The organism is Prochlorococcus marinus str. AS9601, assembly GCF_000015645.1.
Taxonomy (GTDB): Bacteria; Cyanobacteriota; Cyanobacteriia; order PCC-6307; family Cyanobiaceae; genus Prochlorococcus_A; species Prochlorococcus_A marinus_O.
Genome location: NC_008816.1, coordinates 511,062 through 741,747, shown reverse-complemented (window position 1 = coordinate 741,747; position 230,686 = coordinate 511,062). Strand labels below are relative to the sequence as shown.

263 protein-coding genes, 2 tRNA genes and 1 other RNA gene (2 of these 266 only partly in view) are annotated in these 230,686 nt (G+C 31.6%); 132 read left to right on the top strand and 134 right to left on the bottom strand.

Annotated elements, in window-relative coordinates; translation table 11 throughout:
* The 13 genes from A9601_RS13210 to fba form a co-directional block, all read left to right on the top strand.
* Positions 1-560: the 3' portion of a hypothetical protein gene (locus A9601_RS13210; RefSeq protein WP_011818298.1), read on the top strand. It extends 496 nt beyond the left edge of the window; only the last 560 of its 1,056 coding nucleotides appear in the window; its start codon lies off the left edge, out of view; it ends in the stop codon at positions 558-560.
* Positions 557-1,018 carry a Holliday junction resolvase RuvX gene (gene ruvX / locus A9601_RS13205; protein WP_011818297.1) on the top strand — a complete coding sequence of 154 codons (462 nt, stop codon included), beginning with the start codon at positions 557-559 and terminating at the stop codon, positions 1,016-1,018. Before A9601_RS13210 ends, ruvX begins: the two co-directional genes overlap by 4 nt.
* Positions 1,019-1,044: 26 nt before the next feature.
* Positions 1,045-1,581: a DUF3727 domain-containing protein gene (locus tag A9601_RS13200; RefSeq protein ID WP_011818296.1), complete on the top strand. Its 537-nt coding sequence runs from the start codon at positions 1,045-1,047 to the stop codon at positions 1,579-1,581.
* Between the two features lie 5 nt (positions 1,582-1,586).
* Positions 1,587-2,081 carry a YqeG family HAD IIIA-type phosphatase gene (locus tag A9601_RS13195; RefSeq protein ID WP_011818295.1) on the top strand — a complete coding sequence of 165 codons (495 nt, stop codon included), beginning with the start codon at positions 1,587-1,589 and terminating at the stop codon, positions 2,079-2,081.
* The gene (gene proB, locus A9601_RS13190) at positions 2,078-3,160 is read left to right on the top strand and encodes a glutamate 5-kinase (RefSeq protein ID WP_011818294.1); all 1,083 of its coding nucleotides are present in this window, start codon (positions 2,078-2,080) and stop codon (positions 3,158-3,160) included. Before A9601_RS13195 ends, proB begins: the two co-directional genes overlap by 4 nt.
* Positions 3,161-3,179: 19 nt before the next feature.
* Positions 3,180-4,214 (top strand): UDP-3-O-(3-hydroxymyristoyl)glucosamine N-acyltransferase, encoded by a 1,035-nt coding sequence (gene lpxD, locus A9601_RS13185; protein ID WP_011818293.1) that lies wholly within the window; start codon positions 3,180-3,182, stop codon positions 4,212-4,214.
* Positions 4,215-4,242: 28 nt separating this feature from the next.
* Positions 4,243-5,316: a 3-isopropylmalate dehydrogenase gene (gene leuB / locus A9601_RS13180; RefSeq protein ID WP_011818292.1), complete on the top strand. Its 1,074-nt coding sequence runs from the start codon at positions 4,243-4,245 to the stop codon at positions 5,314-5,316.
* Positions 5,317-5,405: 89 nt separating this feature from the next.
* Entirely contained in the window at positions 5,406-6,302 is an 897-nt protein-coding gene (locus tag A9601_RS13175; RefSeq protein WP_011818291.1) for a phosphoribulokinase, read from the top strand.
* Positions 6,303-6,441: 139 nt separating this feature from the next.
* A complete protein-coding gene (gene accD, locus A9601_RS13170) occupies positions 6,442-7,323 on the top strand; it encodes an acetyl-CoA carboxylase, carboxyltransferase subunit beta (protein ID WP_011818290.1) in 882 nt (293 codons plus the stop codon).
* Between the two features lies 1 nt (position 7,324).
* Positions 7,325-7,717 (top strand): hypothetical protein, encoded by a 393-nt coding sequence (locus tag A9601_RS13165; RefSeq protein WP_011818289.1) that lies wholly within the window; start codon positions 7,325-7,327, stop codon positions 7,715-7,717.
* A 2-nt stretch (positions 7,718-7,719) separates the two neighbouring features.
* Entirely contained in the window at positions 7,720-8,817 is a 1,098-nt protein-coding gene (locus A9601_RS13160) for a Gfo/Idh/MocA family protein (protein ID WP_011818288.1), read from the top strand.
* A 103-nt stretch (positions 8,818-8,920) separates the two neighbouring features.
* Complete coding sequence (locus A9601_RS13155; RefSeq protein ID WP_011818287.1) at positions 8,921-9,988, top strand: class I fructose-bisphosphate aldolase; 1,068 nt, start codon at positions 8,921-8,923, stop codon at positions 9,986-9,988.
* Between the two features lie 147 nt (positions 9,989-10,135).
* Complete coding sequence (gene fba, locus A9601_RS13150) at positions 10,136-11,209, top strand: class II fructose-bisphosphate aldolase (RefSeq protein ID WP_011818286.1); 1,074 nt, start codon at positions 10,136-10,138, stop codon at positions 11,207-11,209.
* Between the two features lie 50 nt (positions 11,210-11,259).
* On the opposite strand, the gene purQ is transcribed toward fba, so the two are convergent.
* The 5 genes from purQ to A9601_RS13130 all read right to left on the bottom strand — a co-directional run bounded on the left by purQ (position 11,260) and on the right by A9601_RS13130 (position 14,078).
* Positions 11,260-11,925: a phosphoribosylformylglycinamidine synthase subunit PurQ gene (gene purQ / locus A9601_RS13145; RefSeq protein ID WP_011818285.1), complete on the bottom strand. Its 666-nt coding sequence runs from the start codon at positions 11,923-11,925 to the stop codon at positions 11,260-11,262.
* A 1-nt stretch (position 11,926) separates the two neighbouring features.
* Positions 11,927-12,181 carry a phosphoribosylformylglycinamidine synthase subunit PurS gene (purS, locus tag A9601_RS13140; RefSeq protein ID WP_011818284.1) on the bottom strand — a complete coding sequence of 85 codons (255 nt, stop codon included), beginning with the start codon at positions 12,179-12,181 and terminating at the stop codon, positions 11,927-11,929.
* 99 nt (positions 12,182-12,280) lie between these two features.
* Complete coding sequence (locus tag A9601_RS18615) at positions 12,281-12,445, bottom strand: hypothetical protein (RefSeq protein ID WP_011818283.1); 165 nt, start codon at positions 12,443-12,445, stop codon at positions 12,281-12,283.
* 46 nt (positions 12,446-12,491) lie between these two features.
* Positions 12,492-13,556 carry a GTP-binding protein gene (locus A9601_RS13135; RefSeq protein WP_011818282.1) on the bottom strand — a complete coding sequence of 355 codons (1,065 nt, stop codon included), beginning with the start codon at positions 13,554-13,556 and terminating at the stop codon, positions 12,492-12,494.
* A 9-nt stretch (positions 13,557-13,565) separates the two neighbouring features.
* Positions 13,566-14,078 carry a pentapeptide repeat-containing protein gene (locus A9601_RS13130; protein WP_011818281.1) on the bottom strand — a complete coding sequence of 171 codons (513 nt, stop codon included), beginning with the start codon at positions 14,076-14,078 and terminating at the stop codon, positions 13,566-13,568.
* Between the two features lie 63 nt (positions 14,079-14,141).
* Here A9601_RS13130 and A9601_RS13125 point away from each other — a divergent pair, with 63 nt between their 5' ends.
* From A9601_RS13125 to ilvD, 3 genes are read left to right on the top strand one after another with little or no spacing between them, the layout of a single operon-like run.
* The gene (locus A9601_RS13125) at positions 14,142-14,759 is read left to right on the top strand and encodes a uracil phosphoribosyltransferase (protein WP_011818280.1); all 618 of its coding nucleotides are present in this window, start codon (positions 14,142-14,144) and stop codon (positions 14,757-14,759) included.
* Between the two features lie 29 nt (positions 14,760-14,788).
* On the top strand, positions 14,789-15,079 hold the full coding sequence (locus tag A9601_RS13120; RefSeq protein ID WP_011376338.1) for a hypothetical protein: 291 nt from the start codon (positions 14,789-14,791) through the stop codon (positions 15,077-15,079).
* Between the two features lie 23 nt (positions 15,080-15,102).
* Positions 15,103-16,776, top strand: a complete 1,674-nt coding sequence (gene ilvD, locus A9601_RS13115) for a dihydroxy-acid dehydratase (protein WP_011818279.1) — start codon at positions 15,103-15,105, stop codon at positions 16,774-16,776.
* 20 nt (positions 16,777-16,796) lie between these two features.
* Here the strand turns inward: ilvD and A9601_RS13110 are convergent, their stop codons facing one another.
* From A9601_RS13110 to glpX, 7 genes are all read right to left on the bottom strand, one after another.
* Positions 16,797-17,183, bottom strand: coding sequence for a hypothetical protein (locus tag A9601_RS13110; protein ID WP_011818278.1), 387 nt, complete (start codon positions 17,181-17,183; stop codon positions 16,797-16,799).
* Positions 17,173-17,721: a CIA30 family protein gene (locus A9601_RS13105; RefSeq protein ID WP_011818277.1), complete on the bottom strand. Its 549-nt coding sequence runs from the start codon at positions 17,719-17,721 to the stop codon at positions 17,173-17,175. The genes A9601_RS13110 and A9601_RS13105 overlap by 11 nt, the downstream gene beginning before the upstream one ends.
* A gap of 30 nt (positions 17,722-17,751) precedes the next feature.
* Positions 17,752-18,489 carry a 6-phosphogluconolactonase gene (gene pgl, locus A9601_RS13100; RefSeq protein WP_011818276.1) on the bottom strand — a complete coding sequence of 246 codons (738 nt, stop codon included), beginning with the start codon at positions 18,487-18,489 and terminating at the stop codon, positions 17,752-17,754.
* Positions 18,477-19,895: an NADP-dependent phosphogluconate dehydrogenase gene (gene gndA / locus A9601_RS13095; protein ID WP_011818275.1), complete on the bottom strand. Its 1,419-nt coding sequence runs from the start codon at positions 19,893-19,895 to the stop codon at positions 18,477-18,479. Before gndA ends, pgl begins: the two co-directional genes overlap by 13 nt.
* 96 nt (positions 19,896-19,991) lie before the next feature.
* Positions 19,992-21,287 carry a glucose-1-phosphate adenylyltransferase gene (locus tag A9601_RS13090; protein ID WP_011818274.1) on the bottom strand — a complete coding sequence of 432 codons (1,296 nt, stop codon included), beginning with the start codon at positions 21,285-21,287 and terminating at the stop codon, positions 19,992-19,994.
* A gap of 130 nt (positions 21,288-21,417) precedes the next feature.
* A complete protein-coding gene (locus tag A9601_RS13085; RefSeq protein ID WP_011818273.1) occupies positions 21,418-22,728 on the bottom strand; it encodes a glutamyl-tRNA reductase in 1,311 nt (436 codons plus the stop codon).
* An 18-nt stretch (positions 22,729-22,746) separates the two neighbouring features.
* Positions 22,747-23,748 carry a class II fructose-bisphosphatase gene (gene glpX, locus A9601_RS13080; RefSeq protein WP_011818272.1) on the bottom strand — a complete coding sequence of 334 codons (1,002 nt, stop codon included), beginning with the start codon at positions 23,746-23,748 and terminating at the stop codon, positions 22,747-22,749.
* 187 nt (positions 23,749-23,935) lie between these two features.
* On the opposite strand from glpX, the gene rpe reads away from it, so the two are divergent.
* Positions 23,936-24,691, top strand: coding sequence for a ribulose-phosphate 3-epimerase (gene rpe / locus A9601_RS13075; protein ID WP_011818271.1), 756 nt, complete (start codon positions 23,936-23,938; stop codon positions 24,689-24,691).
* A gap of 25 nt (positions 24,692-24,716) precedes the next feature.
* Here rpe and ccsB read toward each other — a convergent pair whose 3' ends face one another.
* The 5 genes from ccsB to A9601_RS13050 all read right to left on the bottom strand — a co-directional run bounded on the left by ccsB (position 24,717) and on the right by A9601_RS13050 (position 29,609).
* Positions 24,717-25,646, bottom strand: coding sequence for a c-type cytochrome biogenesis protein CcsB (gene ccsB / locus A9601_RS13070; RefSeq protein WP_011818270.1), 930 nt, complete (start codon positions 25,644-25,646; stop codon positions 24,717-24,719).
* Between the two features lie 114 nt (positions 25,647-25,760).
* Positions 25,761-26,489: an LPS export ABC transporter ATP-binding protein gene (gene lptB, locus A9601_RS13065; RefSeq protein ID WP_011818269.1), complete on the bottom strand. Its 729-nt coding sequence runs from the start codon at positions 26,487-26,489 to the stop codon at positions 25,761-25,763.
* A 100-nt stretch (positions 26,490-26,589) separates the two neighbouring features.
* Positions 26,590-26,958 carry a DUF309 domain-containing protein gene (locus tag A9601_RS13060; RefSeq protein WP_011818268.1) on the bottom strand — a complete coding sequence of 123 codons (369 nt, stop codon included), beginning with the start codon at positions 26,956-26,958 and terminating at the stop codon, positions 26,590-26,592.
* 11 nt (positions 26,959-26,969) lie between these two features.
* Complete coding sequence (gene typA, locus A9601_RS13055) at positions 26,970-28,766, bottom strand: translational GTPase TypA (protein ID WP_011818267.1); 1,797 nt, start codon at positions 28,764-28,766, stop codon at positions 26,970-26,972.
* Positions 28,767-28,895: 129 nt separating this feature from the next.
* Positions 28,896-29,609 carry a M15 family metallopeptidase gene (locus A9601_RS13050; RefSeq protein WP_011818266.1) on the bottom strand — a complete coding sequence of 238 codons (714 nt, stop codon included), beginning with the start codon at positions 29,607-29,609 and terminating at the stop codon, positions 28,896-28,898.
* Positions 29,610-29,722: 113 nt separating this feature from the next.
* Here A9601_RS13050 and chlP point away from each other — a divergent pair, with 113 nt between their 5' ends.
* Entirely contained in the window at positions 29,723-31,063 is a 1,341-nt protein-coding gene (chlP, locus tag A9601_RS13045) for a geranylgeranyl reductase (RefSeq protein ID WP_011818265.1), read from the top strand.
* Here chlP and glyS read toward each other — a convergent pair.
* A complete protein-coding gene (gene glyS / locus A9601_RS13040) occupies positions 31,044-33,206 on the bottom strand; it encodes a glycine--tRNA ligase subunit beta (RefSeq protein ID WP_011818264.1) in 2,163 nt (720 codons plus the stop codon). The genes chlP and glyS overlap by 20 nt on opposite strands.
* A gap of 87 nt (positions 33,207-33,293) precedes the next feature.
* Between glyS and A9601_RS13035 the strand changes: the two genes are divergently transcribed.
* On the top strand, positions 33,294-35,081 hold the full coding sequence (locus tag A9601_RS13035) for an NADPH-dependent assimilatory sulfite reductase hemoprotein subunit (RefSeq protein ID WP_011818263.1): 1,788 nt from the start codon (positions 33,294-33,296) through the stop codon (positions 35,079-35,081).
* Between the two features lie 3 nt (positions 35,082-35,084).
* Here the strand turns inward: A9601_RS13035 and A9601_RS18880 are convergent, their stop codons facing one another.
* From A9601_RS18880 to A9601_RS12985, 11 genes are all read right to left on the bottom strand, one after another.
* Positions 35,085-35,438, bottom strand: a complete 354-nt coding sequence (locus tag A9601_RS18880; protein ID WP_225866273.1) for a M15 family metallopeptidase — start codon at positions 35,436-35,438, stop codon at positions 35,085-35,087.
* Between the two features lie 386 nt (positions 35,439-35,824).
* Positions 35,825-38,272 carry an ATP-dependent DNA helicase RecG gene (recG, locus tag A9601_RS13025; protein ID WP_011818262.1) on the bottom strand — a complete coding sequence of 816 codons (2,448 nt, stop codon included), beginning with the start codon at positions 38,270-38,272 and terminating at the stop codon, positions 35,825-35,827.
* A gap of 22 nt (positions 38,273-38,294) precedes the next feature.
* Positions 38,295-39,371, bottom strand: coding sequence for an adenylate cyclase (locus tag A9601_RS13020; RefSeq protein WP_225866268.1), 1,077 nt, complete (start codon positions 39,369-39,371; stop codon positions 38,295-38,297).
* A 13-nt stretch (positions 39,372-39,384) separates the two neighbouring features.
* Complete coding sequence (tsf, locus tag A9601_RS13015) at positions 39,385-40,041, bottom strand: translation elongation factor Ts (protein WP_011818260.1); 657 nt, start codon at positions 40,039-40,041, stop codon at positions 39,385-39,387.
* Between the two features lie 44 nt (positions 40,042-40,085).
* Complete coding sequence (rpsB, locus tag A9601_RS13010) at positions 40,086-40,790, bottom strand: 30S ribosomal protein S2 (RefSeq protein WP_011818259.1); 705 nt, start codon at positions 40,788-40,790, stop codon at positions 40,086-40,088.
* A 129-nt stretch (positions 40,791-40,919) separates the two neighbouring features.
* Positions 40,920-41,831, bottom strand: a complete 912-nt coding sequence (locus tag A9601_RS13005; RefSeq protein ID WP_011818258.1) for a glycosyltransferase family 2 protein — start codon at positions 41,829-41,831, stop codon at positions 40,920-40,922.
* A gap of 61 nt (positions 41,832-41,892) precedes the next feature.
* Positions 41,893-42,042, bottom strand: a complete 150-nt coding sequence (locus tag A9601_RS18495; RefSeq protein ID WP_011376314.1) for a hypothetical protein — start codon at positions 42,040-42,042, stop codon at positions 41,893-41,895.
* An 18-nt stretch (positions 42,043-42,060) separates the two neighbouring features.
* A complete protein-coding gene (locus A9601_RS13000) occupies positions 42,061-42,789 on the bottom strand; it encodes a DevA family ABC transporter ATP-binding protein (RefSeq protein ID WP_011818257.1) in 729 nt (242 codons plus the stop codon).
* A gap of 13 nt (positions 42,790-42,802) precedes the next feature.
* Complete coding sequence (gene devC, locus A9601_RS12995; RefSeq protein WP_011818256.1) at positions 42,803-43,975, bottom strand: ABC transporter permease DevC; 1,173 nt, start codon at positions 43,973-43,975, stop codon at positions 42,803-42,805.
* Positions 43,975-44,889, bottom strand: coding sequence for an HlyD family efflux transporter periplasmic adaptor subunit (locus tag A9601_RS12990; RefSeq protein ID WP_011818255.1), 915 nt, complete (start codon positions 44,887-44,889; stop codon positions 43,975-43,977). The genes devC and A9601_RS12990 overlap by 1 nt, the downstream gene beginning before the upstream one ends.
* On the bottom strand, positions 44,889-45,614 hold the full coding sequence (locus A9601_RS12985; RefSeq protein ID WP_011818254.1) for a phycocyanobilin:ferredoxin oxidoreductase: 726 nt from the start codon (positions 45,612-45,614) through the stop codon (positions 44,889-44,891). Before A9601_RS12985 ends, A9601_RS12990 begins: the two co-directional genes overlap by 1 nt.
* A 41-nt stretch (positions 45,615-45,655) precedes the next feature.
* Here A9601_RS12985 and A9601_RS12980 point away from each other — a divergent pair, with 41 nt between their 5' ends.
* On the top strand, positions 45,656-46,906 hold the full coding sequence (locus A9601_RS12980) for a M16 family metallopeptidase (RefSeq protein WP_011818253.1): 1,251 nt from the start codon (positions 45,656-45,658) through the stop codon (positions 46,904-46,906).
* Positions 46,900-48,117: a M16 family metallopeptidase gene (locus A9601_RS12975; RefSeq protein WP_011818252.1), complete on the top strand. Its 1,218-nt coding sequence runs from the start codon at positions 46,900-46,902 to the stop codon at positions 48,115-48,117. Before A9601_RS12980 ends, A9601_RS12975 begins: the two co-directional genes overlap by 7 nt.
* A 1-nt stretch (position 48,118) precedes the next feature.
* Here the strand turns inward: A9601_RS12975 and A9601_RS12970 are convergent, their stop codons facing one another.
* Positions 48,119-48,328 carry an NAD(P)H dehydrogenase assembly family protein gene (locus tag A9601_RS12970; RefSeq protein ID WP_011818251.1) on the bottom strand — a complete coding sequence of 70 codons (210 nt, stop codon included), beginning with the start codon at positions 48,326-48,328 and terminating at the stop codon, positions 48,119-48,121.
* 107 nt (positions 48,329-48,435) lie between these two features.
* Between A9601_RS12970 and ftsH the strand changes: the two genes are divergently transcribed.
* Complete coding sequence (gene ftsH / locus A9601_RS12965) at positions 48,436-50,349, top strand: ATP-dependent zinc metalloprotease FtsH (RefSeq protein ID WP_011818250.1); 1,914 nt, start codon at positions 48,436-48,438, stop codon at positions 50,347-50,349.
* Here the strand turns inward: ftsH and clpP are convergent.
* The gene (gene clpP / locus A9601_RS12960) at positions 50,346-50,936 is read right to left on the bottom strand and encodes an ATP-dependent Clp endopeptidase proteolytic subunit ClpP (RefSeq protein ID WP_263890449.1); all 591 of its coding nucleotides are present in this window, start codon (positions 50,934-50,936) and stop codon (positions 50,346-50,348) included. The two genes, ftsH and clpP, sit on opposite strands and share 4 nt — an antisense overlap.
* 32 nt (positions 50,937-50,968) lie before the next feature.
* Here clpP and psb29 point away from each other — a divergent pair, with 32 nt between their 5' ends.
* Positions 50,969-51,625: a photosystem II biogenesis protein Psp29 gene (psb29, locus tag A9601_RS12955; RefSeq protein WP_011818248.1), complete on the top strand. Its 657-nt coding sequence runs from the start codon at positions 50,969-50,971 to the stop codon at positions 51,623-51,625.
* A gap of 140 nt (positions 51,626-51,765) precedes the next feature.
* Here the strand turns inward: psb29 and petN are convergent, their stop codons facing one another.
* Entirely contained in the window at positions 51,766-51,867 is a 102-nt protein-coding gene (gene petN, locus A9601_RS12950; protein ID WP_011376303.1) for a cytochrome b6-f complex subunit PetN, read from the bottom strand.
* Positions 51,868-51,982: 115 nt separating this feature from the next.
* Here petN and A9601_RS12945 point away from each other — a divergent pair, with 115 nt between their 5' ends.
* On the top strand, positions 51,983-52,261 hold the full coding sequence (locus tag A9601_RS12945) for a DUF2103 domain-containing protein (protein WP_011818247.1): 279 nt from the start codon (positions 51,983-51,985) through the stop codon (positions 52,259-52,261).
* Between the two features lie 40 nt (positions 52,262-52,301).
* Positions 52,302-52,508 (top strand): hypothetical protein, encoded by a 207-nt coding sequence (locus tag A9601_RS12940; protein WP_041484525.1) that lies wholly within the window; start codon positions 52,302-52,304, stop codon positions 52,506-52,508.
* A 13-nt stretch (positions 52,509-52,521) separates the two neighbouring features.
* On the opposite strand, the gene A9601_RS12935 is transcribed toward A9601_RS12940, so the two are convergent.
* Positions 52,522-52,791, bottom strand: coding sequence for a hypothetical protein (locus A9601_RS12935; RefSeq protein ID WP_011818245.1), 270 nt, complete (start codon positions 52,789-52,791; stop codon positions 52,522-52,524).
* Positions 52,792-52,919: 128 nt separating this feature from the next.
* On the opposite strand from A9601_RS12935, the gene A9601_RS12930 reads away from it, so the two are divergent.
* From A9601_RS12930 to A9601_RS12925, 3 genes are all read left to right on the top strand, one after another.
* On the top strand, positions 52,920-53,357 hold the full coding sequence (locus A9601_RS12930; protein ID WP_011818244.1) for a hypothetical protein: 438 nt from the start codon (positions 52,920-52,922) through the stop codon (positions 53,355-53,357).
* Between the two features lie 81 nt (positions 53,358-53,438).
* A complete protein-coding gene (locus tag A9601_RS18610; RefSeq protein ID WP_011818243.1) occupies positions 53,439-53,615 on the top strand; it encodes a hypothetical protein in 177 nt (58 codons plus the stop codon).
* 39 nt (positions 53,616-53,654) lie between these two features.
* The gene (locus A9601_RS12925; protein ID WP_011818242.1) at positions 53,655-54,005 is read left to right on the top strand and encodes a hypothetical protein; all 351 of its coding nucleotides are present in this window, start codon (positions 53,655-53,657) and stop codon (positions 54,003-54,005) included.
* A 313-nt stretch (positions 54,006-54,318) separates the two neighbouring features.
* On the opposite strand, the gene A9601_RS12920 is transcribed toward A9601_RS12925, so the two are convergent.
* A complete protein-coding gene (locus tag A9601_RS12920; protein ID WP_011818240.1) occupies positions 54,319-54,501 on the bottom strand; it encodes a hypothetical protein in 183 nt (60 codons plus the stop codon).
* Between the two features lie 143 nt (positions 54,502-54,644).
* Here A9601_RS12920 and A9601_RS12915 point away from each other — a divergent pair, with 143 nt between their 5' ends.
* Positions 54,645-54,839, top strand: a complete 195-nt coding sequence (locus tag A9601_RS12915) for a hypothetical protein (protein ID WP_011818239.1) — start codon at positions 54,645-54,647, stop codon at positions 54,837-54,839.
* A 23-nt stretch (positions 54,840-54,862) separates the two neighbouring features.
* Here A9601_RS12915 and A9601_RS12910 read toward each other — a convergent pair whose 3' ends face one another.
* Positions 54,863-55,060 (bottom strand): hypothetical protein, encoded by a 198-nt coding sequence (locus A9601_RS12910; RefSeq protein WP_011818238.1) that lies wholly within the window; start codon positions 55,058-55,060, stop codon positions 54,863-54,865.
* A gap of 137 nt (positions 55,061-55,197) precedes the next feature.
* Between A9601_RS12910 and A9601_RS18605 the strand changes: the two genes are divergently transcribed.
* Positions 55,198-55,371 (top strand): hypothetical protein, encoded by a 174-nt coding sequence (locus A9601_RS18605; RefSeq protein ID WP_011818237.1) that lies wholly within the window; start codon positions 55,198-55,200, stop codon positions 55,369-55,371.
* A 42-nt stretch (positions 55,372-55,413) separates the two neighbouring features.
* Here the strand turns inward: A9601_RS18605 and A9601_RS12905 are convergent, their stop codons facing one another.
* Positions 55,414-55,617 (bottom strand): hypothetical protein, encoded by a 204-nt coding sequence (locus tag A9601_RS12905; RefSeq protein ID WP_011818236.1) that lies wholly within the window; start codon positions 55,615-55,617, stop codon positions 55,414-55,416.
* Between the two features lie 230 nt (positions 55,618-55,847).
* On the opposite strand from A9601_RS12905, the gene A9601_RS12900 reads away from it, so the two are divergent.
* The 9 genes from A9601_RS12900 (at position 55,848) to A9601_RS12860 (ending at position 64,853) form a co-directional block, all read left to right on the top strand.
* Positions 55,848-56,216, top strand: coding sequence for a hypothetical protein (locus A9601_RS12900; protein ID WP_011818235.1), 369 nt, complete (start codon positions 55,848-55,850; stop codon positions 56,214-56,216).
* Positions 56,217-56,347: 131 nt separating this feature from the next.
* On the top strand, positions 56,348-57,667 hold the full coding sequence (locus A9601_RS12895) for a DUF2130 domain-containing protein (protein ID WP_011818234.1): 1,320 nt from the start codon (positions 56,348-56,350) through the stop codon (positions 57,665-57,667).
* 98 nt (positions 57,668-57,765) lie between these two features.
* Positions 57,766-58,047 carry a translation initiation factor IF-2 N-terminal domain-containing protein gene (locus A9601_RS12890; RefSeq protein WP_011818233.1) on the top strand — a complete coding sequence of 94 codons (282 nt, stop codon included), beginning with the start codon at positions 57,766-57,768 and terminating at the stop codon, positions 58,045-58,047.
* An 84-nt stretch (positions 58,048-58,131) separates the two neighbouring features.
* The gene (locus A9601_RS12885) at positions 58,132-58,545 is read left to right on the top strand and encodes a hypothetical protein (protein ID WP_011818232.1); all 414 of its coding nucleotides are present in this window, start codon (positions 58,132-58,134) and stop codon (positions 58,543-58,545) included.
* A 35-nt stretch (positions 58,546-58,580) separates the two neighbouring features.
* Positions 58,581-59,567 carry a ligase-associated DNA damage response exonuclease gene (locus A9601_RS12880; RefSeq protein ID WP_011818231.1) on the top strand — a complete coding sequence of 329 codons (987 nt, stop codon included), beginning with the start codon at positions 58,581-58,583 and terminating at the stop codon, positions 59,565-59,567.
* Between the two features lie 2 nt (positions 59,568-59,569).
* Entirely contained in the window at positions 59,570-61,210 is a 1,641-nt protein-coding gene (locus A9601_RS12875) for an ATP-dependent DNA ligase (protein ID WP_011818230.1), read from the top strand.
* Complete coding sequence (locus A9601_RS12870; protein WP_011818229.1) at positions 61,207-63,693, top strand: ligase-associated DNA damage response DEXH box helicase; 2,487 nt, start codon at positions 61,207-61,209, stop codon at positions 63,691-63,693. Before A9601_RS12875 ends, A9601_RS12870 begins: the two co-directional genes overlap by 4 nt.
* Entirely contained in the window at positions 63,694-64,344 is a 651-nt protein-coding gene (gene pdeM, locus A9601_RS12865) for a ligase-associated DNA damage response endonuclease PdeM (protein ID WP_011818228.1), read from the top strand.
* Positions 64,345-64,550: 206 nt separating this feature from the next.
* Positions 64,551-64,853: a hypothetical protein gene (locus A9601_RS12860; protein ID WP_011818227.1), complete on the top strand. Its 303-nt coding sequence runs from the start codon at positions 64,551-64,553 to the stop codon at positions 64,851-64,853.
* Between the two features lie 182 nt (positions 64,854-65,035).
* Here A9601_RS12860 and A9601_RS18600 read toward each other — a convergent pair whose 3' ends face one another.
* The 8 genes from A9601_RS18600 to A9601_RS12825 form a co-directional block, all read right to left on the bottom strand.
* Complete coding sequence (locus A9601_RS18600; protein ID WP_002808068.1) at positions 65,036-65,182, bottom strand: hypothetical protein; 147 nt, start codon at positions 65,180-65,182, stop codon at positions 65,036-65,038.
* A 393-nt stretch (positions 65,183-65,575) separates the two neighbouring features.
* Positions 65,576-66,385 (bottom strand): phosphate ABC transporter ATP-binding protein PstB, encoded by an 810-nt coding sequence (gene pstB / locus A9601_RS12855; RefSeq protein ID WP_011818225.1) that lies wholly within the window; start codon positions 66,383-66,385, stop codon positions 65,576-65,578.
* Entirely contained in the window at positions 66,386-67,279 is an 894-nt protein-coding gene (pstA, locus tag A9601_RS12850; protein ID WP_011818224.1) for a phosphate ABC transporter permease PstA, read from the bottom strand.
* 6 nt (positions 67,280-67,285) lie between these two features.
* A complete protein-coding gene (pstC, locus tag A9601_RS12845) occupies positions 67,286-68,233 on the bottom strand; it encodes a phosphate ABC transporter permease subunit PstC (protein WP_011818223.1) in 948 nt (315 codons plus the stop codon).
* Positions 68,234-68,338: 105 nt separating this feature from the next.
* Positions 68,339-69,310 carry a phosphate ABC transporter substrate-binding protein PstS gene (pstS, locus tag A9601_RS12840; RefSeq protein ID WP_011818222.1) on the bottom strand — a complete coding sequence of 324 codons (972 nt, stop codon included), beginning with the start codon at positions 69,308-69,310 and terminating at the stop codon, positions 68,339-68,341.
* A 100-nt stretch (positions 69,311-69,410) separates the two neighbouring features.
* Positions 69,411-70,466, bottom strand: a complete 1,056-nt coding sequence (locus tag A9601_RS12835) for a potassium channel family protein (protein ID WP_011818221.1) — start codon at positions 70,464-70,466, stop codon at positions 69,411-69,413.
* Between the two features lie 392 nt (positions 70,467-70,858).
* Entirely contained in the window at positions 70,859-71,212 is a 354-nt protein-coding gene (locus A9601_RS12830) for a DUF1499 domain-containing protein (protein WP_025890629.1), read from the bottom strand.
* A gap of 356 nt (positions 71,213-71,568) precedes the next feature.
* On the bottom strand, positions 71,569-71,952 hold the full coding sequence (locus A9601_RS12825) for a hypothetical protein (protein WP_011818216.1): 384 nt from the start codon (positions 71,950-71,952) through the stop codon (positions 71,569-71,571).
* A 282-nt stretch (positions 71,953-72,234) separates the two neighbouring features.
* Between A9601_RS12825 and A9601_RS12820 the strand changes: the two genes are divergently transcribed.
* Positions 72,235-72,546, top strand: a complete 312-nt coding sequence (locus A9601_RS12820; protein ID WP_011818215.1) for a DUF3303 domain-containing protein — start codon at positions 72,235-72,237, stop codon at positions 72,544-72,546.
* A 93-nt stretch (positions 72,547-72,639) separates the two neighbouring features.
* Entirely contained in the window at positions 72,640-72,834 is a 195-nt protein-coding gene (locus tag A9601_RS12815; RefSeq protein WP_011818214.1) for a hypothetical protein, read from the top strand.
* A gap of 20 nt (positions 72,835-72,854) precedes the next feature.
* On the opposite strand, the gene A9601_RS12810 is transcribed toward A9601_RS12815, so the two are convergent.
* Together A9601_RS12810 and A9601_RS12805 are read right to left on the bottom strand one after the other, a co-directional pair.
* Positions 72,855-73,097 carry a hypothetical protein gene (locus A9601_RS12810; protein WP_011818213.1) on the bottom strand — a complete coding sequence of 81 codons (243 nt, stop codon included), beginning with the start codon at positions 73,095-73,097 and terminating at the stop codon, positions 72,855-72,857.
* A 21-nt stretch (positions 73,098-73,118) separates the two neighbouring features.
* Positions 73,119-73,355, bottom strand: a complete 237-nt coding sequence (locus A9601_RS12805) for a hypothetical protein (RefSeq protein WP_011818212.1) — start codon at positions 73,353-73,355, stop codon at positions 73,119-73,121.
* 952 nt (positions 73,356-74,307) lie between these two features.
* Between A9601_RS12805 and A9601_RS12800 the strand changes: the two genes are divergently transcribed.
* The 4 genes from A9601_RS12800 (at position 74,308) to A9601_RS12790 (ending at position 75,303) form a co-directional block, all read left to right on the top strand.
* Complete coding sequence (locus A9601_RS12800) at positions 74,308-74,559, top strand: hypothetical protein (RefSeq protein ID WP_011818210.1); 252 nt, start codon at positions 74,308-74,310, stop codon at positions 74,557-74,559.
* Positions 74,560-74,573: 14 nt separating this feature from the next.
* Positions 74,574-74,729, top strand: a complete 156-nt coding sequence (locus A9601_RS18595) for a hypothetical protein (protein WP_012007524.1) — start codon at positions 74,574-74,576, stop codon at positions 74,727-74,729.
* A gap of 92 nt (positions 74,730-74,821) precedes the next feature.
* Entirely contained in the window at positions 74,822-75,049 is a 228-nt protein-coding gene (locus A9601_RS12795) for a hypothetical protein (protein ID WP_011818208.1), read from the top strand.
* A complete protein-coding gene (locus tag A9601_RS12790; RefSeq protein ID WP_011818207.1) occupies positions 75,049-75,303 on the top strand; it encodes a hypothetical protein in 255 nt (84 codons plus the stop codon). The genes A9601_RS12795 and A9601_RS12790 overlap by 1 nt, the downstream gene beginning before the upstream one ends.
* A gap of 532 nt (positions 75,304-75,835) precedes the next feature.
* On the opposite strand, the gene A9601_RS12785 is transcribed toward A9601_RS12790, so the two are convergent.
* Positions 75,836-76,501: an SDR family oxidoreductase gene (locus A9601_RS12785; protein WP_011818205.1), complete on the bottom strand. Its 666-nt coding sequence runs from the start codon at positions 76,499-76,501 to the stop codon at positions 75,836-75,838.
* Positions 76,502-76,676: 175 nt separating this feature from the next.
* Here A9601_RS12785 and A9601_RS12780 point away from each other — a divergent pair, with 175 nt between their 5' ends.
* The 8 genes from A9601_RS12780 (at position 76,677) to A9601_RS12755 (ending at position 79,255) form a co-directional block, all read left to right on the top strand.
* Entirely contained in the window at positions 76,677-76,883 is a 207-nt protein-coding gene (locus A9601_RS12780) for a hypothetical protein (RefSeq protein ID WP_011818204.1), read from the top strand.
* 61 nt (positions 76,884-76,944) lie between these two features.
* Positions 76,945-77,115: a hypothetical protein gene (locus A9601_RS18590; protein WP_011818203.1), complete on the top strand. Its 171-nt coding sequence runs from the start codon at positions 76,945-76,947 to the stop codon at positions 77,113-77,115.
* Positions 77,116-77,125: 10 nt separating this feature from the next.
* Positions 77,126-77,335: a hypothetical protein gene (locus A9601_RS12775; protein ID WP_041484598.1), complete on the top strand. Its 210-nt coding sequence runs from the start codon at positions 77,126-77,128 to the stop codon at positions 77,333-77,335.
* A 181-nt stretch (positions 77,336-77,516) separates the two neighbouring features.
* On the top strand, positions 77,517-77,729 hold the full coding sequence (locus tag A9601_RS12770) for a TIGR02450 family Trp-rich protein (protein ID WP_011818201.1): 213 nt from the start codon (positions 77,517-77,519) through the stop codon (positions 77,727-77,729).
* A 99-nt stretch (positions 77,730-77,828) separates the two neighbouring features.
* Positions 77,829-78,002, top strand: coding sequence for a hypothetical protein (locus A9601_RS18585; protein WP_011818200.1), 174 nt, complete (start codon positions 77,829-77,831; stop codon positions 78,000-78,002).
* A gap of 520 nt (positions 78,003-78,522) precedes the next feature.
* Positions 78,523-78,777 (top strand): chlorophyll a/b-binding protein, encoded by a 255-nt coding sequence (locus A9601_RS12765; protein WP_011818198.1) that lies wholly within the window; start codon positions 78,523-78,525, stop codon positions 78,775-78,777.
* 91 nt (positions 78,778-78,868) lie between these two features.
* On the top strand, positions 78,869-79,066 hold the full coding sequence (locus A9601_RS12760) for a hypothetical protein (protein ID WP_011818197.1): 198 nt from the start codon (positions 78,869-78,871) through the stop codon (positions 79,064-79,066).
* A 6-nt stretch (positions 79,067-79,072) separates the two neighbouring features.
* Positions 79,073-79,255 (top strand): hypothetical protein, encoded by a 183-nt coding sequence (locus A9601_RS12755; protein ID WP_011818196.1) that lies wholly within the window; start codon positions 79,073-79,075, stop codon positions 79,253-79,255.
* A gap of 731 nt (positions 79,256-79,986) precedes the next feature.
* Here A9601_RS12755 and A9601_RS12750 read toward each other — a convergent pair.
* Entirely contained in the window at positions 79,987-80,277 is a 291-nt protein-coding gene (locus A9601_RS12750; protein ID WP_011818195.1) for a DUF1651 domain-containing protein, read from the bottom strand.
* Positions 80,278-80,405: 128 nt separating this feature from the next.
* On the opposite strand from A9601_RS12750, the gene A9601_RS12745 reads away from it, so the two are divergent.
* The 4 genes from A9601_RS12745 to A9601_RS12730 all read left to right on the top strand — a co-directional run bounded on the left by A9601_RS12745 (position 80,406) and on the right by A9601_RS12730 (position 82,020).
* The gene (locus A9601_RS12745) at positions 80,406-80,705 is read left to right on the top strand and encodes a hypothetical protein (protein WP_225866266.1); all 300 of its coding nucleotides are present in this window, start codon (positions 80,406-80,408) and stop codon (positions 80,703-80,705) included.
* Positions 80,706-80,774: 69 nt separating this feature from the next.
* Complete coding sequence (locus A9601_RS12740; RefSeq protein WP_011818193.1) at positions 80,775-81,032, top strand: hypothetical protein; 258 nt, start codon at positions 80,775-80,777, stop codon at positions 81,030-81,032.
* A gap of 31 nt (positions 81,033-81,063) precedes the next feature.
* On the top strand, positions 81,064-81,270 hold the full coding sequence (locus A9601_RS12735) for a hypothetical protein (RefSeq protein WP_011818192.1): 207 nt from the start codon (positions 81,064-81,066) through the stop codon (positions 81,268-81,270).
* On the top strand, positions 81,271-82,020 hold the full coding sequence (locus A9601_RS12730; protein WP_011818191.1) for an NAD-dependent DNA ligase: 750 nt from the start codon (positions 81,271-81,273) through the stop codon (positions 82,018-82,020). It begins immediately after the preceding gene.
* 124 nt (positions 82,021-82,144) lie between these two features.
* Here the strand turns inward: A9601_RS12730 and A9601_RS18580 are convergent, their stop codons facing one another.
* The 5 genes from A9601_RS18580 to A9601_RS12720 form a co-directional block, all read right to left on the bottom strand.
* The gene (locus A9601_RS18580; RefSeq protein ID WP_011818189.1) at positions 82,145-82,297 is read right to left on the bottom strand and encodes a hypothetical protein; all 153 of its coding nucleotides are present in this window, start codon (positions 82,295-82,297) and stop codon (positions 82,145-82,147) included.
* Positions 82,287-82,427 (bottom strand): hypothetical protein, encoded by a 141-nt coding sequence (locus tag A9601_RS18575; protein WP_011818188.1) that lies wholly within the window; start codon positions 82,425-82,427, stop codon positions 82,287-82,289. The genes A9601_RS18580 and A9601_RS18575 overlap by 11 nt, the downstream gene beginning before the upstream one ends.
* The gene (locus A9601_RS12725; protein WP_011818187.1) at positions 82,424-82,723 is read right to left on the bottom strand and encodes a DUF1651 domain-containing protein; all 300 of its coding nucleotides are present in this window, start codon (positions 82,721-82,723) and stop codon (positions 82,424-82,426) included. The genes A9601_RS18575 and A9601_RS12725 overlap by 4 nt, the downstream gene beginning before the upstream one ends.
* A gap of 161 nt (positions 82,724-82,884) precedes the next feature.
* Positions 82,885-83,069: non-coding RNA, 6S RNA (gene ssrS, locus A9601_RS18315), on the bottom strand.
* A gap of 17 nt (positions 83,070-83,086) precedes the next feature.
* A complete protein-coding gene (locus A9601_RS12720) occupies positions 83,087-84,277 on the bottom strand; it encodes a 5-(carboxyamino)imidazole ribonucleotide synthase (protein ID WP_011818186.1) in 1,191 nt (396 codons plus the stop codon).
* Between the two features lie 124 nt (positions 84,278-84,401).
* Between A9601_RS12720 and aroB the strand changes: the two genes are divergently transcribed.
* On the top strand, positions 84,402-85,493 hold the full coding sequence (aroB, locus tag A9601_RS12715; RefSeq protein WP_011818185.1) for a 3-dehydroquinate synthase: 1,092 nt from the start codon (positions 84,402-84,404) through the stop codon (positions 85,491-85,493).
* Here aroB and A9601_RS12710 read toward each other — a convergent pair.
* A complete protein-coding gene (locus A9601_RS12710) occupies positions 85,490-86,680 on the bottom strand; it encodes an SAM-dependent methyltransferase (RefSeq protein WP_011818184.1) in 1,191 nt (396 codons plus the stop codon). The genes aroB and A9601_RS12710 overlap by 4 nt on opposite strands.
* Before the next feature lie 31 nt (positions 86,681-86,711).
* Here A9601_RS12710 and A9601_RS12705 point away from each other — a divergent pair, with 31 nt between their 5' ends.
* Positions 86,712-87,509 (top strand): hypothetical protein, encoded by a 798-nt coding sequence (locus A9601_RS12705; protein WP_011818183.1) that lies wholly within the window; start codon positions 86,712-86,714, stop codon positions 87,507-87,509.
* A 23-nt stretch (positions 87,510-87,532) separates the two neighbouring features.
* On the opposite strand, the gene A9601_RS12700 is transcribed toward A9601_RS12705, so the two are convergent.
* On the bottom strand, positions 87,533-88,306 hold the full coding sequence (locus tag A9601_RS12700; protein WP_011818182.1) for a TIGR04168 family protein: 774 nt from the start codon (positions 88,304-88,306) through the stop codon (positions 87,533-87,535).
* A gap of 118 nt (positions 88,307-88,424) precedes the next feature.
* On the opposite strand from A9601_RS12700, the gene nadA reads away from it, so the two are divergent.
* Positions 88,425-89,384, top strand: coding sequence for a quinolinate synthase NadA (nadA, locus tag A9601_RS12695; protein WP_071813223.1), 960 nt, complete (start codon positions 88,425-88,427; stop codon positions 89,382-89,384).
* On the opposite strand, the gene A9601_RS12690 is transcribed toward nadA, so the two are convergent.
* The 3 genes from A9601_RS12690 to A9601_RS12680 are packed head-to-tail and all read right to left on the bottom strand — an operon-like array spanning position 89,381 to position 92,532.
* Positions 89,381-90,715, bottom strand: coding sequence for a S41 family peptidase (locus tag A9601_RS12690; protein WP_011818180.1), 1,335 nt, complete (start codon positions 90,713-90,715; stop codon positions 89,381-89,383). The two genes, nadA and A9601_RS12690, sit on opposite strands and share 4 nt — an antisense overlap.
* 60 nt (positions 90,716-90,775) lie before the next feature.
* Complete coding sequence (gene ispG, locus A9601_RS12685; protein ID WP_011818179.1) at positions 90,776-91,993, bottom strand: (E)-4-hydroxy-3-methylbut-2-enyl-diphosphate synthase; 1,218 nt, start codon at positions 91,991-91,993, stop codon at positions 90,776-90,778.
* A gap of 35 nt (positions 91,994-92,028) precedes the next feature.
* On the bottom strand, positions 92,029-92,532 hold the full coding sequence (locus A9601_RS12680) for a uracil-DNA glycosylase (RefSeq protein WP_011818178.1): 504 nt from the start codon (positions 92,530-92,532) through the stop codon (positions 92,029-92,031).
* 161 nt (positions 92,533-92,693) lie between these two features.
* Here A9601_RS12680 and A9601_RS12675 point away from each other — a divergent pair, with 161 nt between their 5' ends.
* From A9601_RS12675 to A9601_RS12655, 5 genes are read left to right on the top strand one after another with little or no spacing between them, the layout of a single operon-like run.
* On the top strand, positions 92,694-93,872 hold the full coding sequence (locus A9601_RS12675; protein WP_011818177.1) for a pyridoxal phosphate-dependent aminotransferase: 1,179 nt from the start codon (positions 92,694-92,696) through the stop codon (positions 93,870-93,872).
* 12 nt (positions 93,873-93,884) lie between these two features.
* Positions 93,885-94,778, top strand: coding sequence for a putative selenate ABC transporter substrate-binding protein (locus A9601_RS12670; protein ID WP_011818176.1), 894 nt, complete (start codon positions 93,885-93,887; stop codon positions 94,776-94,778).
* The gene (locus tag A9601_RS12665; RefSeq protein ID WP_011818175.1) at positions 94,775-95,515 is read left to right on the top strand and encodes an ATP-binding cassette domain-containing protein; all 741 of its coding nucleotides are present in this window, start codon (positions 94,775-94,777) and stop codon (positions 95,513-95,515) included. Before A9601_RS12670 ends, A9601_RS12665 begins: the two co-directional genes overlap by 4 nt.
* Positions 95,516-95,519: 4 nt before the next feature.
* Positions 95,520-97,022 (top strand): PhnE/PtxC family ABC transporter permease, encoded by a 1,503-nt coding sequence (locus A9601_RS12660; protein ID WP_041484524.1) that lies wholly within the window; start codon positions 95,520-95,522, stop codon positions 97,020-97,022.
* A 49-nt stretch (positions 97,023-97,071) separates the two neighbouring features.
* Positions 97,072-97,716 (top strand): GDSL-type esterase/lipase family protein, encoded by a 645-nt coding sequence (locus A9601_RS12655; protein ID WP_011818173.1) that lies wholly within the window; start codon positions 97,072-97,074, stop codon positions 97,714-97,716.
* A 16-nt stretch (positions 97,717-97,732) separates the two neighbouring features.
* On the opposite strand, the gene A9601_RS12650 is transcribed toward A9601_RS12655, so the two are convergent.
* The 3 genes from A9601_RS12650 to A9601_RS12640 are packed head-to-tail and all read right to left on the bottom strand — an operon-like array spanning position 97,733 to position 99,709.
* Positions 97,733-98,476, bottom strand: coding sequence for a TIGR00297 family protein (locus A9601_RS12650; RefSeq protein WP_041484523.1), 744 nt, complete (start codon positions 98,474-98,476; stop codon positions 97,733-97,735).
* 6 nt (positions 98,477-98,482) lie between these two features.
* Positions 98,483-99,256, bottom strand: coding sequence for a 16S rRNA (uracil(1498)-N(3))-methyltransferase (locus tag A9601_RS12645; protein ID WP_011818171.1), 774 nt, complete (start codon positions 99,254-99,256; stop codon positions 98,483-98,485).
* A gap of 9 nt (positions 99,257-99,265) precedes the next feature.
* Entirely contained in the window at positions 99,266-99,709 is a 444-nt protein-coding gene (locus A9601_RS12640) for a DUF3531 family protein (RefSeq protein ID WP_011818170.1), read from the bottom strand.
* A gap of 83 nt (positions 99,710-99,792) precedes the next feature.
* Here A9601_RS12640 and A9601_RS12635 point away from each other — a divergent pair, with 83 nt between their 5' ends.
* Together A9601_RS12635 and hslO are read left to right on the top strand one after the other, a co-directional pair.
* Entirely contained in the window at positions 99,793-100,440 is a 648-nt protein-coding gene (locus tag A9601_RS12635; RefSeq protein ID WP_011818169.1) for an ABC transporter ATP-binding protein, read from the top strand.
* Positions 100,430-101,338 carry an Hsp33 family molecular chaperone HslO gene (gene hslO, locus A9601_RS12630; RefSeq protein ID WP_011818168.1) on the top strand — a complete coding sequence of 303 codons (909 nt, stop codon included), beginning with the start codon at positions 100,430-100,432 and terminating at the stop codon, positions 101,336-101,338. The genes A9601_RS12635 and hslO overlap by 11 nt, the downstream gene beginning before the upstream one ends.
* Here the strand turns inward: hslO and A9601_RS12625 are convergent.
* Genes A9601_RS12625 through A9601_RS12615 form a run of 3 tightly spaced genes read right to left on the bottom strand, consistent with a single transcriptional unit; the run spans position 101,333 to position 104,423 of the window.
* Positions 101,333-102,007, bottom strand: coding sequence for a CPP1-like family protein (locus tag A9601_RS12625; RefSeq protein ID WP_011818167.1), 675 nt, complete (start codon positions 102,005-102,007; stop codon positions 101,333-101,335). The genes hslO and A9601_RS12625 overlap by 6 nt on opposite strands.
* A 51-nt stretch (positions 102,008-102,058) precedes the next feature.
* Complete coding sequence (locus A9601_RS12620) at positions 102,059-103,696, bottom strand: peptide chain release factor 3 (protein WP_011818166.1); 1,638 nt, start codon at positions 103,694-103,696, stop codon at positions 102,059-102,061.
* A 31-nt stretch (positions 103,697-103,727) separates the two neighbouring features.
* A complete protein-coding gene (locus tag A9601_RS12615; RefSeq protein ID WP_011818165.1) occupies positions 103,728-104,423 on the bottom strand; it encodes a class I SAM-dependent methyltransferase in 696 nt (231 codons plus the stop codon).
* A gap of 134 nt (positions 104,424-104,557) precedes the next feature.
* Here A9601_RS12615 and nrdJ point away from each other — a divergent pair, with 134 nt between their 5' ends.
* The gene (gene nrdJ / locus A9601_RS12610) at positions 104,558-106,891 is read left to right on the top strand and encodes a ribonucleoside-triphosphate reductase, adenosylcobalamin-dependent (protein WP_011818164.1); all 2,334 of its coding nucleotides are present in this window, start codon (positions 104,558-104,560) and stop codon (positions 106,889-106,891) included.
* Between the two features lie 88 nt (positions 106,892-106,979).
* Entirely contained in the window at positions 106,980-107,237 is a 258-nt protein-coding gene (locus tag A9601_RS12605) for an RNA recognition motif-containing protein (protein ID WP_011818163.1), read from the top strand.
* A 5-nt stretch (positions 107,238-107,242) separates the two neighbouring features.
* On the opposite strand, the gene A9601_RS12600 is transcribed toward A9601_RS12605, so the two are convergent.
* A complete protein-coding gene (locus A9601_RS12600; RefSeq protein ID WP_011818162.1) occupies positions 107,243-107,437 on the bottom strand; it encodes a hypothetical protein in 195 nt (64 codons plus the stop codon).
* 304 nt (positions 107,438-107,741) lie between these two features.
* Here A9601_RS12600 and A9601_RS18310 point away from each other — a divergent pair, with 304 nt between their 5' ends.
* The 6 genes from A9601_RS18310 (at position 107,742) to A9601_RS12580 (ending at position 109,655) form a co-directional block, all read left to right on the top strand.
* Entirely contained in the window at positions 107,742-107,843 is a 102-nt protein-coding gene (locus A9601_RS18310; RefSeq protein ID WP_011862700.1) for a DUF4278 domain-containing protein, read from the top strand.
* Between the two features lie 134 nt (positions 107,844-107,977).
* Positions 107,978-108,127, top strand: coding sequence for a hypothetical protein (locus A9601_RS18570; protein WP_011818161.1), 150 nt, complete (start codon positions 107,978-107,980; stop codon positions 108,125-108,127).
* A gap of 194 nt (positions 108,128-108,321) precedes the next feature.
* Positions 108,322-108,408, top strand: a tRNA-Ser gene (locus A9601_RS12595).
* 73 nt (positions 108,409-108,481) lie between these two features.
* The gene (locus A9601_RS12590) at positions 108,482-108,682 is read left to right on the top strand and encodes a hypothetical protein (RefSeq protein WP_011818160.1); all 201 of its coding nucleotides are present in this window, start codon (positions 108,482-108,484) and stop codon (positions 108,680-108,682) included.
* A 51-nt stretch (positions 108,683-108,733) separates the two neighbouring features.
* Positions 108,734-109,318: a hypothetical protein gene (locus tag A9601_RS12585; protein WP_011818159.1), complete on the top strand. Its 585-nt coding sequence runs from the start codon at positions 108,734-108,736 to the stop codon at positions 109,316-109,318.
* A gap of 7 nt (positions 109,319-109,325) precedes the next feature.
* Positions 109,326-109,655: a hypothetical protein gene (locus A9601_RS12580; RefSeq protein WP_011818158.1), complete on the top strand. Its 330-nt coding sequence runs from the start codon at positions 109,326-109,328 to the stop codon at positions 109,653-109,655.
* A gap of 27 nt (positions 109,656-109,682) precedes the next feature.
* Here A9601_RS12580 and A9601_RS12575 read toward each other — a convergent pair whose 3' ends face one another.
* Complete coding sequence (locus tag A9601_RS12575) at positions 109,683-110,117, bottom strand: Tic20 family protein (protein WP_011818157.1); 435 nt, start codon at positions 110,115-110,117, stop codon at positions 109,683-109,685.
* Positions 110,118-110,250: 133 nt separating this feature from the next.
* On the opposite strand from A9601_RS12575, the gene gloA reads away from it, so the two are divergent.
* The 3 genes from gloA (at position 110,251) to A9601_RS12560 (ending at position 111,798) form a co-directional block, all read left to right on the top strand.
* A complete protein-coding gene (gene gloA / locus A9601_RS12570; protein WP_011818156.1) occupies positions 110,251-110,640 on the top strand; it encodes a lactoylglutathione lyase in 390 nt (129 codons plus the stop codon).
* Positions 110,641-110,905: 265 nt separating this feature from the next.
* The gene (locus A9601_RS12565; RefSeq protein WP_011818155.1) at positions 110,906-111,403 is read left to right on the top strand and encodes a VHS domain-containing protein; all 498 of its coding nucleotides are present in this window, start codon (positions 110,906-110,908) and stop codon (positions 111,401-111,403) included.
* Between the two features lie 2 nt (positions 111,404-111,405).
* A complete protein-coding gene (locus A9601_RS12560; protein ID WP_011818154.1) occupies positions 111,406-111,798 on the top strand; it encodes a hypothetical protein in 393 nt (130 codons plus the stop codon).
* Positions 111,799-111,800: 2 nt separating this feature from the next.
* Here the strand turns inward: A9601_RS12560 and A9601_RS12555 are convergent, their stop codons facing one another.
* Complete coding sequence (locus A9601_RS12555; protein ID WP_011818153.1) at positions 111,801-112,274, bottom strand: pentapeptide repeat-containing protein; 474 nt, start codon at positions 112,272-112,274, stop codon at positions 111,801-111,803.
* 106 nt (positions 112,275-112,380) lie between these two features.
* Here A9601_RS12555 and A9601_RS12550 point away from each other — a divergent pair, with 106 nt between their 5' ends.
* Positions 112,381-114,021: a GMC oxidoreductase gene (locus tag A9601_RS12550; RefSeq protein ID WP_011818152.1), complete on the top strand. Its 1,641-nt coding sequence runs from the start codon at positions 112,381-112,383 to the stop codon at positions 114,019-114,021.
* Here A9601_RS12550 and A9601_RS12545 read toward each other — a convergent pair.
* Both A9601_RS12545 and A9601_RS12540 read right to left on the bottom strand, forming a co-directional pair.
* A complete protein-coding gene (locus tag A9601_RS12545) occupies positions 114,008-114,265 on the bottom strand; it encodes a DUF2811 domain-containing protein (RefSeq protein ID WP_011818151.1) in 258 nt (85 codons plus the stop codon). The two genes, A9601_RS12550 and A9601_RS12545, sit on opposite strands and share 14 nt — an antisense overlap.
* 382 nt (positions 114,266-114,647) lie before the next feature.
* A complete protein-coding gene (locus A9601_RS12540; protein ID WP_144039678.1) occupies positions 114,648-115,778 on the bottom strand; it encodes a sirohydrochlorin chelatase in 1,131 nt (376 codons plus the stop codon).
* 41 nt (positions 115,779-115,819) lie between these two features.
* Here A9601_RS12540 and A9601_RS12535 point away from each other — a divergent pair, with 41 nt between their 5' ends.
* Positions 115,820-117,094, top strand: a complete 1,275-nt coding sequence (locus tag A9601_RS12535; protein ID WP_011818149.1) for an FAD-binding protein — start codon at positions 115,820-115,822, stop codon at positions 117,092-117,094.
* 30 nt (positions 117,095-117,124) lie between these two features.
* The gene (locus A9601_RS12530; protein ID WP_011818148.1) at positions 117,125-118,690 is read left to right on the top strand and encodes a SulP family inorganic anion transporter; all 1,566 of its coding nucleotides are present in this window, start codon (positions 117,125-117,127) and stop codon (positions 118,688-118,690) included.
* A 6-nt stretch (positions 118,691-118,696) separates the two neighbouring features.
* On the opposite strand, the gene A9601_RS12525 is transcribed toward A9601_RS12530, so the two are convergent.
* From A9601_RS12525 to A9601_RS12510, 4 genes are all read right to left on the bottom strand, one after another.
* Positions 118,697-119,587, bottom strand: a complete 891-nt coding sequence (locus A9601_RS12525) for a homoserine O-succinyltransferase (RefSeq protein ID WP_011818147.1) — start codon at positions 119,585-119,587, stop codon at positions 118,697-118,699.
* A gap of 13 nt (positions 119,588-119,600) precedes the next feature.
* Positions 119,601-120,929, bottom strand: a complete 1,329-nt coding sequence (locus A9601_RS12520) for an O-acetylhomoserine aminocarboxypropyltransferase/cysteine synthase family protein (RefSeq protein WP_011818146.1) — start codon at positions 120,927-120,929, stop codon at positions 119,601-119,603.
* Between the two features lie 71 nt (positions 120,930-121,000).
* Positions 121,001-121,660 (bottom strand): hypothetical protein, encoded by a 660-nt coding sequence (locus tag A9601_RS12515; protein WP_011818145.1) that lies wholly within the window; start codon positions 121,658-121,660, stop codon positions 121,001-121,003.
* A gap of 91 nt (positions 121,661-121,751) precedes the next feature.
* Entirely contained in the window at positions 121,752-123,260 is a 1,509-nt protein-coding gene (locus tag A9601_RS12510; RefSeq protein WP_011818144.1) for a hypothetical protein, read from the bottom strand.
* A 163-nt stretch (positions 123,261-123,423) separates the two neighbouring features.
* Between A9601_RS12510 and stpA the strand changes: the two genes are divergently transcribed.
* Both stpA and arsS read left to right on the top strand, forming a co-directional pair.
* Positions 123,424-124,644 (top strand): glucosylglycerol 3-phosphatase, encoded by a 1,221-nt coding sequence (gene stpA, locus A9601_RS12505; RefSeq protein ID WP_011818143.1) that lies wholly within the window; start codon positions 123,424-123,426, stop codon positions 124,642-124,644.
* Positions 124,645-124,684: 40 nt separating this feature from the next.
* Positions 124,685-125,617: an arsenosugar biosynthesis radical SAM (seleno)protein ArsS gene (gene arsS / locus A9601_RS12500; protein ID WP_011818142.1), complete on the top strand. Its 933-nt coding sequence runs from the start codon at positions 124,685-124,687 to the stop codon at positions 125,615-125,617.
* Positions 125,618-125,623: 6 nt separating this feature from the next.
* On the opposite strand, the gene A9601_RS12495 is transcribed toward arsS, so the two are convergent.
* Positions 125,624-126,076 (bottom strand): Fur family transcriptional regulator, encoded by a 453-nt coding sequence (locus A9601_RS12495; protein WP_011818141.1) that lies wholly within the window; start codon positions 126,074-126,076, stop codon positions 125,624-125,626.
* A 120-nt stretch (positions 126,077-126,196) separates the two neighbouring features.
* Between A9601_RS12495 and A9601_RS12490 the strand changes: the two genes are divergently transcribed.
* Together A9601_RS12490 and A9601_RS12485 are read left to right on the top strand one after the other, a co-directional pair.
* Positions 126,197-126,763, top strand: coding sequence for a hydrolase (locus A9601_RS12490; RefSeq protein ID WP_011818140.1), 567 nt, complete (start codon positions 126,197-126,199; stop codon positions 126,761-126,763).
* A gap of 78 nt (positions 126,764-126,841) precedes the next feature.
* A complete protein-coding gene (locus A9601_RS12485) occupies positions 126,842-127,873 on the top strand; it encodes a mechanosensitive ion channel family protein (protein WP_011818139.1) in 1,032 nt (343 codons plus the stop codon).
* On the opposite strand, the gene A9601_RS12480 is transcribed toward A9601_RS12485, so the two are convergent.
* A complete protein-coding gene (locus A9601_RS12480; protein WP_011818138.1) occupies positions 127,844-128,845 on the bottom strand; it encodes an SDR family NAD(P)-dependent oxidoreductase in 1,002 nt (333 codons plus the stop codon). The genes A9601_RS12485 and A9601_RS12480 overlap by 30 nt on opposite strands.
* Before the next feature lie 224 nt (positions 128,846-129,069).
* Between A9601_RS12480 and crtL the strand changes: the two genes are divergently transcribed.
* Both crtL and A9601_RS12470 read left to right on the top strand, forming a co-directional pair.
* The gene (gene crtL / locus A9601_RS12475; protein WP_025925152.1) at positions 129,070-130,353 is read left to right on the top strand and encodes a lycopene beta cyclase; all 1,284 of its coding nucleotides are present in this window, start codon (positions 129,070-129,072) and stop codon (positions 130,351-130,353) included.
* A 7-nt stretch (positions 130,354-130,360) separates the two neighbouring features.
* The gene (locus A9601_RS12470; protein ID WP_011818136.1) at positions 130,361-131,068 is read left to right on the top strand and encodes an SDR family NAD(P)-dependent oxidoreductase; all 708 of its coding nucleotides are present in this window, start codon (positions 130,361-130,363) and stop codon (positions 131,066-131,068) included.
* Here the strand turns inward: A9601_RS12470 and A9601_RS12465 are convergent.
* A complete protein-coding gene (locus tag A9601_RS12465) occupies positions 131,065-131,607 on the bottom strand; it encodes a GIY-YIG nuclease family protein (protein ID WP_011818135.1) in 543 nt (180 codons plus the stop codon). The genes A9601_RS12470 and A9601_RS12465 overlap by 4 nt on opposite strands.
* A 74-nt stretch (positions 131,608-131,681) precedes the next feature.
* Between A9601_RS12465 and A9601_RS12460 the strand changes: the two genes are divergently transcribed.
* Entirely contained in the window at positions 131,682-132,341 is a 660-nt protein-coding gene (locus tag A9601_RS12460; RefSeq protein ID WP_011818134.1) for a glutathione S-transferase, read from the top strand.
* Here the strand turns inward: A9601_RS12460 and A9601_RS12455 are convergent.
* The 3 genes from A9601_RS12455 to A9601_RS12445 all read right to left on the bottom strand — a co-directional run bounded on the left by A9601_RS12455 (position 132,338) and on the right by A9601_RS12445 (position 135,175).
* Positions 132,338-132,595, bottom strand: a complete 258-nt coding sequence (locus tag A9601_RS12455) for a hypothetical protein (RefSeq protein ID WP_011818133.1) — start codon at positions 132,593-132,595, stop codon at positions 132,338-132,340. The genes A9601_RS12460 and A9601_RS12455 overlap by 4 nt on opposite strands.
* A 39-nt stretch (positions 132,596-132,634) precedes the next feature.
* Entirely contained in the window at positions 132,635-134,023 is a 1,389-nt protein-coding gene (locus A9601_RS12450; RefSeq protein ID WP_011818132.1) for a sodium:solute symporter, read from the bottom strand.
* A 93-nt stretch (positions 134,024-134,116) separates the two neighbouring features.
* Positions 134,117-135,175, bottom strand: coding sequence for a chlorophyll a/b binding light-harvesting protein (locus A9601_RS12445; RefSeq protein WP_011818131.1), 1,059 nt, complete (start codon positions 135,173-135,175; stop codon positions 134,117-134,119).
* A gap of 331 nt (positions 135,176-135,506) precedes the next feature.
* Between A9601_RS12445 and A9601_RS18565 the strand changes: the two genes are divergently transcribed.
* Positions 135,507-135,683 (top strand): hypothetical protein, encoded by a 177-nt coding sequence (locus A9601_RS18565; RefSeq protein WP_167315821.1) that lies wholly within the window; start codon positions 135,507-135,509, stop codon positions 135,681-135,683.
* 44 nt (positions 135,684-135,727) lie between these two features.
* Here A9601_RS18565 and A9601_RS12440 read toward each other — a convergent pair whose 3' ends face one another.
* From A9601_RS12440 to hisS, 4 genes are all read right to left on the bottom strand, one after another.
* Positions 135,728-135,961: a hypothetical protein gene (locus A9601_RS12440; protein WP_011818130.1), complete on the bottom strand. Its 234-nt coding sequence runs from the start codon at positions 135,959-135,961 to the stop codon at positions 135,728-135,730.
* A gap of 136 nt (positions 135,962-136,097) precedes the next feature.
* Positions 136,098-136,397 (bottom strand): TIGR02450 family Trp-rich protein, encoded by a 300-nt coding sequence (locus A9601_RS12435; RefSeq protein WP_011818129.1) that lies wholly within the window; start codon positions 136,395-136,397, stop codon positions 136,098-136,100.
* A 2-nt stretch (positions 136,398-136,399) separates the two neighbouring features.
* The gene (locus A9601_RS18875; protein ID WP_225866262.1) at positions 136,400-136,549 is read right to left on the bottom strand and encodes a hypothetical protein; all 150 of its coding nucleotides are present in this window, start codon (positions 136,547-136,549) and stop codon (positions 136,400-136,402) included.
* A 140-nt stretch (positions 136,550-136,689) separates the two neighbouring features.
* Positions 136,690-137,970, bottom strand: a complete 1,281-nt coding sequence (hisS, locus tag A9601_RS12425; RefSeq protein WP_011818127.1) for a histidine--tRNA ligase — start codon at positions 137,968-137,970, stop codon at positions 136,690-136,692.
* 98 nt (positions 137,971-138,068) lie between these two features.
* Between hisS and A9601_RS12420 the strand changes: the two genes are divergently transcribed.
* Complete coding sequence (locus A9601_RS12420; RefSeq protein WP_011818126.1) at positions 138,069-138,482, top strand: hypothetical protein; 414 nt, start codon at positions 138,069-138,071, stop codon at positions 138,480-138,482.
* 30 nt (positions 138,483-138,512) lie between these two features.
* Here the strand turns inward: A9601_RS12420 and A9601_RS12415 are convergent, their stop codons facing one another.
* Positions 138,513-139,292, bottom strand: a complete 780-nt coding sequence (locus tag A9601_RS12415) for a 3'-5' exonuclease (protein ID WP_011818125.1) — start codon at positions 139,290-139,292, stop codon at positions 138,513-138,515.
* Between the two features lie 116 nt (positions 139,293-139,408).
* On the opposite strand from A9601_RS12415, the gene A9601_RS12410 reads away from it, so the two are divergent.
* Positions 139,409-140,131 carry a DUF1350 family protein gene (locus A9601_RS12410; RefSeq protein WP_011818124.1) on the top strand — a complete coding sequence of 241 codons (723 nt, stop codon included), beginning with the start codon at positions 139,409-139,411 and terminating at the stop codon, positions 140,129-140,131.
* Here A9601_RS12410 and acs read toward each other — a convergent pair.
* The 6 genes from acs to A9601_RS12380 form a co-directional block, all read right to left on the bottom strand.
* Complete coding sequence (gene acs, locus A9601_RS12405) at positions 140,128-142,110, bottom strand: acetate--CoA ligase (RefSeq protein ID WP_011818123.1); 1,983 nt, start codon at positions 142,108-142,110, stop codon at positions 140,128-140,130. The two genes, A9601_RS12410 and acs, sit on opposite strands and share 4 nt — an antisense overlap.
* Before the next feature lie 93 nt (positions 142,111-142,203).
* The gene (sds, locus tag A9601_RS12400) at positions 142,204-143,175 is read right to left on the bottom strand and encodes a solanesyl diphosphate synthase (protein WP_011818122.1); all 972 of its coding nucleotides are present in this window, start codon (positions 143,173-143,175) and stop codon (positions 142,204-142,206) included.
* 27 nt (positions 143,176-143,202) lie between these two features.
* Positions 143,203-143,997: a glutamate racemase gene (gene murI, locus A9601_RS12395; protein WP_011818121.1), complete on the bottom strand. Its 795-nt coding sequence runs from the start codon at positions 143,995-143,997 to the stop codon at positions 143,203-143,205.
* Positions 143,994-145,079, bottom strand: coding sequence for an N-acetylmuramoyl-L-alanine amidase (locus A9601_RS12390; RefSeq protein ID WP_011818120.1), 1,086 nt, complete (start codon positions 145,077-145,079; stop codon positions 143,994-143,996). Before A9601_RS12390 ends, murI begins: the two co-directional genes overlap by 4 nt.
* The gene (locus A9601_RS12385) at positions 145,079-145,906 is read right to left on the bottom strand and encodes a carbon-nitrogen hydrolase family protein (RefSeq protein WP_011818119.1); all 828 of its coding nucleotides are present in this window, start codon (positions 145,904-145,906) and stop codon (positions 145,079-145,081) included. The genes A9601_RS12390 and A9601_RS12385 overlap by 1 nt, the downstream gene beginning before the upstream one ends.
* A 30-nt stretch (positions 145,907-145,936) precedes the next feature.
* Positions 145,937-146,665 (bottom strand): 2-phosphosulfolactate phosphatase family protein, encoded by a 729-nt coding sequence (locus A9601_RS12380; protein WP_041484597.1) that lies wholly within the window; start codon positions 146,663-146,665, stop codon positions 145,937-145,939.
* 128 nt (positions 146,666-146,793) lie between these two features.
* On the opposite strand from A9601_RS12380, the gene aroA reads away from it, so the two are divergent.
* The 3 genes from aroA to glmU are packed head-to-tail and all read left to right on the top strand — an operon-like array spanning position 146,794 to position 150,405.
* Positions 146,794-148,110 carry a 3-phosphoshikimate 1-carboxyvinyltransferase gene (gene aroA / locus A9601_RS12375; protein ID WP_193328904.1) on the top strand — a complete coding sequence of 439 codons (1,317 nt, stop codon included), beginning with the start codon at positions 146,794-146,796 and terminating at the stop codon, positions 148,108-148,110.
* Positions 148,111-148,122: 12 nt separating this feature from the next.
* Entirely contained in the window at positions 148,123-149,007 is an 885-nt protein-coding gene (locus A9601_RS12370; RefSeq protein ID WP_011818116.1) for a tRNA (5-methylaminomethyl-2-thiouridine)(34)-methyltransferase MnmD, read from the top strand.
* Positions 149,008-149,055: 48 nt separating this feature from the next.
* On the top strand, positions 149,056-150,405 hold the full coding sequence (gene glmU, locus A9601_RS12365) for a bifunctional UDP-N-acetylglucosamine diphosphorylase/glucosamine-1-phosphate N-acetyltransferase GlmU (RefSeq protein WP_011818115.1): 1,350 nt from the start codon (positions 149,056-149,058) through the stop codon (positions 150,403-150,405).
* Position 150,406: 1 nt separating this feature from the next.
* On the opposite strand, the gene A9601_RS12360 is transcribed toward glmU, so the two are convergent.
* From A9601_RS12360 to menD, 4 genes are read right to left on the bottom strand one after another with little or no spacing between them, the layout of a single operon-like run.
* Positions 150,407-151,780 (bottom strand): UDP-N-acetylmuramoyl-tripeptide--D-alanyl-D-alanine ligase, encoded by a 1,374-nt coding sequence (locus A9601_RS12360; RefSeq protein WP_011818114.1) that lies wholly within the window; start codon positions 151,778-151,780, stop codon positions 150,407-150,409.
* 12 nt (positions 151,781-151,792) lie between these two features.
* A complete protein-coding gene (gene glgA, locus A9601_RS12355; RefSeq protein WP_011818113.1) occupies positions 151,793-153,244 on the bottom strand; it encodes a glycogen synthase GlgA in 1,452 nt (483 codons plus the stop codon).
* Positions 153,245-153,280: 36 nt separating this feature from the next.
* Positions 153,281-154,138, bottom strand: a complete 858-nt coding sequence (gene menB / locus A9601_RS12350; protein ID WP_011818112.1) for a 1,4-dihydroxy-2-naphthoyl-CoA synthase — start codon at positions 154,136-154,138, stop codon at positions 153,281-153,283.
* Between the two features lie 35 nt (positions 154,139-154,173).
* Positions 154,174-155,937 (bottom strand): 2-succinyl-5-enolpyruvyl-6-hydroxy-3-cyclohexene-1-carboxylic-acid synthase, encoded by a 1,764-nt coding sequence (menD, locus tag A9601_RS12345; RefSeq protein ID WP_011818111.1) that lies wholly within the window; start codon positions 155,935-155,937, stop codon positions 154,174-154,176.
* Positions 155,938-155,987: 50 nt separating this feature from the next.
* On the opposite strand from menD, the gene lepB reads away from it, so the two are divergent.
* A complete protein-coding gene (gene lepB, locus A9601_RS12340) occupies positions 155,988-156,572 on the top strand; it encodes a signal peptidase I (protein ID WP_011818110.1) in 585 nt (194 codons plus the stop codon).
* A gap of 45 nt (positions 156,573-156,617) precedes the next feature.
* Positions 156,618-156,953 (top strand): DUF760 domain-containing protein, encoded by a 336-nt coding sequence (locus A9601_RS12335; RefSeq protein WP_011818109.1) that lies wholly within the window; start codon positions 156,618-156,620, stop codon positions 156,951-156,953.
* A 6-nt stretch (positions 156,954-156,959) separates the two neighbouring features.
* On the opposite strand, the gene A9601_RS12330 is transcribed toward A9601_RS12335, so the two are convergent.
* The 5 genes from A9601_RS12330 to A9601_RS12310 are packed head-to-tail and all read right to left on the bottom strand — an operon-like array spanning position 156,960 to position 162,036.
* The gene (locus tag A9601_RS12330; RefSeq protein ID WP_011818108.1) at positions 156,960-158,132 is read right to left on the bottom strand and encodes a DUF4336 domain-containing protein; all 1,173 of its coding nucleotides are present in this window, start codon (positions 158,130-158,132) and stop codon (positions 156,960-156,962) included.
* Positions 158,129-159,001 (bottom strand): metal ABC transporter permease, encoded by an 873-nt coding sequence (locus A9601_RS12325; RefSeq protein WP_011818107.1) that lies wholly within the window; start codon positions 158,999-159,001, stop codon positions 158,129-158,131. The genes A9601_RS12330 and A9601_RS12325 overlap by 4 nt, the downstream gene beginning before the upstream one ends.
* A 12-nt stretch (positions 159,002-159,013) precedes the next feature.
* The gene (locus tag A9601_RS12320; RefSeq protein WP_011818106.1) at positions 159,014-159,778 is read right to left on the bottom strand and encodes a metal ABC transporter ATP-binding protein; all 765 of its coding nucleotides are present in this window, start codon (positions 159,776-159,778) and stop codon (positions 159,014-159,016) included.
* A gap of 3 nt (positions 159,779-159,781) precedes the next feature.
* Positions 159,782-160,681: a metal ABC transporter substrate-binding protein gene (locus tag A9601_RS12315; protein ID WP_011818105.1), complete on the bottom strand. Its 900-nt coding sequence runs from the start codon at positions 160,679-160,681 to the stop codon at positions 159,782-159,784.
* Between the two features lie 20 nt (positions 160,682-160,701).
* Complete coding sequence (locus A9601_RS12310) at positions 160,702-162,036, bottom strand: YcjF family protein (RefSeq protein WP_011818104.1); 1,335 nt, start codon at positions 162,034-162,036, stop codon at positions 160,702-160,704.
* 165 nt (positions 162,037-162,201) lie between these two features.
* On the opposite strand from A9601_RS12310, the gene A9601_RS12305 reads away from it, so the two are divergent.
* The 7 genes from A9601_RS12305 (at position 162,202) to A9601_RS12275 (ending at position 171,274) form a co-directional block, all read left to right on the top strand.
* Positions 162,202-162,624 carry a hypothetical protein gene (locus A9601_RS12305; RefSeq protein WP_011818103.1) on the top strand — a complete coding sequence of 141 codons (423 nt, stop codon included), beginning with the start codon at positions 162,202-162,204 and terminating at the stop codon, positions 162,622-162,624.
* The gene (trpS, locus tag A9601_RS12300; protein WP_011818102.1) at positions 162,614-163,630 is read left to right on the top strand and encodes a tryptophan--tRNA ligase; all 1,017 of its coding nucleotides are present in this window, start codon (positions 162,614-162,616) and stop codon (positions 163,628-163,630) included. Before A9601_RS12305 ends, trpS begins: the two co-directional genes overlap by 11 nt.
* Positions 163,631-163,633: 3 nt before the next feature.
* Positions 163,634-165,550 (top strand): threonine--tRNA ligase, encoded by a 1,917-nt coding sequence (thrS, locus tag A9601_RS12295; protein WP_011818101.1) that lies wholly within the window; start codon positions 163,634-163,636, stop codon positions 165,548-165,550.
* 10 nt (positions 165,551-165,560) lie between these two features.
* Entirely contained in the window at positions 165,561-166,595 is a 1,035-nt protein-coding gene (locus tag A9601_RS12290) for a glucokinase (RefSeq protein WP_011818100.1), read from the top strand.
* A gap of 9 nt (positions 166,596-166,604) precedes the next feature.
* Positions 166,605-167,552, top strand: coding sequence for a homoserine kinase (gene thrB / locus A9601_RS12285; protein WP_041484522.1), 948 nt, complete (start codon positions 166,605-166,607; stop codon positions 167,550-167,552).
* Positions 167,553-167,631: 79 nt separating this feature from the next.
* Entirely contained in the window at positions 167,632-169,173 is a 1,542-nt protein-coding gene (locus tag A9601_RS12280; RefSeq protein WP_011818098.1) for an NAD(P)H-quinone oxidoreductase subunit 4, read from the top strand.
* A gap of 13 nt (positions 169,174-169,186) precedes the next feature.
* Positions 169,187-171,274 (top strand): M3 family metallopeptidase, encoded by a 2,088-nt coding sequence (locus tag A9601_RS12275; RefSeq protein WP_011818097.1) that lies wholly within the window; start codon positions 169,187-169,189, stop codon positions 171,272-171,274.
* Here the strand turns inward: A9601_RS12275 and A9601_RS12270 are convergent.
* The 4 genes from A9601_RS12270 to A9601_RS12255 all read right to left on the bottom strand — a co-directional run bounded on the left by A9601_RS12270 (position 171,267) and on the right by A9601_RS12255 (position 177,512).
* Complete coding sequence (locus A9601_RS12270; RefSeq protein WP_041484596.1) at positions 171,267-171,860, bottom strand: esterase/lipase family protein; 594 nt, start codon at positions 171,858-171,860, stop codon at positions 171,267-171,269. The two genes, A9601_RS12275 and A9601_RS12270, sit on opposite strands and share 8 nt — an antisense overlap.
* Positions 171,861-171,864: 4 nt before the next feature.
* Entirely contained in the window at positions 171,865-172,227 is a 363-nt protein-coding gene (folB, locus tag A9601_RS12265) for a dihydroneopterin aldolase (protein WP_011818095.1), read from the bottom strand.
* A gap of 11 nt (positions 172,228-172,238) precedes the next feature.
* Positions 172,239-173,549, bottom strand: coding sequence for a glutamate-5-semialdehyde dehydrogenase (locus A9601_RS12260; protein ID WP_011818094.1), 1,311 nt, complete (start codon positions 173,547-173,549; stop codon positions 172,239-172,241).
* Positions 173,550-173,615: 66 nt separating this feature from the next.
* A complete protein-coding gene (locus tag A9601_RS12255) occupies positions 173,616-177,512 on the bottom strand; it encodes a translocation/assembly module TamB domain-containing protein (protein WP_011818093.1) in 3,897 nt (1,298 codons plus the stop codon).
* A gap of 115 nt (positions 177,513-177,627) precedes the next feature.
* Between A9601_RS12255 and A9601_RS12250 the strand changes: the two genes are divergently transcribed.
* The 8 genes from A9601_RS12250 (at position 177,628) to A9601_RS12215 (ending at position 187,923) form a co-directional block, all read left to right on the top strand.
* Entirely contained in the window at positions 177,628-178,071 is a 444-nt protein-coding gene (locus tag A9601_RS12250) for a DUF2518 family protein (protein WP_011818091.1), read from the top strand.
* A gap of 11 nt (positions 178,072-178,082) precedes the next feature.
* Positions 178,083-178,490, top strand: a complete 408-nt coding sequence (locus tag A9601_RS12245) for a DUF4332 domain-containing protein (protein WP_011818090.1) — start codon at positions 178,083-178,085, stop codon at positions 178,488-178,490.
* Between the two features lie 327 nt (positions 178,491-178,817).
* Positions 178,818-180,398 carry a CocE/NonD family hydrolase gene (locus tag A9601_RS12240; protein ID WP_011818089.1) on the top strand — a complete coding sequence of 527 codons (1,581 nt, stop codon included), beginning with the start codon at positions 178,818-178,820 and terminating at the stop codon, positions 180,396-180,398.
* Positions 180,399-180,450: 52 nt separating this feature from the next.
* Positions 180,451-182,715 carry a 1,4-alpha-glucan branching protein GlgB gene (gene glgB / locus A9601_RS12235; protein WP_011818088.1) on the top strand — a complete coding sequence of 755 codons (2,265 nt, stop codon included), beginning with the start codon at positions 180,451-180,453 and terminating at the stop codon, positions 182,713-182,715.
* Positions 182,716-182,831: 116 nt separating this feature from the next.
* Positions 182,832-183,872, top strand: a complete 1,041-nt coding sequence (hemE, locus tag A9601_RS12230; RefSeq protein ID WP_011818087.1) for a uroporphyrinogen decarboxylase — start codon at positions 182,832-182,834, stop codon at positions 183,870-183,872.
* Positions 183,873-183,880: 8 nt separating this feature from the next.
* Positions 183,881-184,864 carry an NAD-dependent epimerase/dehydratase family protein gene (locus A9601_RS12225; protein WP_011818086.1) on the top strand — a complete coding sequence of 328 codons (984 nt, stop codon included), beginning with the start codon at positions 183,881-183,883 and terminating at the stop codon, positions 184,862-184,864.
* A gap of 59 nt (positions 184,865-184,923) precedes the next feature.
* Positions 184,924-185,274 (top strand): plastocyanin, encoded by a 351-nt coding sequence (gene petE, locus A9601_RS12220; protein WP_011818085.1) that lies wholly within the window; start codon positions 184,924-184,926, stop codon positions 185,272-185,274.
* 66 nt (positions 185,275-185,340) lie between these two features.
* On the top strand, positions 185,341-187,923 hold the full coding sequence (locus tag A9601_RS12215; protein ID WP_011818084.1) for an ATP-dependent Clp protease ATP-binding subunit: 2,583 nt from the start codon (positions 185,341-185,343) through the stop codon (positions 187,921-187,923).
* A 48-nt stretch (positions 187,924-187,971) separates the two neighbouring features.
* On the opposite strand, the gene A9601_RS12210 is transcribed toward A9601_RS12215, so the two are convergent.
* The gene (locus tag A9601_RS12210; protein ID WP_011818083.1) at positions 187,972-188,442 is read right to left on the bottom strand and encodes a 6-carboxytetrahydropterin synthase; all 471 of its coding nucleotides are present in this window, start codon (positions 188,440-188,442) and stop codon (positions 187,972-187,974) included.
* Positions 188,443-188,503: 61 nt separating this feature from the next.
* Between A9601_RS12210 and hisIE the strand changes: the two genes are divergently transcribed.
* The 4 genes from hisIE to A9601_RS12190 all read left to right on the top strand — a co-directional run bounded on the left by hisIE (position 188,504) and on the right by A9601_RS12190 (position 190,989).
* The gene (gene hisIE, locus A9601_RS12205) at positions 188,504-189,163 is read left to right on the top strand and encodes a bifunctional phosphoribosyl-AMP cyclohydrolase/phosphoribosyl-ATP diphosphatase HisIE (protein WP_011818082.1); all 660 of its coding nucleotides are present in this window, start codon (positions 188,504-188,506) and stop codon (positions 189,161-189,163) included.
* A 175-nt stretch (positions 189,164-189,338) separates the two neighbouring features.
* Positions 189,339-190,262, top strand: a complete 924-nt coding sequence (locus A9601_RS12200) for a sigma-70 family RNA polymerase sigma factor (RefSeq protein WP_011818081.1) — start codon at positions 189,339-189,341, stop codon at positions 190,260-190,262.
* Between the two features lie 37 nt (positions 190,263-190,299).
* Positions 190,300-190,668 (top strand): YkvA family protein, encoded by a 369-nt coding sequence (locus tag A9601_RS12195; protein ID WP_011818080.1) that lies wholly within the window; start codon positions 190,300-190,302, stop codon positions 190,666-190,668.
* The gene (locus A9601_RS12190; RefSeq protein WP_011818079.1) at positions 190,669-190,989 is read left to right on the top strand and encodes a hypothetical protein; all 321 of its coding nucleotides are present in this window, start codon (positions 190,669-190,671) and stop codon (positions 190,987-190,989) included.
* Positions 190,990-191,183: 194 nt separating this feature from the next.
* On the opposite strand, the gene A9601_RS12185 is transcribed toward A9601_RS12190, so the two are convergent.
* On the bottom strand, positions 191,184-191,453 hold the full coding sequence (locus A9601_RS12185) for a YciI family protein (RefSeq protein WP_011818078.1): 270 nt from the start codon (positions 191,451-191,453) through the stop codon (positions 191,184-191,186).
* A 98-nt stretch (positions 191,454-191,551) separates the two neighbouring features.
* On the opposite strand from A9601_RS12185, the gene A9601_RS12180 reads away from it, so the two are divergent.
* Positions 191,552-191,908, top strand: a complete 357-nt coding sequence (locus A9601_RS12180; RefSeq protein WP_011818077.1) for an AbrB family transcriptional regulator — start codon at positions 191,552-191,554, stop codon at positions 191,906-191,908.
* A gap of 81 nt (positions 191,909-191,989) precedes the next feature.
* On the opposite strand, the gene trpA is transcribed toward A9601_RS12180, so the two are convergent.
* The 5 genes from trpA to pyrC form a co-directional block, all read right to left on the bottom strand.
* Positions 191,990-192,832, bottom strand: coding sequence for a tryptophan synthase subunit alpha (gene trpA, locus A9601_RS12175; protein ID WP_041484521.1), 843 nt, complete (start codon positions 192,830-192,832; stop codon positions 191,990-191,992).
* A gap of 28 nt (positions 192,833-192,860) precedes the next feature.
* Positions 192,861-193,181, bottom strand: coding sequence for a DUF3007 family protein (locus A9601_RS12170; RefSeq protein ID WP_011818075.1), 321 nt, complete (start codon positions 193,179-193,181; stop codon positions 192,861-192,863).
* A gap of 4 nt (positions 193,182-193,185) precedes the next feature.
* Positions 193,186-193,419 (bottom strand): NAD(P)H-quinone oxidoreductase subunit L, encoded by a 234-nt coding sequence (locus A9601_RS12165; protein WP_011818074.1) that lies wholly within the window; start codon positions 193,417-193,419, stop codon positions 193,186-193,188.
* Positions 193,420-193,497: 78 nt separating this feature from the next.
* Positions 193,498-193,583, bottom strand: a tRNA-Leu gene (locus A9601_RS12160).
* Between the two features lie 99 nt (positions 193,584-193,682).
* A complete protein-coding gene (pyrC, locus tag A9601_RS12155) occupies positions 193,683-194,732 on the bottom strand; it encodes a dihydroorotase (RefSeq protein WP_011818073.1) in 1,050 nt (349 codons plus the stop codon).
* Positions 194,733-194,851: 119 nt separating this feature from the next.
* On the opposite strand from pyrC, the gene A9601_RS12150 reads away from it, so the two are divergent.
* A complete protein-coding gene (locus A9601_RS12150) occupies positions 194,852-195,931 on the top strand; it encodes a calcium/sodium antiporter (RefSeq protein ID WP_011818072.1) in 1,080 nt (359 codons plus the stop codon).
* Positions 195,932-195,933: 2 nt separating this feature from the next.
* Here the strand turns inward: A9601_RS12150 and gorA are convergent, their stop codons facing one another.
* Positions 195,934-197,298 carry a glutathione-disulfide reductase gene (gene gorA / locus A9601_RS12145; RefSeq protein ID WP_011818071.1) on the bottom strand — a complete coding sequence of 455 codons (1,365 nt, stop codon included), beginning with the start codon at positions 197,296-197,298 and terminating at the stop codon, positions 195,934-195,936.
* A gap of 52 nt (positions 197,299-197,350) precedes the next feature.
* Between gorA and A9601_RS12140 the strand changes: the two genes are divergently transcribed.
* Positions 197,351-198,586, top strand: coding sequence for a glutathione S-transferase (locus A9601_RS12140; protein WP_011818070.1), 1,236 nt, complete (start codon positions 197,351-197,353; stop codon positions 198,584-198,586).
* A gap of 2 nt (positions 198,587-198,588) precedes the next feature.
* On the opposite strand, the gene dnaA is transcribed toward A9601_RS12140, so the two are convergent.
* Positions 198,589-199,983, bottom strand: a complete 1,395-nt coding sequence (gene dnaA, locus A9601_RS12135; protein WP_011818069.1) for a chromosomal replication initiator protein DnaA — start codon at positions 199,981-199,983, stop codon at positions 198,589-198,591.
* A gap of 193 nt (positions 199,984-200,176) precedes the next feature.
* On the opposite strand from dnaA, the gene A9601_RS12130 reads away from it, so the two are divergent.
* Positions 200,177-200,788, top strand: a complete 612-nt coding sequence (locus A9601_RS12130) for a TIGR04282 family arsenosugar biosynthesis glycosyltransferase (protein WP_011818068.1) — start codon at positions 200,177-200,179, stop codon at positions 200,786-200,788.
* Between the two features lie 5 nt (positions 200,789-200,793).
* The gene (locus A9601_RS12125) at positions 200,794-201,477 is read left to right on the top strand and encodes a TIGR04283 family arsenosugar biosynthesis glycosyltransferase (protein ID WP_011818067.1); all 684 of its coding nucleotides are present in this window, start codon (positions 200,794-200,796) and stop codon (positions 201,475-201,477) included.
* Here A9601_RS12125 and A9601_RS12120 read toward each other — a convergent pair whose 3' ends face one another.
* From A9601_RS12120 to hisG, 3 genes are read right to left on the bottom strand one after another with little or no spacing between them, the layout of a single operon-like run.
* Positions 201,478-202,008, bottom strand: coding sequence for a GNAT family N-acetyltransferase (locus A9601_RS12120; RefSeq protein WP_011818066.1), 531 nt, complete (start codon positions 202,006-202,008; stop codon positions 201,478-201,480).
* Positions 202,008-203,804: an ABC transporter ATP-binding protein gene (locus A9601_RS12115; protein ID WP_011818065.1), complete on the bottom strand. Its 1,797-nt coding sequence runs from the start codon at positions 203,802-203,804 to the stop codon at positions 202,008-202,010. Before A9601_RS12115 ends, A9601_RS12120 begins: the two co-directional genes overlap by 1 nt.
* Before the next feature lie 12 nt (positions 203,805-203,816).
* The gene (gene hisG / locus A9601_RS12110; protein ID WP_011818064.1) at positions 203,817-204,455 is read right to left on the bottom strand and encodes an ATP phosphoribosyltransferase; all 639 of its coding nucleotides are present in this window, start codon (positions 204,453-204,455) and stop codon (positions 203,817-203,819) included.
* Between the two features lie 40 nt (positions 204,456-204,495).
* Here hisG and gloB point away from each other — a divergent pair, with 40 nt between their 5' ends.
* The 3 genes from gloB (at position 204,496) to A9601_RS12095 (ending at position 205,966) form a co-directional block, all read left to right on the top strand.
* Positions 204,496-205,236 (top strand): hydroxyacylglutathione hydrolase, encoded by a 741-nt coding sequence (gloB, locus tag A9601_RS12105; protein ID WP_041484519.1) that lies wholly within the window; start codon positions 204,496-204,498, stop codon positions 205,234-205,236.
* Positions 205,237-205,260: 24 nt separating this feature from the next.
* Positions 205,261-205,653, top strand: coding sequence for a Rid family detoxifying hydrolase (locus tag A9601_RS12100; protein WP_011818062.1), 393 nt, complete (start codon positions 205,261-205,263; stop codon positions 205,651-205,653).
* Between the two features lie 85 nt (positions 205,654-205,738).
* Positions 205,739-205,966, top strand: a complete 228-nt coding sequence (locus A9601_RS12095; protein WP_011818061.1) for a DUF3136 domain-containing protein — start codon at positions 205,739-205,741, stop codon at positions 205,964-205,966.
* Positions 205,967-205,972: 6 nt separating this feature from the next.
* Here the strand turns inward: A9601_RS12095 and A9601_RS12090 are convergent, their stop codons facing one another.
* From A9601_RS12090 to A9601_RS12055, 8 genes are all read right to left on the bottom strand, one after another.
* Positions 205,973-206,212: a 4a-hydroxytetrahydrobiopterin dehydratase gene (locus A9601_RS12090; RefSeq protein WP_011818060.1), complete on the bottom strand. Its 240-nt coding sequence runs from the start codon at positions 206,210-206,212 to the stop codon at positions 205,973-205,975.
* Positions 206,213-206,286: 74 nt separating this feature from the next.
* Entirely contained in the window at positions 206,287-206,535 is a 249-nt protein-coding gene (locus tag A9601_RS12085) for a carboxysome peptide B (RefSeq protein WP_011376112.1), read from the bottom strand.
* Positions 206,536-206,553: 18 nt separating this feature from the next.
* On the bottom strand, positions 206,554-206,805 hold the full coding sequence (locus tag A9601_RS12080) for a carboxysome peptide A (protein WP_011818059.1): 252 nt from the start codon (positions 206,803-206,805) through the stop codon (positions 206,554-206,556).
* A gap of 2 nt (positions 206,806-206,807) precedes the next feature.
* The gene (locus A9601_RS12075) at positions 206,808-208,337 is read right to left on the bottom strand and encodes a carboxysome shell carbonic anhydrase (RefSeq protein WP_011818058.1); all 1,530 of its coding nucleotides are present in this window, start codon (positions 208,335-208,337) and stop codon (positions 206,808-206,810) included.
* A 7-nt stretch (positions 208,338-208,344) separates the two neighbouring features.
* Entirely contained in the window at positions 208,345-210,642 is a 2,298-nt protein-coding gene (csoS2, locus tag A9601_RS12070) for a carboxysome assembly protein CsoS2 (RefSeq protein WP_011818057.1), read from the bottom strand.
* 83 nt (positions 210,643-210,725) lie between these two features.
* Positions 210,726-211,067 (bottom strand): ribulose bisphosphate carboxylase small subunit, encoded by a 342-nt coding sequence (locus A9601_RS12065; RefSeq protein WP_011376108.1) that lies wholly within the window; start codon positions 211,065-211,067, stop codon positions 210,726-210,728.
* A gap of 90 nt (positions 211,068-211,157) precedes the next feature.
* Positions 211,158-212,573 (bottom strand): form I ribulose bisphosphate carboxylase large subunit, encoded by a 1,416-nt coding sequence (locus A9601_RS12060; protein WP_002805854.1) that lies wholly within the window; start codon positions 212,571-212,573, stop codon positions 211,158-211,160.
* 68 nt (positions 212,574-212,641) lie between these two features.
* A complete protein-coding gene (locus A9601_RS12055) occupies positions 212,642-212,953 on the bottom strand; it encodes a BMC domain-containing protein (RefSeq protein WP_002807869.1) in 312 nt (103 codons plus the stop codon).
* Positions 212,954-213,280: 327 nt separating this feature from the next.
* Here A9601_RS12055 and A9601_RS12050 point away from each other — a divergent pair, with 327 nt between their 5' ends.
* On the top strand, positions 213,281-213,865 hold the full coding sequence (locus tag A9601_RS12050; RefSeq protein ID WP_011818056.1) for a non-canonical purine NTP pyrophosphatase: 585 nt from the start codon (positions 213,281-213,283) through the stop codon (positions 213,863-213,865).
* Positions 213,866-213,872: 7 nt separating this feature from the next.
* Here the strand turns inward: A9601_RS12050 and A9601_RS12045 are convergent, their stop codons facing one another.
* A complete protein-coding gene (locus A9601_RS12045; protein ID WP_011818055.1) occupies positions 213,873-214,643 on the bottom strand; it encodes a hypothetical protein in 771 nt (256 codons plus the stop codon).
* A 97-nt stretch (positions 214,644-214,740) separates the two neighbouring features.
* Between A9601_RS12045 and A9601_RS12040 the strand changes: the two genes are divergently transcribed.
* The 4 genes from A9601_RS12040 (at position 214,741) to bchL (ending at position 219,178) form a co-directional block, all read left to right on the top strand.
* A complete protein-coding gene (locus tag A9601_RS12040; protein ID WP_011818054.1) occupies positions 214,741-215,109 on the top strand; it encodes a hypothetical protein in 369 nt (122 codons plus the stop codon).
* A gap of 157 nt (positions 215,110-215,266) precedes the next feature.
* Positions 215,267-216,523 (top strand): ferredoxin:protochlorophyllide reductase (ATP-dependent) subunit N, encoded by a 1,257-nt coding sequence (locus A9601_RS12035; RefSeq protein WP_011818053.1) that lies wholly within the window; start codon positions 215,267-215,269, stop codon positions 216,521-216,523.
* A 6-nt stretch (positions 216,524-216,529) separates the two neighbouring features.
* Positions 216,530-218,101: a ferredoxin:protochlorophyllide reductase (ATP-dependent) subunit B gene (locus tag A9601_RS12030; protein ID WP_011818052.1), complete on the top strand. Its 1,572-nt coding sequence runs from the start codon at positions 216,530-216,532 to the stop codon at positions 218,099-218,101.
* A gap of 189 nt (positions 218,102-218,290) precedes the next feature.
* Positions 218,291-219,178, top strand: a complete 888-nt coding sequence (gene bchL / locus A9601_RS12025) for a ferredoxin:protochlorophyllide reductase (ATP-dependent) iron-sulfur ATP-binding protein (RefSeq protein WP_011818051.1) — start codon at positions 218,291-218,293, stop codon at positions 219,176-219,178.
* A 6-nt stretch (positions 219,179-219,184) separates the two neighbouring features.
* Here the strand turns inward: bchL and A9601_RS12020 are convergent, their stop codons facing one another.
* The 3 genes from A9601_RS12020 to psaM all read right to left on the bottom strand — a co-directional run bounded on the left by A9601_RS12020 (position 219,185) and on the right by psaM (position 220,777).
* Positions 219,185-220,189, bottom strand: a complete 1,005-nt coding sequence (locus A9601_RS12020) for a protochlorophyllide reductase (protein WP_011818050.1) — start codon at positions 220,187-220,189, stop codon at positions 219,185-219,187.
* 53 nt (positions 220,190-220,242) lie between these two features.
* A complete protein-coding gene (locus tag A9601_RS18990; RefSeq protein ID WP_011818049.1) occupies positions 220,243-220,590 on the bottom strand; it encodes a hypothetical protein in 348 nt (115 codons plus the stop codon).
* 82 nt (positions 220,591-220,672) lie between these two features.
* Positions 220,673-220,777 (bottom strand): photosystem I reaction center subunit XII, encoded by a 105-nt coding sequence (psaM, locus tag A9601_RS12010; protein ID WP_072012882.1) that lies wholly within the window; start codon positions 220,775-220,777, stop codon positions 220,673-220,675.
* A 136-nt stretch (positions 220,778-220,913) separates the two neighbouring features.
* On the opposite strand from psaM, the gene A9601_RS12005 reads away from it, so the two are divergent.
* Complete coding sequence (locus A9601_RS12005) at positions 220,914-221,633, top strand: lipoyl protein ligase domain-containing protein (protein WP_044035682.1); 720 nt, start codon at positions 220,914-220,916, stop codon at positions 221,631-221,633.
* Here the strand turns inward: A9601_RS12005 and A9601_RS12000 are convergent.
* Complete coding sequence (locus tag A9601_RS12000) at positions 221,630-222,853, bottom strand: site-2 protease family protein (protein WP_011818046.1); 1,224 nt, start codon at positions 222,851-222,853, stop codon at positions 221,630-221,632. The two genes, A9601_RS12005 and A9601_RS12000, sit on opposite strands and share 4 nt — an antisense overlap.
* A gap of 55 nt (positions 222,854-222,908) precedes the next feature.
* Between A9601_RS12000 and A9601_RS11995 the strand changes: the two genes are divergently transcribed.
* Positions 222,909-223,565 carry a phosphoribosylanthranilate isomerase gene (locus A9601_RS11995; protein WP_011818045.1) on the top strand — a complete coding sequence of 219 codons (657 nt, stop codon included), beginning with the start codon at positions 222,909-222,911 and terminating at the stop codon, positions 223,563-223,565.
* On the opposite strand, the gene folE is transcribed toward A9601_RS11995, so the two are convergent.
* The 6 genes from folE to A9601_RS11965 all read right to left on the bottom strand — a co-directional run bounded on the left by folE (position 223,562) and on the right by A9601_RS11965 (position 228,960).
* Positions 223,562-224,302, bottom strand: a complete 741-nt coding sequence (folE, locus tag A9601_RS11990; RefSeq protein WP_011818044.1) for a GTP cyclohydrolase I — start codon at positions 224,300-224,302, stop codon at positions 223,562-223,564. The genes A9601_RS11995 and folE overlap by 4 nt on opposite strands.
* Before the next feature lie 153 nt (positions 224,303-224,455).
* Positions 224,456-225,190, bottom strand: coding sequence for an SDR family oxidoreductase (locus A9601_RS11985; protein WP_011818043.1), 735 nt, complete (start codon positions 225,188-225,190; stop codon positions 224,456-224,458).
* Positions 225,165-226,172: an acetyl-CoA carboxylase carboxyltransferase subunit alpha gene (locus A9601_RS11980; protein WP_011818042.1), complete on the bottom strand. Its 1,008-nt coding sequence runs from the start codon at positions 226,170-226,172 to the stop codon at positions 225,165-225,167. Before A9601_RS11980 ends, A9601_RS11985 begins: the two co-directional genes overlap by 26 nt.
* Positions 226,173-226,175: 3 nt before the next feature.
* Complete coding sequence (locus tag A9601_RS11975) at positions 226,176-227,216, bottom strand: long-chain acyl-[acyl-carrier-protein] reductase (protein WP_011818041.1); 1,041 nt, start codon at positions 227,214-227,216, stop codon at positions 226,176-226,178.
* Positions 227,217-227,325: 109 nt separating this feature from the next.
* Positions 227,326-228,054, bottom strand: a complete 729-nt coding sequence (locus A9601_RS11970; protein WP_041484595.1) for an aldehyde oxygenase (deformylating) — start codon at positions 228,052-228,054, stop codon at positions 227,326-227,328.
* Between the two features lie 111 nt (positions 228,055-228,165).
* Positions 228,166-228,960: a creatininase family protein gene (locus tag A9601_RS11965; protein ID WP_011818039.1), complete on the bottom strand. Its 795-nt coding sequence runs from the start codon at positions 228,958-228,960 to the stop codon at positions 228,166-228,168.
* Positions 228,961-229,026: 66 nt separating this feature from the next.
* On the opposite strand from A9601_RS11965, the gene A9601_RS11960 reads away from it, so the two are divergent.
* Both A9601_RS11960 and A9601_RS11955 read left to right on the top strand, forming a co-directional pair.
* Positions 229,027-230,232, top strand: a complete 1,206-nt coding sequence (locus A9601_RS11960) for a S1 RNA-binding domain-containing protein (protein WP_011818038.1) — start codon at positions 229,027-229,029, stop codon at positions 230,230-230,232.
* Positions 230,229-230,686 carry the 5' portion of a Tab2 family RNA-binding protein gene (locus tag A9601_RS11955; RefSeq protein WP_011818037.1) on the top strand. Its footprint extends 448 nt past the window's final position, so 458 of the gene's 906 nt are visible here — the first part of the coding sequence; its start codon is at positions 230,229-230,231; its stop codon lies beyond the right edge, outside the window. Before A9601_RS11960 ends, A9601_RS11955 begins: the two co-directional genes overlap by 4 nt.

Here is a 230,686-nt window from a genome sequence, read left to right as displayed (position 1 = left end):
ATAAACCTAAAAATCAAAATACCAATGCCTATACATTAATTAATGAATTCCAAAACATTAATAAACAAAATATATTAAAAATAGTTAATTTCATAAGATCAAATCAATCTCCTTTAATAAGAAATATTTTAGATTTTGATCAAGACGACATTCTTAAAAGAAATAACTCTAAGAGTGGTACCTTAATATATGAAAATTCAGTTTTATGTACAATTTTAAAAGATATTAATTATCAAAATGAAGAAATTTATACTTTAACTATTAGTAGATATTGGGATAACAGATTCAATTCTATTTTAAAAGAATTTATAAAAAGATTTTTTGAAAAATCACCTGTTTCATATTTAAAAACCTATAAAGAAAATTCTCAATTAAATGTTTTTCTTGAAGAGTGTAATATCAAAGAAAAAAATCAAGAAATAATTCTTATTAGGAACACAATAATTAAGAATGAAGCCAAACAAGTAAATATAATAAATCAATCTTTGGAATCAATCTTTGAAAAATTAAGCCCACAAGGTAATCCATATCCATCTCCTTTTCCATTAAAAACAAAGTGAAATTTTGCAAACCCAAGCCCAAGTCAATTTTGAGTTTGGATATAGGCACCAAAAGAATAGGATTAGCTTATTGTGATCCCCTTTGCATAACATCAAATATACTTCCAGCAGTAAAACGATTTGAAAATAATCAAGAGATTAAAATCATTAGAAATTATATAAATGAATTTAATTTGACTGGTTTTATTGTGGGTATTCCGCTAGATGAGAAAGGTAAAATGACCACTCAAGCTATTGACTGTAAAAATTACGGTCAATTACTTTCAAATGAATTAAAGCTTCCATTTTCTTATGTCAACGAACATAGTTCAACTTGGGAATCTTCAGAAAGATTTGGAATAAAAAAAGATAAATCTGGATTGATTGATAGTTTTTCAGCAAAAATAATACTTGAACAATGGATCGAAGAAGGTCCTGAATTAGAAGAAATAGCTGGTAAACGTCAGATAAAATATTAGTATTAAAAAGGATAGATAATTTTTAAATGAAAGAAGCCAATTCAAATGATAATTATGATGCACAGACTCTTTTATTAAATGACTCAAATGGAAACGAGCTATTCTGTTATCTTGAACAATTAGTAAGTGTTGAAGGCCAAGAATATGCTTTATTAACGCCAGTTGATACACCAGTAAGTCTTTTTAAGATAAATGAAAAAGATGAACCTGAACTAATTGAGAAAATAGATAAAAATGAACAAATACTAAAAAATGCTGAAGCAGTCCTTCAAGAACATGATTTAAGACTTATCAGATCAGCGGTTACATTAACAGTTTCAGGAGAACTTGAAGAACCAATTTACGATGAATTAGAAGAAGATTACGTCGATGATGATAGTGAGAGTTATGAATTGCTAGTTAACTTTAATCTTTTTGACCAAGAATATGGCTTATATATACCACTAGATCCTTTTTTTATTGTTGGTAAATTAAAAGACAAAGGTGCCTTATTAGTTGAAGATGATGAGTTCGATAAAATTCAACCTTTGATTGAAACTGAGCTTGAAAAAAGTAGTTCTTAAAATAAATGAGATCTATCCTAAATATCAATTGGGATTCAAACTTACCAATATATAATATTTCTCAATCTGAGTTGCAAAAAAAAGGAATTAATTCTTTATTGCTAGACGTTGATGGGACTCTAGTAAATAGAAAATCAAATATGATCCCAAAAGCTGTAAAAAATTGGATCATAGAATCTAAAAAACTTTTCTCCTTATATCTAATAAGTAATAATCCATCAAAAAAAAGAATCGAAAAAATAGCGAAAGAATTAAATTTAAGTTATAAATACAATGCATCAAAACCCAGAAAAAAAGTAACTTTGTCTGCTATCAAAGAAATTGGCAGAGAGCCAAAAAATATAGCCATTATTGGCGACAGAATTTTTACAGATATTATTGTTGGGAATAGATGTGATATAAAAACAATATTAGTTAAGAGATTAAATAGAGATGGCCTGCCTATAAAATTTAATTTAACTTTGACAATAGAAAAATTAATTTCTCATTTTATAAAATGAAAACTTGGGTTATAAAAATTGGTACTAGTATTTTAAGAGGAACAGAGGAAACATCTACAGAAGAAGTTATTGAAAACCTTTCTAGATCCTTTACAAGTTTTCTTTCAAAAGGAAACAAGTTAATTTTAGTAACTAGTGGAGCCGTTGGATTAGGTTGCCAAAAGTTAAATATTAAAACAAGACCAAATGATTTAAGTACCCTTCAAGCTACTGCTGCAGTAGGTCAAGTTAATTTAATGTCCTTATACGATAAAGTATTTAATAGATTAGGTCTTAATATTGCTCAAATTTTAATAACTAAAGCTGATTTCAATTCACGAGAATCCTTTAATAACGCTTCTAAAACTTTAAAAAGATTAATCGATTTGAATGTTATTCCAATAGTAAATGAAAATGATACCGTAGCAAATGAAGAGCTTAAATATGGAGATAATGATACCCTCTCTGCTTTAGTTGCCTTGGCTATAAATGCTAACAAGCTTATTTTATTAACCGATATTGAAAATCTATACTCAAAAGATCCACGTAATAATAAAGATGCGCAACCTATCAAAGAAGTTCATAATAGTGAATTAAAGGAAATTAAAGATAAAAATATTCAAAACTCAAATAATGAATGGGGAACAGGAGGAATTTCTACAAAATTAATTTCTGCAGAAATAGCAACAAAAGGAGGAGTCGAAGTCCAACTAGTTGATGGAACTAATAAAAAAAACTTAATTGAAATATTTAATGATAATAAAATTGGAACTTTATTTTATCCAGTAGAAAAACCTATTGGAAACAAAAAAAGTTGGCTTTCACACGCAATTCAAACAGTAGGGAAAATTACTTTAGATGATGGCGCTTCTTTTGCAATTAAAAAAAAAGGTGCCTCACTTTTAGCGGTTGGTGTTAAGAATGTAGAAGGAAACTTTACGATTAATCAGGCAGTTAAAATCGTAAATACAAATGATAAAGAAGTTGCAAAAGGTTTAGTATCAATAAGTAGCGACAAATTAAGAAGTATCTTAAATAATAAAGAAAATAACAACTCCTCGATAATTGTCGTTCATAGAGATGTTCTTGCTCTCTCTTAGAAAAAATTAAAACTGAAAAATGCTTTTAAGTGATTTAGTTGATCTAATAAAAAAAGGAAATTCAAATTTTATTAGTGCCAATATTTTCGAAGATTTAAATATAGATGATGCTGCCTCATTAGATGCTGCAGTTAAACATCAAATATCTTTTTTAGAGGAAAATAATATCCTTAAAGAAAAATTAGATCAAACTAAAGCATCAGCAATAATAACTACTAACAACGATGAAATCGTTAGTGCTCTAAAAAAACTCAATATATCTAGCATAATCGTTAAAAATCCAAGAATTGCATTTGCAGAAGTATTGGATTATTTATATAAAACTATCAATTTCAAACCAGGAATTCATGCTTCAGCAGTTATAGATAAAACAGCAATAATTGGAGCAGATTGCCATATTGGACCTAATGTCTATATTGGAGAAAATACCGTAATTGGAGACAATAATCATATTCTTCCTGGATCATCAATTTTAGGCAATGTTCAAATAGGAAATAATAATATAATTCATCCAAATTGTGTTATTTACGAAAATACCACTCTAAAAAATAATTGTGTAATTAATTCAAATTCTGTTATTGGATCAGAGGGATTTGGTTATATTCCTGAAAATGGCAAATGGGTAAAGATGCCGCAAAAAGGTGGTGTAAAAATAATGAGTTTTGTAGAAATTGGAACTAATTGTTGTATTGATAGACCTGCAGTTGGATTTACTTTTATTGATGAGGGAACAAAGTTGGATAATTTAATACAAATAGGTCATGGCGTAAAAATTGGAAAGAATTGTGCATTTGCAGCTCAAGTTGGTATCGCTGGAGGCGCAAATATTGGAGATGGTGTTATTTTGGCAGGGCAAGTAGGAGTCAATAATAGAGTAAAAGTTGGTAATAATGTCATTGCGAGTTCAAAATGCGGAATCCATTGTGACATTGAAGATGGCAAGGTAATAAGTGGTTTCCCCGCTATGGAAAATAAATCATGGCTAAGGAGTTCAAGTATTTTTAAAAAATTACCAGAATTAGCAAAAAAACTTAGACAATTAGACAAGCAATAATTTATTGTTCTATTAAATAAAAATTTAAATGAAAAATTATAAGATTGTTTTATTGTCAGGAGACGGAATTGGACCAGAGATTTCAGAAGTTTCAAAAAAAGTTTTAAAAAAGCTTTCAAAAAATCATAATTTCGATATTGAGATTATTGAAAAATTATTTGGAGGGATAGCATATGAAAAATATGGTACTCCTGCTCCAGATGAGACACTAGATCAATGCAAAAAAAGTGATGCAGTACTTTTAGCATGTGTTGGAGATATAAAATATGATTCTCTTGCAAGAGAATTAAGGCCAGAAAGTGGGTTACTAAAGTTAAGATCTGCTCTAAACCTTTTTGCAAATATCAGGCCTGTCAAAATAAGAAAATCTCTCTTGGAAGCAAGTACATTAAAAAAAGAAATCGTTGAGAATGTAGATCTTATTGTTGTAAGAGAATTAATAGGGGGAATTTATTTTGGAAAACCAAGAGGACATATAACAAATACAAAAATCCCAAAAGCTTTCAATACAATGGTTTATGATTTGACCGAAATAGAAAGAATAACTGAAATAGCAATAAAAATTGCTAACCAAAGAAATAAAAAAATATGTTCTGTTGATAAATCAAACGTTCTTGAGGTTAGTCAATTATGGAGAGATACAGTTTTAAATATCACCTCAAAAGATAAAAATATATCCCTAAGCAATATGTACGTTGATAATGCAGCAATGCAATTAGTTAGAGATCCTGGTCAATTTGATGTGATTTTAACTAGTAATTTATTTGGAGATATTTTAAGCGATTTAGCAGCAATGTTAACTGGTTCTATTGGTATGCTTCCATCTGCTTCTTTAAACAATAATGGCCCAGGCGTTTTTGAACCTGTTCATGGTTCGGCTCCTGATATAGCTGGTAAAAACATAGCTAATCCTATTGCAATGCTTTTATCTGCTTCCATGATGTTAAAAATTGGATTAAATGAAGAAGAAGCTGCAGAAAATTTAGAAACTGCCATTGATAAAGTTTTATCAAAAGGATTTAGAACAGCAGATTTAGCTGATGGGTCTACTGAAGTTTTATCTTGCAGTGAAATCGGAGATAAAATAATGTATGAAATTTAAAAAAAAATTAATAAATAAAAAAATATTTTTAAGTAAAACATAAAGTTGGCATATGACCTGTCAGAATCATTAGATATTGTTTTTAAAAAATGTCAAAACGTCATCCAGTAGTCGCTGTAACAGGATCTTCAGGAGCAGGAACAAGTACAGTAAAAAGAGCCTTTGAGCATATTTTTGCCAGAGAAGATATTGTTCCAGCAGTTGTAGAAGGTGATAGTTACCACAGATTTGAAAGAATGCCTATGAAAAAAGCTATGGCAGAAGCTCTTTCAAAAGGTGAAAATTTCTCTCATTTTGGTCCAGAGGCTAATCTTTTTGACAAGTTAGAAGAACTTTTTAAAATCTATGGTGAAACTGGAGGAGGAAAGAAAAGATATTATCTACATAGTCTTGAAGAAGCAGAAGAACATAATACAAGACTTGGGACATCCCTAGAACCTGGGCAATTTACTCCATGGGAAGATATTCCTGAGGGAACAGATGTACTTTTTTATGAAGGTTTGCATGGCGGGGTAGAAGGTGATGGATACAATGTTGCCTCTTATGCGGATTTACTTGTTGGCGTTGTTCCGATAACAAATTTAGAGTGGATTCAAAAAATCCATAGAGATAACGCAGAAAGAGGTTACTCAGCGGAAACCATTGTGGATACAATATTGAGAAGAATGCCTGATTATATAAATCATATATGCCCACAATTCAGCAAAACCGATATTAATTTCCAAAGAATTCCCACAATTGACACTTCTAATCCTTTCATATGCAGGAATATCCCAACTCCTGATGAGAGCTTTGTGATCATACATTTCAGAAAAGGGGCAAGAGAGAAATGGGGGATTGATTTTCAATACTTGCTTGGAATGATTAATGATTCATTTATGTCAAGTCCAACAAGTATCGTTGTAAATGGAGGAAAAATGGGATTCGCAATGGAACTAATTCTCACTCCAATAATTCATAAAATGATTGAGGAGAAAAATAAATAATAATTAATTTTCGATTAACAACTCAAATCATTATTTTTTAACTTTGAGAAGTTTTTAATCTAGAGGATCTCAAATTTTTATATATCTTTCTTGATAAAAGTACCTTACTTAGATTTAAATAGAAAAAACAGGAAAAGTTGTGTCATTAATCGACTGGTTTGCCGCAAGGCGTAAAGATCAATTTGTTGGGAAAGTTTCCCAAGATACTGACGAAGGAGATGGTTTGTGGGTTAAATGTTCAGAGTGTTCGCAAGTAGCCTACAGAAAAGACCTAATTTCAAATTTCAATGTTTGTAATAATTGTGGACACCACAATAGGATTAATAGCGATGAAAGGATAAATATAATTGCTGATAAAAATTCATTCAAAGAATTTGATAGTTTACTAAGTCCTACAGATCCTTTGGGTTTTAAAGATAGAAGAGCGTATGCTGATCGAATTAAAGAAAGTCAAGCAGGTACAGGTTTAAGAGATGGAGTCGTAACAGGTATCTGTTCTGTGAATTCAATGCCTTTAGCATTAGCTGTTATGGATTTTAGATTTATGGGAGGATCCATGGGTTCAGTAGTTGGTGAAAAAATTACAAGGATAATTGAGAGAGCAACTTTGGAAAATTTTCCAATTCTTATTGTTTGCGCATCAGGAGGAGCAAGGATGCAAGAAGGCATGTTAAGTCTCATGCAAATGGCAAAAATATCTGGAGCACTAAAAAAACATAAAGAGAAAAATCTCTTATATATGCCCTTGTTAACTCATCCAACTACTGGAGGGGTAACAGCCAGCTTTGCGATGTTAGGTGATTTAATTTTGGCGGAACCTAAAGCACTTATTGGATTTGCTGGAAGAAGGGTTATAGAACAAACATTAAGAGAAAAATTACCCGATAATTTTCAAACAGCTGAATATCTGCTTGAGCATGGTTTTGTTGATGTAATAGTGAAAAGGAAAGATCTCAAGGATACTCTGACTAAAATTTTAAAAATTCATGGTGTAAAAGAACTTGCAGAAGCAAATACATAAAATGAGAAAAATTTCTAATTTATTTTATTTTTCTTTAAGCTTTCTACTCTTTATTTTAAACTTTGCCTCCTATTCTTATGCGATAGGAAATGTTGATTGGGTTCTCCTTAAAGAGAATTATGTTGGGAAAGAATGGCTTGATCAAGGGAGTATTAAGTCGCTCCCAAATGGTGAAATAAGTGTATTAACAAAGTTCTTTAAGAATCCAACTAATTCAGATGATGATGGAGAGTTATCACTTTATGTAATGAGAATTAATTGCAATGAAAAAAAATTCAAAGATACATCAATAAATGGAATTCCTCAATTCAATTCAAAATGGCAAACTTCTAATAATGATGAACTTATAGATGTTGTTATTGAAAACAGCTGTTCAGAGTTTATTAATAAATAAGAATGAATACTAAAAATAAAAAATTAAAAATAGCAATCGCTGGACTAGGGTTTGGGAAAAAAGTTCATTTAGAGGCATTAAAAGAGTCTGATCACTTAACTCCTGTAGCAATTTATCATTACGATAAAAAGCAAAAATCGATATTAGAAAAAGAAACGGGCTTAGATTTTTTTCATAATTGGGAAGACTTAGTTAAATCTCCAAAAATTGATGGAATTATTATTGCCACTCCTCCTGAATCAAGATTTAAGTTAGCAAAACAAGCTCTTGAGAATAATAAAAATCTGCTCCTAGAAAAACCCGTTTCAATATCCTCCTCAGAAATTGAAGAGCTTCAGAGAATATCTTTGATTAATAATTTAAGCGTATGTGTTGATTTTGAATATAGAGCAGTACCTCTTTTCCTTCAGACAAAAAAACTTATTGATGAAAATATCTTAGGAGATATATATTTAGTCAAATTAGATTGGTTAATGGGCAGTAGATCCGACCCCAAAAGATTCTGGAATTGGTATTCATTGGAAGAAAAAGGTGGAGGAGTTATTGGTGCTTTAGGTACTCATGCATTCGATATGTTGAATTGGTTTTTTGGAGAAGCAATAAACGTATCTGGCAAGTTAGCAACATCAATAAAAAAAAGACCTTTACCTAATTCATCTGATTTAAATGCTGTTACGAGTGAGGATGTATGTTTAGCCAATATAGAAATAACAAACTACAGCTCGAATCTTATTCCATGTCAGGTATCTTTATCATCAATTTCTAAAAATGGTAGAGGATTTTGTTTAGAAATATATGGAAGCGAAGGTTCACTAATTCTTAAAAGCGAAAACCAAAAAGATTATGTACATGGTTTTAATTTGAAATATTCAAACAACGAAAATAAAATACAAAATCTAACTGCAGATTCAAGTTTTAATTTTGAAAAAACATGGACTGATGGGAGAATAGCTCCAGTTTTGAGAATTCAAAATTTATGGGCTCAGAGTATAATTAACGGAACACCTGTAATCCCAGGCTTATGCGAGGGACTTGCTAGTCATAAAGTTTGCGAAGCCATAAGAGAATCTTCCAAAAGTGGATTAAGTATCAAAATTTAAGGCTATACATTTATAAGTAGCAATTATCACCCCATAAAGTATTGAATTGATTTTATTTTTTTTTCATATTCTGGAAAAATCAATTGAACTGAATTATTAAAGAATGGCTTTAAATTATTACAAAAATGAGCTTAAAGAAAATGCTCAATTACTAGCTTCTAAAGGAAAAGGAATATTAGCGGTAGATGAATCCACTAAAACAGTAGGTAAAAGACTCGCTGGAATTGGCGTTGAGAATACTGAAGACAATAGGAAGGCATATAGAGGAATGCTTTTTACTACACAAGGTCTTGGCAAATATATAAGTGGAGCAATCCTCTTCGAAGAAACTCTTTATCAGAATCACCAAGATGGCGAGTCAATGGTTAAGAAACTAAATGATTTAGGTATTATTCCAGGTATAAAGGTCGATAAAGGCCTAAATCCACTTCCAGGAGGAGGAGATGTAGAAACTTTTTGCTCTGGCCTAGATGGGTTAGTTGAAAGAGCCGCAAAATATTATGAACAAGGTGCCAGATTTGCAAAGTGGAGAGCAGTTCTGCAAATTACAAATGATGGTTGTCCTTCAAAACTATCAATTCAAGAGAATGCTTGGGGATTAGCAAGGTATGCAAGATCAGTTCAAGAATCTGGGTTAGTACCAATTATTGAACCAGAAATCTTAATGGACGGCGACCATACTATTGAAAAAACTGCTGAAGTTCAAGAAGAGGTAATAAAGCAGGTTTATATTGCCTGTCAAGCAAATGGAGTATTTCTAGAAGGTACTCTATTAAAACCTTCTATGACTGTTAATGGAGCAGATTGTCCAACAAAGGCTGATCCTATGAAGGTTGCTGAAATGACAATTAGAACTATGGAAAGATGCGTTCCTGCATCTGTTCCTGGAATAGTTTTCTTATCAGGAGGGTTAAGCGAAGAAGCTGCTTCAGTTTATCTAAATAATATGAACACTCTTTACAGGAAAGCTTTATGGAATGTTTCATTCTCCTATGGAAGAGCATTACAACATTCATGCTTAAAGGCCTGGAAAGGAAGCGATGTTGAAGGAGGTCAAAAAGCATTAATAGCAAGAGCTCAAGCAAACTCTGAAGCTTCAAAAGGTGCCTATGTAGCAGGATCTCAACCTTCATCTGATGAGCAATTGTTTGTGGCCGGCTACACTTATTAACTAAAAACTCCTAAAAATGTACTCTGGGTCATAAAATAAGTTTCTTTAATTTAGTATTTTGTATATCTAATGACGTGACATTTGATACCTCTTTATACTAAACTCTCGGAAACATATGCTTTATATAGCATTTAACTTATTTTAATTATGGCCCTCGTTCCACTAAGACTACTTTTAGATCACGCTGCTGAGAATGGTTACGGTATTCCAGCTTTCAATGTTAATAACCTTGAACAAGTTCAAGCAATCATGGAAGCAGCATATGAAACTGATAGTCCTGTAATCCTCCAAGCTTCAAGAGGGGCAAGAAATTATGCAGGAGAAATTTTCCTACGTCATCTAATCCTTGCTGCTACAGAAACATATCCTAATATTCCAGTAGTAATGCACCAAGACCACGGTAATGAGCCATCAACATGTTATTCAGCAGCAATAAATGGTTTCACATCAGTAATGATGGACGGTTCTCTAGAGGCAGATGCAAAAACACCCGCTAGTTACGAATACAATGTTGCAGTTACTAAAAAAGTAGTAGATTTTGCTCATTCAGTTGGAGTTAGTGTTGAAGGAGAGTTGGGTTGCTTAGGTTCATTAGAGACAGGAAAAGGTGAAGCGGAAGATGGTCATGGATTTGAAGGTGAACTTTCTACAGATATGCTTCTGACTGATCCTGAAGAAGCTGCAGATTTTGTAGCTAAAACAAAAGTCGATGCTTTAGCTATTGCTATAGGAACAAGTCATGGTGCTTATAAATTTACAAGAAAACCTACAGGAGAAGTTCTTGCAATAAGCAGAATTGCTGAAATTCATAAAGCACTTCCAAATACCCATCTTGTAATGCATGGATCTAGTTCAGTTCCTCAAGAATGGTTGGATATCATTAACAAATTTGGCGGTGAAATTCCTCAAACATATGGTGTTCCTGTTGAAGAAATTCAAGAGGGAATAAGAAATGGAGTTAGGAAAGTCAACATTGATACTGATAACAGACTTGCTTTCACTGCCGCGGTTAGAGAGGCAGCATTTGCTGATAAGGCAAACTTCGACCCAAGACATTTCAACAAGCCTGCTAGAAAATACATGAAGCAAGTTTGTCTTGATAGATACAAGCAGTTCTGGTGTGAAGGTCAAGCAAGTAAGATCAAACAAAATAGCACTAATTATTTTGCTGATCTTTACGCAAAAGGTGATTTGGATCCAAAAGTAAAAGCTACTGTTTAATTTCTTCCCAAATTAAATAAAAAAAGACCACCAAAATTGGAGGTCTTTTTTTATTTCAATATTAATGATTTTAATGTAAAGAGACCATCAGTCCCACCAATTGTCTCGTCGCATGCTCGCTCTGGATGAGGCATTAAACCAAGAACATTTCCCTTCTCATTAGTTATGCCCGCGATATCGAATGAGGATCCATTGGGATTATTTCTATATCTCAAAGCGATCAATTCATTATCTACAAGTTTCTTTAAAGTATCAGAATCACAATGATATCTTCCTTCCCCATGCGCTATTGGCAACTTAATTGTTTGTTTTTCATCTACATTATTGAACCAACCTCCTTTTGAAGAAATGATGTCCAGTTCAACGTCATCACAGATAAAATTAAGATTTTTATTTGCAACAAGCGCACCAGGCAAAAACCCTGATTCTGTCAAAATTTGAAACCCATTACAAATTCCTAAAACTCTTTTCCCGCTTTTAACAAACTCATCCAAGGCATTTATTAATGGAGAGAATCTCGCAATTGCTCCGCATCTTAAATAATCACCATAGCTAAATCCTCCGGGTAAAACTATTGCATCTACATCACTTAAATCTGAAGACTCATGCCACAAGTATTTTGTTCTTATGTCTAAACAACCTTCCAATGCCCATGAAACATCACGATCACAATTAGAACCAGGGAAGACAACAACTCCTACAGTAAAATTATCCATCTTATAATTTTTCTAGTGAATACTCATAATCTTCAATAACAATATTTGCGAATAACCTATCACACAATAAATCAATTTTTTTCCTTACTTCGTCTTCACCATTACCTTCTATTTTAACCTCAATCATTTTTCCTATACGTAATGATTTTATTCCCTCGGCTCCAAGTTTTATAGAAGCAGATTTAGTAGCTTCCCCTGCTGGATCTAAAACTGAGGGTCTTAGTCTTACAAAAACTTTTACAGCAAATTGGTCCAATTAAAAATTAATTTCTACTAGAAGATTAGTTTAAATTTTAATAAAAAGTACTATTGATTAATAAACAAATATTTTTTTAAATTAAGGTTTTCTGAGTTATTAAATGTCTATGTAGCCTCTACCAAAACAAACTAGGCAAGTTTTTCTTGAATTTTCAGGTGTTTTAAAATTTCCTGCCCCTCCACATTTTGAACATTTTATTTTATCAATTGATGTTACTTCTTCAGAGATTATTTGTTTTAAAGAAATTTTTGGATTTTCCATCTTGGGCTGTCTACTGTAGTAAGTATCCCGACAGCTAACTATAATGTCAAATTGCTATTTTTGGGTCACTTAAAATCTTAAATTTCTCTTTAATTATTTTATTGAAAGTTTTTATAGAATTTTCATCAAAGGAAATTATTACTAATTCAAGCCCAGCATTATCATTTGGTCTCCAACAATTGTCTGGAGCTTCTTCAAACCAAGTATTAATTTTCTTTCCAACAATTTGTATTTGTAAAGGTAATGATTTGTTTGGTATCCAAATACGTCCTTTTATTCGAAGAATGTTTAATTCATCCAAAATTTTTGACATCTCCTTTTCAAAGTCATTTTTTTCAAGGAAATAATTTAATTTAATTGAATCTGATACAAGTTCAACATGATTATGGTCATGTTCTTCAGTTAAAAACTCTTTATAAGTCTCTTTTTTAAAATTAAAATCAAATAGATAGTTCAAATCAATTTTGCCATTATTGGATTTAAGGACTGGAGTAGATGAGTTTAGACTTCCTTGAATTTTATGTTTTACAACTTCAAACTGATCATCATTTAAGATATCTGATCTAGAGACTAAAACGATATCAGAAACTTCTAGTTGCTCCTCAAAAAGTTCATCTATAGTGGCGTTATGATCAATTTTATCTGTTTCATTATATTGTTTTGTTATTTTATTTAAATCATTAATTGGTGAACCATTAAGCATTGATTCTCCATTAACGATACCAACAACAACATCAAGGTAAATGGAAGACCTAATTTCAGGCCAGTTAAGTGCTTGAATTAAGGGAATTGGTAGTGCCAAGCCACTTGTTTCGATAATTATTGATTCGATAGGAGGATTAAATTCTAGGAGAGCTTTTATTGATGGAACAAAATCATCTTGAACAGTACAACATAAACATCCATTGTTTAATTCGATTACGCAGTCGTCTTCAGATTCATCACATTTATCACAACTTTTAATCAAATCACCGTCAATTCCAACATCACCAAATTCATTAATTATTAAACCAAATTTTTTATTACTCTCTTTTAATAAATATCTTAGAAAAGTTGTTTTACCTGAACCAAGAAATCCTGAAACAACTATAACTGGTATTTTTTTTTTCATTTTTTATGATTAACAACCTAAGCTATATTCTGTACTCTCTCCTGTAGAACTATTTGTGCCATTAGCAATCGCACATAATTGTTTTTGTTGTGTACGACTAAGAACTGCATCAGTAAAATCTGCACCATCTATTTTTGCTCCTTCAAAATTACTCTCCATTAATAAAGCATTTGTAAAATTAACATCCGAAAGATCTGCATCTGTAAAATCTGTTGCATAAGCTAGTGCATCTCTTAAATTGGCTCCATTAAACTTTGAATTTTGCAATTTACTATTATTGAACACCGCGCCTTCTAAATTACTTTCACTAAAATTAAATCCATTCAAATCAAACTTAACGTATTCGTTACCGCTTAAATCTTGACCATGCATATCTGGCTCTAAATTAAGGTCTTGCTGGTTTCTAATCTCAGGAGGTCGTTTAGCCCATGCAGAATTTACAGAATTAAAAAATAAAATTCCAACGAACAACAAAGTAATTAATGCATTCTTTAGTGAGGGGAAAACAATTGATTTAATCATAATAAGACTGTATTTTAGAACTTAAGTATTTAAAGTTTGTAAGAGTATCCTATAGGAAAATATATGGCAATGTCAATAAAGGTTATTGTTCCTCCTCATCCATTAATAAAACATTGGCTTTCAATATTGCGAGAAAAAAATACTCCAGATATTTTGTACTCAACAGGATATGAGCAATTAGGGAAATGGCTTACATATGAAGCATTACGTAATTGGCTGCCATATAAAAAAGAAATAGTAAATACTGATAATGGGGACACAGATGGATTCTTTATTAATACTGATTATCCAATAAAAGTGCTCGCAATGTTGCCCGAAGGGTTATCTCTTTGGTTTGGATCTAAAGAAGTAATTCCTAATTCAACCCTCTCATTAGGAGAACTTCCTAAAACTATTGAATCAAATGAAGGAGTTATATTTTATTCAGAACAAATAACGACAAAATCAACCACATTAGAAACCTTAATTAAATTAAAGGAATTAGGTGTTGATTCAAATAGGATTCTTTTAATAACTGCTATTTGCTCAAATAAAGGGTTAAATGAAATTGCGAAATTATTCCCGAATCAGGTAATTTACACTTCTTGCATAGATGAGGAAGACGAAAAAAAACCATTATTGGTACCCGGTATTGGGAATCCTTTATCGCGTTTAAGTACTATATTTCAAGATAAGAACTAATATAGAATATAGGAGTAAATATTTTACCAATGTCTGAATACAGAGATTCGTCTTCAAATAATCTTTTATCATTAATAAGTGGTGCTTTTATTGGAGCAGCAGGTCTAGCATGGTGGTTAATATCTGAAGCAGACAAAAGAAAAGAGGAAAAAAAACAAAAAGCAATGATGTATTCCTCCAGAATTCAAGACGGCTCAGAAGCGATTGATTCAAATGAAAATATAAATGAAGTTGAAGGAGAGAATCTGGAGAAGAAAGTTGAGCAACTTAATTCTGCAATTGCTGATGTGAGGAAGCAACTTGAAGAGTTGGGGCAATAGAATAAAAAAGGTTCTCAAATAATATGAATAAACTCAGATCATCTGCAATAACCCAAGGTGTGCAAAGATCACCTAACAGATCGATGTTAAGAGCTGTTGGATTTAATGATGAAGATTTTAATAAACCTATTATTGGAGTTGCAAATGGATACAGCACCATAACACCATGCAATATGGGTTTAAATAAGTTAGCTCTAAAAGCTGAAGAGTCTATAAAAAGATCAGGTGGGATGCCTCAGATGTTTGGGACTATAACAGTAAGTGATGGGATTTCTATGGGAACAGAGGGCATGAAATATTCCCTAGTTTCAAGAGAAGTTATTGCTGATTCAATTGAAACAGCATGCAATGCTCAGAGTATGGATGGAGTACTTGCTATAGGTGGATGTGATAAAAATATGCCGGGTGCCATGATTGCGATTGCAAGAATGAATATTCCATCAATTTTCATTTATGGAGGAACAATAAAGCCTGGGAAATTGCATGGAGAAGATCTTACTGTTGTTAGTGCATTTGAAGCTGTTGGACAATTAACATCAGGCAAAATTAATGAAGAAAGGCTAATCCAAGTTGAGAAAAATTGTATTCCTGGTGCTGGTAGCTGTGGAGGAATGTTTACAGCTAATACAATGTCTGCGGTTATTGAAGTATTAGGGTTAAGTCTTCCTCACAGTTCCACTATGGCTGCTGAAGATCTTGAAAAAGAACTAAGTGCAGACAAAAGTGCTGAGATATTAGTCTCCGCAATAGAAAAAGATATAAGACCTCTAGACCTAATGACTAAGAAAGCATTTGAAAATGCAATATCAGTAATTATGGCAATTGGCGGATCAACAAATGCGGTATTGCACATCTTAGCTATCGCGAATACTGCAGGAATAGATATCAACATTAATGATTTTGAGAGAATCAGACAAAAAGTACCCGTTATTTGTGACCTTAAACCGAGTGGTAAATATGTGACGGTGGATCTTCATAAGGCAGGTGGGATTCCACAAGTAATGAAAATACTTTTGAATGCAGGATTAATTCATGGCGATTGCAAAAACATTGAAGGAAAAACCATCTCAGAATACTTACAAAATATTCCAGATAAGCCTCCAACAAATCAAAATGTCATAAGAGACATAGATAACCCTCTTTATAAAAAAGGACATCTAGCGATATTAAAAGGTAACTTAGCGAGCGAAGGTTCTGTAGCCAAAATTAGCGGAGTAAAAAACCCTGTATTAACAGGTCCCGCAAAAATTTTTGAAAGTGAAGAAGATTGTTTAAAATCGATATTAAATAACGATATCAAAGCTGGTGATGTTGTTGTTATTAGAAACGAAGGTCCTGTAGGAGGACCAGGTATGAGAGAGATGTTAGCTCCAACATCTGCAATTGTTGGTCAAGGGCTAGGAGAGAAGGTGGCTTTAATTACCGATGGCAGATTTAGCGGCGGTACCTATGGTCTTGTTGTGGGTCACATAGCTCCAGAGGCTGCTGTAGGAGGAAATATTGCTCTAATAAAACAAGGTGATTTAATTACAGTAGATGCTGTAAAACAACTAATTGAAGTTGATTTATCTGACGAAGAATTAGAAAAAAGAAAAAAAGATTGGGTAAAACCTATTCAAAAATACAAAAGAGGAATTCTTTCAAAATATTCGAGAATCGTAAGCACATCAAGTTTAGGGGCTGTTACTGATTTATAAATCAGCTCAAATTTTTTTTCTTAATCAATAAAACTTTTTATCCTATTTGCTAAATTTTCCAATCTAGCGCTGTATTTCGGTGAATTGCATTTTTTCCCATTATTGCTATCCATCCATAATGTTTTAACTCCACACCATAATATTGGTTCATCAGGGAAGTTAAGCTTAGAGATTACTAAAACCAACTCTTTATTTGATTTAAAAAGTTCTAATTCAAGATCATAAATTTCTAATCTTTTACCTTCTTTATCTCTACATAAGATATTAACTGTTAAATCAATATCTTCATCTTCGAATTCGTATTCACCATTTATTTTTACGACAGAATGCACAAAAGGTTTATTTGTTAAATCTGCTGACTTAGCGATTAAGCTCTCTATATTTTTAGGTGGATTTTCAAATAACACTTATTGATTTAATTAAAACTTTTATTGAACCCTGTTTAAACTCATTATTAAGTAATCCATCATCACCGAACTTAGAGTGTAGTAGTTGCAATCTTTTAATTTTAGATGGCTTGAATTTAAATGGAAAACGTACTTTATTAGCTCTTACTGAAGGTTTTAACTCACTAAAAGGAATTTGAACATTTGTTGTCCCGAATTTTTTTGTTGGAAATGATTTAATCCATCTAAGACCACCAGGAATAAATTCGGTTAGTCCTAGTAGATCATCTTCACAAGCGACAGCAAATTTAAAAGTTCTTCCTTGTCCATCAATATTTAATTCAAAGGATGAATACTCAGATACATTTAAAGAAGGTTTATATATAGAAGATCTACAACTAACAAATCCTCCTGCTTTCTCGACAATATTACCCTTTAATATCAAACCCGAATTTGAGGTTTCACAAAAAGCTGAACTTGATCCGCCCATAACAGTATCATTTAATGTTTTCCAACCATCGAACTCCTTTTTCTGGAATAAAAATTTTTTCTTACTCATTAAATAATTTAAATTATTAATAGACTTTAACTAAATTTCTAATTCTTTTGCTGATTCCTGATCACAAAATATTGAAATTTGATTATTAGATTTTATTAATTTTGATGGTGTTCTATCTGGTGGCTCTTTTTCATCTAATAACCTCTCAAGAGCAATTCTTTTAGAAGCTCCACTAACTAAAAATACTATCTTTGAAGAAGCTGAAAGAACCTTTGGAGTTAATGAAATTCTTTTTAAACCTTTACCTTCATTAAAAATAACAAAATCATCTACATTATTATTTTTTTGATAAGGGAATAGTGAGGCTGTATGGCCATCATCTCCAAGGCCTAATAATGTTAAATCAAAAGTTGGAGGGTTTGATCCGCATTTTTCAAATAATTTAGAAATAAATTGATTTTTAGTAGTTTCATCATCAGCGTTTAAATCATTGAAAATTTCATAAAAATAAGCTTTAGATCCAAAATTAGTTAGCAAAGAATTTCTCAACATTAACGAGTTACTTAATTCTGAATTTGGATCAACACATCTTTCATCTCCTAAAAAGACATCAACCATATCCCATTGAAGATCATTATGAGATAAGAGATGATAAACAGATTTAGGAGTTGAACCTCCACTTACACAAAATTTGAATCTGTCTTTCTTTTTTAAAGTATGAATAATATGGCTTTGAATAAACTTAAAAACCGCTGTTGATAGTTCTAACTTGTCTTTGCATATATTTAAGGTGTATCCATTTTTGACCTTTTCAATCATTTCATCCATTCAGTATGAAAACTACCTTCCCTATCAATTCTTTCATATGTATGGGAGCCAAAACAGTCTCTCATTGCCTGAACAAGATTCTGAGGAAGTCTATTAGTTCTATAACTATTCAAATAATCTAAAGTACTGGATAAACATGGGACTGGTATACCTGCCTTTGTGGATAGAGAAACCACCTTAGCTAAGTTATCTAATCTTGTCGCAATTTCATTGTTAAACCAATCATCAAAAATTAAATTTTTTAGATCAGGGTCTTTGTTATAAGCATCTTGAATTTTACTTAATAATTTTGATCTAATTATGCAACCACCTTTCCATATTTGTGCAATTGACGGCATATTCAAACCATAGTTATATACTGCAGATGCTTCTCTTAAAATATCCATACCTTGGGCATAGCTAGCAATTGTGGCAAGGACTACAGCATCAAATAAAGGTTTCATTCCATCTGATATATTTCCTAAATCAAAATCCTCTATATCTTTAGATGGAATAGTTTTTTCAATCTCAGTACGTTGCTCTTTTAAAGAACTCATTACTCTTGCATTTAAAGATGCATAAATAGTTGGGACTGATACCCCCAGTTCTAGAGCACTTACAACAGTCCATAGACCTGTACCTTTCTGGCCAGCTTTATCTAATATTTTTTCCACGACATCATCTCCAGTCATCTCATCTTTTGTATTTAGACAAATCTCTGTTATCTCAACAAGATAAGAAGCTAATTCATCAGTATTATTCCAAATACCAAATACCTCTGACATCTGCTGTCCATTCATACCTTTGACTCTCTTCATAAGGTCATAAGCTTCTGCAAGTATTTGTTCAATTCCATATTCAATTCCGTTATGAACAGTTTTTACAAAATGACCTGAGCCTCCTGGGCCAACATATGCAACACATGGTCCGTCTTCAACTTTGGCAGCCATTTTCGTTAGTAAGCTTTCTATTGCATCATATGAAGCCTTAGTACCACCGGGCATCATACTTGGACCCTCTAGAGCTCCTTTGGCACCTCCAGAGACTCCCATCCCAATGTATCCAAAACTTTTACTTTCAAGGGTATTCACCCTTCTTTCTGTATCTTTAAATTGAGAATTACCGCCATCTATTAATAAATCTCCTTCCTCGAGATATCCAGAAATATTATCAATGACAGCATCTGTTGCTGGCCCAGCTTTTACCATCATGAGAATTCTTCTAGGTCTCTCAAGCTTATTAACAAATTCTTGAAGAGTTTCAGCTCCCTCTATACTCTTACCAAGGCCACGACCTTGCAAAAATTCCTCAGTTTTTGAGTAAGTCCTATTAAAAACTACACTAGAAAATCCATTTCTCTCTGCGTTAAGAACTAAGTTTTCGCCCATAACACCAAGACCTATTAAACCAAAATGTGCCTTGGACATAAAAAATTAAAAAACTCAATAAATATAGTGTGCATCCAACTCAACAAAATTGCTCAAAAAAAAATACTTATGTCAGCGAAAAATGATCGAAAAGAATTAAATAACAGTTCCGTTTGCAATGGTTGCATTTTTAACTACTACGACAATTCCATTTCTGATATAAAAGCCTAATTCTGGCTTATCTGCTTCCTCTACTCGATCTTTATTAATGATCACGACATTATCACCAATTCTTGTATTCTTATCAAGGATTGCTCTTTTTACAGTAGTTCCTTCACCTACTCCAAGAGGGGTTCCGCCTCCTTTTCTTAATTCAATCCTCTCTTCAGGAGATTCAAAGAAATCGGCACCCATAACAAGAGTGTCCTCAAGAACCGAATCACTCTCAATCCTGCTTCTTACACCTAAAACACAATGTAAAATACTGCATGACTTCAAGATTGTACCTTCACAAACTATTGAATCAGTAATTTGAGCATCAACAAGTTTAGAAGGGGGGAGAAATCTAGGTCTTGTATAAATTGGAAATTTCTCATCATAAAAACTAAATGGAGGTTTTGGTTGCTCAGTCAATGCAAGGTTTGACTCAAAGAATGCCCCAATGGTGCCGATATCTTCCCAATAATCATCGAATACATAACTTTTAAGAGTATCGCCTCTATTGAGGGCTTCTGGAATTATATCCTTACCAAAGTCAGTATAATTAGGAAATTTATTTAGAAGATCGAAAAGAGTATTTCTGCTGAAAACGTAAATACCCATAGAGGCTAGGTACGGTTTTTCGGCCGCTGACTCCTTACTTAATCCAAATTTTGAAGTATCTACTGCCATTGCCTTCAACTTCTCTCCAGAAGGCTTTTCACTGAATTCTTTAATATTTCCTACATCATCGGTTCTCATTAGACCAAAACCTTCTGCCTGAGCTTCATCAACAGGCAAAGCTGCAACAGTTAAATCAGACCCATTATCTCTATGATGTTGAACAAATAAACTGTAGTCCATTCTGTACAGTTGATCACCTGACAATATTAAATATTCATCAACATCCCATTCTTGAAATAACCATTGATATTTTCTTACAGCATCAGCAGTACCTTCAAACCACTTCGGACTATCAGGAGTCTGTTGTGCCGCTAAAACCTCCACAAATCCTTGACCGAAAGGGCCATTTAAATTATAGGTTCTTCCTATATGTCTATTTAGAGATGCACTATTGAACTGAGTCAATACGTACATTTTTTCAATGCCTGAATTTATACAATTACTAATCGGAATATCTATCAAACGATACTTACCTGCCAATGGCACAGCAGGTTTAGCCCTCATTTTAGTTAGAGGGTAAAGTCTAGAACCTTTTCCTCCTCCGAGGATTATGGCCAACACACGCTTCATTCAATCTAATGGAGGTAGATATACAACTACTTAAAGTAACTGATTATGTGCATATTTAGAAATACAAATGGTCAGTTTACAAAGGTATTTCGATAAATCACTGGAAAAACTTAATATAAATCGAAAAAAGTTAGTTATTTTGTTCCTCTTCTACCAAAGAAAACAATTTTTCAACGATTTTCAAAGAAACTTGTCTTTCTTCTCTTGATTGAGGACTTCTCAACTTGGTGACCGGCGTATGAAGTATTTTATTAATTATTCCTTTAGTCAGAGCTTCCACAACTTTTCTTTCTCGAGCCGAAAAATCTGGTCCCATTCTGCTAAGTGCTTTTTGCAATTCCTCTTTTCTAATCAACTCCAAATCTGATCTAAGTTTATTAATTACTGGAACGGCCTCTAAACTTGCCCACCATTCTAGAAAAATGATCCTTTCTTCTTCTACTAAAGATTCCGCTTCCTTTGCTATTTTCTGTCTAAATTCTTGATTTCTTGAAACTACCTCTTGTAAGTCATCAACATCAAATGATTTTACAAATTGATGTTGTTTGACATCATTAGATATATTTCTCGGTACACCAATATCAATAAATTTAAGTCTATTACTCAAATTTAATTTTTCAATTTTTGCGAGATCAATAATTGGCTCTTCAGAAGCAGTACTGGTGAAAACAATGGAAGATAGTGATATGTTTTCTTCTAATTCATTTAACCCTCTACAAACAATCTCTAAATCAGGAAAGTCTTGAGCAAGATTTAATGCTCTATCAATATTTCTATTTAAAAGGATAAGTTTATGACATCCTTTTGATTTTAAATGAGTTATTAATAGCCTACTCATTCGTCCAGCGCCAACAACAAGAACGTTCTCTGATTCCAAACTTACGAGAGTATCAAAACCCTTTTCTTGTCCAATTTTTAATTGGGCAAGTTCTACAGCTGCTGAACTAATTGATACGGCTCCAGTTCCTAAATTTGTTTCAGATCTTACTTTTTTACCTGTACTAACTGATTGTGTTAATAATCTATTAAGAATTGGGCCAGTAGATTGATTTTCTTGACCTAACCTCATCATTTTTTTTACCTGCGAAAGGATTTGTCCTTCACCTAAAACGAGGCTATCGAGTCCTGCCGAGACTTTCATCAAATGCAAAACTGCTTCTTCCTGTCTAAAGCAAAAAAGATGTGGATTTAAATCTTCAAAAATAATTCCAGAATATTCTGATATAAATTCCTTTATAGATGAAATTCCAGTATTTTTATCCTTTACTAGTGCATATATTTCCATCCTATTACAAGTACTTAAGATTGACACCTCTAATACATCAGAGAAAGCTTTTAATGCTTTCAATGATTCTGTTATGGATTGGTCAGGAATACTTAATTTCTCACGCACTTCAACAGGTGCCGTGCGATGACTCAGTCCGACGACAACAATATGCATAATATCAACAATGAATTTTTAAAGGCTGATACTCTTAGCACCATCTTTTATATGGACAGTATTTGTGAACCTTGCAGTACTATCTAATGTACTAATAACCAAACTACTTGTTCTAACACAATCCCTTTCAAATTTAACTCCGTCAAATAGTAATCCATCAGTTATTCCACTTCCAGCGAAAACAACATTTTCTCCCGATGCCAATTCATTAGCTTCATAAATTTTATCTATATCGGTTATGCCCATTTCATTAAGACGTTTTATATTTCCTTCTTTTGTGTAATCAGCCCATTCAGAAGTTTGAGCGATTGCTGGATCATAAACTAGTTGTCCTTGAAAGTGTCCGCCAAGAGCTCTCATTGCAGCAGCTGAAATAACACCCTCTGGAGCTGCACCAATACCCATCAAGCAATGTGTTCCAATTCCTGCAAAACCACATGCAATCGCAGCTTGAACATCACCATCAGAAATCGGTTGAACTTTAGCACCACATCCTCGAATCTCTTTAATTAAATCTTTATGCCTAGTTCTATCCATTACAACAACAGTAAGCTCATCAATAGAAAGACCCAAGCAATCACTTAGTATCTTCAAGTTTTCAGTCGCTGAATTTCTAATATCTACTTTACCTTTGGCTGCAGGAGGCGCTGCTAATTTGTTCATGTAAAAATCAGGAGCATTGAAAAGACCACCCGTATCAGAGGCAGCTAAAACAGCCATAGATCCTCTTTGATTATTCGCACAAAGATTAGTTCCTTCACAAGGATCTACTGCAAAGTCGACCCCTGGACCACTTCCACTTCCAACCTCTTCACCTATATAAAGCATAGGTGCTTCATCTCTTTCACCTTCTCCAATAACAATTTTCCCTTTCATTTCAATTTTGCCCATTCGCAATCTCATTGCCTCGACTGCTGCAGCATCAGCTTCATCTTTTTGACCAAGTCCTGTTAGTTTTGCTGAGGCAATAGCAGCTTGCTCGACAACTTCGAGAATTTCTTGAATTAAAGTTTGATTCACAATTAAATTTTGAGGATTTTCTAAAAGGTTTTGAGTATGATCTCATAAAAAATGACATTTTTTATGAGAATTATTATGCTAGTAAGCTTTTTTTAACTCTTTACAGCTGTTACTTTATCAGGCCGTGACTTGAAATTAGGAATAAACAACTAAATATAGTATCTTTATTAAATATTTTAAAATTTAAATGACTGAGTCAAATCAAGAAAATTTAACTGGTGCTAATAGACCAATTCAAATAATTCCTTCAGTTTTACCAGCAGATTGGGCAAATATGGGGGCATGTGTGAAAGAGCTCGAGGAGGCTGGAGTAGATAGAATTCAATTTGATGTAATGGATGGAAATTTCGTGCCAAATCTTACATTTGGTCCTGAAATGATTTCCGCATGCCGGAAATATTGCAATGTCCCTTTTGAAACTCAATTAATGGTGAGCCAATATAACTGTGAAACCATGCTTGAATCTTATGTAAAAGCCACAAAAGGGCCGAATGGTGAACCTGGAGTAGTAATAGCTCATGCCGAAGCAAATATTCATTTGCATAGAGTTCTCGGAAGAATAAGAGATTTAGGAGGATCTCCTTCTGTTGCATTAAACCCTCATACCCCTTTTGAAATGATTAAAAACATAATGGATATGGTTGATCATGTTTTGGTTATGACAGTTAATCCAGGCTTTGGAGGACAAGCTTATATACCAACAATGCTTAATAAAATCAGAGAGATAAGAAACTTTATTATCGAAAAAAACTTAGATGTCGACATTGAAGTTGATGGGGGGATAAAAGCAAATTGGACCATTTCACAATGTGCCGATGCTGGTGCCAATTGTTTTATTGCAGGTAGTGGAATGTTTGCTTACCCAACATTAAAAGAAGGATGTGATGACTTAAGAAAAGTTGCACAAGAAGCGCAAAAGGGGAATGTTCTTTCAGAGCCTTAATCAATAAGGGTTGGTGATTTCTTAATCACCCAAATATCCATCCATAACTATGTAACCCTATTCCTAAAAAATTAACTCCTAAATAACAAACTAAAACAACTAAAAAGCCTGTAGATGCTAATAATGCTGGTTTGCGTCCTTGCCAACCCTTACTAATTCTCATATGCAGATAAGCCGCATAAAACAACCATGATATAAATGCCCATGTTTCTTTTGGATCCCAACTCCACCATGTGCCCCAAGCCTCATTAGCCCAAACTGCACCTGAAATTAAACCGAGAGTCAAAAGAACAAAACCTACTAATATAGAACGATAACTTAATGTATCTAATTCTTCTGAATGAGAAAATTCAATAGGTTCAACTAAATCATTTACAGGATAGCTATTTGAAAGTTTAAATCCTCCTATACCTGTAGAACTACTTCTGATTTGAAGCGGCTTATTTTTATTAATAAACAAAACGGACATTGAAAGTAAAGAACCTATTATTAATGCTGCATAACTAAGCATTACCACGCTAACATGCATAACTAACCAACTAGACCTTAAAGCTGGAACTAAGTTGGATGATAATTTCAAATCCTCAGGTAAAACGAAACAAGCAAAAGCCACCGTCAGTAACTCAATAGGTATGGCAATTGAGGGAATTATTGGAGCTTGGTATTCTCTTTCAACCAATAGTTGACCTAATGTGATACCCCAAGTAAGGAAATAGAGAGATTCATACAAATTGCTAATAGGAAAATGTCCAGAAATTGACCACCTAAAAAGTAATTGTAATGTTATTAATAAGTTCACTAAAATCGTAATAAGTCTTACCGCAGAAGAAGACTTTTTTTTAAAAACTGCACCCAAAGAAATCGGCAAGTTAATTAATAAAAAATAAAAAACTAAAAGACCTAAAACTGAAACCGGTTCATATATTAAATTTTTAAAAAAATTATCTAGTATCATTTCTAGAAATTTCTCAAGTTTTAATATTCAATGACAAACAAATAATAATTAAAATCATTCTTATATGAGTAAATCTTTAATAATAAAGTTTTAATTTATTTTTTAAAAAGCATTTCAAAGTCTGAAATTATCTCCAAGATAATACTTCTTGACTATTGGATTATCAGCCAATTCAGTTGATGAACCGTTAGCTAAAATTTTTCCTTCACTTAATACATATGATTTATTAGTAATAAGAAGGGTTTCCCTCACATTATGGTCTGTAATGAGAATCCCCACCCCATCACTACTTAATTTAAGAATTAGTTTCTTTAGATCATTCACAGCTAAAGGATCGATCCCAGCAAAAGGTTCGTCTAATAACAAATATTTAGGTCCTTTTCTGCCTACAGTGAGAGCTCTAGCTATCTCACACCTCCTCCTCTCTCCTCCTGAAAGTTGATAACCATAATTTTCTACAAAGTTGTTCAAATTAAATTCATTAATTAATTGTTCTCTTCTATTTCTTATCGCTGCTCTACTATAGGATGAATTTTGTAAAGCCAAATCTATATTATCCTTAACAGTGAGGTCTCTAAATATACTCGCTTCTTGAGTTAAGTACCCTAACCCAAGTCTTGATCTAATCGGAAGAGGAAGATTGGTTATATTTTTCCCATTCATTAAAATTTGACCTTTATCTGGTTTTATATTCCCAACTGCAAGATTAAAAGTTGTAGTTTTCCCAGCACCATTAGGCCCCATCAAACCTACAACCTCCCCTGGATTAACAGTTATGGAAACATCATTTACTATTAATCTTCCTTTAATTGAAAGCGATACATTATGAATCTTTAGGTTCATTTTTCTTGAGATCGATTAGTTTTCTTGTTTTCTTGAAAAAAAATGGGATAGAAAATAATATTTATTCAAGATAAAGATATTTTCATAATATTCAAATTTATCAAAGAGGTTTCAAAAAAGGCTTATCGTTCTCACTTAATTGCTCTTTATATTGCAATTTCCTCAATAAATCTTCCAAACTTAGGCAGAATGATTCAAGATCAATTCCTAAATTAATCTTAGTTCTAGTTTTTATTCTACCTAAACCCTCTCCAAGCAGAATAGTAGCTCCATTTAAATTACCCTTACTTAAGTGAAACTGAGAAACAGATACTTGTAAAATTCCCTGGATAACTTGTCTTTCATCACCATCAACGGAATTCCATATTTCTTCAAAAGCATCATGGGCCTCATACCATTCATGATTGTTAAAAAGATTTAAAGCATTAAAAAGAGAATCTTTTAAACTTTTTGCACTTTCTTCGTTCATGAAGCTAATTATTAATTTCTTTTCTTTTTATTTATTTTTCTCATTCTTATTGAATCTGGTGTTACCTCAAGCATTTCATCTGGACCAATATATTCGAGTGCTCTTTCAAGGGTAATGTCAACAGGTGACTGCAAAGTATCAAGTTCTTCTGCCCCTGCAGACCTCATATTAGTCAACTGCTTAGTTTTACATATATTTAACTCAAGATCTTGAGGTCGATTATTCTCTCCAATTATCATTCCCTTATAAACTTTAACTCCAGGTTTAATGAAATAGACTCCCCTATCTTCAGCATTCTTTAATGCATAGAACGTGGCCACACCTTCCTCAAAAGCTATAAGGACTCCATTTCTTCTAGTTTCAAAATCTCCTGTTTTAGGTTTGTATTCATAAAACGAATGACTCATGATACCTTCACCTCTTGTTATCCGGACAAATTCTCCACGAAATCCAATTAGTCCCCTTGATGGCACAAGGAACTCTAATTGGGTTCTCCCATCTGAACTTGTCTGCATATTTTTCATCTCTGCCTTTCTCGATCCAAGTTTTTCTATACAAGAACCAACGGATACTTCAGGCACATCAAGGACCAAAGTCTCTATAGGCTCACATTCAACATTATCAATTTCTCTAAAAATTACTTGAGGTTGTGAGATTTGAAACTCGAACCCTTCTCTTCTCATGGTTTCAATCAAAATACCTAAATGTAATTCTCCTCTTCCTGAAACTGAGAACTTATCGGGAGAATCAGTTTCTTCCACTCTCAAGGCAACATTTGTTAAAAGTTCCCTCTCCAATCTATTTTTTAATTGTCTACTAGTAACAAATTTCCCTTCCTTACCCGCAAATGGTGAATCATTTACAACAAAAGTCATATTTAAGGTAGGTTCATCTACTTTGATTAATGGAAGAGGATGAGGAGAGTCGGGACATGCTATGGTCTCACCAATATTGACGTCATCGAAACCAGAAACAGCAACAATATCACCTGCAAATGCTTCATTTATATCAATTCTTTGTAATCCTTCAAATCCTAAAAGTTTACTAACCTTACCTTTAATAGTTTTTCCGTTTTCCTTTATTAAACTAGCCTGTTGGCCATTTTTTATAGTCCCGTTGTGGATCTTTCCGATTACTATTCTGCCTAAGAAATCAGAATAGTCCAAAGTAGTTATTTGTAGCTGAAGAGGCTTATTAGAGTCACCTACTGGAGGAGGAACGTGTCTGATAATAGCTTCAAAAAGAGGCATCATATTGTCACTATTAGATTCCATCTCTTCTTTTGCAAAACCAGATAATCCACTCCCAAAAAGATAAGGGAAATCACATTGATCATCATCAGCTCCTAACTCCAAAAACAAATCAAGGACCTTATCAATTGCTATTTCTGGTACTACTCGTGGTCTATCAATTTTATTTACAAAGACGATAGGTCTAAGTCCTTTTTCTAATGCTTTTTTTAAAACAAATCTTGTTTGAGGCATAGGTCCCTCATTTGCATCAACAATAAGCAGACAACCATCCACCATTCCCAAAACCCTTTCAACTTCTCCTCCAAAATCAGCATGTCCAGGTGTATCTATAATATTAATTCTGGTGTCTTTGTAGTTAACTGCAGTATTTTTTGAGAGTATTGTTATCCCCCTTTCTCTCTCAAGATCATTTGAATCCATTACACATGTAGGTATAACTTCATTGTCTCTAAATATTCCTGATTGAGATAACAATGCATCTACAAGCGTTGTCTTCCCATGATCTACGTGAGCAATAATTGCAACATTTCTAATTTCTTTTATCGAAGATGACATTTATAGAATTTATATAAATAGTAGATTGGCTTTATTAAGGCTAACTCAAAGTATGCTTATTATGAGAATTTTCTCTTTAAGACTTTGAAAAATATAATCTAATTGAATAATTAAATCAATCAATTAGGTTTATAATTTTCTATTAGCGCTTTCAAAAACTTTTAATGCTTCAATTGACCCCTCATATCTCCAATGCCAGGGTTCGTAATCTATATATTTATTATCTTTGTTGAACGATAACTTAAAGTGAAACTTAGCTGCATTTTTTTTGAGCCATCTAAAGGCGTCAGTATTTTCGAAGTCGGTTTCAAAGTCTGTCTCTCTTTGAGTAGCATCACCAATATCGATTGCGAAACCTGTACTATGTTCAGAATATCCAGGAGGGGCTGAAACTCTAGCTCTTTCTGCCGCTTCTTGATTTCTAATAGATTTTAAAGAATAAAAAATATCGTTTTGCAAATTTATTGATCTATAACCACTTAAGAAGACCAAATATATCCCATCCTTTTTGGCTTCTTCTCTCATTTTTAGTAGAGAATCGCGCATATCCATATGGACTTCAATATTAGGCTCAATTAAAACTAGTTTCTCTTTAGGAGTTTCCTCATAGGGAAGATGGCCCAGTATTCTGGCATTATGATTTCTTTTAACCTCAAATTTGAGATTACTGAGAGGTATTAATTCTACATTTCTAATAAATCGCAATGCAGCGATAGAAAATATAAGGAAAAGAAATGGAGAAAATATTAATAATTTTTTTAATAATGTTGAATTTGGGTTGTTTAAGTAAGTTCTTTTGGCAAGTGGTATATCAATTTGATCGATATCTTTGTTTAGTTCCAATATTTAGAAGTGAATTTGGAAAAGATATTTCGATATTAACTATTATTTTAAGAAATGCACTTTTATAAGCAAAAAAGATGTAGTTTTTATATACAGTATTATTTTTTTTTCATATGTTGAGGGTAGCTGTTATTGGTGGAGGTCCAAGTGGTTCATGTGCGGCAGAAATACTAGCTAAAGCTGGAATAAAAACTTGGCTCTTCGAGAGAAAATTAGATAATGCAAAACCATGCGGAGGAGCAATTCCACTTTGCATGGTGGAAGAATTTGATTTACCTGAGTCAATTATTGATAGAAAAGTAAGGCATATGAGAATGATATCCCCATCAAATAGAGAGGTAGATATTAGCTTAGATAGAGTTTATGGGAAAAGTGATAATGAGTTTATTGGGATGTGTAGAAGAGAAGTTATGGATGCCTTTATGCGCAATAGAGCGTCAGATCTTGGTGCTACTTTAATAAATGGATTAGTTACTTCAATTGATACTGGCGATAATAATCAAGGGCCATATAAGCTTTCCTACTCAGATTTCACCAATGGAGATAAAAAAGGGGAACTCAAAGAGCTTACTGTTGACCTTTTAATCGGAGCTGATGGAGCCAATAGCAGAGTAGCAAAAGCAATGGATGCAGGAGATTACAAAGTTGCCATTGCATTTCAGGAAAGAATTAAATTGCCTAAAGAAGAAATGGGTTACTACGAAGATCTTGCTGAAATGTATGTTGGAACAGATGTTTCTCCTGATTTTTATGGGTGGGTATTTCCTAAATATGATCATGTGGCTGTGGGCACAGGAACCATGCAGAAGAATCAGTCATTAATTAAAGGACTTCAAGAGGGTGTAAGAAATAGAGCAAAGAAAAGACTTGTTAATGGTGAAGTAATAAAGGTAGAAGCTCACCCTATTCCAGAGCATCCAAGGCCAAGAAGGGTAGTTGGGAGAATGGCATTGGTTGGTGATGCAGCTGGTTATGTTACAAAAAGTTCTGGAGAGGGTATTTATTTTGCTGCAAAAAGCGGAAGAATGTGTGCTGAAGAAATTGTTGAAGCATCAAAAAATGGTCAAGTAATTCCATCAGAAAAAGATTTAAAAAACTATCTTAAAAAATGGGATAAAAAATATGGCACAACTTATAAGGTGCTAGAAATCCTTCAAAATATTTTCTACAGAAATGATTCTGCTAGAGAAGCCTTTGTTGAGATGTGTGATGACATGGATGTTCAAAGACTTACTTTTGATAGTTACTTATACAAAAGAGTTGTCTCTATGAAACCATTACAGCAACTTAAAATTACGATGCTTACACTTGGTTCGATTTTAAGAGGGAAAGCCCTAGCGCCTCTAAAATATAAACCTGTTGATAGTGCTGTTAGGGAAAATAAAGAGGTAGAAAAAATGCTAGAAAATTATTCAATAAAGGGAGGGATTAAAGTTAAGAGTTCAAAAGTGTAAAGTCGGCAATTTTTAAAGAATAGTTTCTAATTAAGCTCAACAAATTGAGTCTATTATTTCTTATTTTTAAATCCTCTGACATTATTAGGACTCCCTTTTCGTTATCAAATAAATCCTCGATAGTGTTTACATTAATCTCAAACAAATTTAGAAGTTCCAAATAATTGGAATAACCTTCTGAAAAAAGTTTTTCTAATTCGCCAATAAATTCAAAAACTTTGAATTCACAATCTTTTTCAAAAAGTTTTGTATTTACATAATCTCTTGTTGAGAGAACGTCTCTGGAAATATCACTTTTATTTGCTAATTTGCTTACCCTAGTAATTACCTTCTGTATTTCAACAAAATTATCTTTTTTATTAAATTTGATAATAGAATTAACCCTATTTTTAAGATCAACAATATTCAATACTCTTTTTTGAGATAATTCATCAGAAGAGCAAACGGCCTTTATTAATTCTTTACTTAGTGATATTTCTTCTAGATGACTAACAATTCTTTGAACTAAAAATTCATTTAAATCATTAAATACTGTTACTCTTGAGAAGTTTAAATTCGGAAATACGATTTTCCAAAAATCAATAAGTTCGTTGAATAATTTATCTAAAGGCAAATCAAGTTCATAATCCCAAATTATTTTAATCACTCCATTCAAATTTCTTCTTAAAGCATAGGGATCAGATGATCCACTTGGGCGCTTACCAGAAATAAAAATACTAATTAAAGTTTCGACCTTATCTGCTATAGAAACTATTGCACCATATTTTGTGGAGGGCAAAGCATCCTTATAAAAAGAAGGTAAATAATGTTCCGCGACAGCCAGGCAAACATCCTCACTAAATCCCTCATATTTAAGATATTTACCACCCATTATTCCTTGCAGCTCAGGGAATTCGAAAACAATTTCACTACATAAGTCGTTTTTACAGTATTTAGCAGCTTCTATTATCTTTTTTTCTTCTAAAGACTTATCATTTAAAAATTTAAGAATTTTTTTAGTAACTTCCTCTATCCTCTCTACCCTCTGAAATATATTTCCAAGTCCTTTCAAATATGAAACAGATTTAAGCTTTTCATTTCTTTTGATTGAAGCAACTTTTTTGTCACTTTCTACGAAAAACTTTGCATCTGAAAACCTTGCCTTTAAAACTTTCTCATTCCCTTTGGCAATATTATTATTTGATTCTTCAAGACCATTTGAAATAACACAGAAAGTTGTACTAATATTTTTTTCAGAGCTTAAATCTAGTTTAGAAAAACTTTTGTTTTTCAATAAAAGAGGAACGTATCTCTGATGACTTTTCATGACTGTTGAAAGAACTTCAACCGGAAGCTCAAGAAATTCATCACTAAATTTGCCAATAATTAAGTCTGGCCATTCAACCAAATCAGTTAGTTCATTTAATAACCCTTCTGAAAGGTCAGGTTTCAAATTTAAAGATTTAGATGCCTGATTTATTAAACTTTCAATTTTTTCTTTTCTTTCTTTTCGAATAGCTATTACTCTATTTCGTTTCAATAATTCAAAAAAATCATCCGGATTCTGAAGTTCTAAAACTTCATTGATTAGCCTATGACTTTTTGTTTTATTATTTATTTTAATCTTTGGATCACATTCATCAAATTCAAAATCAAGAATTTCATCATTATAAATTGAGGCAATCCACCTAATAGGTCTTGAAAATTTCATGTTCCCGGCCCCCCACTTCATAAATCGAGGGCCTTGAAGACTCTTTACTAATTTTGGGATAATCGAAGACAAAGAAATTTTTGTTGATAGTCCTTTCTCAATTTTCTTTCCAAATACAAAATCACCCTTTTCTGTCTTTTTTATTTCTAGCTCACCAACATCTATACCTAAGCTATTAGCAAATCCTAAAGCAGCATTAGTAGGACATCCATTTAAATAAGCTGAATTTGCTTTAGGCCCTTTTCTTTCTATTATCTTATCTTCTGCATAATCAACTAAACCTTCGAGAAGTAGAACTATTCTCCTTGGTGTTGAGGTAACAACTATATGTTCGAATTTGATTAACTTTTTATCCAATTCAAATTCTATTAGAGATTTAAATTGCTCTAGAACAGCATGAGAAAAATTTGCGGGCAACTCTTCTGTTCCTATCTCAAGTAAATATTTAGACAAGAAAAAAATATGACTTCACTTACTATAATTTACTACCAGTTAAATAAGCTTTTCGCTAATGTATAAAAAGAGATATGTTTTGGTCCTTTGATCAAGGTTGAGAAAGTAAAAAAGAAAAAAGATTCTGCAAAGGAAGAGACCGTTTGTTTAGCAAATGGACTAGAAGTCTCTAAATTTGAAAATTTCAAAAAAAGTAGCCAATTTCTTAAAGAACCACTTGCTACAGAATTAGTCAATGAAAGTGATCATTTTACTAATGATGCAGTTCAGTTATTAAAATTTCACGGTAGTTATCAACAAGATAACAGGGAAAATAGAAGGCCTGGCAAAAGTAAAGATTGGCAAATGATGCTTAGGTTAAGAAACCCAGGAGGTGAAGTCCCTGGGAAATTATTTTTAGCATTAGATGAATTATCTGACAAATTAGGTAATGGAACACTTAGGGCCACTACAAGACAAGCCTTTCAAATGCACGGAATCAGAAAGGAGAATCTAAAGGAAGTAATTAAAACAATAGTAAATTCAATGGGTTCCACATTAGCTGCATGTGGAGACATTAATAGAAACGTTATGGCCCCTGCGGCTCCATTTGATTCGCCAGACTATAACATTGCAAGAGCATTAGCAAAAAAAGTTGCAGATCTTCTCACCCCAATGGCTGGCCAAGGCACTTTTTTAGAGCTTTGGGCTGATGGAGATTTAGAGTACACCATAAAGCCCGACAAAGATATTGAAGCAATTAGGAAGCTCCAATTCAAAGATAATGTTTTTAGTGGGATAAAAGATGAGCCTCTTTATGGTTCAACTTATTTACCGAGAAAATTCAAATGTGCCGTGACAGTTCCTGGTGACAATTCTGTTGATCTTCTTACCAATGACATAGGAATAGTTGCCTTTACTTCTAAAAATGGAAACTTAGAAGGGTGCAACTTCTATGTTGGAGGTGGTATGGGTCGCACACATAATAATGAGGAGACCTTTGCCAGAATTGCAGATCCACTTGGATATGTTGAAGAACCTGATGTTTATGAATTAATACAAAGCATTGTGGCTATTCAAAGAGATTATGGTGATAGGAAATCAAGAAAAAATTCTAGAATGAAATATCTTCTTCATAGAAAAGGTATTAAATGGTTCAAAAAGATACTTTCTGATAAGTATTTCAAAAAAGAAATTAAAAAAATCAGAAAAGAACCTGATAATGTTCTTATTGATTACCTTGGTTGGCATAAACAAAATAAAACCTCCTATTTCGTAGGTTTACCATTATTATCAGGGAGATTATCTGGAGAGAAGAAGAATACCATCACAACTATTGTTAAAAAATATAATTTAGATTTAAGACTCACACCTAATCAAGATATTTTACTTTGTAATATCGCCAATGAAAACAAAGGTGAAATTCAAAAATCTCTATCAAAAATTGGATACGAAAATTTAGAAAACATTAATGAAATACAAAGACACGCTTTAGCTTGTCCTGCTTTACCACTTTGTGGCCTTGCAATGACTGAAGCTGAAAGAATATTACCTGATGTATTAAAAAGGATTGAAAATTTACTATTAGATCTAAAAATACAAAAGACAATATTATTCAGAATGACAGGATGTCCGAATGGATGTACTAGGCCTTATATGGCTGAATTAGCACTGGTTGGAAGTGGTCAAAACAAATACCAACTATGGTTGGGAGGAAGTAAAAATCTACAGAGGCTTGCTAAACCATTTTTACAAAGAATGGAACTTAACGATTTAGAAAAAACTCTTCAACCATTATTTAATAATTGGAAGAGTAATTTGGATTTGGATTTCGGGGATTTTATAAATACTCAAGATGAAAATTATATATTTAATTTACTAAATAAAAATCAATAGAATTTAAATTTTTCCATAAAGGGCATTTGCTTTTTTATTTTTCCAAGCCCATAATTGATCACCATAACTAAAATGCCACCATTCATTAGGATGTTGAGCAAATCCGAATTTAGTCATAATTTCCCTTAATAAATTTCTTCTACTATTCCAAATAATTGCTTCTTCATTCTTTATGTTTGCAAAAAAATAAGGATTTGAGGTCTCATCCATTTGATCAACCATGCTACCCATTTCAACAAGATTTCCTTCTTTATCTGATAAACAAACATCCAATGCACCCCCAGTTGAATGAGGGGGAGGACACCTAGTGTCATAAGAAGGATATGCCCAAAATTTTTCAACTTTTTTAAAATGGATGGATAAGATTTTATGTTTTCAAAAGAAGTATCAATATCGGATTTTTCACACTCCAATAAAAATGCTCTTTTAAACATAAATTCTTGGACTTCTAAAGGTCGCCAACTGTCATAAATCAAAAGGTTAAAACTACTCTTTGATATCAAATAATCATTTACTTTTACTAATCTATTTACAACCTCCTCTCTTAATTTCCAAATAGAAGTTTTATCTTTGTAAGGTGCTCCTAAATGAAAGTAAGGGTGGGGATCTAAAAACTTTAGGCAGCTAGGTATAGCTATTAATTTATCTCCATTATCTTTAATTGGTATTTTATTCCAAACTTTCAATTGAAATTTGCAATTGATTTATAGTGGCATAAATATCAAAAATTACAATGATAGTTTTCAATTTAAGAAATCATGAATGAATTTATTATCAGAATTATCAATAAGTATTTTCCTTAAAACAATATTTTCTTTTAAATCAGGATCATCACTAACAATCTTAATAGCCTCTTCACGGGCCTTATCAATAAGAAATTTATTATTAGGTAAATTGTCCAGTACAAAATCAGGCAATCCAGATTGTCTATATCCTAAAATCTGACCTGGACCTCTAAGCTCCAAGTCTTTTTCAGCAATATAAAAGCCATCATTAGATTTTTGCAAAACACAAAGTCGTTTATTTTCTAATCCATTTTTATCGGGGGTTACCAGATAACAAAAAGATTTGGTTGATCCTCTACCAACTCTCCCCCTTAATTGATGTAGCTGGGACAATCCAAATCTATCCGAATTATAAATAATCATAATTGTGGCGTTAGGGACATCAATACCAACCTCAATTACTGTGGTTGAAACCAATATATTAATTTCATTCTTTAAAAAAGAATTAATTACTTCATTTTTTTCTTGTGAACTTAATTTGCCATGTAATAATCCAACTTTTTTATTAAAAAAGACCTCTTCTGATAAATGTTTGAATGTTTTCTTTGCGGAGCTTAAATTCATTTTTTCTGAATCTTCTATAAGTGGCAAAATAACATAAGCTTGCTTTCCCTTATTGATCTCATCTTCAACAATCTTGAACAAGTTAGTTAAATCGTCTTCTGAAATTATTTTTGTTGTTATTGGAACTCTCCCAGGAGGTAGTTCTGTAATTTGACTCACATCTAAATCACCATAAATAGAAAGCGCAAGAGTTCTTGGAATTGGTGTTGCTGTCATTGATAACAAGTTAGTATTTTCTCCTTTATTTAGTAATCTATTTCTTTGAGTAACTCCAAATCTATGTTGTTCATCAATTACCACCATGCCTAATGCATTAAAGATGACTTTATCCTCAAATAATGCATGAGTACCTACGAGGATATCAACTAATCCATTGTTCAAATTAGAGAAAATTTCTTTTCTCTTTTTTTGAGGAGTATTCCCAGTAAGTAATTCAACAGAAACAAAAAGGGGGTTCAAATATTTTAATAAATTTTTATAATGCTGTTCTGCCAATACCTCAGTTGGGACCATAATTGCACCTTGCAGGTTTTTTTCAATTACAAGCAAAAGAGACGCTATTGCAATTATAGTTTTACCGCTTCCCACATCTCCCTGAAGCAATCTAGACATTGGTACGGGATTAGATAAATCTTTCTTAATTTCATTTAAAACGTTTTCTTGAGATTTTGTTAATTCAAAAGGAAAAGTATCTAAAAATTCTTTTAATAAAGATTTCTTTTGAGGTAATTGTTGGGGATTTACATTTTTTTTCGTCTTTCTTTTTCTAAGTAGGAACTTTATTTGAAGTAGGAATAACTCATCAAAAACCAAACGTTTTTTTGACTCAATAAGTGCCTGTTGAGTTGGTGGAAAATGAATATTAATCAACGACTCTCCTTTTGATAATAAAGATAATGAATCAAGTTGCTTTTTATTTAAAATTTCTGGATATTGCTTTGCATAAATTAGTACCTTTTTCATAAGTTTTATAAAACTCATATTCGATAATGCTTCACCTAATGAATACAAGGGTAATATTTTGCCTGAGAAATTAAAATTATCATTGTTGTCCTTAAGAATTTCAATCTGCGGATCTACAAAAGTTTTGCCATACTCTGTCAATTTAACCTTACCGGAAATTGCTAATTTAGTTCCAGGAGTATACAAAGATTTTTGAGATGTGAAGAAGGAGTAAGATCTAAATCTTTTTCCTAAAAAAAATTTTGTAACCTTTATTGAAGACGTTTCATCAAAAACAACAATATTCATTATTGATAAATTACTATTTTTTTTACTCTTATGAATATAAAACCTTTTAACGTTTGCAATGCACGTGTATAAATTATCTGGTTTTAAATTTATTATCTTTACTCTATTCGTATAGTCTAGATATGTTCTTGGGAAATAATTAATTAGATCTTTTATATGAAATATCCCTAATTCATTAAGCTTATTTTTATAAACTTTTCCTACATTTTTTATTAATGAAATATCTGAATCAATAGACAAACTTGCATCAGCTTTATCCAGAAAAACATTATTATTAGAACTTTCTATTTCTAAGGTTTTACCTAGTTTATAAAGATTTTTTCTTGTATCTATAACTAACCTTTTTCTTTGATTTTCATCTAATTTATTATATTCATTATATTTTTTAGAAAATTCATCAAATATCCTTAAATATTCGCCTGAGAGATTTAGATTATCTAGTTTTTTTAGTGATTCATGCAAATAATCATTAAAATATTTTTCTCTTCCTAAAGTGTTAATAAATTTATTTTCAGTTTCAATAGTAAGAGATTTTTGAAGAGGTCTTATCCAATCTTTAATTAATTTATTATTATTCCCGCTAATAGTCACATTTGAAAAAAGAGTTATTTTTTCAACGTATCTTATTCAAGGTTATTTCTTTTTGCCTCCAATATGTCTCTTTTTTAATCAAACGCTGAAATTGATTTTTTAGCTCATTTATTTTGTTCCTTTGAATAGAAAGATTTAAATTTTTAAACTCTAACTCAACAGTAGATATATTGAAAAAAATAATGCTTGGAATATTATTGCCGGTTAATGAGGAACGATTTAAGTTTAATTCGAAATTAATAACAAAAGGATATGGATGTTTTATCATGAAATTTTTGCCTACTAAGTAATCAAAGGAATCTTTAGATATCATCTTTTTTATTAGATTTACCTTAAATAATTCTTGGTTAATATTATATGAAAGATTCAATAGTAAATTTTCCAATGACTTGTCAATTAAATCAAAATTATTAAGAATCTTATTTTTTGGTAAATTATCCATTTGATTTATATTTTCTTTTACTTGATATCTTTGTTTTTCCACTTTTTCTTCTCCTATTAATTCAAGTAAGGAGGAAATAAATTGTTTTTCAACTCCTAAATTTTCAAAAATATTGTTTGTAGATAAATAATTATTATGGTGGTTATTATCTAAATCAAGTGATCCGAATTTTTCATAATTATGAGCTTGATAATATTCAGAAGTATTTGAAAAGTCTTCAGTAATCTCGAACTGAGAGGGTTCTTTTAATTGAAAACCTTCTTCGTATTGAAATTTTTCTTTTTGATCATCCTTTGTTTTTGTGGAACCATCAAAAATAGTAAAGTTAATTTCCTTATTTATATTTTTTTCAATTTCATTAATCTTTAATTGTTCTACTGTTAAAAAGGGCAAATTCGTGTATATTAAATTACTTATTTTTTTTTCAAAAAGACTATAGGATTCATTTTCATTTAAGAAATTATCATTTATTGTTGGATAACTATATATTTGATTAAGGCCTTTTTCTACAGAGATGAAAAGTAGATCTCTTACTAGATTAAGATAAAGTTCATATTCCCTATAGATATTTCTAGTTAATAGTCCTTTTTGTATGTCTGCTCTCTCTAATTGAGAATTAATTTTATTTATATCTATGTAATTATTGAAATTATTCAAATCATTAAAGTGACTAGTTTTTTTGCATTGATGCGACCTCTTCAGCAAAGTCCATCTGATTTTTTTCGATACCTTCACCCAATGTATATCTTGTAAAGCGTCTTACTTTGATATTTTCCCCAATTTTTGCAGCTGCTTGTTTAACAAGATCCTCAACTGTTAGAGAACTATCTTTAATGTAGGGTTGTGAGAGCAGAACAAGCTCATTAAGTCTTTTTGCTATTCTCCCTTCAACTATTTTTTCTTTAATTTGTTCTGGTTTTCCAGATAAATCATCCCTACCCATTTCAATCTGCTTTTCTTTTTCCACAACATCTTCTGGTATTTCATCAATTGATACATACTCAACATTTGGGCATGCTGCTACTTGCATTGAGACATCCTTCAAAAGAGATTGAAAAATATCACCTCTAGCAACAAAATCAGTTTCACAATTTAACTCTAGTAAAACTCCAACTCTTGATCCAGTATGTATATAACTGCCAATTGACCCTTCAGCCGCTACTCTTCCCGATTTCTTTTCAGCACTAGCTATGCCTTTCTTTCTTAACCATTCCAAAGCTTTATCTAGATTCCCTTCAGTTTCGTTAAGTGCTTTTTTGCAGTCCATCATTCCTGCACCAGTTTTGTCTCTAAGATCTTTTACAAGTTTTGCTGTAATGTTTCCCATTTGAAGTAATAAAAAATAGTGAATAGTAAGTTTTAAATTAGAGCTTAATTTTTCCTTTCAGCATTAGAGCCCTTTCTACCCTCATTTATGGCATCTGCAAGTCTTCCTAGAATAAGTTGCACAGATCTAACGGCATCATCGTTACATGGAATTGGAACTTCACACAAATCTGGATCGCAATTAGTATCCAACATTGATACTAATGAAATATCTAATTTTCTAGCTTCTAAGACTGCATTAGATTCTCTCCTCTGATCAACTAATACAACTACATCTGGTAATCTTCTCATACCCTTAAGTCCACCTAAGTATTTTTGTAATCTTTCAAGTTCTCTCCTTAATACTGCAGCTTCTTTTTTAGGCCTCATTGCTATTGAACCACTACTTTCCATTCTTTCTAGATCCTTTAATCTTTCAATCCTAGCTTTCATTGTTGTCCAATTAGTCAACATCCCTCCAAGCCATCTTTGATTTACATATGCAGCTCCACAGCGTGTAGCTTCCTGCGCTACTACATCTGATGCTTGTTTTTTTGTACCGACGAATAAGAAACGTTTACCGCTTTTTGCAGCGTTTCTCGTCCATTTATAAGCGTTGTTCATACACAATGCTGTTTTTACAAGATCAATAATATGAACTCCATTTCTCGCGCAATATATATACTTAGACATCTTGGGATTCCAACGTCTAGTTTGGTGCCCGAAATGAGCACCAGCTTCCATCATTTCTGATAGTGATACAACAGCCATAATTTAAAAAGGGTTTCGGGTTAGCCTCCATCTGACGGGGAATTAAATTAATAATTCACCCGAAACTGTCAGATGTGTGAAATTTATTTCGATTATTCTAGCAAGTGATGTGTATTTCTAAAAGTTTTTTTATCTTGATTTAGTTAATTGTTTAACGTAAATCATATTTAGAGGGATCCTAAGTATCTCAAGTGCAAGTCTATTTCTTCTTATCTTTACTAGGAATCTCAATAAAGGAAGAATTCTATCCACACTGATTAGTCCTCCCAAGCAAAGAATTTGCCAAAGTAAATTATGTAGCGGAGTTAATTGAATCATAAATCTAACCCTTAAATTTGGGTGTTTCTTATAAAACACTAAAGCCATTTTTGCTCTCTCTTTTTCTTGAGATATTAATGAATCTATTTGTTCGCAATTAAATGGCGGATGCCAATGAAAACCTACTGCATTTGGACATTTGATTAATTTTGTCCCAATTTTTTTTAATCTTTCTCCAAGTTCTAAATCCTCCCAACCGTAAAGACTAAAAGAAGTATCAAATAATCCCACACTTAAAATCAATTCTTTTGATATCGCTACATTCCCAGTAGCAAAATAGGCAAAAGAAGTGTCCATTATTTTATGTTTTTCACTCTGAGGATTCAGAAAATTAGATGTATTGACTACAGAGCCATAGGTAAAACATTTTTTATCATTTTTTTTCCAAGAGGCAAGTAGTTTTTCTACGTGGCAATTTATAAAATTATCTAAAACAATAAGATCACTATCAATGAATATAATAATTTCATATTTCGATTTAATCACTCCCAGATTTCTTCCAAGTGCAGGCCCTCCATGTTCTTGCTGAAATAGAATAACGTGTGGGAGATTAGCTTTGTTTTTATCTATCCATGAGGTTGTCCCATCAGTTGATCCATCATCAACTACTATTACTTCATAATTACTTATATTTGTACTTAATTTTTGATTCTCAAGCGCAAAAAGACATTTCTCTAGTATGGGTAATCTATTGTAAGTCGGTATAACAATACTTACATTCATGATTAAGTCTTAAATATGCATAATATTTTGAACTCCAAAAGATAAAAATAAAAGATATTCCCTAATCAGCCGCACCGCCATTATTTGCTGTACCAGTAACGTTTCCACCATCAGGTCTTCCATCAGTTCTTAATTTCCTTTTTTTGAATTTTCTAGCATAGGCTCTATTACGTTCCTGCTTTTCTTTTTTTAGATTCCTTCTCTTAGACATAAAATTTTTAACTTTTAATTATATTAGCTCACTATGAGCACTATATATTTTACCATCTTCCATATTTAATATCCTATCAGCCATATCAGAAATTCTTGGATCATGGGTCACCATAAGTACAGAACAATTTTGTTCTTTTGCTAGTTTCCTTAAAAGGGTTACTATTTCCCTTCCTGTGACGCTATCTAATGCAGAAGTGGGTTCATCAGCTAATAAGAGTTTTGGCTTAGCAGATAAAGCTCGAGCAATTGCTACTCTCTGTTTCTGCCCACCAGATAAGTCATTTGGCAATTTTTTATGATGTTCTTCTAATCCTACTGCTGACAACCAATTACGTGCTATCTCACGTCTTTGCAAATATGTTAAACCTTTTATTAAATCGGCGCCCATCTGGACATTTTGTTCTGCTGTTAAACATCTAAGAAGATTGTGACCTTGAAAAATCATTCCAATACTTCTTCTAAGAATCTGACGAGTTTTCCTTGATGCTCCATTTAACTGATTATTTAATACAGTTAAATCTCCACTTTGACAGGTTCTCAAAGCACCAATCAATGTTAGAAGAGTCGTTTTACCGCATCCAGAAGGTCCTTTCAAAAGGACCAACTCTCCTTTATCAATATTTAAATTAACGTCATTAAGAACTTGTTTTTTATTCTCATTTTTTCCATAAAAGTGACTCAAATTATTTATTGAGACGGTTTTAAGGTTTTTAACATTATTTTTAAATTTATTAACTTTAACCATTTATCTTCAATTATTAAAAAATTTCGGCAGGATCAGCATCAACTAATTTGCGCATCGCTACAGCTGCGGACCCCATACACATAACTAAAACTAATACGAAAATTAAAACAGTTTTATCTGCATCCATTATTATTGGCAGCTTAGTTGAACTTCTTATAACTGAGTAAAGTATCTGGCCAGAAAAATAAGCAGGTAAATAACCAAACAATGCCAATAAAAACCCCTCTCTAGCTACAACAAAGAAAAGGGACTTAAGTCTATATCCCATTGCCAATAAGGTGGCATACTCTGGGAGGTGATCTGTAACGTCACTATAAAGAATTTGATAAACAACCACACACCCTACAACGAAACCCATCAATGCTCCCAAACTAAATATAAAACCTATTGCAGTACTATTTTTCCAGTAATTCTTCTCAAATTCTATAAATTGATTTTTTGTAAGAACCCTAACATCATTTGGGAGTGAGTTATTTAATATCATTGAAATCAATTCAGGATCAGATCCTTTTTTTAGCTTTACCAAGCCAATTTCTATACTGCCAGGAGGATTAGCAGGAAAAAGTCTTAAGAAGGTTTCTCGACTAGTTATCAAATTACCATCTGCACCGAAAGATGGTCCCAACTCCACAAGGCCCTCAACAATTACTCTTTTTCCAGCAACCTCAGTCTCAACTTTTTTTTCAGATAAGAACCATTCTTCAATCGGTCCAAATTCAGGTCTAGATAATTTGTCAAAAAGAACTCTTGATGGATTTCTTAATTTATAAGCTTTACTTGAGAATCCCTCATCTAAAAGAAGTGAATCGGAGGGATTAAAACCTAATGCAAGTATAGATCTAGTTTTAAGATTTTCGGGATTTCTCCAAAGTAAATAATTCAGATTAACAGGAGCAGTTTTTTCAACATCCTCTACTGCGAGAGTTTGAATTAATCTTCTTTTTGGGAATCCACTCATGCTTATAGAACTTTTTGATCTGGGACTTATCAAAACAAGATCTGCATCTAGAAGTTTATGAATAGTTACGCTCGTGTCAAATAAACCATCTCTAAAACCTAATTGCATAAACATCAAAATCCCTGCAAAACTGATTCCAGCTATTGCAACTGCTAACCTTAATGGTTGCCTAGTTAATAACAACCAAGCTAATGGTATTTTTCTAAATTTAAAAAAAGAAAAACTCATTAGGGAATAAATTTTGCAATCACTTTCATTCCTGCATAGTTTTGAACGATATCTATAGAATCTTGATCTAGTTTTACTAGTACCTCGATAATTCGTGAATCAGCATCCCCTGTTGGATCAGTAGATAGAACTTTTCTTTGTTTTACCTGAGGACTAATCCTAATCACTTTTCCCTTAAGATTTTTTTGGAAACCTCCATTCTCACTACTCAATTCAACATTCTGAGAGATAAAGACCCTATCGATGTCAGATTCATAAACCTCTATCAAAGCTTCCATTTTTTGACTAGAACCAATATCCAAAATCCCCTCATTTTGAGGCCTTTCACCAACTCTCGTGTTTATTCCAAGGATAAAACCATCGATTGGACTCCTTAGTTTTGAATTAAATAGATCTATCTTGATGTTTTTTTGATCACCGATAAGGTTTATTTTCTGTTTTTGCAATTTTAATAATTCATCTTTCCTCTGTGAAAACTCTACAAAAGAATATACATCTTTGTTCAAAGCCAGCTCATACCTTTGGATTTGATCTTTCTTTAGGGTAATTTCTTCGTTAATAGTATTAATTAGATTTTCATTTCTTTCAAGATCAGCGATTAATTTTTCACCATTTTCAAAGATTGCGAGGATATCACCTTTTTTTACGAAATCCCCTTCATTTACTAAAATTTCGACAATTCGGGGGGAAGAACCAAACTGACTTATTGGAGCGGCCAATTGTCTAATCTCCCCCGAAGGAGAAAGTTGACCAAGTGCGGCAACAGCTGTAATAGGAGGTATGAAATCTGAAGTTATTTCCTCTTTAAATTTTGAACTAGATTTATTGTTTCCAGAACAAGAGATAACACCAAGAGATATTGGTGTAAATAATAAAAAATAAATAAATAAATTTTTTAATATTTTTAATTTCATTAAAAATCGAATAGTACTGTTTTTATGTAGTTATTGACCCATTTTTCATCAAAATATTTTAGAAGTACCATGCTAGTCTTTTCATTTTTCATTTGTTGAACACAATAATTTTTTTGAAAATCTATTCTCTCTTGGATAATTTCCTCATTTACTTCTGGTTTAGCTCTCTTACTTAATTTGATCAAAATAGTTAGGTATTGATCCACAACTCTACAAAAATCATTTTTTTCAGATTTTCTTTTTAAGGAAGCAAAAAATACATTATTAGAAAAAATCCCCCCCCATTTAGGAATCTCTCTCAAAGAGGTAAAAGAGCTTTTATCAACTTCAGAAAGTAATTTTTCGTATTTCAAACCTTGGTTTTGTGATGCCGGGGATAAATCAACAATGGCAGCAGAAACAATATCATTTATTTTTACCAAATCCATCCCAAAAATTGGGATATCGAACTTTGGATCAGGGAAAAAAACGCAGTGTAATATTTTGAGATTTTTTGAAAATTCTGCTACTTCAATATGTAACTTTCTAAAACCTTTTGCTTTATGAAATTCATTTTCAATATAAAGTTCTCTGCCAATTTCTTTAGATATTATGTTAGTTAATTTTGGATCAATTTTTATACTCTTAAGGTCCTCAAGCATGGATCTATGCTCTCTAATATTTTGTAATAAATCCAAAATAAGAGGGTCAGTTAATTTTGATTTAGTTAAAGATTCAGACAACAAGGCTAAAAAGTACCAAAATAGAATTTAAAGAGAGAACCGAAATGAAAGTAGGAGATGTTAACTACTACACCCATTCAAGCAAAACTAGATGTGTTTTTGTGGACAATAAAGAATTGCCGCTTATAAGCATTGATATTTGGTGCAAAGCAGGTTCTTCATTTGAGGATGTTGATAAAAATGGCACTGCTCATTTTCTAGAACATATGATTTTTAAAGGATCTAACAAAATAATGCCAGGTGAGTTTGACCATAAAATTGAATCACTAGGCGGAGTAAGTAACGCTTCAACTGGTTATGATGATGTACATTACCATGTCTTAGTTCCACCCAATAACTTTAAAGAATCACTTGCTCTTTTGACAAATATAGTCGTTGCTCCAGTTTTTAATCCTGATGAGTTTATAAAAGAAAAAGGGGTAGTTATTGATGAAATAAAACAACAAAATGATCAGCCTGAAGAGAGACTATTTAATTATTTTTTAAAAAGGGTTTGGTTAAGTCCTAATTATGCCAATTCGATCTTGGGAACTGAACATAGCATTAAAAACTTAGAGATAAATGACCTTACGAAATTTCATAGCAAACATTACACTACCGAAAAAATTTGTATCGCAATTGCGGGGAATCTCTCCGAAGAAATTTATAAAATTTTTGAAAAAAGTGATCTATCTGGTATAAAAGAAAGTCCAAATTTAATAAATCTAAAAAATAAACCTTCTTTAAAAATAAGGAATGGTAGAGAGTCAGTTAAGTTTGAAAATTTAGAGTTTTCAAGAATATTTATGGCTTGGTTTATACCAAACCTAAATGATCAAAAAAATATTATTGGACTTGAGATATTAGCATCCATACTCTCTGTTGGAAGAAACAGCAGATTAGTTAAAATTTTAAAAGAAGATAATAATCTTGTTGAATCGATATATGTAGATGTAAATGCTGGAGAATTAGGAGGATTATTTATAATGGAAGCAAGTTGTGAGTCCAAAGATATTGATTTAGTAGAAAAGCAAATTAATAAAACAATAGATGAGATATCAAATTGTAAACTCTTGGCTTTGGATGAAATAAAAAAAGCAATAAATATTGTTAAAAGTAATTATATCTTTAATTTAGAGACATCTACACAACTCACTTCATTCTATGGGAATGAACTTCTTTGGGGGAGAAAATCTTCAATAAATAGTATAGAGAGTCATTTAAAATATTGGAATAACTTGGAAAATTTCAAAGAGATCACAGAATATATCCGTGGAGAGAAATTTACATTAGTTGCATCCCCTGGTAAATGTTAAAGAGATATTTTTTAAATAATAAAAAAAGAAATTTTTCAATTGCTTCAATTTGGATTAAAGGGGGGAGTGATATGGATAGTACTGGCAAAAAAGGTATTAACAAGATCCTTTGTTCATTACTTACCAGAGGATGTGAAGGTTTTAACAATTTAACTCTCTCTGAATATATTGAGTCCTATGGAGCAGAATTAAATCAAGAAATATTTGAAGATGGAATTTCAATAAGTATTAAATCCCTAAATGAACATTTCAGCAAATTATTCCCTTTATTAGAGTTAATAATTAATAAGCCAATCCTTTCGGAAACTGAATTTAAAAAAGTAAAAAAATCTTCTATTGATCACATTAAAAAAGATAAAGAGAATCCATTCAATATCTGTTTTGAAAAATGGAGAAAAATTGTTTATTCAAATCATCCTTATGCCTTTAACACAATAGGCAATGCTAGTGATGTCTCAAAGATTACCTATGAAGATATTTTACTTGAGTTTAAAAATTTAAAAAAAAGAGAAAAGTATTTAATTTCAAATAATCCTGAAATAAATGGAGAAAATTATGGAACACTTGAAAAAAAAATCTTAAAAGAAAAATCAGATCCTTTAAATCACAATTTAAAAACTACAAATAGATTTGATTACATTAGTAATGATACAAATCAAACAATAATAATGATGGGTGACCAAACTTGCTCGCGAAGAAGTAGTGAATATTTTCCTCTTAAGGTTTTGGAGTCATATTTATCTTATGGAATGAGCGCTGCTTTATTTAAACTTTTTAGAGAAAAACATGGTATCACTTACGATTTAGGTGTTTATTATCCTATCAGGAGTGGAAATGCCCCATTTTTAATTTATTTATCCGTATCTAATGATCAAGCACTTTTTGCTTTTGAACTTTTATCAACACTATGGAAAAATTTACTTTTAAATCCGTTGACTGATGCTGAAATATTTTTAGCAAAAGAAAAACTAAAAGGTTCTTTTTTATTAGGAAATCAATCACTAGATGAAATTTTACACAGAAAGATACAGTTAGTTAGTTATGGTATTTCACCAATTTCAGAGAACGAATTAAATTCAAAAATAGAGGAAATTTCTTCGTTAGATATTTTGACATTAACTAATAAGTATTTTTCAAAACCTTTTCTGTGTATTTCTGGAAATAAAAATATATGTTTAGAAATTTCTAATAGGTGGAAGAAAAACTTTTAGATTATTTTTTCTCAATCTTATCAATATCTATTAAAAACGAACCTCTCCTAAACTTTACTTCAACAGTATCTGGAGATTTAATTGAAAGGATTTCCCCAATTTCATCAATTGCCACTAGATCAGGTGGTCTTAACATAGGCATATTATCTGATGTCTTCAAGTAAGAGACTGGAGCAATCAACTTAACCTTATCGTTGATCTCAAATTTCATTTATAAATTAGATACCTCAAAGAGTAGTATAAGCATAAAGTTAGAGAAAATATCAACGAAATGCACTGATTCATTCTAGAATCCTAGAATTGACTTTCTCCAAATTAATGAATCAAAAATTTAAAACATTAATTTTATGGGCTTTACCTATACTTTTAGTAATAGCACTTTCCTACCAATTTTTATCTTCAAGCAACGTTGATTCACTTAAATCTAACGGGACTACTGTTGCGCCAAGAAATTCAGCGGTAGCAAGAGTTAGTTACGGCAGATTTTTAGATTACATTAATTCGGGAAGGGTTACATCTGTCGATATTTTTGAGGGAGGCAGAAATGCAGTTATAGAGACCATAGATTCGGATTTAGATAATAAAGTTCAAAGGTTGCGTGTAGATCTTCCCGGCTTAACACCAGAACTTATAAATATTTTAAAAAAAGAGGGAATTAGTTTTGATGTTCATCCAATAAAAACAGCTCCCCCTGCATTAGGAATTTTAGGTAATTTACTCTTCCCGGCTATCTTAATTGGAGGTTTAATTTTGTTAGCGAGGAGGTCAAATGGTATGCCTGGGGGGCCTGGACAAGCAATGCAGTTTGGGAAAACTAAAGCAAGATTTGCAATGGAAGCTGAAACAGGAGTTGTATTCGATGATGTTGCAGGCGTTAATGAAGCTAAACAGGATTTGCAAGAAGTTGTTACTTTTCTGAAAAAACCAGAAAAATTTACTTCTGTAGGAGCAAGAATTCCCAAAGGGGTTCTATTAGTAGGACCTCCTGGTACTGGTAAAACCCTTTTAGCTAAAGCAATTGCAGGTGAAGCTGGTGTTCCATTCTTCTCATTATCAGGTTCTGAATTTGTTGAAATGTTTGTTGGTGTTGGAGCTAGTAGAGTAAGAGACCTTTTCAAAAGAGCTAAAGAGAATAGTCCCTGTTTAATTTTTATTGATGAAATCGACGCAGTCGGAAGGCAAAGAGGTGCAGGTATTGGTGGAGGTAATGATGAGAGAGAACAAACTCTCAATCAATTACTTACTGAAATGGATGGTTTCGAAGGTAATAGTGGCATAATAATAATTGCAGCCACAAACAGGCCCGATGTTCTAGACTCAGCGCTAATGAGACCAGGCAGATTTGATAGGCAGGTAACTGTAGATGCACCTGATATCAAGGGCAGACTATCAATATTGGAAGTTCATGCAAGGAATAAGAAACTTCAAGAGGATTTAACGCTTGAAAGCATTGCGAGAAGAACACCAGGTTTTACTGGAGCAGATTTAGCAAATTTATTAAATGAGGCTGCTATATTAACTGCCAGGAGGAGAAAAGACTCTATAAGTATCTCAGAAATTGATGACTCTGTAGATAGGATTGTCGCAGGAATGGAAGGTTCCCCATTAACAGATGGTAGAAGTAAGAGATTAATTGCTTATCATGAAGTTGGCCATGCTCTCATAGGTTCACTTGTCAAAGCCCATGATCCTGTTCAAAAAGTGACCGTCATTCCAAGAGGTCAAGCTAAAGGATTAACTTGGTTTACCCCAGATGACGAACAAACCCTTGTTAGCAGGGCGCAATTAAAAGCTAGGATAATGGGTGCTTTAGGTGGAAGAGCTGCTGAAGATGTTGTTTTTGGAGAAGGTGAGATTACAACAGGAGCTGGAGGTGATTTTCAACAAGTTGCTTCAATGGCTCGCCAAATGGTTACTAGATTTGGAATGAGTAATTTAGGTCCGATAGCTTTAGAAAGTGGTAATCAAGAAGTATTTGTTGGTAGAGATTTAATGACTAGAAGTGAAGTTTCTGATTCAATTTCTAAACAAATAGATGAAAGTGTAAGAATAATGGTAAAAGAATGTTATAAAGAGACCTACGATATAGTAAGCAAAAATAGAGAAGCTATGGATAAGATAGTTGACCTATTAATCGAAAAAGAGACATTAGATGGTGATGAATTTGTAAGTATTCTCTCCAAATTCACCAAAATTCCTGAGAAAGACAGAACACCTCAATTATTAAGCTAAACTTTTATTGGTTTCTTATCTAACACGAGATCAATTAAACCGTACTCAACGGCTTCGTTTGGGGACATATAAAAATCTCTATCAGTATCTTCTTTGATAGTGTCATAATCCTTTCCAGTTCTTTCTGATAATTCAGTATTTAGTCGTTCTTTTAAGAACAAAATTTCATCTGCTTGAATTCTTATATCACTTGCTTGCCCTCTAGCACCTCCAAGTGGTTGATGAATCATTATTCTTGAATGTCTAAGGCTGCTTCTTTTACCTTTAGTACCTGCCGCGAGCAAAAATGCACCCATACTAGCTGCTAGACCAACACAAACTGTATGTATGTCAGGCTTTACATGTTGCATTGTGTCAAAGATACCCAATCCATCATATACTGATCCGCCAGGTGAATTTATGTACATATAAATGTCCTTATCTGGATCCTCTGCCTCGAGGAACAATAATTGAGCAACAATTCTATTAGCAGTTTCACTAGTAACTTGTTCACCTAAAAAGATTATTCTCTCTCTTAATAGTCTCGAATAAATATCAAAGACTCTTTCACTACCGCCCGATTCTTCTAAAACTAAAGGGATCATAATAATATTTATCTGTTTATTAGATATTAACGATATTGAGTCAACATACGCTAACCTTATTAAGGTTTACATATAAAAAATTGAAAGAAAAATTGACTGTTTCAGATAGCAAAAAGTTATTTCATGAAAAATTTCCTTACGTCATTCCCGGTTTATACAAAAGAATAGTTGATGAAATGCTTGTCGAACTTAATCTTTTGAACCATCAAAATGAATTTACGCTGGATTATCTCTTTTGTGTCGGCCTCACCGAAACATTCAAAGAATTAATGAAAGGATATCAACCTGAAAAACACTTGGATCTACTTTTTGAATCCTTATGCAGTTCTACAAATTTTGAAGCGAAGGAAATTAATGAAATATCTAAAAAGTCTCAAAAAGAATTAGTGGATAAAACATCTAAAGATATTTTAAAATTATTAGTAGAGAAAAATAATTCTAAACTTTATCCTTCAAGGATCTTGAACTTAGGGATATATACATTAATTTCAAACTCCCAAGATTTCAAAGAGAAAAATGAATCAGATAAAAATAAGATGACCTCTGATATTTTTGAGAAGTTAAGCTTATCTGCTAATAAAGCAGAAAAAGATATTGGAATCTACAAAAGCAGCATATCAAAAATGGAACAAGCAAAAGAATTAATTGAAGAGCTCAGAATTAAGGACAAGAATAAAAACCAAAAAAAATAATAACTATTTTTTTAATCTTCTTTTATCTTTCCAAGAGACATAAGATATATAAATTACAGCTAATGTTATGAATATGAGCAAAACAAACGATGTTAATATAAGAAATTTACTTAAATAGACTTCATAAGTTAAAAATGAAATCATATATCAATAGATCCGTCGCCATTTCTTCCCCAAACAACCATGGCAATTGAAAAAGTAAAAATAGCAGCCAATGCTGCCCAGCCTATTTGAAAGATCATTAGAATTTAATCGTTTTTATAAATATAACAGAACTTCAAAATTTTTAATCATTTTAAAGCTAAAGTTAATTTCTCAGAAACAAAATTTTCCCAATAGAATTATAATAAAACTAAATTGGGAAGGTTAGTATTAAATCATAGTACAAATTTAGAAGGTCTAATTCCAATACTTCAAAAATTAGCACTGGAAAATAATATCAAGACAATAACTCCAGCTGTTATTTCAAGAGCCAGAGGAAGATCCTCTAAATTGATAATAAGATTGTCAGTTAAAACTATAAACGGATATAAAGCAATCGCAAGAAAGGGTAATACAGCTCAAGAAGTTTTTATTTCAACAGAGTTAAGTAAAGATGAATTAAAAGAAATCATAGATCTTTATAATAAAAAGTAATTAAATTAAAGTGTATTGGAAAATAGTTAGGGAAGAACGAATGAAATTCTTATTAAATTTTTTTATGTTTTTATTGGCCTTTTTTTCATTTAGTAATAAATCATTATCACTTACTGATTACAAAATAAAAAGATTTTGCGCAAAGGAGAAAAGAGTATCTTTATGTATCAAAAATTTACAAGAGAGAAGATCTGATCTTCAAAAAGGAAAGCGAATTGAAATACCTGTAACCCCTTACAAACGGTAATTAGGAATTGAATTTAAATTTCAAATTCTGATTCGAAAAGATTAAATGCATTTTTATAGCTTTTGAGAAGTTCTTCAGAATTATCAGAAAATCCTTTTCGATCGTAATCTTCTTTTAATTCATCATATAAGTAAACAACTTTGTTAAAGGCGCTCATATATTCTTTTTGTATGTCTTCATCATCGATATCATAGATTTTTGCCAGTACTAATTCGACATTTTTTTTTGATGAATATATTTTTCTCTCAAAATCTTTATTTAACTTCCTTCTTTGTTTTGCCATTTAAAATTTCTAAATACAGATTAACAATACTCAAATTCATAGATAAATTAAATTAAAACTTATAAAATAAAGATATAGTTTCCAAATCAAAATAAAACCTCTACATTCCAAATAAATCATTGGATGATATGAATAAAAAAGAAACAACTAATCCTAAAGAATTGAAAAACCAAAACTATGAAGCCAAGAAAATGAATACTTCCTCAAACTTAAAGAAAAAGAAAGATAAGGAGCTTCCATGGTGGGTAGAGTTATTATTTGTTCAAATAGGATTACCAGATAAATTACTAATAAAAATATTACAGGCCAAAAAAACATCTAAAGAATTAATTAAAAATGAAAAAAAATCAATAATAATATTTTTGTTTGTAATTACTACATTGGCATATTTTTATCCAGTTATTAAACATGCAAAAAATAAATTAGATTGTGAAGCGATTGCTAAAAATTATATTATTAAAAATAAAAACACAATCGGAATTAATAATAGAGAAATAAAAATGTTATCTACAAATTTTTGTTATGGTGGCGAAGAAATCTACGAAATAGAAAATTTAAAAAATTAAATTTTGAATTATTCTCTATAAATAAGCATCTCAATATTATGATAGTAACTTTAAGTTTAATAAAGATTAAATTTTTTTCCTATGACTGATATAAAACAAAAGAAAGAAAACGTAAAAATCCATTTAAAAGATTTGAGGCAAAACTTAAAGAAAATGCATTTACAAGTTACGGAAGAATTAATATTACCGAAGCCAGGGGATGTAAAAGACTTGATGGATAAAATGGATAAACTATTAAAATTAATAGAATCAAAATAAATTATAATTTAAATAATACAATCATCAAAAGTTAAAAAAATGAAAATAATAAAACAAGTTCCTGTGTTAATTCTAATCGCAATTTTCTTAATTTCTTGTAGGACATCCACTAATAAAGAGTATCCTACAAATAACTTGGAAAAAAATATTGAGGATAATCCTAACTCAGAAAAGAAAAGAATGGAAATAAAGTTTTCTTGTGGAGAGGATGGTATTTCAGAATACTTAGATGATGGATGGAATATTTTAAAAGAAGAATCCCAAGAAAAAATTTGTACCTGGAAATCTGTTCCTGCCACAAAAGATTGCAATATGGAAAAAGACAAAGGATGTAAAATAACAAAGCCAGATAAAATAGGTGAAGAGAAAATTTATTTATTGGAAAAATAAATTTAATATATGACTCCAAAATCAGAACACTTAGTTGATTTAATTTTTAAGAAATTAAAGACCTATAAGAAGAAAAAAATATTTTTAGAAAAAGAAAGTTTGAATAAATTTATTCTTTCACTTTTCAAAGAAAACTGAATGCGGGACTTATTTAACTTAACTGCTATAGTTAAAGAAATTTTTTAATTAATATAGATATGGGTAGTTTTTCATCATTAACTTTTATTCTGTCAGTAATTTTTATCTTAAGTCTTTATTTTTTATTTAGGGTTACTTCTAGTACAAAGAATTAAAAAATATTTTCACATCTTTCCTAGATGATCGGATCATCTCTTAGTAGTAAAACCGTATGCTTATTTAAACCATCATTAATCCATTCTTTATATTCTTCTAGAACACACTTCTTATCAAAATTATCTAATAAATTAATTCTTTTTTTTGCATTATCTAGTGCCATGCTAATACAGAATTTATAATCGTTGGAGTTTTCTTTCATTTGTTTTTATTGAATCTTAGTAAAAATAATTTCTTATTCTGTATTGAAAATTACAATAATAAGCGTTGATTTAATAAGAGTATCAAGCAATACGGAAGAATTTTTAATATATTTAAGATAATAGTTTTCTTTATAATAATCCTATGTCCTACGAAGCAGGCAGTAAAGAATGTAGACATTTAATTGAAGCTAAAGAAAGCCTTCTTTCAACATTAGATGCGTTAAGTAATATACATTCGACCGATCTAATACAAATCCAAATTAAAGAAATTTACAATAAATTAGAACAGATGCACGACAATAGAAAAAAAATAGAATCAGCTACAAATTATCTTTAATACATTTATTAAACTGAAAGATCTCAAAATTGGCTTTTTATCTTGGTTACTTTTTTTTCTGATAATAAATCCAATAAAGCATCAAGCTGAGCGAGTACTTCCTTTGCTTCATTAAGATCTGGCAACAAATCTTCTTTGATGAGCATTTGATGCATCTCTCTAAGTTCTAACCTTATATATCTAAGGTGAGAACAAACTTCCTCTCTCTTAGTTGCACTCATATTTCCTTTATGTTCTTTACATTATACAATACGATCTTTTTTGACTCCCATACAAGTTTTGTCAATTTGAAAAATTTTTTTCAAACCCAATAACATATCAAAATCTTTTAAAGTCAATTTGTAGTAATATATCCCTCATGAAAAAGAAAAAATCTAAAAAAAAACAAACTAATTCAAATTTAAAAGATCAAAAATTAGGTCAAACAAAAAATTCTGCAAAATTAGTACTTTTTGTTTTTGGGATAGGTCCAATTATTGGCATAATAATATTTTTATACAGTAAGGGATTTTTTAATTCCCCAACTATTTAAATCTTAAGTAATTAAAATTTCTTTTAAAAAATTTAAAAATAATTATTGAAATTTTTTTAATGAAAATACCCTAAATTCTGCCATTTTTCTAGCATTTTTAGGATTAGATATTAAAAAAGGGTGATCTGATAAAAGTTCTAATACCTTATCTATCTTTAATGGTATATCATCACAATCAACATTTTCCCATTCCTCATCAAATGACATCGCAAAGCTATCAGCATTATCATATAGTTTATCTCTCATAATATTTGGAATTTAAATTTAGAAAATTTCACAAATCAGAACCAAACTGAAAAAGTAACTAGAAGAAGCATTTTAAACTATCCCCCATGATTATTTGAGAAATAACTTTCAATGAGTGTTCTGTGAAATTATACTTTAATCCTACTATTTAAATTTATAAAAAAGTACTATTAATCAAAATTTGAGTTGATTTGACAGAAGTGTTACAATATTGACATATGTAAAAACTTATGGAAAATAAAGTTAAAAGGATAGGATATCTTCCTAGAAAAAGAGTACTTGAAATTATTGATGAAATATCCAAGAGCGAATCTATAAGTAGATCTAAAGTAGTTGGAATATTAGTTGAGGAAGCATTAGATGCCAGAGGAATTGCGAATTTTGGATATAGTAATATCAGCAAGTCAAATAAATTCAAGTCGGATAATTTTAAAGATCTCCGAAATGAAAATGCCCACTTAAAAGATGGGGAAGACGAATTTGTTGATGACAGTGGTTACACAGTTTCATCTCACAAAACTTTAGACCGATCAATATCTTCTGCAGATATAGAATTAGCAAATAAAATAAACATTCTTAAGGAATCAGGATTAATATAACTTTTATTGAGTAATTACTTTATTTTTTAATGCATAATATTGGTTCATTGTTTATTCTTAGTCAAGAATAATATTCTTTTTACATAATTCGAATATTAAATCCTTTCTAATATTAATTTTGTAATTAAAAAATGAAAGATATTAAATGTCCTTCATGCGGCAAAACTTTCCGGATTGATCCCAGCAGCTTTGAAGAAATACTTCTTCAGATAAAAGACGAGGAGTTTAACAAACAAATAAAAGAAAGACTTACTCTAGCTGAAGAAGATAATAAAAAAGCTTTGGAAATTTTAAAACGAGAGTTAAAAATACAGTTAATAGAGCAAAATCGTATTAAAGAGTCCGAAATCCAAACTCTTGAATCTAAATTAAAAATAGCTGAAGAAAAGAAAACAAATGCTCTTAATGATTTAAAAAATCAAGCAACAAATAAAATTAATTCACTGAATAATGAATTAATCAAGTTAAAGGATGAAATTAAAAATCAGTCTTTAATTTCAGAATTATCCTTAAAAAATAAAGTTAGTGAAGCTGTTAATAATTTAGAAAAAGAAAACTCATCATTAACAAATTCCATTGAAAAGATGAGGCTTGAACATTCAATTAATGAAAAATTAATTGAAGAAAAGTTTAAAAGCAAAATTAGTGAAAGGGACTTGACTATTCAGGAGTTAAGAGAAATGAAATCCAGATTATCTACAAAGATGATAGGAGAAACATTAGAAATCCATTGCGAAACCCAATTTAATCTGAATCGTGCCTCTGCGTTTAAAAACTCATATTTCGAAAAGGATAATGATGCCACTTCTGGAAGTAAAGGGGACTATATATTTAGAGAATTTGATGAAAATAAAACTGAAGTTGTATCAATAATGTTCGAGATGAAGAATGAAAGTTTAAATGGAACTAATAAAAGAAAAAACGAAGATTTTTTAAAAGAATTAGATAAAGATAGAAGGCAAAAATCTTGTGAATATGCAGTACTCGTTTCTCTATTAGAACCAGATAGTGAACTATATAATGCTGGCATAGTAGATGTTTCTCATAGATTCCCAAAAATGTTTGTCATAAGACCTCAATTTTTCTTACCCATTATTTCTCTGTTAAGAAATGCATCTATGGAAACCTTAAAATACAAATCACAAATTGATTTAATGAAACGTGAGAATTTTGATATAACTAATTTTGAAAGTACTCTTGAGCAATTCAAAAATGCAGTTGGTAAAAATGTTTCTCTTGCCCAAGATAGATTTAATGATGCAATTTCAGAAATTGATAAATCAATAACTCATTTACAAAAAACTAAGGAGGCTTTAGTTCTCTCAAAAAAACATCTTTTATCTGCTGACAGCAAATCTCAAGATTTGACAGTAAAAAAATTAACTAGAAATAACCCAACCATGAAGAAAAAGTTTAATGATTTAAATAATTTCGAAGATGAAGTAGCCTAATTAAACAAAAAATTATTGAAATTAATAATAGTTAAAATATTTTTAATTTCCGATTTATAAATATAATATTAATAATAAATTCCATAGCTAAGGAAATAATGTCTATCAACACTCCCATTTTTACAATTGCCAAAGACCTTAATGTCGAAAGTAATAGAGTTTTATTAGCCTGCAAGAAACTTGGAATCAATGCAAAAGGTGCGACAAAAAGATTAAATAAAGAAGAATTAGAAAAAATTAAAAGTTATTTTGAAACGGGCAAAAATGTGTCAGATGAAGTGATCAATTTAAATAAAGTTAAAAGTAAAAGTAGTTCTAAAAAAATTGCAGAAAAGGTAAAGATAAAATATTTTGCTAACAGACTTATTCGTAAATCTTAAATAAAAATAATTTTTTTTAATTACTTAAAGGAATAAGCCACAGAAGAAAAAAATAATAAATTATCATAAGTAAAAATACTTAAAATGAGCATAAGCAAAATTTTAAATTCACTAGAAAAATCCTGGGAAAGAGATGATATTCTCTTAAATATAAAGAAAGGGTTAGGGACAGATGAGATAGTTAATGAATTTCTTATGAAAAACGAAAACCAAATTAAAGAATTAAATTCTTTATTAAGAGCGGAAGATATTGAATTATTAAATCAAGTAGAAAAACTCTCAACTTGCGAAACTAAATTAATAAATGAGATTAAAAATTTAAATTACTTAGAAAATAATGAAAATCATCATATTATGAATAAAAAAAAGATTGAGCCATCTAATAGAGTTTCTTTCAACAAGATTAGTTCGTTCATGATTAGTTGGAGTAATAAATTTGTAGTTATTGCTTTACTAACAATTTCAGCCATAGCTTTATCAAAACAAGCATGGTCATAATTAGCTAAATTAACTTCATTGTAAGAGATGTAGTTTTGAGAACTAAACAAGAATATTTAATTAGATATAAAGATGGAAATCTTTATTGTGAACTTGCTGATATTTGGATTGATCCAAGCAAGCCAGTAAAAAAGGCATTAATAACTCATGCTCATTTTGATCACTTTACATTTGGCTGTGAAGAATACATTTCTACTAAGGAAACTGCCATTCTTCTTAAAGAAAGAGTTGGAGATAATATCAAAATCAAGACTTTTGAATATGCAGAAGAATTTAAGATAAATGGCATTAATATTTCTTTTCATCCATCCGGTCACATCCTTGGATCTAGTCAAATAAGGTTTATTTTTGCTGAAGAAAAATGGCTAATTTCAGGTGACTTTAAACTTCAAAAAGATCAGACTTGCAAACAATATGAAATAGTAAAAACTGATTATTTAATAAGCGAATGTACCTTTGGTTTGCCAATATTTAAGTGGGATGAATCAAATAAAATAGCAAATGATATTTCAAAATGGATAACTAATACACCAGAAAAAACTTCTTTACTTTTCTGCTATTCACTTGGAAAAGCTCAGAGATTGTTAAACGAAATTAGTCAAACAAATTTTAAAGGCAATATTTATTCCCATGCCAGTATTCACAAAATGAACAAAAGTTATAGGGAACTTGGAATTGATATTAAAGATACTATAAAAATTGAAAATAAAAAAAAAATTGATGAACTTAAAGGAAGTCTTATATTATTACCGCCATCTTTAAGTAAGGGTTCTTATTTGAAAAATTTAAAAAATATTCAAACAGCTTTCGCGAGTGGATGGATGTCAATAAGAGCTCTAAGAAAAAGATCAGGATATGATAAAGGATTCGCAATCTCTGATCATGCTGATTGGGATGGAATTCTGGAAGTAGTAAAAAAGTCTGAAGCAAAAAATGTATTTTTTCATCATGGAGATAGTGAAGCCTTAAGTAAATATTTGGTTGAAAAGGAATCAATAAATGTACTTTTATTCGGTAAATAAATATGAGCTTAAAAAAGTTTTCAGAATTATTTGGCGATCTAGATTCAATTAATAGTACAAATAATAAAATTGAAGTTTTAAAGAATTATTTTTTATCTAATGATGCAATAGATAATTCATGGGCAATATATTTACTAACTGGAAAAAGTAATAAGAGATTTATTAGTGGAAGATATTTAAAAAATCTTTTTTCTCAAATATATGAATATCCTCAATGGTTAATTGATACATGTTATTTAAAAGTTGGAGATTCTGCTGAGGTAATAACGTTATTACTTAAAAACAAAACTAATTCTAGAAAAAAGAAATTATCAAATATAAGTCTCAATGAATTACTAAGCGAAACAATACCTGCATTATCAAAACTTAATGAGGAAGAGAAAAATTTAGAAATTAAAAATCTTTGGGAAACATTACCTGAAGATAACCATCTAATTTTTAATAAAATTCTTACAGGAACTTTTAGAGTAGGAGTCTCTATCGGATTAATAACAAAATCAATATCAAAACTAATTAATATTGAGGAAGAGATTATTTCTCATAGGTTGATGGGTGATTTTAAACCTTCAATTGATTCATATGAATTTTTAATTAACAAGAATATCAATCTTCAAGAGTTAAATTCCAAACCATTTCCATTTCTTCTAGCAAATACTATTGAAGATAAAATCTTCAAAAATTCAATAAATGATTTTCAATTTGAATGGAAATACGACGGTATAAGAATGCAATTAATTAAAAGATCAGGCAATGTTTCGTTATGGACAAGAGGGCAAGAATTAGTAAATGAATCTTTCCCAGAATTAGTAGAGAAAATGTCATATATAAAAGATGATTTTGTTCTTGATGGGGAATTATTAGTTTGGAATTTTAAAGAACAAATTGCCTTTGATTTTTCTTTACTTCAAAAAAGGATAAATAGAAAGTCTCCTACTAGATCAATCCAAATAAAATATCCAATTATTTTTATTGCTTATGATCTTTTAGAGATTAATGGGAGAGATATAAGAGAAATCAAATTAGAGAATAGAAGAATTGAGTTAGAAAAATATTTTTCAAAATGGCAAATTAAATCTGAGAATAATATCTCTGATATTTTCAAAATATGTGATTTAATCTTTCCTAAAGATTGGCCTGATGCTTTAACTTATAAAGAAAAATCTCGAGAAAATAATACTGAAGGATTAATAATTAAGAAAAAGACTTCTATATACTCCTCAGGTAGAAAGAAAGGTTTTTGGTGGAAATATAAAGTTGATCCTATGCAACTGGATGCTGTTCTAATTTACGCTAAGGGCGGTAGCGGTAGAAGGGCTGGTCTGTATACAGATTACAGTTTTGCATTATGGAAAGACAAAGAATTAATTAAATTTGCAAGTGCATACTCTGGTTTAACGAATATTGAGATTAAAGAGCTAGATAAATGGATAAGAAAAAATACAATAGAAAAATTTGGTCCTGTTCGATCGTTAAAACCAGAAATGGTATTCGAAATATCTTTTGAGAAAATACAAATTTCAAATCGTCATAAGTCAGGTATAGCAGTAAGATTTCCAAGGATAACAAAATGGAGAAAAGATAAAAAAATTAATGATGCAGATAGCATTGAGAATGCTTATGAACTAATGAAGAAAATATCATGAAAAATATTACGAAAAAGAGTAAGCAAAATAATTTAATTTCTAAAATTAAACAGTTTTTCTCCACAAATGGATGGGAGCCACTACCCTATCAGATCGAATCTTGGGAAGCATTTTTAAATGGAAAGAGTGGCATAATACAAGTTCCTACTGGATGCGGTAAAACTTATGCTGCATTAATGGGCCCTCTATCAAAGATAGAAGATCCCAAAAATAATAAAAGTGTGAATATATTGTTAATAACCCCTTTAAAAGCACTAAGTAGAGATCTAAAAAATTCTATACAATTAGCAGCTTTGCATTTTAATAAAGAAATCACTGTTGAAATTAGGAACGGCGATACAACCCCATATGAAAAGAAAAAGCAACTAGCTAAACCACCTAATATTCTTATTACCACTCCAGAGTCTTTATCTCTTTTACTTTCTAATAAAGAATCTAATAATCTGTTCAAGGAGTTGTCATCAATAATTATTGACGAATGGCATGAATTGATGGGTAGTAAAAGAGGAAACCAGTGCGAGTTATCTTTAAGTTGGCTAAGAGGTAATATAAAAAATTTACAAATTTGGGCAATGTCTGCAACTATTGGAAATATTGAAGAAGCAGCAAGAGCAATAGTTGGGATGAGCGCTATTAAACCCAAAATTATAAGTACAAATATTCAAAAAGAGATCGAAATTATAAGTGTTTTACCAGAGGAGGAAACTACCTTTCCATGGAGTGGACATCTTGGGATTAGAAGTCATTCTTCACTATTAAAAATCCTAGATAAAAATAAAAGCACCTTATTATTCACCAATACGAGAAATCAATCTGAAAGATGGTATCAATGTTTAAAATTTCTTCTCCCAGAGATGGAAGACAAAATTGCACTTCATCACGGTTCCCTGGATAAAGAAGATAGAAAAAGAGTTGAAGAAGGGGTTAAAGACGGATTAATAAAATGGGTAGTCTGCACCAGCTCGTTAGATTTGGGAGTTGACTTCCAACCCGTAGATCAAATAGTTCAAATTGGGAGTGCAAAGAATTTAGCTAGACTGATCCAAAGAGCGGGAAGAAGTGCTCATAGACCTGGAGGAAAATCAAAAATAATTTTTATGCCTACTAATTCTTTAGAGTTATTAGAGATCAGTGCAATGAGAAGAATAATAAAAAGTGGTATATCTGAGGAAATTAGACTTCCTGAATTATCTTATGATGTGCTTCTTCAACATCTAATAAGTTTGGCATGCGGAAATGGCTTTGATCCGAGAATTGAGAAAGAAAGAATTAAAAGTTGTTGGAGTTATAGAAACTTAAATGATCATGATTGGAATTGGTGTCTTGACTTTTTAGAGTATGGAGGAAAATGTCTTAAAGCATACCCAAAATATAAAAAGATAGTTAAAGAAGAATCACAAAATAATAATGAAAACTTTAAATATTTTGTAAAAGACAAATCTTTAATAAGAATGCATAAGTTCAATATTGGGACAATTACTAGTGACAAATTTGTGAATGTTAAATATATGAAAGGGAAATCCTTGGGAAATTTAGAAGAGAATTTTGCCTCAAAATTAAATCCTGGAGATACCTTTTACTTTGCTGGTAAAATGCTTCAATTTATAAGAATCAGAGATATGATTTTATACGTTAAAAAATCAACAAAAAAAAGTTCTCTAATTCCTGCATGGGTTGGAGGTCAAATGGCAATTTCTGATCTACTTTGTGAGAGTTTGAGAAAAGAAATAGATATATGCAACGAAATAGAAAATTATGATTACTTAAATCCTGAACTCAATTCATTACGCCCAATATTGAAGAAACAAAAAGTTCTTTCAAATATTCCAAAGAAAGATGAATTCCTTATAGAAATATATAAAACCAAGGATTTATCAAATCTTTTTGTTTTTACACTTGATGGCAAATTTGTAAATGAAGGAATTGCATTTTTATGGGCTTTGAGATTGGCAAAATTAAAACAATCTACATTTAGTATCACTGCTAATGATTTTGGATTTAGCTTAACTACTGCAGAAGATTATGATTTTTCAATAATAAAAAAAGAAGCTGATTACTTTTTGAATAACAAAAAATTAGAAGAAGATCTAGAAAATGCAATTAATTTTTCAGAATTAACAAAACGTAGATTTAAAAATATTGCCCAAATAAGTGGATTAGTAAATCAAAATAATCCAACCAAAACAAAAACTTCTTCCCAACTTCAAATAAGTTCAAGTCTTTTCTACGAAGTCTTTACTAAATATGAAGAAGACCATCTTTTGATAAAACAATCGCATCAAGAAGTTAAAGAATATCAATTAGAAAATAAAAGAATATCTAGATCATTAGAAAGATTAAAAAATTTAAAAATGCTACTAAACGAGATAAAAACTCCAACTCCTTTTGCATTCCCTTTATTAGTTGAAAGACTTAAAAATACTTTAAGCAATGAATCAATAGAAAAAAGAGTAGAAAAACTTATAAAAAAATATAGTGATTAAATGAATAAAAGTTCTTTTAAATTTAGTTGGGAAGATACATTGTTAGAGATGCTTCCTTCAAGAGCTTTATTTCTACCAGAAACAAAAGAATTGTTAATATGCGATATTCATCTTGGGAAAGCTGAATTTTTTCAGCAGAATGGTATACCTCTTACTAATAATTCAGATAAAAACAATTTCGCAAGAATAAAAAAAATAGTAAAAAAATATAGTCCTGAAAAGTTAATAATATTGGGAGATTTATTCCACAGCAAATATTCAATAGATAAAACTCTTCAAAAAAAAGTTGAGGATCTTCCTGAACTACTAAAAACTAACGTTGAACTCGTCCTAGGAAATCATGATGTAGGTTGTGATATTAAAAATATAAAAATTGTTGATATTAGAAAAACCAAAAATATTACTTTTAGTCATGAACCAGTTGAGTTAGGCGATAATAAAACTTTGAATATTTGTGGACATTATCATCCAAAAATCTATTTAAAAAACAATGGCGATAAATTATCTTTTAGGTGCTTTGCAATGGATTTAAATAAAAATGTTTTATATCTTCCTGCATTTGGAGACTTAACAGGAGGATATCCCTGCAAAAAATCATTTAAAAAATGGGCAATTGTTTCTGAAGACGAAATTATTGAAATAAAATATTAAAAAAATCCTATTGAAGTGACTTAAATTTTTCATTTAGATATACCAATTTATACTTAAAAGTCTCGTTTAGTTTTTTTATCAATTAATTTATTTTTATAAATTTATTTTCTACTAGTAAAAATATATAATAAAAAATTTATAAAGCTAATGACCCTTTCCTTAGCAGACAATCCACGTTATAAAAAAAATAAACACATTTTATAGAAATGAAAAAATTAATAGCCTTGATTTTATTTCCATTTCTTGTAATTTCATTTGGGGCAAAAGCAAATGATAATTTTTCCGTTGAGATAGAGGCACTTACATTAGTAATGGAGCAATATAAGGAAGATACTGAATCAAGTGTTGAATTAGATATAGAAGACGTAAAGCCAAGCTATATGGCTCTTAAACAAGACGAATGCAATGCAACTGTTGAAGTTACAGAAAAAACAGGATTAGAGGTTGTAAATACTGAATCTTTCGATGTAAATGTCTGCTTGAAAGAAATCTATAAAGTAATCAACTAAATAAAAAGTCAATAAAAATATAATCAATACGAAAAATTAAAGAGGTCTTTTACTTAAAGAAGGTAAGACCTCGAGACCTAACAGAAAACTTTGGAACGGGTTCTGCATACCTAATTAATAACTACAGTGTAGTTGTAGAGGTGTAATTAAAAGTACAAAAACTAAAATTATTTTTTAAGTAATTATTTCTTCTTTGATAATGTTTGTGATTCTTCTCTAGACATTAAAGCTTCTATTTGAGCAAGAACTTTTTGAAGTTCATCGGTTTTTGTAAGAGATGCTTCTGCTACTTCTCTTAATTTTTCTAACTGTTCTTTAGTTTTATCCATGATAAATAAATTAGAAATTACCCACTCTGAAAAATGGTTTTAATACAGATTTTTCACTCCCACACAGATTCATATTCTCTCTTTTTTTTATAAAGTCAAATAAATTTCCTTTTATTAAGGTTTTATGAGGACTTCCAATTAATTCTTTATTTATTAATGCAACCATAAGATGACCTGAAATAGAAATACTCTTAAATTACGAAGTAAATACAGGCAAACCTATTGTTGCAGTTGTTATGAGAGCACCTGCAAAAATCAAAAATGGTAGAAAAGGGTAGTTTTTCAAAGATAAACTTACTAATTCGAAATAACTATATAGGTATTTATACTGTTTGTCTACCCCTCGCCTTTCTTAAAGGTAAAAATTTTTCTTTCAAAGGTAAAAATTTAACATCAACCAAATTTACCTGAGATGTATTCCTGAGTGGTTTTTTCTTTGGGAGAATTAAAAATTTTCTTAGTAGAATTAAATTCTGCAAGATAACCTACTTTCCCTCCATCACCATCTTCATATTCAATAGCATTAAAAAATGCAGTCATATCACTAACTCTTAACGCCTGTTGCATATTATGAGTAACGATTATTATTGTGCAATTCTTCTTTAGTTCATGCATAGTCTCTTCTATTTTCAAAGTAGAGATTGGATCTAATGCAGAACATGGCTCATCCATGAGAATTATTTCAGGTTCAATTGCGATGGTTCTTGCTATACATAGTCTTTGTTGTTGTCCGCCAGATAAAGAGTAACCACTGTCATTTAATTTGTCCTTACATTCGTCCCACAAGGCAGCTTTTCTAAGTGAACTTTCCACTAATTCATCCATATCTCCAGTAAAGCCATTAATTCTTGCCCCAAATGCAATATTTTCATAGATAGATTTCGGGAAAGGATTTGGTTGCTGAAAAACCATTCCAATTCTTCTTCTTACTTCAACTGGATCTACTCTTTTATCGTAAATATTAGTTCCATCAAATAGCACTGTTCCTTTAAGTGAACAATTAGGGATTAAATCGTTCATTCTGTTTAAAGATCTCAGAACCGTTGATTTACCACAACCTGAAGGGCCAATAAGAGAAGTTATATTTCCTTTTTTAAAGTTACAAAAAACATTTCTTACAGCTTCAAAAGTTCCATAGCTAATAGAAACATTCTCAAGGGACAAAATGATATTCTTTGGTATTTTTTTATTAGTTTTAATCATTTATACTCTCTTAGTTTTCTCTGTAAAAGCGGCCAATATCCTTGAAAATATATTTACTGATAGTATCGACAAAACAAGAATAAAGGAAGCTGCCCATGCTAATTTATTTTGAGCATCATAAGGTTCAAGGGCAAAGTTATATATCAATACAGCCAAGGAACCCATCTCATAAAACAAGTCCCCAAAGCCTGTTATGTAGTAGTAAGAGAATAAAGCCGTAAATATCAAAGGTGCTGTTTCACCTGCAGCTCTTGCGATTCCAAGTACAACGCCAGTAGCAATAGACCTAAAGGCAGAGGGCAAAGTAACTTTCAATATAGTTGTATACATACTTGCTCCAACTCCAAGAGACGCATATCGCAATTCATTAGGAACCAACTTTAAACCTTCATCAGTAGTTTTTATAACTGTAGGCAACATCAATATTGAAAGAGCCATACCTCCTGCCAAACCGCTATACATACTTCCAAACAAAATTTTTGTTGAAACAATTAAGGCATAAATAAATACTCCAGCAATAATTGAAGGGACTCCCGCCAGAACATTAACTCCAAATCTAATAAATCTTGAAAAAGCACCGCCTTTAGAATATTCCGCTAGATATATGCCTCCTCCGACACCTACTGGTATAGCAATAATTGAAGCAATGGTTGTAATTATTAATGTCCCGATCAATGCAGGATTAATACCACCTGCATCTAAATCATCTCCAGGGGGATTTGGTTCTAAAGTAAATAGTTCTGGTGTAATTTGGGATCCACCTTTGATGAGAATATAAGTCACCAGAAAAATCAAAGGGAGTACTGCGATCAATGCGCAAATTACTGATAAAGAAGTAAAGAATTTATCTCCTATATTTCTTGATAATCTTTTCTGGTAATAGAGTGAATTCATAATTATCTAATATTTGAGACTAAATTTCTTAACTAGCCACTGCGCAAAGATATTTACTACCAAAGAAAGGATCATAAGTACAAAAGCCGCATAAAATAGTGATGAAACCTGACTTCCATCAGCCTCACCAAACTGGTTCGCGAGCATGGAAGAAATGGTATAACCGGGGGATAATAGAGACCAACTAAATGCATTCGAATTTCCAATAATCATTGTGACAGCCATGGTTTCACCCATTGCTCTGCCTAAAGCCAATAGAACACCTGCCATAATTCCTGATAATGCTGCCGGCAAAATTACTGAAAATATTGTTTTCCATCTACTTGCTCCAATTCCATAAGCTGCATTTCTTAACTTTTTAGGTACTTGATTAAGAGAATCTCTTGCAATGGAGGTCACTATAGGCAAAAGCATAACTACTAAAATCATTATTGCTAACAAAGAATTCCTACCTGTAGGTTCTGTACTGAATAAAGGTATCCAACCAAAGAAATTATGTAAAAAGACAAAAAAGGCTCTAAAAAAAGGTTCCATAACAAATATTGCCCAAAGTCCCAATACAACTGATGGAATAGCTGCTAATAATTCGACAAAGGAACCTATTATTTCTCTTACAACTTTCGGGACAAAGTCTTCGGTAATAAATATTGCAGTTCCAACGCCCAAAGGGATAGTTATTAATAACGAAAGAAATGAAGTTACTAATGTGCCATATATCGCAGTAAAAGCTCCGTATTCATCTTTTACTGGATTCCATTCAGAGGTTACTAAAAACTTCAAGCCATACCTTGAAAAAGATTCAAATGACTGAAAAAAGACTACTAAAATTATTCCTAAAAGTATTATTGCTACGAAACTAGACAAGACTAGGGCAGTATTCTTGAAGATAATATCTATATTTTTTTCGATACCGAATCTTTTACGATTCTTGAAAAGAGTTAATTTCTCTTCCATTAAAAAAGGAATATCTCTATAAATCTACTACTAAATGCTGTAAAAGACTTTAAGAGGACTTAAAGGTATATGAAAGTCATGATAATTTGACATCTATTAAAATTTTTAACTACCTATTTTTTCAACGGCAGCTCTTGATTTCAAAAGGATATTCCCTTTTAAGGGGATAAATCCAAGGGATGAAGCCTTATCTTGATACTCATCACTTAACAATGTATTAAAGGCTTGTTTGATTGCTTTAGTGTTTCTACCATTACCTTTTTCGTAAGCAAGTATCCATGTCAATGAAGCTATAGGGTACGCTCCTTTTGCTGTTGGATTAGGATTTTTACCCGCAAGATTTTCATCTAAAGTAATACCATTAAGAGCCTTAGCTCCTGCTTCTGCAGATGGTTTTAGAAATTCCCCTGAATAATTTTGAAGTGCAGCAGCTTTAACATTACCTTTTATATAAGACTGGTTAACATAACCAATTGCACCTGGAGTGTTTTGAATTACACCTGCAACACCAGAATTACCTTTTGCCCCAACGCCTGCTGGCCACTTAACTGATTTACCAGTTCCTAAAGTCCATGTTGGTGAAAATTCTTCCATAGAGTTTGTGAAAGCCTTAGTAGTTCCTGAACCATCAGAACGATGTGTCCAAGTTAACTTTCCTGATTTACAGCCTAATTCTTTCCAGTTTTTAACCATACCCATTGCAACTCGTACTGCTTGTTCTTGAGTAAGTTTCAAATCGCAATCATAGTTATAACCAAAAGCAATAGTCCCACCAACCATAGGTATTTGAACAAGTCCTCTACTAACTTTCTCTATATCAGAATCTTTCATAGGATCATCTGATGCACCAAAGTTTACGGTTTGGTCTATAAAAGCTTTTCTTCCAGAGCCCGAACCAACTGCTTGGTAGTTAACCCTTGGTCCACCAGATTTGGCTAAGTCAAAAAACCACCTAGTATAAATTTTCGAGGGAAATGTAGCACCTGCTCCGCTCAATCTTTTTGATGCTATTGCAGATGGAGAAAGTATTAATGAAATTGCAGAAGAGAAAATAAGGGTTTTTTTGAAAATGCCCACTGAGTAATGAGAAATAAGTTTATTAATTGTAAAGTTAATTGATAGCCTTAAAGAAATTTAAAAATTGAAAGATTTATATATCAAATTATTCTTGATATATCTATTTCAATAGCTCTACTGCTACTACAAGATTTCCTAATAATCCGTTCAAAATATTTAGTTGTTCTTTACTACCAAATGCTATTAATACCTGACCTGGCTGAAGTATAAAGTTACCTCCAGGATTAGTGAACAATTTTTCATTTTCTTTGATAGCCAATATTTTTGCACCGCTCTTTTTCCCTATTCCAAGTTCAGAGAGTGATCTTTTCTCTGCTGTTTCAAAAAGACTAATATCATTACTTAATTCAAATTCTTCAATCTCACATTCACTTCCTGCAAGCAGATCAAGAAAGTCAATCGCGATTGGTCTTAAAGCCATTGAAGCCATTGCTCTTCCTGCAGCAATATAAGGACTTACAACTATACTTGCACCAGCTAATCTCAACTTACTTGCAGCTTCTTCAGTTCCAGCTCTTGCAATTACTCTTATAGAACCTCTTATCCCTTTAGCACTTAAAACCACATATAAATTTGCAGCATCATTAGGTAGGGTAACGACCAAACTTTTGCATTTTTCTAATCCTGCCAGTTTTAACGTCTCATCAAGAGTTGCATCAGCACAAAGAACTTCTAAACCATTTTCTTCAGCAATCTTTTTTCTATCTTCGTCGCTCTCAACAACAATAATTGGAATATTTTGCGTCTTTATTTGGTTAGATATTTCCTGACCAACCCTCCCATATCCGCACAAAATTACATGATTTTCCATTTTTCTAAGAAGTCTTTTAAAACGTAATTCGTTTACTCTTTGAAAATAGCCGGATTCGAATAATCTAACAGCTTTTTGAAAGGTAAATTGAATAAAGATCAATCCGCCAACGATTACTAAAACAGTTACTATCCTGCCTTCAGGACTTAAAGGTTGAACTTCTCCAAAACCAATAGTGGTTATAGTGATCAGAACCATCCATAAGCAATCACTCCATTCCCATCCCTCTGTTATTCGGTAGCCAATTGCACCTAAAAAAAACAAAAAGAATAAAGAATAAATAAGACCAAACCAAGGCCTTAAATAGTCTTTAATAAAATAGAACTCAAATAATCTAAGCTTCATATCCCTTATTATCGTTAACTATTCAAAAATTTCAAAAAAATTTTCTATTATGTTCCTAAAACTATTTATTTGTTTAAGTGAAATATATATTAAGCAGAATAATAATATTTATTTTCGTAGCTCTATGCATTAAACAAATGATTACTGTCTCAGGTCTTATTTAATGCTTCATTAAAAATTAATTCAAGGTTTTACTTGTACCGATTCAATAAGAAAATCAGAAGCTGCTTTTAACCAATCAGCGACCGTAAGACGAAGGTCCGGTTGAGAATATACAAGCGCGACAATAATTCCAACTAAAATTATCTTTACCATGGCAATTCAAATATTCTTATGAATTAAAGCACAACTATTTAGTAAAAAGAACCTTAAATCTATAAAAAACAGATTAATTAAAATTTCTCCAATTGATTAAACAAGTATTCCACTCTTCTTAGATTAACGCCTAAATCTGATTGCCCTAATCTTGCTGCAGATCTTATCTGAATAATTCCTTTAGATCTATCTACATAACTTCTCACATCAAGCTTTAAAATTTCGAGGTCATCTGGAAATCTAAAAATTAAGCTTCTACAAACACCCCTCCAATAATTTCTACCACTTTCAATAACTTCTGTACGAGGTAACCCTTCTGCCAGAGAAACAAGTTGAATAAACTTTTGATCAACATTTATTAGCTTCTTTTCCACTAAGACACTATTTAATGGATTAGTTATTGGAGCAAGACCTTGGATGGAGGAAACCATATTTTTTAATAACGATGTAGATGTTCTAACCGATTTCATACACAAAGTGAGAGGAAAAAGTAAAGAATTTTCCCATAAATTTGATCTCTTTATTAAAGATTCCTTATTTTGTGATCAAAATTCTAAAATTTGAGATTTTTTATTATTTTTTTTGATAGAGATGGTTGCCTATTTTGTTTACTATTTAGTTCCTTAACCCATAAAAAAACTCCCACAAACAAAAAAATTTCAACTATAATCCCGACCTTTATTAAACTCATTTTTTATCCTCTTTTTTCTTGTTGGTTCCCTCAATGTATGGCACAAGAATATTTAATAACCACTTTTTAAATGCATTTAAAGGTTTCATAATCTATTTACTTGCCTTTTCTCCACAAACTCCTTCCTTTAATGAGATCCTCTATATTTGGCCAAGCTGCTATTAATTCTTTAAGTGCTTTTCTATTAGGAGTATAGAAAACACATGACAATGCACTTATTACATAAAGTATGAACCATAACTTACTTTCTGAATAAGCTAAAAACAAAGAGAAAAGAAAACTTCCAATAAAGAAAAAGAAAAAAGTCCTATTTAGTATTTCTAATGGAGTTCTTTTAAGTCTGTAAAATTTAGTCTTTTTTTTGTCTGGTCCAGGATCTTTCTGAAATTTACTTTCGTATGAATTAATTATTTCTTCCTCTAGAACTTTTTCGTACTCTAAATTATCAACTGGATCACCACTATCCTTTTTATTTATCATCGGTATCTATATAGTACAAATATGTTAACTAATTTCAGGAATTTTAAAAAGTATCAAATTTTATCTGTTAACTGGAGCTATACAAACAGATCATGGTTTTGGAAATACTTCAAAATTGTCTTATTTATAAAAGATAAATTAGTCAAAATATTCTTTTTAATTTTCCCAAATCTTTCGGTCATTTAAAATAATCTCTTCTATAAGCTTCATAGCATTAATTAAATTGGGAGGCAATATCTAAATCTAGAGTTAAAATAGTTTAGAGATTTGAATAATATCTATATGCAAAGGTATTTGATTTCCTACGAATTTACAGATGGCGAGGATCAAGAAGAAGGGGCAGAAATGCTAATTAATTGGTACGAATCAGGTGGTCCCCAAAACAGACCTGAAAACTATGAGGTTCATTCTTGGATTTTTATGGTTCAAAATGGGATTGGACATTCTGTAGTAAGTGCAGATTCTCTTGAGACAATTTGGAAGCAATGGCATCCCTGGAGAAGGTTAATGGATATAAGTATTCAGCCGTGTATGGATCTTGATGAGACAGTCGGATTATTCAAAAAACAAAAAATGAATACAAGGATAGTCTAAAAGTATTTGAATTCCAAATATAAATATCTTTTTAGTAGCACCTAATACTGCATACATATCTCACTGCGTTAAAAAGGATAAGATTAATTTTCCATGATGAATGATTCTTATCACATTTATTTCAAAGGAGAAATTCTTTTCAAGAATTTAAGTAAAGATGAATTTGAATTTGTTTGGGGAAAACTTTATACATCTTATATAAATGCCCTAAATAAAGAGCTAACCTACGAATTAATTAGCGATAACAATATTATGGAGCCTGCCTTTAACCTTGAGCCATCTTACTAAATCAAGAACTAAATCCTAGATTATGAATAAAACAAGAAAAGCTGTCTCTCTTTTATTTTGAGGTACTCTTTTTCTTCTTTAGTTATGTCTAAAGCAATTTTATTTGCCTCAATTTCAACATTCGAACTATAAGTTTCAAAGTTTTCCTCTCTTTTAAATAGGGCAACAATGCCAATATCTGTTATGAACCAAATAAAATGATCAGTTTCTCCAACTGGCTCTTCTTTTAAAGAATCAATAATCAAATCACAAGTTGAATCCATTTAATTAATCTGAGAGGGGGTTTAATTGCCCCCATTGCAATACCTTACGGCCTCAAAATTGGTGCCACCATCTTCAATTATTTCTGCAACACATTTATTAAAAAGTTTAGATTCCTTTTTTACTGAACAGAATCCAAAAGCGATTGCAGCTAAGGCTATTGCCGATACGAAACTAGAACCAAGTTGTACAAAACCATAGGCAAACATAATGTTTTTCTTTCCAGAACATTTTTTTGAATCCTTTTTTTCTTCTGTCATTTTAAATATTTAACTCATACAAACCTATTTGATTAATCTTGCGTTTGGGAATTGTTGCCATAGAGAAAACCGAATTAAACAATTTTTAATCAGCTATGACAAAAATTAAAAATTTCAAGTTTAGATTGATTTTTCTTCACTTTAATTTTCAATTTGATACATCATGCAGAAAAAACTTTTTGAATTTTTTATCAACATGAGCTTCTGGTATAGAAAATTTATCTTTTTTAAAAAGTAATGATCCCATAGTTATAACAAGAGATTTTGTTACTTTTTAAACTATATTTTATTTTTTTTGATGAAGTATTAATACTTAAAATTTTTTCCAGAAAAGCTTGTTTTGATAATGCTCCCGAAGAGTTATCCACTTTTTAAGCGTTTTTCAACAGGTTTTTCCACAATATGTTGATTAAATTTGAATTTCTATGTGCAAAATAAAATATTATCTTCTTTTAAGAAAAAACTATCCACAAATTTTTTTTGGGATCACTATGATCTCAACTGTCTTTTAAATAATCTTAAGCACAATTCATATGAATCTAAATGAGACAAAAAAGGATTTAAACCCCGAAATCAAGAAAGAGTTGGAAAAATCTAAACTCAAAGTTCTTACTAATGAAAATGATTTTTTAGTAAAAAACCTCAAAAAGGCTGGATGATTCATTAGAGCTAAAAAATTTTTTAAACAACAAAATTTTTAAAAATTCCTTTCTAGAACGAAACAATGATTTCTTGAATGATTACCCAAAATATTTTTAATTTGTCAAATATAAAATTTATATTAAATATACAAGTGAATACTCCAGATACTAAACATATAAAGCAAATTCTAGTTATATTATTCTAATCTCCATAAGAGATCTGATCAGAAATATAAGCGGAAAATTTCTATTTTTTTTAATTATATAAACAATTATTTTCCCTGTATCCGAACCCTTGTTTCTTTTAAAAGATGAATACCCAAGAACTAAAAGTCAGTTATAAAAAGCTTTTAAATAAAGCTGCTCAAGCTAACGGTCGTAAAGAAACTGTTTCTTACTTAAACCGTGCTGCTAAAATTAAGTCAAAACTTTACTCAACTTCTAAAGTAAATTGCTTTAGATGTAATGGAGCAGGTTTTCTAAGAATTACATTAGATGAAACTAAAACCTGTTTATCTTGTTACGGTAAGGGATTCTTAATAAAAGAAAATCAGCAGGTTTAAAAATTTTGTTCTTCATGAAAGATCTCATTCAAGCTCACAAAAAATTAATTAAAACAGTAAAAGAGCAAATGGGATTTTCTGATTATGGGATGTATTGGTTGGCTTTCCTGGAAGGGGGTCTAACTATATGGCTACTTGATAGAATATTTTTCCACTGGTTAAAGTTTTAATTTTTATTTAGGTCAAAAAAAATTTTTACAGGTATTAAATAAATTAATTTATCGAAACCATTTGAAAAGTTGTAGTATGGGAAAAAACTAATATGCAATTACTGGGATTAATTCTTCTTCTAGCTAGTAGCTGGTATTTATGGAAATTAACATCAAACTTTCTTGATGAACCAACAAAAAAAGAACTTACTAATAGTTTAAATAACCTCAAAAATAAATTCACTGAGGGAAAACAAAATTTCTCTAAAGCGAAAATAAGTGAAGCTTGGGAAAAATACAAAGAAGAAGGTGGAGCCTTATCTAATAAAGAAAAAAGCTAGTGGACTTTTTTATTATTACTAGTCTCACTAAAGATATTTCTAGAATTGATCTAATTGGTATTTTGTTTGGTCATTTAATTTTTGGTGTTGCCTTGACACAGCTTTTAGATTGGACGTGGTTAAAGAACCTTATGAGTGAAGAAGATAAAACAAGGATGCTTAAAAGTTATACATGGAAAGACTTATTAGTAGATGGAGCAGTTGTTACTGTAGTTCTAGGAATAATCTTTTTAATAATTAGCATTTTTCTATAAATGAACGTAACTTACATCCTTTTAGTTTTTTTAATGATATCCATTGTGATTTTCACTCAAATAATCAATTCCTCCGATAAATCAAAATAAATGAACGAAGTAACTAGCAACTCCTCAACTGGGTGGTACTTAATCGCTTTGGTAAGCACTTTATCTTTTTTAGCTTTAATTTACTTCGGCCAAAAAAGATAGCCTAAATTTTAAAGATTATTTAAATTCATAAAAAAAGCCCTGCAACTTCATGAGAGGCAGAGCTTTTAATTATTAAGTAACTGATTTATATAAATCTGTTGATTATAAAACCTTTTTTCTTAATCAAAGAAAAAGAGACCGATGAATGTGATGAAGATACTGAATTCACGGCCCCTTTGATAACCGCATTTTTCGGTAGATACGACAATGAATCACCTCCTTTACTAATATTTTTCTAAAGATAACCAAAAGAATTAAACAAGGAAAGAAATTCGTTAAAAATTTAAAAATTTTTTAACAAATTAAAGATATAAATCTCTTCAATATAAATATATTTATATTACCAAGGCAAAACTTCTCCGTTAGCATGCCAAAAAGTACCCGAGTTATTTTTATTTAAAGAATCAATACGTTTTAAAAGGCCATTTGCTGATTCTTCAGGACTTATTCCATTTCTTGTAAAGCCAGTCATTCTTGTACTCACTAACCCAGGATGCAAAATAGCTACATAAATATCTTCCCTTGATAAATCTATGGAAAGTGATTTTGCTGCCATGGACAAGGCAACCTTAGACATTCTGTAACCATAAGAACTTCCTGATGTATTATCTTCAATAGATCCCATTCTACTCGTGATAAAAGCAACTTTAGAAGATCTTTTTAAAAAATGTTTAAGTGATTGAGTCATACATATTGGGCTCAATGCATTGACTTCAAATTGCCGCAAAATACTTTTTTTATCTAAGTTTTCGAAAGAATTAAATTCATAAATTCCTGCATTATGAATAAAGCAATCTAAATTAACTCCGGATAGTTTTTTACACAAATTTGTTATCGACTCATCAGAAGAAATTTCTATATTCTCTTCAATTCTCACTCCTAAATCTCTAAGTTCTTTTGAAGCTTTCCTACACGTTGCAATTACATTATCTCCCCTCTTATGAATTTGTCTACATAGTTCTAATCCAATACCCCTATTTGATCCTGTAATTAGATAAGTCGACATCTCTAAACTAAAAAATAAAAAATTAATCTAAATCCAAATATAAAAGAAAACGAACTAGAACAAGAAAAAATTTATAAAATTCCTTATTAGATTTTTTAAGGCTATGATGGATTATGAAATTTAAAAGATTCTATAAAAAGAAAACAAAGATATTTTTATCATCAAAATTTAATGTATGGAAATTTTCAATCAAGAATTTACAGAAGAGTTTATTAGGTTAACGTGGAGAAATCCTGCTTTCATGGCTATCGCTATCGCGTTAGTTTGGCTTATCCCACAATTATTTATCAGAAAAATAATGGCAAAAAAATATGAAAGAAGAAAAATAGAAATTCAGAAAAATAAAATTCAGAAGCTTTACCCAACTAATATTCCTAAATAAGATTTTTATTTATAAGATGAACTAATGAATCAAAAAAATACTTTTAGCATCTAAGTAAAATATGATCTACAAAATAATTAGAATTGATGGGAAAGATGACGAATTAACAGCTCAAAGTTTTGATAAGTATTCAGATGCGTACGATTTGTTAGAGGAACTATATGGAGATTTATGTTGTTCAGATGCTGATTATGGAGACATAACCTATTACGATATTGTGGAAAATAATTGAAAAAATATTAATGGAGAATAAAAAATGGGCTCCCTCCAAAGAAGAAAATTTAGGGGTAATAACGAGTGTATATGAATTCATTAAAGAAAAACTTTCAGAACTTCAAAATAAAACTGGATGTCCAGATTCATTTATTTATGATTTTATTGGCAATATTCAGAATGAATGGCATCCTGAATCTTGCCACTCCATAGTTAGAAATAAAAAAAGGAAAAATTAGAAAATATTAAATCTTCAACGCAAATTTATAAAATTTCTCTAATATAATTTGAATTTAAAAATACCAATTCATGATTATTAGAATACTAGGAATCGTACTTATCGTAGGTACGATTGCATATTATGGTTTAGTGTTAACTGGGCAAAGCAACCTTTAGTTTTTTATCTTTTAAAAATTTCTCATGAAATGGCCTCCTACTTTGTGTTGGACAGCACCAAAAACAATTAATGGTAATAGGCATTTTCAAGTGAAAGCTTATGGTGGGAAAAATGAAGATAGATGGGTTGATATTTTTCCTACCAAAAATAAAAAAGATATTAAAAGAATCTCGTGGGCAAAACTAAAAACAGAATGGACTACTGGATGGATAAGGCTCCCAAAAGATAAAGATTAATTTGTATATGTAAACAAATATTATTAACCAGAAAAATGTAAAAAATAATACCTAACTCAAAAAAAATAACTTCTAAAATTTTTTAAATTGCTGTTTAATATGAAGTCAGAACCGAAGAAAAAACTCCCTAATAAAAAAGTTATAAGTTCAGCAAAATTTGAAGCTAAAGAACAATTCACAAAATCTGCATTAGAAAATTTAAAAACAGAAAATGAAAGACTTGTTAATTCACTAAAAAAATCTGGGGAGATTAAAGAATCAAAAAGAAAATAAACTTACAGTATTTGAAATTTTTTATTATTATAGATATTTATACATTGAGAAATGATTGAAAAAATCTCTCTAGCAAATTCTCATTTACCTCAACTTATTGGTTTCGTTTTGATGTCAATTGGATATACATTAGGCAATAAATTCTACCTTCCGGAAATCAAACAAAAATAATTACTAGTTATTAAAAATATTTAAATAAATAACATTGAAAATATATTCCTTATAAAAATTTTTCAATAATTTATCTGATTTAAAGTAAAAACCTTAAAGCCAATTCTGTAATTCAATTAAGACTAGTCTTAGAATTTTGTTGACACATAAATGTAACAGTAAAGTACTTAAAAATGTGAAATCCAAAGAAAAAGTAAGAATTCATACTTTTTTTTTTTAAATATGTTACATTCTTTAATAATTCAAGTTAAGGTTTCCTCTGTGAATAAAGCAGAAATTAGGAAATGTTTGATGTATAAAATGTCATTTATTCTTTGGCTTACTAATTGATCACATATGAAATCTAAAAATGGATGCACTTACTAGTTTTATAGTTGTTATCATCGCAATTACAATTCAATTCTCTTTATACGCCATCAAAAGGTTGCAGGAACCTTTAGAACCAAATTATTTGATAGATAAAAATTCGAAAAGAAATAAAAACTATATGGGTAAATTTTGGAAAAATGCCGAAATAACAAATGGGAGATTAGCTATGATTGGTTTTTTAGCATTGATAATAAACTACGGTTTCTTTGGGTGGATAATACCTGGTTTTATTTAAACTATCAATACATTAAGGTCTTAAAAAAATATCTTGTTCAAAACAAACTCTCCTTTTAAAAAAAAAATTTTTATTATAAGAAAAAAAGCAATTGAGTAATTCTGATTTTGATAAAAATGGATTGGATAGCTATGGAATACATTGGCTTCAATATGCTGCTTTTGCTGTCTCTGGTTTTGCTATTTTTACAACCTGGGCATTTTTTTATGATGAAAGATTCCACAACTTTGTAATGAATATTTTCAGAGTTATTAACTGCAGTGGGTTCAACTGTAATGGAGCATTTTAAAATTCTATGGCTAATCCAGATCAAAAAACTATATTAATTGATAATGCTTTTGAGGAAATAAAAAACATTTGTAAAAATCTTCAAAAAGATACTGATGCTTCGAATTCTGAACTTAAAAGTTTACTAAAACTAATTATTAATGAATGGGAAGAAAAAGAAGAACAAAAAAATGGTTTTGGATTCAGGTAAGTTTAGCCACTATCTAAGAAGAGACTTAGGCCTAAAATCATTTTAATATGAACAGATTTTTTACTTTTAAAATTTAATACTTATAAATTACATTTTTTAGAAAGAAATTAAAAAGGAATGAATCACAAATAAAAGATTCATTCCAGATTTAGCATTAGTTTTATCTAGATTTAAATTTTATAATTTAACTCCTCTGGTGGACTGTCAATCATTAGATCCCTCCTATTCAACAAGTTAAACCTACGCCTTACTTATTAAGAAAGTAAATCAGTAAAAATGCTGATTTATTATTTTCTAAAATGTTTGAATTAAAGATGCCAATTCTGGTGCATCTAATAAAAGTGCAAAAAATGTAAGCACAACTAATAAAAATATGGAAAAGTAGAATTGAATCATGTTTCAAAATTACTTAAAAAGAATTTTTTAAGTTGTATAAAATAATGCTTTGTTTACATAATTAAATATCTCTACCTAGAGAAGTTTAATTAGAGAATAATTAAGAAGCTTCAGGGGAAAATATAGTCTTATTTTTTTGCCAATACTCACAGCCTTTAAGTAAATGATCACCCTGTGGTATGCGTTTTTCGTATTTTGGACAGATCAAGATAGTAGAAAAGTTTCTGTAGTGCTGTAGCGAAAGTGATTGCAAGTAATACAAATCTTTGTTCGTTTTCGTTTTAGGGTAGATTCTTTTAGATATTCCCATTTTGAAGGATTTACCTTGATCATGATTACTGGAATTTATTAGTAACAATTTGCCAACCTCCTGAAATTAATTCATTCCATGTTTCACAAGCACACTCAATAGAATGAAGTCTTGAATTTTTAATTTGGGCTGGTTCACCTAATTCATTTGCATAGAAAAGATGAGTATATACTTGTAAGTTATTAGATACAGATTTCTTATAACTCTCAAAAAAAATTAATAAACCACTTTTTTTGCTAAACAACCAGCCAGTTGGGGGGTCAATAAGGCTGCCACGATAAAAATAAGTCCGAACATTAGCAACTCCTGGAGTCATGAAGATAATACAGTTGTACTATTAATATAAATGTACTACTCGCAGGCGTCAAGTGTTCCTCTGGCAATTATTTAAAAATAAAATTTCTTTCCAGAAATAATCCGCCATAAACTTCTTATTTGGTAATAGTGAATACAAGTGACTCCTTGAAAAGGAAAATATCATTTAAGGAGAATCTCCAAAAGAATGCAATGTATCGAAATCCCTTCTACTTAGGATGGAACAAAGGTTGGTCTTTTTTATTTTTTTTAGAGGGTGGCATTGCAAAAATTGAAGCAAAAGGTTTTGGTATTTCTATTACAACAAAAGTTAAGAAAGGAGAATCACCCCTAGAATCTGCAGATAGATTAGTTTCGAAAGAGCAAAGGATTAGAAAATCAAGATATTTTTCTTGGGTTAAATCTATGAATGATAAAACAATAAATTAACCAATCCTTAAATTTCTAAAGTAATTTGTTGACAGTCAATTTAAAATAGAAAATAGTCATTTATTTTTCGTGTCCAATAAATTTTATGAATGGTGGAAAAACCATAGAAAAGTTGTAACCTATGGGGCTTTTATCATCTTGTTTGGTTTTTATTTATCTCCTGTTGTCAAAGAAGGAAAATACAAAAACCAATGTATTAAGTACTCTACTAAAGGAGCTTTAACTAAATTTAATAAGGACGATATAGGAGAAACTTTACTAGAGGAAACAGGTTTGAATATTGAAGAACTAGCAATAATTGAAGGTTATAAGAATTGCATTAATTAAAAAGTTCGCAAAAATTATCCTGAGTTTTTAAATGATTAAAGGTATCTTTAAGCTTGTTTTATTAATACTATTATTTGGATTTATATCAATAAGTCCAAAAACAAGATACTTGGTTGGCATAACTCTAAAAGAAATTTCTTCATTTCTTTTATGGACTGTTAAATTTGAAGATAGAGAAAAATGGATTATAGATAAGCCAAGTTGGACACCTGACCAAAAACTTAAGCCATCTTATTAAATGAAGACTTATTTAGAAGAACGAATTGAGTGGTATGACGATAATTATAGAAATGGCAATGCTTTAATCTCTGATAAGCAGTTCGACCAACTTGAAAAAAATTTATTAAGAACAAACCCAAATTGTGATTACTTTAAAAAGAAAAATAAAATTGTTTTACCTTCATTAGAAAAGGATTCAATAGATGAATTTTTGAAAGGATTATTAGTAGATACCAGATTATTAATTGAACCAAAAATTGATGGTTGTGCTGTTGCTTTGCAATATAGGGATGGAACCTTGGAGAAAGCAATTTCAAGAAAAGGGGCCGACGTTACTAGTAAACTTATTAAAGTTCAAGACATTCCCAATAATCTCCCTTTAAGAGGGGTTCTCCAAGTTAGAGGTGAATTATATGCACCCAACCAAAGTCCAAATATCTCCCAGAAAATCGCTTCTGGATTTCTAAGAGCTAAAGAAGGATTTTCTGAAAGTCTTAGCTTCTGCGCATTTCAAATACTTAATTCAACACTTAACCAATATGAGTCCAAAAAGAGTCTTTCAAAGCTTGGTTTCACGATCCCTCAGGATATTTCATGTAACTTTACGAGCCAAGTTGAAGTATTTAGAAAACAATGGCTAGAAGGGAAGCTTTTTAGTAAATATCCAACAGATGGAATAGTAGTAAAAATAAATTCTAGAAAATTACAATTGATTAGAGAAAAATCAAATTTAGATTATCCTTATTGGCAAGTGGCAATAAAACGTTAATGGAATTAATACACCAGATTTTCCCTACTTGGCATATTTACTTGGATATGTTTTTGGTTGGCTTTGCAACTTACGGTTTTCTGAGAATTAAGAAAAAAATAAAAACTAAATAAAGTTTTTAAAATCATCCCTGGTCCTTAAGCATGGATTTAAGTTGTTCGGTATCTAATTGTTCAAGATAATTTCTCATTGCCAACCAAGATCTTCTGCTTTCTAACTTTCCACTTTGCTTAAATAAATTCGCGGAAACTTGATCTATCAATTCTTTATGAGTCATATTTATATTCTTCATCAAGTTCAATGACAACACCATTAAAAAATTCTGCTAATAATTTTGATGGGTCTTGTATAAATACCTTTCTATCTGCTTTTGATAGTTTCTTTTTGATTGGATTTAAGTTAGTCATACTGATTCAGGTAATTCAAGTTCTTCAAAAGTCCAACCTTCTAATTGAAGGTCATGCCATTTATCCCAAGCATTATCCAAATACATTTGAGTTGATGATTTAATTGCCATTGGCTCACCAAGATCATTTGCATAATAAGTATGAGCAAAAATTCTCATACTATTTCTTGGAGATTTTTTATTCCTCGTAAATAAAATTAATCTGCTGCGGTCTGGGCTAAGCAACCAACCACTTGGGGACTCATTACGATAACCGTAAGAAAAATTAGTCCAAACATTAGCTCCTCCTAAAGTCATTATTTAATAATACATATGTACTATTAATATAAATACATTAGAAATGGATCGTCAAGTATTTTGGCAAATAAATTATTTACACTGATAGAAAATAAAAACAGCTCAGTTATTCCAAAAAATAAAATACCCACCAAAAGCCTGTTTTAGCAAGCATTTTGATAGGTAACACCGGATCCCCGTCAGTTCTCTGCTGCATCGACCTGGAAATGCCAGAAGAGGATTCAAAGTGGGCTTTCGTTTCCGATTACAAGATCGGTTTACTACCGCATCACGACAGTCTCCTCATGTCGAAAGAGAGTCAGATCAGAGCACATAAAGAAGAACTTAACCAAAGATCCAGTAATCTAACTCTAACTTATTTTTTTATGCATTTGGAGATGGCCAAATGTCTCTTACCATAGTTAATAAAATTTGAGCTTCATCATATCTTTCTGAATGCGTTTTACCATTTAATAAAAATGTGATGTGAGCCATTTTTCGTCCAAGAATTTCGCGAGATTTGCCATAACAATGAATATTAGAACCCTCAATTTCAGATAACATTTTAATTCTGGTTTCCATTGAGATTGGGAAATTCTTTTTTAACCCCAGTAGATTTATCATAATTGCACCTTCACAGTTCATTTTAATTTCAGGTGGTATTATCCCAGAAGAAATGCAAACATATTGATCAAACTGACTTGATGTGCAAGCTTCAATAGAGAAATGAGCTGAGTTATGTGTTCTAGGAGCTATTTCATTAATTAAAAGACCATTATCTCCATAGAAGAATTCAATAGCTAAAACTCCAACGTAATTAAGTTCATTGACTATTGAAGAGAAAATATTTATTGCAAATAAGTTCAAATCATATTCATTTGATCCAGGTGCAAGAACCCAATCACAAACATGGTTTGATTGGAACGTCTCAACTATTGGAAAGAATCTTATCTTACCGGTCCTATCTCTCGAACCAACAAGAGCCAGTTCTTTTTCATACTCTATCCATTCTTCTATTAACCATTCATCAGAATTATTCTCTGTTAAAAAAGAATCTAAATCTTCTTTTGTCTTTATTTTTCTGTTCCCTTTGCCGTCGTATCCACCTTTATTTGATTTTGCCATTAGAGGAAAAGTCCAATTATTGATTTCCTCATCCGAGAGATTTTTAAAATCTTCAATACTTATCCATTTTGGACAGGGAATATTCATTCTATCTATTAATTTTTTTTGAGAAAACCTATCTACTAATGGCTTAATTGCATTAAGGCTTGGAACAAAAATATCTTCATTGCCAATTAAATTTAATTTATCAATTTTTATCCATTCATTTTCAAAAATTATTTTTTCACACTCATTAATTAATGATTTATTTCCTCTTATCTTTAAAGGATCAGCTTCTATGACATGATCTGCTTTTGAGCCAGCAGGATCATCACAAGATTTTGTTTGCACACATACTTCTAAATCTCTTTTTTTTGCTGCCTCGGTTAACATCAGTGCCAGTTGACCACCTCCAATTATTCCTAGGGAATAATTTTTCTTGATATCGTTTATATTTTTTTTAAAACTCATAGCATGATTTTATTACCATTTCTAATTCTTAACAACTGAATTTTTAAGGATCTAGAGCTTAGATTTTGCTAATATATAAAATACTTAATACAAATATTTATAAATTTTAACTAGGTAATCAATTGTGAATAAGAGAAAAATATTAGTCCCATTAGGTGATAAGTCATACGAAGTAACTCTAGAAGCAGGGATACTGAATAACATTAGCGAAGAACTCTTAAAAATTGGAATAACAAAGAAAAGAAAAATACTTGTGATTTCAAATGAAGAAATATCAAATTTGTATGGTGAGAAATTCTTAAATAATTTAAAAGATAATAAATTTCAGGCCAAAATGTTCCTTATCAAGGCTGGAGAATCATATAAAAACTTAAAAACCTTAAGTGAAATATATGATGTAGCATTTGAATTTGGCTTAGATAGAAATTCAATAATTATTGCCCTTGGAGGAGGAATTGTTGGAGATGTAAGTGGTTTTGCAGCTGCTACTTGGCTTAGAGGTATCGAATATATTCAGATTCCAACAACATTATTATCAATGGTTGATTCATCTGTGGGAGGAAAAACAGGAGTAAATCATCCAAAAGGTAAGAATTTAATTGGAGCTTTCAATCAACCTAAAGCAGTTTTTATTGATCCAGAAACTTTAAAAAGTTTGCCCAAAAGAGAATTTAGTGCAGGCATGGCTGAAGTAATAAAATACGGAGTAATAAGAGATAAAGAACTTTTCGAATACTTAGAAATTGAAAAAAACAAAAATGAACTTATAAATCTCAAAAATGAATATTTAATTAAAATAATTAATAGTTCAATTAAAACAAAGTCTAATGTTGTTTCTCAAGACGAACATGAAAATGGTGTTAGAGCAATATTGAATTATGGTCATTCTTTTGGTCACGTTATTGAAAATTTATGTGGATACGGCAAATTTCTGCATGGTGAGGCAATATCAATTGGTATGAATATTGCGGGGAAAATAGCAATTGAAAAAGGGTTATGGTCTAAAGAAGAATTAGAGAGACAGCGAATTCTCTTAGAGAGTTATGATCTTCCTACCGAGATCCCCAAAATAAATAAAGAAGACGTTCTAACAATACTTATGGGTGATAAAAAAGTTCGTGATGGCAAAATGAGATTTATATTACCGAAAGAAATTGGTGCTGTTGATATATATGATGACGTGGAAGATTCATTATTTTTAAAGTTTTTTTCTTAACGCAAACAGGTTGAATTTATATTTATTTTCTTCTCATTAAACTTTTTAAAAACAAACCACTTAAAATCACCTAAACAAACAGGATCTACTAGTCTAAGTAATGCCTCTCTTCTTAAAAGAGCATTTGATAAATTCTCCTTAAATTCTTTCTGAATCCCATAAAGTCTCTCAGCCAATCCAAGCGCCAATAAAGCCTCTCCTTGTTTTGTTATTCCAACAGTATCAAATCCAAGAGTCTCAGCATCATTAATTAAAGTTTCTATGCATACATGAGATGTTAAATCGCAATTTCCAGGAGAATCTAGGACATTATTCCTCATTTTTTGATTTTCATATGAAACTATAGTCCCATCAGAATTCTTAGAGTTATAGTATTTTTTAGCTTCTTTAGCGTAATCAATTATCAATAAAATACCATTATTGATTTTCCCATAAATAGCTTCTAACCATTTTGAGTTATCTACATGCCATTCTGTCGTCCATCCTTCAAGAGCATCTTCAGGCGGAATAGTTATTCCCAACTCACTTTTAGCAAGTTCAAAACTTTTTTCCAATTCACGTGTAATTGGCATTTTATCAAAAAATAATTTATGAGATTTTTTGTCTATAGAAACTGCTTGTCGAATTAGTTTTCCCTTTGAGAAGGTTATTCTTTCTACTGGCAAAGCATCCAAAACTTCATTTGCTAGAACTATTCCATTTATATTATTTTCCTCTACTTCATCCAAACCTTTCCATAAAATATCAATACCTAAGTTCAAAAATTCCTCCAATTTATTTTTTTGTTTTTCTACCATCCCTTCATTAGGTTCAATAATTACAAAAGAAATACCTTCTAAAAAATTCTTGCTGTTTTCTAAAAAGTATTTAATTAATCCACTCATAAAGCTTCCATCTCCAGCTCCAAATTCAGTTACAGATAATGTCTCATTAGATAAAAAACTACTTTTGAACTGAATCAACCAATCTTCTATTTGTTTACCAACTAAAAAAGCAAAGTCATCAGATAAAGATGGTGATGTGACAAAATCTCCTCGAACGCCTAACTCAGCTTTTCCGCTGCCGTAATAACCATTAATAGGATCATTTAATGCAAAATTCATAAAGTCATAAAAACTTATAGTCCCACCCATTTTTATTATTTTTTTTACTAACCAATCTGGATTATTCGCGGGTAAGCTATTCATCGGCGAAAATATAAAGAGACAAAACTTATTTATGCCTTCAAAGATTAACTATTTATTAGGAATATTTCTATCTATATTAGTTTTAATTTCACATAAACCCGTTTTCGCTATAAATAATCCAAATCTCTTACCAGAAGAAAAAACACCAGTAATTGATTTAGCTAAAACATTAAGCCCTAATCAGAAAAAATCTTTAGAGGAAAAGCTCAACAATCTAGAAATTGAAAGTGGGTGGAAAATTAAATATTTATCTCAGTTTGAAAGTTCTCCTGGTAGTGCAATAAAGGACTATTGGGATTTAGATGAGACAAGTTTGTTGATAGTTGCGGATCCTAGAGGGGGAAATTTGCTGAACTTTAACGTAGGAGAGGCTTATTTTAATTTTATGCCAAGGTTATTTTGGGTTGAACTTCAAACAAGATTTGGCAACCAATACTATGTTAAAGATCATGGTGAGGATGGTGCAGTATTAGATGCAATTGATTCAGTAAAGATTTGCCTCGAAAGAGGAGGATGCCAAGTTGTCCCTGGCCTACCCAAAGAGCAATATATATGGACTTTATGTACATCGATTCTTGGAGGTTTAGTAGCAGGTTTCGCATCTGCCCCAAGAAAAGAAGGCCAAGTCATATCAATTGGATTTTTAGCTCTTCTTTCTCCTTTATGGGGAATGTTATTTGGGATTTTTGGTTTGGCACCGATAATATCCAGAACAAATGATTTATTACCTTTATTTAAAAATGGTTTAGCTTTTACAGCCGCAGGAATTGCGGGTTATATCTTATCTCAAACATTATTTTCAAGATATGAAAAGCCCAAAAATACTTAAAATATGATCAGAGATATTTAATCCTAAAAAAATTTATCTTCTTCACGAATTACACCAGACTCTGAAAACCATCGATGAGAAACATGCCTTAATTGCTTATTTTCAAACTCAATCCATGAAAAGTTAATTAGCAATTTTCCATCTTCATCAGTTTTATATCTTGGTACCACAGCAGTGTTGAAATAAATCGTTCCTTTGCTATCAATTTTAAACATCTCTCTTAAACCAAGATTTCTTTTAAGCCGGTTGTGCATATGGCCAAAAATTACAAGATCAACTTTTCTTCTCTTTTGTATTTGAGAAATAGCAGCAGACAAATCTCTATCTCCCCAATCTAAAGAGGGTAATTTCCAGTCTTTCCCACAAATGCTTTTAGGTTCTGAACCTAAACCTGAGGGACCAACATGAGACATAATTATTAGAGGTATTTCTTCAACAGTCTCTTCTGAACATTTGATAATTTTATTTATTGAATCTTGTTCGGTTATAGGTCCATAAACACCTTTAACCTCTTTTGAAAGGTAATAGCCTCCGCCAGAACTACAAGGTCTAGCAGACAATAAATTTATTTCATTATTAAAAACTTTCAAATCCCATGCACAATATTTTTCACCAAGAACACGTATCTGCTTTGAGAGAGTTTCGCCTGTAGAATCTTTTCCTCTATCATGATTTCCTAAAATCACAAAAGTAGGAATTTTGATCTCATTGATTTTTTTAATTATTTTTACACTTCCATCAGAAATATCACCAACAAATAAAACAATATTTGGTTTGATAATCGATAAAACTTTCAAGTCTAATTCAGACCATTGACCATGACAGTCACCAACAATAGCAATTTTTAAATTTGTCAGAATTTTTTCTGTTTAAAGGCATATAATCTATATAGATATATTCTAAATCCTGACCAGTATAACTTCTACTGCAAAACAGAAATCAGTTCAAAACGAAGAGGATTTGATTTCTGAAATAAAGGAGCGTTGCAAAAAAGCTAATGCAATTATTCTTGCGCACTATTATCAAGCACCAGAGATTCAGGAAATTGCAGATTTTATTGGAGATTCATTAGATCTATCTAAGAAAGCTGCAAATAATGACGCAGATATAATAATTTTTTGCGGTGTGCACTTTATGGCCGAAACCGCAAAAATACTTAGCCCTAATAAAACAGTCCTACTACCAGATATTGACGCAGGATGCTCATTAGCAGACGATTGTCCTTCAGATAAATTTCAAAAATTCAGGGAAGAAAATCCAGATCACTATGTCGTAAGTTATATAAATTGCACTGCAGAAGTAAAAGCTCAAAGTGATCTGATATGTACAAGCAGTAATGCAGTCTCATTAATTAAAAAGATACCTGAAGATAAAAAGATAATATTTGCGCCAGATCAGAACCTTGGGAGATGGGTACAGAAAAATTCAGGAAGAGATCTTAAATTATGGCCTGGCAGCTGCATTGTTCATGAATCATTTAGTGAAGAAGCACTTCTAAAATTAAAATATCAAAATCCAGGATCAAAAGTAATTGCTCATCCTGAATGTAGTCAAAATTTACTAATTCTCTCAGACTTTATTGGATCAACAAGTAAGCTGCTTGATTTCGTAAGTAAAGATCCATCTAAAACTTACATGGTACTAACTGAACCTGGAATAATTCATCAAATGAAAAAGAAAGAACCTAATAAAATTTTTATTGAAGTCCCAGATGTAGAAGGTTGTAAATGTAACGAGTGTCCGTATATGAAATTAAATACTTTAGAAAAAATTCTTGATTGTTTGAAAAATAATTCCCCGTCTATCGAACTAGACCCAGAAATAATAAGAAGAGCCTATGTGCCAATAAAGAGAATGCTGGATATGAGTAATTAATTTAATGAAAATACTTTATCTTCCTTATTAATTTTTAGGAATGCATTAAGGTTTGTGGTGTCGGGCTTAAATTCGCTTATCTGATTCTTTCTATTAATTATATTTATTAGCTCTTTTTCACCAGCTCTATATTGTTTATCTTTTCTAGTTCCTATCTCTCTTTGAAGTATAGGGTTTATATTCATTCTTACTTCTATGTCGGGAATAATTCCAGATTTGTTTATATCAGTGCCGTTCGGAGTTAAATACTTAGCGACTGTAACAGTTAGACCTGAACCATCAACTAAAGTTCTCATGGATTGAACTAGACCTTTACCAAATGTTTTCTTCCCAACTAATTTTCCTCTTTTGTTATCTTTTATTGCACCAGAAACTATTTCACTAGCACTAGCAGAACCCTCATTAACCAAAACAACTAAGGGCTTTTTTGTTAGAGCTTTACCGTTTCCTTTTTTCGTTTCTTTTAAACCATCTTTACTTACTGTACTTACTATTACTCCTTTGTTAATGAAGTGCCTTGAGATATCAATGCTTGATTCTAATAAACCTCCCGGATTACTTCTCAAGTCAAGAACATATCCTGCGACTTTTTTTGTTTCTAAATCCTTAATAGCATCTCTAGTTTCTTTGGATGCATTTGCATTAAATTGTTTAATTCTTACATAGCCAATTGATAAGCCATTTTTGGTTTGATTGATTTTACTTGATACAGTTTTTATTTCAATTTTTTCTCTTGATAAAGTCTTAAAAAAGGATTGAGAACCTCTAAGAATTTCAAGCTTTACTTTAGTACCTCTTTGTCCTCTTATTAATTTCACGGCATCCTCAATATTCATACCTTTAGTAGAAATATCATCTATGGATAATATTTTATCTCTAGCTTTAATTCCAGCATCAAATGCAGGGGTGCCCTCTATGGGAGAAATAATTATTAAATCATCAGATTCTTTTTCCTTAACTATTTGGATACCAACTCCAGTTAATTCGCCAGAGGTATCAATTCTCATTTGATTAAATTCCTTAGGTTCTAAAAATCTTGTATAAGAATCATCTAAATTAGAAAGCATATCTCTAATCGCATCATATGCTTCATTGCTGTCTGAATATGTTTTTGATAAAACTTCTTTTCTTAGATTAATCCAATTGGACTTTTGAAATTTGCCACTTGAATCAAGAAAATCTCTATATACAATTTGCCAAACATGATCAATTACTTCTTTATAACTATTATTTAAAACTGTTGCCTCTGCAAAATTATTTAAAAATAACCCTGAAAAGGATGTCGCAAACAGAAATATATATTTTTTTTTAAGCAATTCTCTTATCTTCAAATAATTCGACTTTTTTATTATAAAAAGAATTTATTTATAATTCAAAAATTTGACAAATCCTTAAGGATCAATCCACTTGCCATCATCCTTAATAAGTTGGATTAAAGCATTAACACCCTCATCTTCAGGTACTCTTTTTATCTCTTCTTTCCTTCTATATAAGGCAATAGTTCCTTTACCTTTCCCAACATAACCATAATCAGCATCTGCCATTTCTCCTGGCCCATTAACAATACATCCCATTATTGCTATATCTAGACCGGTTAAATGTGAAGTGGCGTTCCTAACTTTATCTACAACTTCTTCTAAATTGAAAAGTGTTCTACCACAACTAGGACAACTGATGTATTCAACCATTGTTTTTCTTAAACCTAAAGATTGCAAAATTGAATAGCACACTGGTATTTCCTTTTCTGGAGCTTCTGTTAAGGAAACCCTGATGGTATCTCCTAATCCCTCTGCTAAAAGCGTTCCAATTCCAGCAGTACTTTTAATCCTTCCATAATCACCATCACCAGCTTCGGTCACTCCTAAATGTAAGGGATAGTTATATCCTTCTGAGTCAAGCCTATCGGCAATCATTCTGTAAGCTGCCATCATGACCGGAGCCCTAGAAGCTTTCATAGAAATAATTATGTTATGAAAATCAAGCTCATCACAAATTTTGACGAACTCCATCGCAGATTCTGTCATTCCTAATGGCGTATCTCCATAAGTAAAAAGCATCCTCTCAGATAGAGACCCATGATTAACTCCAATCCTTAGAGCTTTGTTTTCAGCCTTTAAAACTTCAACTAAAGGGGTAAATCTTTTAAGTATTGTTTGCTTAATAGTTTCAAATTCCTCATCTGTATATTCAGTTCTTGTAGGGTCTGATTTTTCAAAAACAAACAATCCAGGATTAATTCTTACTTTATCAACATGTTTTGCAACTTCCATTGCAATTTTCATACCATTATGGTGAACATCAGCCACCAAGGGGGTATTGATATTATTTTCTAGTAATTTTGCCTTGATATCTCCTACCGCTTTGGCATGAGCTAAGGAAGGGACAGTTAACCTTACTATTTCACAACCCACATCATGAAGTCTTTTGATAGCTAAGTAAGCATTTTCGACATCCATAGTATCTTCATTTATCATCGATTGAACTCTTACTGGATAATCACTTCCAATAGCTATATCACCCACCATTACTGTTCTAGTTATCCTTCTCTCAATATGAGTTGAATATCTTTTGGAGAGACTATTAACCTCTTTAGATTGAGTTAATGACATTAAAATTCTTGATATTCAAAAAGGATTTCACTAAATTATACGGCATATAGTTTACCACTTACATTCTCTAGGTCTTTCAAAGTTAGATGGTAAGGTTTATTGATTTCTTTTGAAGGAAATCTCAACAAATAAGATGGATGAAAAATTACCATAATTTCTCTCCCATCTTTTTTAATCCATTGACCTCTTAAATTACTTATAGGATCTTTAACTTCTAAAATAGCTCTCATAGCAGTAGAACCTGTAAGTAATATAAATTTTGGATCGACTAACTTTATTTGCTGCAATAACCAAGGTTTATGAATATTAATTTCTCTAGCAGTGGGTTTTCTATTATTTGGTGGACGACATTTAATTACATTACAAAAATAAACATCCTTCTTATAATCAATTCCAGCTTGTATTAATAATTCGTTTAATAACTTACCAGATTTACCTACATAAGGTTTTCCTTCTAAATCTTCCTGGGCTCCAGGTGCCTCACCAATTACTAACAAATCTGCAAATACACTTCCTCTCCCAATTACTAACCTTTTCACCGAAAATAAAACTTTAAATATTTTTATCTTAAGAACTCAAAACATGAAAATAAAATAGATTAAGAAAATGAACTAAATTAAACCATAGTGTGATAGTTTTATTTATTCTTAATTTATGCATTTGTCATTATTAAAAGTCATATTTGAAAAGTCATAAGTCAATGAGTCAAGTTAATTTATCTGATCGGGCTCTTTCAATTGAGCCTTCTCTTACATTACAGATAAGTGCTAAAGCAAATCAATTATCTGCAGAAGGAGTAGATATTTGCAATTTAAGTGCAGGTGAACCTGATTTTGATGCCCCAAAAGAAGTTATAGACGCTACAAGTAAAGCTATATTTGATGGATTTACAAAGTACGGGCCAGCAGCGGGAAATTTAGATCTCCGAAAAGCAATTGCAAATAAACTTCAAATTCAAAACGATTTAAATTATGAATTTGAAAATGTAATGGTCACAAATGGTGCTAAGCAAGCAATATATAATCTTTTCCAAGTATTGTTAAATACTGGAGACGAAGTTATTATTCCTTCTCCATATTGGTTAAGTTATCCCCAGATGGTTAGATTGGCGGGTGGGAAGCCAATTTTTACAAATTCTTCTGCAGAAGATGGATTCAAAATAAATATAGAAGATTTGAAGTCTAAAATCTCTTCAAAAACTAAATTTATAATTATCAATTCTCCTAATAACCCTACTGGAAGAGTTATGTCAAAGGAAGAATTATTACAAATTGCCGATTTAGCTAGAGAAAATCCAAATATTAATATTCTTTCTGATGAGATTTACGAACTAATCCTTAAAAAAGAATTTAAACACTACAGTTTATCTTCATTAGCAAATGACTTAAAAGATAGAATTTTTATAATAAATGGGTTTGCGAAAGGATGGGCTATGACTGGCTGGAGGATAGGTTATTTAGTAGGTCCCAAAGATGTAATCAAAGCATCCTCAGCATTACAAAGTCAAAGTACAAGTAATGTTTGCTCTTTTGTTCAAAAAGGTGCTTTAGAGGCTTTAAAAATTAATAATGAGTTTTTCTCAATGATAAATAGCCATTATGATCAAAGAAGAAGACTTCTCTATGAGGGCCTTAATAATATAAATGGGATTTATATTGAAGAACCTAACGGAGCATTTTACGCATTTCCAAAATTACCCAACTCCTCAATTACTTCCGTTGATTTCTGCAATAAAGCTCTTCAAGATTACGGATTAGTTGTTGTACCTGGGAAAGCTTTTGGAGCTGATCAATGTATAAGAATATCTTGTGCAGCTTCAGAAATTAAAATAAAAGATGGACTACATAGACTTGAAAAAGCAATCTCTGAATACTATTAATTTAACAAAGTTATGTTTAATTTAAAAAATTTCCTAATAAGTTCATATCTATTATTTTCTGTTTTTTCATCACCTGTATTTTCAAATCCCAAAGTTTTAAAAGTTGGAGCAATACCTGATCAAAACCAAGATGTTTTGGACAAAAGATTTAATTTATTTTCAAAAGAATTATCAAACCAACTTGATGTAGAAGTTCAATACATTCCTGTTATTAATTATGTTGCAGCAGTAACTGGATTCAGAACTAAAGATTTAGATTTAGTTTGGTTTGGCGGTTTATCAGGAGTTCAAGCAAGATTACAAACACCTAATTCAATTGTCATAGCTCAAAGAGATATAGATAAAGAATTTAAAAGTGTTTTTATAGTAAACAAAAATTTAGAACTTAACTCAATTTCAAACATTAAAGGACTTAAAAAACTAAAGAATTTAAGATTTACTTTTGGCTCTGAAAACTCAACTTCTGGAAGATTAATGCCAGAATATTTTTTAAATCAAGCAGGGGTAGAAATTAAACATTTTAAAGGAAAAAAAGCAGGTTATAGTGGGAGTCATGATGCCACTATAGCTTTAGTTAATAGTGGGGCATTTGATGCTGGAGCTTTAAATAAACAGGTTTGGGAAAACAATCTTAAAAATAATCCCAAAAGAATAAGTAATTTAGAATTATTCTGGATCACACCAGAATATGTTGACTATCATTGGGTAGCTCAAGGTGATCTTGAAAATAGATTCGGGGAAGGGTTTACAAAAGAACTTAAATCAGTAATTCTAAATTTAGATATAAAGCAAAAATCACATAAACAGATATTAGATATGTTCAATGCAAAAAGATTTATAAAGGCAGAATCAAAACAATATAAAAATATAGAGGAAATCGGGAGGAAATTAAATAAAATTAGATGAATAATACTGTCTTAGAATTAGAAAATATATCTTATGCATACAAAAATGATCTGATCCTAAATAAAATAAATTTAAAAATAAATTCTGGGGAAAAAATTGCACTTTTAGGTAAAAGCGGTTCAGGAAAAACTACACTTATATCACTACTTAATGGCACTATAAAGCCAACTCAAGGTGAGATTAAATTATTCAATGAAAGTTTCGAGGAATTAGATAGAAAGCAGAAAAGTAAAATAACAACTATATGGCAAGATTTAAGATTAATAGAAGATCTCTCTGCAGAACAAAATGTTAATTGTGGACTACTAGCGGAAAACAACTTTTATTTCGCTTTTAAAAATTTACTAAATATAAGTTCTTTTAAGAAGGCGCATAAATATATGAAATTATGTAGACTTCATAATTCTATTTTCGACAAAAAAATCAGAAAACTATCTGGGGGGCAAAAACAAAGGGTGGCTATAGCTAGATCATTAATTCAAGAATCAAATATATTACTTGCAGATGAGCCTTTTAATAATCTAGATCCCAAATTGATAACAACAATTAAAAACCTTCTACTAGAAAATGTAGATAAAAACAAAACAAAAAAATCCCCAAAGACGGTATTAGTTGCATTACATAGATTAGATTTGCTGAACGATTTTGATAAAGTTATTGGATTAAGGGATGGTAAAATTTTTTTCAATATCAAAAGAAATAACTTAAAGAAGATTCATTTAGAGAAAATATATTAATTAGTTGAACAAATTAAAATTAAACTATACCTCATTATCTTTTCTTCCAATTTTGGTATGCATACCTCTAGGGTATCAATTAATAAACAATATTCATTTTGGAGGATTTAAATTATTCCAAGAATTCTTAATTTCTGCATTTAATCCCAAGATCGATAATGAAATTATTATTACCGTAATTAAGCGATTAAATGAAACTATTTTAATTGGTTTTTTTAGTTGGTTAGTAAGTATTATTTTTGGAGCAATTTTTGGAATAATTTCCTCAAATATTTTTTATAAAATCTTTAATATTCCAAATTTTTTCTACCGCATAATAAGGTTTTTTCTAACAATAATTAGATCTATACACGAAGTGGTTTGGGGAATAATATTAATGCAAATATATGGAATAAATTTTTCGATAGGAATAATATCTATATGTATACCTTATATTGCTGTAAATTCAAAAGTATTTGCTGAACAATTAGAAACTATTGACTACAAAAGTTTTGAATCTATAAATCAAATAAATACACCTAAATTTTCTTCTTTAATAACTTTAATATGGAATCCAATAATAAATACATTTAAAAACTTTGGTTTATATCGATTAGAGTGTTCAATAAGAAGTACTGTGATTTTAGGACTTTTTGGGATTGGAGGAATAGGTACCAGTATTTTTTTATCTTTCCAAACTTTGAATTTTAAAGAGTTATGGACTTATTTATGGTCATTAGCAATTTTGATAATTCTTTCTGGATTAATATTCAAAAAAATAAAATTTAATACCACAAATAAAATCCTATCTATTTTTTTTATTGCGGGTTTTTTCATAACAATTTTATTTTCTTTTTCATATTTTCTTTATTTTATTTTTAATAATAATTTTGAAAATTTTAATTCCGTTAGTTCTCTTTTTAAATCAAGCTCAGATTTAGGATTATTTTATTTCTTAAAACTTATATTAGAAACAATAATTTTAAGTCTTTTATCAACAGGAATCGCAATTAGTTTACCTCCATTAGTAATAGGAATTTTTAACAACAATAGTTCTAAAATTTTTATAAAAATTTTTGCATTTTTATTACGTTTAATACCTACACCTGTAATACTTCTAACTCTATTAACTTTTAATAATCCTTCTTTATCTTTAGCAGCTTTAACATTAGGTCTCCACAACGCTGGTATTACTAGCAAATTACTTTATACAAATCTAGATAGCCAAGACAAGAGAAATTATATTGCAATGAAATCTCTAGGAATCTCAAAAAAGACTAGTTGGCTTTTAGGTTTATTTTCTCAACAAGCAAAAAGTTACTTAGCATATTGCGCTTATAGATCTGACATCATTATTAGAGAAACTGCAATTGTTGGGGTTATTGGAAGTGTTGGTCTAGGTTGGCAATTGCAAGAATCACTAAGTTCATTCGCATGGCAGGAAGTCACCATAGTTTTGATAGCTTATAGCTCCATCGCAATAGTTGGAGAATTAATAAATGGTAAAATCAAGAATAGTTTAACTTGATTTGTAAGAATAATTTGTTAAATCAAGTAATTATTTTTTTTCGCTGATAGTGATTAGTTTACCAAAACAGCTTGTTGTAATTGGAGATAGCTCAGTTTATGGATGGGGAGATAACGAGGGTGGTGGATGGTGTGAGAGGCTTAGAAAAGATTGGGGTAAAAACCAAAATGGGCCAGTTATTTATCAACTTGGCGTTAGGGGAGATGGGATAGAAAAAGTTTCATCTAGATGGGAAAAAGAATGGTCATCTAGAGGAGAAACGAGAAGAAATAAACCTAAAGCAATCCTACTAAATGTAGGTCTTAACGACTCTGCAGCAATTGGTCAGATAAATGGAAGACATCAATTAGATATAGATGGATTTGAATATGGATTAGAGAGGCTAATTAATGAAATGAGCTCTCAAACAAATTTATTTGTTATTGGTTTGACACCAGTTGACGAAAGCAAAATGCCGTTCGCAGGATGTCTATGGTACTCAAATGATTTTTGTAATTCTTATGAAAGGAGAATGGAGGAAGTATGCCTCAATCAGAATGTCCCATTTCTTCCTACTTTTAGAGAAATGTACTCTGATAAAAGGAGTAAAAATTGGATTACGCATGATGGAATTCATCTAAATTCCGAAGGTCATTTCTGGCTTTTCCAAAGACTTAAAAGCTGGGAGATTCTTACAAAATGGAAGGGATCTTAGGTCTTCCCAAATATTATTAATTTAAAAAATATGAATATAAAATAAGAGCAAAAATAGCAAAAACAGAAGCAATACTTGTCTGAATAGCATTTACCAATTCATTACTTAATTTATATTTGTTTTGAAATTTAGCACCAATAATACTTTCGGAAAGTGTTGCCAAGAATCCAGAAACTACAACAACTATAAAATGATATTTTGTAGAAATAATTGATAGACGAAGCATTATAAAAGACATAAATATTGATCCCAAAACACTAGCTAATGTTCCTTCTATACTTATTCCTCCCTCAGTTCCCCTATCCACCTTTTTAAGTGAAGTAATTAAGTATGTGTCTTTACCAAATCTTTTTCCAATTTCGCTACCAAAAGTATCCGCCAACTTTGCAGCAAAACTTGCAGCAAAACCTACTTTAAACATCACTACATTGGCAGCATTAAATTTGGTCATAATGGCAAGAAATAATCCTGTAGCTGCTGATCCCCATACATTCTCAGGGCCTCTCATCCCGCCTCTTTTTTCAGCAATTCCTTGTGCTTTTTTAAATTTAAAACCTATTTTGGTAACGAGGGATCCAAATAATAAATAAATTACAACTGACATCCATCCCTGCCAAGACAAACATCCCCACAAAATTGTACCTAAGATTCCTGCACTTACCCAACCACTTTTCGTCATTAAAGGAATCCTGCAAAATATATAAATCAAAATAAAATTAATGCAAAAACCTATAAAAAATTGATTTCTAATTAAATCCATATTTATCTAATTCTTTAATTTTAAATCAATTCTCCACTGATTTAGAATTGATGATGCATTAATACTAGCCGTTGAAGTTCTCAAGATAGTATCGGAAAGCTTAACAAAGGTAATATTATTTTTTTTAAAAAAATCAATTTCTTTATCGGACCAACCTCCTTCAGGACCAATTACATTCCAAAAAATACCTCCTTTTTTATTTCCAAATTCTTGTTGTTTTCTTAACCATTGATTTAAGTCATATAGTGTTTCTTCTCTAGTTATAGAAATTGAAAGTCTTTCTTGATTATCTCTACTTTTTAGCCATTCAATAATATCCATTCCATTTAAAATAGATGGTTTCCATAATCTCTCACTTTGCTCAACAGCTTCATTAATAATTAAATTCCATCTCAAAAGTTTTCTAGAAAAATTTAAATTTTTGTTTACCTGTCTTTCTGAAAATAATGGCTGTATGTAATCAATTCCTATTTCAGTACACATTTTTAAAATATCCTCAAAACCACTTTTTGGTATAACAACAGCTATTCCTAATAAGTGAATTTCTTGTTCTTGAATTAAGTAAGGTTTTTTTGATTTAATTATTTCTAAGCAATCATTTTTAACTTTTGTAGCTTTCCATAATGAACCCTCTCCGTTAGCTATAAATATTTTTTTACCATTTTTTATCCTCATTACTTTATTTAAATAATGAGCCTCTTCTTTAGAAAGTTCTAAATTATTGTTCTTAATATTTTCAATTCTTTCATGGGAAATAATTAATCTTGTTAAGTCTTCCATCTAAAACACTTAATCTTTGAAAACTAAATCTTCATGTTCTTCAACTGACCAATCATTATTTTCACCCCCAATAATTAACTCTTCAATTTTTACATAATTATTTGATATCTCATTCAAAGAATTAATTAATATATCTATTGAAATAGAGTCTGAAGTTCCAAAATCAACCCAACATCTTCCCCAAAGATTTTGATATTCCATAATTCCTAAATTATGCATTAAGGCTGGAAGAGATGCATTTTTTTGGTCATTATCATAGGACATCCAACTTAGATCGGAACCCTCTTCATGAGTTTGCAAATTTTCAGAATTAAATCCACCTAACCTTCCTAAAACGTACCAACTATCAAAAACACCATCTAAATAATTTTTTTCGTCTTGAGTTGGTGATTCTGAAAACCTGATCCATATCCAACAATTAAAAGGATCAACTTCCCTAAAAATAATATTCATATTGACTAATATCTTTTTAAATCTAAAGCTATTATAAGTAAGTTATTACTAGATTCAAATTCATACCTATAACTTAATTAATAATGCTTGATTTAAAAGAAATATCTTATCAACCCCAAACTGGTGAAAGAAAAATAATAGACAATTTAAATTTAAAAGTTCATGAAAATGAAATCATTTTAATTTGCGGCAGTAGTGGTTCTGGGAAAACAACACTACTCGAAATAATAAGCGGATTAACAAATCCGCAAAAAGGAAAAATTACTTGGAAGAATAAAATTTTGTCTTCTAGGCAAAGAAGATGGTTTTGTGGAGTAGTATTCCAATTTCCTGAAAGATACTTTATAGGTACAACCATTGGTAAAGAATTAAAAATAGGCCATAAATCTTTAAGAGAAAAAAATATAGAAATAGTTTTAAATAAAGTTGGTTTGAAAAAAATTAATCTGACTCAACCACCAGAACAGCTAAGTGGCGGACAACAACGGCGGTTAGCTGTAGCAGTTCAACTACTTAGAAACCCCTCAATTCTTTTACTTGATGAACCAACTGCTGGATTAGACTATTCAATGAGAAATGATGTGAAGAATTTAATTCTTGATTTAAAAAATAAAAATACAATTATTATTGTTACTCATGAACCTGCCTTATTTGAGGGAATTCCTTCTAGGATATTATTCTTGGAAAAAGGGAAAATCAAAAATTTTATGAAAGAAAATCATGCAGGATAGGATAGTTCGGGCTACTGCAGCCAATGGAGGAATAAGATTAGTTGCGGTCTTAACAACAGAATCTTCTTTAGAAGCAAAAAAAAGACACGGCCTTTCTTACTTAACCACCTGTATCTTAGGCAGAGCATTTAGTGCTTCACTGCTTTTAGCAAGCTCGATGAAAATAATGCATGGGAGAGTCACTTTAAGAGTTAGATCTGACGGACCTTTAAAGGGATTACTAGTTGATGCAGGAAGAGACGGGAAAGTTAGGGGTTATGTAGGTAATCCTAATTTAGAATTGGACCTAGTCAAAATAGATAATGATAAATATTCTTTTGATTTCACAAAAGCACTAGGTACAGGATATTTAAATGTAATTAGAGATAGTGGATTTGGAGAACCCTTTACAAGCACTGTTGAATTAGTAAATGGGAATATTGCTGAAGACTTAGCTTCATATTTATATCATTCAGAGCAAACTCCCTCTGCTGTATTTATTGGAGAAAAAATTCAAAATAAAAGTGTTATTTGTAGTGGTGGCTTATTAGCTCAAGTTTTACCTAAAAAAGATACTGACCCTCTGCTAATCTCACTACTTGAAGAAAGATGCAAAGAAATTAATTCTTTCAGCGAAGATCTATTTAAGTCAAAACATAATCTTCTTGAGTTAATTAGAAATATATTTCCCGATATTGACGATAAATCAATCTCTGAAAAAGCTCGTTCTCAAGAAGTGAGTTTTAAATGCAAGTGTTCCAAACAAAGAAGTTTAAATGCGATGAAAATGCTTGATAAGAGCGAGTTAGAGGACATCCTCAAGAAAGATGGCAAAGCAGAGTTGGTTTGTGAATTTTGTAAAAATAAATATCTTATAAATTTTGAAGAAATTAAATCTATGATAGAAAATCAATCATAAAAAAATTACGCCTAGCCATAAAATAACCATGGCCGGAATACTTTGAATTTTTTGTATTGATAAAGAGTTGTTTGATACTTCCTGAATGAAAGAATTATTTTCAAGCAATCCACCAAATATTAATCCTATCGAGAGAAAGGTAACACTCCAACCCAGAGAACCTATAAATCTTTTCCCTGATTTAATTTGAGTATAGGTAAGTATTAATGTTGAGATAGAGAGTAAAAGTCTATTATTAGAGTCTGGACTGATAAATAACAAAATTAAAAATAATAGCCCAACAGATATTTTTATTGAAAGATTATCAAATGAGGGGGTAGTTATTTTTGGCAGACTATACTGACTTGAATTGTTAGAGTTATTATTTAAATTTTTTATCTTAGAAAGAAGTGGGAAGTTATTATTGGTAAATTGATTAATTTGTTTTTCTTTTTTTGAAGCACTCACAGCTTCATAGCTTACATTTCCTGATTGCCTGGCTTTCAAACTACCCATGAGTAATTGATCAAAGGAAGATTCTATTTTCGCTTTTAAAATTAAGTCTTCACCAGCCTCTTTAACTTTAATATCTCTAGCCTTCTGAATATCCTCAAAAGCAGCACCTTCTTTTACACCTAAAATTTCATAAGGTGATTTTTCGTTATTATTTTTATTACTGTTTGAATCCAAAATTTTTTACCAATACTAATAGATTAACTAATTTTATAATCCATTAAGACTTTATAAAACAATTGGTTCGACTCCACTAACAACGGGCGCAACTTTGTTTAAATTTAATTGATTATTGTCTTCAACAAACTGATTTAGATTCCACTCATTTTTGAAAAGAATAACTGGCCTATTCCAACAATCTTTAACTATTTTACAGTTGAATATTCTGCCTAGTTTTTCAATGGCTGGCCATCCATCAGAAATCCATCTAGCCAATTGATATGGCATTGCTTCAAGATTTGCATCTACACCATATTCACTTTTTAATCTGTGAGTTACTACCTCCAGCTGCAATTGACCAACGGCTGCGAGTATAGGGTCTCTTTTACTCTCATCAAAGTCATAAAGTATCTGAACAGCTCCTTCTTCTCGAAGTTCATTAACACCCTTTCTAAAGTTTTTAAATGCTGAGGGATTTGGATTTCTTAACCAGCTGAATATTTCAGGACTAAAGGATGGTATGCCCTCATATTCCAGATGAGCACCCGTATAAAGAGTATCTCCAATAGAAAACATCCCTGGATTATTTAAACCAATAACATCTCCAGGATAGGCATCATCAACTACTTCTCTATCTTGCCCAAATATTTTTTGTGGTCTTGATAATCTAATTGTTTTCCCAGTTCTGGAATGTTTAACTGACATATCCTTTTCAAATTTGCCACTACAAACTCTTATAAAAGCAACCCTATCTCTGTGCTTTGGATCCATATTTGCCTGAAGCTTAAAAACAAACCCACTAAATTCATCGCTTGCAGGTTCAATATCCCCTTTATTACTATTTCTTGAAGTTGGTTTTTGTGCCATTTTTAAAAAACTATCTAAAAATGGCCTTACGCCAAAATTAGTCATAGCAGATCCAAAGAAAACTGGGGTTAAAGAGCCATTAAAAACTTTTTCTTTTTCAAATTTAGATCCTGCCTCATCAAGAACCTCCAATTCTTCAAGTGAGTTTTCAAGTAAATCTCTCTCTACATATTTTGATAGCTCTTTATCTTCAAGACTTAATCTTTTCTCATTCGATTGTTTCCCTCTCACTGCTTTATCAAATAAAATCACCTCTCTCGAAAATCTATCAATAACCCCTCTAAATTCCTCGCCACTCCCAATTGGCCAGTTTATTGGTAGGGTATTTAATCCAAGTTCTGATTCAATTTCATCAAGTAAAGAAAATGGCTCTCTTCCTGGTCTATCCATTTTATTTATGAAAGTAAATATTGGTATTTTTCGCATCTTGCAAACTTCAAACAATTTTCTAGTTTGAGGTTCTAGCCCTTTAGCAGCATCTTCCAACATAACTGCATTATCAGCAGCAGCTAATGTTCTATAAGTATCTTCGGAGAAATCTTGGTGTCCTGGTGTATCTAATAGATTAATTACAGATCTTTCATATTCAAATTGCAATACAGTTGATGTAATAGAAATACCTCTTTGTTTCTCAAGTTCCATCCAGTCTGAGGTGGCTTTTCTCTGATTACCCCTAGCTTTTACTGCTCCTGCCTGTTGAATGGCACCTCCATACAAAAGAAGCTTCTCGGTAAGAGTCGTTTTCCCAGCATCTGGATGTGAAATAATAGCAAAATTTCTTCTTTTATTTACCGCATCCAGTATTTCTTTATTATTTAGAATTTTAGTATCTAAGCTCATTTATATAATATAAGGGCCTTTCACTTAGTTCTTAAACATTACCATAGACTATTAAATAATTTTCACCTTCCTCAAACACATCTAAAGAGGATAGATCATTCTCTAAGATGAATTTTTTTAACTCTTTAAAAGTATAAGAAGCTCTTAAAGAGGCATAATAATCATTAGTTAAAATCTCATTATATTTAGTTGAACATTGTGCTTTGAGTTCTAAAGCAGACTTTTCATCTAATGGCCTTTTTAAGTCCTTGTGAAAATTTACAGTAATATTACTAGATAAAATTCTTATTGTGTTGAAGAAATCTTCAAGATTGGTAATGTGATGAATCAAACTGTTGCTTACAAGCAAACTAATTCTTTTTTTAAATAAAAAATTATTTGATTTAATATCCTTGATGTCAGAACAAATGTAGCGTAAATTTTTTAATTTTTTTTGATTATTAGAAATACTTTTATTATATTCTGCTCTCAAAATCATCTCTTTAGAACCATCTATTCCTACTACTGCAGTATTAGGCCATTTTATTGCTAACTTCTCAGAAATATTTCCTGGGCCACATCCTAAATCAACTATTAAATCTTTTTCACCTAAAGAAATATTTTTTTTCAAAAGATATTGATTTATTTGATTAATTAGATTAACTTCCCCTTCTGAAAAATCAGCTTCGTCATAAGAAATGACCTGCTCTTTTTCTTCCATTAATTCAGGTTCGGGGACTCTTTCCATATCCTTTCTTGAAACAAAGATTTCATATTAAACATAATTCTACACAAACCGTTAAATAGTGGTAAGAATAGTTGCAGACGCCACAGGTAGAGTTATTCTTCCAGTACGGGTTATTTACATACGTTTTTTTTATCGTGACTGTTGCACCAAATAAAGCTTCTTCAGAGAGCAATTCCAATAATCTTAAAAAAGATGACTTTCCAAAGACTGCGCCAGCTGCTTACCCAGTTTTTTTCAGATCTTATAGTAGAAAAACTTCATCTGGCAAAAGGGAGAACTGGAGCGAAGTAGGCGAAAGGAATTTATCGGGATTAAAAGAATTAGGAAAACTTTCTGAAGAAGAATTAATCCTAATGAGAGAGATGCAAAGTAACCAAAAAGCTCAACCTTCAGGAAGATGGTTATGGATAGGCGGAACCCCTTGGATTAATAAGAACCAAAATTTCTCAGGAGCATACAACTGCACCTCAACAAACTTAATCGATTGGGAAGCCTTCGCATTAATGATGGACTTAGCAATGATGGGATGTGGAACAGGTGCAATAATTGAGCCTCATTTTATAAATAATCTACCTACGGTAATTAACAAAATAAACATTAAATCAGTCAGTGAAGTTGGAATAACTCCTAAAGATCAAAGAGAAGAAAAGTCATCATTAGAAATTAAAGGAAAAGATCTTCATATCAAAGTTGGAGATAGCAGAAGAGGATGGGTAGATAGCTATAAATATCTTCTTGAGGCATCAAGTAACGAGAGTCTTGAAAGAGAAATTGATGTTTATATTGATTTGGAAGATATTAGGCCTGCGGGAGAATCATTAAAAGGTTTTGGTGGTATGGCAAATCCTATCAAATTGAAAGATCTTTACTCTAGAGTCGCATCACTTCTTGGAAAGGCAATTGGTAGGAAATTAAGTACAGTAGAGTGTTGTTTATTAATTGATGAAGCTGCAGTAACCATAGTTGCTGGGAATATTAGAAGAAGTGCTGGAATGAGACAATTTGCTTCAAATGATAGGGAAGCCGCATCTGCAAAAGAAAATTTATGGAGTCAAGATGAGAATGGTAATTGGAGAATAGATCCTGAAAAAGATGCCCTCAGAATGGCCAATCATACTAGGGTTTACCATACAAAACCCACTTACCAAACTGTTTTGGATGCAGTAACAAAACAATTCCATTCAGGTGAGGGAGCCATTCAATTTGCACCAGAAGCAATAGCAAGGTCAAATGCGGATATTCTCAAAGATGATGAATTGAGAAAGGAATTTATTGAAATCTACTCAGAACAAGGCAAGGATGAAGCGAGAAATTGGATAAATAGTAGTTATGGTCCTTTTTCAGAAGAAGAGTTAGACCACAGGATGAGTCGATATGGACTTAACCCTTGTGGGGAGATCTTGGGAAATGATTTCCATTGCAATTTGGCTGAAGTTCATTTAAATCAGATTGATCCAGAAAATTTTGAAGAGCAAAAAAAAGCTTTTAAAGCAGCCGCTCTTTCTGTAGCATGCTTACTTAATCATGAATTTGAAGTTGAGCGTTACAGAAAAAGTAGGGAATATGATCCTATCGTAGGAGTAAGTTTCACTGGATTATTTGATTTTTGTGTCCATGCTTTTGGGACGCCATGGTTGAAATGGTGGGAAGCAGGAAGGCCAAATAGCGAAGAAGGGAAGGCCTTCAAAGAAAAGGAAGCTAAATTCTTAGATTCTTGGAGAAAAATAGTAAAAGAAACTGTATGGGAATATTGTGATAAGCACAATCTAAGGAGACCAAATAGATGCACAACAGTTCAGCCAGCTGGAACTAAAAGTCTTCTTACTGGAGCAGCTCCAGGTTGGCATCCTCCAAAGGCTCAAAGATTCATAAGAAGAATAACTTTCAGGAAAAATGACCCAATTGCTTTAGCTTGCATGGATTATGGTTACTCAGTTGTTCCATCTCAATCTGATAAAGATGAAAATGGTTGCTTGCTCGATAATCCATTTGATCCAAGATGTACAGAATGGTTAGTTGAAATCCCTACAGAAGTTAGTTGGGCAAATATAGACGGCGCAGACCAAATAGACATCAATAATTTCTCAGCATTAGCTCAATTTGATTTTTACATGCAAGTGCAGAAATTTTACACAGAGCATAATACCTCTGCAACCGTAGAATTTAGAGAAAATGAAATCGAGGATTTAGCTAAGGCTATTCATAATGCAATAGAAAATAATGAGGGATATATTTCAGCAGCATTGCTGGCTAGATTTAGTGCTAACGCTACTTTCCCGAGATTACCCTTTGAACCAATAAGTAAGGAGGAATATATATCATTGCAGAATAAAGTAATAGAAAGGAAAGTAAATAACGATTTCTTTGACGCTCTTAATAAATATGATATTGGAGAACTATCTGAAGCAGGACCAGCAGGTTGTGATTCAGATAAGTGCTTGCTTCCTCTTGCTAAACCAAAAGATTAAATTTTGAATAATTTGTAAATAAAAAATATAAATTAGTTTTTAAAAATTTAATTTATGGCTACCTCTTAAATAGGGACATAAATTATTTATGACATTAAGCTTAAATATTGGGAACTTGTTTAATGATTCCTCCAGTCATGCATTGGTGGATGAGTTAAGAAAAAGAACATCAGAAGAGGATATCTTAGATTTTGAGGAAAAATTTAACTCCAAAAACGAAAAAAATCTACACGTATATATATGTAGATTTCTAAAAAATAGATCAATATCCAGAGGGGTAGCCTCTAGATGGTTAATAACCATAATTGAAAACAAAGCATCAAAAATTGATGCATTGCAAAAATAAAATATTTAGGTCAGCCCTGATAGTTTCCATAGAGCAATTCCAAAAATTGAGAATCCCATAATAAAAGTAAAAGCCAAAGCATTTACCAATTGGACCTTATCATTCATTCTGTTTGCGAATGGTAATAATTGAGCAAATAATGGAGTCTCTTCAACTATTGCAGATTTTTTTACTGTAGGTTTTTTGCTTCTAGAAAACATAAAACAAATTTTATAATCTTAAGAATTTTACATTTAAAAGTTCATTAAATAAAAAATACTTCTCAAAAACGAACAAAATGTAACCTGTGAGAAATTAAGCTGGGATTATAATAAATATTTTTATCAGAAACCTAATCTATGATTAATATATTAAGTTTATTTATTAAAAACCTAGACAAATAATTTTAATGGATGTTATTATAAATTTGTAGCAACCGCTACCAAAACGTTCAACTTGCGTATAGCAAGCCGCAAATCGACTTAAGCCATGGAACGGGGACTTAAGCGAAACCGGAGCTAAAAAATGACTCTAATTTACAGAGGACAAAAGTACGTCCAGAACAAAGAAGCAGCTAAAAAGCAGCACAATGAACTAACTTATAGAGGAAAAGCTTACACAAGCTAGTTTTATTTAACCATTAAAAAAAAAGCCACTTTCAGTGGCTTTTTTTTTATCCATTCTTAGACTAAACAATAACTTAATACTTCTCACAAGCATTAAAATAATATGATTCAATTGCATTTATATATTAGATAACAATGGCAGACCAAAAACCTTTATTTAAAGCACCATATGACATAAAAGATGTTAGTGCTCTTTTCGCCATAGTTGCCTTCGTTTTAATAATCGCTGCCATAGTTGGGAATAACTTATTTGGTTTATTTCAACAAAATGTCAACTTTGGGTGATTTTTTTTGTGGCCTAAATTTTTGGACTAAATGTGACCAATAATTGACTGTTATAACGACTTAACCCGTCATTTTTAAATAAAATTCCTCTTTCAGACAAGTTTCTTGAAATAAATTTTTAATCTTTGAATTTATAGACTATGACTAATTTCTTATGTTATAGTTTTGAAGTTCAACAAAACTGAATAGCCTCTGGAGGGGTGGTCGAGTGGTTTAAGGCTCTAGTCTTGAAAACTAGCGTGTCTGCAAGGGCACCGTGGGTTCGAATCCCACCCCCTCCGTTCAAATAAAAAGAACCGAATAATATAAACGCCTTTTCGAAACGTTCTTGTTATTATAAATTTTATTTAGATTATGAGTAAAGGGTTTGCCACAGATAATTTAATATCCAAAAAATCGAAAAAAAAAGTTATTTCAAATGAACCGCAAGGAAGATTAATATCTTGGTCTCCTTGGCCACCTGCTAATTTTCAAACACGATATCCTGCTTTCCCTTTTGTTCTTACAATATTGATTATAGTAATAGGCCAATGGTACCTTTCTCTACTCAAGTGAACCGAAACTGTTTTTTTTTAAATTAGGATGAATTAAGTTTGAGAGTTTATTTTGTTTTTTTCAATTTTATTATTTGCCCACTTTCAAGCAGCAATCATCCCAATATTATTAGGTATTAGATCGAACAATAAATTCAAACATATAAGCAAGAGCAAATTAATACCTTTCGGTTTTATTTTTTTAGGATTGGCATCGATTTCTGAAATCATAGATCATACTCAAACATCTTGGATTTATGTAGATCACTCCTCATTATTTAATTGGTTATTCTATTCTTTCCTATCTTTAGGTCTAACATGTTTATCAATATCAGTTATAAAAAATAAATTTATTCAAAAAACTAATTTTTGCATTTCTTTATGTTCAATAATCTCATATTTTTTATTTGATAAAACTATTGCTCTCCTTTTTCAAGTAATAATAAGTATCCTTCTAATCATTAATTGGCAAAGAGTTTTTAAAGATTGGCTTTTTATTCTTTACCCAATATTTGGTATTATTTTTACGACTTTCTTTGGCACAAGGCTCTCAATTAGTGGCGATCAATTTTGGCATGTTTTAATAGGCCCATCTGGAACAATTAGCGTTCTTACCTTTTATTTAGTATTAAAGAGATCGGATAAAAAATTTACTTAAGATTCTTATGAAAATATTTGTATTTGTAAGTTTTATAATGTGCTTAGTCACAATAATCTCTCCAGGTGAAATCTTTGCTGATACGGCACTTGATGTTTACATGAATGATTTTTATTCTAAATCGAATGAAGCTAGCCAGATTCTTAAAGAAATCGAAAATAGTTTAAAAGAGGGATCAAGAAAAAAAGTATGCTCTAGGCAAAGAGAGGCTGCAAGATTAGCTCTATTAGCTAATAAATCATTAATTAAAGCCTTTGAAATAGAGGGGACTAATCCGCCAATGCAAGCAATAAAGGCAAGTCAGCAAAGATGGGAATCTATTCTGAATGAGTGCTGAAGAAAGTCAGTAAATCTATAAATCTTTTTAGATTTGCATTCTTACAGATTTACTAATTAAGGGAATTTCAGGTTCAACTCCATAAATACATTGAGAAATGGAATAAATAAAAATACATAGTGTAAATATAAAAATTATTGAGCCTAATTCAACTATTGGAAATATTCTCAAGAGATATGAAATTATTATTAAAGCAATATCGATAAGTAATGCTTGGCATGCGTTATATCTAACGAAATAGGGAACATTTGGATTCCTTGCTAATCCAGCAAACAAAATTATAAATAATAAAAAACTACCAAAAGGCAAAGATTTTTCAATTATGGCTATCGGGAAAGTTAGTAATAATAGTATTTTTAAAAATGAATATTTATAGAACAAGTAATATCCAAAAGGTATTGATGCCTTTAATGGCAAAGTATACAAAAATACTGATGAGAGTCTCTGGAATATCTGATTCAATATGCTGTTGAAATTAAGTACTAATACCTTATCTTAATTTATTTTAACTTTATTTAAAAATTAGCATCAAAAATCTCAACTTTTGCAGATGGTTAATAAATATTAGATAATTGATTAAGGTTCATAATTCAAAATGCGTATATTACATACAATGCTGAGAGTTGGAGACTTAGATAAATCCATCGACTTCTATGTCAATAGATTAGGCATGAATTTATTAAGAAAAAAGGATTACCCTCATGGAAAGTTCACTTTGGCATTTGTTGGTTATGGCTCAGAAAAAGAAAACTCAGTAATTGAATTAACTTATAACTGGGACAAAAAGTCTGAAGACTATGAGCTTGGAGATAAATATGGTCACATAGCTATTGGAGTAAAAGATATTCATCTTATTTGCCAAGGATTAGAAAATAATGGTTGCAAAATAACAACCAAACCTAAAACAATGAAAAATAGTACTACTGTCTTGGCTTTTGTTGAGGATCCTGATGGTTATAAAATTGAACTTATTGAAAGAGATTAAAAGCTCAGAAGTCTTTAATTAAATAAACAAATAACCCAAATTTAAAAAGTTTGAATAGTCTAATATATAGTTTTCATTTAACAAAAAATATCTCTAAGTTCATATTGAATAGATTCTGCAGTTTCAATTCTTTTAAAAGATTATTTCTAAGATGAGGAATTATTAAAGATAACATTAGAAAATTATTTAATCTATATTAAGTCTATATAGAATACATAGACAATCTATTCAGATTTATATATCATAGAATTATCGCATAAAGCTTATGCCTAGTAATTGGTCAAAAATAAGAGATGAATGGCTTGATAGAACTGCTGTTGCGAAAGATGATGCTAAATGGGCATTAGAAGCTTTAATTAATTCTGAAGAAGAGTTATTTGAAATAGAGCAGAAAATAAAGAATAAAGAGGACGCTATAAGCCAAGTAAAATTTTTGAAGAAAAAAGTTAAAGAAACTATTTCCTCTAAAGAAATTAGTCTCGATGATATTGCATTAAATACTTCAAATTCAAACAAAGTACAGATCTCAGTACCATCAAACCTTACTTATCTTTTGAAAGTTTGGGCCGCAGCAGAAGGAAGAGATCTATCAAGTGTTGCTTTTCAATGTTTAGAAACTGGTATAAGGGAAATGAAAAGCAAAGGTTCAATACCTTCAGTAGCAGTAAATAGATATGACTCGGCCTGTCAAAAGAGGATTGCACTAGCAGAAGTAAACAATCTATTGGAGAAATACGAATTAGCTCAGGATGAAATCAAATAATTATGAATAACAGAAAAATCATTAAAGGATACAAAACATTAATATCATCAAGATTTAATGTAGATACTTCTGAAGATAAATTCAAAGATGGAATAATTTATACTCTTTATTCTGATGAATTTAATTCACTTAAAGTTGGTTTTGCTGAAAATGATAAGGTTCTAGAAAAAAAATTATCAAGTGAAGCATTGATATTACTGGATATGAAAAAAGGCAAAAAGAAAGATCTATGTTTATTAGTAACCACTCTAAAAGAACTTGGCATAAAATATTCAGACAATTTTTATTTCAAATACTCAGGTTCTTTAATGAAACATTTATCTACTTTAGGTTGGCCTGTTGGAAGATCACTTTATAAACAAAGAAAGATTAAAAAAGAACTTGTATGTGCATAAATTTAAATGTAATCACACTCTAAAGTTTCTCTAGTTTCTCTATTTGTAATTGGATTAGTTCCAGTGGCACTCTCACAAAATTTCCTAATAATATCTTTTGGCAAAAAAACATTTGTGAAGTCTGCGCCTTGTATCTTTACATTTTCAAACTGTGTACTATAAGCAAATGAATCCTCTAAGTTAGTATTTGATAAATCTGTTCCATCTAAAATAGCCGAGTCTAAAGTTACTTCTCTTAAATTGGAGTTACTTAAATTAGTATCTTTCAATTTTGCTCCATAAAGAGTAGCATTTTGAAGCTCACAATCTGATAAATTTGCATCTTGTAAATCAGTCAAATAGAAAGTTGCTCCTTTTAAATCAGATCCAGAAAAATCAGCTCCAATTAAGGATTGTTTACCATAATCCAATGCAGCGAAGCTTCTAGAAGGGAGAGTTAAAACAATCATTAAAACAGTTAAAATTATAAATCTCATTTTTTGAGTAGTATTTCAATAAATTCTAACTTCTTAAGCTGAAATCTAAAAATTAATTATTTACTGAATGCTATATTTATTGAAATAACAAATCACGAACTAGGTTTTGGATATAAGTCCTTATGATGCAATTGTTGTTGGTTCTGGAGCTACAGGAGGAATAGCAGCACTTACATTGGCAGAACAAGGAATCAAAGTTTTAGTAATAGAAGCAGGGCCTCAAGTTAAAAGGCATGAAGCTAGTAATGATGAGCCAAAAAGTACATTCAAAAGATTATCAGGAGTTTTAACAAAAAAACATGCCAATCAATGCCAACATCCTGGTTATTGGAAAAATAATCCTGACTTATATTCAAATGAATTGAAGCATCCTTATGACTTCCCAACAAAAAAGCCATTTCTTTGGACCCAAGGTAAACAATATGGGGGGAGATCATTAACTTGGGGAGGCATAACATTAAGACTTTCCTCAGAAGACTTTCATCCTGCTAAAAAAGACGGATTCGGACCAAACTGGCCTATTTCATACGATGAACTATCCCCTCACTATGATTTCATTGAAAATTTTTGCGGCATCTATGGACGAAAAGATGACATTAAAGAAGTCCCAAACGGTAAATATATTGGAGAAATACCTCTTACAGAAAACGAAAATGTTTTTGGTAACAAAGTAAAATCAAAATTAAACTATCCATTTATCCAATCAAGAGGATTTGACCGTAATTCATCAGTAAAAGAAAAAAAATGGCCAAAGTCCTCTAGCTTAGGAAGCTCTTTAAAAAAAGCTTTAGATACTGGAAATGTACAAATAATCTCTAATTACCTAGTGGAGTCTTTTGAGATTAACAAGGCAACAGAGCTTGCCTCAAAACTAACGATCGTAAACCTAGAAAATGGACAAAAAGAAGTCTTGAATTGTGATTTAATTTTTCTCTGCGCGTCAACAATTTCAACACTCAGAATACTACTAAACTCAGAATATAAAACAAATTCCTCAGGGTTTAAAGATAATTCTGGGAAATTAGGCAAATACCTCATGGATCACATATCTATCTGTAGATTTTTTTCAGTCCCAAAAACAAAAAACTCAGATAAACCAGTAGATAATCCACCCGATCTTTCTGGAGCAGGCAGCTTCTTTATTCCATTTGGTTCAAATTTACCAGAAATTGACGACATAAATTTCCATAGAGGTTATGGAATCTGGGGGGCAATTGATCGATTAGGGATTCCTAAATTTTTGCAAAAAGACACAAACACATCCATTGGCTTTCTTATCGCCCATGGCGAAGTCCTTCCTAGAGAGAAAAACTCAGTTTCTCTCTCACGAAAAACAGATGAATGGGGTATCCCAATTCCCTTCATTGAATTCGAATGGAGCAAAAATGAATTAAATATGGCTAAACATATGGAAAACACAATACGTAAATCAATCACAGCTGCTAATGGAGAAATAAAAAATATTAATGAACTAATTAATATCCCATTAGGGAGTCTATTTACAAAAAATTTGATCGCACTTTCAGATAGTCCTCCTCCTCCTGGATATTACATTCATGAAGTAGGGGGGGCACCAATGGGGATAGATGAAGAAAATAGCGTAGTTGATAAATTTAATAGATTATGGAGATGCAAGAATGTACTTGTATTAGATGGAGCATGCTGGCCCACATCATCTTGGCAAAGCCCTACACTTACGATGATGGCCTTGAGTAGAAGAGCCTGCTTAAATATTAAAAAGACTTAGATGGTGTAAATAATTGATTTAAATAAATTTCTGAGACAGCATTATCTGTACATCCGTTTTGAACGAAAAAAGTAGCTAATGCTGAATTTATAAGCTTATATTGATCCCAAGTTGGGTTACTTAATACAAAATCTTTCATAGTGTCATAAAGAGTTTCTGAAAGCTCTGTTTCTAAAGAGACTTTATTTGGAGAGCACTCGACAAGTTTCTTGTCAGTTAAATTTGACTGGCTGATTTGATCCATAGATTTATATTCTTCTGCATAACTATAATGATATTTATTTCTAAAAAAATCAAAAAAAATCTGCATTTAAACTTTTCAATTTATCAAATGAGACTCATGTTATAAGTTAGTTTTTAAAAAACTTACTTTTAAAAAAAGGAAATTGAATAAATCTTAAAGAAAAGTCAATAATAATGTTGATGTCCTGTTTTTTTTGAAAAATACTGGCATTTCTAATTCAATGTGGATTTGGACGTGGAAAACAACCTTTAAATTGTGGAAAATCTAGTCCAAAATACTTTCAAGAATTTATATTAAGAATACTTATATATACTGAGTCTATTAAGACTAAGTCGAGAAAGAGACAGGTGATTAATCGATTTTCAACGGATTTTCTTAAGATTTAGTCTTTATTAGGCAAGCGAAGCGTGACAGGTCCTAAAGGGTGTTTTGAATTTGGATAAATACTATGGTGATGGTGATGGTGATCATGTTCATGTTGATGAGCCTCCACATGTTCATGTTCCAAGTAATCTCCTCCTCCTGAGTTTGATTTTTCTTGGTTATGAGTTGGTATTTGATTTTGTATTTCACAAGCACCATTACATTCAGGATCACATAAATCACAACTGATACCCAAGCCCTCTACATGGTCATGATGACTTTCTTGTACCATTCCAACTTCTTTTTCAAAGCCAAATAAATTTGACCTATATTTACAGGTTGAGCAATTCATAAAATTATTACCTTCGTTATTAAGAATCTCTTCAATCCTTTCTACAAAAGTGTCGACCACATAAGACTGTGACGAAAGATATTTTGCATGTATAAATGAAATATTTGGATTATTAATAGCAACTAAATCACTTTGCCTTTTTATTCTTGTGACAAGGACACCTGAGAAAAGGAAATAAGGGAAAATAATTATATTTTTATAACCAAGTCTCGCAACATTTTTCAAGCCAGGTTCAACTAGAGGGAAAGTTACCCCAGAAAAAACTGTTTCCCCCCACCCTAAACCAATACCTTCTACGATCATTCTCGTAATTTTTGAAACATTGGAATTCGCATCTGGGTCAGAAGAGCCTCTACCAACAACAACTAATAATGATTCTTCAGGTTTAAGTGTATTATTTTGTTTAAATACATCTTTAACTCTTTCACAAGCTGCACTAATCATTAAATTATTAATACCTAATTCTCTTCCATAAATTATTTCAATACCTGTTTTACTTGAATAATTCATAAGCAAGCTAGGTATATCATTTTTCACATGGCCAGCAGCGAAAAGCATTGCGGGTATTGCAATTACTTTTTTTATAGAAAGATCTCTTAATTTGTCTAGAGCATCAACAAGTGAAGGTTTAGCGAATTCCAAGAAACCATATTCAACCAAATAGTTTGGATATCTTTTTTGGATAAACTGAGTTAATTCTTGAAATTCAGTAATGGCTAGTTTATTTCTACTGCCGTGTCCACAGATAAGTATCGCGACTTGATTATTTAACTTCGAATCTAAATTATCCAAAATCAAGTTATTACTTATACCATAATAGTAAAGAACAATATCATGTAGTGAAAAATAATAGTTTGCTTGAAGTTCCAAATATCAACTCAAAAGATGCAAAATTAAAGAAATTAATTTATGACGTTGATGAGTCCTTATTTTATGAGGATAACTATTCTAATGAAGAATTCGAGCACCTTTGCGTATGCAGTGGAGGTACAACCTCTAGCTGTGCAAAAAATGGTTTTACAACTCTTGATCTAAGAAAAAATTACAACAAAATTCACCTAGATAGAAAAACCAATTTAGTGACAATTGGAGGTGGAGTAATAATGGGGGATCTAGTAAATCATTTACAAAAACATAATCGAAGTTTTCCAATCGGACTTTCTAAACTTCCTGGAGCAGGCTATATACTCACTGGTGGAGTAAGCCCGCTCAGTAGAGCCTACGGATTAGCTATTGATAATATTGAATCAATAAAAGGTTTCTTGGGAAATGGCACATTTATCTCTTTAAAAAAAAATCAAATAAATCCAGAAGAACAATTGATTTGGGAAGCAATTAAAGGCGCAGCACCCTTCTTTTCAATTATTACTGAAATAGAACTTAAGACTATCCAATCTAATCCAATCAAGGTTATTGAAGGATTTGTAAATCCAAATGAACTTTCAGAAATAATAAAACTATCAGAGGAATTTCCAGAAAATATTAGTCTTCAATGGATTTATGCCCAAAAAATTTATATATATATTTTTGCTGAGCTTAATAATTTAGAGGATAAAAGAACAGAAGAAAACTTAATGCTTCTAGACAAATTTCCTACTCTTGAAAAACAATTTTATGAAAACTTTAACAAAATTAATTTTTTCCCAAAGGAATTGAATTTATATGAGCTGAATGCAAATAACCATTCTGAGGTAATTAGTCTTCTTGGAGAAGATTTAAAAAATGATATTCCAATTTTTATAAAATGTTTGAGTGAAATAATGGAAAATAAACCTAATAATTCCTGTTATATTGCTTCTCAACAATTAGGTGGCAAAACTAAAAAGTTAAATCATGGAGCAAGCTTTTTTGTTCATAGAAAAAGTACTTGGAAACCATGGATATATGCATCATGGAAAAAAAATGATCTTCAAGAAAAAGAAGTCGCTCTGGAATGGATTTATAAATCATGGAGCAAGCTAAAAAGGTTTTATCCAAATATTCACTTAGCCCAATTGCATAATCATTTGAATTCTCATGAAGAAGAAATTACATTAGCCTTTGGAAATAGAATGAACGAATTAAAAACTTTAAAGAATATTTTTGACCCACAAGGTATTTTGCCTCCTCTATGAGGTAACTTTTTAATTATAAAGAAACTTAAAATGTCAAATTTCTCAAGATATTTATCTAAAAATTGGTTAGATGATCCAAAGTCAAATATTCTCTCTGGCTTAGTTGTAGCTTTTGCAATGATCCCAGAAGCAATTGCTTTTTCAGGTATAGCTGGTGTAGATCCTAAAGTTGGCCTTTTTGGTGCATTTTGCCTATCTATAACGATTGCCATTGTTGGAGGTAGAAGGGGGATGATCACTTCAGCCACAGGTTCAACAGCTCTTTTAATGACTGGACTTGTTGCTTATGGAGAATCACAAGCTCCTGGATTAGGAGTCCCATATCTCATTGCAGCTGGAATATTAACTGGAATTTTCCAAATTCTTTGGGGATACTTAAGGCTTGCCTACCAAATGCGATTCGTTCCAACAGGAGTATTAAGTGGATTTGTAAATGCATTGGCACTTTTAATATTTCAAGCACAACTACCTCAGTTAGGAATAGGGATTAAAGAATCAAAAGAATTAGTTGAACAAACTATCAGTCAATATCCAATTAACTCTCAGATTCCAGTAGTTTGGATTCTTGTAATCCTAGGATTAGTAATTATCTATGGACTTCCAAAAATCACAAAAGTAGTACCATCGCAACTTATCGCAATAGTAGTAATTACTCTTATAAGCATATTTTTTAATCTAGATGTCCCAACAGTTAGCGATTTGGGTAAATTACCTGATGGATTGCCAAGTATTTCTCTTCCTTTTGGATCAATAGAAAATGGGAAAGTACCTTTTAGTCTTGAAACATTAGGGATAATTTTACCGACTTCACTTGCAATATCTCTCGTAGGTTTAATGGAAACCTTTTTAACTCAAGACATTTTAGACGATGTAACTGATACAAGTTCTAATAAAAATAAAGAAGCAAGAGGACAGGGAATCGCAAATATTGTGGCATCCTTATTTGGTGGAATGGCAGGATGTGCCTTAGTTGGGCAATCTGTAATGAATACTGAGAATGGTGGTAAATCTAGATTATCAACCCTCTCCTCAGGTATATCTCTACTAATTATGATTATCCTCTTGAAGTCTTGGATTGGAGCAATCCCAATGGCGGCTTTAGTAGCAATCATGATAACGATTGCAATAAGTACAGCAGATATAAATGGATTAAAAAATATTAGAAAGATACCTAAAAGCGATACTGCAGTCATGCTTATGACTTTCTCAGTTACTATGCTTACAAAACCTCATAATCTTGCGCTTGGAGTTATTGCAGGAGTTGCATTAGCTGCAATTCTTTTCAGCAGAAAAGTTGCAAAAGTTATAACTGTCTCAGGAGCAAAAGAAAATAATTTAACTACCTATAAAGTAAAAGGACAATTATTTTTTGTAAGTAAAATTTATTTTTTACAAGGATTTGATATTCATGAACATCCAGAAAATATTGTAATTGACATGTCTTTAGCTCATATTTGGGATCAAAGTGGCGTTGTTGCTCTTGAGCAAATTATTAGAAAATTCCAGAATGGTGGATCTAAAGTTGAAATTGTAGGATTAAATAAAGAAAGTCTTAACCTATTTGAAAGACTAGGTGGTATTGAAAGCGCTCATTGAAAAAAGTTAATTAAGACTAACTTGTTGATAACAAAACCAAAGCCATTGCTGAAAAAGTAAATTCCTATGAGATCTCCAAGCGGTTTTTGAACTATATAGATCAAAATTTTCAGGTGGAGGAACATCTCCCTTTTCTTTGTCTCTTTCAATTTCACTAATAATTCTATGCACCGTATACTCAGGATGACCTAAATGCATAAGTTGTTTTTGATCATTAGATTCAAATATTGTATATCCAACGTTTTCTCCATATGCCAACAAATTCAATTTCCCTTCTTTTTGGGCCTTCTCCATTTCCAAATCTGGTAATCCAGCAAATCTACTTTGAGGACAAATAAATTCATCATCTTGTGTACCCATCAAAGGGTGTCCAGGAACAAGACTTTTTAAAGGGAATACCCCAAATAATTTCCTATCAAAAACTTGCTTATCAACCCCTGCCAAATAAGCCAGAGCAAAGCCAGCCCAACATAATCCAAGAGTACTCGCACAAGAATTTCTGGCTTCATTTACAATTTTCACAAATTCATCCCAATACTTAACCTCCTCAAAGGCTAGGTGCTCAATAGGTGCTCCAGTAATAATGATTCCATCTAACGGTTTTGGATTATTTGCTTCTTCCCAAGTTATGTATAGATTATTTAGATGATTAAGATCCCATGTTTTATAAGAGTGAGTCTTAAGCTTTATCCAAACTGGCTCAATTTGAAGAGGAGATAAACCAAGTGGATGTAGTAAGTTAAATTCATACTGTTTGCCAAGAGGCATGATATTTAAAATACCAATCCTAAGAGGACGTATATCCTGTCTTTTTGCCAATTCTGGTTCGATCCAAGATATATGATTTTTCTCGACATCACTAATCTTGTGATAGTTACTAGGAATTATTAAAGCCAATAAATCTCCTTTCCTATGTGATTTTTGAAAGTGCTTGTTCGAAATCTGCTTTTATATCATCAATATGTTCGATTCCTACAGAAACTCTTACCATTGTAGGAGTCACACCTGCAGATAATTGTTCTTCTTCAGATAATTGCTGATGAGTTGTTGAAGCAGGATGAATTACTAATGTTTTTGAATCACCCACGTTAGCAAGGTGGCTCGCCAATTTTAAGGAATCAATAAATCTTACTGCATTTTCATAACCCCCATTTAGGGAGAACATAAGCATGCAACCCATTCCCCTTCCAGTAGTATATTTTTTGGCACTAGAGTAATATGGGTCAGATTCTAGGCCAGGATAATTAACACTACTTACATTAGAATTAGTATCTAACCATTTTGCTAATTCAAGAGCATTAGAAGTTTGTCTTTCTATTCTTAAACTTAGAGTTTCCAAACCCTGCAATAGCAAGAAAGAATTAAAAGGACTTTGAGCTGACCCCCAGTCTCTGAGGCATTCAAGTCTTGCTCTTAAAGCAAAAGCTATATTCCTGTTATCAGGTACTCCCAAAGATTTGCAGATATCACTACCGAATCCAAAAGCGTCCCAATGAACGAGCCCATGATAAGCAGCGCTTGGCTCACTCATTAGTGGGAATTTACCATTTCCCCAATCAAAGGTTCCGGCATCAACAATAACCCCACCGATGCTTGTTCCATGTCCACCGATCCATTTAGTTGCACTTTCCACAACAACATCCGCTCCAAAATCAATTGGTCTTATTAAAGCACCACCAGCACCAAGGGTATTATCCACTATTAGAGGAATTCCATTTTCCTTCGCTAAAGCAGAGAGTCCCTCAAAATCTGGAATGTTGAACCTAGGATTTCCCATTGATTCAACATATATTGCTTTGGTTTTATCATCAATTTTATTTCTAAAACTATCGATACTATCACCATCAGCAAATTTAACTTCTATTCCTAATCTTGGAAATTGTACTTTAAATTGATTGTAGGTCCCACCATATAAAAAAGATGTAGAGACAAAATTATCCCCTGCTGTCATGCAGTTCACGATTGCCAGGAATTGAGCAGCTTGACCTGAGGATGTTGCGAGTGCTGCCATACCTCCCTCCAAAGCTGCCATCCTTTTTTCGAAGACATCTGTGGTGGGATTCATAAGTCGAGTATAAATATTTCCAAATTCTTTTAATCCAAAAAGGTTAGCTCCATGCTCTGCATTATCAAAGACATAGGAACTAGTTTGATAAATGGGTACTGCTCTAGAATTTGTAGTTGGATCAGGAACTTGGCCTGCATGTAGCTGAAGTGTCTCGAACTTTTGGTTGCTCAAAATTTTTAAATAATCCTATTATCTATTTAACTTAGAAAAGTCCCAAAAAAAAACAAAAAAAAGATAAATATTTATAAATCCTTTTTTAATGAGGGGTAATTATCTTTCATATATGTACTCAAATCCTCTGTTATCGCAGATCTGAGTTTCTCAATATTTGCAGAATCAATTATTGGAAAAGTTTTATTAGCCTCAGGATCTTTTTCAGTAATTGATTTCCAATTCTTACCAACATCTTTTTCAGAGTTGTTAAGAACCTCATCAAAATTGAAACACTTATCATTGTTCTTAGCATCAAATTCGCTAAAAGCTTTATTTATAAGCTCTTTTCTATTTTCATATAGATTCTTAGCTTTTAAAGTATCTGGAAGACCCAAAACTGGTTGTAATTCCTCAAGAAGTTTTATTTCCTCTTCAATTAAGAGTGTCCAAACACCATATTTATTTTTTGGAAGATTAGAATTACTAAAAATATTAATTTCATCAAGGTAAAAATTTAACCATAGATAATAAGATTTTTCTTCAATAGTTTTTTTAACGGATATCTTTTTATTTTGGATCTTTGGGAGTAACTTTTCTGCCTGCTTTAAAAACTGTCTGTCTTCTCTTTCTAAATTTATTAATCCCCATCTTTGGCTGTAGTCCCATAAATCTTCGTATCTTGTTAAGTCTTCTTGATTCCAACCAAGAGCTTTAAGTTCATGAGAACGATGAGTTAATTCCTTTTTCAAAAAAAACCTTTTAAACCATAATAATTCTAACCCTGCAATCAAGATTAGTAAATAAATTAAAACTTTGCTTTCTAGCAAATTAGAAAAATAATCAATTATTAAAATATTTATTAATAATTTTCAATACTTTAATATAACTAGGATTTTTTTTAGAAATTTGATTACTGTCTTCATTTGTTTTAAGGGCATTTTGCTCTTTTTCAATAAATAATTTCTTATAAAAGTTTTCAATATCATCAAAAAGATAATCTCCTTTTAATTTTTCATTTAGTTCGAAAGATAATTCGGATTTCACAGATTCTTGGCAAAAATTAGTGATTTCTTCTGAACTAATTAAAACATTATAAATTTCTTTTTTCTCTTCTGAATTAGCATTAAAGCATAAATAAATCAGATTAATCATTGAACAATTGTTATTTTTAATTTTGAATTCCTTATAAATGTCTGGCCAAAATTTTAAAGATTTTAGACCTTCTAAACCTCCTTGACTGAGAGAGTATTTATTACACCAATTTACAAATTCTGAGACATCTTTTGGACATCTGTTGAGTTGCAAAAGCATATCTGATAAAACTTGTCCTGCTTGAAAATTCCGTGTTGGTTTCCCTTCAGTTGGTAGAGTCATACTCCCTAAAACATCAGCCTTAACAGCATTTAATTGAGAAAAAGTATAATCTCCTTTTTCAAAAAATTTATCATTAATTATTTCCCTTGCACTAATTATTTCTTCACCATAACCAAGTTCTTTTAATGAAAGATATTTATTCTCTAATTTATTTTCTTTTCTAACTTTTATTGATACTGATGCGGCCTGATCTAAACATTGAGTTAACAAAATCGTATTAATGGTAGGCAGCATTCCTGGCTTATCGGAATGAAAGTTATTTACAAAACCTGCAAATATTGATGATATATTTTTTATAGACTTTATATATTGACATTCAATATTGTGAACTCCAGGAGAAACTTGAATTTTCGGTGATAATTGATTCAAAATGCGTGCTCCTATTAATGCTGTTAGCGCATCAGGATGGCAGAAATTTGCAGTAAAACTATCATTAGGATTTCGTAAAGCTCCGTGACGATGAAATCCTGTAAAAAAGGCTAAATTTGGATATTTATTGCAAAGAATAAAAGGGTTTTTATTTTTATTATCAATACAAAAAGAACCGACTAGGCAACCAAGAACCACATTTTCTCTTTTTAAATTTTTTCTTAGTTCTAAAGCATTTTTAACATCATCTTGTATGTGATTACTATTTGAAGCAAGAATAACTATCTCACATTTCAAGAGGAGATCTTTTAGATCAAAAGACTTTATTTTTCCCTCTGAATAATAATTTCCCATTCTCTTAATCTTTTCAATAATCTCATTATCCATATCAGAAATAACATCATTTGAGAAAGCACCTAACAAATCTCTATCTTCCCTAGGAGCCAAGAGAATATTATTTGATTTTCCATGCATAGCACAGTTGTATGCTAGTGATGCAGGATATAAACCAACACTGTAAAATCCAACTTTGCTATTCTTTATATCATTAATTAATGAATAAAAATATTTTTCATCTTTGATGTTTTCTACGAAATTATTCTTCATTTTTGGAAACTCTCGATAATTTTTTTAATTTCTTTTCACATATCAACATTTTTCTACATTAAAGCAATTTTTGACCATAGCAAATTATTTATTGAAAATATTGAGTTTTTTAATTTATAATTTCTGAGAAAGTGGAAACTAAAAGAAAAAAATAATTATAAATATGGAATATATGGCAAGTAATTTAAATGAACAAAAACAATTAATTTATTCTAAAAATATTTTATTTATTCAAGACATTGACGGAGTTTGTATCCCTTTAGTTAAAGATCCAATGACTAGAGAACTAGAATCAAAATATATCTATGCAGTTAAAGAATTTGCCGAGGAATTCTTTGTATTAACTTGCGGGGAACATGAAGGTCCAAGAGGAGTCAACAGAATAATAGAGAGGAGTTTAAGGAGCACCACTGAGCCTAAAAACAAAGAACTATATTTAAGAGGTTTAGCTGCCTGTGGAGTAGAGTATCAAGACAGTAATGGTGAAATAAGTTTTGAAGGAGTCTCAGAAAAAGAACTAAGTTTTTTATCTAAAGTACCTAGTTTAATAAGACCAAAATTTAATTATATAGTTAAGAACATTTTTCCTGAACTTAGCCAAAAGGATATCAATTTTCACGCAGTAAAATCAATATGTGAAACACGCTTCTCGCCAACGATTAATTTCAATAGTCTATTTGATTTAGTTCATGAAGATTCTGATAAAAGAAAGCTTATTCAAATTAGTTTTGAAAAAATGATGAATGAAATCATTTTAAAAGCTGAATCCGAAGGCCTCAAAAACTCATTTTTCCTTCATATTTCACCAAATTTAGGTAATAAAAATGGTAGAGAAACAATTAAACTTTCTTCTCAAGATGATATCGGATCAACAGACATACAATTACTTATTAAAGGAGCAGTTAAAGATTCTGGAGTTTTATTTCTTTTAAATAGATTTATTGCGGATAAAACTGGTAAAGCTCCTTTTGGAAGAAATTTTAATTTTAGAGACTCTCCAAGTTCTATTGCGGGAAAAATTGATTTATGCAAAAGAACTATTCAAACAGAAAACATGCCTTTGATTGTAGGAGTTGGTGACACAATAACATCAAAAAAAAATAATGGTGAAAATAGTTATTCAAGAGGAGGAAGTGACAGATCTTTTTTAGAATTTATACAAATATTAGGGGATGAATTTGGTATTAATAATAAAATAATTTTTGTAGATAGTAGTTCTGGTGAAGTTGAAAGACCCTCTACAAAAAAAACTGGTTTAAAAGGGATCAGTGATCTTTATGACAACTTAAAGTTTGACTTGGTTTTTCAAAATGGTCCCAAAGAATATATAAGTTGGTTTATTGAACTTGCTAATAAGAGATCAAACTTTAAAAAAAGTAGTTGACTTTTGAATTTTCAAATGACAATTTATAAATAATAGATTTATGAAAGAAAAATTCCCCTCAATATATAAAGAACCTATAGAAACATTGCAAATCAATATAGGTTATAAATGCAATCAGGCTTGTAAGCATTGTCATGTTAATTCAAGTCCTCTGAGGACTGAAAAGATGTCCAATGAAATAATATCTCTCATTCCAAAAATAATTGATAAGTACAAAATCAAGACTTTAGATATAACAGGTGGCGCGCCAGAACTTCACCCAGAATTTAAAAACCTAATAGCTAGTTTGAGCACAAAACAAGTTGATATTATTGATAGATGCAATTTAACAATTTTCTTTGAAGAAGGTTATGAAGATCTTCCTCAATTTCTTGCAAAGAATAAAGTAATAGTCACTGCTTCGCTGCCGTGTTATGAAAAAAATAATGTTGAGATTCAAAGGGGTCTTGGGGTTTTTGAAAAAAGTATTAATGCTATAAAAATTCTTAATAATTTAGGCTATGGAAAGAAAGAAACTGGATTGCAATTAAATCTTGTTTACAATCCTGTAAGCCCTATTCTTCCTCCTTCTCAGGAAATATTGGAAAAAAATTATAAAAAAATACTATTCGAAAAATATAATATTGTTTTTAATAATTTATACACAATAACTAATATGCCAATAAATAGATATGAAGAATCTCTAAGAAGAGAAGGGAAACTAAATACTTATTACAAATTACTAAAAGAAAATTTTAATGAAAATAATTTAGAAAATCTTATGTGTAAAAAAACTATTAGCGTAAATTGGTTAGGAGAAATTTATGATTGTGACTTTAACCAACAGATCAATTTCCGAGAAAATAAAGGGCCAAAGACACTTTTTGATCTATTGGATGAATCATTTACTTTTGACTACGGGGTAGCTGTTAAAGAGCATTGTTTTGCTTGCACTGCAGGTGCAGGGTCAAGTTGTGGAGGGACTTTAAGTTAAAACCTACTAAATGCAATTAGGACAAATAGCTCTTACATTTAAAGAGGATTCAATTAGTTTAAAACCATTAACTTTAGCTGCGACTTTGCCTGCCTCTAAAACTTCGTCATTTTCGAATTCTTCTGTTCTTCCACACCTAATGCAAATCAAATGATGATGATCCGGTGTGTCGTTACTAAGCAATTCATATCTGTGTCCACCTTCACTAAGTTCTAATTCATGAAGCAAACCCATTTGTACTAAAAGTCTTAAAGTTCTATAAATTGTTGCTAGTGAAACTTTGGAGCTTGTTTTAACTAACTTTTCATGAACCTCTTCAGCACTAAGATGCTTTCCAGAGCCAATATTTTCAAATAAATTAAGAACCTTTAACCTCTGAGGAGTTAACCTCTTCCCATCTTTATGTAAGCCGTCTCCTAGAGGAGATGTAATGACATTGTATTGAGAGGATAATGACAACAATTAACCCACGGCTATTCTCAATAATAACTCTAGATGAGATTAAAACAACTTTATGATTTAAAATGTTTACTAAAGTTGTTCAAAATACTATGTTGAATATATCTTTAAATACAAATAATGAAGGGGCATGAAAAATCTTCTGACAAACTATCACCAAAAGTGAATGCTTTACTAATCATAGATGTTCAGGAAAAAATTATAAGAGCAATATTTAACAAAGATTCAATAACCAAAAACATCAAAAAGCTAATAGATGCCTACCAAATTTTAGAAGAAAACATTTTTTTATCTGAACAGAACCCATTCAAATTGGGTGCAACGGTACCTGAATTGTTGCCCAAAAATGGATTTAAAAAAATTGAGAAAATGGATTTTAGCTTAGCTAACATACAAGAATTTTTAGAAGAACTTAAAAATAAGAAAATTACAAATTTGATAGTTTGTGGTATCGAAACGCATATTTGTATTCAACAAACAGCCTTAGATTGTTTAGAAAAAGGATTTGAAGTTATTCTCGTATCAGATGCTATGAGCAGTCGAAATAGGGTAGATCATGAAATAGCATTGCAGAGAATGATTCAGAAGGGAGCGATCTTAACAACTACTGAATCAATAATTTTTGAATTATGCAAAACTGCGGATAGAAAAGAATTTAAAGAAATTAGAAATATAATAATTAGATAAAGAGAAAACAAGACTGGTCTGTAATCTAGAGATAATTTAAAATTTTATTAAAGATAAATTTTGAAGTTCTATTTGAATATGAAATTAGTTACTGAAAACTTCCTTCTGGCAATATCTATTTTTTTTATTGGAATTTTATTGTCGATAATAATTTCAAAACTTTCAAAAATATTCTTCAAAAAGATCTCCAAGCGTACAAAGACAAATTTTGATGATTTTATTTTTGAGGTCATCTCTGGAATTGTTAAACCAATAGGTTTCCTTCTCTCATTTTATTTTTCAATTGACTACTTTTTTGCTGATGAAATAACTTTTATCTCTGTATTATTAAATATTCTGAAATTATTCATATTGATAATAATTATAAAAGCTCTCAATAAAGTTTTAATAAGATCTTTAACAGAATCGACATCGAAAATTAATGATTCCTCAATCAGTTCAATGATATCTTCACTTACTCCTTTAATAAAAGCATTAACATGGACTATTGGTTCAATCTTTTTCTTACAAAATATAGGTGTTCAAATGACCGCAATTTGGGCTCTCCTAAGTGCAGGGGGTATTGGAGCAGGATTAGCTTTGAAAGACCCAGTTCAGGAGTTTTTTGAATACATAACAATTTTGCTTGATAAACCTTTTCAAAAAGGTGAGTTTATAAAATCTGATGGCGTCCTTGGAATGGTTGAGAGGGTCGGAGTAAGGTCCTCAAGAATAAGAAGTATCAATGGAGAAGTAATAGTAATGAGCAACAGCGCCCTTACAAATGGAATAATTTCAAATTACGCACAAATGGAAAAAAGAAGGTTAGTGCATAAATTAGGAGTTGTTTATGAAACCTCGCCAAAACTTATGAAATTGATTCCAATAATAATAAAAAAAATAGTTGAAGAGACAAAAGATGCCTCTTTTGATAGGTGTCATTTCACAGACTTTGGCGACTTCAGTCTTAATTTCGAACTAGTTTATTACATCCCAACAAATAATTATCTCGCTGCAATGGAAGCTCAACAATCTATAAATTTAAGAATTATTGAGGAATTTGCGGTTAATAATATAGAGTTTGCATTCCCAACACAAACCTTAAATATTGAAAGTAACAAAGCCAAATGATCTACAAATCTCTTCACTTAAAATCCAGAGTTTTGAAGCCAACTCAGAATTATTTGCCTCATCACTAACCTTACTTTCAACTAATTTATGTTTTTTAAAAGATAAAAGTTTATTACTTAAATGGACGTAACCAACATTATTTAAATTTGAATCAACAACAATTTCAGAAAGTATCTTACCAGCATTTTCTATACTTTCAGAAATTCCTAAAATGTTTTTTGCAACTTTAGAAAAAATTAAATATCCAAAGAGATTAAAGCGTTTACTATATCTAAAAAAACCAGAATCATCAGTTGGTATTACTAGACCGGGAGCCCAAGTTATTACAGAAATTTTACTTGAGGACATTTTTAATTTTTTTTCAAGTTCTTTAGCAAACAAAATATTACATAACTTACTATTCTTATAAGCTTCATCAGCATTAAAATTTAAAAATTGCCCAGTTACTTTTTTTCTAAAATCAACTAGGTTATTAAGTCCCGCTTTCTTTCCTATATTGCCACCTGAACTTTTGGGGTCGTGAACATCTGATGATGTAATAATGATTCTAGATTCTTCTTTATCTCTAATAAAATCTTTCAGTACACTTACCAAATAAAAATGTGCAAGATGGTTTACCGCAAAAGTTAGTTCTATGCCTTGTTTTGATACTTTAGGGTAAAAAGAACCCGTATATTGTAATCCTGCATTTAAAACAACAGTATCTAAAAAAATTTTTTTACTAATAAAGTATTCTTTAATTTTGTTAATATTCTCTAGATCTGAAAGATCACAATTTTCAATAATATTTAGAAATTTAATAAGGTAATTTTTATCAAAATATTTCTCAATTTTTTTGAGAAATTCATTCTTTCTAAATTCGTTTTTTATTACAACATATAAAATATTTTTCGTCTTCAGTAAATTAATAATGGCAAAAAACCCTATTCCTGAATTACCTCCAGTAATTAAAATACTTTTATATTTAATCATTTAAATTCTTATATTTTTTTTATGATAAAAAAATAAATAAAGTTTTTTTTATTTTGTAATCTTATAAATTATTGTTAAAACACTGAAAACTTAGTCACTAGTATTTGAGTAATTTTATTATTATTAATCTACTCTCATTATAAGGATTGGATGAAAAATATAATTCTAGGCTCAGAAGTAATTATTTGTTCCATATATTTTTTTAATCATAAGATTTATATTTAATGTCAAAAGAAAATATGCCAGATGTTCTTGTTTTGGGTGCAGGGCCTGCCGGTATGGCTATTGCCTCAGCTTTAGGGAAGGAAAAATTAGATGTTGAAGTGCTTTCTCCAAATGGACCAGATGAACCTTGGCCAAATACATATGGTATTTGGGGGAAAGAAGTTGATCAACTCGGGCTTCAGGATTTACTTGAATATAGATGGAAGAATACTGTAAGTTTTTTTGGGCATGGCGCTTTAGAAGAACAGGACGACGAGAATAAAGCCACGGAACATTCACTAGATTATGGACTATTTGATAAGAAGAAACTCCATAATTATTGGTTTAACGAATGCAACAAGTCTTTTATTAAATGGCATCAAGGTTTTGCAAACAAAATACATTTTGAAAAATACAAAAGTACAGTAACTACAAAAGATGGAAAAACTTACTCTGCAAGATTAGTAGTAGATGCAACAGGCTATGATCCTGTTTTTCTTAAATTAAAATCCTGTGGTCCCTTAGCAGTCCAAACTTGTTATGGGATAGTAGGAAATTTTAGTAAACCTCCACTTAAGAAAGGGCAGTTTGTATTAATGGACTATAGAAATGATCATCTTAACGATGAGCAAAAAAAAGAACCGCCAACTTTTCTTTATGCAATGGATATGGGGGATGGGAAATATTTTCTTGAAGAGACATCTCTTGGTTTGGTAAATCCTCTAACAATGGAAAATTTAAAAGAGAGACTAGAGAAGAGGCTTTCTTATCGAAATATATCAATCACAAGCATGCAGCACGAAGAGCTTGGCTTATTTCTTCCTATGAATATGCCAATCCCAGATTTCAAACAACAAATACTTGGATATGGTGGTGCTGCTTCAATGGTACATCCTGCATCTGGATATTTAATTGGTAATGTTTTAAGAAGAGCTCCACTTGTCGCAAAGGCAGTCTCAGAAGCAATTAAAAACAAAAATCTAAGTACCTATCATATTGCTAGAAAAGGTTGGGAAACTTTATGGTCAAAAGAATTAATTAGGAAGAAATCACTTTACCAATTTGGATTAGAAAAACTCATGAGGTTTGATGAGAAACTATTGAGAGAATTTTTTGGCAGTTTTTTCCAACTACCTAAAAATCAATGGTATGGTTTTCTAACTGATACTCTTTCTTTAAAAGAGATTGTATATGCTATGTGCGTAATGTTTATAAAGGCTCCATGGAGTGTAAAGAAAGGTCTTATGATTATGCATGGAAGAGAATTTAAAATGTTACTTAGGATAATATTTCCAAACATATAGTTAAAAAATGAGAACCATATTAATAAGTGGAGCCAGTAGAGGTATTGGACTAAATATTGCACATAAAGAATTAAAAGAAGGCAATAGAATTAGTGTTGGCATAAGAGATTTAGAATCATTAAAAGGAAGTGCTATTGATCCAGAAAAATGGCCAGAAGGGAAAATTATAATCAACCACTATGATGCTTTAAAAAAAATTACAGCCGAAAATTGGATAAAGAATACTGTAGATGAATTTGGAGGATTTGATTCAATAATAAATTGTTCTGGAGTATTATCGAAAGTTCCTTTCTTATACAAAGATGGTGATGAAGAAGATATTTTAAATACATTAAATATAAATTTTTTGGCAATTTGGCATTTATGTAGGCTTTCTTGGGATCATTTATGTACCTCTGGAAGAGGAAGAATTATTGTTTTAGTTTCAATGAGTGGGAAAAGATCGAAAGGTGATTTAGCCGCTTATTCTTCTTCAAAGTTTGCTTTGATGGGATTATGCCAAACGATGAAAAATAAAGGTTGGGATAAAAATATAAGAATTACTGCAATTTGCCCAAGCTGGGTTAATACAAAAATGGCCCAAAATATCTCTTCTTTAGACAAATCAAGAATGACACAACCTGAAGATATTGCTGAAATATGCTCAACTATTCTTAAGTTACCTACCCAATCAGTTCCATTTGAAATCGCCTTAAATTGTAACTATGAAATTTAACCTAAATTAAAAATTAAGTAAGCCATTGAAAGCATTGCAATTGCAATAAATAAACCTTTTATTCGATTAGTTAACAATGAAAAAAGAGATAAATCTTCAGAAAAGTATCCGCCAAAACTACCTGTAATAAATAATATAACCATTGGTAGAGATGCCATTCCGAAAGAATAAGATATAGATCTTACAAATCCAAAATTTAAATAATTAAAAATAAAAGAACCTAATGAAAACAATAAAAAAGATGCAAATAGAGTTATAGAAACCTCAGCATCTAAAGTGTGAGGCAAGCTACCCTTTAATTCAAATTGCTTTTTACATTCTCTAATTTGTCTTTTAGAAAGCTTTAAATAACCAGTTTCAGGAATTCTTTGCGACTTATATTTTCTTAGTAATCTTGCTTCAAGAGTTTCTGGCTCCTTAGTCATAATTGATGTTAGTAATTCATCTGGCTTTAATTTTTTAATTTTCTTTTCAAGATTATCGGTTTTCCCAATCCTATAAAGGTCTCCTACTCTAATAAGGTAAACATATCCCGACATTTGCGTTGTAAAATTAATACTGTTCCTACTTAGATAATACTAAAAGAATTAGGGAAATTAAAAGTTTTTACAATATGAAAAACGATATTTTATATTCATTTCGAAGATGTCCATATGCAATTCGTGCGAGATGGGCCCTGTTAATTTGCGAAATAAAAGTAGAGATAAGAGAAATTGATTTAAAAAATAAACCTCTAGATTTTTTAAATAATTCGAAGACGAAAACGGTGCCAATTCTTATAAAAAAAAATAGTGAAGTTATTGAAGAAAGTCTTGAAATCATCCTATGGGCTCTCTCAGAGTCGAAAAAGGAAAACATCAAATTAATTTATTTACCTGAGAACAAAAAGGAAGATATTTTTGAAATAATTAATGAAAATGATAACGTATTCAAATATCATTTAGATCGATTTAAATATGCCACAAGATATAAAGATAGTGATCAAGAATTTCATTTCACAAATGCGATTAAATTTATAAAGAGATGGAACGAACTTCTTGCCGAAAAAAAATACTTTTTTGGAGATAGCCCAACAATCGCTGATTGGTCTATTTGGCCTTTTGTAAGACAATTTAGAATCGCTTGTGAAAGTCAAAAAAGAACAAATTATTTTGAATCATCAATAAAAAACTGGTTAGATTCGTTTGAGAAAAATAGAGAATTTAAGTCGTTAATGTATAAATACGAATTATGGGAACCAAATTCTAGAAAGAATTATTTTCCATCTAATTAACTTTCTAACAACTTCCTTTTCTCAATTATTCTTGCTAACTCCAAAAAATATCCTGCGGTCCTAAATTTGCCTATATTTTTTTCCTTAAAGTCAAGATCGCTTCTGATTTCTGCGGTCTCCGCCATAAGCAAATCTAAATCATTTGATCCAAGACTATACAATTCACTAAGTTCTATTTCCCTTCCAAGTAAATGACTCCTAAACCACTTACCTTTATTTTCTTGAGGTGGAATATCGTAGGGTGTAAATGACATTAAAATAAAAAATTTATGCTTTTTACCATTCTAGAGTTCTTATTGAAACTTTTTCATCTCTACTTTGTTAAAAATCAATGCGATAGAAAGAATTGCGAATGTAATTAAGGCACAAATTTCTGTCCAATAATCTAACCCAATTTTAGAAATCATTAATGGTGCAAGAACTGTGAATAGTCCCCCAGAAAGAATTAATTGAGCAAATAGCTGTTTTGACGTAAAAATTGGTAAAGTCTTAGAAATATTTTTAGGATCTGCAAGCCTTAAAAGAAGTAACCCAGAAGCTACTACACCAGTAGAATTACCAAACTCTATCAAACTTTTTTCAAACCAATAATCATCAAAAATAAAGTATGCGAAATAAGCAATGCAGATTAAATTCCAAAATAAACCGAAAATAGTAAATACTAAAATAAGTATCCAATTATCAAAAACAACTGCAATATCTAAACTCGCCATAGCTGTAAAAATCAATAAGTCTGTTGATAAAATACCAATCTCCCTTTGCAGAATATTTGAAATAAATTCTGTATTTTTGGTTTTTTCTAAAATATATCTAATAAGGAGCGAACCTATAAGGATAAAAGGAAATACTGGTAGTGAAAAAATAATTTCCTTCGAAAAATCACCAAAAGAACTTGAAATATACCTTAAAAATTTAAGAAGCAAAACACCAAAAGAAATTGCCAAACCAGAGAATCCAAGATTTATTATAAAAATTCTAAAATCTGCAAAAATTCTAATCTTATTTTTTCCATTTAAAATATCTTTTTGTTCAAGAATTTCCTCAGTATCTGAAAGGCCTAAAGTTCTTCCAATAAAGATAAATATGCTACCTAATATTGAAGAGGATAAAAGACCCATTGTTGCCATAGCCAAACCAAGATCTAAACCATTTGGGAAACCTAGTTTATTAAAACTTTCACCGATTATTGATGCGGCTCCATGACCGCCCTCAAAACCTACCTCTATTAAACAACCCATTAGAGGATTTGCGTCCATAGATGGAGGCAGAAAATATTTAACAACAAGGCCGCCGACAAAAAATTGTCCGAAACCTAGTGAAAGAGCTAATAGAAATTGATTAAAAATCGGTTTAACTAAACCATTTATATTCGGTATAGGTCTTCCCATCATTAAAGTTGCGAAGACTAATGATAAAAGAGGAGTAGGAAAATTACTCCAAACATTTATTGTTTCTTTTGGTAAAAAGTGTATCGCACCAAATGGGCCTATAGATATACCTAAAATTCCTGATATGACGGCTATCGGCAATCCAAATCTCTCGAGTTGAACAGCTAGTTTAAATTTCCTTCCAAAAATCAACAAAAAAAATATAATTAACAATCCAAAAAAACTTATCAATAGAGAATTTGAAAAAATATCTTTATTCTGTATCGAAAAAATATTCAATGATTTCAAAAACATATAATTCTAAATTTAAATTAATAAACAAAATTTTTCAAATAAAAAAGGCTCCGATAAGAGGAGCCTTTTGATATTGGTAAGAAAATTTGAAAATTAATCTTTAAGAGTAACTGTTGCACTATCAATATTACTGATAGCATTTGTAACTCTCTTGAAATCAAAGCCTAGTGCTCTTAAAGCGTGCCATAGATGACCTTGAATAAAGAAGAATCCAAAATAGTAATGAACATTAGCTAACCATGCCCTTGAAGTGTACTCACCATCAGGAAGATCAACTGTATCTACCCAATAAGGCGAAATACTAAACTTCAATTCAAGTGGTTCACCAAAGAATTCAGTTGGATAAACTGTTGTGTTAGCTGCACTCCAGAAAGCTGCAATAATAGCCATCCAACCTATTCCAGCTAATGACCATGAGAGAACAGCTTCTGCAGAGAGAAGTCCTTTACCTTTGAATTTGGTATATTCACCAACTTGCTTAGTAGCAATATGCCAAGCACCACCAGTGATCTCAACGAAAGCGAGGAAAGCATGACCTCCCATTACTTCTTCAAGGCTATCAATAGTCAAAAAGTCTGTTTGGTGATTCCAAATTTTGGCCAAATTTAATTCATACTCAACCTGTCTTACAGAACCAATAGCTGGATCATAAATTCCATGCACTCTTGCCCATTCGACAAAAGCAATAACTGCGAAACCAAGAATAATTAGATGGTGACCAAGAATAAATGTCAATTTGTCTGGATTATCCCATTCAATATTGAATTTTCTAGCTCTTGCTACATCAGAATCTTCTAGATTTCCAGGAAGAAGTAAAGAGTGTAAAAGTCCTCCGGCTGCTAAAACCATAGAAGAAACTAAGTGAACTATTGCTATCGCTAGAACAGGTTTAGTATCTCCCATCGCAACACCATTAGCATCAAACCCTATTCCAAGAGTTGCTAAGTGAGGAAGAACGATTAGAGGTTGATGACCCATTGGGACGCTTGGGTCAAATCGTGAAAGTTCAAAAAGGGTGAATGCACCCGCCCAGAAAACAATTAATCCTGCATGAGCTACATGAGCAGCAATGAATTTTCCTGAGCGATTTGCTACACCTGAATTACCAGCCCACCATCCATAGGTAGTATCTGGATTTCCATAGGTTTGCATTTAGGAATTGATTAGCTTAAACGTTTTGAGAATACTTTATATTTCACCAAACAGTTGAATTCATAACAAAATTGTAAAGGTTATTAATCCTAACTATTACTAAACAAAAATTATTCGCAGGGCAAGACAAGAGTAAAGAAGGTAGATTTAATGAAGAAAAATTATTCTCAGAGATATAAGTTCTATCAAATAAACCAGTATTTTTAAATTTAAATAAGTCAAATAAATTTCATTTTGCTGACATTACAACGATGTTTTGTTTCATTACACCATGGAGGTTATTGCCTCATTTTCAAACAATTATTAAATATGGGATAAGACATCTAATATTATGACTACTTCTCAAGAGTCTTCTAGAAAATTTTCACTAGAAATGAAATCTGAAGTTCATTACAAAAAGGCTGCAAAATCTTACAGAAAATCGAAACAATACATAAATATGATTAACTTATATCCAACTTTGCAAAACACTCTTATTGAGTGTAAGGATGAGAATCTAATCGAATGAATATTTTATATATTTTCCCAAATTAATCAGGATAATATCATTTTTTAGGCTGCGATATTATAGTTTTCTTCAGAATAAAATTTATTAATTATTTCTCTGCACATTTTTACATTGTAAAGAGCTTTGGGTTTCCAAGGTTTTTTCTGACCGAGTGGAGAGCTTTTCCAATGAATCCCAGGCTTGAGTATTCCATTTTCACGTAAAAAAGTAAGTTTAATTTCAGTTATTCCCAGTTTTTCAGAGGTCAACTCAGATGGGCTCCACATATCCCCTAACATTGAATTAAGTAAATATAATTAATCCTTGATAACGTTAATTTTATTTTTTTGAAAGGGGTAAAACTTTTAAATAATTATTAAGTCACAAAAAACCTAGTATTTACGAAGAAAAGAGATTTGAAAGATTTATATCAAATTAAGAAATATTAAATAAAGAATCTTCATTAATGAATATCTCATCGATACCCTTTCCTTTATTGATGGATTTATAGTTAACGTATTCTTTTGTAATCGATTGATGCTTTGAAAGATTGATAAAACCCTTCTGCCAATTTCCACTATTTATTAATTCTTCATAAGTAGTTTTTAAGTTAATTTCAGAATCAAGGGCAGAAACCATTAAAAAACTAATATCTCCTTTTTCTTTAGTCTCATTTACTAAAACAAAATGTCTTAATCCATTTATAGGTTTATTAGAAGTCCAGTAATTTTCCATAATTATTTTTTCTTAATGTTCCCCTCAGAATTTTTTCTAGATATTTTCTTATATTCATTTCTAATTTCGTCTAATAAAAGTTTTCTTTTATCCATGTAGTTAAGAGAATCTTGTTTTGTTAAGTTATATCTTTCTTTTTTAGTTAAATTCATCCAATTATTAAGATTCTTTTTATTAAAAGTTGTTATTTTTTTAGAATTAAAAACTTTTTGTTTTCTATTTAATTTAAGAAAATTCCTTAAATTAAAAGAAATAATTATAAAAAGAAAAATTATCACTATTTTCAAGAACATCACTTTACAAGTAAGTTATTGTTTATCCAATTTTCTAATTTAATATCATTCTCAAAAGATATAACCTCCTCTTCATTCCCATTACCCGATTGATCAAAGAGCCTTATAATAAATTCCCCATTAACTGCCTCATCCTCACCAATAACAATAATACTTTTAGATTTAAGTTTATTTGCCTTTTTAAATTGCTTAGAGAATGAGGCTCCGCTTAAATCTAACTCAACTAACAAATCGTAATTTCTTAATTTTCTTGATAAATCCATTGCTAATGATTCAGCAACTAAGCCTTTATTAATGATATAGATATCAGTATTTCTTGGAATTTCAAGCTCTTTTCCTGCGAGTAAAATTAATCTTTCTAAACCAATAGCGAAACCAATTGCAGGAGTGTTTGGCCCTCCCATTTGTTTTATTAAATCGTCGTATCTCCCTCCTCCGCAAACTGTAGCTTGGGAGCCCAAAGCCCCACTAGTAATTTCAAAAGCTGTATGAGTGTAGTAATCTAAACCTCTTACAAGATTAAAATTTTCTACATAAGGTATTTTTAAAACCTCTAATTGTCTTTTTAAGTCTAAATATCTGTTATGACTTTTTTCAGATAAAAAATTAAATAATCTTGGTGCATTTTCAAGAACTTTTTTAGTTTGAATATTCTTTGAGTCCAAAATCCTCAAAGGGTTTTTAGAAATTCTATTCTGAGAATCTAAATCTAGAGAATCTTTATTTGTTTCTAACCATTTTAAAAAAGATTTTTGAAAATTTGATCTGTCATTAGTATCACCTAACGTATTTATTTCAAGATTGAGTTCTTTTATTCCTAATTTGCGTAATATATCCCAAGCTAAAGCAATAATTTCAACATCACTTCTAACTGAATCATGTCCTATAAACTCAACACCTAATTGATGAAACTGTCTTTGCCTGCCAGCTTGAGGTCTTTCGTATCGAAACATAGGACCCATGTACCAAAGTTTTTGAATAGGATTAGAAGATATTCCGTTTTGTATTAACGCTCGTGCGACTGAGGCTGTTCCTTCAGGTCTTAGAGTGCAAGACCTCTCCCCCCTATCAAGAAATGTATACATTTCCTTACTGACAACATCTGTTCCTTCACCAATTCCTCTTATAAATAATTCGGTCATTTCCAATATTGGTGTTCTTATTTCTTTGATGGATGCTCTAGAGAGCTGCTCTAATAAAATTTTTTCAACGTTTTGCCACTTTATTAATTGATCAGGAAATAGGTCTACTGTTCCTCTTAGGTTTTTTAAGTTATTCAAAGTTCTAAAAAATAATTCAAAATTTTTAATTCATCTAGAAATTAATCTTTGATTGGTTATTTTGTGAGACAATTTTAATTTAACATTTAGAAAAACTATTGGGAATTAATAAAAGTAAAGAGAATCAACATTGCGGAACAAAACCAAAAAAAATTGCTTTTGGAATAGCACCTCTTGGTATAGTTTCAATAGGAATAGTGCCAATGGGAGTAATAAGTATAGGGGTAGTCCCAATGGGTGTATTTTCTTTTGGTGCAGTCGCAATGGGAATAGTCAATTTATCAGTAGTCGGGATGGGAATTATCTCTGCCGGTGTTACTACTATGGGGATATGGGAGTATTCACCTAATTCTCATCATAATCATTCCAAACAAATTTCAAATTCAAATAATGAAAATATGATGTCAGATCTTTTTAACACTAAACAAGAAGCTGAAAAGGCTGCTTCAAAATACGGATGTATTGGAGCACATAAAATGGGTAATAAATGGATGCCTTGCAAGATGCACTAAATATTTTCTTAGTCAAAAATTAAATAAATATTAATTCAAAATCTCAACTCTAAAATCAAGATTTTTTGCCTCATCAGTAGTTAATTTTCTTGACCAAGCTCCTTGCACAGGACTATTCCATTTGAACCCTGCATTTTTAGGTAAAGACCTATCTTCATAACTAACCAAAGCCTTGTATAAAAACCTCGGTTCAGTAGCTTTAAGTAAAAGTTCCTCTAAGTTGTCGCATTTTTTGAAGACCTCAGATAAGTAAAAGCAATCAGATAAAGCTCTATGTAAATTCCAAACTGGTATTGAAAAAGATAAGGCTAGATCAGTTACTGAAGGTCTTGTTTTTAGTGATTTTTGAAAAGACCAATTAATATCCTCTAAACTACATATCCATTTCTTATTAAGCTTAGGTAATCTTCCTTTTCCAAACCATTTCTTATCAAACTCCACATTATGAGCAACTATAAAATCTGAAGAATCAACAAGTTTTAGAAAGAAATTCAATCCATCTTCCCATGGTTGAGAGATATTAGTTACTTCTGCAGATATACCATTTACATGTTCGGCTTCATTATTATTAACTGGAAATAAAAAAGAAACTTGTGAAAGTACACATTTAAAAGACACATCAAATAAGATGCAACCTATTTCTATCACTTCATCTTTATTTTCGTCTAAACCTGTTGTTTCAGTATCAAGAATTAAAATTTTTTCAATTTTTTTATTTTTATTCGTTACTCTCTCTTCAGAGGGATTGGTGTTAATTTGATCATGAAGAAAATCCAATTGATTTAATTCTTTTTTGTTAAATAGTTCCAATTAACTCAAAATACTTTCATTTATCTTGACGCATTTAATAAATATTTCTTTTAAATTAATATAAATTAAAAAACAGCCTAGAAAATATTTTTTGAAACATTTTTAGCTTATGAAAGATGACTTTTACAAAATTTCAATATAACAATTTCTGTTATTGGCCTTCAAATCCAAAAAAAATTGTTGAATTTATTGGTGGAAGTTATTTAGCTTCTAAGCCAGATTTAACTTATAGAAGATTCATAGAGAGTTTAATTAATAAAAATTATGCAGTACATGCATATAAATACACACCACAATTTGATCACCAACAACTTGCTATCAAAGCATGGAAAGATTTTAAGAATTGCCGAATATCTTTATCCAAGAGAATAGGAGCATCAATTCCTTCAATAAGAATTGGTCATAGCCTAGGATGTAAACTTCATTTAATTTCTCCTGATGGCGGAAGAAATTGCGAAAAATTCATATCTATTAGTTTTAATAATTTTAGTGCTAACAAATCAATTCCATTATTGAAACAAATTTCTCAAAAATTAGAATTCAACAGTGAATTTAGCCCAAGTCCTGAAAGAACTTTGCGATTAATTGAAAAAACATATAATCAAAAAAATAACTTCCTAATAAAATTCAACCAAGACGAATTAGATCAAACAGATAACTTATTTTCTTGTCTGAAAGCAAGAAAAGAAGATAATTCTAAGGGGGTAATGCTAAAAGGTACACACACTATAATTGCAAGCGCAGGACTAAGAGAAAATTTTTTGGGAGACTGGGCTGATGATGAATTCAAAAGAAATACTATAAAAAAAATTTCCAATTTAATTGATGAATCTATTTAGGATAATTCTTTCAGCTTTTCCAAAACAGAACTATCTTCAAGAGTGCTAATATCACCACTAATTTTTTCTCCAGCAGCCAAAGATCTTAAAATTCGCCTCATAATTTTTCCACTACGTGTTTTCGGAAGAGAGTCAGAAATTATAATTTTTTCAGGCTTTGCGATAATTCCAATTTCATTAACAACATGATTCTTTAAATTCTCTACTAATTCTGAAGAACTTTTCACATCTTTCTCTAGAGATACAAAAGCGACTATAACTTCACCTTTTAAATCATCTTTTTTGCCAACGACTGCAGACTCTGCAACTGATTTATGACTTACCAAAGCAGATTCTATTTCCATTGTTCCTAACCGATGTCCTGAAACACTTATGACATCATCAACTCTGCCCATAATCCATATATATCCATCTTCATCAATGCGTGCTCCATCTCCAGCAAAATAAACATTTTTTTCTCCTTTAAAGGTAATATATTCCCAATAACTCTCCAAATATCTCTCTGAGTTTCCGTGAATTGTTCTCATCATTCCTGGCCAAGGTTTCTTAATAATTAAATAGCCACCCTCGTTCTCCTTAACCTTATCTCCATTCTTATCGACAATTTCAACTTCGATTCCTGGCAGAGGGAAAGTGGCGGAACCTGGCTTTGTAGCAACGACTCCAGGCAAGGGACTTATCATCACTCCACCAGTCTCAGTTTGCCACCAAGTATCAACAATAGGGCATTTATCTTTACCAATAACATCCTTGTACCACATCCATGCTTCAGGATTAATTGGTTCTCCAACAGTGCCCAAAAGTCTAAGACTCTCCAAATTATATTTATCGGGTATTTCACGCCCAGACTTCATAAATGCCCTTATTGCTGTTGGTGCAGTATAAAAAATAGAAACCTTATATTTTTGAACAATCTCCCAAAAAGCTCCCAAATTTGAGGGTCTTGGCACTCCCTCATACATTAAGGTTGTAGCACCATTGGATAAAGGCCCATAAACTATGTAACTATGACCTGTAATCCAACCAACATCAGCAGTACACCAGTAAATATCGTCATCTTTTAAGTCAAAAATCCATTTAAATGTCAAATGGGACCAAAGATTGTATCCACCTGTAGTGTGAACTACACCTTTGGGCTTTCCAGTAGAGCCTGAAGTATAAAGAATAAAAAGTCTATCTTCGCTATTCATTATTTCTGGTTCACAATGATCTTTTTGATCTTTTAATAATTCGTGCCACCAAAAATCTCTATCATCAATCATCGAAATTTGTTTTTGAGATCGTTGAACAACAACGACTTTTTCAACAACTTTATCTGCCCCACTTTCAATGGCCGCATCAACTGCTTTCTTAAGTTCAATCACCTTATCTTTTCTAAAGCCACCATCAGCAGTAATAACAAATCTGGCGTTTCCATCAATTAACCTATCTTTTAAAGCTTCTGAAGAAAATCCTCCGAAGACAACTGAATGAGGAGCACCAATTCTTGCACAAGCTAACATCGCAAACATTGCTTCAGGAATCATCGGCATATAAATACAAACCAAATCTCCTTTTTTTACACCAATTGCTTTTAATGCATTAGCTGCTTTACATACCTCTTTTAGAAGTTCTTCGTAAGTGTATTTTTTGCTATCTCCGGGTTCGCCCTCCCATATAAGTGCGGTCTTTCCTCCAAGCCCTCTCTTAATGTGTCTATCTAAGCAGTTATATGTAATATTGAGTTTCCCTTCTTTGAACCATTTAAAAAAGGGCGCATTTTCGTTATCTAATACAGTTTGAAATGGCTCAAACCAATCTAGTTCCGATTTTGCAAAAGATTCCCAAAATTGAATAGGATTATTTGATGCTTGTTTTTTTAGACTTAGTAATTCTTCTTGAGTACTAATATTTGAGTTTTCTGCAAATTTTTTTGATGGAAGGAAAATTCTCTTTTCTTCAAGTATGTTATTGATTGAATTTTTTTTATCTAATGACATTAAATAAATCTATGCTTAATAAATTTAGTCGAAAAAATTAAGGTTTTCAAAAATTTTAATATTAATTTAGCTCAAAGATTTATTCTAAAAGATCTAATAAATACGGCTTAGAACAAATTCTGGAAGAGCCATTAAAGCTCTTTTATATTCTGAATCAGGAAGCCAGACTATAGCTTCTTTAGAAAGTATTGCAAAATCCTCAGCTAGTTTCCTAGAACTTTCAATAGCTTTAGAGTTCATGATGATACTTAGTGCATCATCTAAATCATCTTTTTCTGCAAGTTCTCTGTTTATAAGAACTGACAATTGTTTATTTTCTTCTAAAGCATATAAAACTGGGGCGGTGAGATAACCACTAGCTAGATCACTTACAGCAGGTTTTCCAAGTTGTTTATCATTTCCAGTAAAATCAAGAATATCATCTACAACCTGGAATGCTAAACCAATATTTTTGCCAAAATCGTACAGCGAAGTTAAGTTTTCGTCATTAATCCCACTCAAAACTCCAGCTGCTTTGCAACTATTGGCTATTAATGATGCTGTTTTACAATAACTTTTGTTTATGTATTTGGAAAAAGATTGAGCCGAATCAAATCTATTTAAATTTTGTTTGATTTCACCCTCTGCTAAATCCATTATTACTCTACTAAGTAATTTAACTACATTTACATTGTCAAGATTTGCTAGGTGCCAACTTGCTTGAGCGAATAAAAAGTCACCCGCCAAAACAGCTACTCTTGTATTAAATCTGCTATGAACTGTATCAACTCCTCTTCTTGTAGATGCCTCATCAACAACATCATCATGGACTAAAGAGGCTGTATGAATCATCTCAGTTATTTCTGCAAGTCTTTTATGTTTCGTTGTCAAGCAAAATTCAGGAGATATAGCTTTTGAAATTAATAAGACGATACCGGGTCTAAGTCTTTTACCCCCAGCACTAAAAAGATGTTCAGCTGCTGCTTGAAGAATTGGATGACCAGCTCCAATTAAATTTTTCAGTTCAAGAATAAGATCATCAAGATCATTTTCAACTGGTTGTAGTAGTTCTGTTACTGTATTCATGATTGACCTCACATATATATTAAGGAATCAAACATTGCTTCGGAGGTTTACTAACCTAATTTCTTTATTAATTTCAAACCAAAATTTTACTTTTTTTAAAAATTTATCTTTTTCTGAAGTAACAAAGAAATCTACATTTTCATAAAAAAGACTTTCATAGCTGGTAGTTTTTGAAATAGCAAAAGATTCATTAAATTTTTTTATTAAAGCTACAGATGGATCAATAATTTTTATATTTGAATCTAATTTTTTTCTAAAAAAGTCATAAATTAGAGGATAGTGACTACATCCAAGGATTAATTCTTCAATATTTTTGTTTATTAGTGGTCTTAAGTATAAGTCTGAAAGGCTATTTAACTTATCAAGATTTAATTTTTCTTTTTCAATTTCAGATACAAATTCTGGACATTCTTGCTGAAATATTATCGTATTTCCTTTTTTAGCATTTATAGCTTTCTTGTAATACGATGATCGAACAGTTCTTTGTGTTGCTAGGACACCTATTATTTGTTTATCAACTATTTCAGATACTGAATTTATAAGATCAAAACAAGGGACCTTTAGATTATCTTCTAGAATATCAAGCGCACACGCATTTGTAGTGTTACAAGCAACTAAAAGTGCATCCAAATTCTTATCAACAAAAAATGTACAAATCTCCTTTGCAATTAATCTAATCTCTTTAGAATTTTTGTTCCCATAAGGTATTCTTTTTGTATCCGCCAAATAAAAAACTTTTACATCTTTACGTGTTTTTAGTAAAGAATTAAGGATAGTAAAACCACCTATTCCGCTATCAAATATACCTATTTTAAGTATCACCCTACTTTATCTAAATATTCGAGGATGCCTTTTGCAATTGCATAGGCTAATCTTTTTCGATGGGTTATTTTTTCTAATCTTCTTGCATCCAATCTTCCCGTTAAAAATCCAATTTCTACAAGGACTGCGGGCATCCTAGTATTTTTAATTACATAAAATCGACCTTGTTTAACTCCTCGATCAGGACTACCAGGGGAAACTCTTAAAATTTGTTTTTGAATTCTTTTCGCGAGTAATCTTCCTCTCCACCCTCTGTAATAAAATGTTTCCAATCCATTTATGTCTTTTCTTTTACCTCTTGAGGCATTTGCATGAATACTTACAAAAATATCTGCATTCGTATTATTAGCAATGGAAACTCTTGGAGGCAAATCCAAATCAACTTCATTTGTTCTAGTCAACATTACTTTGACACCTTTCTCAGAAAGTAAATTTTTAACTATTTTTGAAACCTCTAGGACAACATCTGTTTCTCTAATACCACCAATACCTATTGCTCCTGGGTCAGGTCCGCCATGCCCTGGATCGATTACAACCTCAAACTTATTTCGTTTTAACTCTGGTAGTTTCAAGTAACCATAATTGTTTTTCTTCTTATGAATTAAATTTTGATTTGCTTTGATATTTTCTCTTTTCTTTTCAACTAAACCTTCACCAATCTTTTTGAATGAATATTTTGGGTTAAATAGTTTAATTCTCCATCTATTTTGATCTAAGCCAACCATTTGCCAAGTCAAAGGGTTCAAATAAGTCTCTTCCTTAAATTCAATTACTAGTCTTGTTTTACCCTTGTCTGGTTTACCTAATCTAATTTCTTTTATTGGGCCATTACCTTTTATTGTTCTGGGATTTTTTAATTCTCCTGGAAAATCTACCCAGAATCTATCTCCCGATATTTGGTTAGTCTTCTGAAAGTATGCTTTTAAATTAGTATTTGATTTAGTTCTTAATTCTAAAACCCCATTATTATTTATAGCCCATGCCGCAAGTGCACTTGAAGATTTAACTGGAAAGATTGAAGAATTTAAAAATAAAAAAACGGATAAATAATGAAGAAGTTTATTTTCTAAAAACTTTATCATTAGTTTGAAAACAATTTGTTTTTTCTATGTTTAAGGCTTGGCATCTGCTCCCTAATTTTCTTTACTCTTTCTTTATCAGCAGGTGCTATTGCAGCCCCCTGAGTTTTTCCGGCATCAGATAAAACTGTACCCCAAGGGTCAATTACCATCGCATGGCCATGACTTTGCCTTCTTCCATAATGAATACCAGTTTGAGCTGGAGCGACTACATATGCTGTATTCTCAATTGCTCTTGCTTGTAATAGGATTTGCCAATGATCTTTTCCAGTAAAAGCTGTAAAAGCTGCGGGAATCATAATTAGCTCTGCACCATTGGAAGACAAATATCTATAGAGTTCAGGAAATCTAACGTCGTAACAAATCGATAATCCTATTTTGCATAAACCTGGGACATCTACAACAGGTGGATACTCTGCTCCAGATAAAATAGTGGATGATTCCTTGTATAGATTTCCATCTGGCAAATCAACATCAAACAAATGAATCTTGTCGTATTTTGCCAAAATCTGTCCATCTTTCCCAAATAAAGCTGACCTATTAAAAGTATGACTATCATCACCAGCAGGGACAGGATACCCTCCTCCCAATAGAAATACTTGATATCTTTGTGACATGGTTTTTAGAAAATTTGTACACTTCACTGATAATTCAGAAGCTAATCTAAGTTTTTCATCATCTCCTCCTAAAAAAGCAAAATTCTCAGGCAATCCTATTAACTCAGCACCTCTTCTAGCAGCTAATTCAATCTGTTCTTCTGCTTCAGTAAAATTTGCTTCAACATTTGAAGTACTCGTAATTTGTAATGCAGCTACCAAAAAATCAGTCAAGACTTTACTCCTAATGAACCAATTCGTAGATCATGAGGCACGAATCACACCTCTTTCAACTTGAGCTGGAACAATATCTAAGCAATCAAGTTCAGAGCAACATTTAAAATCATCCTCATAATCTCCTAGACTTGTCAATCTTTTGCCATGGGTTGCTGTTTTTAAACATTTCAAAATATCATTTTTCCAGAAATCCCAAAGTGCCAAAGCAGCTTGTAATTCGTCATTCAGAATATTGATTTCGAAATCACCGTTCTGTTTTAGGTAAGTGGCCAATGCACCAGCAGCTAAAGAATCCTCAAGTGAATAAGAGCCTTCCCAACCACTACCAAGTATTAAAACATTTTCACTTTTTAATGAAATGATTTTTTCGGCAACTGCTTTCCTATTTGGGAGACCCATAGCAAATAAATGCTGTGCATTTTGAACTTTTTGCAATGATTTAGTCCCATTAGTCGTACTCATAAATAATCTTTTACCATTAACAACTTTTTTCGTAACTGATAAAGGAGAATTTCCTAAATCAAAGCCCTCAATCTTCTTTCCACCTCTCTCTCCAAGCATTAGTCTCTTTTCAACTTGCCACTTCATTGCAGATTCTTTTAATAAATCTAAATCTGCGAAAACTTGTATTGAATCAGCTCCATTTTTTAAAGCCCAAGAAATTGTTGTTGTAGCTCTTAAAACATCAATAACTACTGCAATGTCTGGGCTTGTTTCTGGAACATCCTTTGCAACGTGATAATAAGTAAGATTAATAACCAAGTCCTTTTGTCTCATTTTATTATAGAAAACAGTTACTTAATTTGATTATTTTTTTTTTAAAACAAACTTATTGATAATATATAAATAATTTGTTTCTACAGAAATCTTATCAAGTATTTAATTTGAAAATGAATAATATCCGCACAATAAAAGGTGGAGTTAATTTAAAAGGAAAAGTAAAAGTACCTGGAGATAAATCTATTTCTCATAGAGCTTTAATAATAGGAAGTATTGCTAATGGTGAGACGACTATTGAGGGGTTTTTACATTCTGAAGATCCACTTTCAACTGCTGATTGTCTTAGGAAATTAGGTGTAAACATACCAGAAATAAAGAAAAATGAGCCTTTTACGATTTCAGGTTTGGGTCTTGATGGATTAAAAGAGCCCAAAGAAATTCTAAATTGTGGGAATTCGGGAACCACCATGAGATTATTAATGGGGTTACTTGCCGGTCAAGAAGACAAGAATTTTATCTTAACAGGTGACATTTCTCTTAATGAAAGGCCAATGGGGAGAGTGGGCAAACCATTATCGTTGATGGGTGGCAAGATTTTTGGTAGAGAGAAAGGAAACAAAGCTCCAATCTCAATTGATGGGAATAAACTAAAAGGTTGTGTTATTGGTACACCAGTAGCGAGTGCTCAAGTAAAATCTGCAATCTTATTGGCAGGACTCAAAGCTTCTGGGACCACCTCTGTTATTGAACCAGCATCTTCAAGAGATCATACTGAAAGGATGTTAAAAGCTTTTGGAGCAGATATCAGCGTCAGAGGAGAATTAGGAAGGAATGTAGTCATCAAATCAGGGGGGAAGTTAATTGGCCAGAGAATATTGATTCCCGGAGACATAAGCTCTGCTTCTTTTTGGATGATTGCCGCATCTATTGTTCCAAATTCGGAGGTTTTAATTCAGAATGTCGGATTAAATCCTACTAGAACTGGAATTTTAAATGTAATGGATTCAATGGGGTGCAATTATGAGATTTTAGATAAATCGACCATTGCAGGTGAACCTATTGGATCTATTAAAGTAAAGTCTTCAAATAATTTAAAATCATTCACTATTGAAGGTGATATCCTCCCAAAACTTATAGACGAAATTCCTATTCTTACTGTGGCTGCTTGTTTTTGTAATGGAGTTTCTGAAATTAAGGATGCCCAAGAATTAAGAGTTAAGGAGACAGATCGATTAAAAGTCATGGCACGACAGTTACAAAAATTCGGTGCTGAAGTAACAGAGAAAGAGGATGGGTTAATTATTAATGGGCAATCAAAATTTAATTCTGCAGAAGTAGACAGTGAGACAGATCATCGAGTAGCAATGAGTCTTGCTATTGCTTCACTTCTTGCTAAAGGTACCTCAAAAATCATGAGAGCAGATGCTGCTAGCGTCTCGTATCCCACTTTTTGGGAAGACCTTGCCACACTAACTAACTAGCCTGAAAAGTTTTTGTTTGAATTAATAGAAGTTTTAACTAAAGATGGCAGTTATTCTTTAAGAAGTGAGTTTTTTCAAGAGAACTTCCATAGTTTATTGGGCGCATTGGAGGAAACAAAGTCAAAGTTTACAGCTACTTCTAATTTGCAAAGATTTAAGGGCAAATCTCTTAATGTTTTGGATATATGTTTTGGTTTAGGATACAATTCCGCTTCTTTATTAAATGAATTAATTAAACAAAACTCATATTTAAATTTATATGCCTTGGAGATTGATAAAAATCCCCTTGAATATTCGCTTAGGAATGAATCTTTCCTTAAATTATGGGACCCAAAAGTCAAAAAAATATTTGAATCACTTTATCGAAAAGATTACTTTGAGGATCTATTTTTTAAATGCAGTATTTTATGGGGTGATGCTAGAGAAAAAATCAACATTATTCCTTCTACTATTAATTTCGATCTGATTTATTTGGATGGTTTTTCTCCTCAAAAATGCCCTCAGGTATGGACGATTGAATTTTTATCCAAAGTCACAGAAAAACTTAATCCTCATGGTTATTTAATAACTTATTCTTCATCAGCAGCAGTAAGAAATACCTTAAGAAATCTAGGATTAGAAATTTTTACTATTAAGCCAAGTTTTAAAAACAGAACTTTTTGGAGTCAGGGAACTGTCGCAATATCAAAATTTGATAAGAATAAATTGAAACCTAATTTCAATTTTGAAAAGTTATCTTTAATGGAAGAAGAACATCTGTTAACTAAAGCTAGTATTCCATATAGAGATCAAGATTTAAACTCAAGTAAGAACGATATAATCAGGAGAAGATTAGATGAGCAATTATTCTCAAATCTATTATCTACAAATAAATGGAGGGAGAAGTGGGGAATGTGACGAAGTTATCCGTTAAGAGTTAGATTTAAATTAGGATTTCAAATAAACATGTTAAGTGTTGCGATATTAGCGGCAGGCAAGGGCACTAGGATGGAAAGCTCATTACCAAAAGTTTTACACAAAATTTCCGGCAAAAGTCTTCTACAAAGAGTAATTGATTCATGTGCCGAATTAAAACCTGATAAAATTTTCGTTATCACTGGACACAAATCAAAAGAAGTACAAAAGTCAATCCCAAAAGATAAAAAAATCCATGTTGTTGTTCAAGAACCTCAATCAGGAACGGGTCATGCTATCCAGGTTCTTTGTAGTGAAGTAAAAAAACATGAAGGAAAACTTTTGGTACTTAACGGTGATGTGCCACTCATTAGGCCTACTACTCTAAAGAGACTTTTGTATTTACACGATTCAAAAAATGCTGATGTTTCTTTAATTACCACAAAGAAAACAAATCCTCATGGATATGGCAGAGTTTTTTTGAATGGGGATTTTATAGAGAGAATTGTTGAAGAAAAAGATTGCAATGAACTAGAAAGAGAAAATCCATTAATAAATGCAGGTGTTTACTGTTTTAATTGGGGTAACTTATCAGAAATAATTAATACCTTGCAAAGCAATAATAATCAAAAAGAGATTTACTTAACAGATACAATTTCTTTGCTAAAAAATTCTTTAAGTCTCGAGGTGGAGGATAATGGAGAGCTTCAAGGAATTAATAACAGAATTCATCTATCAGAGTGCGAGGAATGTATTCAAAATTCAATTAAAGAGAAGCATATGCTTAATGGTGTAACTTTTATAAATAAAGCAAGTTGTTCAATTAGTGAAGAAGCTGAAATTGGAAAGGATGTAATCATAGAGGCTAATACACATATAAGAGGAAATACAAAAATAAATAGTCATTGCATTATCGGTCCAAATACTTTTATTGAAAATTCCAATGTGGGATTACAATGTGAAATTTCAAACTCTACTGTTTATGATTCTCAGGTAATGGATCATATAAAAATTGGCCCTTATAGTCATATAAGACCTAATTCCAAAATATCTTCATACAGCAAAATTGGTAATTTTGTTGAGATCAAAAATAGTCAACTAGAGGAAGAAACTAAAGTAAACCATCTAAGTTATATTGGTGATTCCATTATTGGAAGATCTACAAATATTGGAGCAGGAACTATTACTGCAAATTTTGATGGACAGAAAAAATATCAAACAAAAATTGGTAAAAATTCCAGTATTGGAGCAAACACAGTTTTTGTAGCACCAATAAATCTAGGGGAATCAGTAACAACAGGTGCTGGTTCAGTGATCACAAAGGACTCTAAAGATAATTCATTAGCGATATCAAGAACTAAGCAAGTAAATATAGAGAATTGGAAAAAGAAGAAATCCTGATCTAGTTAATTAATTCAATAATTTTATCAAGTTGCCAAAATCTGCTTCCTTTTACAAGAATAGAATCGCCTTTTTTTGTAGATTTGTTTATCTCTTGAGGTACATCTTTGATATTATTTAAAACTAAGAATTTTTTCTTATCTTTTAAAAAATTGGTGTAATTTTTTTCATTTTCTTTTTCGCAAATAAATAAACACTTTTTTATATCTGAATTATTTATTAAGTTGAATATTTCTTTGTGATATTTTTCAGATTCTTTACCCAATTCCTGCATGCTTCCAAATATGAAAAATTTATTTCTCGGTTTTTCAAGGAGGTTTTTAATACATGCTTTTACTGACTCTGGCGAAGCATTATATGATTCATCATATATTGTTGTTTTTACTGATTTAAGAATTTTATTCCTTCCATCTAAACTTACAAAATCAAATTTATTAGAACTTGCAAAATCAATGCCTAGCTCTTTAGCAACTGCATAAGCAAATAAGAAATTAGAAGCATTGTGAAATCCCTCAAATGAAATTTCAAAGGTATTTTCTTCAATTAAAATTGTTTTATTTGAAGGATTATAAAATCCTCGCAAATTATCATCCTTCTTAATACTCTCCTTTTGATTTGCTATATTTAATAGCCTTACTTTTATAACTCTACCTTTCCAAAATTCTTTTAAAGTTTTTTCTAGGAATGGATCATTAGCTGGAATAATTACAACTCCTTCTGGATTTAAGAACTTACTAATTTCACACTTTGCATGAGTAATATTTTCTTTTGAACCTAACAATCCAATATGGGCTGTGCCAATGTTAGTAATAACTGCAATATCTGGTTCACTATATTTGGATAAATTCTCGATCTGTCCAAGACCTCTCATCCCCATTTCAAGAACTAAAACTTTATCTTCTATATCTGCAGCAAGAATAGTAAGACCAACTCCAATCTCGTTATTGAAATTTGCATGAGATAATTTAATTCTTCCAAGTTTATTTAAAACTCCACCAATCATTTCTTTTGTAGTTGTTTTACCCACTGAGCCAGTTATTGCAACAATAGGAATATTTAATTTTTTTCTTTTTAGCAATGCTAATTTTTGAAATGCCTCTGTTGTGTCATTTACAACCCAATAAGGAAAATTACTAGGAAGTAATTTCTGCATCCCTTTTTTAATTACGACAGATTTAACTCCTTTATTTAAAACCTCTGAAAGAAAACCATGTCCATCAAAATTTTTACCCTTGATGGCTATAAAAAGATCATTTTTTAATAAAGTTCTACTATCAATACTTATATTCTTAAAATTTAAAAAATCTTTTTTCCCCTCGCTCAGATTTTTAATATCTCCCAAAACATTGTTTATTTCTGATATAGAGAATTCCATTAAAAAATTAAGTCATACTTTTTTTAAAGATGGATCAGCTGATTGTCCGTAAGAAAATTTTTCAACTTCAGCAACATCTGGTGATGGTTCTTTTATTCCGCAAACATCCTTATACATAACTTCGTATTCAAGAGCTGATCTTTGCCAACTAAACTCTTGGCTCATGGCTCTTTTTTGCAGTAATTCCCAACTATCTTTGTGCCTAAATGCTTCCCATGACCTTACTAAAGATGTATAGAAATCTATAGGTTCAAAGCGATCGAAGCAAAAACCTGTGCCAATATTATTTTCTGGGTCATGAGGTAAAACTGTGTCAACTAAACCTCCAACTCGCCTTACTATTGGAATAGAGCCATATCTCATCGCGAGGAGTTGACTAATCCCACAAGGTTCAAATCTACTTGGCATTAAGAATGCATCTGAGCCACCATATATAAGCCTTGATAAAGAATCATCATAGGTAAGAAATACTGAGAATCTTCCTGGGTAATCTAATGCCAGTTGCCATAATCCTGACTCTAAATATCTATCTCCAGTTCCCAAAACAGCAATTTGAGAATCTGTATAGGCTAATAGTCTTCTTGAAACTTGTAAAAGTAAGTCAACCCCTTTCTGATCGACTAACCTACTGACCATACCTAAAAGATATTTTTTAGAATTAACTTCAAGACCCATCTCTCTCTGCAGAATTTTTTTATTTTCTAGCCTATTTTCTAAATTCTTAATACTGAATTTTGCTGGTAAAACTGGATCTTTGGCTGGATTCCATTCATCAAGATCTATGCCATTAAGAATTCCCCTTAATTTACCTGAAATGTAATTAAGTAATCCTTCGAGGCTTTCCCCGTATTCATGGGTTTTAATCTCATCTGCATAAGTCGGCGAAACAGCATTGACCCTATCTGCGTACAACATTGCCGCAGCCATTGTGTGGTCTCCATGCATATACCAAGGACACCAAGTCATTTTTTCAAGTTTCCACCTCCAAGGGCCTTGGTATTTTAAATTATGAATTGTGAAGACAGTACTAATTTCGGGATCCTGATGCATCCAAACAGGAATCATTCCAGTGTGCCAATCATGGCAATGGAGAACTTGAGGTTTCCAATAATTCCAGGCAAATTCTGCAGTGGCACTAGCAAAAAATGTAAAGCGCCAGTCCTCATTTTCCCCTCCATATATTTGATCAGAGTCAAATGTTGGATGACCCACTAGGTAAATCACATAATTATGAATGGGATGTTTTGCTTTATATACGGCGAAATCAGTTCCCATTGTATTTGCTCTAAAGACTGGTTCATTCGACACCTCTAAAAGACTCCACAATTTCCCATAGCCTGGAATTATTACTCTCACATCGTGACCAAGTTTTATCAAAGATGGAGGTAAAGAACCAACCACATCTCCCATACCTCCAACTTTGATCATTGGAGCACATTCGGCAGCGGCAAGAAGAATTCTCATTGATAATTATTTAATAAAGTTCTTTTGAAAAATAAATTAGGGTGTCCACTTGTAGTCAGAGAAGTCTGGAGGACGCTTTTCAAGAAAGGCATCTCTACCTTCTTGGGCTTCTTCAGTGGAATAAAATAATTGAGTTGTGTATCCAGATAATTCTTGAATACCTGCAATCCCATCATTCTCAGCATTGAATGAAGCTTTAAGAATACGAATAGCAGTTGGACTATTTCGTAATATCTCTCTTGCCCAGATTACACCCTCAGCTTCTAATTCTTCAATCTTTGTAATTGCATTTATCAAGCCCATCTCGAGTGCTTCCTCAGAATTATATTTTCTACATAAAAACCAAATTTCTTTTGCTTTTCTTTGACCAACAAGTCTTGCCAAATAACTAGATCCAAATCCAGCATCAAAACTACCAACTCTGGGACCTGTTTGACCAAATATTGCATTTTCAGAGGCGATACTTAGATCACAAATCAAATGAAGCACCTGGCCTCCTCCAATTGCGAAACCAGGGACTAAGGCAATAACCACTTTAGGCAAACTTCTTATTAATCTTTGAAGTTCAAGTACATTTAATCTCTGCTTCCCTTCATAATTTTTGTATCCATTTTCACCTCTTACGCTCTGATCACCTCCAGAGCAAAAAGAATAAATACCTTTCTTGTCAGGTCCCGCACCTGTAAAGAGAACTACGCCAATAGTTTCATCATTTCTTACGATATTAAATGCATTGATAAGTTCATCTACAGTTTGTGGCCTAAATGCATTTCTTTTTTCAGGCCGATTGATTGCAATTCTCGCAATTCCCTCATCAGATTTATGAAACAATATATCCTCATAAGATTTGCATTCTGACCAATTTAAATTTGTTTTACCAGGTAATACTTTCATGAATTCTAATTATTCAAAGATAAAAAATCATAAATTTAACTGCCAATTATTTTTTCTAGCAGAGAATTTTTTTCACAAATTTCATTTTGTGGATCAATATCAACTTTAATTATTGCAGATTTCTCGATAGAAATGCTCCAATCGAATGCCTCTCGTAATTTTTTAAAATTTGCCACACTTCTAAAGTTTACTTGGTAACCCTCGGCAAGTTTCGGCCAGTTTATTTCTTTAGGCATAAGAAATAGTTTTTTAAATTCATCTTCTTTTAAATTTTTTTTATAAATACGATTAAATATGTTTCCGCCATTATTGTTTATTAGGAGAATTGTTAAATTCATGTCGATTGAGTTTTCAATAAGCCAACCGTTTATATCATGCAGAAAAGCCAAATCTCCTGTAACGAGAAGTAGAGGATTTTTAATTCTAGAAATTCCTAATGCAAGGGATAAAGTACCGTCTATGCCAGAGGCTCCTCTAAAGCTGAAACAATTTCTTGTTAAAGTACCATTCTCAGAAAATGTAAGCCAATCTCTTATCGGGCTACTCGCTGAAAGCATTATTGGATTTTCAGCTGGCCAAAGTTTTGGTACAAGATTTGCAAGCCTATACTCAGTAATTTGATTCTCATAAGTAATATTCCCCTTTAAAATTTCTTTAACTTGCTTACCTTCCTCTAGTAAATCTAGGGCTAACGGAGTAAGAGACTTTTTATTTTTTTCATTAATTGATAACTCTTTTTTTAATAGAGAAGTAAAATTTGTTAACCCAAAATCGTATTCAAATGATTTTTTTATAGGGTCCAGTTTTCTATGGTTTTTTTCCTTTATAAGAATTTGTACCCCTTGGAAGTTAATTAAAAACTTTTCCAAATCATTTGAGGATGACATAGGACCAAGCCTCAAAAGTTGATAACAATTTATTAAATTCTTATTTTTCCTTAAGACTAATTCCCAATTTACAATTAACCCTCTCAAATCAGAATAAACGCCTGAAACAGGATCAGCAAATACTGGCCAACCAGTAATTTCTTGTAATTGTCCTAAAGACTTATTAAAAGAAGGCAAGTCATTTATGGAACCTTGATAGGGACCTACCAAAATAATGCCAGACTCATCTAAATTTAAATTTTTTGAAATTTCTAAGAATTTTTTTTTATCAGACTTTATGTCAACTTCCTGAAAGACATATTTTTTCTTTAAATAAATTCTCTCAAAAACCTCTAAAACATTTTTTTTATTTAAGAATGAAATATCTAAAGGCTTATCAATAGGAACATTTAAATGTATAGGTCCAGGGAAGGTTGACATTTGTTTCTCAGAAATTCGCACTAAATTAAAGATTTCATTTTCTTCTGTTTCATGGATTCCATTTAGATTTGTACTTAAAACTTTTCTGCAGACTGAACTCAAAAAATCTTCTTGATTTACTGTTTGATTAGCGCCACAATCTTTTAATCTTAAGGGTCTATCAGCGGTAAGAAATATAATACCTTTACAAGATCTGTCTGCCTCAACTGCTGCTGGCAATAAGTTACTTACCGCAGTTCCAGAAGTGGTAATAACTAAAGAAAGATGACCTGATGCAGCAGAAATCCCAAGAGAGTGAAATCCAGCAGATCTCTCATCTATTGAATTAAAAATATTTACCAGTCCTAGCTTATTTAATTCTCCAGCCGCTATTGCTAGAGGTGCTGATCTACTTCCTGGACATAGTATTAAATTTTTAACTCCTATTTTTATAAGAAGATTTAAAAGTTGTAAACTTCTAAGAAAATTTTTGCATTCAATAGATGATGTCATAATTTATATAAATGCTTTGGGATTTTCTTTATAACTGAATTAAATAAAACATGTCTACAACTCAAGAAAAAAGAAATTCAATACTAAAGGATTTAAAAAATCTTTTAATATGGATATCTATTGCTTTAATTATACGATGGCAGGTTATAGAGCCAAGATGGATCCCATCTGGTTCAATGCTTCCAACTCTACAAATACAAGATAAAATTCTTGTTGAGAAAATAACCCCTAAAATAACATCCAAATCAAATCTTTCAAAATTAAAAAACAAAATAGTTGTTTTTAATGCTCCTGAACCATTAATTAATGCTGGTTATGAAGCTGATACTGCACTTATAAAAAGAGTAATTGGAATACCTGGAGATAAGGTAGAAGTAAGAGACGGGAACCTTTACTTAAATGATATCGCTCAAAATAATTACATTTTTGATAAAAATATCAATTATTCAACTGGGCCTTTTATTGTCCCAGAAAAGTCATTATGGGTGATGGGTGATAATAGAAATAACAGTATGGACTCTCATATTTGGGGATTTTTACCCTATGAAAAAGTTGTTGGTAAAGCTATTTTTAGATATTGGCCGTTAAATAAAATTGGACCTATTCGGTTCCCTGCCCTTAATAATTTGAATTAATGGGTACTTGATGTTGTAGGGTTTTTATATCTTGAAGCTGTAGAAATGTTTAATCCAGAATTTCTTGCTACTGAAAATAATGATCCAAACGATGAAAATGATTTAATCCAATATTTACAAAAACAATCTCCAGAAGTTTTGCAAAGAGTAGCAAAATCAGCCAGTGAAGATATTCAAGAAATTATTAGACATAATGTTCAAGGCCTTCTTGGAATGCTTCCTTCAGATCAATTTGATGTAAGAATAACATCTTCAAAAGACAACATTGCTAATTTATTATCTTCCGCAATGATGACAGGTTATTTCTTAAGACAAATGGAGCAAAGAAAAGAGTTGGAACAAACTCTTAAAAATGATGAAAACATGTCTATAGAAGAATAATAGTTTTTAAAGATTTACTTCTTTAGGAATTATTCCTAATTCAAGCAACTTTTTATATAAACCCATCAAGAATTTATTATCCTCAGGAAGTTTGTCCCACTTTTGGGAATTAATTTCATTTATTAATTTCTGACAATCTTCTGTTGTAAATTTTATAGGCGCTGTAAAATGAGCTGGGATTAGATATTCCATATCTTCAAGAGACTTTATATTTTCTAACCACTTAAGTAAAACTTCTTTTGAACGCGGGAAAATTAATTTTTGTAAAACTGGTGCAATTTGAATCTTAGGAGTATCTTTACCCATAATTTCAACAAGAGAGGATTCCCAATCTTCGTCCCATAGAAAGGGATAAATGCCGAAATGAGATCTCCAATTTCTAAGATCTTTTTTGAATGAATACTTAAATATTTTTTTTAAAGGTGGAATATTTAATTTACCTGGTTTCAAAAAAGATGAAAATAAGACTAACCTTTTCCATCCTTTTTTTCTTTGTTCTATGGAGTCAATCAAAGGTTCATCTCCTCTCTCTCTAGAATGAAAAATAAGTGGAGTTGGATCAAAATTAAATATCTCAGGTGGTGCGGAGTCTATCCCCACTATTGCGTCTGTTACATGAAGAGTTTTCGTAGGGTAATGGAAACAGCTTATCTCCTGATATCTTCCAAGTCCTAAATTCAGTGGACCTAATGAAGACCATTTAAATGAGTGTGCATGTGGAACACCTTCCTCAAACATTATTCTTGATCTTTTTGATGGAATTCCTAAAAAATCTAGTGGTAGATTTATGGGAAAACTCCATTGCCCAGGACAAAGCCAAATTTCTGCATCTTTAAAAATTCTTGAAAGAGCTGGCAGTCCGATTTTATGTTCTAGTCCAGAGGCACTCGGTAGAATTATTGTTTTTACTTTGCCGTGAATCGCAACTAATTTTTCCAACTCATTTATTAATTCTTTTGTCGGTGGCAGCGGATTTATTAGCATTAATCCATTATCAACCTTTATTACCGTCATTCTTATTGGAACCGCAACATAATATAGTCCCTGTATTTGTTCCAAAGACCATATTTGATCAGGAATTAATTCTCTTAAAATTGTTTTCTTTTTTCCATAAGGATATAAGGGGAATAATGGCCACCAATTCCACTTTTTATTTAAAGTTTCTTCCAACACTATCATTTATACCCAGCAAATAATTTCTTTAACTTAAATATTCCGTATCTCGGAGCGAATAAAAAAGCAAATAAAAATATAAAAGTTTGTGCCAAAACAATTGATCCACCTGTTTCAAGATCAAACCAAAAACTAACATATATTCCTATCAGGCTTGAGATAATTGCACTTAATACTGAAATTACTGTCATATTATCGAACTTATCCGTAAGTAAATATGCTGTAGCCCCTGGTGTAATCAACATTGCAACTACCAAAATAATTCCAACAGACTGCAAACCCACAACTGCAGCCAAAGATAGGCATGTGAGGAGTAAATAATGAAGAAAAAATACGTTAATCCCAACTGTTTTTGCATGCCTAGGATCAAAGCAATAAAGCATTAAATCTTTTCTAAAAACTGATAAAAGGATTACTACCAATATAGAAATAAATATAGTTTGTTTTACATCTGAAAGTGATATTCCTAATGGACTACCAAAAAGAATAGAGTGTAGATCAATATTACTTTTAATCTTAGAAACCAATACAATTCCAAGAGCGAAAAATCCTGTAAATACCAACCCAATAACAGTATCTTCCTTAACTCTAGATTTCTGTTTAATAAACCCTATCAAAGCTACAGAACCAACTCCGAAAATAAATGCCCCCAATGAGAAAGGAAGACCTAATGCATAAGCCACAACGACACCAGGCATTACCGAATGTGACACTGCATCTCCCATTAAAGCCCATCCTTTAAGAGTCAAATAACTTGATAGGAAACCACAAACAGCTGCAACTAATGAACTCATAAAGAGTGCTTTTCTCATAAAGTCATGAGTCAAAGGATCTGTTATAAATGAATCTAAAGTTAAAAAAGAATAGAGCTCCATATATTTTAAAATTTAGGATTCAGGTCCAAACAAGAAATCCGGTGAGATCCCTCCAAAAGTGGTTGTAATATTTTCAGGGGTAAATACTTCAGAGGTCTCGCCATAAGCTACAACTGTTTTATTTATTAAAAGAACCAAGTCACAAAATTCACGGACATGAATCATATCGTGCGTTGATAATAATATGGTTTTCCCCTCATTTTTAAATTGAATAAATAATTCCGAGATAAGTTTTTCAGTTCTTATATCAACACCTGAAAAAGGCTCATCAAGAAGAAGTATTGACGCTCTTTGCGCAATTGCTCTAGCTAAAAAAGTTCGTTTTCTTTGACCTCCAGATAAGTTTCCAATAGGTGTAGATAAATGATCAGTAAGATCAACTCTCTCAATAGCATCTTTAACCGCCTGAACATCAGACTCTCTAGGACACCTAAAAATATTCATCGAACCATATCTTCCCATCATCACTACATCCCAAACACTGATTGGAAATTGACTATCAATTCCCTCATTTTGAGGAACATAAGCAATTGTCTGATCTTTTTGAGCAGATCTTACAGACTCTCCATTTATTCTAATTTTTCCCTTTGAAATATTTACAAAGCCAGTTAAAGCATTAAAAAAAGTTGTTTTACCCGCACCGTTCATCCCTACTAACCCACAAATCTGGCCAGGTTTCAATCTTAAATTGGCATCATACAAAGCCACCTTACCGTTGTAATCTACGCAAATATTCTCTGCCTCAATCCTAAAGTTTTGATAATTGATTGTTTCCATAATTCAAAAAAGCCCTTTTTTTATCAATTCCAAATTATGCTCAAGCATTTTCATGTAGGAACTAGCAGGCCCACTATCATCAGATAATGAATCAACAAAAAGATTTCCTCCAAAATTAGCCCCAGTTTCTTTCGCAACAACCATTTGAGATTCGTTACTTACAGTACTTTCGCAAAATACAGATGGAACATTTTTTTCTTTAACTAGTGAGATTGTTCTTGCCATTCTTTTGGGAGTAATTTGACTCTCAGCATTAACTGGCCATAAATAAACTTCCTCTAATCCATAATCATTTGTTAGATATGAAAAAGCCCCTTCACAACTTACTAGATACCTCCTGTCTTTATTTAAGTTATTAATAAAAAGTGAGAATTCTTTATCTATTTTAGATAGTCTATCTTTATAAATTTTTCCATTTTCTTTAAATAATTTCCTTTTGGATGACCTCAATTCTGATAAAGAATCCACGATAATATCTACGTATTTGATCCCTCTTTTTGGAGAAATCCAAGCATGAGGATTTGGTTTCCCTTTATAAAAATCTTCACTGATAAAAATAGGATCCAAATCTTCTGCGACAGTAATTCTTTTAACTTTTAAATTAGAAACAAATTTTTCAGCCCATAATTCAAATCCAAATCCATTATCAATAAAAACAAAAGCATTAGAGGCGTTTACCAAATCGCTTGGAGTTGGTTGGTAGCCATGGACCTCAACTCCAGGTTTCGTAATTGATCTAACAATAAAATCATCTTTAGCGACATTGCTAATCATGTCCGCCAAAACAGTGAAACTTGCCAGTATTACTTCTTTAGTTTCATTTTTATTTGATGTTCTCTTACATGAGCCTGAAGCAAGCGAAAGCAGAAGTATCAAACTTAAAAAAAGAATATTTTTTTTCATATTTAAAATTCATCCTTAGATTATGAACTAAAAGATAGTTTCATAAGTGGTTTTCTAAGATCAGAAATAAATCCTTTCCAATTTATTTTTTCTTTTTCAAAAGCTTCTTCAACAATTTTCTCAGAGTTTTTCTTTATAAAATCCAAATCAGGTTCTTCTACTCCTTTTGTTATTGCCATAAAATCAGCCAAAGAACTTGATACTACTCTTGTTAAATAAGCAGCACTGACAGCCTGAAATGTTCCAGAGACAAGCCAATTTGGGCCATGTAATTTTGTTATGCCAATTAGAGTCTGTCCACTCCATTCAATAACTCCCTGTGCAATTGCAGTCTTTAAAATCTCTTTGGATACTTTATCTAAAATTTCAGGAGACCAATTACATCCCCATATAGACTTAATTTCTTTAATCATTAAAGAATTTAATACTGTCATTGCCATAACATCAATTGATGGGATAGGAGATAAGAAAACAGTTGTTGCGACAAAGATTTGATTTTTTCTTTGTATACCTTTTAACTGCATTCTTCTTATACCTTCAATTTCAGATTGCCAGGCAGCATGAAGTTCTTTCAAGAGCCTTTTTTTTGTATTTTCAATATTTTTAGATGAACTTATGAAAAACTTCCTTAAAGAAAAAGGTATATTTGTTATTTCACTCTTATTCACATCAATAGGAATAATTTTGTTTGTAAAGTCACTTGAAATTTGAGACTTTAGTTCTTCTATCTGATTTTTGGCTTCTATTTGGTTGGAAGTTAAAGCCACCAACCAGATTGGCATATTTTTAGGAAACTTTTCCAGCCACAAAAAATCATTTGCCGACAAAGGCAAATTTATAAAATACAAGATTGCATCACTTTTCAAAGCTTCTTCTGGAATAACTTGAGAAGAATTGTATTTAGGCAGTTTTTCGTATAAATCAAAGTCAAACTTATCTGCTTTGAAATTACTTTTCAAAACAGACTGAAAACTTTGATAATCTTTTTTTCCAATGCAACTTATTTTTTCTTTTTCACATCTATTAAGAATAGATTCAAGTGTTTTTTGTCTTTTTGAATTTTGTTTTTCTAATTCATTTGTTGCTTCAAGTTCTTCAAAAAAATTTAAATCTTCATTACATAGATTTATCCAACCATCTAAATTATTTGGCTCATTAAATTTAGGCTTATCATTCTTCAAGTAAAAATATCCTCCCAAACACAACGCAAAAAATCCTATTGAGCCTCCTGCAAAATGAATTAAGTCACTGACAAACCATTCCCCAAAACCTAACAATAATAAAATAATAAGAAGATTTTTTTTTGGAAACTTTATGAAATCCTTTAAAAGGTTTTCTTTGCTAATATCAAACACAATACTTTATTTTTCTAATTTTATTTTAATGCAAGTTGTGAATGAGAAAAGCAAAATTTCATAAGTCGTTAATCAAAAGATAAAAATTTAAGCCTTTTAAAAAGACTTATTGCATAACAAGATGCTAAGTTAATAGACTATTTAAATAACTTAAGAAACATTAAGATGTCTAATTCAAATTTCAGCAATAATCCTGGACAAGAAAATTACAGAGGTCGTTCTAACAATGAAAGACCTAATTTCAGAGAGAGATCGGGCGGCAGAAGAGATGGAGGAGGATTCCGCATAAGATTGAGTGATAACGAAATGAAAGCTGTTAAATCAATACAAGAGACCTTCCAATTAAGATCTACCGTTGCAGTTCTGGGTTTCTCTGTTAGAACACTTAGCGAAATGATCAAGGACGAAAAACTGATTGAATCAATCAAAGAATATGCAAAAAATAATAAAAACTCTTCTCCCAGTAGACAATCACAAAATTCTTATGAAGAAAAGACAAAAACAGCACCTGACCCTTTTGCAAGACCTGTAAAAAGTACATCAACTGAAGAGATCCAATCTAGCGAAGTAGAAGAGGATGGCAAATAAAAAAAGAATTCTTTCGGGAGTTCAACCAACTGGTGATTTACATATTGGGAATTGGCTTGGGGCCATAAATAATTGGGTTGAGCTTCAAGATCAATATGAAACATTTTTATGTGTAGTTGATTTGCACGCAATAACAGCCTCATATAATCCCAAAGAATTATCTAAAAACACGATCTCTACAGCGGCTTTGTACGTCGCTTGTGGTATAGATCCCAATATATGCTCAATTTTTGTCCAAAGTCAGATTTCAGCGCATTCAGAACTTTGTTGGATATTAAATTGTATGACCCCAATAAATTGGATGGAAAGAATGATTCAATTTAAAGAAAAATCCATACAACAAGGTAATAATGTATCTATTGGATTATTTGACTATCCAATACTTATGGCGGCAGACATCCTTCTTTATAATGCTGACTTCGTACCAGTAGGTGAGGATCAAAAACAACATCTTGAACTTGCGAGAGATATTGCACAACAGAGAATTAATGCCAGATTTAGTAAGGATAAAAATATTTTAAAGATCCCTCAACCAATCATCATGAAGAATGGTTCAAAAATAATGAGTTTAATTGATGGTTCAAAAAAGATGAGCAAAAGTGATCCCAATGAGGGCAGTCGCATTAACTTATTAGATCCTCCTGAAATAATCACAAAAAAAATTAAAAGAGCAAAAAGTGACAGTTCTGTTGGAATTGAATTTAACAACCCTGAGAGGCCAGAATCTAAAAATCTATTGATGATTTATTCAATATTATCTGGCAAAGAAATTTCTCAATGTGAAAATGAATTCTTAGAGACTGGATGGGGGACATTTAAAAAATTAATTACTGAACAACTTATTGAATCATTAGAACCTATTCAGAAAAAATATAAATTATTAATTAATGATCCCTATCAACTAAATAAAATCCTTAATGAAGGGAAGGAAAAAGCTGAAGATTTAGCGAATCAGACTTTAAAAAGAGTTAAATCAAAATTGGGGTTTTTTGAAATGGAGAAATAAATTATGCCAATAATTACTTTGCCTGATGGTTCAAAAAAGGTTTTCGAAAAATCTGTAACTATTCTAGAAATTGCTCAGAGTATAGGCGCTGGATTAGCTAAAGCAACAATTGCTGGGAAAGTAAATGATGTTCTTCTTGATGCAACAATTCCTATAAATAAAGATTCCAAAGTTGTAATCATCACATCAAAAGATAAAGAAGGAATTGAAATAATAAGACATTCTTTCGCTCACCTTATTGGTCATGCAGTTAAACAAATTTACTCTGATATTAAAATGGCGATTGGGCCTGTAATTGAGGATGGTTTTTATTACGATATTTTCTCTGAATACAGATTTACTCCTGAAGATTTAATAAAAATCGAAAATAGAATTAATCAATTAATAAAAACAAACTATGACGTTGAAATTTTACAAGTTTCTAAAGAAGAGGCAATTAAAACTTTTAAAGAAAGAGATGAGACTTTTAAATTAAGAATAATCGAAGAAATTCCTGAAGAAGGTCTCATCAATTTATATAAACACGAAGAATACATCGACATGTGTAGAGGGCCTCACGTTCCTAACACTAGACATTTGAGACACTTTAAATTACTTAAATTATCAGGTTCATATTGGAGAGGTAATAGTGAGAATGAATCATTACAGAGAATATATGGAACTGCATGGGCGAAAGAAAAAGAACTCAAAGATTATTTAACAAGAATTGAAGAAGCGGAAAAAAGAGATCATAGAAAACTTGGTAAAAAACATTCACTATTTCATATACAAGAAGAATCTCCAGGAATGATTTTTTGGCATCCAAATGGATGGACAATTTACCAAGTACTGGAAAAGTACATAAGAGAAATACTCAAAAAAAATGATTATTTAGAAATTAAAACCCCACAAGCTGTTGATAAATCTCTTTGGGAAAAATCCGGTCATTGGGAGAAATTTAGAGACGATATGTTCACTACTGCATCAGAAAATCGAACATATGCGATTAAACCAATGAATTGTCCATGCCATATTCAAATATTTAATCAAGGTTTAAAAAGTTATAAAGATTTACCAATTCGTCTTGCTGAATTTGGTTCTTGTCACAGAAACGAGCCCTCAGGTGCACTACATGGCTTAATGAGAGTAAGAAACTTTACTCAAGATGATGCACACATATTCTGCACAGAAGAGCAAATTCAAGAAGAGGTATCTACTTTTATAGATCTTGTTTTCGAAGTTTATAAAACTTTTGGTTTTGATGAAATCATTATAAAATTATCAACACGTCCTGAAAAAAGGGTAGGTAGTGAAGATATTTGGGATAAATCAGAGGAGGCTCTTACCAAAGCGCTCGATAATAAGAATCTAAAATGGGAACTACAACCTGGAGAAGGTGCTTTTTATGGTCCAAAAATAGAATTTTCGTTAAAGGATTGTCTTAATAGAGTTTGGCAATGCGGAACTATTCAGGTTGATTTCTCAATGCCTATTAGATTGGATGCAACTTATGTAGATATAGACAATGAAAAAAGAAATCCAGTTATGCTGCATAGAGCAATTTTAGGATCCTTTGAAAGATTCATAGGAATCTTAATTGAACAATATGAGGCAAAATTCCCAATTTGGCTTGCGCCTTATCAAATTATTTTATTAAGCATTACTGATAGAAATATTGAAAAATGTTTAAAGTTTAATGAATTAATAAATAATAATGGTTATAGATCAAAAGTTGATATTAGGAATGAAAAAATAGGATATAAAATACGAGAGGCAACTCTCGGTAGAGTTCCTTTAATTGCAGTTATTGGTGATAAAGAAGAGGAAATTGATTCAGTCGCCTTAAGAGCTTTGAATGGAAAAAATTTAGGAATTTTCAATTTACCAAATCTTTTCAAATTAATGGATGAATTGATAGAAAAAAAAGGGAGAACGGAATAATTTCTTATTTATGAATTTTCTCGCTTGTGATTTAGGAGGTACAAAGGTTCTATTAGGAATTTTCAAAAAAGGAACAAATAATAATTCGCCTAAGTTAATATTTAAAAAGAAATATATATCGTCTGATTGGGATTCTTTTGAACTAATCCTAGAAGATTTTATCAAAAAAGAATGTAAGAATATTACTCATCCTTCTTCTGCATGTTTCGCTGTAGCTGGTCCTTTATCTAAAAACAACGCAAAAATCGTTAACTTGTCATGGAATATTTCTGGAAATGATTTACAGAACAAATTTAATTTTAAAAACTGCGAGCTAATAAATGATTTCGCTGTACAAATTTATGGAATACCTTTTTTAAAAAAAAATCAATATTCTACTATCCAAAATGGATCCAATTCTGAAAATACTAATAATGATTTGCATGCCATTGTTGGAGCGGGGACTGGCTTGGGGATTGCAAGAGGAATAATATCAGGGGAAAAGGTAAAAGTTTTAGCTAGTGAAGGTGGTCATGTAGAGTACTCCCCAAAGTCAAAATTAGAATGGGATTTGAAAATTTGGCTTAAGAATTACCTAAAAGTTGAAAGGATATCTTGTGAAAGGATTATTAGCGGCACTGGTTTATCAAGAATTGCCGAATGGAGACTAAGCAAACCTGATGCCCAAAACCATCCTTTACAAAAATATTTAAAAAAAATTAAAATTTTTGATGCAGCGAGAAAAGAACTACCTGAAAAAATTTGTAATCTTTCTAAAGAAGGTGATCAGGTAATGATTGAAGTTGAGAGGATTTGGTTAGGTGCTTATGCCTCTTTATTGGGAGATGTTGCTCTTCAAGAATTGTGCTTTGGTGGATTATGGATTTCTGGAGGAACAGCGTCAAAACATTTCAAAAACTTTAAATCAGACTTATTTTTAAAACAATTTTTCGACAAGGGAAGATTAAAAGATATTCTTAAAACAATACCTATAAAAGTAATTTTAGATGAAGAGTTTGGACTTTTTAGTGCAGCCTGCAGAGCAAAAATGCTTTTAAAAACTTAAAAACAAAAAATGTCTATTCCTGAAGTAGGTAAAAAAATAAGGGTAACAGTGCCTTCCACAACTGCCAATTTAGGGCCTGGATTCGATTGCCTTGGAGCTGCATTAGATTTATATAATGAGTTTATTTTTACAAGAATTGAAGGTGGTGGAGATAGATTTGATTTAATAATGGAAAGTACAGATGGTAATCATTTAAGAGGAGGACCTGAAAACTTAGTTTTTAGAGCAGCACAGAAAGTATGGGAAAGCGCAAATATGGATCCTTTTGCACTTGAAGCAAGAGTTAAGTTGGCAGTTCCACCTGCACGCGGACTTGGAAGTAGTGCTACAGCAATAGTGGCGGGACTAATCGGAGCAAATGCAATCATGAACTCTCCATTGTCCAAAGAAAAACTTCTTGAACATGCCATTGATATAGAAGGTCATCCAGATAATGTCGTTCCTTCTCTCCTGGGTGGGCTTTGCTTGACAGCCAAGTCGGCTTCTCAAAGATGGAGAATTATTAGATGTGATTGGCACGATTCAATCAAAGCTGTGGTGGCAATACCAGCAATCCGTCTAAGCACAAGTGAAGCAAGAAAGGTTATGCCCAAGAATGTACCTATATCTGATGCAGTGACAAATATGGGGGCACTTACTTTGTTACTAAATGGCTTAAAAGCAGGAAATGAGGAACTTATAAAAGAAGGAATGTTTGATAAGTTACATGAACCCTACAGATGGAAGCTTATTAAAGGTGGACTAGAAGTCAAAGATGCTGCACTTAATGCAGGTGCTTTAGGATGCGCAATTAGTGGGGCTGGACCAAGTATATTAGCTTTATGTAAAAAAGAAAATGGTAAAAACGTCAGTCAAGCCATGGTGAAAGCTTGGGAGAAGATAGGTGTAGCTAGCAGAGCACCATTCTTAAACGTACAAAAAACAGGTAGCCAATTTAGCAATATCTCCGGTAAGTAGTTTTACTTAGGCAACTTTAATGTTATAGTCTCAAGCTAGTACAACTTCAACTAGAATAAAAAAATTATTCATTACATAAATGAATCTAGAATCTTTTCCTTGGCTATCATCCATTATTTTACTGCCTTTAGTTGGGGCATTAATAATGCCTTTTTTGAGTTCAAAAGAAGGAGAAGATAATACACTCCCTAGAAATATCTCATTAAGTTTTTTATTTATAGATTTTTTACTAATAATAGGCGTCCTTTTTCAAAAATTTGATACTTCAGATAGCTCATTGCAAATGGTAGAAAGAGCCTCCTGGTTACCTTCAATAGGCTTAGAGTGGTCTCTTGGCGTAGATGGATTATCTGCTCCTTTAGTAGCTTTGAGTGGGTTAATTACATTTTTATCAGCTGCTGCAAGTTGGAAAATTAAGAAAAAATCTAATCTATATTTTGCTCTTTTATTAGTTCAAGCATCAGCACAGGCACTAGTTTTCCTTTCTCAAGATTTCCTATTGTTTTTCTTAGCATGGGAACTTGAATTAGTTCCGGTATATCTTCTTATTGCGATTTGGGGAGGTAAAAAGAAATTATATGCGGCCACTAAATTCATTCTTTATACAGCTTTAGCTTCTTTATTAATACTCATAAGCGGGTTAGCACTAGCCTTGAGTGGTGATACCTTTACTCTAAATATTACCGATTTAACCAATAAACATGTAACAGGGAGCCTAGCTTTATTATCTTATTTAGGATTTTTAATTGGTTTTGGAGTAAAACTTCCTATCTTTCCACTACATACTTGGTTACCCGATGCACATGGAGAGGCCAATGCACCAGTTTCAATGTTACTTGCTGGAATACTCTTAAAAATGGGAGGATATGCCCTCTTAAGATTTAACGTTCAAATACTACCTGAAGTACATCTTCAAATTGCACCTGCGTTAATTATTCTTGGAATCATTAATATAATTTACGGAGCCTTAAATGCATTCGCACAAGATAATGTTAAAAGGAGAATCGCATGTAGCTCAGTGAGTCATATGGGTTTTGTTCTATTAGGTATTGGAGCAGTAGATGCTCTAGGAATTAGCGGAGCAATGCTACAAATGATCAGTCACGGACTTATTGCTGCAGCTATGTTCTTTGTTACGGGCTCATTCTATGAAAGAACAAATACTCTTTCCATACCAAATATGGGCGGTTTAGCAAAGGTCTTGCCAATAACTTTTGCTTTTTTCTTAGCAAGCTCACTGGCCTCTCTAGCACTACCAGGGATGAGCGGTTTTATAAGTGAAATAACTGTATTTTTAGGTATCACTAGTCAAGAGGGATTTAGCTCTATCTTTAGATCAATCACGATTCTAATTGCAGCCATAGGATTAGTTCTAACACCAATATATCTACTATCAATGTGTAGAAGAGTATTTTTTGGCCCTAGAATTCCAGCACTAGCTACAGTTAAAGAGATGAATGGTAGAGAATTGACTATTGGTTTCAGTTTATTGTTGCCTACATTGGTAATAGGTTTTTGGCCCAAAATCGCTATTAATTTATACGAATCTTCAACCAATGCTCTCAGTCAGCAGCTTACCTTAGCTAAATTGATTGGAATAATACCCACTTTAGTTAATTAAATTATCTTAATAAATGGATACCTCAATTTTTAAATATGGAGAGTTACCAGAATTTAAAAAATTTACTCCTGAAAGCATTAGTAAACAATTTCCCTCAGTATTAGAAAAGATAGCTGAAGAATTTAAAAACATAGAAAAAAATTTATCTAATTATTTGATTCAAAATGATTTAAATTGGGATAAGGTAATAAATCCTTTAAATGAAGTAAATGAAATTCTTAGATGGAGTTGGGGAGTAATAAGTCACCTAAATGCTGTAAATAATTCTGAAAGTTTAAGAGATATTTATTCAAAATTTCTTCCAGAGATTATTAGCTTGAGTAATAAATTCGGGCAAAGCAAAATAATTTTCAATTCTTTAGTCAAGCTTAAAGAAACAAATAACTTTGATCAAATTAAAAACAGAATTTTAGAAAAAGAAATTCTTGAGATGCAACATAGAGGTATTTCACTGCAAAAGAATGATCAAGAAGAATTCAACAAAATTTCAGAAACCCTTGGAAAACTATCAACTGAATTCAGTAACAATGTTCTTGATGCAACTAACGAATGGTTTTTAATTTTAAATAAAAAATCCGAAGTCGATGGTCTTCCTGACCGAGTACTTGAATTGATGGCAATTTCTGCACACAATCACTTAAAAAAAGATGAAGAAGTTGATATTAAAAATGGTCCTTGGAAATTAAGTCTAGATATTCCAACTTATACTTCGTTCATGACATATTCCACAGAGCGTAATCTTAGAGAAAAGCTTTACAAGGCGTTCGTTAGTAGGGCGTCTCAAGGAGAAAAAAATAATTCTCAAATCATTGAAGATATATTATCTCTCAGGACTAAACAAGCAAATCTTCTCGGTTATAAAAGTTGGGCAGAACTAAGTTTGTCAACGAAAATGGCGAAAGAAATTAAAAATGTAGAAAACCTTTTAGAAGAATTGAGAGAACCAGCATTCAAAGCTGCAAAAATTGAATTAGAGACGCTCGATAAGTTTTCTAAAGCTAATGGATTTCCAAAATCGCAGAATATTGAACCATGGGATATTAGTTATTGGTCTGAACTTCTTAGAAAGGAAAAGTTTAATTTAGATCAAGAGTCTTTGAGACCTTGGTTCCCACTAAATGATGTTTTGAAAGGTTTATTTAAATTAAGTGAGAAGCTTTTTGAAATTAAAGTAGTTGAGGCGACTGATGAGGCACCTCTCTGGAATGATGACGTTTTATTTTTTAATATCCTTAATAATGAAAATAAAAAAATTGCATCATTTTACCTAGATCCATATTCTAGGCCTGAATCAAAAAGAGGAGGGGCTTGGATGGATGAATGTTTGAATAAAAATAATGTTGGCAAAAAGACTCTCCCTGTAGCTTATCTCGTTTGTAATCAGACCCCACCATCAAAAGACAAACCTAGTTTGATGAGTTTTGAAGAAGTTCAGACTCTTTTCCACGAATTTGGTCATGGTCTTCAACACATGCTCACTACTGTAAATCTTCCTCAAGCAGCGGGCATTAACAACGTTGAGTGGGATGCAGTCGAACTTCCCAGTCAATTTATGGAAAACTGGTGTTTTCATAAAAATACACTTATGAATATTGCTAAGCACTACAAAACAGGAGAAAAATTATCCGATGAGAATTTTGAGAAGCTCTTGAAGAATAGAACTTTTAATTGTGGTATGGCTACTCTTAGACAACTACATTTTGCAATTACAGACCTCAGATTGCACAGTAGTATTGATAAAAACGAAGGTAAAACAGCAGATGAAATAAGAAGAGAAATTGCAAAACAAACTACTGTTATTGAACCAATTCAAGAAGATCACTTTCTTTGTTGTTTTAGTCATATATTTGCAGGCGGATATTCTGCAGGATACTACTCTTATAAATGGGCTGAAGTTCTAAGTGCTGATGCTTTTTCAATGTTCGAAGAAGCTGATCTAGAAAACTCTGAAGATTTAAAGCTAATAGGTAAAAAATTCAAAGATACTATACTAAGCTTGGGTGGGAGCTTACCTCCGTTAGACATATTCAAACTATTCAGGGGAAGAGAGCCACAAACAGATTCATTGATAAGACACTTAGGTTTATCTGGAGCTACATAATAATTTCATCGACTATTTTATCCACCACAGATTTATTTCTTACAAGATTTCTATGCTTATATACTTTTACAGATATTTTTTTTCCAAAATTTAAATTTGTCCACCAGCCAGGGAAAACCATTATATCCCAATAAGTAAAAAAATTTATACACTCAATATCTTCAAGAAAAAAATCATTATTCGCGAGTCCTCTCAAAAACTTACTATTTATTTTCATTTCTGATATACCTTTAAAAGGGTATTTAGGTATTAATTGAGCCATCAAAGTTCCTTTGTGAGGAGACCCTATAGATATTAATCTTCTTGTTCTTTTATATCCATTAAATTTTTGAAGCCAGTGCCTACCAATTATTCCTCCCATAGAAAATCCCAAAATATCTATTTCTTTTTCTAAACCGTATTTCTCTAAAATTAATTCGTTTAATTTATTAGTCAAATCAAGTATTGAAGTCATTCCATATGAATGTTCAAGAGTTGGGGCAAAATATTCAATGCCAATATTATCAAGTTTAGGGGTAATAGAAGAAAAAATACTTGAAGTATTCCAAAGGCCATGAATCAATATGATAGGATTTCTTCTTTCCAATACTTTATTTGTTTTCAAGAATTCTTACTATTGACACCTTTCCATCGAAACCTGTGATTGGAGGGTTGCATTTTGTCAAAATAATTTTAATTTTAGAAATTTTAAATTCCTGATCAATGATTTCTAAAATTGCGTTCGAATATTTTTCGATTGTATAACAATATATTTTCTTTGATTGATTTTGTAAAATTTGAACTAATTTTGAATAGTCAACTGTTTTTTTTATATCATCATCTATTGTACATTTTTCAAAATGAGTCCACAAAAATATATCTAAAATAAATAGTTGTCCTAATTCCCTTTCTTCATCAAGTACGCCAACCCTAGCCCAAAGCTTAATATTCTCAATTTTTAAAAAAGTTTCCATCTTTAAAAGTTTTAAAGATCTTTATGTGTATAGATAGCCTTTCCTGATGAAAAATCATCAACTATATTCCCATCACCCTTTAGGAAATATTTATAAGTTACCAAACCTTCTAGACCTACAGGTCCCCTTGGTGGAAGAGTTTGAGTAGATATACCAACTTCAGCTCCGAATCCATATCTAAAGCCATCTGCAAACCTAGTAGAGCAATTATGAAAAACACCTGCACTATCAATTACATTCATAAATTTATTGGCAGTATGTGAATTTTCAGTAATTATTCCATCTGTATGTTTTGAACTATATTTTTGAATATGTGTGATTGCCTCCTCGAGATCATCAACAATTTTTATCGACAAAATTAAATCCAAATATTCAGTTTTCCAATCTTCTAGACTAGCCTCATACTTTACCCCTAATTCAACTGATCTCATATCTCCAATTAATTTAACATCATTAGATTTAAATAAAGGGATGGCCTTTTCTAAAAAAGTTGGTGCAATATCTTTATGGAGTAATAAAGTTTCGATAGCATTACATGCTGCAGGATATTGAATTTTGCTGTCCAAAGCAACTGATAAAGCCATCTCTAGATTTGCCTCAATATCTATAAACAAATGACAAATTCCATCAGCATGACCTAACACAGGAATTCTTGTATTCTCCTGAATAAATTTAACTAATTCATTACTTCCTCTTGGAATTATTAAATTAATGTATTTCTCAAGATTTAACATTGCCATGCTATCTTTTCTGCTTGTTAGTAAACATATTGCATTTTTATCAAGACCTGATGCATTTAAACCTTCTTGCAATGCCTTGACTATTGCTGTATTTGTTAAATTAGCTTCACTACCACCCTTTAGCATTACTCCATTACCTGATCTTATTGCTAATGAACTAATCTGCATCACGGCATCTGGCCTTGATTCAAAAATAACCCCTAAAACACCAATTGGTACAGTTTTTCTTTCTAAGAATAATCCCTTTGAAAGCTCTCTTTTTATTTGAACTTGATTTACAGGATCAGCTAAGTCTCCAACTTTTCTTACTCCTTCAATTCCTGAATTTAATTTTAATTTTGATAACTTTAATCTAGAAAGTAAAGCCCTAGAAATACCTTTTTTTTGTGCACTTGAATAATCCGCATTATTAGCATCTAATATTTCATAAGAATTTTTTTCTAGATAATCAGCCATAAAATTTAAGGCTTTAATTCGATTTTGGTTTTCAGTTTGACTTATTTCTATTGATGCCAAACGAACTTTATTAGCTTTTTCTAAAAGATCATTACCTGGTTGGGGCACTTCAAAGATATTAGCCATAATATTTTTTAGTTAATTTAATAATAATTCAAATTAAAGATTCTTTAAAGTAAATTTCTTTGTAAATTAATATCTAAAAAATAACTGAACTTGACTTTTCCAATCCCCATTGGAATCATAAGAACCTAATAATTCTAAGTTTGGATTTGCCTGAAAAGTCAAAATTCCTAAAGGTGAAATATCATCTCTACCTGGAACTGTTTGAAAGGCAAAATTTATCGCATCAGTAATATCAAGCCCTATTTCGGCTACCCAAGCTTGAGAAGAAAATTCCTCATTAGAAGAGGATTGATCATCATTTTCTATATCTAAATTTTCATTGGAAAAAATATTATTTAATGAATCATTATTTTCTATTAACGCTGGATATAAAGAAAACTGAAATCTTTCACTAAATGCATCAGCATTATTAATTTGAGAAATAAATGCTCTATTTATTAAATTTGCAGAGTTACCTCCAATTAAACCAATTATTTGTGATCTGTTGTAACTTGGCGTACTCCTTAATTGGATTCTTCTATTTTCATCAGCGAAAGATAATTGATCTAAAAATCCTTCATAAGATGCTTCAATTTTGATAAGCCTAGTATTACCAATTCCAAATGCACCATAACCGCTTGAACTAGCGTCGACAGCAACATCACCTGATACATTTAAATCCTGATTGTTTTCACTTATAGGTATTATAGAATCTGGAACTTTACTGACTAAAGAAAAATTTATAAAAGGAACCACACCACTTCTTGATGCAAATAAAATATAATTGTCTTTATTTTTATTAAGTTTAAACGGGGTAGTGTATAGATTTGCTCTTCCTTTCTTAAGGTAAATAAGACCCCTAGCATTTAAATCATTTCCTATCTCACCATTTATAGTAAGGTCTAATTTGGTATCTAAATAAGCTTGAACTATTTCTGAATATTGAAGTTTAAATTCTGGTCCAAGTTTTAATTTAAGATTATTAAAACTCAAATTACCTAGATAATTAGGCAAAGTTTCTCCTAAAAGAACTGAATTCAAAATTGTTTCATTTGATATTATTTCAATATTTTTTTTATTATTCCAATAGAGTTCTGGCCAATCTTTTTTATCCTCTTTTCTTATAAGATTATTTTCTTTTTTATTATTTTGATTGGTGCTATTAAAATTAATAAATCCATTATTAAAAGATAGATAACCTCCCAAAACAGGACTTTCAAATGATCCACTTAAATCGATATCTGAATCTATTAAAAAATTAAAATTATCTTTCTTTAATGAAAATCTATTCGTTATCAAATTAATTTCTGACTTTTCAGAATCATTCTGACTATAAAAAGGCAAAGTGCCTTTTACAAAAATTTCACCAGAATCTTGAGTCTTCGCTTGTAGATTATTGATCTCTAAAGAGTCAAAATCAAAGATGATTGTACTATTAAAATCTCTTATTATATTGTTTGAAAAATTAATTTCAGAATCTTTAACTACGATAAATCCATTTAATAGAGGTTTATTTAAGGTTCCTTTTAGAATCACTCTTAGATTTAAATCTCCTTCTTTAAATGTAAAGTATTCATCAGCAAAAATATCTATTAACTCAATAAATTTTCCATTCCCAATCAATCTTAGATCTAAGTTATCAGACTTATTTATAGGTATTGAACCTTCGATATTAATTGGTATTTCAGAATCATTTATTAAAAGGGAAAAATCAATATCAAAAATAGAATTATTAAATTTAATTAGTCCTTTATCAAATATTATTATGTTGTTTTTAATTGATGAACCATTGGACAAAATATCGCTAGAGAAAGATTTTGTATCGAGATCATAAAATAAGTTCATATCCAACCCTCCAAGAAAATCTCTTGGTTTATTTAAAAAGATATTTGCTGCACTTAATGGAAATTTTTTAATTCTTAAAGAACCTTTCCCTGTTAATAATCCCCCTTCCAAATCAATAGAAAATTCCTCTTTATTATTCTTATAGACGTCTCTAGATACATCAAGATAGCCCTTTAATTTTGCATTTAATTTATAATTTACTGGTCTATCGCCCTGAATAGTAATTTTTCCGTTGTATCTACTTCTAAATTTATTTAAATATTTTTGCAAATTAAATTTGTCCTCTAACAAATTACTATTTTCAATAAAGTTATTTATAAAATCGATCCTCTCTTTAAGTGATTTATTTTCTTTATTTATTTCCAAATCATCCAAAATATTCGATTTACTTATAGGAATCACTTTTTTATTATCAAAGTTAAAAATATCAACAGCGGTAAGGATAGTCCAACTAGTGCTTATATCCTTGAATTCTGAATTAATAAAATTATTTTTACTTGAATCATATTCGACTTCAATTATTCCTCCATCAATTGGATACAATGAGGAGTTTATATAAAAAGAATTATCTTTGACGCGGAAATCAAATAATGAATTGGCTAGATTAATATTTCTATATTTACCTAGACTCCAAGCAATTCGCCCATCAAGGTATGACTGGTCTGACGAAATTGATCCTTTACCATTAATAATTCCATAAATTCTATCGAATTGATTTTTGTCTATAGATAATTCAAGCTCATCAAGAGGAAAATTATCCGCTCGCCAATTATAACCATCATCCTGTTTCAGTATGCCTATAGTACCTTTATTTGAATTGAAAACTCTTATGAAATTTGCATTATTTATTTTAAGATCAGAATTAAAGTTGATTGAAAGAAATGAAGGGATTGGAGAATATCTATTTTTCATATTAAGAAGAAATTCATTATTTTCATTTTTAATATCTCCCTCCCATATTTCTCTAATGCGGATACCTTTAAAGTGCGGGTAATCAAGGTTAAAGTTTATCGAAATATCAGGATCAGTAATTTTTCCTTTTAATTCACCTTTAGCAGTAATGAAACCCCTTATATCATTTTTTCGGAAAATATTTAAATTAGATAATTGAGTTCTATTTATTTTAAAACTAGTATCTATATCACCAAAATTTATACCTCTTCTATCAAACCAAAAGGGCATATTACCCGATAATTGGATATCTGGATTAAGGCTATTAATGTATCCAATACTTCCTTTTAGATCAATATTATTGGAGCTTCTATTAAAGGGCATATTTAGATTAAAATTCGAAGTCAAAGTTCCATAATTTAATTTTTCTGTATTACCAATAAAATTATTATCTTTACAAAAAAACCTAGTTGAATCTGAATTTATATTCTCTGCTAAATCTTCTGGTTTTATTTTTAAATTAGTAAAAGAAAATCTTCCTTCACAAAATGTGTGCTTTGATGATTTATTAAATTTAAAGTTAGATTTAAAGGTACCTTTTTTAAAGCTAATTTTTCTATTGCCAATTATATATTCAGAATTATCAAGATCTAAACCCTTAGAAAATAAATCCAGTTTTAAAAAGTCTTGATTTAATTTTGTATTAAATTTAAATTTTAAAAATCCCTTTTCATCAAAATTTGATTTTACATTTGCAATGATTTGTCTATTTCTTGACTTGTAAATAACATTACCTTTTACTTTTGTTTTTAATCCTGCATTATTAAACTTCAGATCTGAATATTTATTTAAGTTAAAGATCAACTCATACTTAGATTTTGATTTTTTTGCAATTCGATTATCTTTATAAGATTCGTCCCTTTTAAAAAAATCTCTATCTATATTTATGGCAGCTTCCTTAGGACTTATTTTTACAATCCATTTTTGTTTTAAAAAAGATCTAAAAGGCATAATGCCAACATATACATTTTTGGCTGTAATTTCAGAATCTAAATTGTTTTTATCATTAATTTTTGAATTACCCAAAGAAATACCTAGATATCTAATCCCAACATAATCACCTAAATCAACATTTTTATCTAAAAGATTCTCAAGACTTTTTTCTAGTTCTAATTTCCTAGAACTATAAGTGTCTTTTAAAAAATTATTTAATAAAAAAGTGCCTAAAAAACCTAAAGGTAAAAGCATCCCTACCAAAAGAATCTTAGTATTTAAATTTAGAGATCTAATTTTTTTCAAGTTAGAGCCCAAAAATAGAGTAGGCTTACAAAATATAAGAAATTAATCAGGTCAAAGCCACTAAATGTCTTTTTTTGAACTATTAGAGAACACACCCAAAATTTTTGGATTCTTTGGAATATTTCTTTTCATTTGCACAATAGCAGCTTTTATATTTGATTTTGGTTTTAAATTTCGAATAATTGGAGCAACTATCTTTTCATTATTGCTTTCTTTGAGTAGTTGGGCATTTATACAAAGTTACTCCGAAAAGGTTGTAATAGAAGGTGCAAAATATGTTCCAATTGTTTATGACAATGGGTTCGATTTGATTATTGCTAAAGCAGATGATGACTTTCCAGAAGAATCTATTGACCCAACTTTAGAACAATTATCGGAAAACTTAAGGAAAGGTAGCAGATCTGGTGCGAATGTAACAATAAAGATAAGAAAACTTGAAAAAATTTCAGATGGCGTAAGTAAACCAGTGGTTATTGGACAAGTTCAGAAAAATGTCAAAATGAATTAGTCTCTTAAACAATGGAAAGTAAAACCTTTTTAGATATTTTGCCAAATAATTTTAGACATGAGAAATATTTTTTTGTTCAAAATAATCTAATTGACATTGAAAAATTAAGTAATCTTTCTGACCAAGAAATAAATGAGATTCAAAGAAAATATTCACTATGCACATTGAATAATCTAAAGAAAATTAGAGCTATAGCTATTTTTAAAAAAGAAATTGGAATTTCTCCACCGCAAGCATATCTACTTTTGCATTGCGGCATATCTTCTATTAAATCATTATCACTATCTACTCCTTACGAATTAGAGCGCAAAATTGGTAGATTAGAAAGAAGTCTTAGAGTAAAAACTGAAACATATACAACTTTTGCTCTCTTAAAAGAATGGATTAAAAAAGCTAGTCAAATCTACAAATCTATTTGAAAACTTGGTTAAAAAAAATTTTTTAATGTAGAATTTAGAAAAAGTTAGTGAAAATGAAACCCCTGATATTTTTATTATTTTTGTTTTCCAACTCTTTATACCCTGTTTTTAGTCAGTCTAACCTACTGGAAAATGTAAAAAAGAATCCAAACGAAGCTAGGAATTTATGTAATAAGTTTAGAGAGTTTAATTCAAAAGGTATTTCTGCTAGTTCAGATAAAGCTATAGAGTATGTATCAAACAAAAAAAAGTTAACTCCCGTTAACGCAGAGATCTTTTCTATTTACGTCATTGGGCTGCACTGTCCAGACATTATCTAAAGCCTAAATGTCTGGTTCTAGATGGTTTGACAAGTCTCTAATACTTAGAGATGGAGTAAAACTTATATCAAGGATTTGGTTACCTAATAGCAATGGGCCATGGCCTGCATTATTAATGAGACAACCTTATGGCAGGGAAATTGCTTCAACTATCACCTATTCTCATCCTGAATGGTGGGCTTCCAAAGGGTATATGGTCATAATTCAAGACGTTAGAGGTATGGGTTCTTCTGAAGGAGTCTTTAATGGTTTTTCTCAAGAAGCTAGCGATACTTCAGAAACTCATGAATGGGTAAGGTCTCTAAAAGAATGTAATGGGAAACTTGGCTTATATGGTTTTTCATATCAAGGATTTACTCAACTAACCGGTGAATTATATTCAAAGCCGCCCGATTGTTTATCTCCAGCAATGACTGGGATGAATATTAAGGATCATTGGTGCTCAGATGGAGGAGCATATTGGTGGCATAACAATATTGCATGGGGACTTCAAATTGCGGCACTAAAAATGAAAAAAGAAAATAAATTGCTTGAGTGGGGAAAGATAAGATTAGCCCTAGAAAATAAAAGTTATTTAAAGGAAGGAATTGAAATTTTAAAAAAATATGATCCTAATAGCTTTGTTTTGGAATGGCTTAAAAATTTAAATAATGCTCACCCATTTGAAGAATTTAAACCAATTTCAACATGGATTAAACAACCTATGTTAATTATTGGAGGACTTTGGGATCCACATTTAAAAGGTGCCTTTGATCTTTATCAACAATCTAAAGAAGCGGGTGGAAGCCCAGAGATTATTATTGGGAATGCAACACATCTAAATTGGTGGGAGGGATCACAAGAATCTTTATTAAATTTTTTTGATAAACATTTAAAATTAGATGAAAATTTTAATTCTAAGAATTTAAAAGACGAGAAAAAAATATGGAATATTTCATTAAATAAATGGGAAGATTTAGATAATAAATTTAATCCTGAATTTATTTTTGGACTCAAAAGCGATGGTACCGCAAATGTAGAGGTTGAAGATGGAAGTCTGACCATAAATTCAAAAGGATCAGGATGGTTCACAATTGTTCATGACCCATGGAGACCTACTCCATCAGACGGTGGACATTTAGGTCAAAATCCAGGAAAGTTTAATAGAAGTATTATTGATAAAAGACTGGATGTAGGTGTTTTTCAAACCAATTCTTTTGAAGAAGATCAATATTTAACAGGAGTACCCACATTAGAAATCCAGGTAAAAAGTGATCAGCCCAATTTCGATATCTGCCTTGCTTTATCTCTAGTTGAAGAAGGTAATGAAAAGGTGAATCAATTTTCAACCGGATTCTTAAGGGTTAAAAACTCCAAAATAAATGAAGAATGCATTTATCAAATCACAATGCAACCAACAAATATTTGTTTGATTAAAGATAGCAAGCTTCGCTTATCTATATCTGCTGCAGCTTATCCCGCTATTGGAGTTAATCCGGGATTTGGGGATGGAAATATTGGATCTCCTTCAGCAAATCATAGAGTTATTACTCTAAGTTTTAGCCTTGATAAAACATTTATGAAAATGACCCCTTTTTTTTATAAATAATTAATTTTTTGGTTAATCATTTGATATTATTAATCGTTAATATCTACCAGTCATGATCGAGACAATTCAAGCAGACTGGATTAAATCAGAAGCTATCAACCTAGAAAATTGTTGCAATGATAATCCATTAAAAATATTAGGTCCTCATTTTTATGAAGAACAATGGGTAATTAGGGTATGGATGCCTGAAGCCGACGAAGTTAAAATAAATTTTAAAAACAATACCTATAAGGCGGAAAGCATAAACCATAAATGGCTTTTTGAAGCTATATTGCCTGAAAATCCAAATCACAATTACGAAATAAATATTTTACGAGGAGGGGTCACACATACACAACATGACCCTTGGTCATATAGAGAAGAATGGATGGGAGAAGTTGATAGACATCTTTTTGCAGAAGGTAATCATCATCATATTTGGGAAAAAATGGGAGCACATCTCATTGAAGAAAAGAATCAAAAAGGGGTTATGTTTTGCATTTGGGCTCCAAATGCAAAATCAATTTCGATAATTGGAGATATAAATTCTTGGGATGGAAGACATCATCCAATGCAAAAAAGATTAGGGGGAATTTGGGAACTATTCATGCCATCAATGCAAGAGGGCGATACATACAAATACGAAATAAGAACACAACAAGGTCATATCTATGAGAAAGCTGATCCATATGGTTTCCTTCATGAAATCAGACCTCAAAATGGTTCAATAGTTTCAAAGTTAAAAAACTTTAATTGGAATGATAGTTCTTGGATTTCAAACAGAGATTCTTCTAGTCAAATTAACAAGCCAATTTCAGTTTATGAAATGCATTTAGGGAGTTGGCTCCATGAATCAACAGATAATAAATATCTGGAGAACAATGGTGATCCAAGAGACCCGGTACCTGCAGCCGATTTAAAACCTGGAACACGATTATTAACTTATCCAGAATTAACCAAGAAACTAATCCCTTACGTAAAAGAAAGAGGATTTACTCATATTGAACTAATGCCAATATCTGAACATCCTTTCGATGGTTCATGGGGATACCAAGTTACAGGCTGGTATGCACCAACGAGTAGATTTGGTACCCCAAATGAATTTAGAGAGTTTGTAAATAAATGTCATGAAGAGGGCATAGGCGTAATTCTTGATTGGGTGCCCGGTCATTTTCCAAAAGATAAACATGGTTTAGCATTTTTTGATGGCTGCCATCTTTATGAGCATGGAGATTCACGAATAGGAGAACACAAAGAATGGGGGACCCTAATATTTAATTACAGCAGAAACGAAGTAAGGAATTTCTTAGTAGCAAATCTCGTTTATTGGTTTGAAGAGTTTCATATTGATGGCATAAGAGTAGATGCTGTAGCTTCCATGCTTTACAGAGATTATCTACGTCCTGATGGAGAATGGATACCCAATGAAAATGGTGGGAATGAAAATATAGAAGCCGTTAAATTTCTTCAACAGGCTAATCATGTACTCTTCCAACACTTCCCAGGTGCACTTTCTATCGCTGAAGAATCAACAACTTGGCCAATGGTAACCAAACCAACTGACATGGGAGGGTTAGGGTTTAACTTGAAATGGAATATGGGATGGATGCACGATATGCTTGATTATTTTGAAATAGATCCTTGGTTTAGGCAATTCCATCAAAATAGTGTGACTTTCTCAATTACATATAACTATACAGAGAACTTTATGCTTGCACTTAGTCATGATGAGGTCGTCCATGGGAAAAGTCATCTTTTGCATAAAATGCCTGGCGATGACTGGAAGAAATATGCAAATACTCGAGCGTTACTAACTTATATGTGGACCCACCCTGGTAAAAAAACAATATTTATGGGAATGGAATTTGGGCAAAGACAAGAATGGAATGTTTGGGATGATCTGCAATGGGAGTTACTAGAATTTGAACCCCATAAAGGTATCAGAAACTTGATTGATGACCTAAACGTTCTTTATAAAAATGAACCTGCATTATGGAAAAATGACTTTGATCCTTATGGATTCCAATGGATAGATTGTAATGACAAATCTAATTCGGTTATAAGTTTCATGAGAAGAGAAAACGATACTAATGAGTGGCTTGTTGTTGTTGCTAACTTTACACCTAATACTCATGAGTCATACAAAGTAGGTGTTCCTATGGAAGGATTCTATAGAGAAATATTTAATTCAGATGGCTCTAGATACGGGGGCAGTAACAAAGGAAATTTGGGGGGTAAAGAAACTATAAATTACAATATTCATGATTATCAAAATGCTCTAGAACTTGCTTTGCCCCCATTAAGCGTGAGTATATTCAAACATCAATCAAAAAAATAAGAAGGCTCATTTAACTTAGTGCTTCATATAAATGTTCACATAACGCTTTTGCTCTGCTTTACATTGTAAGATTTTTAAGTTGGATTTTAATTTTTTTTTAAATATCGAATTGAAAAATGGGTCAAGATTTACCGCTACTACTTTCTGCCGCATTAGGTAAAAAAGTAAATAGGCCTCCAGTATGGATGATGAGGCAAGCAGGAAGATATATGAAAATCTATAGAGATTTAAGGGAGCGTTACCCAAGCTTTAGAGAGAGGTCTGAAAATCCAGAACTATCATATGAGATTTCAATGCAGCCTTTTCATGCTTTCAAACCGGATGGTGTGATCCTTTTTTCAGATATTCTCACACCTCTTCCAGGGATGGGCATAAATTTTGAAATAATAGAAAGTAAAGGTCCAATTATTGAGGACCCAATAAGAACTCTTAATCAGGTAGAAAATTTAAGAGAATTAAATCCAAGCGAGAGTTTAAGCTTTGTTGGGCAAGTTCTTTCTTCACTAAAAAAAGATGTAAATAACGAGGCAACTATTTTAGGTTTTGTTGGCGCACCTTGGACTCTTGCTGCATATGTAGTTGAAGGTAAAAGCAGTAAGAATTATTCCTTAATAAAATCAATGGCTTTTAATGAACCAGATTTACTTCATAAACTTCTTGATCATTTTGCAAAATCTATTGGTGAATATCTTAAATATCAAATAAAATCTGGAGCGCAAGTAGTACAAATTTTTGATTCATGGGCAGGCCAACTAAGCCCACAAGATTATGATATGTTTGCTGGGCCGTATCAAAAAAAAGTTGTTGAAATTGTAAAAGCGGAATACCCTGAAACACCAATAATTCTTTACATTTCAGGAAGTGCTGGGGTACTGGAAAGAATGGCAAAAACTGGAGTAGATATAATTTCACTAGACTGGACAGTAGATATTGAAGAGGCTTGTAAAAGAATCCCCAGGGGAATTGGAATTCAAGGTAATGTTGACCCTGGCATTTTATTCGGAAACAAAAAATCAATAAAAGAAAGGATAGATGATACTTTCAATAAAATTAAAGACAGGAAATATATTCTTAATTTGGGTCATGGGATTTTACCTGGGACTCCAGAAGAAAATGCTCAAACATTTTTTGAACATGGGAAAAAACTCACTTACTAGTCAAAGTCTTGGCATATAAAAACTTATTAATAACAGGCGCTAATGGATGTGTTGGCCAATATTTAGTTGATTGGTTTTTGAAAAACACAAAATTCAGGCTTTATCTTATGGTAAGAGACAAAAATAAGTTACCAATTTCTTTTCAAGAAAATAAAAAAGTCAAGTTAATGGTGTGCGATATTAGGGAATCAAATAGGTATAGAAAGGAAATTAGTCAAATTAATTACCTAATACATACTGCTACAGCTTGGGGAGATCCAAAAAGAGCATATGAAGTAAATATTAAAGCTTTTGAAGAATTACTAGAAATGCTTGATATTGAAAAGTTAGAAAAGATTATTTATTTTTCAACAGCTAGTATTCTTGATACCCAAACAGAATTAATGAGGGAATCATTGATTTATGGAACAGAGTACATTCAAACAAAATACGAATGTTTCCAGAGACTTAGAGAAAGCTCATTTGCAGAAAAAACATTCGCTGTTTTCCCTACCCTGGTTTTTGGAGGGAATCTTGGAAAAAAAAGTAAATATCCTGTGAGTTATTTAACTAGTGGATTGAAAGAAATTGGGAAATGGCTTTGGTTAGCAAGATTTTTAAAACTCGATTCTAAATTTCACTTTATACACGCAAATGATATTGCCCAGATTTGCGGATTTCTAATTAAAAATCATAAAGAAGAGCAATACAAAGGCTTTAGAAAATTTGTGCTAGGTCAAAAATTCATTTCAATTGATGATGCCATAATTACACTGTTAAAAAGACATAATATGAGGAGATTTTTTGCGATACCGCTTACAAAAAAAATTCTAAAAATATTATTAAGAATTCTCCCGATCCAAACTACTCCTTGGGATAGCTTCAGTATCAAAAAATATGACTTTAATCATGTCCCCATCACTAATCCTGAGACTTTCAAACTTAAAAGTTATGCCAAGTCACTGAATGATATTTTAAGATTATCAAAGTTACCAAGCTGTAATAACAATTAAAATTCTCGCAGTTAGGTCACCAAAGCCTTGTAATATATAAAGATAAGCAAATTTTTATTATGTTACGTTCAATCTTTGCAGGGTTATTTGCAATAGTTTTAACTCTAGGTCTTGGTATTTCATCAGTTTCAGCTAAGACTGTTGAAGTAAAACTCGGAACGGATGCTGGAATGCTTGCATTTGAACCAAGTACAGTAACCATTAGTGCTGGTGATACAGTTAAATTCGTCAATAATAAACTTGCCCCTCACAATGCTGTTTTTGATGGGCATGAGGAATTAAGTCATGCGGACCTAGCTTTTGCTCCAGGAGAGTCTTGGGGAGAGACATTTGATACTGCTGGAACTTATGATTACTATTGCGAGCCACACAGAGGCGCTGGAATGGTAGGTAAAGTTATTGTTGAATAAATCCTCTAAATAGTTAAAACCATTTTTGACTTAATATTTATTACGGTCATATTCAAATTTTGATTGATGAAAATAGTTCCAAGCGAATTCTCAAATTCTGCTTGGGATTGTTTTATTGTCGCCAAAGAAATTGCTTATAAAAATTATCAACAAAATGTAGACGCTGATAATTTATTATTAGCTCTTATTAAAGAGGACAATATTACAAAAAATATTTTAAAAAAAAATAATGTAAATCTAAAAGATCTTGAGAGGGAAATAATTTCTTCATTAAATGCGAAAGCAAAAATGAAAAATAAACAAGATAATTTATATATTGGTGAGACTCTTCACAAAATATTTTTGAAGGCGAATGATATCAAAAATACTTTAAATGATGTAGTGATATCAACAGAACACTTAGTTTACTGTTTCACTTATGATAATAATTATGGATTTCAAATTTTAAATCAAAAAGGTATTCCAGAATTTCTTGAAATTATAAAGAAAATGAAGTCAGATCCGGCATTAAATAATGAATTTAACAGTTCTAATGAGTCTTTGGAAAAATATGGTATTGATCTAACTCAATCTGCACGAGATGGAATTTTAGACCCAGTTATTGGTAGGGATGAAGAGATTAGAAGAACAATTCAAATATTGAGTAGAAGAACAAAAAATAATCCAGTTCTTATTGGAGAACCTGGGGTTGGCAAAACAGCCATTGTAGAAGGTTTAGCTCAAAGAATTATTAATGGCGATGTGCCCTCTGCGCTACAAGATAGGAAACTAATTTCATTAGATATGGGTTCACTTTTAGCTGGAGCAAAATATCGTGGAGAATTTGAAGAAAGAATAAAAAATATTCTAAAGAAAGTGAAAAAATCAGACGGTAAGATTATTCTTTTTATTGATGAAATTCATACGGTAGTTGGCGCTGGCGCTGGTGGAGGTTCTTTAGATGCAAGCAACCTATTAAAACCAATGCTTGCGAGAGGAGAACTTAGATGTATTGGTGCTACAACTATTAATGAACATAAACAAAATATAGAAAAAGATCCTGCTTTAGAAAGAAGATTTCAAAAGATAAAAGTTGATGCTCCTTCAATAAATGACACTATATCAATTTTAAGAGGATTGAGAGAAAGATACGAAGTTCATCATAGTGTGAGAATTTCTGATAATGCTTTAGTTGCTGCTGCAACCCTTAGCGAAAGATATATTAACGATAGATTTCTTCCTGACAAAGCAATAGATCTAATCGATGAAGCAGCCTCAAGATTAAATATGGTCATAACTTCCAAACCTGAAGAAATTGATGAAATTGATCGAAAAGTTCTACAGTTTGAGATGGAAAAATTATCTTTAAAAAGAGAAACGGATGATTTTTCTATAGGAAGATTAAAAAAAATCAATAATGAACTTATATCCCTTAAAGATAAACAGGCAGAATTAGGCGCTCAATGGAAAAAAGAAAAAGATGAAATTGACGAGATTAGCACCATAAAAGAAGAAATTGAATCTGTTCAATTGCAAATAGACCAAGCCAAAAGGAGTTTTGACCTCAACAAAGCAGCAGAATTAGAATTTGGAACTTTAAATTCTTTGCAAAAAAAATTGAAAGAAAAAAGTGAGTCTTTAGTAAATTCCCAAAAAAATGGAGATACAAGTCTTTTAAGACAAGAGGTAACTTTTGATGATATTGCAGAAGTTGTCTCAAAGTGGACCTCTATTCCAGTACAGAACTTAAACCAGTCAGAAAAAGATAAACTCTTGAGCCTCGAGTCAATCCTTAAAGAAAAAATTATTGGTCAAGATAGTGCAATTAGGGCTGTTGCAGATTCCATTAAGAGATCAAGGACTGGTCTAAATGATCCAAGCAAACCATTAGCCAGTTTTCTTTTTTTAGGTCCAACTGGTGTTGGGAAAACAGAGCTAAGTAAAGTAACAGCCAAAATAATATTCGATTCAAATTCTTCAATTACAAGACTGGATATGTCTGAATATATGGAAAAGCATTCAGTGAGCAAAATTATAGGTGCGCCTCCTGGATATTTAGGTTTCGAATCAGGCGGTCAACTAACTGAAGCTGTACGCAAAAATCCTTATTCATTAATACTCCTAGATGAAATAGAGAAAGCTCACAAAGATATTTTAGATATTCTCTTACAGGTTCTTGATGATGGAATCATTACTGATGGTCAAGGTCGTACAATCAATTTCAAAAATTCAATCATTGTTCTCACAAGTAATTTAGGAAGTCAATCAATAAATGATTTATCAGTTAGAAAAGAAGATGCAAATGAAATTAAAAAAGTTGTAGATAATGAAATTAAAAAATTTTTCAAGCCTGAGTTTTTAAATCGACTTGATGAAATAGTTATTTTTAATAATTTAGAATTAAATGACATAAAAGAAATTGCAAAAATACAGCTTCAACATTTAGAAAAAAGACTTAACAAAAAAAACTTAAAATTCAAAATTACGGATGAGGCAATTAACCAACTTGTCGAAAATAGTTTCGATCATGCCTATGGTGCAAGGCCTTTAAAAAGAATTATTCAAAAACAAATTGAGACAAAAATTTCAAATAATATATTGAATAATCATTACCTTAATAAAGACGAGATTAATATTTATCTAGTTGATGGAGAGATAAATGTCGATTAAATATCTAATTAAAGAATCCTATGTGACTTTAAAATTAACAACTTTAATCTAAGATTTGAACCAATCAGGAATTTCCTCATAACTTGCTTTATTCGATTTATTTTCTTTTGATTCTGTTTTCCAACAACATGTTCTGCCTTTATCCTTATCCTGTAAGTATTCATTAGCCCATCTCCAAATTAATTCAGAGGTGAACTCCATTCCCACATTGTCCATAATTCTCAGATCTAAAGCATCTAAGTCATGTAATTTTTCCCAGTAATTCAGCAAAGGGTCATCTTTATTTATTAGAAAAGTATGGTCAAATTGCTCCTTTAATCTATTTTCTAGAGGCTTTAAACTTGAAAAATCGACAACAAAACCATTTAGGTCTAATTTTTTTGCAGTGAACCAAAAGGTGAATGATCTTGAATATCCATGCACAAATCTGCAGTGGCCTTCATGGCGCCATTGCCTATGTGAACAGGGAAAATCGTCGTAACTTTTGCTGCATGAAAATTTCAGAGAATGAATATACATCAATTAACTGTTAGGATAATTTTTAATAAAACACATTGAGTAGGATTACATAACGAACATAATGACTTATTCAGCTAATTTTTCGATAGAGGATCTACGCTTTGATAATTATGGATTAATCCCTGCAATAGCACAAGATTGGCTTGACGGATCAATTCTTATGCTTGCTTGGATGAACAAAGAATCTTTGACAATGACACTAGAAACCAAAAACGTTCATTATTGGAGTAGATCAAGATCCGAAATTTGGAGAAAAGGAGCTACAAGTGGAAGTACCCAAATACTGAAGGAGATAAGATTCGACTGCGATAATGATGCACTAATCCTTTTGATTGAACAAAATGGTTCAGGAGCATGTCACACTGGTGAAAAAAGTTGTTTTTTTAACGAAATCAAAATAAATCAAAGTGATAAAAAAGAGAAAAAAACAACTCCCTTCTCAAATATTTGCTCTGAATTATTCAATACAATTATCGAAAGATCAATAAATCCATCAGAAAAAAGTTACACAAATCATTTATTAACAAAAGGTAGTAATACTATTTTGAAAAAAATAGGAGAGGAATCTGCAGAGTTTATAATGGCTTGCAAAGATAATGATAAAAAATCAATCTCAAATGAAGCTGCTGATTTGATTTATCATCTGCAAGTTGCCCTTATGCATAAAGGGGTTGAGTGGAGAGATGTACTTGCTATTCTGGAATCAAGAAGAAAAAATTAAAAAATTAAAATTTATAATTTTTCATTTTTAATTTTTAATTTTTTTAACCTAAAAGTTTAAAAAATAATGTTGATTAACTAATTAATAATTATTAATTAATTATTAATTAATTATTACATGTATGGCTTATTACTGAATTGACTATAAGTTAAATATATTGACAAAGAGGTAAATCGTGAGTTCATTAAGCGATTTTCTTGGTGAAATAGGTCGTCATCAACTTTTGACTCCCGAAAGAGAACTCACAATGGGCAGAAAAGTCCAAGAGATGGTTGTACTTGTTAATAGATGTCAAGAGGCAGGAGGGAAAGGTCCGGCTTGTGAATACTCCGAAGCAGAGAGAAAAAAGATAAAAATTGGTGAAAAAGCTAAAAACGAGATGATAACAGCCAACTTAAGACTAGTTGTCAACCTCGCCAAGAGATACCAAGGGAAAGGATTAGAATTACTGGACTTAATTCAGGAGGGTACATTAGGTCTTACAAGGGCCGTAGAAAAATATGATCCGTCTAGAGGACATAGATTTTCCACCTATGCTTATTGGTGGATTAGGCAAGGTTTAAATAGAGCATTGTCAACTCAAAGTAGAACGATAAGGATCCCTGTTAACATTAATGAAAAACTTACAAAACTAAGATCAGCAAAATCAAAGCTTATGCAACTTAAGGGTATTCCACCTACTAGTGATGAGCTAGCTGAAGAAATGAAAATAACCAAAGAGGAAGTTGACGAACTCCTTTCTTGTGAATTGAGAAGCATCACTGTTAGTCTCCAAGGTACCGTTAAATCAAAATCAGATCCTTCCGAGTTAGTTGATATTCTTCCAAGTGATCAAACTCCCCCAATGGAGTTAGCCGAATTAGCCGAAAGGACAGCCTCGGCCTGGAAGTTATTAGATAAAGCAAATTTAACTGAGAAAGAAAGAAAGATAGTAAGCTTAAGATTTGGTTTAGACGGCTCAAATGAATGGAGAACTTTAGCTGAAGTTGCAAGACATATGAGTTGTAGCAGGGAATATTGCCGACAAGTTGTTCAACGTGCTTTAAGAAAACTTAGAAAAGCAGGTATTCAGAATGGATTAGTTGATAGTATTAGCTAAAAATTCCATTAAAAATATTTAAATTTCATTTATAAGGATGAAAGAGAATTACAAAACTCAAGAAAAAATCTATGATGCTGAAGTTTTAGAAAGTTCAACATTTGATGAAAATATCATTATCAAGATTCTTATTAAAGCGGGAAGAACAATTGCCAAGCCTGCCCTAGAAGTTTTGGAGATGGCACTAGATCCTTATACTCCTGCACAAGTGAGAGTTTCATTAATGGCTGCTTTAGCATATTTGATTATGCCATTTGATCTTTTCCCTGACTTTATGCCTTTAGTTGGTTTTAGTGATGATTTTGTAGCCCTCACAGCAGTACTCAGTATATGGAGCAAATACATGACTCCTTCAATAAGAGCAAGAGCAGAGAATAAGCTTAATAAGTTATTTCCTTTTTATTGAATGAGTAAATTATCTATACAGGAAGAAAAAGAACTCGTCTCCTTTATTAAAGATTGGTTAAAAACGCATGGATTTACCCAAAAAGACTTAGCAAATGAATTAAATATTAAATCGAGTAGAACCTCCGAGATTATTCTCAAAATTAAAGAATTATATAAAAAAGGCGGCATGTTCAATATTGCAAAAAATCTTATAAAGATTGAGCAAAAATGGTTAAACAATATCAAGAACGATTATCTAGAAACAAAACAAACACCACCATATAATCAATTAGATATCGACTCATTAGTAAACCAGATAAATCAAGATACTAGTAAATAAATATTATTTAAAATAATATATTTTGAATTAAAAATGATATAACCTCTTAAAACTAACGTTTATATAAATATCGTTTTAATTCATAAATAAGATAAATAATTGAATTATTTAAACAAAAACATTATGTATTTTTAAGTTAAATTAATTCTTTTAATAAATAGCTAATAATTACTAAATTTTTTCGTAAATCATATTTAAAATACTTGAATCCAGGGATAAATATCATAATTAATCCATATACCTTTTTCCCAATATATATCCTCCTCAATGAGATCTTTCAACTCATTTACATCATTAGCATTAAAAATTCCAAACAAATATTTGGTACATTTTGTTGGCCCTAATGTAACTAAAATATCGCTATCTTTTAAGTTTTTAAGTCTCTTAAGATGATGTTCTCGAAATGGTTCCCTTTTTATAATTGCATCTTCACAGTATCTTCCAAAAACTACAAACTTTTCCATTTTTAAATATAAATAATAAAAAGAATAGATACTTAATAATTGCATATATTACACGCAGATTGCTATGTTATTTAATACAACTTTCTTTTAAATTAATTATGCTAACTGGTAGCGATCTCCTTGCAAAAGTTAAAGAACTTGGTGATGTTAGCAAATCTGACCTAGTTCGCGCCTGTGGATATGTTTCCACTAAGAAAAACGGAGGTGAGCGCTTAAACTTTACCGCATTTTATGAAGCACTTTTAGAAGCAAAAGGGGTTAATCTTGGTGATTCCGGAGTTGCAGGTATTGGAAAAGGAGGAAGAAAACTTAGTTATATTGCTACAGTTCAAGGCAATGGAAATCTTCTGATTGGGAAAGCATATACAGCACTTCTTGATTTAAAAGCAGGTGATGAATTCGAAATAAAGCTAGGAAGAAAACAAATCAGATTGTTACCTACAGAAGAATCTTAAAGATAAAAAAAATAAATTGGTTATAAAATTTTAATTAATTTTCTATAAATAATTCTTTTAATTAATAAATTATATTTGTATTTATTTTTTTTGATCCGCAGCTAAACGCATTTCTTTACAAAACTCACCAACGTGATCGACAACATCCTTTTCACCTAAGCTCGAGATTCTTTTTACAAATGCACTCCCAATAATTACTCCATCTGCTCCCCACTCACGAACTTTATTAACGTGTTCTGGAGTTGATATTCCAAAACCAACAGCAATTGGATTGCTATTTACATCTTTTAATTTAGCAATAAGATTTTCTACTCTATTTTCCATTTTATTTCTCTCACCAGTGACACCCGTAACACTTACTAAATAAGTAAAGCCTTTTGTATGATTTGATATTTGTTTCATTCTTTCAAAAGGAGTAGTTGGCGCTACTAATAAAATTAAGTCCATAGAATGGTGACTAACTATTTTAGAAAATTTATAAGCTTCCTCCAAAGGGAGGTCAGGAACTATTAGTCCAGAAACTCCAGCATCAGATGCCATCTCACAAAACCTTTCAAAGCCAAAACATAGTAATGGATTCAAGTAAGAAAAAAGGATGATGGGAATATTTAATTTACCTTTTAAAGACTCTAAAAGTTTAATTACTTTTCTTAAGCTAGTACCTGACTTTAAGGCGCGAGAGGCCGCCAATTGAATAACAGGACCATCTGCAAGTGGGTCACTATACGGGATGCCTAATTCAACAAGGTCAGCTCCATTTTCTTGTAACTTTAATAATATCTCAGACGTTATTTCAATATTGGGATCCCCAGCCATTATAAAAGGCATTAAAGCAAATTTTTTTTTATTTTTTAACTCACTAAACATTTCATCTACCTTAGATAAAGATTCATTTTTATTAATTTGCATTTTGTTATCTTTCATAATTTTTAGATATTTTTCTATGAAAAATTTATGGATTTTTCTCTAAATCTTCCATAAGTTTTTGCTGCTCTTCCTTTGACAATGAATTGAATTTGGTTTCTAGTTTATCATTAACAACTTTTTCGTACTCTTTTCTATAACGCTTCCTTTGTTCCATAAAAGTCATTTTCCCATTCACAACTCTATAAACATAAGATGTTACCCAAGTAATAACAATCAAAATCAAGATGCAACTCGATAAAGTAGTCGCTGTAAAATTATCGATACCAATTTGCGGTGCAAATTTATAACTAATTAATCCTATTAATGAAATAAATAAACCTATTTGTATAACTTTTCCTTTAGTCAATTATTTACCCTTTACCACTTCCTTTTAGTCTGAGATTTAAAAATGGAGAAAATAAAATTAAACCTGGAAAGAAAAGAAATACAAGGCCATAAATTCCTAATCTTTCAAATTTGCCCATAATATTCCATCTATTATTCATCCAGTAAAATAGTAACAATGGGATAACCAATAAATAGGTAAAAATAATTCCGATATAAGCAATTAAAGTAGCAAATGTATTATTGAAAAAACTTTCCATTTTAATTTATGGTTGATTAGTTAAAACATAACAACTATTGAAAGTTATCGTCAGAACTAAAAATAAATAATTAAATAATGGGAGTGGGGGGACTTGAACCCCCACGAGCTAAATCGCTCGACGGATTTTAAGTCCGGCGCGTCTACCAATTCCGCCACACTCCCAAAGGAATTTGCGCTTTCTAATCGTAGCTGAAAGTAACCCATTTAACCAAGAAAAATTGGAATATTTACACTTTTAATTGTCAGATTAAATATAATTTTTTAATTTGCTATTCCTTCTACTTGCCATTGTAAAGTTTCACCTGCATGAAATGGTTTTATTTGTCCGACAATATTTTTTTCTTCAACAACATCAATATATTCTTTAATTTTATAAGGTCTAGAAACTAATTTTAATTTCTCTTTGTTTGGGGGAACATTATAAAAATTAGGGCCATTCAAACTTGCAAACTTTTCAAAATTATCTAAAGCATCCTCCTCTTCGAAAACTGTTAAATAGCTTTCTAATGCTACTGGCGAATTAAAAATGCCTGCACATCCACAAAAAGCCTTCCACTTCCTAAGGTGTGGAGCAGAGTCAGTCCCCAAGAAAAAACATTTTTTCCCACTTGTTGCCGCTTTTCTTAAAGCGAGTCTATTATTTTCCCTCTTAGCAACTGGTAAGCAGTAAAAATCACTATTTAAGCCTCCAAAAAACATTGCATTTCTATTTATATGCAAATGATGCGGAGTGATAGTAGCCCCAATATTATTTTCTTGAACAAAATCCACTGCATAAGAGGTGGTTATATGTTCTAGAACGATTTTTAATTTTGGAAATCTTTTGGTTATTTGAGAAAGTTCTTTATCTATAAAAACTTCTTCTCTATCGAATACATCTACTTCAGAATCAGTCACTTCTCCATGAATTAAAAGAGGCATTCCAGAATCTTGCATTAATTCAAAGATCTTATATAAATTTTCTATTTTCCTAACTCCATGACTGGAATTTGTTGTGGCATTAGCAGGATATAATTTAGCTGCAAAAAAAACATTATTTTTAAAACCATTAATTAGTTCCCGTTTATCAGTCTCATCTGTAAGATAAATTGTCATTAATGGTTCAAACTTGGAACTTTCTGGTAACGCTTCAACAATAGATTTTCTATAAGAAATAGCTCTATTGATTGATGTTATGGGACTTTTTGTATTTGGCATGACAATCGCTCTTCCAAAATATTCCGAAGTAAACTGAATAATATTTTTTAATACAAGACCTTCTCTTAAATGTAAATGCCAATCATCAGGTTTTATTATGTTTAAAGTCTTCAAGATTTTTTCTATTTAATCAATTTTAACAGCAAATTAAAATTGACAATCAATTATAGATATTCGAGGATAGTTATTAACCAATTAAGAAAATTTTTATTATCTAAATAAAAACCCTAAATATGAATGATTTTTTATTTCCAATAATAGAAATAGTTTTAGGCATAGTTCTACTTTTTTCTGGAGGGGAGTTTTTTATTCAAGGAGCCATATTTTTATCTTTAATTTTAGGAATACCTCAAATAGTAATTGGTTTGACAGTTGTTTCTCTAGGGACAAGCTCTCCTGAGTTGTTGGTAAGTTTGAGTTCAATTTTAAAAGGCAGTGATTCGCTTGCGGCAAGCAATGTAATTGGAAGCAATATTTTTAATGTTCTCATTGTTTTGGGCATAAGCTCATTGATAACACCTCTTAAGGTAAAAAGCAGAATAGTAAGAAGAGATGTGCCTCTTTTAATGGCAATTTCTTGTGCAGTTTGGGCCATGTCATCAACAGGCTTATTAACATTGCAAGCAGGGGTATTTCTAATATTTTGTTTAATCTTAAATACAATATGGGAAATAAATACTATGAATGAGAAAGGAGAGGAGACAAAAGACGCTGAACCTGAGATAGAAGAATTAAAAGATAACCATAAAGGGAAGCTTAATATTTTACTAAAGTTAATATTGGGAATATTTCTTTTAAGCTTTGGTTCAAATATTTTAGTAAATGGTTCTCAAACGCTTGCTACTCTTTTGGGTGTAAATGAAATTGTTATTGGTTTAACTATCGTCGCCACTGGGACATCTTTACCAGAATTAGTAACTTCAATAATTGCTGCATTTAAAGGCAAAACAGATCTTGCAATTGGGAATGTAATAGGAAGTAATTTACTAAATCAACTTTTAATCCTTGGAAGTTGCAGTATTTTTTCAGGATTTAAAGGTTTAGTAATTGAACAGAGTCTAATAAAAGTTGACTTACCTTTTATGGTTTTAACTACCTTTGCATGCTTACCAATTTTCTGGAGCAAAGGGAAAATCACAAGAATTGAAGGATTTATTTTGCTTAATCTTTATATTTTCTACATTCTCGATAAGATACTTTTCCTGAATGAATTTAACTTCCTTTCTGAATTAAGGATAGGTTTATTTATTTACTTTGCATTACTTATAACATTTCTGATTCTTCAAGAAAAATTAAAATTTTCTAATTCATAATTTTATCCATACATAGTCACAAATTCTTCTGAGATAGTTGGATGCAAAGCCATAGTAATATCAAAGTCTTTTTTTGTTATCCCTGCATTTAATGAAATTGATACCATTTGAATAATCTCAGACGATGTTTCTCCAAACATATGACATCCTAGGACTTTGTCAGTTAGCTTATGAACTACAATCTTCAACATACATTTTGATTTATTCTTTTTAAAGGTATTAGACATAGGGGTAAATTTGCATTTGAAAATTTTTATATTTTTTTCAGAGTAAATCTCTTTAGCTCTTTTCTCACTTAAGCCAACTGTTGAAATTTCTGGAATAGTAAAAACGGCCTTAGGGATATATTCATAATTCACTTTTCTTTTTTGGTCATTAAAAAAATTATCCGAAAAAACTCTCCCTTGTTCTATTGCTACTGGAGTTAAGTTTGGCTTATTTATAATATCGCCAACTGCAAAAATATTTGCGTTGCTTGTTTGATTAAGTTCATCGACATCTAAATATTGGCCATCCATCTTTAGATTTAAAAAATCTAAATTTAAAGGCAAAAGATTTGGTTCTCTTCCTGTAGCAATAAGAATATTATTAGTTAGGAGTTTATCTCCCGAGTCTAAGGTAGATTCCAGATTTCCATTTACTTTTTTGATAGAATTTAATTGAGTATTGGGGATTATATTGATATCAGCAAAAGTAGGTGATTCCTCTAGGCATGAAGAAAGATCCTCATCAAAACCATTAAGTAAATGTTGACCTCTAATTAATTGAGTTACTTCAGTACCTAAATTCCTGAAAATAGAAGCAAATTCACAAGCAATATATCCCCCTCCTACTATTAATATTGATTTAGGAAACTTTTCTAATTCAAATATATCATCACTAGTCCATGCCAAATCAACCCCAGGAATATTTAATTTCTTTGGTTTACCTCCAACTGAAATAAGAATTTTTTTTGAACTTATTTTATTTTTAATTTTCTTTGTGTTTGAACAAATAATTTCTAATTCATTTTGAGTAATAAATCTTCCTAAGCCTTCAAAAATAGTTATATTCAACTTTTTTAAAGAACTTCTATGTAAATTACTTAATCTAGAAACCTCCTCTCTAACATTCTTCAACAAAATATTTGATTCAAAATTAATACCTTCATTTTTTAATCCATATCCTTCAGAAGAATCCATATTTTTTTTACTTTTAGCTGCATAAACCATTAATTTCTTGGGCACACATCCCCTTATCACACAAGTTCCTCCTATTTGATTTGCTTCTATGATTGCGACTTTTGCTCCATAACTAGCCGCACGTTTAGCCGCTGCGAGTCCTCCAGATCCAGCGCCAACAACAATTAAATCAAATTCAAATTCCAAGACTTTTTTTAATCAATTATTATAACGTTAGTTTATAGCTTTAATTCAAATAATGAATGGGATTTTGACATGGGATGATTTAAATAAATTTGAAGTCGAAGATCTTGATAGAGTCAATGGTATAAATAATTCCTACGCAAATTTAAGATTATTTGGGCATAGTGAAAATGATGTATTAGTTACCCTTTATAGGGATAGGCATTCTTGGTGTCCTTACTGTCAGAAGATATGGTTATGGCTTGAATTTAAGAAAATTCCATACAGAGTCAAGAAAATAAATATGTTTTGCTACGGCCAAAAAGAAAGTTGGTTCCTTGAAAAAGTCAGATCGGGGAAATTACCTGCAATTGAATTTAAAGAGCAAGTTATCACTGAAAGCGACGATATCATAGCTTTTTTAGAAAATGAATTTGGAGCACTTGGATCTTTTATAACATCTAGTCACCTCATCAAAATTCGAGAGTTAGAAAGAGAAATTTTCAGATCCTGGTGTGATTGGCTCTGCCGAGAAAGCTTTAATTTTATAGATAACTCTTTTAGAAAAAAAAGATTTAAAGAATCCATTTCTAAACTCGATGAAATCTTAAGTAGCTCAAAATCAGGGTTTGTTGATCCATCAGTTTCTAACACGGGTGATTTAGAGCCTGGTGTTGGAGATATAATTTTTATTCCCTATATGGAGAGAATGAATGCATCACTTATTTATTACAAAGGGTTTAATTTAAGATCTAATTATCGTCATGTAGATAACTGGCTTACCCTTTTTGAGGGGACAAGTGCTTATAGAGGCACTCAAGGAGATTTTCATACTCATTCTCATGATTTACCTCCACAAATGGGAGGATGCTATAAAGAAAGCAATGAACAACAGATTACTTTCTCTAAACTAATAGATACTGGGGAGGGTTTAGGTAATTATGAATTAAACCAAAATTATGAGTCAAAATATTATGCAACAATTGCTCTTAAAAGAGTGATAAAGCATAAAGACAATTTACTAAAGGTAAATCCATACAATAAAGAATCCTTTGACGAATCATTGAGATCAGCTTTGAGCCATATGATCACAGGTGAAGTATTAATCCCTAAAAAACTTTCAGGAATCTCTCTAAGATACTTAAAAAACAGAATCTCAGTTCCAAGAGATATGCCAATTATTTCAGCAAGGTTATTAAGGCAATCATTAAATAAAATTGAATCGCTTAGTAACATCAATGAAATAGATAAGATACCTTTTAGGCATCGATATGATCAAGATCCAATAAATTTCATTTCTAGTTATAAGTAAAACTATAAATTTTTTCTCGAATCTATTTGAAGTAAATCTCTTATTTTTTGAACTTGACTTGCAATATTTGGATCAATAGATAACTTTTTTTCAACTTGTTCAATAGCATACATAACTGTTGTATGGTCCTTACCCCCAAACTCATCTCCAATTCTTGGTAGGCTTAGATCCGTACCATGTCTCATAAGATACATACCTATTTGTCTAGCTTGACTTACTGGTTTTCTCCTACTTGAACTGATCAATTCATCAGTAGAAACTTTAAAGAAATCTGACACTTTATTAATAACTTGTTTTGGAGTAACGACTACACCAACACTATTAGGATCAAGCATTGGAGCAATTGATTGAACTGTCATTGGCAAGCCTGTTATTGATGCAAATGCAACAGCTCTAGTAAATGCTCCTTCCAATTCTCGAATATTCGAAGTGAATCTTCCTGCTATAAATTGAATTAAATCTCTTGGAAGACTCATCCTCTCTTGTTCTGCCTTTTTTTGAAGGATGGCTGTCCTCGTCTCAAGGTCAGGTGGTTGAATATCTGCGGTCATACCCATTGAGAACCTAGAAATTAATCTCTCTTGAATTCCCGACAACTGATTTGGTGGTCTGTCACTTGCAATAACTATTTGACTTCCTGATTCGTGAAGTGCGTTAAAAGTATGAAAGAATTCTTCCTGTGTATACTCTTTGCCTTCTAAGAACTGTATATCATCTATTAAAATCAAATCTACATTTCTATATTTATCTCGTATAGCTGTCATTCCATCTCTTCGAATACCACTAATAACATCATTTGTAAAAGTCTCTGTAGATACATATTTAACTTTTGCTTCTGGATCTATTTCTACTCGATAATGACCTATTGCTTGCATTAAATGAGTCTTACCAAGGCCTACTCCTCCACAAATAAATAATGGATTGAATTCTCTCCCAGGAGATTCGGCAACGGCTAAAGCTGCGGCATGAGCCAACCTACTATTTGGACCTACAACAAATCTTTTAAAGACGTAGCGTAAATTTAAACCATTAGGATTTTTGAATTGATTTTTTGAAGAATTATTTTGGTTATTACTAGAAAAAGATCTTGTTTTATGATGAACATTCTTTTCGTTAGCTTTATCTTCATTTGATAAATCGCTGCTGGTATTCGTTTCAGATTTAAAAACAACTTTTACATCATGACCGCAGATTTCCTTCGCAGCTTTTTCAATAGTTTCACAATAATTCTTTCTCAACCAATCACTAGAAAATGTATTTGGGGCGATTAAAGTTAATAAGCCATTTTCAAAACAATTAAACTTAGCAGGCCTTATCCATGTCTCAAATGAAGGCTTACTTAAAGTTTTTTGGAGTGATTGTTGAACTTCCGCCCAAATAGGATTAGTTGCTTGCAAAGTTTTATTCTCTAGATTATCAATCTAGTTGGAATTTAATAATTGGCCATTATCAAATCACAAGATCACGACAAATTTAAAATTATTTAACAAAGTATCGACTAAATTTATAAAAATAAATTTTATATTTTTTAATAGGCATATAATTATTTTAAATTTCTCTAAATTATTGGATAAAGCATTACTTATTATCATGGCGAAATGGCATGGTTTTGGAAGATGCAAAACAAGATTATCAAAAGATATAGGTAAAAGTAATTCGGCGAAAATACAAAGTGTAATGACCAAACACACTATTTCAGTTGCAAAATTTCTTCAAGAAAATAAACTGCTTGATATTTCTATTGCCATAACTGGTTTGGGAGTAGGAAATTGTAGAAAATGGTCTAGAGAATTAGGCATCAAAAAATTTAATTTGCAGGGGAAAGGCTGCTTGGGAGAAAAAATGAAACGGCAAATAACTATCAACAAAAAATTTTGTGCAAAGCATAAGATCAAAAATATTATTTTTATTGGTACTGACCTTCCAGATTTATGCCATCAAGATCTATTGAATACTCTAAAAGAGCTTCAACATAATGATCTTATTTTAGGACCATCTAACGATGGAGGATATTGGCTTATCGGTTTATCAGAAAAAATAATGTTATCACATTCATATTTACCTTTTATCAACATAAAGTGGGGAACAGAAAATGTTCTTCAAAATACAATTGATAATTTTGCTTCTAAAAAATTAAAATACAAGTTTCTAGATAAAAAAATAGATATAGATACAATTATTGATATTGAAAATAGAAAATAATCGACTTGTCAAAAATTTCAATTATCATTCCAACTATTAATGAAGCTAGTAATTTGCCATTATTGCTTTCAGACTTGTCAAGTATTCAGGAAGAGGGCGAAATCATAATTGTTGATTCTGGAAGTGAAGATAAAACTATCGATATAGCAAATATTTATGGAGCAAAAGTATTTATATCCAAAGAAAGGAATCGAGGTTTACAATTAGATATTGGAGCTAAAAATTCAAAAGGAGAGTGGCTCATATTTTTACATGCAGACACAAGATTAACTCATGATTGGTTTAAAAAAATAAACTCATTTTTAAAGGGAAACAAGAATATTATTTACTATTTTGAATTCAAAATTAATCACAAAAATATAATTTATAGAGTTCTCGAAATTCTCGTAAATATTAGAAGTAAATTTTTTAAACAACCGTATGGTGATCAAGGTTTAATAATTCATAGAACGATCTATTTTAAGAATAATGGATTTAGAAATATACCTTTGATGGAAGATGTAGATTTTTTAATGAGATTAAACAAAAAAAAAGATTTAAAACAATTAAATTTTCCTATTTTTATAAGTTCAAGGAAATGGGAAAGAACTAATATTTTTCTCCAAGCAATTAAGAACTGGCACTTTAGAAGAAGATGGTTAAAAGGCGAATCGTTAAAATCTATATATTCTGACTACTACAAAAAATGATTAATTTGCATACCAAAAAGCACATTTCGACCCTCTAGGTTCTAAAATCCAACCTTGTCTTTTGTAAAATGAAACCACTTCAGCATCAGCAAAAAGGGTTACTTTAGAAATGCCAATATTTTTCAATTCTTTTAGGACATATCTCATTATCTCTTTCCCCAATCCAAGTCCTTGATAGACAGGGTTAATAGCCACATCCCAAACTGTTGCTTCTAGAATTCCATCGCCAGTGCATCTTGCAAATCCAACTAGTCTGGGAAATTTATCATCATGACGCCATAACCCAACCACCAAAATACTGTAATCTAAAGCTCTTTTTACTCTCCTTATTGGCCTTCTGCTCCAACCAACAGTTTGCAAAAGTTGATCTAGTTCTATTAGATCTAAATCTTTATTTTTACTACATACAAATATTTCTTCTTTAGTTGTTTGAGTGAACTCATAAGAATTTAAACCATAGAGATCTATCAGCTCATCCTTTGATATACTGTTTGATTTTTTTATTAACGATCCTTGGTTTCTAAAAATCATTAAAAATTCACGAATCCCTTTTGTTGAAGCTCAGAGAGCTGAAAATATAAACCCTTTTTAAGTCTTAATTCACTATGCGTTCCCTCCTCAACTAATGATCCCCCTTTCAAGACTAAAATCTTATCAGAACTTTCAATAGTTGCTAATCTATGAGCTATTACTAATGCTGTTCTTTTTGACAGAATTCTCTCAAGATCTTTCTGCAAAGTAGCTTCTGTTGAGGGATCCATAAACGCTGTTGCTTCGTCCATTATTAAAACAACAGGATTTCTAATCGCTACTCGAGCTACGGAAAGAAGTTGTCTCTCTCCAGAAGAGAGATTTCCCCCTCTTTCTCTTAGTGAGGTGTTCAAACCTTCTGGTAATTTTTTTAGCAAATTATCTAACCCTAATTCGTAACAAAGATTTTCTAATACAAAATTGTCTAGATTCGAATTCAGTTTTAAATTATCTGCGACATTTCCACTAAAGATAAAGGTATCTTGCAAAACTACTCCCAACATATTTCTAAGAGTTGCAATAGGAATATCTTTGATATCTATATCATCGATTAAAATTTGACCCGATTGAGGTTCATACAATCTACACAATAGTCTTATTATGGTTGTCTTACCTGAACCAGTTGGACCTACAAAAGCAACATGCTCTCCAGGGTTAATCTTGAAAGATAAATTCTTTATAATGTGTTCTCCTTCGTTGTAGAAAAAATTAACATTTTTGAACTCAATTTTGCCCTTAAATTTTTTATTTACATTTTTAGCATTTTCTAAAAAATGTTTTGCGGAAGCAGAGTCCTTAATCTGTATTTCTTCGTCCAATAATTCGTTTATTCTTTCTACAGCTGTTAAACCTCCTTGTATTTGAGTAAATCTTTCTGCAAGCTGCCTTAAAGGTTCAAAAAGTCTTTGGGAATATAAAATAAAAGTTGTTAATGTTCCTAAACCAATATTTCCAGAAGTAACAAGATATCCTCCAACTGCCAAAACCAAGGAAACTGCAGCAAGAGAGATCCATTCTATAAACGCTGAAATACTACTGTCATAAAATATTGTTCCATTAACTGCTTTCTTATAAGCATCTCCAGTTTTGGAAAATTTCTTGCTATTAAAAGCCTCTCTTCTGAACATCTGAACGACTTCTAAACCTTGAAGATTCTCTTGAAAATCAGAGTTTAGTTGAGACAATTCTTCCCTTACTTGATAATTGGCTCTTCTGTAACGTTTTTGAAGCCAGATAATAAAATATGAAACTGGGATTTGAGTCAAAAGTAATAAAATGGCAAGCCCCCGATCAATTGACAGCATTGTCAAAGAAATTACTATCAGACTAACGAAGTCAGCAATGACTCCTACTGCCCCACTACCAAAAACCTCGGCTAAAGCATCAACATCATTTGTTAATCTTGTTAATAATTTCCCCACAGGCATTTTATCGTGATACTTAAGAGATAAAGATATTGAATGATCAAAAAGTTCTCTTCTTATTCTTGCTGTCAAACGTTGTCCAACTGCTTGGATATTGTAAGTTTGGTATCCCTGCAGAACTAATCTGAATAAAACAGTTATAAATAAAGTTACGATAATGGCATTTATCGACTGCCCAAAGAAAGTTTTACTTAGCCAAACATCTGTAGTTTCTTTCTTTAGAATAGTAATTGCTTGTCCAACTAATAATGGTTGAATAGCTCCAGAAAAAGAAACAGGTAACAAAACTATCAAGATTAGATAGATTGTTTTTTTATCTTTTGTTAAATATTTACCTAACTTTTTAATCCTTCTAAAATCTTTAAAAAACATTTAGCTAATCTTCTATAAAGCATTAGTTGATTCTATTGATAAAATTGTATCTCTGAGATGATTATCATCTAACCTCATCGATAAAGGATTTCCAATTAGTCTTGCAGTCGAGTAATAAAGATCATCTATTTTAATTAAACCATTCTCTTTGAGAGTCTTTCCGGTTGCCACCAAATCAACTATTGCCTCTGCCATACCTGTAATAGGACCAAGCTCTACTGATCCCGTCAAATGTACTATTTCTACAGGAATATTTAATTCTTCAAAATAAGATCTTGCTGTTTTTATAAATTTACTTGCTACTTTACAATTCGCTGGAAGATCGGTTGGTTTTAAATAATTGCTATTTTTCTTAACCGCCAACGACATATGACAACCCCCAAATCCTAAATCTAATAATTTTGCGACTTTTAATTCAGATTCTCGTAAAACGTCATACCCAACAATACCCAAATCAGCCTGACCATAACTTACATAAACAGGAACATCTCCATTTCTTACTAATAGAGCTTTTGCCCGTTTGCAATTTGATTCAAAGGTTAATGATCTATTATTTTCTTCCAACGCATTAGAGAAATCTAACCCAGCTTTTTTAAAAGTTGAAATTGAATCTTTTAACAGAGCTCCTTTTGGTAAAGCTATAGTAATCATAGATCAATTTCTTCCAAGGATTCTTCATTCTAATTTAACAATGGAATTTAATAAAGCTCGAAATATAATCGGACTTAGAGTTTTAAGTGATAACGTCATATGGTTGATGGCAAAAGATAAATCCGTTGTAGTTATAGATCCATCTGTACACGAACCAGTTATTAGATATATAAATGAAAACAATTTTCACTTAGAAGCTATTTTGCAAACTCATCATCATTCAGACCATATTGGAGGGACGAAGTCTCTTATTGAAAAATGGCCAAATGTAAAGGTGATTGCTTCCTCCAAAGAAAAAAAGCGAATCCCTTTTCAAAATGTATCTGTTGAAGATGGAGAAACTTTAAACATTTTAGGGGAAGAAGTAAAAATAATTGAAGTATTAGGACATACAAGCTCACATATTGCCTTCTTTTTGAATGGGGAAAATCCTGTTCTTTTTATTGGTGACACATTGTTTTCTGGAGGATGTGGAAGAATTTTTGAGGGAACTTATCAACAAATGTATTCTTCACTAGAAAGAATCAAATCTTTACCAAAAAATACTCTCATATATTGTGCACATGAATATACAAAGGCAAATATATTGTGGGCATTGAATCTAAAGCCAAAAGATCAAGATATAAAAAATAAACTTTCGGAAGTTGAAAAAAAACTTTCACTTAACGAATTGACAATTCCATTTTTACTAGATGAAGAGATGAAAATAAACCTTTTCTTAAGAGCAAAAAATTTAGAAGAATTTACTTTTTTAAGAGCAAATAAAGATTTATGGGTTTAAATAGATAGGTATCTTCCTAAACAAATGTCCTCAAAACAAGTAATTAAAACATCAAATGCTCCAGATCCAGTAGGACCTTATAATCAAGCAATAAAAGCTGGGGATTTTATCTATTGTTCTGGTCAAATTGCTATAGACCCGGCTTTAAATGAAATAACATGTTTAGGTGATATAGAGAAGGAAACTATTCAAGTTTTAAAAAATCTTGCAGAAGTTCTTAAAGCTGGTGGAGCCAAAATAGAGGATGTAATAAAAACAACTATTTACTTAACGGACTTAAGTAATTTTCAAATTGTCAATAAAATATATAGTGATTTTTTTAATATAGATAATCCTCCAGCAAGGGCCTGTGTGGAAGTTTCATCTCTACCAAAAGGCGTTTTAATTGAGATCGATTGCGTCGCATTTCTAGATTAATTTCTAATTATTGAGAAATTTGAAATATAAACCAATTGTGCACCATAGTTGTATAGATTATTAGTTGATAATTCATCTTTGATCTATGTCAGCAGCAAAGCTTAATATAGATGAACTAGAAGCAGGTTATCCTTTATTTTGCAAAGCTCTGAGACTATTAATTTTAAAAGGCAACTCAGTTAAAGATATAGAAAAAACAGTGTGTTGGGGTCATCTTGAAACTTTAAATAGATGCCTACCTGGTAGATATAAAGCCCCCACATATTTAATGGCTTTAATCAAAAGAGATATTGATAAGCCTAATAATTATTAAAAAGAACTAATCTTCCAAATAAAATTTATCTATATCCTTTGAAAAGTCTTTTTCCTTGTCTGATATTTCTTTATTATCTAAAAATATTGAAAGACTTACAAAATTCTTACCAAAGCTGATATTTGGATAGATATCCTTTTTTTTACATAATTTCTCAATTTCCCCCATGAATTTACTAATTTTTGAGTATTGATCAAATTCAAATCTTTTTTCAATCCTCAAAGGTGATTCTCTTTGATTCCACATTACATTCTTTATTCAAGACTAATTACACTATACCTTCAACAAAGTTTCTCAATAAATTTTTGAAGGTAAAATTTTTAGTCACTCTCCCAATAATCAATAATACCGCCAATTGTTAAATCGGTTTGAACTTCTGGATTGGGGCATGCAAATCTTGCGGCAGAGCCACTAGCAGTAAAAACCCAGTTACCTTCTCTAGCTCCAACAGGATCAACTGCAACTAATTTCTTTCCTTTATTATTTTCTAAAATTCGTAAATTCATATGACCTAAGCCAGCGACTCTTTGAGTGCATACCATCCTTCCTAATACCTTCATAATTTCCACAATTTATATCCTCCTTTTTTATGACTTATCAGGATCCCAATGATCAATAATTCCAACAATAGTTAAATCGCTTGGATAAGATTTACTTCCCGCAGCTTCTCTAGCAGCAGAACTTCCGACACAAATAACCCAATCTCCTGGCTTACAGCCAACAGCATCAACTGCAACTTTACTAGAAGAACCATCTAATACAACTTGCAGATGTTTATGTTCAAAACCAGGAATCCTATTGGTAGAAACAAGTGGTTTTACAACCTTGCAAATTAACATAATTAGTGAGCCTCCTCTGTTTTTTTATCTAAAGACATTCCAATAATTTGGGCGGAATGAATGTTGTCTCTATCTCTAATAGTAGAGCAAGTATGTAACAAACCTTGATCAACTAAATTTTTATATCTAATTGATATCGCATTATTAACTCTTTCACAATCATTTACTGCCCTCTCTTTTGCTCCGCGTACTTTGCCAGAGTAATCAAATCTTATAACTACCGGAATAGGTAGATCTTGAGAAACATTTAATCCTGTAAAAATCTTCACTCCTACATCTAAATCTGGAGCCCCTTCTTCGACTGTATCTAAATGAGCAAAATAAGTTAAATTCCTTAGATGTACTTCTTTAAAACCTATACCTACTCCAATAAACCTCTCTGCATGTCCAATATCTTCATAAGAACCATTATGAAAACTCTTAACATAATCAATTTGAGAAATATTATTGGCAATTAATTTATACGTAAATTTTTCCAGTCCACTGAGTTTATCTTTTGAAGATTGCTTAGAAATTATCTGGCAAATTTCTCTTTCCGCATCCTCTTTTGAAAAATTTATTGTTGAGTTATAAATTTCTAATGTAGAAATAGTTTTTTCTAAATCTATACCGCCATCTCTTGTTGACAAATGTATTTTTAAAGAATCAGTGTCTGTATCAAGTCCAATTAACATTAAATCCACAGAAGCTCCGCAGCAAAAGCTATTCTCTACAGCCTCTTTGAAAGCATATAATTTATTTCTACCTTCTGCTGCAGCTAACTCGTCATTACTCCCATGAGCTGCGCATCCCTGATGCAATGGATCTACTGAACTAAAATGATAAGTTACAACTTTTAAGTACCTGGTATCTTTATGAGCTTCATTAGGAACATTCTCTCTATATCTTTTATGTTCAGTTTTTACCCATCGATTAACGGTATTTTCAATATCAAAAAGTGCTCCAGCATGGGATCTTCTCCTTACTGAACTAAAAGGTATTCTCATTACATAAGCAACTGAATGGGCTAATCTTCCATCTGAACAAGGAGTTATATCAAGTAAATGTATTCCACAATCTAAAAGAAATTTTTCAAAGTCTTCCGCATCCTTACTTCCAGATGCACCTTCAAGTGGATCATTTTTAAAAAAATTATCGCTAAGTTTCTCATGCTGTTTGAAAGCACACCATGCATATAAAGCTCTCATATCAAGAGGTTTAACCCAAGATTTATCTAAAATATGTAGGGGTAAATCTATCCCCAAATTTTTTCTTGATATTTTCTGAGCCTTATTTATAAAATCTTCGTGATGTTGAATTCGAGCAATTTCCTTTAGAGTTGGAACAATTTCATCAAAATCACTTTTTATTTTGCTTTCATAGCTAAATAGATTTTCATTTTGTATATTATTGGTTAATTTATGAGACTTTCCAGAATTTCGAAAATTATTTGATTCTTTAGTTTGTATATGGATATTTTCAGTAAAAGTTTTCAATGGAGCTGTTGGCCCCAATGTGAAGTTCTTGGCTTTAGCCAGTCCTCTTAAAGGCATTATTTACTTAACCTCTTGCACCACCTGAAAAGGTAACAAGTTGTCCCTCACGAGTATTTCCACTAGATCCAGTTATCAAGAAATCTGGTTTTTCTGTTTCCTCATTTCTTTTAACTTCCATAGGGGGCATTGCGCTCATAAATCCTGCTCTTGATGGATTTCGCTTTCTAGAAGAAGCTCCCTCTGTACCTGTTACCTTATCGCCGCGATCCCAATCATCACCAGTTACGTTTCCTACTGATTGTCCTTCGCCAGTAATCCTTGATGCGACTCTTTTTTCTGGTGTCTTTGCAGCACGGTCTGCCTCTTCAATTTCCATTTTTTGTTTATAAGTAATATTTTTATTCGGTTCAAATCTAAATTTTTCAGTGCCAGTGACCTTATCAACTGCCATATCAAAAGGCCCTGTTACCTTTGAACCATTTTCATATTCATTACCCGTAACACCTTGAGTATTTTTTTCAGAATATTTATCTCTTGATGGTGAGTTAACAGAGAATTCGCTCCAAGAGTTACCTGCTGACTTTTCCGGATTAGCATAAGCAGTATCATGTGGAGGATTATCACAAGCTTGTGAGAACTGATCTCCGCCAACATAAGGAGTTCCTGTTAGGTTTTTACAAGCACCTTTCTTAGCACCTGTCATTACTCCGCCAATTCCTGGTTGTTGTCCTGTAAGTCTGGCATTTGAATTATTTCCTGAATTAACTGTTGATCGGGATTTCATATCTTCAGAAATCTCTGTACTACAATTATCATTTATCTGATCTAAGCCCGCGTATGGTGTTCCTGTAAGCACTTTGCATGAACCTGGTTCATCTCCAGTCACTATTTTTGATCTTCCTGTCATAGTCCCGCTTATTAAATTTGACTTTGAAGAAAGGCTTAAACCTACTTTTCTAGCTTCTGGTTTTGGTTTTGAACCGCAAAACTTCTCATATTGTTGAGATCCTATGTACTCATCACCAGTTACATTCTTGCAACTCCCATGTTCATTGCCTGTCATATGGTCTGATCTCCCTACCCCTGTACCAGTTACATTATTCCCATTAAGTGTGTTGTAACTGCCAACTTTTTCAAATGCTTTACCTTTTGGATTTGGCTCTGAGCCAAGATATTGATCTCCAGTTAACTGATGTCCAGAACCTGATTCATCTCCAGTAACCAGGGTTGATCTACCAGGAAGTGATCCAGATACTTTTAATCCATCAGTTGTAGTACTATGTTTAACCTTTGAAGGATTTTTTGGAACATCACCACAATACTTCTGTGATTGATTAGCAGATACATATTCAGTTCCTGTAAGGTTTTTACAAGTCCCAGGCTCATCGCCTGTGACCCACTCAGATCTACCGACTTCATTTCCAGTTACTTTATTACCTGATGTTGTAGAGGTAACAGTAGATCTAAGTGGTTGCTTATAACTTGGTCTATCTTGACAAAATTGGTCAACTACTTCAGATCCCATATATTGAGTACCAGTTACAGTCCTGCATGTACTTGCTTCATTACCTGTAGTTTTTACAGATCTATTAGCTTGTGTTCCAGTAACTATTTGACCTGAATCAGTTTCACTTTTACTAACTTTCCAGCTAGCATCTGCAATATTTTGTTTGGCTCCATTCTTATTTGGACCACATGGTCTACATTTACCATTACCTTTTTTGCCTGTGGCACCAGTTTTGCTTCTTAGCTCTCTCACTCTCTGGGAAATCTCTCTACTACTTAAATCAGGGTCTCCCCTTCTAGCTAAAGAAGCTGCACTGTTATTTTGTTTAGTTGCTGATTTACCATGCTTGGATTGAGCTTCTCTTCTCGCCAAAACAATATCTCTACTTGTATTAGTAATAGGCTTTCTCTTTTGATTAATTCTTCTTTTAACGCTTGGTTTTGATGTTTTAACTTCTGTATTATGTAAGTTTTGAACTTCCTGATTTTTGCTTGTGGAAGTTTTAACTGTATTTACAGGACTTTCTTTTTTAACATCAGTACGAGTTCTATCGGATGAAGTTATTGCTGATTTCCCATGAGTAGACATTGCTTTTCTTCTCTCTATTACTAACTCTTTACTAGATAAAGTTGTTGAAGAAGACTTTCTACTTACCTGTGTTTTTGTGATATGTTTTGTAACTGGTTTAGTAATATTTTGATTATTTGAAGAAGACTGGGTACCAGAAATCTGTATATCTTGAGAGGATCGAACTCTATCTTGAGTAGTTGAAGAATAAGCAGCAGCTTTTTTACCGCTGTCACTCATCGCCTTTCTTCTCTCTAATGCAATCTCTCTACTGGTTTTTTTTGACATAATCTTCAAATGTGAAACTCTTTTGAAAAAACTTTCTCCAAAAATATTTTTTGGAGAAAGTTATTTACTACATAAAAGTAGATTTAACGTCCTTGGAAAACTACAAAAGCTGTTCCTTGGCTTTGAGTGTAAGCATCGTATCCGATGATTCTTACATGATGATCAGGGTATGCTCTATGACATGCCTCTAATTCACTTACAACCAAGTTAAGGTCTTTTTCCCCAAAGAATGGGAGCTTCCAATAAGACCAATAAGTTTGCATACTTCCACTTGGATGAACATGCTCAATAACAGGACTCCAGCCTTGAGCAATTATGTATGCAATTTGATCGTATATTTCCTCCTGGGTCATCGGTGGTAAGAAACCGAATGTTTCCAGGGTTGCAACTGTTTGATAGTCGCCTACTGTGCTCTGGAAAGGCATAATTAATTTAAATGTGAATGAAATTACTCGTAATAGAACGAGATTTGTAGAAGTTTGAGGAGAAGAATCTCCTCAATGTTGAAATCTGGTTTAACCTTGAACGTCTAGTTTGTCGACGGTATCAAATTCAAACTTAATTTCCTTCCAAGTTTCAAGAGCGATAGCTAATTCAGGACTGTGTTTAGCAGCTTCCATAAGAATGTCTCTACTCTCTTTTTCGATTTCGCGACCAGCATTACGTGCTTTTACGCAAGCTTCTAAAGCAACTCTGTTGGCTGCAGCTCCAGCAGCTGAACCCCATGGATGACCATGTGTTCCTCCACCAAACTGAAGACAAGAATCATCTCCAAAAATCGCTAGGAGTGCAGGCATATGCCATACGTGAATACCACCTGATGCGACAGCAAATACTCCTGGCATTGAACCCCAATCTTGATCAAAGAAGTTACCTCTTGATCTATCTTCGGGAACAAATGACTCTCTTAAGTTGTCAATGTAACCAAGAGTTGTTTGACGATCACCCTCTAGTTTTCCAACAACAGTTCCAGTATGTAGTTGATCTCCTCCGGAGAGTCTCAAACATTTTGCTAGAACCCTGAAATGGATACCGTGTTTTGGATGTCTATCAATAACAGCATGCATCGCTCTATGAATATGTAGAAGCATGCCATTTTTACGACACCAGTTTGCTAATCCAGTATTTGCAGTAAAACCGCCAGTTATATAATCATGCATGATGATTGGCATATCTAGCTCTTTTGCAAATTCAGCTCTTTCGTAAAGTTCTTCAGGAGTGTTGGCAGTACAGTTTAGGTAGTGACCTTTAACTTCGCCAGTTTCCTGCTGAGCAAGCTTAACTGCTTCTGCAACAAACTCAAATCTTTCTCTCCAACGTTGGAATGGCTGAGAGTTTATATTCTCGTCATCCTTCGTTAAATCGAGACCACCTCTAAGGCACTCATATACAACTCGGCCATAGTTTTTACCAGATAATCCTAATTTAGGTTTAATTGTACAACCAAGTAGAGGTCTTCCATATTTGTTTAAACGATCTCTTTCAACTACGATTCCATTTGGTGGACCACCGCAAGTTTTGATGAAAGCGATTGGGAATCTAATATCTTCTAGACGTAAGTGTCTTAGAGCTTTAAATCCAAAAACGTTTCCTACAAGAGATGTTAATACGTTTGTAATAGAACCTTCTTCAAAAAGATCTAAAGGATATGCAATAAAAGCATAAAAAGCTTCAGGGTCTCCAGGAACGTCTTCGATTCGATAACAACGTCCTTTATAAAATTCTAAATCTGTAAGTAACTCGGACCAAACTGTTGACCAAGTACCTGTTGAAGATTCAGCGGCAACAGCTGCTGCAACTTCTTCTCTGGGGACACCTTCTTGACCTGTACATTTGAAACAGGCTAGTAAATCGGTGTCTAGGGGTACATATTCTGGAGTCCAGTAGGTATCTCTGTACTCCTTTACCCCTGCATCATACTTCTTACTCATAAGGATAAATTTAGGTCTGTGTAGGGAAAATAATTATTGTGCAAAATTTATTAATCTTGCTTTATTTATTAGTCCTTTTGACCAAGAAATTCACCATTACCAAGAGCAGGTTCAACTTCTCTATGAGGACGAGCAATAATGTGAGCTGCAACTAAACCGTCACCAACTCTTTCACAAGCATCAGCACCAGCTCTTACAGCCGCGTTAACTGCTCCTGTTTCTCCTCTAACTAATACTGTGACATAACCGCCACCTACGAATTCACGACCAATAAGGCGAACTTCTGCAGCCTTTGTCATTGCGTCAGCTGCTTCGATTGCAGGTACAAGTCCGCGTGTCTCGATCATGCCGAGAGCGATACCCATTGTTTCTGTAGCCATTGTCTACTAATTACTAAATGTGGAATGTTCAATCCGAAGAATGCTTCATTAAGTACTTATAAGTCAAGCGTTTTCGATAAAATCTCCATTAATGTTTTTTCTATCATTCATAAGTTAAACTTATCACCCTTGGTACTATTGATATGTCAATACTTATGCAAATTAGTTAGTGCATCAAAACATACTGTTGTGTTAAGAAAAAATTTACATTATGTTATTTCCGTACGAGGCAGGCCCTGTCTACACAGGTGTGGAATGTTCAACCTTTCCTGTCTCCGTATCTAGCTTTGAAGTAAGATAATATTTTCATTAAATTTATTTATTATTTTGAACCTTCCAGTCCTAACTATTGCGAGTGGCAACAAAACTAAAGTTTCTGAAATTTCGGCAATGCTGGATGTTTTGTCTTTAAGGGTTCAGAAGCAACCAGAATATTTAAATGTCGAAGAGACTGGAGACACATATTTTGAGAATGCACTTTTAAAAGCAAAAGCAGCTGCTTTAGAGACAAAAACCTGGGCGATAGCTGACGATTCGGGACTTGAAGTAGATGTTTTAGATGGTCGACCAGGCATATATTCTGCTCGATATGCCAAAAATAACGCTGAAAAAATTAAAAAATTAATTAATGAACTTTCTGATAGTCCTTACAGGAGCGCGAGATTTATAAGTTGTATGGTTTTATGTGATCCCTCAGGAAACTTAGTGAAGGATACAACTGGAATATGCTGGGGAGAAATTCTTAAGACTCCAAAATATCCAAATGGGGAGTTCGAATCTGTTTTTTGGGTAAAAGAAGCTAATTGTGTATACGGTGAGCTATCACAATCACAACTAAGTAAATTAGGAAGCAGGGGTAAAGCCGCCAGAATTATGTCACCTTACCTCAAAAAAGAAATTGGTTTAAATTAAAAAATTCTCAATAATTTGAAATTTCATCAATTGCTCTTATAGCAGCAGCTGCTGCTTCTTCTACATCTCCTTCTTTCCCAGCGAGAGTTAATCTACCAAAAGCGCCAACTGCCTTTACATCTACAACAGTTATATTTGATGCTTTTTCTGCTTCATTTGCTGCTTTTAAGACATACCCAGCCGGTTCAGTTTCTAATATAAACATGCTCATTCCAGATTGAATCATTGATCCACTTCTGTTTTGTCTATTTATTAAAACAGCATGATCTGGAGTAATAGCTCGAATAACTTCTGTCCAACTTGTTGAAGGTTTGGTTCTTTTTCGAACTTCACTTCCAATAGCATCTAGAACAACATCCCCAGAATGTAAAACAGTACTTTGATCTTTGTGATAAAGAGCAAGAGAGCCAAATGCTCTTTCAACAATCATCTGACCAAGTCTTACATTACTTGCTTTTAGGGCAATATCAGTGACTCTATGAACGGCCATCCCTGGTGAAACTTCCATCCAAAGGCATGAATCTCCAGGTATAGGTAAAAAACCCCTACTAACCGTCCCCATATATGCAGCTAATTGAGGTTGAAGAGAATCTAAAAAAACATATGTTCTCAACTCAATTTGCTCAACTTGACTTGCTTGTCTGGACACCAAAGACTTTTCTGAATCAGTTGTAATAAAACAGCTTGCACCACTGGCCTGAGATTGCACCTCAGATCCTGTGACTAGGGAACTTCCTTTTTTTCGTTCCCCTCTGTTTAAACTAGAAGTTGGTTCCATTCACGCGACTATAACGGATAATGGTTCATTTTTTCTATTAAATTTACTTGCATGCTTCCAACAAAACGATAACTTCAAGTAAAAGATATGCATTTTTATGGGAACTTCTCAAAAAAAAGAACCAAATGTTTCTGGTACTGAAAAGGAATTAACTCCTGATCAAACTCTTGGATTAGTTAGCCTTAGCTTGATGCAAAAACTATCTCAGAAAGACCCATCTTTTAGTTGGTTAGAAGAAGATAAAATTGAAAAAGTAAATCTTAAGAACCTTAGAGATAGATTGGAGTTAACCCAATTGGCTATAAATACTGGAGCACCTTTAACCACTTCAGAAGTAACAGCTTTAATTGGGGCAAAGCCCGGGAAATCTAAGTTAGAAAGAGCAGGATTATTAGCAACTAAAATAGCTAGAAATGTGTGGAAGCTTTCAAAAATAAGTCAAGGAAATTCCTTCTACAGAAATTAAAATACGCTCCAAAAGTTTTTTTCATAATTCCCATTTAAGTATTTAAACAATCATATAAGTTTTTTAAATGTGTTCATTTTGTAAGAGAACTTATTAATTACTTTCTTAAATTAAAAAGTGTATGCAAGCTTGAACTATAAGCTCTTGAAAATTTTTAATGAGTAAAGTTGAATTTAATAAGGAAACTGGGCCCAGGGAAGTTTTTTGTGGGTTAACTTCAATAGTCTGGCTCCACAGAAGAATGCCGGATGCATTTTTTCTAGTTGTAGGCTCAAGGACATGTGCTCATTTAATTCAAAGCGCTGCTGGAGTTATGATTTTTGCTGAGCCAAGATTTGGGACAGCTATTCTCGAAGAAAAAGACCTTGCTGGTCTTGCTGACGCTCATGAAGAATTAGATCGAGTGGTAAATGATCTTATTGCGAGAAGACCAGAAATAAAAACTCTTTTTCTAGTTGGATCTTGTCCAAGTGAGGTAATCAAATTAGATCTTGCCACTGTCGCAGAGAAATTAAATAAAAGATTTTTAGGTCAAGTGAGATTCGTTAATTACTCTGGCAGTGGGATAGAAACAACTTTTACCCAAGGTGAGGATGGCGCCTTAAAAGCTTTAATTCCATTAATGGAGTCATCAAATGAGGAGAAATTATTATTAGTTGGGACTCTTGCAAATAATGTAGAGGATAGGTTTAAAAAGATTTTTAAAAATTTAGGAATTTCAAATATTGAGAGCTTCCCACCCCGTCAATCAACAGAATTACCAAAGATTGGCAAAAATACAAAAGTTTTATTAACTCAGCCTTATTTAAGTGATACCGTTCGAGACCTAAAACATCGTGGTTGTGAAATAATTTCTGCTCCATTTCCTCTTGGTATCGAAGGAAGTACTGAATGGTTTTTAGCTGCAGCGAAAGCTTTCAAAATTAATGAACTTAAAGTTCATGAAATTCTTTCGCCTTTAATTAATAGAGCAAAACTTGCTCTTGAATCTCACAAAGAAATACTTAAGGGGAAAAGATTATTTCTTCTTCCTGAATCGCAACTGGAGATATCTTTGGCAAGATTTTTGCATAATGAATGCGAAATGGATCTTGTAGAGGTGGGCACTCCTTACCTAAATAAAGATTTAATGAAAGAGGAGATTAATTTATTACCTGATAATACAAAAATTGTCGAAGGACAACATGTAGAAAAACAATTAGATCGAGTAAGGGAATCTAATCCAGACTTAGTAGTTTGTGGAATGGGTTTAGCTAACCCACTGGAGGCCGAAGGAATTAGTACTAAGTGGTCCATAGAAATGGTATTCAGTCCAATTCATGGAATTGATCAAGCCGCAGACTTAGCAGGTCTCTTCTCTAAACCTTTAAGAAGGAATCAAATACTAACTACAAAAACTTTAGTAACTCATTAAAAGAATATGGAATTAACTCTATGGACATATGAAGGACCGCCACATGTTGGTGCGATGAGAATTGCCTCTTCAATGAAAGATATTCATTATGTTCTTCATGCCCCTCAAGGAGATACATATGCAGATCTTCTTTTTACAATGATTGAAAGGAGGGGGCAAAGACCTCCAGTAACTTATACAACTTTCCAAGCTAGAGACCTTGGAGGCGATACAGCTGAATTAGTGAAGAAAAATATTAAGGAAGCGGTTGAACGATTCAAACCCAAAACTCTTTTAGTCGGAGAAAGTTGTACGGCAGAATTAATCCAAGACCAACCTGGGGCTCTTGCAAAAGGAATGGGGTTTGATATGCCAATTGTTAATCTTGAATTACCTGCCTATAGCAAGAAAGAAAATTGGGGAGCTTCAGAAACTTTTTATCAATTAACAAGAACTCTTTTGAAAGAGAAAGTAAGTTCTTCAGAAAAAATAAGTCCTCTAAGGTGGAAGGAGTTAGGTCGCAGACCAAAAGTCAATATATTGGGTCCTTCATTACTGGGATTTAGATGCAGAGATGATGTAATTGAAATCCAACGCATACTTTCAGAGCAAGGAATCGATACAAACGTAGTTGCTCCATTAGGTGCTAGTCCAGATGATATTGAAAGACTAATTGATGCTGAAATAAATATTTGTCTTTATCCAGAAATTGCGGAAGCATCATGCGAATGGCTCAAACGGAACTTTGGAATGGAATATACAAACACTATTCCAATTGGAATAAAAAATACAATTGAATTTATAAATGAAGTTCATAAAAAGTTAGATCTCCCCTTGACTAATAAAGAAGAATTAGAAAATAAATCAAAACTTCCTTGGTACTCAAAATCAGTTGACTCTAATTACTTAACTGGCAAAAGGGTTTTTATTTTTGGTGATGGAACACATGCAATCGCGGCTGCAAAAATTGCCAAAGAGGAATTAGGTTTTGAAGTAGTTGGTCTTGGTACATACAGTAGGGAAATGGCAAGACAGGTAAGAGCAACTGCAAAAGATCTAAATGTAGAAGCTTTAATTACAAATAATTATTTAGAAGTAGAAGATGCAATGAAAAAAGCCGCACCTGAACTAGTTTTAGGGACTCAAATGGAAAGGCATAGTGCCAAGAGACTTGGCATTCCATGTTCAGTAATAAGTACGCCAATGCATGTTCAAGATGTTCCTGCAAGGTATAGCCCACAAATGGGATGGGAAGGAGCAAATGTGATTTTTGATGATTGGGTACATCCCTTAATGATGGGATTAGAAGAGCATCTTATCGATATGTTTAAACATGACTTTGAGTTTGTCGACGGTCATCAAAGCCATTTAGGACATACAGCGACAAACACAAACAACATTTTAAATTCTGACGAGAAAAAAGAAAAAAATAGTAAAGAAGGAATTATCTGGACTGAATCTGGTAGAGCTGAATTAACAAAAGTTCCATTTTTTGTAAGAGGTAAAGTTAAAACAAATACTGAAAAATACGCAATCTTGAGAGGAATTCCAGAGATAAGCGATGAAACTCTTTACGATGCCAAAGCATATTTCAATTAATTTTTACTAATAAACTATAATTAAGTCATGAGTATTTTCACTCATAATCTAATAGATTTAATCCTAAAAATTCAGTTATAAGAACATATTTCACACTTTTAATACAATTAAATACATATTTGTTTAGAAATATATTTCATGTGTATTTGCGCTGCAAGAATATAAATAATAATGTGTTTTAAGCTTTAAATGACAAGTACTATAAATAGACCTCTTGATGGAGAAGGAAGTGTTCAAGTAAAGCAAGATCCAAAAATAAATATTGAAGAAGGGGCTTTAGTTATTGCCGTATACGGAAAGGGCGGCATCGGAAAATCAACTACATCATCAAACCTTTCTGCAGCATTCTCAAAATTAGGTAAAAAGGTTTTACAAATTGGATGTGATCCGAAACACGATAGCACTTTCACTTTGACTCACAAAATGGTTCCTACAGTTATAGATATTCTCGAAGAGGTGGATTTTCATAGCGAAGAATTGAGGCCAACCGATTTCATGTTTGAAGGTTTTAATGGCGTAATGTGCGTTGAAAGTGGAGGCCCTCCTGCTGGTACAGGGTGCGGGGGGTATGTAACTGGTCAGACAGTTAAACTATTAAAAGAACATCACTTACTTGAAGATACTGATGTTGTTATTTTTGATGTCCTTGGAGACGTTGTTTGCGGGGGATTTGCAGCTCCTTTACAACATGCAAATTATTGTCTGATTGTTACTGCTAATGACTTCGATTCAATATTCGCTATGAATAGAATAGTCTCCGCTATTAAGGCAAAAGCAAAAAATTATAAAGTCAGATTAGGTGGGGTAGTAGCAAATAGATCAAAAGATACAGACCAAATTGATAAATTCAATGAAAGAACAGGTTTAAAAACTATGGCTCACTTTAAAGATGTAGATGCCATTAGAAGATCAAGACTAAAAAAATGCACCATATTTGAAATGGAACCAACTGAAGATGTTATTGAAGTTCAAAATGAATATTTATCTCTTGCCAAAAATATGCTAGAAAACGTTGAACCTTTAGAAGGAAATCCGCTTAAAGATAGAGAAATTTTTGATTTATTAGGATTTGATTAGTTTTAATTAACCTAATCCAACCAATTGTTTTGTTAGATCATAAGTTTGTTGAGAGGTCTTCGCATCAATTATTCTTTTTGACAACTTTTGAGAAAAAGCTTTTCTGCCACTTTTTTGACGATTTCCCCAGCTCCAATGCACTGATGGTTTAGCAAATTCTTTACTGGTCGCAACTTGAGCTACCCTCTCACCTGCCAATCTTTGAGACACATATCCTTTTGTTATGAATTTTTGAAAAATTGGAAAAAGAAATCTAAATAACCAAGGTGTATTTCTGAAAAGTTTTGTATCAGCAACACATCCAGGATATAGAGAGTTAACAATAATTTTTTCTGCAGAATATCTTTTTGATAATTCCTGAACAGTAACCATATTGCAAAGTTTACTATCCTTATAAGCCTTACCAGGTTTGAATTTCTTCCCATTCGCCATACTTATTGGAGATAAAAAACCATTTTTAAATCCAGATAAATCTCCCAAATCAGCTGGAGCAGGAATGGGGATCCTCCCTCCAAGTTCTGAAAAATTAGCTGTAACAGTTCCTAATACTGTAATTCTGGGCTTGAATAAAGTAGATTTTCCATTTAATACAATTTCTCTTTCTGAAGATAAAATATTTTCAATAAGCAGATTTATCATAAGAAAATGTCCAAAATGATTTACTGCCATGGAGTTTTCAAAGCCCTGAGGAGATCTTTCAGGTCTCTTTAGTCTCGGCTTATAAACTGCTGCATTACAAATAAGTGAATTTATTGGTTTTTTAAATCTTTCCAATATTTCATCACAACCTTTTCTTACATCATCCAAGTTTGAGAGATCTATTTCTATAAAGTGAACATTTTGAATTTCGTCCTTTGTCAAGAATTCCTCAGCTATTGTTATCGCTCGTTTATTTGATCGATTAACAGCAATAACTTCCCATCCAAATCTTAAAAGAGGTTTTAAAGAATTTAATCCAACTCCTGAAGTTGTGCCTGTTATTAGGACTAGACCTTTGTTGTTCTGGCTCACTATAAAAAAGTTAATAGAAAAATGATAAGAAAATTGACTCTAAATCAGCCTTATCAACGCCATATTACTCTGATAATGTCTCTAGAAATTATTTGATCCTGATCCTTCATAAATCTTTGCTCACCTTCTGAAGAAAATAAATCGTCAAACTTATTTGTTAAAAAATTAAATCTATATTTTTCGTATGAAAATGAGTCTTGAATTTCCCTTAATCTTGTCAACCTTACTTTGGAGCTATAACCAAGTTTAATCAAGCTTATTATAGCTAAAAGGGAAAAGCATATTTTTATAATTAAAAAAATTAAAGATACAAAATTGTCCTGTTTATGTTGTCTTTTTATAAATACAGGCCCTAGATATTTTTTGTAAAAATTACTATTTTTATAAAAAGATTTTGTCAAATTTAGTATTTGATATTTTTACTGAAAATCAATTCAGTTTTATTATATTATTACCTTATAAATTTAATTTTTCTATAAAATTTCAGTTCCTACCCAAACTAATTCCTAGTCTTAGTGCTAAAACTCCTGCATGAATAACTACTATGAGGCTTAATGCAATTAGATTTATTGTTTGAGTTGGCTCCATGGTAAAAAAATTATTTCTTATATTCTCCACCGAAAAGAGGGAATTTGAAACACTATTACAAAATGATGTAACGTAATTAACAAATTGAAAGAAAACATTATTGAAAATTATCATTAATAAATCTACATAGTTAATTTTGGGAATAGAAAATCAGGCTTTAATTTTCTCGACAAATAATTTGCCGGGATTTGATCAAATGGCTTTAGATTTAAATTCTTTAGATCAGACGATTTCGAATCCTGAAATAATTCTCACATTGAGATTTTACTATTGGACTGGAGATTGGCTTTCAATTGGCTATCATCAAAAAGAAATTCCTATTCATTGGGAAAATTTATTATCAAATGGGGAAATTAATATTGTTAGACGTCCGTCTGGAGGTGGGGCTGTTTTGCATTCAGGAGGCATAACATATGCATTAACATTTAAAAAAACATACTACAAAGTCTTAAGTTATGAAATGGTTAATAATTGGTTGATTAAAAGTTTTAGAGAATTAGGTCTAAACTTGCAATATGGTAATTTACGAAAATCACACATTAAAACAAATTGTTTTGGGACTTCATTAATTTCTGATTTAGTTGATAAGGATGGGTTTAAGAGAATAGGAAGTGCTCAATTTCGTAAAAAAGGTGCATTCCTTCAACATGGAGAGATTCAAACTAATCCTTCAAAAGATTTATGGTACAAGTTATTTAAAGAAGAAGCTCCACCTAAAGTAAATTTAGGTCTAACAAATGATGAAATAGTTCAACATTTAAGAAATTCATTCCTAAAGAATAAATCAAATATAAATTTCAAAAATATTGAGATAGATAATAAAAATATTAGAAAATTTTTATGCAAGAGTTATTAAAGATCTCCTTTCTGCTTCATTGAATTAATTATTCTTGGCAATTCAATTCCTAAGGGGTAGTTATTTTTAAAGTTTAATTTGTTAACAATCTCTGAAGGCAAATTTAAACCTAATTTATGCAATACAAAGTTCCCAATTTTTGACCTATCAATTATCCCCAAAGGGATATCTGCAGCATTGAGGACCAACAAAAAACCTTCATTTGTTTCTTCAAGTCTTTCTATAGTTCTCCATAATTTATCGTTATAAGATACACTCTCAAAATTATCGATTGGTTTCTTAAAATCTCCAACAAAGTTCCGTTCCCATTTATTTAAGGAAACAGTTTTTAAAATACTCTCATTAACAAAACCGGTCCATCTACCATTATTCGTAACAAAATAATATTTATCCGATATATCCTTTTTATTTTTTATAAGTGTATTAAATTCTGAGAAATTTGAATCGTATTCAATTTTCCTCAACGGCTTTAATTTAATCTCAGAAACTTTACTAAATTTAAGTATATTTTCAATTTTAAAAAATTGACTTTCAGATTTTGAAGAATTAACTCCAAACAATCCCAAAAGAGAAAGAATAAAACCAAAGTAAAAGTTAAATCTAAATAAACAAACTATCCCAAAAAATAGAACAAAAAAAGATAATAATAAATTTACTTTATTGAGAAAGTTTCTTCCTTTATTTTTACTTCCTGAAAAATGCCAAATAATACTTTTTAATAAATTTCCTCCATCTAAAGAACCAATTGGAATCAAATTTAAGAAACCTAAGAATAAATTAAATATACCTACTCTAGAAATTACATTAACTGCTATTTGTTCTTGGGATGCACTGTTGCTACTAACTAATAATAGGATAAATGCTGTAGCGAAACATAAAAGAGGTTTAACAACTGCAATTTTTATATTACCTAAAGCAGTTTGACAATACTTATCTATTTGTAAAATTGCTCCGAGAAAATAAAAAGTAATATTTTTTATTTTTACACCCTGATTAAGAGAAACAAAAGTACGAAAAATCTCATGAAAAACAATTGAAGATAATAAGAAAAAAGAAGTAAAAAATCCTATAATCCAAGCTTCTTTGGTATTATAAATGTCACTTGAGGTCAAATTAACCTGATTACTTATACTCCATGAGAATAAAAAGAGAATAGCAAACCAATAAGGATGAACTTTAAAGGGAATTCCCCATATTTTAAAAATTTGCCAACTTCTCAAAAATAAACTCCGCTATATTTAGCAATAATATTAATTTTACATACATGATAATCATATGCCCAAGACTAATACTTTAATTAAAATTTGTGGGCTAACTTCAGAAGAACAAGCTCTTCAAGTCTCAAAATTAGGAGCCCATGCTATCGGCATTATTTCAGTGGAAGAGTCGCCAAGATTTATATCAGCTGAGATTAAGAAAAAAATTTTTAAAACCTTAGAAAGGTTTTATCCAAAAATTGAGAGAGTATCAGTTGTAAAGAATTGTCCAATAGACTTAATTATTAAAAATTTCTTAGGAAGCCCTAGTGAAACTATCATTCAATTACATGGAGATGAAGATATTGATTACTGCAAAAAAATAAGGGATAAAATTCCCAATATTGGCTTATGGAAGGCTTTCAGAATAAAAACAGAAAAGGATATTGATAAAATAAAACCTTTTGAGGATTTTGTAGATGCTATCCTACTTGATTCTTGGAATAAAGAAACTTATGGAGGTTCAGGGGAAAAAATAAAATCTTCTTATTTAAAGAATCTCCAATTTAGCAAACCTTGGTGGTTAGCAGGTGGAATATCAATTGAATGGATTAATGAAATACTTACAGATATCAAACCTGATGGACTAGATATTTCAAGTAGTATTGAAATTTCTCCGGGTTTAAAAGATATTAAAAAAACAGAGGAACTTTTTAAGTTGTTAAAAGGAATTTAGTAATTATTAGTAGCGGACTGCTGTTTTACAAGCTCAAAAAATTCTTGTTTTAAGCTTAAATCGTGTCTAAAATCGCCTCTCACAACAGAATTAATCATGCTTGTATTTGGCTCTTTGACTCCCCTCCACTTCATACAATAATGTTGGGCCTTTACAATAATGCCTAAGCCTTTAGGTTCACACAGTTTTTCAATTTCATCTGCAAGGATCATAACAGCCTCTTCCTGAATATGAGGTCTTGAGAAAACCCAATCAGCAACCCTAGCAAATTTTGAAAGTCCTATTACTTTATTTCCAGGTTTAATTCCTATCCAACACTCTCCAAGAATTGGAACTAAGTGGTGTGAGCATGCAGATCTGACAGAAATTGGGCCAACTGTATAAATTTCATCAAGATTCTTGTCATTAGGGAAACTTGTAACTTTAGGTTGTTCATGATATCTGCCTTTGAAAACTTCATTTAAATACATTTTTGAAACTCTTTCAGCAGTTTCTTGAGTATTATGATCATTTTCAACATCTATTACGAGGGACTTTAGTAAGTCTTTAACCCTTGAGGCTACTTCTTTTTCTAAAATTTCTAATTCACCAGGATTTATAAAATCTGCAATATTATCGTTGGCACTAAATCTTGTCCCAGAACTCTTAATTCTGTCTCTAATAATTTCAGAAATTAGTTTATTAGTAATCTGGTCGTCAAAGTTTCTAATATTATCGTTGGGTAATGTAGAGGTCATAAAATTTTAAACAGAAAATTGTATGCAACTTAATTAACTGTATCTTCTAAAAGCTTAATTGCTCATATACTATATCACATTCGCTTGTTCAATCGGGTTCAAATAGCACTAAAAAAAATCACTGTTTTAAGATTAATCAGATAGACAGAATGTTTAAAAGGCTCCGCCAGAAGGCATCAAAGTCAAGTCTTCGATCAATTGTGATTCAGGTTTTTGAGCCATGTAGAGAATAGTTTCTGATACCTCTTTTGAGGAGAGCATAGAAGTTCTATCAAAATCAGAATTGATTGATTCGGAGTCCCAAAGAGGAGTATTTACTGAACCCAGAGTTATTGTGCACGCTCTTATTGAATTAGACCTCTCCTCCTCCCTCAAGCATTTAGTAAACATAGCTAGTGCAGATTTTGAAACACAATAAGCTCCCCATTGGGGGAATGCATTATAAGAAGCATGACTACTAACATTAATAACTAAACCACCATTTTTTCTCATGTGAGGAATGATTGAACTACAAATTTGAAAAACACTTGTGAGGTTTATTTGAATAGTTTGTTCCCATTGACCTAATTCCATTTCAACTAAAGGGCCATTAAATGCGCAACCTGCATTATTTATCAATACTGAAGGGCACCCATACTTGTCAATTGCCTCTTTAACACAATGCTTTATTTCTAGAGGATTAGATAAATCACATTTTACTAAGTTAATTTTTGATTTAGTGGTCAACAGTTCGCTCTTTAGTTTCTCCATTAAATCCATATTCCTGGAGAGTAAAATTAAATCCCAGCCAGCATTGGCAAAAGTAATTGCGGTAGATCTACCAATACCTTTCGTAGCACCCGTTATAAAAGCTAGTTTCAAGTTATTCGGTTTTTTGGGGGATTTCACTATAAATCTCTTCAATATTATTTGCTTCGATAAATTTACCTAAAATCCTGAACTTTTTGTATCTTTCCTCAATTAATTGGTCTTCAGGCATTTGAAGTAGAGCATTCAGATGTTTCTCAATAGCCTCTTTTAGTGTATTACCAGCATCTAAAGGAGCCCAATTATTCCCACCAGAAGGTTCTGGTAAAACCTCATCTATAATACCTAATTTAAGTAAATCATTGCCTGTAATTTTAAGTGCCGATGCGGCTTCTGGTGCCTTCGCAGCATCTCTCCACAAAATTGATGCACATGCTTCTGGACTAGCAACCGTATAAACACTGTGTTCAAACATTAGTAACCTATCGGCGACACCTATTCCAAGTGCGCCTCCTGAACCTCCTTCTCCAATTACGGTAGCAACAATTGGAACTTTCAAGCCAAACATCTCTCGAAGGTTTCTTGCAATTGCTTCACCTTGACCTTGTTCTTCAGCTTTTAAACCAGCATAAGCTCCAGGAGTATCAATAAATGTAAGAATTGGCAAAGCGAATCTATTTGCATGCTGCATTAATCTAAGAGCTTTTCTGTAACCTCCTGGTTTTGCCATCCCAAAGTTTCTTACTACATTTTCTTTTGTATCCCTTCCTTTCTGATGCCCTAACATCAACACTGGTCTATTATTTATCGAACCTATCCCCCCAATTAATGCCATATCATCGCCACCATTTCTGTCTCCATGTAATTCGATCCAGTCATCACAAAACATTTGAACAAAGTCTAAAGTACTTGGTCTTTGCGGATGTCTAGCTACCTGAATCTTTTGAGCAGGGGTGAGAGATTTAAATATTTCTTCTCTTCTTCTAGCAGCTAAGGTTTCAAGTTGTAGAAGCTGTTGACTAACATCTACCTCTGAATCTCGAGCTAATTCTTTAATTTGCTCTATCTGCTTCTCAAGTTCAACAAGAGGCTTTTCAAAATCAAGAAGGTAACGTTTAGCCATGATTTAGACAGTTAATACTTTAGGCTGCTTATCAAGTCCAATGGCGGAAAAACCATGCTTTAAAGAAGCTGCTCCAATAAATTCCATCTTTTCAAGGGAAATGTTATTTCTTCCCCAACTAAAGTTTGTATGACACTTCTCAAATTCTAAAATCATAGCTTCTGCAAAGCAAGCAAACATCTCTCGCTGAGGGTTTTGCATTTCCGCAAGTTCCATCATATTCCAACCAATATCATTGAAAAACTCTACTATACCTCCTTTTAAAACATAAATATTTTCACCCTGAAATTTCTCATCAAGATTTTTGGGATATCCACCATCAATCATTAAACATGGTTTTTGTAAGTTGTCAGTATTAATTTCAATAGTTTTAGGCATACTTGCAACCCACACAACAATGTCCGCCTGAGGCAATGCCTCATCCAAACTTGTTATGGTGCCACCATCTAATTCTTTTTGTAACAGCGCTAGAGGTTCTTGTTGTCTTGCTACCATAAGGAGTTCTGAAATCCCAGTTTTATTGATAAGCCACCTACAAACAGCGCTACCAATATCACCTGTAGCACCAATTACAGCAACAGTTGCTTTTTTAAGGTCTATCCCAATGCGAGGAGCATTTATTTCTAGTTGCTTACAAATAACCCAGGCGGTATGAGTATTGCCAGTAGTAAATCTTTCCCACTCTAATGAAGTATTTCTAATTTGTTTATGCTGTAGAAGATTAAAATTCTCAAAAATAATAGAAGTAAATCCTCCTAAAGCTGTAATATTAATCCCTTTTTTCTGAGCTAGTTCCATAGCATTTAGTACTTTTCTTCTAGCGGTTTTAAACCTAGAAAGCATTTCTGGAACAAAGCAAGAATCTATATAAGAACCTTCAATAGATATTCCAGTTGCACTCTTAACTTCTACATTTTCAACAAGCTGAGGAGGAGCAGTACACCAAACATCCAAGTCGCCATCAGCAATGTGATCAAAGCCTAGCATCGAAGCTTTTCTTTTTGCATCTTCAAAACTGGTTGAGTGGCCTATTAACCCAAACATTTAAAATTTATAAATGGTTTCTATACGATGTTAAGAACAATAGCACAGAGATAACTACTTAAATAGGATTGATTAATTATTAAAAAGCCTTAATTAATTAGAAATGTAACTAGACGATAGCGGCCATAGCCATTCTTGCAATTTCTCTATTATCTAGACCTATTTCCATTAATGTATCTTGATAAGCAATCATAAATTCTTCCATTAATTCTTCTTTGTCCATAGCTAAAACTGATGCGTCATCTGCTACTTCATCTAACATCTTTTTAATTAACGGAAGATTAACCTTATTAGCTTCCATTAATTCCTCTTTACAAGTTGATAGATTCTCTTTAAGCCACTCTTGGCCGTAATTTAAATGAAGATATTCATCTTTAACCACTCCCTCTGTTATTTTTTTTGCGAAAGGATCCGCAACTCTTATGTACACGTTATAAGCAGAAATTGCAAATGCTTCAATTAAGATGGCTTGTATTAAAAGACATGTTGTTAAATTTCCTTTTTCAAGAGCAACTTGAAAATTACCATGTAATTTAGAAAAGAATTTTTTAGCAAAATCCATATCAGCTACTACACCTAAATTTCTTCCACATGCAGTGAAGCCTTTTTTATGCTTCATTTCCATTCTCGCCAATTTCGTTAATTCCTCTACCTCATTTGGAATTAAAGTTGCTATTGAAATGTAATTATCATGAGCCTCTTGCTCTCCCTCTATAACAATTGCATTTATTCTGCTGTATGCATCCTTATAAGAATCTGTGGTGAAGTCGGGTAAATCTAGAGAAATCGGATTAATCGATTCTTCAATAGTTTTTTTATTTGATTCTAGAGTTTGCATGTCAGTAATCTTTAGCTCATTATGCATGAATATTACATGATTATAGAGAGTTTATTTAAATATCATGAAAATAGTTTCAATTGTTAAGTCACATTTTTTACTTAAACTTATTTAAGAATTGTTTGGCCAATCTGATTGCATCAGATTCATAATCAATTTGAACCAATGATTAATCAATAATTCCTTTAAATTTTTTCCTAAAGACTCATTTGCTCCTCTACTATCTCCAATAACACCTGATTTACTGAAGTCGTCAGTAAGCCAAGCAGTTGGCGCGTTCCCCTCTAGACTCCAGCCTTCTGGGATCTGTCCTTTAATGCCCTCATTTGGGCGTTCATTACCCACTAATTCTGGTTTTAAAGCGAGCATCAAACTTGTTTCAGCTAAAGAGGCATGAAGCCCATTCTCGATCTCAGTTTTTGTTAACAATTGACTTAATCCATTAACACCACTCCATAGGAAACAAGGGAAAACTGCCATCTCTGGTGAGAAACTTCTTAGCTCTCTTGCCGCTGTATTTAGTAGTGAGATTTGACCTCCATGTCCATTTATTAATATCAATCTTTTAAAACCCATTTCAGATAATTGACCTCCGACTTCCTTAATCATTGAGGTTATTAAATTTGAGGAAAGTGAAATTGTCCCAGCAAAACCTTTATGTTCTGGCGAAAACCCAATATATTGAGTTGGAAGTTTTTTTAATGGAATATCGGCAGGTAATAATTTAAAAACTTCGCTAATGATATCATCAACAAAAATACTATCTGTAGCAAGAGGCAAATGAGGTCCATGTTGCTCTACAGCACCAAATGGCCAAATCACTGTTGATCTTTTTTCTGTTGCAATACTCTCAATTTCTTGCCAATTTAAATATTCAAATTTATTAGATATTGGTTTAAAGTTCATTAATTTTAATTTTGAGTACTAACATTTAGAGTATGTTAATAATTAATTATTCTTATTTTACCTACGATGGGAGCAAGTAATAAAAATGCCCAAGATAATATCCAACCAAAGGGCAATAAAAAACCTCTTCAGGTACTTCACATAAGCAAGAAAGATTCTCAAGAGATAAATAATGAGCAAAACAATTCGCAAGAAGATATAAAAAAAGAAAATATTGCAATCAAACCTCAAATCATTAAAGATAATTCAGTAAAAGAAATTGAGGACAGTAATGAAAAGACTAAGGATTTTGATATTTCTCAACAAGATTTAACTCAACAAGATTTAAATAGACCGCTTAATTTTTCTGAGCAAAAAATAGATTTTCAATTAGAAAGAACAGTTGATGAATTCGATTTTGATGAAAGTGCTTTTTTGGAGGCTTTAAATGCAAATGAGCCAATTGGGGCTACTGGAGAAACAATTTCAGGTAAGGTTATAGCAATCGAAAGTGATGGATTATATGTTGACATTGGCGGAAAGGCACCTGGTTATATGCCCAAAAAAGAATGTGGTTTGGGTGTCATAACTAACTTTAAAGAAAAGTTTTCTATAGGCCTTGAAATGGAAGTTTTGGTTATCAAAGAACAAAATGCTGATGGAATGGTAACAGTGAGCGCTCGGGCATTAATTCTCAGGCAAAGTTGGGAGAAAGTATCAAATTCCGCAAAAAATGGAGAATTAATTAACGTTTTAATTAATGGATTTAACAGAGGTGGGCTTACTTGTGACGTAGATGGATTAAGAGGATTTATCCCCAGATCCCAACTTGAAGATGGTCAAGATTATCAATCTTTTGTTGGCAAAAATCTAAAAGTGGCGTTTCTTGAGGTTAATCCAGAATCCAGAAAATTAGTTCTCTCTGAGAAGAAAGCATCATTAGTCTCTAAACTTACAAGTCTTGAATTAGGTCAATTAATTGAAGGAGAAGTTTTAGCTGTAAAACCATATGGCTTTTTTATTGATTTAGGGGGAGCTAGTGGACTTCTTCATCAATCCTCACTAACAAATGGATCGATTCGTTCTTTACGAGAAGTTTTTAGAGAAGGGGAAGTTATAAAAGCTTTGATATCTGAAATAGACCTCGAAAAAGGGCGCATTGGTCTCAATACAGCACTCCTAGAAAACTCTGCGGGAGAATTAATTATTGATAAGCAAAAAGTTATGCAAGAAGCCACAGAGAGAGCACTAAAAACTAAAGCACTCTTCGATAAAAAAGAACAAGATAAATGAACAGTAATAAAAAAATTGAGTCAAGTCTTAAATTAAAAATTTCAGATTGGGAATTAGACTTTTACTCAAGACCAATTATTGAATCAAATGGAAAAAAAAGGTGGGAATTAATTATTTGCTCTACGAGAAGTTATAAGACAGAAGATGTTTTTCTTTGGAATAAAAAGTGCCCTGCTAATGAAGTTAATTCAGTTTGGCTTACAAAGGCACTAAATGAAGCAATAAGTGAGGCAAAAAAACAAGGGTGGGAGAAACCTTCTATAGTTCGATTCTGGAGGTCGTCAATGAAGTCGATCATTAAGAGATCTCTGGAGGCCGTAAGTATTGAGGCTATTGTAAGCAGAAGAACTTTCAATTTATTAGATAGAATCGAATTTCTTGAAAAAGAGATTTATCCAAAGGAAAAAGGTTATGTAAGAGGTGTACTAGCTCCTACTTTTACTTCTAAAATGGA

Excerpts from the sequence above, each read along its gene's own strand:
- A9601_RS18610 (WP_011818243.1), top strand. The coding sequence starts at position 53,439 with ATGACTGATATAAAACAAAAGAAAGAAAACGTAAAAATCCATTTAAAA.
- A9601_RS12280 (WP_011818098.1), top strand. The coding sequence starts at position 167,632 with ATGAATCTAGAATCTTTTCCTTGGCTATCATCCATTATTTTACTGCCT.
- A9601_RS12565 (WP_011818155.1), top strand. The coding sequence starts at position 110,906 with ATGCCTAGTAATTGGTCAAAAATAAGAGATGAATGGCTTGATAGAACT.
- gloA (WP_011818156.1), top strand. The coding sequence starts at position 110,251 with ATGCGTATATTACATACAATGCTGAGAGTTGGAGACTTAGATAAATCC.
- A9601_RS12990 (WP_011818255.1), bottom strand. The coding sequence starts at position 44,889 with ATGAAATTAAAAATATTAAAAAATTTATTTATTTATTTTTTATTATTT.
- A9601_RS12705 (WP_011818183.1), top strand. The coding sequence starts at position 86,712 with ATGCCTTCAAAGATTAACTATTTATTAGGAATATTTCTATCTATATTA.
- A9601_RS13105 (WP_011818277.1), bottom strand. The coding sequence starts at position 17,721 with ATGAGTAAGAAAAAATTTTTATTCCAGAAAAAGGAGTTCGATGGTTGG.
- lepB (WP_011818110.1), top strand. The coding sequence starts at position 155,988 with ATGTCTACAACTCAAGAAAAAAGAAATTCAATACTAAAGGATTTAAAA.
- A9601_RS12725 (WP_011818187.1), bottom strand. The coding sequence starts at position 82,723 with ATGACTTTAGGAGGAGCTAATGTTTGGACTAATTTTTCTTACGGTTAT.
- pdeM (WP_011818228.1), top strand. The coding sequence starts at position 63,694 with ATGAATAAAAGTTCTTTTAAATTTAGTTGGGAAGATACATTGTTAGAG.
- A9601_RS12910 (WP_011818238.1), bottom strand. The coding sequence starts at position 55,060 with ATGAGTGCAACTAAGAGAGAGGAAGTTTGTTCTCACCTTAGATATATA.
- A9601_RS11965 (WP_011818039.1), bottom strand. The coding sequence starts at position 228,960 with ATGAACTTTAAACCAATATCTAATAAATTTGAATATTTAAATTGGCAA.
- csoS2 (WP_011818057.1), bottom strand. The coding sequence starts at position 210,642 with ATGTCAAAAAAAACCAGTAGAGAGATTGCATTAGAGAGAAGAAAGGCG.
- A9601_RS12165 (WP_011818074.1), bottom strand. The coding sequence starts at position 193,419 with ATGGAAAGTTTTTTCAATAATACATTTGCTACTTTAATTGCTTATATC.
- A9601_RS12600 (WP_011818162.1), bottom strand. The coding sequence starts at position 107,437 with ATGTTTTCTAGAAGCAAAAAACCTACAGTAAAAAAATCTGCAATAGTT.
- folE (WP_011818044.1), bottom strand. The coding sequence starts at position 224,302 with ATGACCTCTACATTACCCAACGATAATATTAGAAACTTTGACGACCAG.
- A9601_RS12730 (WP_011818191.1), top strand. The coding sequence starts at position 81,271 with ATGAAGACTTATTTAGAAGAACGAATTGAGTGGTATGACGATAATTAT.
- proB (WP_011818294.1), top strand. The coding sequence starts at position 2,078 with ATGAAAACTTGGGTTATAAAAATTGGTACTAGTATTTTAAGAGGAACA.
- A9601_RS12830 (WP_025890629.1), bottom strand. The coding sequence starts at position 71,212 with ATGGTTTCCTCCATCCAAGGTCTTGCTCCAATAACTAATCCATTAAAT.
- A9601_RS12560 (WP_011818154.1), top strand. The coding sequence starts at position 111,406 with ATGAATAACAGAAAAATCATTAAAGGATACAAAACATTAATATCATCA.
- A9601_RS12775 (WP_041484598.1), top strand. The coding sequence starts at position 77,126 with ATGGAGAATAAAAAATGGGCTCCCTCCAAAGAAGAAAATTTAGGGGTA.
- A9601_RS12835 (WP_011818221.1), bottom strand. The coding sequence starts at position 70,466 with ATGAAGCTTAGATTATTTGAGTTCTATTTTATTAAAGACTATTTAAGG.
- A9601_RS13120 (WP_011376338.1), top strand. The coding sequence starts at position 14,789 with ATGTCTGAATACAGAGATTCGTCTTCAAATAATCTTTTATCATTAATA.
- A9601_RS12920 (WP_011818240.1), bottom strand. The coding sequence starts at position 54,501 with ATGAAAGAAAACTCCAACGATTATAAATTCTGTATTAGCATGGCACTA.
- A9601_RS12750 (WP_011818195.1), bottom strand. The coding sequence starts at position 80,277 with ATGACTCCAGGAGTTGCTAATGTTCGGACTTATTTTTATCGTGGCAGC.
- A9601_RS12800 (WP_011818210.1), top strand. The coding sequence starts at position 74,308 with ATGAATACCCAAGAACTAAAAGTCAGTTATAAAAAGCTTTTAAATAAA.
- hisIE (WP_011818082.1), top strand. The coding sequence starts at position 188,504 with ATGACTTATTCAGCTAATTTTTCGATAGAGGATCTACGCTTTGATAAT.
- trpA (WP_041484521.1), bottom strand. The coding sequence starts at position 192,832 with ATGAAAGATAACAAAATGCAAATTAATAAAAATGAATCTTTATCTAAG.
- A9601_RS12665 (WP_011818175.1), top strand. The coding sequence starts at position 94,775 with ATGAATAATACTGTCTTAGAATTAGAAAATATATCTTATGCATACAAA.
- A9601_RS12645 (WP_011818171.1), bottom strand. The coding sequence starts at position 99,256 with ATGGAAGACTTAACAAGATTAATTATTTCCCATGAAAGAATTGAAAAT.
- A9601_RS18575 (WP_011818188.1), bottom strand. The coding sequence starts at position 82,427 with ATGACTAACTTAAATCCAATCAAAAAGAAACTATCAAAAGCAGATAGA.
- A9601_RS13005 (WP_011818258.1), bottom strand. The coding sequence starts at position 41,831 with ATGAATGTAAGTATTGTTATACCGACTTACAATAGATTACCCATACTA.
- A9601_RS12970 (WP_011818251.1), bottom strand. The coding sequence starts at position 48,328 with ATGAAATTTGAGATCAACGATAAGGTTAAGTTGATTGCTCCAGTCTCT.
- A9601_RS12320 (WP_011818106.1), bottom strand. The coding sequence starts at position 159,778 with ATGGAAACAATCAATTATCAAAACTTTAGGATTGAGGCAGAGAATATT.
- A9601_RS12435 (WP_011818129.1), bottom strand. The coding sequence starts at position 136,397 with ATGGAAAATTACTGGACTTCTAATAAACCTATAAATGGATTAAGACAT.
- A9601_RS12335 (WP_011818109.1), top strand. The coding sequence starts at position 156,618 with ATGTTTAATCCAGAATTTCTTGCTACTGAAAATAATGATCCAAACGAT.
- fba (WP_011818286.1), top strand. The coding sequence starts at position 10,136 with ATGGCCCTCGTTCCACTAAGACTACTTTTAGATCACGCTGCTGAGAAT.
- A9601_RS12620 (WP_011818166.1), bottom strand. The coding sequence starts at position 103,696 with ATGAGCTTAGATACTAAAATTCTAAATAATAAAGAAATACTGGATGCG.
- A9601_RS12080 (WP_011818059.1), bottom strand. The coding sequence starts at position 206,805 with ATGTTAATTTGCAAGGTTGTAAAACCACTTGTTTCTACCAATAGGATT.
- A9601_RS12485 (WP_011818139.1), top strand. The coding sequence starts at position 126,842 with ATGAAATTAGTTACTGAAAACTTCCTTCTGGCAATATCTATTTTTTTT.
- A9601_RS12045 (WP_011818055.1), bottom strand. The coding sequence starts at position 214,643 with ATGGAACCAACTTCTAGTTTAAACAGAGGGGAACGAAAAAAAGGAAGT.
- A9601_RS12815 (WP_011818214.1), top strand. The coding sequence starts at position 72,640 with ATGATGAATGATTCTTATCACATTTATTTCAAAGGAGAAATTCTTTTC.
- A9601_RS12605 (WP_011818163.1), top strand. The coding sequence starts at position 106,980 with ATGACATTAAGCTTAAATATTGGGAACTTGTTTAATGATTCCTCCAGT.
- A9601_RS12090 (WP_011818060.1), bottom strand. The coding sequence starts at position 206,212 with ATGTGGAATCAAAGAGAATCACCTTTGAGGATTGAAAAAAGATTTGAA.
- A9601_RS12130 (WP_011818068.1), top strand. The coding sequence starts at position 200,177 with ATGGCGAAATGGCATGGTTTTGGAAGATGCAAAACAAGATTATCAAAA.
- A9601_RS12215 (WP_011818084.1), top strand. The coding sequence starts at position 185,341 with ATGAAAATAGTTCCAAGCGAATTCTCAAATTCTGCTTGGGATTGTTTT.
- tsf (WP_011818260.1), bottom strand. The coding sequence starts at position 40,041 with ATGGGAAACATTACAGCAAAACTTGTAAAAGATCTTAGAGACAAAACT.
- A9601_RS12035 (WP_011818053.1), top strand. The coding sequence starts at position 215,267 with ATGAGTAAAGTTGAATTTAATAAGGAAACTGGGCCCAGGGAAGTTTTT.
- A9601_RS12720 (WP_011818186.1), bottom strand. The coding sequence starts at position 84,277 with ATGAGTTTTAAAAAAAATATAAACGATATCAAGAAAAATTATTCCCTA.
- glmU (WP_011818115.1), top strand. The coding sequence starts at position 149,056 with ATGTTAAGTGTTGCGATATTAGCGGCAGGCAAGGGCACTAGGATGGAA.
- A9601_RS12820 (WP_011818215.1), top strand. The coding sequence starts at position 72,235 with ATGCAAAGGTATTTGATTTCCTACGAATTTACAGATGGCGAGGATCAA.
- A9601_RS18615 (WP_011818283.1), bottom strand. The coding sequence starts at position 12,445 with ATGGAAAATCCAAAAATTTCTTTAAAACAAATAATCTCTGAAGAAGTA.
- A9601_RS12115 (WP_011818065.1), bottom strand. The coding sequence starts at position 203,804 with ATGTTTTTTAAAGATTTTAGAAGGATTAAAAAGTTAGGTAAATATTTA.
- A9601_RS13155 (WP_011818287.1), top strand. The coding sequence starts at position 8,921 with ATGGCTTTAAATTATTACAAAAATGAGCTTAAAGAAAATGCTCAATTA.
- ftsH (WP_011818250.1), top strand. The coding sequence starts at position 48,436 with ATGAATCAAAAATTTAAAACATTAATTTTATGGGCTTTACCTATACTT.
- A9601_RS12675 (WP_011818177.1), top strand. The coding sequence starts at position 92,694 with ATGAGTCAAGTTAATTTATCTGATCGGGCTCTTTCAATTGAGCCTTCT.
- A9601_RS12890 (WP_011818233.1), top strand. The coding sequence starts at position 57,766 with ATGTCTATCAACACTCCCATTTTTACAATTGCCAAAGACCTTAATGTC.
- A9601_RS12975 (WP_011818252.1), top strand. The coding sequence starts at position 46,900 with ATGTTAAAGAGATATTTTTTAAATAATAAAAAAAGAAATTTTTCAATT.
- A9601_RS12810 (WP_011818213.1), bottom strand. The coding sequence starts at position 73,097 with ATGGATTCAACTTGTGATTTGATTATTGATTCTTTAAAAGAAGAGCCA.
- A9601_RS12065 (WP_011376108.1), bottom strand. The coding sequence starts at position 211,067 with ATGCCTTTCCAGAGCACAGTAGGCGACTATCAAACAGTTGCAACCCTG.
- A9601_RS12900 (WP_011818235.1), top strand. The coding sequence starts at position 55,848 with ATGGAAAATAAAGTTAAAAGGATAGGATATCTTCCTAGAAAAAGAGTA.
- A9601_RS12980 (WP_011818253.1), top strand. The coding sequence starts at position 45,656 with ATGAAAGTAGGAGATGTTAACTACTACACCCATTCAAGCAAAACTAGA.
- A9601_RS12940 (WP_041484525.1), top strand. The coding sequence starts at position 52,302 with ATGAAATTCTTATTAAATTTTTTTATGTTTTTATTGGCCTTTTTTTCA.
- A9601_RS12895 (WP_011818234.1), top strand. The coding sequence starts at position 56,348 with ATGAAAGATATTAAATGTCCTTCATGCGGCAAAACTTTCCGGATTGAT.
- A9601_RS12490 (WP_011818140.1), top strand. The coding sequence starts at position 126,197 with ATGAAGGGGCATGAAAAATCTTCTGACAAACTATCACCAAAAGTGAAT.
- A9601_RS12240 (WP_011818089.1), top strand. The coding sequence starts at position 178,818 with ATGTCTGGTTCTAGATGGTTTGACAAGTCTCTAATACTTAGAGATGGA.
- ccsB (WP_011818270.1), bottom strand. The coding sequence starts at position 25,646 with ATGATACTAGATAATTTTTTTAAAAATTTAATATATGAACCGGTTTCA.
- hisG (WP_011818064.1), bottom strand. The coding sequence starts at position 204,455 with ATGATTACTATAGCTTTACCAAAAGGAGCTCTGTTAAAAGATTCAATT.
- A9601_RS12460 (WP_011818134.1), top strand. The coding sequence starts at position 131,682 with ATGAAAAACGATATTTTATATTCATTTCGAAGATGTCCATATGCAATT.
- A9601_RS18595 (WP_012007524.1), top strand. The coding sequence starts at position 74,574 with ATGAAAGATCTCATTCAAGCTCACAAAAAATTAATTAAAACAGTAAAA.
- pstC (WP_011818223.1), bottom strand. The coding sequence starts at position 68,233 with ATGGAAGAGAAATTAACTCTTTTCAAGAATCGTAAAAGATTCGGTATC.
- A9601_RS12925 (WP_011818242.1), top strand. The coding sequence starts at position 53,655 with ATGAAAATAATAAAACAAGTTCCTGTGTTAATTCTAATCGCAATTTTC.
- ispG (WP_011818179.1), bottom strand. The coding sequence starts at position 91,993 with ATGTCATTAACTCAATCTAAAGAGGTTAATAGTCTCTCCAAAAGATAT.
- stpA (WP_011818143.1), top strand. The coding sequence starts at position 123,424 with ATGGAATATATGGCAAGTAATTTAAATGAACAAAAACAATTAATTTAT.
- leuB (WP_011818292.1), top strand. The coding sequence starts at position 4,243 with ATGAAAAATTATAAGATTGTTTTATTGTCAGGAGACGGAATTGGACCA.
- ilvD (WP_011818279.1), top strand. The coding sequence starts at position 15,103 with ATGAATAAACTCAGATCATCTGCAATAACCCAAGGTGTGCAAAGATCA.
- A9601_RS18580 (WP_011818189.1), bottom strand. The coding sequence starts at position 82,297 with ATGACTCATAAAGAATTGATAGATCAAGTTTCCGCGAATTTATTTAAG.
- A9601_RS13085 (WP_011818273.1), bottom strand. The coding sequence starts at position 22,728 with ATGCATATTGTTGTCGTCGGACTGAGTCATCGCACGGCACCTGTTGAA.
- A9601_RS12360 (WP_011818114.1), bottom strand. The coding sequence starts at position 151,780 with ATGGAATTCTCTATATCAGAAATAAACAATGTTTTGGGAGATATTAAA.
- menD (WP_011818111.1), bottom strand. The coding sequence starts at position 155,937 with ATGACATCATCTATTGAATGCAAAAATTTTCTTAGAAGTTTACAACTT.
- typA (WP_011818267.1), bottom strand. The coding sequence starts at position 28,766 with ATGTCATCTTCGATAAAAGAAATTAGAAATGTTGCAATTATTGCTCAC.
- A9601_RS12305 (WP_011818103.1), top strand. The coding sequence starts at position 162,202 with ATGTCTAATTCAAATTTCAGCAATAATCCTGGACAAGAAAATTACAGA.
- A9601_RS13130 (WP_011818281.1), bottom strand. The coding sequence starts at position 14,078 with ATGATTAAATCAATTGTTTTCCCCTCACTAAAGAATGCATTAATTACT.
- A9601_RS11970 (WP_041484595.1), bottom strand. The coding sequence starts at position 228,054 with ATGCAAACTCTAGAATCAAATAAAAAAACTATTGAAGAATCGATTAAT.
- A9601_RS12440 (WP_011818130.1), bottom strand. The coding sequence starts at position 135,961 with ATGTTAGGGGATATGTGGAGCCCATCTGAGTTGACCTCTGAAAAACTG.
- A9601_RS12290 (WP_011818100.1), top strand. The coding sequence starts at position 165,561 with ATGAATTTTCTCGCTTGTGATTTAGGAGGTACAAAGGTTCTATTAGGA.
- purQ (WP_011818285.1), bottom strand. The coding sequence starts at position 11,925 with ATGGATAATTTTACTGTAGGAGTTGTTGTCTTCCCTGGTTCTAATTGT.
- A9601_RS12510 (WP_011818144.1), bottom strand. The coding sequence starts at position 123,260 with ATGAAGAATAATTTCGTAGAAAACATCAAAGATGAAAAATATTTTTAT.
- chlP (WP_011818265.1), top strand. The coding sequence starts at position 29,723 with ATGTTGAGGGTAGCTGTTATTGGTGGAGGTCCAAGTGGTTCATGTGCG.
- A9601_RS13195 (WP_011818295.1), top strand. The coding sequence starts at position 1,587 with ATGAGATCTATCCTAAATATCAATTGGGATTCAAACTTACCAATATAT.
- crtL (WP_025925152.1), top strand. The coding sequence starts at position 129,070 with ATGTCAAAAGAAAATATGCCAGATGTTCTTGTTTTGGGTGCAGGGCCT.
- A9601_RS12445 (WP_011818131.1), bottom strand. The coding sequence starts at position 135,175 with ATGCAAACCTATGGAAATCCAGATACTACCTATGGATGGTGGGCTGGT.
- A9601_RS18600 (WP_002808068.1), bottom strand. The coding sequence starts at position 65,182 with ATGGATAAAACTAAAGAACAGTTAGAAAAATTAAGAGAAGTAGCAGAA.
- A9601_RS12765 (WP_011818198.1), top strand. The coding sequence starts at position 78,523 with ATGGATGCACTTACTAGTTTTATAGTTGTTATCATCGCAATTACAATT.
- A9601_RS12545 (WP_011818151.1), bottom strand. The coding sequence starts at position 114,265 with ATGGATCAAATCAGCCAGTCAAATTTAACTGACAAGAAACTTGTCGAG.
- A9601_RS12185 (WP_011818078.1), bottom strand. The coding sequence starts at position 191,453 with ATGGAAAAGTTTGTAGTTTTTGGAAGATACTGTGAAGATGCAATTATA.
- A9601_RS12465 (WP_011818135.1), bottom strand. The coding sequence starts at position 131,607 with ATGTCGGGATATGTTTACCTTATTAGAGTAGGAGACCTTTATAGGATT.
- A9601_RS12060 (WP_002805854.1), bottom strand. The coding sequence starts at position 212,573 with ATGAGTAAGAAGTATGATGCAGGGGTAAAGGAGTACAGAGATACCTAC.
- A9601_RS13135 (WP_011818282.1), bottom strand. The coding sequence starts at position 13,556 with ATGAAAAAAAAAATACCAGTTATAGTTGTTTCAGGATTTCTTGGTTCA.
- A9601_RS13060 (WP_011818268.1), bottom strand. The coding sequence starts at position 26,958 with ATGAACGAAGAAAGTGCAAAAAGTTTAAAAGATTCTCTTTTTAATGCT.
- A9601_RS12710 (WP_011818184.1), bottom strand. The coding sequence starts at position 86,680 with ATGAATAGCTTACCCGCGAATAATCCAGATTGGTTAGTAAAAAAAATA.
- A9601_RS12825 (WP_011818216.1), bottom strand. The coding sequence starts at position 71,952 with ATGATAAATAAAAAGGATAGTGGTGATCCAGTTGATAATTTAGAGTAC.
- pgl (WP_011818276.1), bottom strand. The coding sequence starts at position 18,489 with ATGGATGAAATGATTGAAAAGGTCAAAAATGGATACACCTTAAATATA.
- pstB (WP_011818225.1), bottom strand. The coding sequence starts at position 66,385 with ATGATTAAAACTAATAAAAAAATACCAAAGAATATCATTTTGTCCCTT.
- A9601_RS12040 (WP_011818054.1), top strand. The coding sequence starts at position 214,741 with ATGGGAACTTCTCAAAAAAAAGAACCAAATGTTTCTGGTACTGAAAAG.
- A9601_RS12905 (WP_011818236.1), bottom strand. The coding sequence starts at position 55,617 with ATGAGAGATAAACTATATGATAATGCTGATAGCTTTGCGATGTCATTT.
- bchL (WP_011818051.1), top strand. The coding sequence starts at position 218,291 with ATGACAAGTACTATAAATAGACCTCTTGATGGAGAAGGAAGTGTTCAA.
- rpsB (WP_011818259.1), bottom strand. The coding sequence starts at position 40,790 with ATGGCTGTTGTATCACTATCAGAAATGATGGAAGCTGGTGCTCATTTC.
- A9601_RS12470 (WP_011818136.1), top strand. The coding sequence starts at position 130,361 with ATGAGAACCATATTAATAAGTGGAGCCAGTAGAGGTATTGGACTAAAT.
- arsS (WP_011818142.1), top strand. The coding sequence starts at position 124,685 with ATGAAAGAAAAATTCCCCTCAATATATAAAGAACCTATAGAAACATTG.
- devC (WP_011818256.1), bottom strand. The coding sequence starts at position 43,975 with ATGAGTTTTTCTTTTTTTAAATTTAGAAAAATACCATTAGCTTGGTTG.
- A9601_RS12210 (WP_011818083.1), bottom strand. The coding sequence starts at position 188,442 with ATGTATATTCATTCTCTGAAATTTTCATGCAGCAAAAGTTACGACGAT.
- A9601_RS13125 (WP_011818280.1), top strand. The coding sequence starts at position 14,142 with ATGGCAATGTCAATAAAGGTTATTGTTCCTCCTCATCCATTAATAAAA.
- petE (WP_011818085.1), top strand. The coding sequence starts at position 184,924 with ATGTTACGTTCAATCTTTGCAGGGTTATTTGCAATAGTTTTAACTCTA.
- A9601_RS12640 (WP_011818170.1), bottom strand. The coding sequence starts at position 99,709 with ATGAATATTATTTTTAGGGAAGTTGATCCTTTTAATTGTTGGATATGG.
- A9601_RS12650 (WP_041484523.1), bottom strand. The coding sequence starts at position 98,476 with ATGGATTTAATTAGAAATCAATTTTTTATAGGTTTTTGCATTAATTTT.
- trpS (WP_011818102.1), top strand. The coding sequence starts at position 162,614 with ATGGCAAATAAAAAAAGAATTCTTTCGGGAGTTCAACCAACTGGTGAT.
- A9601_RS12530 (WP_011818148.1), top strand. The coding sequence starts at position 117,125 with ATGTCAAATTTCTCAAGATATTTATCTAAAAATTGGTTAGATGATCCA.
- A9601_RS11960 (WP_011818038.1), top strand. The coding sequence starts at position 229,027 with ATGGGAGCAAGTAATAAAAATGCCCAAGATAATATCCAACCAAAGGGC.
- A9601_RS12735 (WP_011818192.1), top strand. The coding sequence starts at position 81,064 with ATGATTAAAGGTATCTTTAAGCTTGTTTTATTAATACTATTATTTGGA.
- A9601_RS12260 (WP_011818094.1), bottom strand. The coding sequence starts at position 173,549 with ATGGCTAATATCTTTGAAGTGCCCCAACCAGGTAATGATCTTTTAGAA.
- lptB (WP_011818269.1), bottom strand. The coding sequence starts at position 26,489 with ATGAACCTAAAGATTCATAATGTATCGCTTTCAATTAAAGGAAGATTA.
- folB (WP_011818095.1), bottom strand. The coding sequence starts at position 172,227 with ATGGAAACTTTTTTAAAAATTGAGAATATTAAGCTTTGGGCTAGGGTT.
- A9601_RS12095 (WP_011818061.1), top strand. The coding sequence starts at position 205,739 with ATGTCAGCAGCAAAGCTTAATATAGATGAACTAGAAGCAGGTTATCCT.
- hemE (WP_011818087.1), top strand. The coding sequence starts at position 182,832 with ATGGGTCAAGATTTACCGCTACTACTTTCTGCCGCATTAGGTAAAAAA.
- A9601_RS12120 (WP_011818066.1), bottom strand. The coding sequence starts at position 202,008 with ATGATTTTTAGAAACCAAGGATCGTTAATAAAAAAATCAAACAGTATA.
- A9601_RS12615 (WP_011818165.1), bottom strand. The coding sequence starts at position 104,423 with ATGGAAAGAGTCCCCGAACCTGAATTAATGGAAGAAAAAGAGCAGGTC.
- sds (WP_011818122.1), bottom strand. The coding sequence starts at position 143,175 with ATGAATACAGTAACAGAACTACTACAACCAGTTGAAAATGATCTTGAT.
- A9601_RS12275 (WP_011818097.1), top strand. The coding sequence starts at position 169,187 with ATGGATACCTCAATTTTTAAATATGGAGAGTTACCAGAATTTAAAAAA.
- gloB (WP_041484519.1), top strand. The coding sequence starts at position 204,496 with ATGGAATTTAATAAAGCTCGAAATATAATCGGACTTAGAGTTTTAAGT.
- A9601_RS12055 (WP_002807869.1), bottom strand. The coding sequence starts at position 212,953 with ATGGCTACAGAAACAATGGGTATCGCTCTCGGCATGATCGAGACACGC.
- A9601_RS12325 (WP_011818107.1), bottom strand. The coding sequence starts at position 159,001 with ATGGAGCTCTATTCTTTTTTAACTTTAGATTCATTTATAACAGATCCT.
- rpe (WP_011818271.1), top strand. The coding sequence starts at position 23,936 with ATGACTGAGTCAAATCAAGAAAATTTAACTGGTGCTAATAGACCAATT.
- A9601_RS12390 (WP_011818120.1), bottom strand. The coding sequence starts at position 145,079 with ATGATAAAGTTTTTAGAAAATAAACTTCTTCATTATTTATCCGTTTTT.
- A9601_RS12075 (WP_011818058.1), bottom strand. The coding sequence starts at position 208,337 with ATGCCTTTAAGAGGACTGGCTAAAGCCAAGAACTTCACATTGGGGCCA.
- A9601_RS12255 (WP_011818093.1), bottom strand. The coding sequence starts at position 177,512 with ATGCTTTTACCTTTAGGTTTTTTAGGCACTTTTTTATTAAATAATTTT.
- A9601_RS12930 (WP_011818244.1), top strand. The coding sequence starts at position 52,920 with ATGAATAAAAAAGAAACAACTAATCCTAAAGAATTGAAAAACCAAAAC.
- A9601_RS12755 (WP_011818196.1), top strand. The coding sequence starts at position 79,073 with ATGGCTAATCCAGATCAAAAAACTATATTAATTGATAATGCTTTTGAG.
- A9601_RS11975 (WP_011818041.1), bottom strand. The coding sequence starts at position 227,216 with ATGTTTGGGTTAATAGGCCACTCAACCAGTTTTGAAGATGCAAAAAGA.
- A9601_RS18590 (WP_011818203.1), top strand. The coding sequence starts at position 76,945 with ATGATCTACAAAATAATTAGAATTGATGGGAAAGATGACGAATTAACA.
- pstA (WP_011818224.1), bottom strand. The coding sequence starts at position 67,279 with ATGAATTCACTCTATTACCAGAAAAGATTATCAAGAAATATAGGAGAT.
- A9601_RS12915 (WP_011818239.1), top strand. The coding sequence starts at position 54,645 with ATGTCCTACGAAGCAGGCAGTAAAGAATGTAGACATTTAATTGAAGCT.
- A9601_RS12795 (WP_011818208.1), top strand. The coding sequence starts at position 74,822 with ATGCAATTACTGGGATTAATTCTTCTTCTAGCTAGTAGCTGGTATTTA.
- A9601_RS12635 (WP_011818169.1), top strand. The coding sequence starts at position 99,793 with ATGCTTGATTTAAAAGAAATATCTTATCAACCCCAAACTGGTGAAAGA.
- menB (WP_011818112.1), bottom strand. The coding sequence starts at position 154,138 with ATGAAAGTATTACCTGGTAAAACAAATTTAAATTGGTCAGAATGCAAA.
- A9601_RS18310 (WP_011862700.1), top strand. The coding sequence starts at position 107,742 with ATGACTCTAATTTACAGAGGACAAAAGTACGTCCAGAACAAAGAAGCA.
- A9601_RS13090 (WP_011818274.1), bottom strand. The coding sequence starts at position 21,287 with ATGAAGCGTGTGTTGGCCATAATCCTCGGAGGAGGAAAAGGTTCTAGA.
- A9601_RS13200 (WP_011818296.1), top strand. The coding sequence starts at position 1,045 with ATGAAAGAAGCCAATTCAAATGATAATTATGATGCACAGACTCTTTTA.
- A9601_RS12330 (WP_011818108.1), bottom strand. The coding sequence starts at position 158,132 with ATGATAGTGTTGGAAGAAACTTTAAATAAAAAGTGGAATTGGTGGCCA.
- A9601_RS12100 (WP_011818062.1), top strand. The coding sequence starts at position 205,261 with ATGTCCTCAAAACAAGTAATTAAAACATCAAATGCTCCAGATCCAGTA.
- A9601_RS18495 (WP_011376314.1), bottom strand. The coding sequence starts at position 42,042 with ATGTCTAAGAGAAGGAATCTAAAAAAAGAAAAGCAGGAACGTAATAGA.
- A9601_RS12805 (WP_011818212.1), bottom strand. The coding sequence starts at position 73,355 with ATGACAGAAGAAAAAAAGGATTCAAAAAAATGTTCTGGAAAGAAAAAC.
- glgB (WP_011818088.1), top strand. The coding sequence starts at position 180,451 with ATGATCGAGACAATTCAAGCAGACTGGATTAAATCAGAAGCTATCAAC.
- A9601_RS12245 (WP_011818090.1), top strand. The coding sequence starts at position 178,083 with ATGGAAAGTAAAACCTTTTTAGATATTTTGCCAAATAATTTTAGACAT.
- A9601_RS18585 (WP_011818200.1), top strand. The coding sequence starts at position 77,829 with ATGAAGTCAGAACCGAAGAAAAAACTCCCTAATAAAAAAGTTATAAGT.
- A9601_RS12870 (WP_011818229.1), top strand. The coding sequence starts at position 61,207 with ATGAAAAATATTACGAAAAAGAGTAAGCAAAATAATTTAATTTCTAAA.
- A9601_RS12410 (WP_011818124.1), top strand. The coding sequence starts at position 139,409 with ATGACTTTTACAAAATTTCAATATAACAATTTCTGTTATTGGCCTTCA.
- A9601_RS12195 (WP_011818080.1), top strand. The coding sequence starts at position 190,300 with ATGAAAGAGAATTACAAAACTCAAGAAAAAATCTATGATGCTGAAGTT.
- A9601_RS12785 (WP_011818205.1), bottom strand. The coding sequence starts at position 76,501 with ATGTCGACTTATCTAATTACAGGATCAAATAGGGGTATTGGATTAGAA.
- A9601_RS12455 (WP_011818133.1), bottom strand. The coding sequence starts at position 132,595 with ATGTCATTTACACCCTACGATATTCCACCTCAAGAAAATAAAGGTAAG.
- A9601_RS12555 (WP_011818153.1), bottom strand. The coding sequence starts at position 112,274 with ATGAGATTTATAATTTTAACTGTTTTAATGATTGTTTTAACTCTCCCT.
- A9601_RS12670 (WP_011818176.1), top strand. The coding sequence starts at position 93,885 with ATGTTTAATTTAAAAAATTTCCTAATAAGTTCATATCTATTATTTTCT.
- A9601_RS18570 (WP_011818161.1), top strand. The coding sequence starts at position 107,978 with ATGGCAGACCAAAAACCTTTATTTAAAGCACCATATGACATAAAAGAT.
- A9601_RS18565 (WP_167315821.1), top strand. The coding sequence starts at position 135,507 with ATGACTACTTCTCAAGAGTCTTCTAGAAAATTTTCACTAGAAATGAAA.
- A9601_RS12315 (WP_011818105.1), bottom strand. The coding sequence starts at position 160,681 with ATGAAAAAAAATATTCTTTTTTTAAGTTTGATACTTCTGCTTTCGCTT.
- petN (WP_011376303.1), bottom strand. The coding sequence starts at position 51,867 with ATGATCTTTCAAATAGGCTGGGCAGCATTGGCTGCTATTTTTACTTTT.
- acs (WP_011818123.1), bottom strand. The coding sequence starts at position 142,110 with ATGTCATTAGATAAAAAAAATTCAATCAATAACATACTTGAAGAAAAG.
- A9601_RS12030 (WP_011818052.1), top strand. The coding sequence starts at position 216,530 with ATGGAATTAACTCTATGGACATATGAAGGACCGCCACATGTTGGTGCG.
- A9601_RS12450 (WP_011818132.1), bottom strand. The coding sequence starts at position 134,023 with ATGTTTTTGAAATCATTGAATATTTTTTCGATACAGAATAAAGATATT.
- A9601_RS12150 (WP_011818072.1), top strand. The coding sequence starts at position 194,852 with ATGAATGATTTTTTATTTCCAATAATAGAAATAGTTTTAGGCATAGTT.
- psaM (WP_072012882.1), bottom strand. The coding sequence starts at position 220,777 with ATGGAGCCAACTCAAACAATAAATCTAATTGCATTAAGCCTCATAGTA.
- A9601_RS12770 (WP_011818201.1), top strand. The coding sequence starts at position 77,517 with ATGAAATGGCCTCCTACTTTGTGTTGGACAGCACCAAAAACAATTAAT.
- hslO (WP_011818168.1), top strand. The coding sequence starts at position 100,430 with ATGCAGGATAGGATAGTTCGGGCTACTGCAGCCAATGGAGGAATAAGA.
- A9601_RS18605 (WP_011818237.1), top strand. The coding sequence starts at position 55,198 with ATGAAAAAGAAAAAATCTAAAAAAAAACAAACTAATTCAAATTTAAAA.
- A9601_RS12885 (WP_011818232.1), top strand. The coding sequence starts at position 58,132 with ATGAGCATAAGCAAAATTTTAAATTCACTAGAAAAATCCTGGGAAAGA.
- A9601_RS12580 (WP_011818158.1), top strand. The coding sequence starts at position 109,326 with ATGAAAATATTTGTATTTGTAAGTTTTATAATGTGCTTAGTCACAATA.
- A9601_RS12875 (WP_011818230.1), top strand. The coding sequence starts at position 59,570 with ATGAGCTTAAAAAAGTTTTCAGAATTATTTGGCGATCTAGATTCAATT.
- A9601_RS11995 (WP_011818045.1), top strand. The coding sequence starts at position 222,909 with ATGCCCAAGACTAATACTTTAATTAAAATTTGTGGGCTAACTTCAGAA.
- A9601_RS13000 (WP_011818257.1), bottom strand. The coding sequence starts at position 42,789 with ATGGTTAAAGTTAATAAATTTAAAAATAATGTTAAAAACCTTAAAACC.
- A9601_RS13175 (WP_011818291.1), top strand. The coding sequence starts at position 5,406 with ATGTCAAAACGTCATCCAGTAGTCGCTGTAACAGGATCTTCAGGAGCA.
- A9601_RS12780 (WP_011818204.1), top strand. The coding sequence starts at position 76,677 with ATGGAAATTTTCAATCAAGAATTTACAGAAGAGTTTATTAGGTTAACG.
- gndA (WP_011818275.1), bottom strand. The coding sequence starts at position 19,895 with ATGTCCAAGGCACATTTTGGTTTAATAGGTCTTGGTGTTATGGGCGAA.
- A9601_RS12480 (WP_011818138.1), bottom strand. The coding sequence starts at position 128,845 with ATGATTAAATATAAAAGTATTTTAATTACTGGAGGTAATTCAGGAATA.
- A9601_RS12190 (WP_011818079.1), top strand. The coding sequence starts at position 190,669 with ATGAGTAAATTATCTATACAGGAAGAAAAAGAACTCGTCTCCTTTATT.
- glgA (WP_011818113.1), bottom strand. The coding sequence starts at position 153,244 with ATGAGAATTCTTCTTGCCGCTGCCGAATGTGCTCCAATGATCAAAGTT.
- thrB (WP_041484522.1), top strand. The coding sequence starts at position 166,605 with ATGTCTATTCCTGAAGTAGGTAAAAAAATAAGGGTAACAGTGCCTTCC.
- lpxD (WP_011818293.1), top strand. The coding sequence starts at position 3,180 with ATGCTTTTAAGTGATTTAGTTGATCTAATAAAAAAAGGAAATTCAAAT.
- thrS (WP_011818101.1), top strand. The coding sequence starts at position 163,634 with ATGCCAATAATTACTTTGCCTGATGGTTCAAAAAAGGTTTTCGAAAAA.
- A9601_RS12860 (WP_011818227.1), top strand. The coding sequence starts at position 64,551 with ATGAAAAAATTAATAGCCTTGATTTTATTTCCATTTCTTGTAATTTCA.
- A9601_RS13160 (WP_011818288.1), top strand. The coding sequence starts at position 7,720 with ATGAATACTAAAAATAAAAAATTAAAAATAGCAATCGCTGGACTAGGG.
- A9601_RS13165 (WP_011818289.1), top strand. The coding sequence starts at position 7,325 with ATGAGAAAAATTTCTAATTTATTTTATTTTTCTTTAAGCTTTCTACTC.
- A9601_RS12140 (WP_011818070.1), top strand. The coding sequence starts at position 197,351 with ATGAATGGGATTTTGACATGGGATGATTTAAATAAATTTGAAGTCGAA.
- A9601_RS12590 (WP_011818160.1), top strand. The coding sequence starts at position 108,482 with ATGAGTAAAGGGTTTGCCACAGATAATTTAATATCCAAAAAATCGAAA.
- A9601_RS18875 (WP_225866262.1), bottom strand. The coding sequence starts at position 136,549 with ATGAATTTAACTAAAAAAGAAAGATATAACTTAACAAAACAAGATTCT.
- A9601_RS12180 (WP_011818077.1), top strand. The coding sequence starts at position 191,552 with ATGCTAACTGGTAGCGATCTCCTTGCAAAAGTTAAAGAACTTGGTGAT.
- A9601_RS11980 (WP_011818042.1), bottom strand. The coding sequence starts at position 226,172 with ATGGCTAAACGTTACCTTCTTGATTTTGAAAAGCCTCTTGTTGAACTT.
- A9601_RS12935 (WP_011818245.1), bottom strand. The coding sequence starts at position 52,791 with ATGGCAAAACAAAGAAGGAAGTTAAATAAAGATTTTGAGAGAAAAATA.
- A9601_RS12250 (WP_011818091.1), top strand. The coding sequence starts at position 177,628 with ATGTCTTTTTTTGAACTATTAGAGAACACACCCAAAATTTTTGGATTC.